The organism is Peribacillus sp. B65 (assembly GCF_058513295.1).
Genome location: NZ_CP195840.1, coordinates 2,581,146 through 2,779,074, shown reverse-complemented (window position 1 = coordinate 2,779,074; position 197,929 = coordinate 2,581,146). Strand labels below are relative to the sequence as shown.

Here is a 197,929-nt window from a genome sequence, read left to right as displayed (position 1 = left end):
TTGTTGTCGTTTCTCTCAGAAGCGACCTCTATAATGTAACACATTCTGTCACGTTTCGTCAACAACTTTTTTTAAAATGTTTTTCACAGCTTGTTAGCTGTTTAAGTTGCTGTCTTAGCGACAAGAAATAATATACCATGTACAAAAAATGTTTGCAATACGTTTTTTAAAACTTTTTTCAAAAAAAAACGTTTCACCTATTTTCTTCTATATATCCTTTACACCAACACACCCTTATCCCTGCCTTCTGGACCAAGCTCAATGGTTTATGAATAAACGAAGCATATTTCCAAAGAAACACAAATAGTCATATATAGATATCTTTTTCCATGAGGTGAAGCAATGAATCTGCCATTAATCGGATTACTCATTTCCTACAGTATGACCCTTTATTTATTCAGTACCGCTTATTATGAAGCCATCAAGTTCAGCAGAGAAAAAGGCAAGGTGAATGGTACGACGTTTTTATTCAGCTTTACTTTCGCTTTGGTTTTCACACGGATCACCTATTTGTTTCACCCCTATTAAATAAAAGCAGTAAGTCGGGAGACTTACTGCTTTTATACGGAAACTTGCGCTTCTTCATGTACCTTGCTTTTCTTTTCATCTTTTAAGAACATCATCAAACCACCCAATATGATGGTGCCTCCCAGGACCTGAGTCCAGAGTATCGGTTCATCTAATATGAAGTAAGCCAGAATTGTAGCCCCCACCGGTTCAAGTAAGATTCCCATCGAAAGCGTCGAAGTGCTTAACCACTTTAGTGACCAATTGAATAAAGAATGACCTAATAAAGTCGGGAAAATCGCAAGCAAAACGAAATAAACCCAATCGGAAGCAGGGTAAGGCGCCAATGCCTCTCCCTTGAAGATCACATAGAAAAACAATGCAACAGCACTGATTGCATACACGACAAATGTATATGTTATAGAAGAGATACGTTTTCGAACATTTTGACCAAACAGTAAATAACCGGTTACCAGCGCACATGCTATAAGCGAAAGAATATCTCCCCAAAGCGCCATACCACTAATTCTCAAATCGCCCCAGCTAATGACGAGGCTACCTGCTATTGCAATGATGCCGCTCAATATCGCCTTCATTGAAAATCTTTCTTTAAAAAACAGGTAAGCTCCGGCAAAAGCGAATAAAGGCTGGAGGGTGACAAGCACAGTTGAACTCGCGACCGACGTGTAATTAAGCGATTCAAACCATAAAATAAAATGAAAAGCCAAAAACACTCCTGCCGCAATCGAATATAGCCAATCCTTTTTTTCAATGAATTTAAGTTCATGACGGTATTTCATCAAGAAAAACGGCAACATAAGTAAGACGGTAAATAATAAACGGTAAAAAGCGATAACACCCGATGGAGCGGTGGCCAATTTAACAAGGATGGCCGAAAACGATACGGATGCCACACCGATTGCCAACGCTACATAGGGATTCACTTTTGGCATTTGCACTCAAATTCCTCCTTTCAAATGGAATTACATTTCATTGAACTCTATTTTACTATGTTAAAATCATTAGGGTAGTTTTTTTTGAAAAACGGGTATATGGCAACAGACGATCTTATTCTTCGATAATAATTCGGAAGTGGTGAAAAAAATGGAATGGACATTCGACCCTCAATCGGAACTGCAAATCCTTATCAAATTGGGAATTTCAGCTCTACTTGGACTAATTATCGGACTCGAGCGAGAAATGAAGCGAAAACCCGTAGGATTAAAAACAAGCCTGGTCATTTCAATCGTGAGCTGTTTATTAACGATCGTTTCCATGGAATCCGCTTATAAGTTCCCAGGGAGCGATGACGTAAATATCACAATGGATCCCTTGCGTCTAGCTGCCCAAATCGTTTCTGGCGTAGGCTTTATCGGTGCTGGCGTCATTCTCCGGCGGGACAACAACAGCATATCCGGTTTAACGACAGCCGCCATCATCTGGGGAGCTGCAGGAATCGGAATCGCCGTTGGAGCTGGATTTTTCCTCGAGGCCATTGCAGGCGTCATCCTATTGATCATAAGTGTCGAATTGGTGCCCGCAATCGTCACCTGGCTAGGACCGATGAAGTTACGGCAAAAAGAAATCTTTCTGCAGCTGGTCGTACAAAATAAAGATGACATTGCCGTCGTATTGAAAAAAATCAAAGACGAAAAAATATTCATCAAAAACCTTAGAATCAAAGATGTCGCAAATGACAATCACCTTTTGACACTTAAAGTGCTGGTCGATCATAAAGTCAGAACATCGGAAGTGTATTACACCGTTTCCAACCTTAAGGAGATTGAAAGAGTAGAGATCGAAAATGCATAATTAAAAAACCGTTTGATTACCCTCAAACGGTTTTTTTATCATTTTTGCAAAAATCTCATATTTTATATTGACTTTTCGCTAAAATCCGATAAAATAGTTATTGTACCTCAACTCGGGGCATTAGCTCAGCTGGGAGAGCGCTACGCTGGCAGCGTAGAGGTCAGCGGTTCGATCCCGCTATGCTCCATATCCGAAAACCCTTGCGTAGCAAGGTTTTTTTTCTTTGGCTTTAAAAAAATACTTCATTGTGACCATATGAATAATCACAATCTACATATACACATTTTAGGTTGCATGCTTCAGCAGTGGGCTTAATCTACGGTGCTTAAACAATTTGAGATAAAATCATCGCGAAGGAGTTAAAGAATCCTTTCATTAACAAAGTGCCTACCTCCTTTAAGGAAGTAGGCTCATTCAAATCCATTTTCAAAAAAGCATCGAAATAACTTATAGATTAATCAACTAACACTCCTTCAGGACAATCTATTCAAAAAAGATGCGATAAGCTGTCCTAGTCTTCGAACTCCCTCGATTATTTCTTTCTCATTGGCATAACTGAACGAAAGCCGGAGAAACTCGGTTCCATCGTTTTGATTCAAGAAAAAGTATTTCCCTGGAACATATGAAATACCCTCAGCAAGAGCCTGTGATAACAAATGCGACGTATCCACACCTGGAATTCTCACCCATACAAAGTAACCACCATCTGGTACATACCATGAAACGGATTCTGGAAGAAATTGTTCCATCGAACGGATTAACGCATTACATTTAGAACGATACACATCTTTTAGTAGGTCGAGCCGTTTATCAAAATCGGCGTTTTCTAAGTATACAGCCATTGTACTTTGAGCAAATGGATGGTCTAAATCTTTTTTAAACCACTCTAAAGCCTTAATGAATTCACTTTCTCCCGCTATCCATCCAATCCGCATTCCTGGCGCAACAACCTTGGATAAGGACCCAACGTGGAGGACCCGCCCGCGTTCATCAATGGATTTTATTGGCGCCGGATTTTTATCGAAGGATAATTCTCCGTACGCATCATCCTCTAGAATGAGAAAATCAAACTCGATGGAAAGCTCCAATAAATGCTTTCGGCGCTCAATTGTCATAGTCGTGCCAGTTGGATTTTGAAAGCTTGGGATAGTATAAAGAAAACGCGGGAGGGTTAGACCTGTACGCTTCCTTTGATCCAGCATTTCTTTTAATCGGTATGTTTGGATCCCCTGTTCATCTATAGGTATACTGATAATATGTTTCGTATAGTTTTGAAAAATTTCTAAAGCCTCCATATAGGTGGGAGACTCTACCGCTACAACCGCTTTATCATCAAGGAGAATGCGGGCAATGAGATCAATCCCCTGGCAAGCTCCTGATGTAATCAAAAGCTGTTCTTCTAAAATCAAAATTCCACGCTCTGCCAATCTTTTCTGGATTTGCTGCTTCAGTTTTGCAATTCGTGGACTTCCAAGATAATGGAGAGGCAAATCCTGCTCCTCATCAAGAAGTTTTGCTACAGCTGCCTTGAGCTCCCCAGCAGGAACGAGTGCAGGATCAGGATAGCCTGAACTCAAGCGAATACAGCCATCCGGCAGATTTGGCATCCATGCACCGGGCGGATCATTCTTAAGTGCCGCTTTAATGTTTTCAGAAAAAAAAGATTCAACATTCACTTCAACCATACACCTTTCCGTCAATGAAATCTTAATTGATACTCGTGATTTTTGAAGCTCCCTTATTTTATATAAGCATAAATCTATTGTAGAAACACTCTAAATTAATTTTAAAATTTCTCTAATGAGAGAAAATAATCACTCTTTGCAAATTCTGGAGTCCCTTTTACAAAGACTTTCTTGGTCACTCCAATGCAATCATAAATTATGTGTGTATGGATGAGGTCGTGATTTTTGTCATCAATATCTGTAAAGCTGGTTAAAGAACGAAAAAATAAAGAAAGGCAGATCGTCCGCCTTTCTTCACCTTTTATGCAACTCATGGCATTTCTTAACCAATCGCTTCGGTGCCGCACGTAAATAGGCTTCTTGAATTAGATAGGTCAATTCATCCCAGTCTTCCCCATCCGGACTTTGAATAGAGACCCAACCGTGATGTCCAATATATGGAGTTTTGAAAAAATTCTCTTTCTGTAGCAATAATTCTTGAGTTTCTCTATCTGACTTGAACGACAAGCTGAATCCTTTCTCGCTTTCACCTGAAATCGCGAAGGATTTCCCATTGATTTTAAAAGTGTTGTGACCGAATCCGTCAATATGTTCAACAGCTTCGGGCAGCGCAAGACAGATATTGCGTACATTTTCAAGCATGGCTGCCGTTTCTTGTGATTTCATGTTTTAATTCACCTATTATCAACTCTATTTTGCATTCACATCGGGTTGGTGAATTCCAAAAGTATTGCCTTCGGTATCAATATAGTATCCTTGCCATGCCATTCCGGGCAGGGCAAATTTGGGCAATGCGACCTTGCCGCCATTCTCAATAATTTTAGCTTCCGTTAAATCGTAATTTTCCACTCCCATGGTACAGGCAAATGCATTTAACGTTTGGTGTGTTTCCGGCGGAGCACTATGACGCTGCATCAAAGCTCCATCGATCCCATGTTCATTCTCATTGCCAGTTACTGCTCCAAAGTAAGGCACTCCTGCATATTCACTCCAGTCTTGAAATGACCATCCGAATACCTCTCCATAAAACTTCTTTGCCCGTTCCATATCATTCACATGAATTTCGAAATGAACTATTCTTCCCATGATTTCCTCCTAATTCACACAAGAATTAACCGTATCCTTAAATTATTCAGTCAGTGTTCGCTTACAATAACCCATTTATCATTATATTTTAAATGGAAATAAATTCAAAGAACATCATACATCCTATATAACTTTTTAGAAAGACAACAGGAACCACTTTTTAAATCTCGTTTGCTCCGACCAACCGTTTGTATACCAAATATTTGCGAAACTATGCGTATATTTTTGTGAAAGTTGGACGAGACTGCTAGTAAATAATTCTAGGAGGTTATCAAAATGTTTAGATTCGGGAAGAGTAAGCCGCGGAGCAAGGTCGGTAAATTAATAGATAAGCACGGATATACACAAGAGGAGTTTGTAAGTGCGTCCGGTATCTCACGCAATACGATAAGCAGAGTTTGCAGCGACCCTAAGTATGTGCCGTCAGCCGGAGTTTTAAAGAAAATCATGAAGGCGGTTCGAAGTATAGAGGCTGACGCAAAGGCAGATGATTATTTTGATTTATGAACGAATATAAAGCCCAAACATCAAGGGTCAGGGCTTTGTCTTATTCCCCGCTTATCTTGCGTACTGCTTTGGAAGGTACCCAGCCAACATCGCCAGTCTTCGTTAATTTAATCCGGGGCTGTGTACCCTCTCGTTCGATGAACGTGATAGGCATTACTTCGTCTGTTGTTATTGGCCTCTCATCGGAAAACATAATCAAAGATTTAAACACTTGAATTTCCATGCGAGTAAGCTTATTAAAAAAAATGATCTACTGTATCTACCAGTAAATCGCCATCCTAATTGTAAAAAACAACCTTCATTTTAATTTTTGTTTACACATATATTGACCTGCTTTAACAGGATAAAAAAATTGATCATTTTTCATTGAATGGATTGAATAAACTTATTAATCCTGATCCACCTCCCGATTTCTAACTTTTTTGATTAAGGATGTTAGGTCGCAAATTTTCTCGGCTGTTTCCCGTTCCAATACCAGCTGTTGCCCAATGGCGAGGGCTAATCTTTCTCCTTTTGCTCTTAATTTGGGATCATTTATACTTTCCAAATCAGGAACATGAGCTAAACCAACCACTCGACGCATCATTTCACACCCCGCGTATCCAAAGGAATCCTGAAGCAAACGCAGCAAATAATCATCTTCATATCCCTGTATGGACACGTAAGAACCGCTTGCTTTTTCCTTCCACAAAGTTCTAAATTCTTCTTCAAAGGTTGTCCAAATTTCCTCTACTGTATTTAATAAATAATCTTGGTATTCAATCCGTTCCTTTTGAATGAGAGTATGTCCTTCATGAGAGCAATAGTTGAGTAATAGATTAGCAATCACAGCTCCAACATCAAAACCCATCGGTCCATAAAAGGCGAACTCTGGATCAATCACTTTCGTGTCCTTTTCCGTGATCATAATGCTGCCTGTATGAAAATCTCCATGGATAAGTGCTTGAGTACGAGTGAGAAATCCTTCCTTTAACTTCGTGATTTCAAGTTTAAGCCGGTCATGACTCCAAATTTCTTCTACGACTGCCTTAATTAGCGGGTTGAATTGATTCGTTTTTGCATCGTAATATGGATCAGTAAACACAAGATCTTCTGTAATTTTGCACATTTCAGGATTTATAAACTGAATTACTTTTTGCTTTTTACATTCAGGATCTAACGCTAAATCGGAAGTTAAAAACAGAGTTCTAGCTAGAAAAGCACCAATGTGTTTTGCAAAATAAGGATAACGATTACGGGCAATTAGGCCTTTACGCATTATGATATGTGTAGATAAATCCTCCATGACAGTTAACGCCAATACTTTATCATAATGATAAACTTTTGGAACTGAACCAGGACAAATTCCATTTTGTATCATCAATGCTTCACTCTCAATACGTGACCTGTCTAATGTTAATGGCCAAGACTCCCCAACTACGCGCGCATAAGGAAGTGCTTGTTTTATAATTACACTTTTTTCCGACGAATCTTGTTCCGCTATACGAAATACTAAATTTAGATTCCCATCCCCCATTTCCTTGCAAATTAGTTGAGCATTCTCCGAAAATAAACCCGGAATCTTTTTAATATATTGCATTGTTTCTAGCTCACTAAGTATATGATAATTTAAATTTGTCATTAATCCCCTCTCCCCTTTCTAAGAGCTCTTTTCCTGAGTAAATTCAACTAGGGGTGTGCAACAACACTAGTATAAGTAAGTTAAACAATTGTTTTTTTGTATTTACTCACTAAAAGGGTTATGTCATCATATGTTGTTTTTAAGAGAGGGGTGATTAATTATTCAAAATAACAATTTTATAATCAAAGCAACCAACCTAAAGAATCGCCTGCCAAATCAATTTTTCTCTATTATTCGGAAAAGTGTAAGGGCTTATTAATGCGGGGTATGTTGTTATTAATTTTGGACAAGGCATCCCTGACCTTCTCACAAGAAGGCGTTCAAGAGCTTGTGGATACTTACGAATTACGATAATGCCTTTTTGAAGAGCTAAAAAATTCAATCGGCATGCTCCAGCTCCTAAAGGATCCTACTTTGCCTGGCTGCCAGTAAGAAATTTGCTGATACGTTATTGAAAAAATGCAAAAGTTGTCCTGGGACCGGGAATTGGATTTGGTAAGCATGGAGAGGCATATGGTCGAATAGTGTTTCTTGCCGGAGAGGAATGAATTCAGGAGGATACAAGCGGAATTGATATTTCGTTCTCCCTATTTTATCGCGTTACCCTATCCCCAAATATGATATCTATTGCAATGCCAGTGATTTTAATGACAAACAAATCAAAATCATATGGCCCTTTTCTTGTGATTCAAACTGCAGCAAAGACTGTGGAATGTGTAAACCTACTATATTTCGTTCGCTTTCAACTACCGATTATATGAAAGTTGTAATTGGAGATAGTATCACAGATTTGGCGATTGCCAAATTGGCTGAACTTGTTATTGCACGAGATTTTCTTTTACAAAAATGTAAAGAGCAGTCTCTTCCTTGTAAAGAATTTGAATCATTTTTTGATGTGATTAAAATTTAAACCAAATTACCAATAAGTGTGGTGAAGACCCATAGATAAAAAGGATTTTGAAAAAATCACTCTCGAATCAATCGAAAAGGCCTTTAAAACATTACAAACAATTAAAGGAAGCCTATCGGAAAGAGGCTGGTTTCCGGCAACCAGCGGGAACCTGTCCATTCGTGTAAAAAACTCTTCGTTAGAGCTTGATCAACCTATTATAGCAATAACATCTAGCGGGAAAGACAAATCGATTGATACTCCAGAAGATTTTATTTTAATTGATTCGCATGGGAATCTTGTGTTTCCTACCAACTTAAAACCTTCTGCCGAGACCTTGATTCATACTGCTATTTATCAATTAATCCCTAATTGTGAAGCTGTTTTCCATGTCCACACTATTTACAATAATCTCATTTCAGATCTTTATGGCGATCAAGGAAAAGTTACCTTCACGAAACATGAAATCATTAAAGCATTTGATATTTGGAAAGAAGATGCTTCCATAACAGTTCCAATTGTAGAAAACTATGCTTCCATTCCTAAATTAGCAGAAGAAATCGGCGGAGTTATCCAACCCGGGGTACCAGGTGTATTAATCCGCAACCATGGAATCTATGTATGGGGAGATAGTGAATTTACTGCTAAGCGTCATTTAGAGGCATTTGAATTTCTATTTGAATATCAAATTAAAATGTTTTTTCTGAAAAAATTCAACCAAACTTTTTAAAATTTTCAAAAAGGAGAATTTTACGATGGCAACAATTCGCATGCGTACTACCAATAGAAGATTAACAGAAGAACAAGAGGTTAAAAGATTTTTGGATGAACAAGGAGTCCTTTACGAACATTGGGATATGAAAAAATTACCCAAGCATCTTTGTGATGAATTTATACTTTCCGACGAGAAAAAAGAAGAAATTCTTAACGTCTTTGATGCGGAAATTAAATCCCTTGCAAATCGACGTGGCTATAAAGAATGGGATATTGTTGCATTATCCGATGCCACTCCTAATTTAGACGAGCTTCTAAAGAAATTTGAACAAGTACATGTTCATACCGAAGATGAAGTTCGTGCCATCACTGCAGGAAATGGCATCTTTACTATCAAGGGTGATTCTGGTTATTTCGACGTAGAATTATCTGCTGGAGATGTGATTTCTGTTCCCGTTAACATCCCCCACTTCTTTACTTTATTGGAAAACCGTCAAGTAGTGGCCGTTCGTTTGTTTATTGATGCTTCCGGCTGGGTTGCCCACCATTATGATGATCCGGATTTCAAGTCGGAATAGAAACTGATCCATCGATTTAATCTAACCCATCTCTGGCAGCCTGAAGTCCAATTGTTTGCCCCCCTATGCTCTATACGTGTAAACCCTATACGGCAAGGTTTTTTTCTTGTTCTTGAACACATGAAAATCCCCCACTTCCATTAGAAGCGGGGGATTTTCATCATTCTCGGATAATATGCTTTTAGCTTGCGGCTCTTTTGTCGCTTTTAGACAAACCCTGCAGGGATTGTTTAAAAGCGACAAATATGTATTGCGCTTGTGCTATTTTCGACTAACCATTTTCTTTATGAACTGAACCACAGGTGACACAATGGATTCATGTACATTCGTAAGGGCATAACCGATCAGCCCCATAATTATCAGGGCTATTATTAATCCTATTATCAATCCTGATGTTTCTCTAAGTTCTTCAAGTACAGCATCCATTCCTTATCCTCCCCGGCTTGCCGAAGCGACTTAATTTTACGGTTTTACATCCATTTTACTTCTGAAAGCTTCATTTATCGTTTTTTCTTCGAGCATTGACCGATTCTGTTAAATAAGGTTCATTATAACGCATTGGATGATTATGGTCGAGCTGCCACTTTTACACGCATTCATTGATGTCTTTCACATCATCGCTTCCTGATAAAGGCTTTATTTCTATCGTTTCTATATAGGTTTAAAAATAAACCTTCGTATCATTCGAACATTCAAGAAAAATTGTAAACCTTTTCATTTGTCCAAAACCGACAAACAAATGACAGAATTATTGTTTTTTAAGAACATTGAGAATATTGTCGAAAAACCGTAAGCTTAATTTATTGAAATACATCTTCTTAGGGGGTGCGCTTTATATGGAAGCCATTACAAGGGACTTTTTCTTATTTTTATCTAAAAATAATCTGCTTAATAATATTGCTAAAAAAAGCGGAGGAAATTTTGCTGCTGGAAAGATCATTGGAGGAACTGATTTCCAAAGTTCCATTAAATTCATTAAACAACTTAATAATAGCGGCTTGTCGGTTACAGTCGACCATCTTGGGGAATTCGTTGATTCCAAGGAAGTGACCCTGGAACGTACGGCAGAATGCATCGAAACCATCGAAATGATCAGCAGGGAAAAACTTGATTCACAGGTTTCTCTGAAGATGACTTCTTTGGGACTTGATATCGATCATAAACTCGTGATTGAGAATATGACGAAAATTCTTGATACAGCCGAAAAACATAAAGTCATGGTCACGATCGATATGGAAGATGAAGTTCGCTGTCAGGCGACAATCGATATCTTCAGGAAGTTCAAGGAAAAATACAGCTGCATAAGTACTGTTCTGCAAGCATATTTATTCCGCACAGAGAAAGATTTGGAGGACCTTGCCCAATATAAGCCATTCCTGCGTCTCGTAAAGGGTGCCTACAAGGAATCTCCCGAGGTTGCTTTTCCCGAAAAGGATGATGTAGATGAAAACTATAAAAAGTTGATCAAGCAAAGTCTTCTTAACGGTAATTATACGGCCATCGCCTCACATGATGACAAAATCATCGAGTATACAAAAGAGTTGGCTAAGAGGCACAACATTCCAAATACACAATTCGAATTCCAAATGCTTTATGGCATGAGAAACAAAACTCAATATGAATTGGTCAAGCAAGGTTACAAAATGCGCGTCTATGTACCATATGGTCTGGATTGGTATGGATACTTCATGAGAAGGCTTGCAGAAAGGCCATCCAATATTGCCTTTGCCTTCAAAGGGATGGTCAGAAGCTAAATATACATTCAACATTATTAATTGCTACAAAAAATCTATTAAAAGGTGTGATTATCAATGATTTCATATAAACACGAACCATTTGTCGATTTTACAAACGAGGAAAACAAAAAAGCTTATCAGGAAGCACTTCAAACCGTTGAGGGCTACTTAGGGCAAGACTACCCTCTTTATATCGGGGCAGAGAAAGTGACGACTGATGAGAAAATCGTTTCATATAACCCTGCAGATAAGCAAGAGGTCATCGGCCGAGTATCGAAAGCGAATAGGGATCTTGCTGAAAAAGCCATGCAGGAAGCTGTTACCGCTTTTGAAAGCTGGAAAAAAGTGAAACCTGAAATCCGCGCTGACGTTTTGTTCAAAGCGGCTGCCATCATTCGCAGACGCAAGCATGAATTCTCTGCGTTATTGACAAAAGAAGCGGGAAAACCTTGGAATGAGGCTGATGCGGATACAGCGGAAGCAATCGATTTCCTAGAATTCTATGCCCGTCAAATGCTGACTCTTAAAGATGGTGTGCCTGTTCAAAGCCGTCCGGGAGAATTTAACCGCTATGATTATATTCCATTAGGGGTAGGCATCATCATTTCTCCTTGGAACTTCCCATTCGCTATAATGGCAGGTACAGCTGTTGCCGCTATCGTCACTGGTAACACAATCCTGTTGAAACCAGCTTCGACTACTCCTATCGTTGCAGCTAAATTCGTTGAAGTGATGCTTGAAGCAGGCCTTCCGGCAGGTGTGTTGAATTTCGTTCCAGGAAGCGGAGCCGAAGTGGGCGACTACCTGGTTGATCATCCAAAAACACGTTTCATTTCCTTTACAGGTTCACGTGATGTAGGTCTGCGTATTTACAAACGTGCTTCAGAAGTGAACGAAGGCCAAATTTGGCTGAAGCGTGTCATTGCTGAAATGGGCGGAAAAGATACTATCGTTGTCGACAAAGAGGCAGATCTTGAATTGGCCGCTCAATCGATCGTGAAATCTGCATTTGGCTTCTCTGGACAAAAATGTTCTGCTTGTTCACGTGCTGTCATCGTAGAAGATGTATACGATCAAGTATTAGATCGCGCTGTTGAATTAACAAAACAACTTACAGTTGGTAATCCTGTAGAAAACCATTTCATGGGTCCAGTTATCGATCAAGCTGCTTTTGACAAAATCATGAGCTATATTGAAATCGGGAACCAAGAAGGACGCATTCTGACTGGAGGAGAAGGAGATAGCTCTACAGGCTACTTCGTTCAACCGACAATCGTTGCTGATGTCGATCCGCAAGCCCGCTTGATGCAAGAAGAAATCTTCGGACCAGTCGTTGCCTTCACAAAAGCGAAGGACTTTAACGAAGCTCTTGAGATTGCCAATAACACTGAATATGGTTTGACTGGGGCTGTCATTACGACAAATCGCCTTAACATGGAAAAAGCACGCGAAGAATTCCATGTCGGGAACTTGTATTTCAACCGCGGCTGTACTGGTGCAATCGTAGGTTATCAGCCATTCGGCGGGTTCAACATGTCAGGAACTGATTCCAAGGCTGGCGGACCGGACTACTTGCAGCTTCATATGCAAGCAAAAACAACATCCGAAACATTCTGATAATGTTCCATTGAGCTATTTGAAGATGATTTGAAACCCCTATGGTTTTCGTATCTTTCATTCTGGATACGGAAACCAAAATGAAGTTAAATGGAGGAAGTGACAAATAGGTTGCTTCCTCTTTTAAAACAAAAAATTATATATTTCATCACGAAGGGAGTCTTTTATGGATTACGCATTAATAATTTCGATCAGCATTTACATGGCTGGCATGCTTCTCATCGGTTACTTCGCTTACAAAAGGACTTCCAATTTAAATGATTATATGCTGGGCGACCGGGGTCTTGGACCTGCCGTCACTGCATTAAGCGCCGGTGCCGCTGATATGAGCGGTTGGCTTTTAATGGGTATGCCTGGTGCCATGTTCGCAACAGGACTAAGTTCAATCTGGATTGTAATCGGTCTCACATTAGGAGCCTATATGAACTGGCTGTATGTTGCACCTAGATTGAGAACCTATACGGAAGTCGCCAATAACTCGATTACGATCCCCGCTTTCCTGGAAAATCGTTTTGGCGAGGGCTCACAGATCTTAAGGCTCATTTCAGCTTTGGTTATCCTCGTATTCTTTACCTTTTACGTTTCTTCCGGAATGGTATCCGGCGGAGTCTTATTCCAAAGTACATTCGGCCTTGATTACCATACAGGTCTATGGATCTTAACAGGCGTCACCGTTGCCTATACATTATTTGGTGGATTCCTGGCAGTAAGCTGGACAGACTTTGTTCAAGGGATCATCATGGTTGTCGCCTTGGTTCTTGTACCGATCGTCACCCTTTTCCATGTTGGCGGTTTCGGTCCTGCGATTGACACGCCACGTTCCATTGATCCAGCTCTATTGAATATTTTCACGGGGACGAGCTTTTTAGGAGTCATCTCATTATTTGCTTGGGGACTGGGTTACTTCGGACAGCCGCATATCATTGTCCGCTTTATGGCGATCAGTTCTATTAAAGAGATCAAGAAAGCCCGTACTATCGGGATGGGTTGGATGATTTTCTCGAGTATCGGTGCCATGCTGACTGGATTCATCGGTATCACGTATTTCCATCAGAACAACCTGAAGTTAGCTGATCCTGAAACGATTTTCATAGAGTTAGGGGAAATACTATTCCACCCGCTTATCACTGGTTTCTTGATTTCCGCAATACTGGCAGCCATCATGAGCACAATTTCTTCGCAGCTTTTGGTTACGGCCAGCTCTTTAACGGAGGATATGTACAAAACCTTCTTCCGTCGTTCCGCTTCAGATAAAGAGCTTGTTTTCCTGGGCAGACTTTCCGTACTGACCATATCCGTCATAGCGCTCATTCTCTCTTGGGAACAGAATGACACGATCCTTGGACTTGTCGGGTATGCATGGGCTGGATTTGGTTCTTCATTCGGTCCATTGGTCATACTGAGCCTCTGCTGGAAACGAATGACAAGATGGGGCGCTTTAGCCGGGATGATCGTTGGTGCCGCTACTGTAATTTTCTGGTCGATGGCAGGATTATCCGATATGATGTATGAAATGATTCCTGGTTTTGGCGCAAGCTTGATTGCCATCATCGTGGTCAGTCTTCTAACAGCGAAACCATCAAAAGAAGTAGAAGAGAAATTCGAAGAATTTGAAAAAACTTTAAAACAAAAATAAAACCCCTAAAAGGAACGGTATTTTTCATATACCGTTCCTTCTTTTTTCTTCCCCCTATACACATCATCCGTTTAAAAGTATTATTAAACTAAGTTGTCATATACTTCAAAAAATATTAGGGGGCCATATATGTCATTAGAAAAAATTCTGACTATCACAAACATCAACGATATAACGGATATGGTCAGCACTTATTTAAAAAAACCAGTCGTCATCGAAAATGACCAATTTTTATTGCTGGCATATAGTTCATATTATATCGAACACTTCGACCAAGCCAATCGGCAAACCATCTTCACAAAGCATTGGCCGATTCCAATTCTGGAAAAATTCATGGATGAGGGCATTGTCGAACAGCTTAAAACCGTGGAGCATCCATTTAGGGTGAAACAAATGGAGGAAATCGGTTTAAATCAAAGAGTCGTTGTAAGCGCCGTTCACAAAGGACAGGTCTTCGGATTCATTTGGGTCCAAGAAACGGAAATGATGACTGAATCCGATTTAGAATTTTTACATGAAGTTTCCCATCATATCGGCAAGCTCCTTTATCAGAAAAAACAGATAAACATGAAAAAAGATGAAGAAAAAAATGAATTTTATCAAAAGGTCATTGACGAAGTCTATCAAACGGAAAATCAAATAAAATGGGAAGCCGCCAATATGAGTCTTCTCATTCCGGAAACTTTCCTTGTCAATGTCTTTACAATCGCTCAATCCGATGCGGAACATTTCGATGAATTAGCTGATACTGTAAGTCTATTCGCCAATGCGTTGAATCATTTTACCCATGTATTCACAAACCAATTGAAGATCATCGTTTTGATTGGCAGCAACGGAAAAGGGAAAGACCTGCTTACCGATAGCGCCAATGATTTAACGAACACCGTTCTTTCCCAATTTAATGACAAAAAGGTATTCCCGGGAATCGGAAATGAGTATTCTTCGATTCTTCAATTAAGAAAATCCTATCTTGAAGCCCTGGAAGTTATCAACGCAGCCAAGTTCATCGGTGAACCTGAACAGCTTCCCTTCCAATATAGCAAGCTTGGGATTTTCCGTTACCTCGAAATGATCTCCAACCATCATACTAAAACGAATTATATCAATACGGATTTAGAGATTCTTCAAAAGAAGGATTTGGAAAGCCAAACCAAACTCCTTCAAACACTGGAAATATATCTCTTGAACAATTGCCGGATCAAACCGACATCGGAACAGCTATACATTCATACCAACACATTGAAATATAGATTGAATCAAATAACCGATCTCACCTCAATCGATTTTGATGACTTTCATTCAAGAATGCAACTATACATCGATTTACAGCTTATAAAGCAGAGATCTTAAAGTGCATCGCCAATTTTTAGGTTCGGGAGATTAAATAAGCTAAGGAGAGAAGAAACGCGGCTAGGTCTGCCGTATTCTTCTCTCCTTATACATGTTTCACCTATCGTCTTTCTAAAGGGTTAGTACGATTTTTCTGGACTCACCTTATACGGAAACTTTAGGCGTCCCAGTACGAACGAAATCCATGATTTCCTCTTTTGATAGTTTGCTAAGACCCAGAGTTTCAATGGTTCTTCCACTATTCGGTGTGCCGCCAAGATGATGAGAGAAAGAAGAAAAGGGCTAATGAAAAAAACGCCAGCGATTCCGCCGGCGTCATGTTTTTTGCATATTGGTCAAGATACTTTAATCGCACCCAATATTTCCTGTTCCAATTGATTGGTTCTTTCCATTTTTGTTGATTCCGTCCATCCAAAATAACCAGCCATATAATCGATCACTGCATGTTTATGAGTTTGGACTAAATCGATATCGAATAACAGTGTCCCCGTCCTGCGGAAAAAGAAATCCACTGGAGTTGCGGCCATTTCATGATCTAGTGCGTATTTCAGCTGTACGAATAATTTCTTTGGAAGGCCGCTGATGGCTACTCCGTCTCCTTCGCTTGTTGCGATATCGAATAACACAGGTGCGTTGGACCCGTACATGGCCAATATCGCTTCGGAATCCTTTACAGCGAGTCCTGAGTCTACTCCCATTTGAATATGTTGCTTAATATAATCGGAGAAGTTGCTTGATCCCCCGACATCCCCTCCGGAAATCGGCATGCCTTTAGTGCTGCTGGCTGGGTAAGTTTTATTGGATTGCTCGGCAAGCTTCCCTGCCAAAAGGTCGACCGTCGTTTTTGCCATTTTACGATAACCGGTCAATTTTCCTCCCGCAATCGTGATAAGGCCAGAATCGGACTCCCATATTTCATCTTTCCTTGATATCTCTGAAGGATCTTTTCCTTCTTCAAGAATCAACGGCCTTACCCCAGCCCAGCTAGATTCGATATCATCATCCGTAATGTTCACTTCCGGAAACATATAATGTATGGACTTTAATAGATAGGCACGGTCTTCGGAAGTAACGGTAGGCACAGCAGGATCACCATCATAAAAAGTGTCCGTAGTTCCTACATAAGCTTTACCGGCTCTCGGGATGGCAAAAATCATCCGGCCATCAGGCGTATCAAAATAAAGCGCCTGCTTCAACGGGAACTTCGATTGGTCGATGACCACATGAACACCCTTGGATAACTTCAGCGTTTTCCCTTGTTTCGATTGGTCCTTCTCACGAATGGAATCCACCCACGGTCCCGCTGCATTAATGACTTTGTCTGCGTATATTTCATAAGCATCACCTAAAAGTAAATCGGCAACTTGGACGCCGTTCACCTTACCATTTTCATATAACAATTGTTCTACTTTTGTATAATTTATCGGTGTTGCTCCTTTATCGACAGCCGCCTTCATGACTTCAATCGTAAGACGTGCATCATCTGTCCGATATTCAACATAGTAGCCTCCGCCCTTCAGTCCCTCTTTCTTAACGAGGGGCTCCCTTTTTAGTGTTTCATCCGCAGAAAGCATTTTCCTGCGTTCAGCTTTTTTAACCCCAGCAAGGAAATCATATACCCGAAGTCCAATGGAGGTACTGAATTTCCCGAAGGTGCCACCTTTGTGCATCGGTAACAGCATCCATTCCGGCGTGGTCACATGCGGTCCATTTTCATAAACGATTTCTCGCTCTTTACCAACCTCGGCAACCATTTTTATTTCAAATTGCTTCAAATACCGCAATCCGCCATGAACAAGTTTTGTCGAGCGGCTTGAAGTGCCTGCTGCAAAGTCCTGCATTTCAACCAAAGCCACTTTCATTCCACGGGTCGCTGCATCCAAGGCAATCCCTGCACCGGTAATTCCCCCACCAATGACAACCACATCATATTTCACTTTTTTCAAAAGTTCGATCGTTTCTTTCCGATATACATTTGAAAACCTCATCCCTGACTCCTCCTTTAAGCATTGCATTCTATTGTTTTTTGTACGAATTCTGCGTTTACTGGTGAATTCGTGCGGTTTACTCGTGAATTCTGCACTTTTACTCGTGAATTTACGCCGTTTACTCGTGAGTACTGCACTTATACTCGTGAATTCACACTGTTTACTCGTGAATTCGTAAATTTTGGTACTTATATTCAATTGGTTCATTTGTTCGCATAGTTTATATAGATATTAATATCCCTAATCTGCCATTAAAAACAAAAAAAGAGACCATAAATGCACATTATCGAATTAACGATAACGCATTCATGGTCTCTCCTGTTCTCCGGCCGAGTTATTAACTTGATTTCATTATAGCATACTCCAGCTCATTTGAGAAAGAATACATCTTGTTTTTTATTTAAACGCCATAGCGGCATGTACAGCTTTTTTCCAGCCTTCATATAATTTTTCACTATCTTGCTCTTCCATGGATGGTTTAAAGGTTTTATCTACCGCCCATTGCCGGGAGATTTCTTCTTGATCCTTCCAATACCCGACAGCAAGGCCAGCTAAGTATGCAGCACCTAATGCTGTAGTTTCGTTTATGGTAGGCCTCTCGACGGGCACACGTAATAAGTCGCTTTGGAATTGCATCAAGAAGTCATTCTTGACTGCCCCGCCATCCACTCTTAATGTCTGCAGCTCGATTCCTGAATCCGCCTCCATTGCATCAAGGACATCCTTCGTTTGATACGCAAGTGATTCAAGTGTGGCACGAATGAAATGCTCTTTTGATGTGCCGCGCGTCAAACCAAAAACGGCTCCCCGCACTTCGCTGTCCCAATATGGAGTTCCAAGTCCTACAAAAGCCGGTACCACATATACTCCATCCGTACTTTCCACCCGTTTTGCATAGGCTTCGCTGTCCTTGGCATCATGCAGCATCCGCAGTCCATCGCGCAGCCATTGGATGGCGGAGCCAGCTACGAATATACTGCCTTCCAGTGCATATTCGACCTTCCCATTCAATCCCCAAGCAAGGGTCGTCAATAGTCCGTGTTCGGAGCTGACAGCCTTGGCTCCTGTATTCATGAGCATGAAACAGCCTGTTCCATACGTATTTTTAGCCATTCCTTCATTAAAGCAGGCTTGGCCGAATAATGCTGCCTGCTGATCACCGGCTGCCCCTGCAATCGGAATCGATTGGCCGAAGAAATGATATTCGATCGTACGTGCATATTCCTCAGAGGAAGGCCTCACTTCCGGCAGCATCGACTTTGGAACAGTCAATATCTCGAGCAGTTCTTCATCCCATTTCAGTTCATGGATATTGTACATCAATGTCCGGGATGCATTGGAATAGTCCGTTACATGAGCCTTGCCTCCTGATAGCTTCCAGATCAGCCAAGTATCGATGGTACCGAATAACAGCTTTCCTTCATCCGCCTTTTGTCGTGCCCCTTCTACATTATCGAGGATCCATTTCACTTTCGTTCCGGAAAAATAGGCATCTATCAACAATCCCGTTTTATCCCGGAATAGATCATTAAGTCCCTTTTCCTTCAAATCATCACAGATTTCACTTGTTTGCCTGGACTGCCATACAATCGCATTATAAACAGGGTTACCTGTTTCCTTATCCCAAACGACTGCCGTTTCACGCTGATTAGTGATCCCGATACCGGCAATTTGCTCTGGCTTTACACCGGATTCAGATAGTACACCGGCAATCACCGCCAAGATCGATCCCCAAATCTCATTGGCGTTATGCTCGACCCAGCCTGGTTTAGGGAAATGCTGCGTGAATTCCTTTTGGGAGGAATGGACGATTTCCCCCTTTTCGTTAAATAAAATCGCCCGCGAACTAGTTGTTCCCTGATCTAATGATAAAATGTATTTTTCCATTGTGTATGCCCCTCCTTTTAATTTAACTGGCGATATTTCTGCTTTCCAATTCATGTGACTGTTTTTTACCAAAAGCATAGGCTAATATCAATAGTACCAGGCTTGCACCCAAAACAGACCAAAATCCTGCTGTTATTTCCCCCATAAAAAATGCTTTATAACAAACGGCACCAAGTGAACCCCCAACTATCGGTCCAATGACCGGAATCCATGAATAGCCCCAATTGGAATTGCCTTTACCGGGTATCGGCAGCAAAAAGTGAGCGATGCGCGGCCCCAGATCGCGGGCCGGGTTAATGGCGTATCCTGTCGTTCCGCCAAGAGACATCCCAATCACGACAATCAATAACCCGACTGCAAATGGGTTTAGGCCCTCTGTAAAATCATTGGCACCTATAAATAATAATCCAAGAACAAGGATGAAAGTTCCAATCATCTCACTTAATAGATTTGAAAATGTGTGCGGGATCGCAGGTGAAGTCGCGAACACACCAAGCTTCGCTCCTGGATCATCCGTAGCTTTCCAGTGTGGCAAATAGTGCAGGAATACTAGAGTCGCGCCCAGGATTGCGCCAATCATTTGGGCAACGATGTAACCGGGCACATCACTCCAAGGAAATTCTCCAATAATGGCAAAACCTACTGTGACCGCCGGGTTTAAATGCGCCCCGCTTATGGACCCTACTGCAAAAACCCCCATGGTAACGGCCAACCCCCACGCAATCGTGACAACAATCCATCCGGCATCCTTTGCATAGGAACCCTTTAAGGATGAACCAGCCCCAATACCTGCTCCGAATACAACTAATATCATCGTGCCTAACACTTCTCCCCAAAATGGAGTCATGATAAAACCCCTCCCCTGTTAAATTATTAAACCTTGCCAACAAATAAAAGGAGATCCACAGCAGAACTATCTTCATAAATAAATTATGAATAGATCTGTTGTGAATCTCCTAGTCTCCGTCACATATATTAACTTGTACTGTAAAATATACTAGGTTATGAAAACGCTGTCAATATTTTGTGAAAAATTAATCTATTTTTCTGTAATTTTTTTCAATTTTCCCCTATTAGACGATATCCCATAATTCAGTTTTGGATGTGGTGATCGACGAAGCTCCAGCATCAAGGGCATTCAGGACTTCATCCGAAGTACGTATGAGGCCGCCTGCAAAAATCGGTGTCTGCAATCGTTCCTTCACTTCTTTTATCATCCATGGCATGGCGCCCGGCAATACTTCGATATAATCCGGCTTGGTTTTCTGCACCAGCTTATAACTTTTCTCAAGCGCATGTGAGTCTATTAAAAAGATTCGCTGGATGGCAATGACCCCCTTTTGCTTCGCCTTCAATATAACGCTTGATTTAGTCGAAATCAGCCCATAGGGATTATATTCCTGACAAATGAATTCTGTCGCGTACTCATCACTTCTTATGCCATGGATCAAATCGACATGATAAATCATTTTCTTATTATGTTGTTTTGCCATCATACTTACATTTTTCAATTGTGATATATGCAAATCAAGAAACACACCTATTTCATAGGAACTTTCTAGAAATCTTTCAAAATCCTTCATGCTTGCTGAAGCAGGCAAAATCTTTTGATCCATCATTATCCTCCTCATTCCCAGAAAAACTCAAAACTTCAAGTTATTTAGTATATTTTAAAGAGCTTGATTTATCAATCACATTTTTTTCATGACAATCTCACAATAACACTAACATACCTGGCACTCCCTTTATAGATTGCGGATAAGGTTGTATGTAAAATATCCCTTAACTCATAAAGAAAGTTTCATTATCAATGCACCTTCGACAAGTTCATACGATTTAATTGTGCCCACCGGAATTTTTCTCACGATGTTCCAAGCATTAACATTCATTTTGATCGTTCTTTTTTCAAATTCAAAAAATGGCGGTCTGTTAAATATCCTTTGGTTGATGAAATTCCTGTCAACTGGTTCCATTTCCACTAATTCAAATGAAATCGTTCTTTTTTCCACATGAACCGGTTTTAATGTAATCCGGAAAGCTACGTTTTTCTTAAACATCATTTTTTTCACTTCCATCGTTCCGGAAAGCACAATATGCTTCGGCGTAATCTCGACTTTAATATCCTGACAAGATGATTTCATTTTTATGATTCTCTCTACCATGGCTTCAGTTACCGTTATCGGTATGCCACTTTTGAATGGACTCATCCTTGCATTCCCCTCCCCACTCAAAGCTTATGCCGGATTCCCTGATGCCGTTAACATTTCAGTCCGAGTAATAAACGGTATATTCTAAATATTCAACCTCCAACTCTTGACCTTTGTAAAAACTACCTGTATAGTCATAATTAATTTAATAGACAACTCTTATCCAGAGAGGTGGAGGGACTGGCCCTTTGATGCCTCAGCAACAGACTATTCATGTACTGTGCTAATTCCAGAAGTTTAAAAACTTGAAGATAAGAAGAGTATATAGCTTTGTTGCCAACACCTCTTCTTATTTTTTAAGAAGAGGTTTTTTATTTTTAAAAGGAAAGAAGGAATGCAACATGTCAATCACATTAACGAAAGCACCATTCAGGGCCGATCACGTCGGAAGTTTATTAAGACCGGAACGTTTACATATTGCCAGAAAGCAATTTAGGGAGGGTACCCTTTCAGCAGAGCGCCTTCGTGAAATTGAAACCGAAGAAATCAAACGGATTGTCGATAAACAAATTGAAGTTGGATTAGAGGCTGTTACGGACGGCGAGTTCAGACGAACATGGTGGCACTTTGACTTCCTCGAACATTTAAATGGCATCGAGGGATATGTGACTGAAAAAGGTCTCACATTCGATGGTGTGGAAACAGAGAGATATAACGTTCGCAATACCGGGAAGGTTTCATTCAATCCTGAACATCCCTTCATTAGTGATTTCATTGAATTGAACAAAATCGTGAACGGACGTGCCGTTGCCAAGCAAACCATTCCCAGTCCGAATCAGTTATTTGCTGCAGGTATTCATAATGAAGACATCTACCCTGATATTGAAGATTATGCAAATGATATCATCAAGGCGTATCAGCATGCTTTGAAAGCCTTTTATGAAGCAGGTGTGCGTTATCTTCAATTGGATGATGTATATATTGCCAGACTTTCAGCTCCAGATTTCCAGTTCAAAGATGGAAAATATACGAGGGAACAGTTAATTGATCTTGCACTTCGTGTCATTAATGGAGCATTGGAAGGCAAACCAGAAGACCTTGTCGTCACTACCCACCTATGTCGCGGAAACTATCAGTCGACTTGGGCGTTTGAAGGAAGCTATGCCCGTATCGCTCCAACTTTATTGGCAAAAGAAAAAGTGGATGGATTCTTCTTGGAATATGATGATCAACGTTCAGGGGATTTCAAACCATTGGAATACATTCCAAATGGCGGTGCACAGGTTGTACTGGGGGTCGTCACTTCAAAAAATGGGGAAATCGAAGACAAGGAAGCTGTTAAGGCACGCATTAAAGAAGCCTCGCACTTCGTTGCTCTCGAACAATTATGCTTAAGCCCTCAATGCGGCTTCGCCTCCACCCATCACGGCAACAAGCTAACCGAAGAACAGCAATGGGAAAAGCTGAAATTCGTCGTTGATGTAGCAAAAGAAGTGTGGGAATGATTTTTTTGCGGAAACTTTAATACTGATTTACAGGATTCGAATAACCTAATCGGCAGCACTTATTAGGGAGCCGATTAGGTCCTTGCAATAATACATTTCCATTCCTTTAATGGCTCTTTTGAATAACGGTATCAAGTTTTGATTTATGAAATTAACGATGAATGTTAATATTATTTGACATATCGATAATTCTCGATATAATGAAATGTATGAAAACAATCGAGATATTTAAAGCATTATCCAATGAATCCAGGTTGCAAATCTTACAATGGCTCAAGGCGCCTGAACTCCACTTCACCCCTCATGAGGGAATAGACATGAAGGAAACCGGCGTTTGCGTAAGTCAGATTACGGAAAAATTAAACATGACCCAGTCCACGGCCTCTCAATACCTCTCGATGCTTCTTAGAGCAGGATTGATTAAAACGGAGCGGATAGGAAAGTTTACGTATTACAAACGAGATGAAGATGCAATCTCAAAAATTACTGATTTCTTGAAAGAAGAAGTATGAAAATGAACCTGATCCGTACCTTAGAGGGTTGGGTTCATTTCCCCCCCCTAACAGTTCGACATTTCGCGATATGTTTATTTTTTTATCCATACATATTAACATATTCCGATATGTCTTTATATAAAATTGATAATCATTAATGAGGAGTGAATCTATTTTGCTTAATACATGGAAAATTTACATGTTGGCGATAATCAGTTTTTTAGTAGGAACATCCGAATTCATCATATCCGGAATTTTGGATAAGATTGCGGATTCTCTTGGAGTTACCCTTGCTGCCGCAGGACAGCTCATTACAATTTTCTCCCTTGTCTACGCAATCGGTACACCCATTCTAATGGCTTTGACAGCAAGTTTAGACAGACGAAAATTAATGTTGTATTCCCTTGGACTATTCATAGTGTCCAACCTGCTTGCCTTTCTATTACCAGGCTTTGGACCGTTTCTATTTGCACGCATAATCATGGCACTTGGTGCAGGATTGGTTGTAGTCACCGCTCTGAATATTGCCGCTAAGCTTGCTCCGCCAGATAAAAAAGCAAGTTCTATTGCGACAGTTGTCATGGGGTTTACAGCTTCCCTTATCATTGGCGTACCTCTCGGAAGAATCATGACGGATGCATTCGGCTGGAAATCCGTCTTTGGCGGAATCGCCCTATTCGGCCTGATTGCCATGATCGTTTTATTCTTTACCATTCCTGCTACCAAAGGGGATAAACCAGTACCACTTCTCCAGCAGCTGGCCCTTCTTAAAAAAAGGAAAGTTGCCCTTGGATTATCGATAACCTTCTTCTGGCTTGGCGGATACTCGATAGCTTATACCTATCTATCCCCTTACCTGCTATCCGTATCAGGGATAAGTGACTCTCTACTTAGCACGGCCTTGCTTATATTCGGTATCGCAAGCTTGATCGGATCAAAGTTTGGCGGATATAGTACGGATCGATGGGGTGTATCATTTACACTAATTGGCGGTATGGCGCTGCATATTGTGATGATCATCATGTTATCCATCGTTACGAATTCATTGATGGCCGTTTTGATAATCCTCACATTATGGTCGTTCGCAGCATGGTCATCAGGGCCGACACAGCAATATCATTTAGCGACCCTAGAGCCTGAATCATCAGGAGTCATGCTCGGACTGAATCAGTCAATGATGCAATTGGCCATGGCCGCCGGTGCTGGAATTGGCGGTGTCGTTGTAGAACAAGTATCCCTTGCTTCCATAACCTGGATCGGTGCAACAGGGGTTGCCATTGCCATGGTCATTGTTCTGGTCCTTTCAAGTTCATCATCAAGCAGTAAAATAGCACAGTCTATAAAATCCTAGACCGTTAGATAAACATTCATCATAAGGCTAGATCCTAGCCTTATGATAAATCCTAAAGATGAAAGCAACAAAAAAAGAACGGCCACCAGCACGTCCCCTTTTTACTTGCAGCTATCATCATCATCCATTTTTTTCACAAATATATCATCCGTCACCCTATCTTCCAGCTTGTTCCTCAAGGCCAATTCCGCAGCCTTCCCGTCACTAGGCGATCCGTCCGCGAAATACATCGGAAACAAGGAGAAAAACATAATATAGAAAGAAAAATAGATAAATTGATACCAGATTACCGAGCTGTCCAGGATATTCTGATACACTAAGCTATATATGATCAGCATGCTGACCAAATTAAAGATAGACCCGCCTAAATATATAAGCGTATTCGTCAATCGATTATCATGTTTCAATCCCTTGAACTCGCAAGTCCCATTCCAAAAATAATATTTCCTCACCTCTATGTTCCGAAAGGCGAAAAGTTTATTACCACAACCGATCAAGATTTTCTTTTCTGATCCCCCAAAGATCGTAACAAAGAAAATATGCCCGCTCAAATGTATCAGCGTAACGATCGGCATGATCAAAAAAAAGGAAAATAGAAATTTAATGATATCAGAGAGACCAAACATGTTTAATCACCCCTCCTTACCAGAGCATTATCAGGATGCTACTCTGATACCCTGCCCACACTAGTTATAACTAGTAAATTTTCACAGTGGTAATATGTTGCTTTCCACAACTGATAGGAGGATAATTTGTCCTCTTCTGCTTAATCCGACCTTCCACCGATTAATTCGACCTATCTCCTGCTTTATTCGGCCTTCCACCCATTAATTCGACCTATCTCCTGCTTTATTCGGCCTTCCACCGATTAATTCGACCTATCTCCTGCTTTATTCGACCTTCTACCCATTAATTCGACCTATCTCCTGCTTTATTCGGCCTTCCATCAATTAATTCGACCTTCCTCCTGCTTTATTCGACCTTTCATCAATTAATTCGACCTATCTCTGCTTTATTCGACCTTCTACCCATTAATTCGACCTATCTCCTGCTTTATTCGGCCTTCCACCGATTAATTCGACCTTCCTCATGCTTTTTCCGGCCTTCAAAAAAAACAGGCTATCTCCTTCCCAAAAATTCCGGAAAAGTGATAGCCTTTACATCTTTATTTAGCGATTGGGGGTGCGAAGAATTTCTGCGTTGTTTTGTCCTGGCCTCAAGCCAGCATGTTTATATTCAGGGGTGAAAACCGATGTTTTGATTGGACAGGCGATTTGCTTCTGGACATTTCCTTTTCCGTCAGGTACCTCGACGATCATTCCCCTCTCCTTCAATTGGGGGTGTTCGGCCGCTTCGGTGAAGGTCAGCACTGGTTCTGCGCAGGCCTCGAAATCAGCGAATATTCCCTGCCATTCTTGAAAATCTCTTTCAAGGAAAGCAAGTCGGATGGCCGTTTTAAACCTGATTCCGCTTTCTTCATCGCTATTCATGCTCAGTTCATATAATTCGGGTGCACCGATCGCTTCACATAATGCTTTTCGAAAAGGGGGCTCAAGGCTTCCTACCGAAAAATGACGTCCATCTTTCGTTTCGTAAAAGTCATAAAAGGACCCTCCGTTCAACATCAGTTTTTCTGGTTCAAGCTCGAGGCCCCCTTGTAAATTCAAAGGTGCGGATATGGCATTCAAGGCAAAGCTGCAATCGGTCATGCTGATGTCGATGGCTTGGCCGAATCCCGTTCTTTCCCTGTGAATGACTGCAGATAATATACCGATAACAGCATGCAATGAGCCTCCGGCAAGATCTGCTATTTGGGTTCCGTTTTTTGCCGGTCCGCCCTTTTCCGTACCGGAATAGCCTGATAAGCCTGCAATCGAAATATAATTGATATCATGTCCCGGTCGGTCTTTATAGGGACCAGTCTGGCCGAAGCCCGTGATGGAACAGTAAATCAGCTTTGGATTGATCGATTTTAATGCCTCATACCCCAGTCCCAGACGTTCCATTACACCTGGACGGAATTGTTCAATGACGATATCGTATTCCTTCACTAGGTTTTTTACGGATTCGATTGACTCAGATTGTTTTAAATCCAGTGTGATCGACTTCTTCGATCTGTTAAGATATTGGTTCACACCCCATGAATCCTTTGCTCCCGGCCTCTCTACCTTCAAAACATCCGCTCCTAAATCCGCTAGCATCAAAGTGGCAAATGGGCCTGGCAGTAACGTTGAAAAGTCCAATACTTTTAAATGAGTCAATAAGGTCATCAGCCGTGCACCTTCCCTTTCCATTGAAAATATTAAAAGCTTTCCGCGTCGCTCTGTAAATTCAATTTAGCAGAGATTACGATTATCATATAACACCTCTCATCGGATATGTATAAATTTCCATTTAACAAAAATAAAAAGCTAGGAATCGGCTTCCTAGCTTTTTGATAATGAGCCTAACAAGTAAAAGCCGGACAATTCAATACTGCATTGTCCGGCTGATTTCACTTTAAGGTTGTTCATTCATATTTTTTGTCAAAGTCAAATTCGACTTCATCAAGTTTAACGAATTTAGTTTTTCTTATCAGTTTATAGCCAAACCATAGACCAAGGAAAAGCGGGATTCCCAGATATGCAGCTATAACACTGCCCCAATCGATCTGGTCTGAGAAAAAGGCTTGGATATTTTGGGACAGGATGACGATCATGCCAATTAATATGGCAAAGATCGGACCTATCGGGAACCATAATGCCTTATATGGCAGCTTCTCCAATGAATGGCCTTGAGCGATGAATGCTTTCCGGAAACGGTAATGGCTGATGGATATGCCCAGCCAAAAGATGAATCCTGTAATTCCAATGGCATTCATTAACCAAATATACACTTTACCATCACCGAATACGGAGGCTAAAAAGGCAAGCATGCCAATGGAACATGTCAAAATCATTCCTGCAACCGGTACTCCGCGTTTATTAAGTTTTGCAAAAATATGCGGTGCTTGTCCATCTTTTGCCATAGAATATAACATACGCGTAGATGCATATAGACTGGAGTTACCTGCAGATAATACCGCTGTTAAAATGACGGCATTCATAAGCGAAGCAGCAAATGCAACTCCAGCTTTTTCAAAAATGAGCGTGAATGGACTTACCATGACGTTATCGCCTTGTAAACTTGGATTCGTATAAGGGATAAGCAGTCCTATTACGAAGATTGCAAATACGTAAAAGAGCAGGATTCTCCAGAATACACTTTTAATGGCCTTCGGTATATTCCTTGCTGGATCTTCACTCTCACCGGCAGCCACACCGACAATTTCAGTACCTTGAAAAGAAAAGCCAGCCGCTATGAATACAATGAAAACACCCATGAACCCACCCGGGAAAGGGGCCTCATCGACGGTGAAGTTTTTAAAGCCTACCGCTTCGCCGCCCATAATGCCGACGATCATTAGCAGCCCGACGATTATAAAAATAACGATGGCCGTGACTTTTATGAAGGAAAACCAGTATTCCCCTTCACCATATCCTTTAACGGATAAATAGTTCAATAGGAAAATGAGCACCAAGAATGATGAACTCCACAACAATGATGGACTATTCGGAAACCAGAATTTCATGATCATTGTCGAGGCCGCCAACTCTGCCGCTATCGTCATCGACCAATTGAACCAATAAGTCCATCCCAAAGCAAACCCAAATGCCGGATCGACGAATTTCGATCCATAGGTACTGAATGAGCCGCTTGTCGGCATGAATGCTGCCAGTTCCCCTAAGCTCGTCATCACAAAGTACACCATTGCCCCAACTAAGGCATAAGCAAGTAATGCACCGCCTGGTCCAGCTGTATGAATGGCTGCCCCGCTGCTGAGGAACAGCCCGGTGCCAATAGCCCCGCCAATGGAAATCATCGTTAAATGGCGGGATTTTAAACCGCGCTTTAGTTCTTGTCCTTCTTGCTGTGGAGGATGCAAGATGTCATGTTCTTGTTTTGGTATCATAAATTTTCATCCCTTTCTATATAAGCGCTTTCATATATGGAGAAATCCATTTAATAAATTTTCCTATTTCATAGACTTTCAAATAGACCTAATTTACAATTCGAATTCCTTTTCTGAATATATGCAATTTTCATGCCAAGTTTACAAAACGCAATATTCAACAAATCATCAAAAAAATCGCCTTAAATAGACAAATTTTTTTGCACTTTACGCCATGTTTTTTTGCACATTATGCCATGTTTTTTTGCACATTTATTCATTTGGTTTAATTTAAATACATTCCAAATATTACTAAAAGAATATATTCAAAGAATATTTCTATCAAAATCCATTTTTCTCCATTTTATTCCTTTAAATGTCATATTTTTTGCAAGTTTTCTCCATTTGATAATAATTATGAAACGATGTAAAAATGAGGTATTCTCATGAAGGAGTTGAGTGTTATGAAAGGTAAGGTATTTTTAGGAACTGCACTATCCATCGGTCTATTATTTTCTGCTATTCCCAATCAAGAAGCTTTAGCGGCAAAAAATGTGTTAAGTGTTGAAAAGTACAATAAGCATAAGGATTCGCTAGAATACAAGTCTGGGAAACTTACCGATCCCTCAAAGCAAACGGCAGAAGATATCATTCTTACCTTTTTTGATGAAAACAAAAAGTCTTACAAGCTAGAAAAGCAAAAGGCGAAAGACTCCTTCACGATCGAGAAAGAAAGCAAGGATGAACTGGGCAATACCGTCCTTAGATTGCAACAAACCTATAAAGGCGTACCTGTATGGAATTCCACACAAGCCGTATTGATTGACGCTAAAGGTGTATTGACCGTCGTGTCCGGTACGGTTGAAGCCAATCTAAACACGAAATTAGTGAAAAAGGCTAAAAAAGGCATCAGTGAATCCGAAGCTATCAAAATAGCTGAAGCGGATCTAGGGTTCACACCTGCCTACGAACAATCACCTGAATCTGACCTATATGTATATGCAAATGAAGGCAAGGCCGATTATGTATATAAAGTCAATTTGAAATTCTTAAGTCCGGAACCAGGAAATCATAATTATTTCATTTCAGTCAAAACGGGTAAAATCCTGAATAAATATAATACACTGGATGAAGTGACGGGGACCAACTCCGTCGGAACGGGCACTGGCGTCTTAAACAATACCGTGTCGCTGAACACTACCTTATCCAACGGTCAATACTACTTACAAGACAATACACGCGGTAAAGGCATCTACACGTATAATGCCAATAACCGTTCAAGATTGCCTGGTACACTCTTTTCAAACACAACAAATGCATTTACTGCTTCTGCCGATAAAGCTGCGGTGGATGCCCATTATTATGCGGGTAAAACCTATGATTATTACAAATCCACATTTGGCCGGAACTCCTATGATGGTAATGGAACCATCCTGAAATCAACCGTCCATTATGGCTCAAGATACAATAATGCTTTCTGGGATGGCACCCAAATGGTTTACGGTGATGGAGATGGCACGACGTTCATCCCATTGTCCGGCGGGCTCGATGTCGTTGCGCATGAACTGACTCATGCCGTCACTTCCTCGGAATCGAACCTTACCTATCAATATGAATCCGGTGCTTTGAATGAAGCGATATCTGATATTTTTGGCACCGTTGTGGAATTTAAGAATCAAAGTGCCAAAGCCGATTATTTGGTCGGGGAAGATATTTACACACCTAACATTTCCGGTGATGCACTCCGCTCGATGGCTAATCCAACATTGAATGGTGACCCTGACCATTATTCGAACCGTTATACAGGAACGGGTGATAATGGCGGAGTCCACACGAACAGCGGAATCATTAATAAGGCAGCTTATTTAATCTCTGCAGGCGGAACCCACCATGGCGTGAGTGTATCCGGAATCGGCATCGATAAACTAGGAACCATCTTTTACAGGGCAAATACAACATATTTAACTTCCTCGTCGACTTTTTCACAAGCCAGAGCAGCGGTCATACAATCGGCCTCTGATTTATACGGTTCAAGCAGTGCAGAAGTCACGGCTGTCAAAAATGCCTTTACAGCTGTCGGTGTGAATTAAGAGATTTACCTTTATGATAAACACCTCCCTAGCTTCACCTCTAGCGGAGGTGTTTTTTCTTATGCGGGGCTACCCCGATCATTTCAGCAGTTCGCTGCCTTCTTTCGGCCTTAATGTTTGGAATTCCGTCCTTTGGTACGGGGAGAACCTCAATAAAAACAATCTTGTCGTTTGCTAAAAATGATTAATTCCGTAAAATAGTTGCTTTTCTTCTTATTAACTGTCAAGCTTAGATAATCTGGACTATATTGAATAGAACAAGTAGGTGACGAACATGATTGAAGTTAAAACTTCCACACTCAGTGATGGTGAGTTCAATAGAGGCGTATTCGCAACACGAGATATTAAAAAAGGTGAGCTTTTGCATGAGGCACCTGTCATTGCATATCCAAACGAGGAGCATGTTTTCATAGAGAAGACATTGCTGGCTGACTATGCGTTTGAATATGGAATAAACCATACTGCCATGCTTTTAGGCTATGGCATGCTGTTTAATCATTCTTATACACCCAACGCTACGTATGACATAAACTTCAAGAATCATACGTTTGATTTCTTTGCTTACACCGACATAAAGGCAGGAGAAGAAATCCTGATTAATTATAATGGTGAAGTCGATAATGAGGATCCGCTTTGGTTCAATAAAGAAAATGATGGTGAAGATGAAGCTGAATGATCATTGATCATTCATGAAAGCACTTGTACTTTTTAAAACCTGTCCAAGGTTTTTCGAAAGTATAAGTGCTTTTCCTTTTTCCTTTCACCGGCTTGATGAATTCACTGCTGGATTTTAAAAAGATCATACGCAATAAATAAAGCCCCATTAAGAATAACTTATTGGGGTCATTTCACCTTAACGTACGGATGGGTTACTTGATTTTGTTTTGGTTATTGATTGGAATTGGCCCTTAACCTTATCAATGGTTTCGGGTGTAGCTAGGGATCTTATTTGACTCATCGTTTTTTCACGGGTTTTCTTATTGCGCATTAAAAATGCAGCTGCTCCTATCAGGACGGTTCCAAGCATTTTGTTTGATGGCATGTTAGTTTCCTCCTTCAAGTTAGTCCTATATAGTATTCCCTCTATGGACTGATTTAAACAAAAGCATACTTGGGAGAGCGATTTCGCTTTTATTTATCCTTGCTCAGGCTTTCGATAAACTTTAGGCTTTCGGGATTTTTCACGACTTTTTCAGCTTCATCCGGATCAGCTTTCGTTTGCTTCATATTGTAAAGTTTATATGTCAGTACTCTTTTCACTGACTCGTCAATTCTATCCATTGGAACTTCCCCTGCTTTTACTGCTCGCAGTAATCCGTTATATACCTCAAGCTCATGGGCATATTCATGACAGACAAGTAATAAGTCAGCTCCTGCAAGAATTGCCTGCTTTCCCATCTCTTCATAAGAGAAATACTTGTTCACAGCACCCATTTCCAAATCATCTGTAACGACAAGTCCTTCATATTTGAGTTTCCCCCGAAGCAGGTCTTCGATGATGATTTTAGAAAGGCTTGCTGGTTTTTCTTTATCATAGGCTGGATATTTAATGTGGGTCACCATCACGAAAAAATTTTGGTTATCCAGTTCACTTATGATTTGCTTGAAAGGATAAATATCAGAATTTTCCAGATCAAGTTGGTTTGCCTCCACGGATGATGTTTCGACATGCGGATCGATTTCGCTGCGTCCGTTTCCTGGAAAGTGCTTCAATGCACCAGTTATCGATACATCGTTCAAGCCTTGAATGGCTTTCTTTCCGTATTGATACACCTTTTCCGGATCTTGTCCCAATGAACGCTTATCCGTTTTCGATAGATCAAGAACAGGGGCAAAATTAATGTTAATCCCCATGGAGCCCAGTTCTGTACCATTCAATTTGGCCACTTTGTACACGTCTGTAACGGATGCATTATTTCCAAGGTCCTGTTGTGCAGGGAGGGGCGATACCCGTTCCTTCATCCGAATGATGTCCCCTCCTTCCTGATCAATGGCAACCATCAACGGGAGTGAATGGGTACTTTGATTGGCCATTTGCTGAAGCGAATTGGATAACCTGGCCACTTGTTTAGGGGATTTCATATTACGGTCAAAATAAATGACGCCCCCTATATGTTTTTGTTCGATAAGCTCAGTAATTTCACTGCTCTTTTCGGTTCCCTTGAAACCGACCATCATAAGCTGTCCGATTTTTTCTTCAAGCGTCATTTTTTTTAGCAATTTTTCTATTCTTTCATGGTTATCCAAACCTGCTTCTTTCCCTTTTTCCGCTCTGTAATTCACATCCATATTCAACTGAATGAACACCACTGTAAAAGTGAGGATTGCGATGAGGAAAAGACCCCAATATATATTTTTTTTATTCTTCATGCTTTGACCTTCATTGACATTTTCTCTGTCCTTCCTTGATAGCCCTTTTATTGATTTTGCTGTACACATCTTAATCATGTTCATAAAGTGACAATTCTATATCATCATTGCTGATTTTTTTGAATAAAGCATTAGCCGCGTACCATACTACAAACATAACCTAAATAAAAGGAGATGCCCCCATGAACGGATTCTTGAAGAATATTGCCGTCACCTTCAGTCATGCAGTCGATTATGCAAAAGAAAAAATAACGGCCTTTACAGGATCAACTTCTGTTACGATAGCGGAATTGAGTGAGCACATCATCAATCAGCCTGAAACAAAACTAATCAGGAAAAACCTTTTAGGTATACCTTTTTCTTTTTATCATTTACAAAAAGAAGACGTTACGTACTATTTGGAAATGAAAAGCTCACAGGTTCTCCAGTTGGATGTTCAAGCGCATAATCATCCGATTGTGTCTTACAGGTCTTATCGAGATAAATCCAGCTTGCCCACGGCCATTAGGTTTCCTAAAACCCTTTTATCCGAATGACTTCGTTACAAAAATAAAAAAGCTGATATCCCCTGCATATGGGGTTATCAGCTTTTTTCAATCTTATAGGGAGAAAAAACGGTCTCTTTCACTTGAAATCCATTTCTCTGCATCTTCTTCATCCTTTTTAACCAACCGGTTAACGAGGATATCATGCCAAATGTAATTTTCGAGAAAATTGATATGAATGGGATCATCTGTGTAGAACGCGGTTTCCCTCGTTTCGGGCGAAGGGCCGTAAATCGTCTCCTTGCCATCGATGGATAAGATGAACCATTTGTTTTCTCCGATATTTTCCACATAGCTTGTTTTGCGATGTATATCTATACCTGATAATGGGTTTTCAACCTGAAATGCAATCCCCTTGAGAGTGCAATGCGCGGCGACCCCTTTTAGCTCTTGTTCAAGTTTTTCATACATCTCGTCCCATAAGGAAACCACCACCCTTTTCTCGGCTTTGTGAATCAAAGTACGGCAGAAGGATAGGATGTGCCCTTCACCCTTAAGCGTCATTACACGATTGTCGGACATCGGTTCGATTTTCTCGAATTGCTTTAGTGTATGGCTGATGGATTGATAGGTATTGTTCCATTTTGATTGAACCGATTCCAAAAAAACATCGACTGGCAGCGGTGAATATTTTATCGAGTCATTGATTTCCTCTTTTAAGACGATTCCTTCTTCTTGCAGTCCATTTAATATCTCATAGATGCGGGCCCTCGGAATTCCTGATTCCTTGCTTACTTGATAGGCACTGGCTGGGCCTTGGCGAACCAAAGAAACATAAGCCTTTGCTTCATATTGACTAAACCCGAGAGACTGTAGTTTTTGAATGATATCTTGCATAGTACCTCCTAGTGCTTTTAGTAAGTTATATGCCTATCATACCAAATCTCTTATCGAAATCTATTTCGAATTCAAATCGGCATGACTCATAATATTCTTATTTACAGAATGGTTTCGATTAGTTACTATCTAAATAGTGACTAATAAAACCGGCTTATGGCTTCTGCAAAACAAGCAATCCAGCCTGAATGCCATTGATACGGAGGCTTCTTAGATGGAAGATATACAAATTTCAACACTTTTGCTGCTGATGTTTTTCGGATTTTTGGCAGCATTCATTGATTCTGTGGTCGGCGGCGGCGGCCTGATTTCGATACCCGCTTTATTATTTTCAGGACTTTCCCCGTCAGCAGCGATCGCAACGAATAAGTTAGCAAGTTCCATGGGGTCTTTAACAAGTACCATTGCCTTCATTCGCTCAGGTAAGGTTGATTTCAAATTGGTTTCCAAACTTTTCCCATTGATTTTCATAGGTTCCCTGCTAGGAGCTTGGGTTGTCAATTTCGTCTCGCCTGAATTATTAAAGCCAATGATCTTGGTTCTATTAATAGCTATTGCCATTTATACCTTTTTTAAAAAGGACTGGGGCCAGAAATCGACTTACCATAAACTCACATGGCAAAAGGCTGCACTATTTGCGTTCGCTATATTTGCGATTGGTTTTTATGATGGGTTTTTGGGCGCTGGAACGGGATCTTTCATTTTGTTTGCCTTTTTAATGATTGGCTTTGATTTTTTGCACTCTGCAGGAAATGCAAAATTTTTGAACTTCGGAAGTAATTTGGCAGCACTGATCATGTTCATATTCCTTGATACCGTCAATTTTTCCTATGGAATACCGATGGGGATCTCCATGATAGCAGGAGCGTTGGCCGGTTCTAAATTTGCTATTAAAAAGGGAGTGGCCTATATAAGAGTATTATTTATCATAGTAACCGTCATTCTGATCATGAAAAATATAATGGATTACTTAATGGGCGGCTAATTTTTAAAAAAATAGAATTCAGCACCTGATTCCCGCCACAGCATGTGACATATAGGAATTATTTGGGTATATGATAGGTATAGACTGTGTGGAAAGGTGTGGTTGGATGATTGAAAAGTGGAATGGCGAAGAAATGGCAGATGCATCAGGGCAAACCATTGTGATTACTGGTGCCAATAGTGGGCTTGGCTTCGAAACGGCTTTTGCACTGGCGGGTAAGGGGGCAGAAATCATCCTTGCTGTCCGGAATGCTTCAAAGGGAGAAAAGGCGGTCGATAGAATCTTAGGGGTCCACCCTAAGGCAAATGTACGCGTGATGCAGCTGGATTTAAGTGATTTAAGCAGCATTCGGCATTTTGCTGATTCCTTTCAGGAAAACTATGACTCACTCTCCGTCCTCATCAATAATGCAGGTGTGATGATTCCGCCATACAGTAAGACGAAGGATGGTTTTGAGCTGCAATTCGGCAGCAATCATCTCGGTCATTTTGCTTTGACAGGTCTCCTTCTTCCGCTAATCCTTTCTACGCCAAAATCGCGGGTGGTCACATTGAGCAGCTTGGCCGCCATCAATGGATATATAGACTTCGAAAACTTAAATGGTGAAAACGGTTATAAACCAATGAAATACTATGGGCAAAGCAAGCTGGCCAATCTACTCTTCGCCCGTGAATTACAGAACAAATTCACCCAGCATGGTGCAAGTCAGATCAGTATTGCCTGTCATCCTGGCCTTTCCCATACTAATCTCATGTCACGCGGATCTGGCAAACCCATAAATAGAATCGTGCACTTTCTTTCGAAAACCATCACCCAGCCGGCAAGTATGGGAGCATTGCCTACCCTTTATGCCGCAACGGAACCTACATTAACAGGCGGGGAGTACATCGGACCCGATGGAAAGAAGAGCAGAAAAGGCTTTCCTAGAAAAGACGATATCATCGATACCTTATATAATGAAGAAACTTCAAAAAGATTATGGGATATTTCAGAAACCTTGACAGAGGTCAAATATCGTTTCACTGAAAGCATCACACCAAAATGAGTCTATATTTCCCCTGTTTTTTCATGAACAGTGCAAAAAAAAGAGGGAGCATAATGCCCCCTCTTTTCGCTTCATCATTCAGCGTCAAAAACTTCGACTTTTTCCATTTTATCGCCATTTTTCATAGCTTTGGCTGTTTCTAATCCAGATGTCACTTTACCGAATACTGTGTGAACACCGTTAAGATGCGGTTGTGGTTCGTGCACGATAAAGAATTGGCTTGAGCCTGTATCTTTTCCGGCATGTGCCATTGATAGGCTTCCAGCCTCATGTTTGTGAGGGTTTCCTTCTGTTTCACATTTGATTTGCGTGCCGCTTCCGCCTGCGCCTGTACCTGTTGGATCTCCGCCTTGGCTTACGAAACCAGGGATTACACGGTGAAAGACCACACCATTATAAAATCCTGTGTTTGCCAAGTTTTCGAAGTTAGCCACTGTGTTCGGTGCTTCGTTCGGGAAAAGGTCGAATTCGATTTTTTCCCCATTTGCCATAAGTATGTATCCTTTTTTAGCCATGTAAAACATCTCCTTTAATATGAACTGAATCAAATCTTATAGTACCACTTTTAGAAGCAGAAAGAAAAGCAAGCGCTACTTATTTCGAATTGTATCATTATACATTCCTATATTTTTTCTTTTATAATGGGGTAGATTCATTATTATAAGGGGGAACGTACCATGATTCAGCAATTTGATGCTTTAGTCGTGAACAAGCAAGATGATCAATTCACCGTTAACATTCAGAAACTATCACTTGATGATCTACCTCAAGGCGAAGTGCTCATCCGCGTTCATTATTCCGGTGTGAACTATAAAGATAGCCTTGCAGCCATTCCGAACGGAAACATCGTCAGCAGCTATCCGATCGTTCCGGGCATTGATATGGCTGGTGTTGTCGTTTCATCTGAGGATTCCCGCTTTAAAGAAGGAGACGAAGTCATTGCGACCTCCTATGGGATTGGCGTTTCCCAATCAGGAGGCTATAGTCTGTTTGCCCGTGTTCCTGCAGAGTGGATCGTCCCGTTACCTGATGGCCTTACAATGAAAGAGGCGATGATCATCGGAACGGCCGGTTTCACTGCAGCACTATCGGTTCTGCGATTGGAGGAAAATAACCTCACTCCTGAGCAAGGGAGCGTTCTCGTCACTGGTGCAACTGGCGGGGTTGGCAGTTTCGCTGTCTCGATCCTTTCCAAACTTGGCTATTCCGTTGAGGCGAGTACAGGAAAAGAATCGGAACATGGATACTTGAAGAAAATCGGTGCGGCGACCATTGTATCACGAGAAGATGTATATGATGGCAAGCTGCGGGCACTGGGCAAGCAGAAGTGGAGCGGCGCGGTAGATCCCGTCGGCGGTGAACCGTTAGCATCGGTCCTTAGCCAAATCAAGTATGGCGGGGCTGTGGCGGTCAGTGGATTGACAGCTGGTACAAGCCTTCCTTCCACCGTCTTTCCTTTCATCCTAAGAGGGGTTAATCTTCTTGGGATCGATTCGGTCAATTGCCCGATGGATACAAGATTGAAAGTTTGGCATCGTCTTGCCACCGATTTTAAACTCGAGCATTTAGAACAGCTCATTCAACAGGAAATTACACTTGAAGAATTGCCTGACGTCCTTCCTACCCTATTAAAAGGGGAAGCAAGAGGCAGAACGATCGTTAAGCTATAATCCAAAAAGTGACGAGAGCATGGCTTCTCGTCACTTTTCATTGTGAACTTTCATTGATAGGGAGACTGATATCTACAATCGTCCCTTCTCCCACTTCGCTGCTGAAATGAATTTCCCCGTTATGCTCATGGATGATTTTAGTGCTGACCATGAGCCCAAACCCTGTTCCTTTTTCAGAAGTGCTATAAAAAGGCTGGCCTAGATGCTTCATGCGCTCATTTGAGATTCCGCAGCCTTGATCAATGAACCGGATCATTGCAGAGTCACCTTCATGGTTTAACTCTATATGAAGTTTGCCGCCATTCGGCATGGCTTCTATCGCATTATTGACGACATTCGTGAATACTTGTTTTAACTGATTCGGTTCGCCAAAGACAGATGCCGAATCCGTATTATATTCCTTGATGATTTCGACATCATTCAAAATCGCTTGAAACTCAGCTAACGTAATTACACTATCCAATATATCGTTAAGCTGAATGAATTCACAAACCTTCGCTTCAGGCTCTGCTAAACTTAAAAACTCATTGGCTAGGTTTTCGATTTTTTCTACTTCACTGACCATCATTTCAAGATAGTCCTTTTGCTCAGGATCTTCCCTTAATAATTGTAAAAATCCTTTGACCGTAGTTAATGGATTTCTTATTTCATGTGCGATGCCCGCAGCCATCTGTCCTACCGCCGATAACATATTGGATTTACAGAGCAGCTCTTCGGTCTTTTTACGCTCCGTAATATCCCTGCAAAATACCTGTATGGCCGGTTGACCTTTATATATAATCGGAAGACCGAGTGTTTCTCCATAAAATACTTGTCCGTCAAGTCGGATGAACTTTTGTTCCAGTAAACCAACAGCCTGATGATCGTCCCTCATGATCTCGATTCTTTTTTGTACACTTTCCCGGGACTCCAGGTGAACGAACTGAAAAACCGATTTACCGATAATATCTTCGACACTATCCATCCCAAGCATTTTTGCCCCCATGGGATTCATGTACTCTATTATCCCATTGCGATGTACAAAAATCGCTTCAGGTGACACTTCAACTAAACTGCGATACCTTTGCTCACTTTCCTTCAAGGCAGCTTCAGCAAGTTTTTGATTCGTGATGTCCCGATAAACGAAAACGAGGGCACTCGGCTCATTTTCATCATTAAGGATATTGAACAGGGAAATGCTTACATCGATTAACTGGCCATCCTTCCTTAACCTGACCGTTTCAAAGCCTTTCCTTTGTACCCCTGCCTTAATCTGGTCATGCAACTCATTGACTGACTCCTTCAAGAAATCCGGAATAATTGGAAACGGCATGCCTATGAGCTCATCATTCGTCCAACCGAAAAACTCTTCAAAAGCTGCATTCACTTGAAGGGTCTTTCCTTCCAGATCAACAATGGAAATGGCGTCCGGGTTGTTCTCCATGAAAGACTTAAATTTCTCGGTATTATCCTCCGTCTGTTCCCCCATTTGCCCTTGTCCATAATTAATAAGCCTTTTACTCATCAATTTTTTTATTCCTTTCTTATCCGGAAATTTACAGTCTCAATTTTACAGTATCAGTAAATCATTTGCCAGTTTTATCATATGCTTTTTCCAAGTTAAGGATTGATGCACAAAGAGGCCAAACCCCCATAAGGTTCAGCCTCTTTCTTAAAATGTATTATAAATATTTGGACATTCTGTACCTGTTGGTTCATAAAAGCAATGAAGCTTGAAACGTCCAACCAGGGGCTGATTATACCAGGTTGCCGGACAATCTCCCTGTGGCCTGAAGTACCATAGGCTAAATTTCGAGGGCCAAATCCTTTCACCATTTACACTCCGGCGTGCAAGTCTTTTTTCCCTGTCCCTTGCCCGCTGATAAAAATACCCCTTCTGTACAGCTTCAAAGGCATGCTCCTGATAGATCATGTCTGGAATCGTCCTCAGCCCTTTGAAATCGGAACAATTCGATCTAATCCGATTGACCCCTACATTACCGATCATCAACATGCCCTGATCACCTTCGCCCTCGCCTTCCGCCCTAAGCAATCTTGCCAATAAGGCTATATCGGCATCAGTGTGCTTTACAACGGCCATTCCATCACCTCCACTTTTTTTATCCTATGCCTCGCAGATGGAAAAATACTCCGTTTATTAACAAAATCTTCATACGAGATACACGTCCTATCAATAATACAACCCTATACTTAAGTAAGGCTGGATAGCACGCGTGGCTATCATGGTATTTGGCGAAGGCGGGGCCAATACTTTCTTTATACATATAAAAAAGGCGGCACATAATGTGCGTCTCGGACTGTAGACAAACTCGATGAAATTCGAGTTTATCTACAGTTTTTTAAAGGTTTGTACAATTTGCCTTCAGGCCCTCGCTTAACTCAAAAAGGTTGCGGAATGGTGTCATTCCGCAACCTTTTTGTCTGCAAACTGAGGCCGCACACATTGTGCAGTCCTTTTATCTTGTCATTCTTTCGATTCAAATGCCGATTCAAACGCCAATGATACCTTTTCGAACTCTTCATCCGATTCGATATCGAGCAGTTCACCTTCGCCTTCGACCCTGAAAAAGAAAATATCGATATCTTCATCTGTATCCTCTTCAATATCTTCAAGCAAACCTACTGCAACATATTCCGTTCCTTCTACATCCAATGAACCTAAAACCTCAACTTCATGACCTTCATCACTGTCATCAGTAAGAGTGAAAATTTCACCTTCACGAATTTTTCCCATACTACCTCTCCTCTCATATCCATTAATAATGGAGTTGTTTCCATAGTATATCTACTAATCCATTTAGAAACAAATTTTTGCCCTGGAAAATGTTAAATTTCATTCTTACATGAAAAGAATCAATCAATAGATATTATGGAAGAAAACTATTATCCCATAAGCTATTTATCATTTTTCATTATTTACCAATACTTTCCCTTTATTAACATCATTTAAAAAATTATCTAAAAACGGCTATAAAAATGTAATTTAATTCCGAATAATCTTATATATACTAATATTAGCAAATTGAATCTGGATTTAATGAAGGAGGAAGATTTCTTGGCTGTTAAGAGGGTCGATCACGTTGGCGTTGTTGTAAAAGATCTTGAAAAATCCATCTCCTTTTATCAAGATGTGCTTGAATTAAAATTAAAAGCACGCATGACTCATACTAATGGGGTAATCGAACTGGCATTCCTCGGTTACGAAGAGTCTGACGAAACAGAAATAGAATTGATTCAGGGATATAGCGACACACTGCCATCCGAAGCAACGATCCACCATTTTGCCATTACCGTGGATGATATCGAAGGTGAATATGCCCGGATCAAAAGCTTGGATAACACCGAGCTGATTGATGAAGAGATCGTCACCCTTCCAAATGGTTATCGCTATTTCTACGTTTATGGACCGGAAAAAGAGTGGATTGAATTTTTCCAAAGGTAAAAAGCATACTAAAAAAGCAGAGTCTTAGAGACTTCTGCTTTTTTAACGCTTCTTCAATATTTCAGCAAAATTTACAGATAAAAAACCTTTCTTTACTTAACTGAAGTAATTTCTTAATATTCTGCATTTATCCTAAAAGTAATAATATTTTTGGAGGTATGCATTTTGGGGAAAATGAGCAAAAAGGTAGCAGGAATTACGTTAGCGGGCGCGGTAGCCATTTCATCACTGGGTATTTCAACTATGAAGGAAGATGTTCAGGCCAAAGACAAGAAAAAAGAACCAACAAACGTCATCATGATGGTGATGGATGGGACAAGTACAGGAGCTACAACCCTTTCAAGGTGGTATAAAGGCGGTAATCTAGCCATGGACGAAATGCTGTCTGGCGGCATGCGTACATATTCTGCTGAATCGGCCATTACAGACTCAGCTCCTGCAGCAACAGCGCTTGCGACAGGAAATAAATCCAATGATAAATTTGTCGGTGTCCTGCCAGCCATCGTTAATTCTCCAGGGCTCGATCCGGTTAATCCGAAAAATGCCCATAAACCAGTCGCTAACGTTTTGGAGGGTGCGAAACAAGCCGGAAAGGCTACTGGAATCATTTCTACATCTGAAATCCAGCATGCTACACCCGCAGGCTTCTCCGCTCACGTGACACATCGAAGCAATTATGGTGATATTGCGGAACAGCAGGTTTATCAGGGGATTGACGTCGTTTTGGGAGGGGGAAAGGAATCCCTTTTACCTGGTAAAACAAAAAATGCAAGAATTGATGGAGAAAACCTTTTGGAAGTGCTTGATGAAGACAAGTATGATTTTGTTGAAACCCGTGACGAGCTGTTAAACTCTAAATCGAATAAAATTTGGGGCAGCTTTGCACCAAGTGCACTGGCATATGATTTTGATCGTGAAACAACAAAGCCAAGTGAGCCCACTTTGGCTGAAATGACCAACAAAGCCCTTAAAACCTTGAAAAAAGATAAAGATGGCTTCTTCTTATTTGTCGAAGGAAGCAAGATTGACTGGGCTGCTCACGGAAACGACACGATTGGCATGATTAGTGATACTTTAGCTTTTGATGATGCCGTGAACGAAGCCCTTAAGTTTGCAAAAAATGACGGAAACACGATGGTCATTGCTGTAACGGACCATGGGAACAGCGGAATTACAATGGGTAACGTAAACACGAACTCCTCCTACCCGGAAACTCCCGTATCAGCCTATATCGATCCATTAAAGAAAGCGAAGATGACTGTTGAAGGAGCTTTAAGTAAGTTAAAACCAGATCATTCCAATCTAAAAGAAGTTGCAGCACTGTATGGACTTGATGATCTGAATTCTGAAGAAACAGCAAAACTTACCTCTTCTAAAAACATAGGTACTGAAATGACAAAGCTGCTTGCTAACCGTGCCAACATTGGCTTTACAACAGGCGGTCATACAGGGGAGGACGTATTCCTGTATTCTTATGGCCCTTCAAAACCGACTGGATTAGTGGAGAATACAGACCTCGCTAAAAAAATGGCCGAATTCATGGGCTTTGATTTACAAAAATTATCGAATAAACTATACATGAATGCTAAAGATTCCTTTGAGAAAAAAGGATATTCAACCCGTATTGATGTTACAGACCCGAATAACCCGGTTTTCGTAGCGAAAAAGGGGCAGCAAAAAGTAGAGTTGCCTGCAAATAAGAATATCGTTATCAGCAAGACCCCTAAATCCACTAATCAAAAGGAAATAAATGCCATAACTGTTTACAACGGAAAAGACTTCTATATATCTGAACAAGCATTAAAGGCAGTCAAGTAAGCAACACTTCTTTATAATGATGCAGGAGCCCTTGTTTTTAACAAGGGCTCCTCAGACTGTAAACAAATTAATTAAAGTCCCAGTTGATTTAAGAGATCCGCTCCCTTTCCGCCGACTGTCTGCCAAGCCTCCTCACCGCAAACGGCTGTGGGGTCTCGGCTAGCCAGTTATTCGGCAGGAGTGTCGCAAATTTCTTCAATCTAATGAGGTTTCATCCGTATAAACAAGGAAAAAGCACTACACTGCCCTTTATTCGGACTCCATACCCCTTTTGTCGCCAAACTGAGGAGCCCTTGTTTAACAAGGGCTCCTTTTCTAATGAATGATTTAGAACTCCCCGCTTCACCAGCTTGACTTTTTGACACCCGGCAGTTGCCCTTTATGAGCCAGTTCCCTAAAAACGATACGTGACATGTTGAATTTGCGCATATATCCACGGGGCCTTCCCGTCACTCCACACCGATTGTGAACCCTTGTCGGCGAAGAGTCACGAGGGAGTTTGGCCAATGCGGCATAATCCCCTTTCTCCTTCAATTCCTTTCTAAGTTTTGCATACTTTTCGACCATTACCAGCTGTTTTTCCGCTTTTATCACCTTGGATTTTTTCGCCATTTTAATTCTCCTTTTTTTAAAATCTTGATTTTATAAAATCTATAAACTATTCACAATTCGTTCCGCTGCCTGTCTTGCTCCCGATATATTCCTCGAAATCGGTCCCATTTCAATTTGTTCCAGTCTTCCTTTCCCAAATATTTCTGCAGGCTGAATGGATTCATATCCAGATGGTGGACGGATGGAGAACGTAAATATGGCATTGAAGTGACTTCCGTACATTGCTTCCATCTTGCCAATGGTTCTTCATTTCTATCAACAATCGCCAGCTGGTCCACTGTGGTTTTTCCTGACTTAAGTAAAAATGCAGCCATCGTGATACCTTGAATGCCTCCGCCAATAATGATCCATTCCAACATGAACTTCCCTTCTTTTATATCCATCCTCTTCAATAAAACATAATCATTACGATTTAATCCTCAAAATTACTTCGTTTCACGGTGAAGCGTGTGTTTCTTTAATCGCGGGCAGTACTTCTTCAATTCGATTCTGTCCGGGTTATTCCGCTTGTTTTTCGTTGTGATATAATTGCGGTCCCCTGATTCTGTGCATGCTAATGTAATGTTTACTCTCATTTTTATTTCCTCCTAAAGTTTTTAATGAACGCTTTCCGTAAATGCAGGCAATCGATCTTCATACAAAGACCAATCCTGCAGCAACTCTTTTTCCGTCAATAAGCATTGATCTAATTCAGCTTCTATTTTCTGTTGATTTATTTGAATGCCAATCATCACCAATTCCGTCATCCTGTCACCGTATACTTCATTCCACCGTTCCAATAATTCAGGTGCTTCCTTTAAAATTTGGCGCTGTTCTTCCTCAGGGTATGCTGCGATCCATTTACCGGCGGCTTGTAAAGTTAATGACGGTCCTGCCTGCGATAGCAAGCCTGCCGTATCATTTCTCGATGCCAGCCAAAGGAAGCCCTTTGCCCTCACCACTTGTACGGGCCAATTTTCTAACCACTCCATCAGCCTCTCGGGATGAAACGGTATTTGCCTTCTGTAAACGAAGGATGAAATCCCATACTCTAGGGTCTCTGGGATATGCTCTTCATTCAATTCCTTTATCCAGCCCGCTCCTTGGCTTGCCTCTTCAAAATCAAATAAATGTGTATTCAATACATCCTTTAGCGACACCTTGGAATGCTTCGTTTCAATGATCCTTGCATCCGCATTCATTTTATGAAGAACCGCCTTTAATTCCTCAACAGCGTCATCATCCATTAAATCGATTTTATTTAACAGGATGACATTGGCGAACTCTATCTGATCTATTAGTAGATCGACCACATCCCTGCCATCGGCAGCATCAGTTGCCTGCATCCTGTCAATAAGTGTTTCTCCGGAAGTGAAGTCTTGCCAAAAGTTATACCCATCAACAACGGTGACCATCGTATCAAGCCGGCAATATAACGATAAATCAATTCCCATTCCTTCATCAACATAGGTGAAGGTCTGGGCTACAGGTACCGGTTCGCTTATCCCGGTCGATTCAATCACGATGTAATCAATGTCCCCTTGTTTCGCCAATTTCTCCACTTCAATCATCAAATCCTCACGAAGCGTACAGCAAATGCAGCCATTCTGCATTTCCACCAGTTTTTCATCGGTCCGGGTAAACCCTCCCTGTTTGACCAGCGAAGCATCAATATTGATTTCACTCATATCATTAACGATGACGGCAACCTTCAGGTCATTCCGATTTTCAAGAATATGATTCAAAAGCGTCGTCTTTCCCGCCCCAAGGTATCCACTCAATACCGTAACCGGAATTTTCTTCATCTCCATCCATACCACTCCTTTACCTGATTTCTTTTCTGTTCGTAAATCAAAATGATTACGATTTAAATACCGAAGCCATCACTCATATAAAAACACTCTCTAATAATAAAACGTAATCATTACTATTTGCAAGTTTTTTTCAAAATTGCCTCCGAATACTTTTACTGAACAAATGTAATCACTATTGCTCCGACACCTGCAGCATGTGCAATCACGGATAAATGAAAGGTACTGACATTCTTAATGAAACTAAAAACAAAAATCAAATGGAAGCCCAATTACACATAACATCATGTGTAATGAACCTCCATTGCAGTTTTATCATTTATTGTACTTCCTTATTGCAAGCTGCTGTTCATCAACAACATCTCAATATCCAATACATTTTTCTTTGTTGTAATTCGAAAAAAATTATTGGTTACTGAGCTTATTCCGCCATTTCCCACCCTGAAGATGTTACTGTCTTTTGTTCAAAAGTTTCAATCTCTCTCTGTTTCGCCAGCTTAGAAGCTTGTGACATGGACCACGTTAAATTCCCAAAGGCAATCACTGTCCCGATCGAGATAACTAACACCTTTTTACAAAGTATTTTCTTCAATAGCTTCCTCCTGAGAATGTATTGGAATACTCTAAATATAAACCAACATTGTTAACCTAACATGTAGCTGCTGTAAATGTACGAAATTATTTCTGTACATATATAAACACAAAAAAGCTGAGTGCATATGCAGTCAGCTTTTCATAGGTGTTTCTTATTTATAAAACACTTTGTCGACGTTGTATTTAGCATGAAGCTTATTGATCATGTACGTTTCATAGATTTCACGTTCCATAGCGTCTTCGACTAAAAGAATGTCAATTTTCTTGACTTCATTACGATGCTCTTTAATCGGAGAAACATTATCCTCAAAATGCTTCTTGACCCTTGGTCTTAATTTACGGGCTTTACCGACAAAAATCAGTTCATCATTCTCATTGTAAAACAAGATGATGCCGCCTTTATCACGGGGAATCAAATGAAAATCGATAAACCCGTAAATTTCAGGAATGACAGCTTCGTCTCCTTCTATAACTTGCTTTCTTTGTTTGATGCTTATATCCGCTGCAGGGATTTCAATTTTAATCATTACAATTCACGTCCTCTATTTGTATAAAGTGAAACTTTCAATCGGAATCGAAACTCCAGTTTCACGCCAAGCTCATCACTTCAATCTTAAAGGTAAATGGTATCATAATTATGAGTGAAAAGCCATGAATGCCTTGATCGGTTTAGATGATTTTGGATTAAATATAAAGAAGAAGACTCGCTGGGAGCCTCCTTCTTTGTCGGAAATATCCTTTACCACCTGTGAGCCTTTGCATTGCTTCTTAGTATAATGTTTGTTTGTGATTCTTGCGTGTGGCCATTAACTTGAGATTTTGAACGCTTAGGTCTTGTCCAATTATGGTGAAACTTTTGAGAATGTGGATCTAATTGATCTTTATAGCTCATTCTGTGTCACCTCATCATTAGGATTTGGATATTCCGTTCAGTGATAGTAATCTCCATCACTTGTTCTAGTATTTTATTTTTCCAAACCATTTATACATATTCTTTAAAAAGCGAATTCAACTGACTTGCCTTTTGCAAGGACTTCCCCTTCTTCATCCACCGCATCACTTGTCATGAGGGATATGCCCAATATGTCTCCATCATTTAGAATGAAACCAATGTTTCCGCTTTTTGAACCGTTTCCTTCTATTTCACCAGTAAGTTCTTCCAAGTAGATCTCATCTTCCCATGTCAGATGTTCTCCCCTGTCCGTTTCAAGGAAAGCAACTGGGGAAAACTTAATTTTTTTATCCGTATTGTTTTTGATTTCCACGTTCACTTTTACGATATCGAAATCTTCATCATGCGTATACCCGTGGAAGAAATCAATCATGCTGTAATCAGGAGTGGCATGCATCACTTTCATTTCTTTAACTTTAACCTCGATTGGGCCAACATTGAGCGTTTCATTCACCTTTTTATAGGCCTTCAAAGTTAATTCGCCTTTGGCATCAGAAACATTCTGACCGATCTGGTTCAAGTTTATATCATCAGGAAGCTGTGGATTCGGAACATAGACATCCTTTTTTTCCAGTGGTCGTGCAATTTCCTCTGTTTTATCTTTAGCTGTCGTTTCTTCTTCGTAAGCTGGTTGTGTATTAAGAGCGCCAAATGCGGTTAATAACAGGGCACCAATCATCAGTCTGTTCATTGAATCCCTCCCTGAAGTGTAATTACTTCTTTAATAGATCAAAGATGATTTTGGCCTGATCCGTGTTATCGACCTGCCCGGCAAAACGTTCTTTATATGGGCCGTATGCGTAGACCGGAACATCTTCACCCGTATGTCCCCCAGTAGTCCAGGCAGTATTGGTCCGGTTATCGAATATAGCTTCGATGGCATTATCGACGTTCGTCACATTTTTTGTTTTTGCAGCTTCTGTTACCGTTTTGATTTCATCATCAGTTAGCTTCACTTCATTTTGGTTAATATATTGCTTTAACGTCTTTTCAACATCGGCTCCTTTGACAATGGCATCCGCCATGAAGTCAGGGGTGCGTTTGGCTGCCTTGATCGGTTCACCGTACCAGTTATATATTCCTTTGGCTCCGATCGAGAATCCTCCTGTAGAGTGATCCGCAGTAGCCACCACTAATGTATGTTTGTCTTTCTTCGCAAATTCCATGGCTGCTTTGTATGCTTTTTCAAAGTCTTCCATTTCACTCATTGCACCTACGATATCATTATCATGTCCGGCCCAATCGACCTGGCTTCCCTCGACCATAAGGAAGAATCCATCTTTATCTTTATTCAAACGCTGGATCGCCGAACTTGTCATGTCTGCCAAAGAAGGTGTTTCACTTGGGCGGTCAATCATTTTCGGGAGTCCTTCAGAAGCGAATAAACCAAGAACCTGTTCATTTTTGTCCTTAAGCATTTGATTTTTATCAGTCACATAACTGTAACCGTCTTTTTCGAAGGCTTTCGCCAAATTGACATCAGGCCGGACAAAATTGGACTTACCACCGCCCAATAGGACGTCAATTTTATGTTTGCCCCTGATTAAATCATTATAATAATCGTCTGCAATTGAATTCATGTTTTTCCGATTTTCATCATGGGCGCCAAAAGATGCAGGTGTAGCATGAGTGATTTCTGAAGTGGCAACCAATCCCGTCGCTTTTCCTTTTTCCTTTGCTGCTTCCAATACCGTTTTGACTTCGGATTTATCATTATCCACTGCAATGGCAGCGTTATAAGTCTTCACCCCTGCAGACATTGCCGTTGCGGCTGAAGCTGAATCCGTTATATTTTGTGCAGAGTCTTCTGGGTAAGTCATCTGCTGGCCAACCAAGTACTTATCAAACTCGGTCCGTTCTGCCGCCTTCGTACCCGGGTTATCTTTTAAATACCGGTAAGCGGAGGTATAGGAAACACCCATGCCGTCACCGATCAGGAAAATCACGTTCTTGATTTCCGGTTCTTTTTTTGAGTTACCCTTTGCCGAAACATGATCCGCAGCGGACCATGATAAACTTCCAAATGCTAATGCAGAAACGAGTGTAATCGGTAAAACCTTTTTACTCCATGTGCTATTCAAACGAATGACCTCCCGTTAATCTTTTCTATTTAATTTAACTATAGGTGAAGAAAATGAACTCAATGTCAAGGCTATGTAAAAAAGCAGCAGGATAATTGTTAAGACAAGGTAAAGACAGCAATGTCACGAAATTGTATGCACTTTTATGAAGTTGTTGGTTATTCAGGAAAATCATCAGTAGTGGGGGCATAAAAAGATTTGGTTAACACCAACGTGGGTAAATGATCTTGAACAGGGTTCTTTACAATCCACGTCTTCAAATCGGTGGTTAGGATTTTAAAAATGCTAAAGGGGAAAAGAAAATAAGGCATCCAATCAGGATGCTTCAGAGTCAGACTGTAGACAAATTCGAAGAAACTAAGTTTAGGGACGGAAAGGGAGCAAATTTCTTAAATCACCTGGAACGTTGATTGAAACGTAGGGCACTCGCTTTCCGCGGGCGGTCCGGGAGCCCCCTCGGCGCTCTTTGCGCCTGTGGGGTCTCCCCTGGACTCGCTTTTCCCGCAGGAGTCTCGCACCTTCCATTCCAATCAACTGGAATGGTTTTTAAAGAAAAACTGTAGACTGGTCTAATCCCTAACTGTTAAAGACTAGTTTATACTTCATGGTTTTTTACTGTTTTACAAAACTTCTACTTAATTAAAGAAGTCACCAAAGGTGCTTAAGGCGAGGAGGCTTGGTAGACAGTTCAACTTAAACGCGTTATAAAGAAAAAAACTGTAGGATTTTCACTATTATTTCTCTATAACTAAACATTCCAAAGCACGGGCCGCATTCACTCTCGCCACCTCGATTGAATCGGCAGATGACAAGGCGACTGCCACCCTTCTACCTGCCTTTGTAACAGGTTTTCCGAAAAGACGAACTTGTGTATTAGGTAAAGCCAAAGCCTTTTCAACACCAACTATAGAATATTCCGATAACTCTTCTTGAGCTTTTAATGGACGGCTGGCACCTGGGCTGATCAGCTTGATTTCCGGGATGGGGAATCCTAGAATCGCCCGAATATGAAGGGCAAACTCGGACAAATTCTGAGTCACTAATGTCACTAGCCCCGTATCATGCGGACGTGGGGAAACTTCACTGAAATAGACTTTATCCCCTGAGAGGAAAAGCTCAACCCCGAATAATCCGTACCCACCAAGTTCATCAGTAATGGCATGGGCAATTTTTTTCGCTTCCATTATTTGCGCTTCTGTCATATTATGCGGCTGCCAGGATTCAATATAATCCCCGCCCTGCTGAATATGGCCGATTGGAGCACAAAACATGGTACCATTTACAGCCCGAACAGTAAGCAGTGTGATTTCCGAATCAAAACGGATAAATTCTTCAATGATCACCCGGCCATTTTGAACCCGGCCGCCTTCCATCGCGATTTTCCAGCAATCCTCCAGGTCACCTTCCGTGCGGCACACACTTTGCCCTTTACCTGAAGAACTCATCAGCGGTTTGACGACATTGGGAAAGCCAACTTCCTTGGCAGCTTGGACAAATTCTTCATATGTATCGGCGAATTTGTAGGCTGCTGTCGGAATCTCCAGAGTTTCAGAAGCCAATCTCCTGATTCCTTCACGATCCATAGTCAATTTAGCCGCTCTTGCCGTCGGAATGACATGAAAGCCTTCCTCTTCCAACTTTACTAATTCGGATGTAGCGATGGCCTCGATTTCCGGCACAATCAAATCAGGTTGTTCTTTTTCTACAACTTCCCTTAGTTGTTCCGCATCCAGCATATCGATCACATAACTGCGATGAGCGACTTGCATGGCAGGGGCATGTTCATAGCGGTCTACAGCAACGGTCTCCACACCAAGCCGCTGTGCTTCAAGTATGACTTCTTTCCCCAATTCACCTGAGCCCAATAATAAAATCTTTTTTGATTTATACATTCAGTCTCTCCTCCTTAATTCCTCAAAATCATTATATACGAACTATAAACGAATAAACATAAATATTTATTCGTATTTTCATTTGTATTACACCAAAAACATTAAAAAAATTATTTAATTTGAGTTTTTCTAAAAACACACTTGACAAATAGGAATAATAAGCTTTATGCTGGATGAAAATATATAAGCTGACCAGTTCACTGGAGGCTCCCTATTCAATATGAATAGGGAGCCTTTTCGTTTTTATCAATAAGGGAGGAAATACACTATGCAAAAGGAATCGGTGAGGCCCATTTTCCCTATTTTGAATGAGAAGAAAAATGGCCGCTTTGAGGATATGAAGTACATCAATCTGCCCGACAGATTATTTTTCGAATGGTGCCGGCAGCAATATGCCCTGAATAGAGGGGTTTACAATGCAATCGATAATTGGTTCTATCAATATGGCATTGACCATATACTTTACCGAAGGATCAACCTTTTAGCCTTTTTGGAATTTGCTGCTCCCCCGGCACAAGCAGCCGGAAAGACAAAGTTCATTAAATTTGGCAGTGGCGGACTAACTAAAAAGTTGCAGGAGTTCATTGCAGATTAACCTGAATCTTATAGGCCCCTTATCAGTAATACGCCAATTCTCCTCCTACTGGTAAGGGACAATTTATGCGAATGTCGAAATTTGCAATACGATTATTTTTGAAAATGTAAGCGCTTTCTATTATAATGAAATTAGGTTGGATGGCATGCGTGGCCGTCAAAGTATCTGGCGTAGGTGGGGCCAATACTAGCGCTAAGGAAGTTAATCTTCTTTACCGCAAAACTATTAGTATTCCTTTTGGTAGGGGCTGCAATATTACTGGGACATGGAGAATGTCCGTTAATTTTAGGCTAAAAAGCGAGTTAATCATGCAATCGATAAGTAAAGCATAACTTTACTTATTTTTTGCAGCAGCCCTCATCGTTTCAAGTCTAATGGTGTATAAGACTAAAAAGCTCTTCCCCATGGTAACGGAGTTGAGCTTTTTCATTTGGTCAAAATTCACATATATAACCCTGCCAAGAAAATCCCAAGCGACTTCTGATAAATCTCATCGAACTGTGATATAGGGAGGGGATTCGTTCCTTTGCCCAGCTCCACGGTAAACCCCGGCCTGCGCCAATCCTGAATGAACCAATCCTTATACCCTGCGTAACTATTGGCAGATTTGACAGGCTCATATCCACTGACCCTCGCAAACTCATTGACTATCGTTTCCGATTCGGGCGGTTCCAACCCTTCAAAACCCCAATAAATGACCTCTCCTTGGGTATGGAACGCAAGGACTTTGCCAAAGTCAAGTTTTCTTGTCAACTCAGACATTGCAATGGCTTCCGGCTGTGTAAGTGGCCCTTCCCCGGGATAATTTGCCGGACCTGGCTCCGTTACATTATTGCGTTCTTTTTCCAGTTCCCATTTGGCGGGAAATTGATCATTCAGATCCACCCCGTTAATATTTGCCTTCCAGCCAGAGAATTCTTCGCTTCCGTTATTCCATTCCAAGAGCCGTCGTCTCAATGACTCATCTGCAGGCGGGCCTTTAAGAACCAACTCCACTCCGTCCGGATTCACCATTGGGACGATCGACAGCATCGTCTGTTGATAAAAGGGAAACAGAGATAGACCGCGAATGTCAGCCTGATTCGTGATTGCGAGTAAATAATCATTTAAAAAGGTCATGATCACAGGCGTCGTTATCCACTCATTCGCATGAAAGGAACCATTGTAGTGAACTCGTTTGTTACCATTCCCAATCAGCACTTCGGGGATATCCCTTCCAAGCACCGAGTCCCCGATGGGGGAGGTTTTAATAAATGGATAGATAGTTTTCAAACGTCTTACATCGGTCATCATCGTCTCATAATCATATTCCCGATTTCCTTGAATAAGCCTCCAAGTAATCCTTAATGGCACAGAAATTGTCTGACCGACTTGCAGGGCATTCGGGTTGAGATTGGGGTTAGCCAAAAATAGGGCATCCAATGAAAGATTACGTGATCTTGCAATTGCCCATAACGAATCGCCTTGCTTAATACTATAGCCGGTCGTCGTAAAGCCAGGAATTTTGATTTGTTGGCCAATCATAAGTGCAAGTGGATCAATCCCACTATTGGAATCAATGATAAGTTGGTAATTCACCTTGAATAATTGGCTATAATACCACAAGGAATCATTCTGCCGCACAAAAACGTCCATACTGCACCTCCTCTAAAGCAAATGTATGCTGATTTGATTTAATTATTGCCAACGCAACGCACCCTCCCCCATAGAAAAGTCACTCCTCAAAACGAACCAAATTGGGGGCATCATCCAGAATGCTTAGATATTGCTCAGTATTTCCATACCTACCCTCAGGGTCCAATTCCTGATATCTTTTGAATTTCGCTATCCGATCTTCTTCTTTGACCCAGCCCAAATGCTTTAAGCGAATGTCGGATAACTTGTGAGGCAATTCAAAGACATTTTCTGCAAATCTCCCACAATGCTGCGGCCTATCGTTCCATTTGCATTCAAACCCCTCCCGATACCTGACAAGGAACGGCCGGTAATACCGGTGTGCGCACCAGCGATCATCCTCCCTGTAATGGGTTTCATTCCAAAAGTCATATAACCGGAAGCAATATACATCGACTTCTTGATCACTTATCAGCTGCTTGACTACCTCTTTGAATCTTTTTTCAAACATTTCATCAGCGTCAAGATTTAAAATCCACTCGGGATTCGACTTCACCGTCTCCGACCATTGCTGTTTACGAAGTTCTATTTCATTGGAGAACTTGGAGACATCATTCCTGATGATGCGTACCGGCATCCCCCTCAATACTTCTAAACAAACCTCTGAGGAATCGTCCGTGCTGCCATCATCAATAATCACGGCTTCATCAATATAATCACGAATTTCCTCTAAAACCTTCCTTAGATAACGGTCACTTTCATTTTTGATGACCATGCTCAGCGTTAATTTGGGACTGGATACCCCTGAAGCTTCCCTCTTATTATCCGTCCGATCAAGAAATTCCATCGCACCGTCCAAGTCCGAATCCCTGTATATATGATAAGCGGGCAAGTGGGTATCAACGTACATGGAAAATCCTAAAGCTGCGGCACGAATGCAAAAATGCCGGTCTTCACCCCAAAATGATAGATTCTCGATCATTTTAAAATTCACACCTGCTTTCAACGCTTTTTGGCTGATGAGTGTACAGGCACCCAATCCCCCAACTTTATGAACACCAGGTGTTCTCATCTGTCGGATGCACGACTGATAACGTGTGGTGATCTCCGAATCCGCCAACGGTTGACCGCGTGATATCTCCCATTGGGTGTATTCATCATATAACCATACTTGAGGCCGTTCTTCGGCATCAGGCTGCCATTTTGTCCAGAAAATATTAGAGATGATATCCTTTTTGGCAGAAATAAGCTGCTTGATGGTCAGAGGGTATAGCAGGAGGTCCGAGTCGATAAGAAATAAATAATCATAGTCTTCCTTAATCGCGTGTTCGATCATCATATTTTTGAAATCAGCGACCTTCCAAACCAGATTTTCATTCCAGTAATGGGTAATGCCATTACACACGTATACATCGCTTTGATTGGATGCCAGTATTTTGACATTGCTCTGCTCCTGACTGAAATCCTCAAGCATTTTGCTTGATCGCTCATCTTCATTGTCATCAATGAAGAAAACGCCAAGCTCCAGTCCCTCCACATCCAGCCTTTTAAGTGAGAGCAGGAACTTTTGTAAAATATCTGGTTTCTGGTAAATCGGACTGCCTACTAACACCCGATTCTTTTTACTAGCCATAAATTCCACCCTTTACCGATAATTTAAGTAACTTGCCCCCAATTAATCTGACAGCATGACTTTTTTCAAACCATTTATAACTATATATTCTTACCGAACTTGTCGGGTGTCATTTATATAATGGAGCCATGCATAAACCAAAACAGGCATCCATTCATGAATGGATGCCTGTTTGCATTTACTAGATTGGTAGTCCCATATTTTACGCTTCTTGCGGTACAGGTAAACCTAAACCTTCGGCTATGCGCGTTCCGTATTCCGGATCGGCTTTGTAAAAATGGCCGATTTGACGAAGCTTGATTTCTTCCAATTCCACAGGTTTCATTGCGCCCACGATCGTGTCAACAAGGCGAGTTTTCTCTTCGGCACTTAATAGACGGTATAAGTCACCTGCTTGGGTGTAGTGATCATCACTATTATGACCGACTTGTGCAGCTTGCCCAGTCACCTCGAAAGGAGTAACTTTATTTTCTGTTGATTCGGCAGGGCCTCCAAAACTATTCGGCTCATAATAAACAGATCCCTTGCCATTGTCATCAGCACGCATGAAACCATCACGCTGATAGTTATTCGCTTCCACTTTCGGACGGTTAACCGGAAGTTGGTTGTGATTCGAGCCCACACGGTAACGGTGTGCATCTCCATATGCGAATAGGCGTCCTTGAAGCATCTTGTCTGGGGAAGCTTCAATTCCCGGTACGAATGTTCCTGGTGAGAACGTGGCTTGCTCCACTTCAGCAAAGTAGTTTTCAGGATTTCTGTTCAATACCATACGACCAAGCTCTATCAACGGATAATCTTTTTGAGACCATACCTTCGTCACATCGAATGGATCGAAACGGTATGTATCCGCATCTTCCAAAGGCATGATCTGAACATACAATTTCCATGCAGGGAAGTCCCCTTTTTCAATGGCATTGAAAAGATCTTCCGTATGGTAATCAGGGTTTTCACCTGCTAGTTTTGCAGCTAGATCCACATCAAGGTTTTTGATGCCCTGTTCTGTTTTGAAGTGGTATTTCACCCAAACGCCTTTTCCTTCAGCATTCACCCATTTAAATGTGTGGCTTCCGAAACCATGTGTATGACGGAGTGTAGCAGGAATGCCCCGATCGGACATCAGGATCGTCACTTGGTGCAGCGATTCCGGTGAATGTGACCAGAAATCCCAAACAGCCGTAGGGTTTTTCAAATGTGTTCTAGGATCTCTTTTTTGTGTATGGATGAAGTCGGGGAACTTAATCGCATCGCGAATAAAGAATACAGGCGTATTATTACCGACGATATCGTAGTTTCCTTCTTCCGTGTAGAATTTAACAGCAAATCCACGCGGGTCACGGACTGTATCAGCAGAACCCAATTCACCTGCAACTGTGGAGAAACGGATAAAAAGATCTGTCTTCTTGCCCACACCATTGAAAAGTTTAGCTTTCGTGTACTGAGAAAGGTCGTTCGTTACTTCGAAAGTTCCGAATGCACCGGCACCCTTCGCATGAACTACACGTTCAGGCACACGTTCACGGTTGAAGTGGGCTAGTTTTTCCAATAAGTGTACATCTTGAATGAGCACCGGGCCGCGTTCGCCGGCAGTGATCGAGTTTTGATTATCTCCAACTGGTGCTCCCCAGCTTGTAGTAAGGTTTTTCTTATTTGTCATAATTGAACCACCTTTTCATTATTATTTATGTATATAATGATAAAGCTTCTCAGAAAAAAATCAATACTTATTTATAATAATTTTAATATAATAATCAATCCATTGTTTTTTTATTTATATTATGACTTCACTAACCCCCAACATATGGAAAAATATAGTGATATAAACCGTTGAAGGGTCAGCATATTGCCATAATCACATTCCTAATAATGGTATACGACCCTTATAACCAATATTCCTTCACACCGAGTGATTTTATCATTTCTCCTACCAATGGGTTAGTAATCGATAATGATGCCGAATATTCATAGATACTTTGCGCTACTTCACCCATCTCCTTCTATTTATCTTATAACAAACCTAAGTGTTCTCCTGTGACTTTGTTCACTTCATCTGCCTTTATTTACATGGTGAATATAAGGATGCATAGAAACCGAATTTTCATTGCTTTTGTGGACCTTTATTTCAGCAGACCTCTTCCAGTACATGGCCTTCCCCCTTATTTTGCTAGAGAAATTGTAAACGTACTGGTTTGTGTTGGTTTGTGTTCGTATAGAAAATAAGATACTATTACGTTAAAATGACCGTCCAATAAGAGTAAGGGTGATATATATGAATGAGCGCAAGCAATTGGTAGTTAAATATGCACACCAATTATTTATTGAAAAGGGATATCAAGCAACTTCCATTCAGGATATTTTAGATTATAGCGGCATTTCAAAAGGAACATTTTATAACTATTTTTCTTCTAAAAGCGAATTGCTTAAGGCAGTCTTCCTAACTTCGCAGGAAAAATTCGAAAAAGAGCGGAATGAATTGCTTATTGGGCAAAATCTTGCAGATATTGAGATATTCATCAAACAATCAGAATTACAAATGCACTCCAACAAAAACAATAAAATCTTTTTCTTATATGAAGAAGTAATGATTTCAAATGATACCGAACTTAAGAACTTCATCACACATGCTAAATTCCAGCATATCCATTGGCTATCAAAACGGTTTCTGGACATTTTCGGTGCTGATAAAAAACCCTATATTTTGGACTGTGCCATTCTTTACTCGGGAATGATGCATCAAACGATTCATTTTAATGCTTTGGCTAAAGAGCCAGATTTCAACCCTACTGAAATTATCCGTTATTGCGTCGATAGGATTAAATCGATTTTCGAAGATGTCAGCCAGTCAAATGCACAGCTTTTGGAACCCGATCTCATTAAGCAATGGCTGCCAGAGTGCTTCCATTCACAGCAGGATTTTCATACTGCACTCCTGCACTCTGCAAACGACCTAAAAAAGATGATTCTAAGGCTATGCCAAGATGATGAAGCAGAACGGGTTAAAAACCTAAAATTGATTCACTTTATCCAAGAGGAATTATTACAAAACGTTGAACCGCGAACCTTTCTAATTGAAAGTGCCCTGCTTTCCTTAAACACCAATCCAAAATTGAAAAACACATTGGAATTAAGTGAATTTGAAAAGATCATTGCCAACAATTAAATAGAAAAAGAAGACAAATGGGGTTCGGAATGGTCTTATCCCAAACCATGGTTTCACAACAAAACTAAGTTATACTAAATGGTTTTTTAGTTTTATAAAATCCTCAATGGATTGAAGAAAACTAGCTGAAACGTTCTTTTTGAGGGTTTGTAAAATAGGAACGTTAATTTCCTCTACGGCACTCGCTTTCCGCAGGAGTCTCGTACCTTCCGTTCCAATCAACTGGACTTTTTTTAAAGATAAACTGCTCTAAGACCCTTAAATGGACCTTTTTCCAATCTTGGGGAATACATATCGTATTCCTCTTTTTTTGTGACAATTCTGCAAACATATAACTGAAATTCATGAAATTTTAGTATAATGACTTGTAGTTAAGGTGACTTCAGGAGGAGTTTTTCATGAACATAATTATGCGTTTTCTTATCAACGGGCTGGTATTGCTCGTTATTGACTGGCTTCTCGACTCCATCACGATTAAATCTTACGGAACAGCCTTGCTGGCGGTTTTTATATTATCAATCATGAACTTGCTGGTTAGGCCCATTCTCCAGCTTATCACATTGCCGATCACCATCCTGACGTTCGGGTTGTTTTCTTTCATTATCAATGCCTTCACATTCCAAATCACTTCCTATGCCGTCAGTGGCTTTGTAATAAATTCTTTTTGGGGAGCTTTAATCGGATCATTGTTATTGAGTTTCATTCAAAGTCTTCTTATAAAACAGAGTAAAAAAAACCGTCAGTAGCATACTGACGGTTTCATACTTTAGACAAACTCGATGAAAAATCGAATTTGTCTAAAGTTTTTTTAGGATCTATATACTGAAACAGTAAGTCGAATGGTGACGGTTTTTCGTATCATTTTCATTTTCATAACAGCCTTCGATATTTCCCGGGCTATTCCCCTAAATTTCGCTAAGCATCACTAGCTGTTTTCTCTTTTTTGACAATACTTTCCCCATAAATATACAAATCAAATCGAGTGCTCTGGAAATCAGTATCAATCGATTCATGGAATGGAATGGCTTCTTACCGGAGTGGAATGAACAGGTTCCTGTAGATGCCTTCGAGCGTAACCGAAATGAGATCACTTATAATCAATATCAGCATAATCGCAACCCTTTCATTGATCATCCTGAATGGGCCTCCGCCATATGGCAATGATGAAACGAACAAGCTGTTCCTTATTTTTGGGACAGCTTGTTCACTATTAAATGTCTAAATTTTTAGAAAAATCACATAATTTTATTTTGTTTGTATAGCATTATAATTAGTTTCGAAAGATTATTATACGATGAAAAATTATAGGATTACTTTTGTAGTAAGCGTTTTCATTTTTTACTTTACATTCTTCCTATTAAAATATATTATTTAGTTGTAATATTATGTGAAAAATCAATAAATAATATGTATTCTCCTCTACTAGTGATAAAATGCTAGATAGAGAAAATTAAACTCCAACATAGAAAAGGGGAAAATTATGCAAAACTCCAAAGAATCTCAACTACATAGAGGTTTGGAAGAAAGACATATCGCATTAATGTCTCTTGGCGCAGCCATTGGAGTCGGATTATTTCTCGGCTCGGCATCTGCGATTAAATTAGCTGGTCCAGCCATCATCATTTCTTATGCCATTGGCGGACTTATGATCTATCTTATCATGCGTGCACTAGGTGAAATGGCGATAAAAAATCCAGTCGCAGGCTCTTTCAGTCGCTACGCAAGCGAATTTGTCGGTCCTCTTGCCGGATATATAACCGGATGGAATTACTGGTTCGTTTGGATCGCCACTTGTATGGCTGAAATTACTGCAGTCGGAATCTATATGCAGTTTTGGTTCCCTGATACTCCGCAATGGGCTTGGGCGTTAGCCGCACTCGCCATCATGACAACGATTAACTTTCTTGCTGTAAAAGCTTACGGTGAATTGGAGTTTTGGTTCGCCCTTATTAAAATCGTAACGATCATCCTTATGATCGTCCTTGGCTTTGGAATGATCATCTTTGGACTGGGGAATGGCGGAATCGCAGTCGGATTCGGCAACCTTGTTGAAAATGGAGGATTTTTCCCGAATGGTATTTCTGGTGTCATCCTCTCATTCCAAATGGTCATGTTCGCCTATTTGGGAATTGAAATGCTCGGTGTTACCGCAGGTGAAGTTAAAAACCCTGAAAAATCTTTAAAAAGAGCCATCGATACCGTTTTTTATCGGATTTTACTTTTTTACGTTTTAGCTCTGACAGTCATTTTATCAATCACTCCATGGGATGAAATGAATGGGGAAAACAGCCCATTCGTTATGATGTTTGATAAAATCGGTATTCCAGGCGCAGCAGGAATCATTCAGTTTGTCGTACTGACAGCAGCCCTTTCATCTTGTAACAGCGGGATCTTCAGTACAGGAAGAATGTTATTCAACCTAGCGCAGCAAGGTGAATCACCAAAAAGTTTCGAACGTACAACAAAGTCAGGCGTTCCTGGCGTTGCCATTATCGTTTCGGCTATCGTGCTTCTTTTCGGTGTTTACCTTAACTACATGGAAGCCGATAAAGTTTTCACTTACGTCACAAGTGTCGCTACATTCGGTGCACTCTGGACATGGGGAACCATACTTGTCACACAGATCATGTCTAGACGGAAAATGAGTCAGGGAGAAAAACAAGGCTTGTCTTACAAAATGCCTCTTTTCCCATTCACTTCTTACTTAACTTTAGCCTTTTTAGTATTCGTAATGGTAGTACTCGGTTTTTCAGCAGATACAAGAATCGCTCTAATCGTTGGTCCGATTTGGATCTTACTGTTGGTAGCCCTGTATTATGTGACCGGCTTGCATAAACGGAAAAGATAAATGTCAGAGGGTGCCAATCTAATTGGCACCCTCTCTTTCTGCCTTCACCTTTTACCCCTTCTTTTGATCACCCAATGGACCGCCGCACCAACTACGCCTAAAATAATGAAGATAGGCAAGTTTCCTATTATAAAAACAATGATTCCTGAACCCGCTTTAAGTAATAGATTCGCACTTGTTGCAAGTTGTTTCTTCGTTCTTTCCCATGTATTCAATTCCTTATTATCAATGCCCGGCACAACTATCCGGTCCTGTGATAACGTGATGGTAACCGTCGAATATGAGGTCTGGTTCTCAAGATACTTCATTTGCCCGGTCAGCTGCTCTATTTCTTCTTGCACCACGGCAAGATCGGATGATATTTTCAACAAATCTTCGGTCTTCTCAGCATCCTTCATGAATGCAAGCAACCTTTCCTCTACTGCTCTCTTTGACTTCAATCTTGCTTTTAAATCTACATATTGCTCCGTTACATCCTGTCCTGTCACATTCCTTCCGACCACTTCTGAAGCCTCACCCTCGCTATCGGCTAGAAAATCCTGAAAATGGGCTTCAGGGACCCGAACAGTGATTGTTCCTTCCACCAGTTCTTCATCTTCCCTGTATACATTGGACTCGACAACATATCCGCCATATTCAGCCACCTTATTCTCAATCTTCATTTGTGCCTTTTCGAGGTTCTTCACCTTCAACTCAAGCTGGGCTTGATGGATGACCTTTCTTTCATCCGTCACCCCTTCCTTTTCCGCCGCTTCTTCCTGTTGCACCATATTCCCGGAAATTGAAGCGTCCATTTTACTTTCCGCCTTTTCATCATGTGATTCAGATGCAGAATCATTTTTTTCATTACTGCTGCATCCAGCAAGTAAAAGGAACAAACTGAACATAAACATCACTATTTTACGGTTCATCGGTATTCCCCCTTTTCTTAATAGTACCGACGTAAAGTTTGGAAGAAAGTTACACTTCTTGATTAAAGGGGATGTTTTATTTTCAGAGTGAGAAGGTAAAGGTATAAGAACATACAAATAATGAAGAAAGAAGAGGATCGCTTTATGAACTACGGAAAATTAGCTAAAAGTGTATTGGTACCTGTGGTTGGAGGCTCACTTGTGGGGATATTCGCCACAAGGAATTCAAAAGAAATTTATGACAAACTCAAGAAACCTGCTTTTGCTCCTCCTTCCTGGACTTTCCCCGTTGCTTGGACCAGCCTTTATACAATCATGGGAATAGCGAAATATCGCATTGCATCCAAAGAAAAAGAATCGAAGTCCGCTGAACGCCTCTATGATACTCAACTAGGGTTGAATTTCTTATGGTCTTTTTTATTCTTCAAATGGGGCTTGCGCGGAACAGCTTTTATTGAAATGGCTGCACTGCTGACCTTGATTACATTAACGGCATTCGAGTTTTATAAAATAGACCGTACATCCGGTTTAGCGATGGTTCCCTATATTGCTTGGGTCACCTTTGCATTGGGATTGAACTTTTCCATCTTCAGGAATAATTAATCACAAAAAAGGAAGCGCCCCTTGTATTAAGGAGCGCTCTCTTTTAGGTTTCACGAGTAAATATTGAAAACGAACGAGTAAATGCTCAGTTTTCACGAGTAAACCTCTATTAATTATTGATATTCGTAATCCTGCCTTCAATTTCAGCCGTGATCTTTCCGCCTTTAAAGGTTTCTTTTACATAGTTAACGAATGCTTCCAGGTCAGCATGTCCAAACACACGCTCTTTTCCTTTCAGGACGGTATAGTTATCACCGCCGCTTGCCATGAAATCATTGACGGCCACCGTGTATGTTTCGGTATCCTTGATAGGTGTTCCGTCCGCTTTCTCCAATAAGGTGACGCGTTCCGTGACAGGTTTACTGAAGTCGGCTGTATAGCTCAGTCCAGAAATTTGCAAGGTTTTCGGAGATCCTTCAACGATCCATTGCTGTTGAAGCAGCGTTTTCACTTCCGCTCCAGTCAGTTCCAGCTTAACCAATACGTTTCCGAACGGCTGGATTTTCGCTAAATCGGAAAAAGTGACTTCCCCCTTTGGAATATCTGCACGAATTCCGCCTGGATTCATGAAGGCAAAATCGGAATTCAAATCTGCCTTCATGGAATCGGCAATTAAATTCCCAAGGCCCGTTTCCTGCGTATACGCATTGGTTCTTAAAATTTTCTCATCCGTTGTCCCAAGCGGGGCTTTCAACTCGGGGAACATGTCTAGATAGTCGTTAATGAATTTCGTCGTCCCGGCATCAGGTGTGATGCCATCTTGTGTAACCGTGACAATCTCAGCTGACTTTTTGACAATATCCTTTGTGTTTGGATCGATTTCCAAATCCACATCTTCAAAAGCCGTTCCATAAGAGTAAGCTTGTACAATCAATTTATTATCCACATAGTTGTTGACCTTCGCATGATTATCTCCCGCTAAGATCACATCTACTTCATCATCCACTGCATTAGCAAGATCAGCCACTTCGCCTGTAATGACCCCTTCCTTTTCAGTGCCTGGGTCATGTGAGATGATCACAATCGATTTGACGCCTTTTTCTTTCAACTCATTAACTGCCTTATTTACGGCAGGTGCCTGTTCTATGAATTCTACATTCTTAATGCCATCCGGACTTACTTTTTGAGGTGTGGCATTCGTGACTACACCTATGAACCCAATATCAACCCCGCCGACCTTTTTTATGACGTAAGGGTCCAAAATCGGTTTTTTCGTGTCTTTATATACGACATTGGCAACTACATATGGAAAGTTCAATTTATCGAATACCACATCGGATGTTGGCGACTTTCCGCCATTGATTTGAGCCATCAGGGTTTCTACCCCTTTGTCGAACTCATGGTTCCCGACAGTTCCGACATCGAATTTCATATCATTCAAAAACTGAAGCGTCGGTTTGTCCTGGATTAAAGAAGAAACGGGTGCACTTGCACCTACAGCATCCCCTGCCGAAAGTAAAAGTGTATTTTCAGGGTTTTCAGCTTTACGCTGCTTCAAGTGCGCAGCTAAATAATCGGCACGCCCTTGTTTGATACCGCCAAAATCGGAAGTGGTATCAAGCTGGCCGTGAAGATCATTGATCCCGAGCAGTTGCACCTTAACGTTTTCTTTTCCCAAATTATATTTGTAAATGCCAAAGCCTTTATCATCCTTTTTGCCTGTATAGGAAATCGGGCTGTCTTCATTTAAATATTCCGCACCTTTAGGTGATGAGGTGAAAGTAACGTCCACCTTACCTGAAATCGGGGCAATCGACCAGTTATTATCAGCAGTTGGATTGATCTCACCCTCTTGTGTGATGTAATCCATCAAGATCTGGCGATTTTCATCCGCAGAGTCAACTACATATTCGCTGCCCTTGACTCCCGGGAAGTTCCCCCCGCCCGAAGCACGGTAATTATTCGTCACTACGATGAAATCTTGATTCGGGTCCACTGGTTCACCATTATATTTCAAATCTGCAATCCTGCTTGAATCCGACACTTTTATCCCTTTTTCATCATAGCGCGGAGCTTTGGTGACATCGATTTGATACGTAACGCCGTCAATCACATCAAAGTTATAAACGGCAAACTTTCCATTAAGCAGCTCCTGTTCCTCAGACTTGGCAGGATCGATTGTATTATATTTCCCGGCAGACATTTCTAGCCACTCTTTAACAACTGACCCTTTGATCTTGATTGCCTTCAAGGTATTATCGTATAAATATAAATCACCGGCGCTGCGAATGGTCAGTCCGCCTTCCTTGATTTCGGTGAATTCCTCGACTCCATTGCGACCCGCTTTGAAAGGGGCTCCTACAGAGAGAATCGGCAAGTCCTTGTATTCAGGACGGTTGCTTTGGATGTATTTTTCTACATACCATTTCTGTGCGCTCGTCACGACCTGTACGGAAGGATCGTCTTGCACAAGGGCGAAGTAACTATGAATTGGAGCTGTAGTCGTTCCAATTGGCGTGTTGACATACTTGATCGTTCCTTCGTGATCCTTCTTCACGGCTTTGACGACAGATGCATCTTCAGCCGCTTTTTTTCCTGTTATTTTATCGTTGATTGCACGTGTTGATGAATCGGAATTGACGACTTTCCATTTCCCCTTGATATTCTGGATATCAAGATCGATGATCCCGAGATTACCGCCGCCATATCCTGCTTGAACGGCTGGTACACCATTGATGGTACCCTTTTTATTATCCACGCCTTTAAGGACTTTTCCTTGGCTATCTTTGAATAGGCTGTCTAAAGAAGCCTCGTCTTGTGCCGGAAAGACCTTATGCGTGTGGGAGAACGTGATGGCATCGATGCCGGATACCTTGCTTAATGAATAGATGACATCCTCGGTATTCTTGGTATCGCCATTAAACCCGGAATGCGTGAGCGCCACGATGACATCCGCGCCCTTTTTCTTCATTTCAGGTACATATTTTTTTGCAGTCGTGATGATTTCTTTTGTAATGACCTTACCTTCAAGGTTCGCTTTATCCCAATCCATTATTTGCGGAGGGGCAAATCCAATGTAGCCTATTTTTACTGATTTTTCTTTTCCATTGATGTCCTTTACTTTCTTTGTGACGATTTTATAAGGAGTATATTTATTTTTATCATTCTTTGAATCATTGTCTTTATCTTTTTTATAAACATTGGCATTGACATAAGGGAAGTTCGCATCATTGATGGCCTCTTCCAAATAAGCTAAACCATAATTGAATTCATGATTGCCGAATGTGGCCACATCATAGTCTAGCAAGTTCATCGCTTTATAGACAGGATGGACTTCACCCTTTTTCAGCGGCGCTATTTTCGCTTTGTACGTACCTAGCGGCGTCCCTTGAATAAGGTCGCCGTTATCCACTAAAACGCTATTTTTCACTTCTTTTCGTGCCTGTTTGATTAAAGAAGCCGTGCGGGAAAAGCCGACAGAGTCCGATACGGCATCCTTATAATAATCATAGCTCACCAGATTAGTGTGTATATCTGTCGTTTCCATGATCCTTAGTTCAAAAGGTGCATCCGAAACGGAGGCTGCCAGGCTGTTGCGGAAGTTACTCGTATTGCCGTTATACTTGGAGACAACCGATACTTTGATCCAATAACCCGATTTGTACGAGTTGAAGTACGCAGAGAACTTTTGGGCCGATTTAATATCCGCCTCAATGGCTGACTGTGAAATGACCTTCGTCCCATTCATTAATTGAAAGACAACGGTTTCATTTCCTTTGTTCCCTTTTTTCGGTGTGACCGTTACAGTAGCTTTGGTGCCTTTTGAGTAATTAACAGTAGGAGCTGAAATCGTAAATGGTTCAGTCTTGGCCGGTTTCTTATTAGACTCTTTGGCGGATGTCTCCCCCGGCACGGCAAATGGGGCTGTAATCAAACTCACAGCAAGAATCGGGGCGAGCATCTTATTAACATGCATTTTGAACGACATACTTCACAACCCTTCTATTTTTGTAAAATGCTAGAATAATATATCATGATTTTGTCGAATAAACGCCAAAATTTACCTTAATATTACGAATTTTGAATAAACGGTACCTTTTACCTATTTCCATTCAGTGAACACGGACCTTTTTTCCTTCAAATATATATAAAGGCTGGCCCATGCACATGAGCCAACCTGCTTAATGAAATGCTTACTGAAGAATCCAATAAATCATCTAAACCATTGAAACAAATTAAATTCGTTACTATTCTTTATCGTTTTCTTCATCTATTGATTTTTCTCATTCGTTTTTTTGCCAAGCCTCTATAAACAAGGTTTCATCAAAACAAAAGTGTAATTTAACGTAACTCAAAATAAAAGTCATAAAAATGTCACTTATGTAAAAATTTTTCGGCATATATAATTACATTTACGCTTAAAAGAAAGGATGTTTTTATTTGCCTAGTAATAAAAAGGAAGGCATAATCTTTGGACTTTTTATGTGTTTTGGTATGGTCCTTATTATGTCAGTTTACAACACAGCTTTACACGGCTTGTCATCGTTTACCGTAGGGGGTGCAGTAATTCAATTTGCGGTAACATTTATCGTCGCTTTTATTGCAGAGTCAATAGTTGAACCGAAGGCGCGTAAACTTGCATTATCACTGCCTTATGACAAATCGAAAGAATCCAACTTTATTATTGCAATTGCCTTTTGCATGGTCCCTGTAATGGTCATTATTATGTCAGTATATGGGCTTATTTTAACTAGTTTAATGATTGGGATTGAGGGTTCAATCTTCATAGCTTACCTTAAAACAGTTGGTCTAAACTTTATCGTGGCGCTACCATCACAGTTACTGATTGTTGGACCAATCTCACGCTGGTTATTAACTAAATACATTAAACCAGCGACACAAAAGCCAAAATTAACAAAAGTTTGAGTGCGTAAATATTAATATATATGACAAATAAATAAAAAGGATTAAGCTAATACGCTAATCCTTTTTATTTAATATGTTATAACCTACTGCGTTAAGACGAAAAATTCCTTATATCATGAATTGACCTGTCCCATCCAGACCAAGGAGTTTTCCTGTGAAGCGACCATTATATCCAATATGGATTCCCTGCTTGTCCTCCTTCCATAATCCCTTTTTTTTTGAAAAAACCTGCGGAATTCCTTTAAAATAAAAAACTGGTAAAGCAAATTGCATTACCAGTTTTTAAAACATAAAGCCTATAAATCCCGATCTATTAAACTGGCGGATACCGGATCGATGCCCATCTCCCTCGACCAGATGGACAGCTGGCCTATATGGTGAATTTCGTGCGCTATCAGATGGCGCAGTATCCTGCCTTTTTCGTATGTCCCCTCCATCCAAGCTGGTTGAATCATTCCATTCTCATCTTCAATGGAATGCGAGTTCAAATAGTCAATGACCTCAGAATGATAACGGATAGATAAATCCTCCACTTTTTCGATCGTATCATAAGCTTCCAAATCGATCGCGACATCAGGCTTCCCTTGTATGGCCCTGATCCAGCTGCATTCGACATCGATAATATGGGCAAGTGTCCTCAATATATTCCCCAGCCCTCCTATGCGCTGCCGTTTCAGCTCCTCATTCGGTAAGGACCGGCACCACTTGAGCCACTCATTTCGGACCTGCCAATTATAATTGAATAAGATCAACATCCACCCCATCCCCCTCACACTTAATGTCATCGAAGTATCCTTCAGCCTTTGTATTGATAATAATCCTGTCTTTGAATGGTTTTGAATCCACAAGATTCATAGAGTCTTAAAGCATGCTCATTAGTCGCCTCTACCTCGAGAAAAATATCATATCCCAGCTGGCATTGTTCGGCTACGACCTTTTTCAATGCCTTTCTGCCAAGTCCTTTTCCCTGGTATTTTGGCAAAATGGAAAATCCATAAATCCAAGCTTCCCGGCCAGAGTGATCAACACGGATCTTACCGACCGCTCGGCCACCCTTTTCAATCATCATGGTTTTCAGAGTATCCTCATAGAGGATGCGCTGATAATAATCCTTCGCCTCTTGTTTCGTAAATTGGAAACATTGAATATCCAGCTGAATTTCCGTTTCCTCATCCCCTCTCCGCGAAGGGCGAACGACTGCATCACCATAATCATCAAGCTCCGTTTCGGACCATTTCATTTGAAACTCAGAAAAAGCAAACTCACAATTGAGCTGCTTCAAAAATCCTGTCCCTGAATGGGATTGAGCAGGTGAGTTCAAGAGAATCAACTTATAGTTGCGCTCCGCGGCACTCCTTATGGCCTCTTCCATCAGCTTTGTAAAAACGCCTTGCCTACGGTAATCAGGATGCACCATTCCGCACATCTCCACTTTGTTTCCAAAATCGTATAGACCGAGAAAACCAACAAGCTTCAATCCTTCATAGTGAAAAAAGTCATTCTTATTCACACCATTTCGACTGCGAAGCGTTTCCCAGTTCAGCTTTAAAGTAAAACCTTCCCGTTCACATTCATGCTGCAGGATCCGAATATCTTCTAGCTGTTGACTCTTCATTTTCCCCACCCCTTTTCCATATTATCAGTTTATTACCAAACAATAAGAAAAGCAGCACCCTTTTACTCGGATGCCGCATACTTCTATAAGTTTATTGATGAATGTTGTTTTTTTAAAAGTATTTTCACTTTAATCCATAAAACTAAAATCGTACGAGGGGAGGATTTCCTATCTAATTCCATTGACGGATGAATTATAGTAGTAAAATGATTCCATTTGAGGATTATTTTTTACCTATTTTGTGCTATATTCCAAATAATGGTTTATCATTTTTTTATTTGAGTTTTAGGGAGGGATGTAATACAGTCTTGATTTTCAGATAGTACCGATTTCTTTTTATCCCGAATTCCGGACCCTTTTTAGAATAGAATCCGAAATTCGGTGTTTATCACCTGGCACATACGTCCTGAGGTTATCGTTTTTTCGTTTTATGAGCGGACTTTTTTAAGTTCTCTACGTCCGTTGTCAGTTCTTTTAATTGTTTACCGAAGCGGAAGAGCAAAAACATAGAAACGACGAGTGGATAGCCAAATTCACTAACTAATGAAACCCACATAGTAGCATCCTCAATCATCATCCTCTTCACCCCTTTTCTTGTATCTGATATCTAAAGTGAAACTTGTTTAAAAAAATCAATCTAGCACTATTGATTCATGGAAAAAAGAACGAATGTTCGTATATAATTGATTTATTCCCCTTGTCTATCACTTTATTAATTAAAGGAGGGATAACAATGAACCAATTAACTTCTCATTTTTTTTCTCATTCATTGGAGTTTCTGCAGCAACAGTACTCATCTTTCTTTGAGCAACCGATCATTCAAGTATTTTTACAGAACCCAGAGCATTTAAAGATTTTCACTGAAACTCTTGATTCCCCTTCTCCCCACAACATTTGCCATCTCAACGAGACTTTCAAAATTTTCTATTACCGGGCTAAAGTATACAAATACATGTGCTCCTTAATTTACTTTTTCTCTGTTGATTTTGATAAAAGGGCACGGAAGCAGCGGGAACGCTATCGAATGGTACTTGATGCGACACCAAGGGATACTGGCGGATTGATCGATCTAATCGGCACTTTGGACGTTCACCTTGAAAAGATGGGGGAAACGAATGAACTCGCTTCACACATAAGTGATGAAGAGATGATAAAAGCCTTGCAGAAGTTAACAGCCAAACAAAACCTGGTGCTGACCATGAACTTTTCCTACGGCCTATCCAACAAGGAAATTGCTGCCTATTTCCATGAGTCGCCACAGAATATCTCAAGCATCCGTAAACAAGCTCTAAAAAAACTTCGAAAGCACTATATGGATGAGGTATATGTTAGAAAGGAGAAAAGCCATTGTGGATAAAAAACTGTCAAAAGAAGAATTAATGGATCTAATCGACTCTTTGAATCCTAAAATAAAAAAATCGTTAAAAAACACGAACTATCAAGACCGGAATGATCTGGAGCAAGAAATTAAACTTAAGATCATTGAATCATATGAAAAAATCGCAGCAATCGAGGCCCCTAATTTCGAGGAGTTCCTTGCAGAATTCCTTACTAAGCAAAAACAATGAAAAAGTACCAAGTCCAGAGCAAGGATGCTGGGCTTGGTACTTTTTTTCTGAATATCAGTATGATGGTTTCAATGTCAGCGTATCACCTTTTGGGTCGTCTAAAGTGGTTTTATGATAAGTACCTTCTGCCCAATCATCAAGCTGATCGTGGTACCACTCACTTTTCACGTTACCTGATTGACCAGGGCCAACAAGGTGATATCCTTGATTCATATCGGCCAGGTCGATGACAAATCTCCAGGACCCGCCATGATTAACGGTTCCATCATCTAAAAATGCCGCCGCCTGTACGGTGACACTGCTGCCGCCTACCGGCATTCCGCCGCCGCTGTTAAATACATAATTTAATGGGGCGACACTCGAGAGCGGGTGGTTAAACCTGACCTGATGATAGTCTCCCCATTCCCAATCAGCTATATCGTCACCTTGTGATTCTCCCAGTTCCGTTAATGTCTCCTGCAGCGACTTGGCAAGCACCTGCTCAAGTCCGCCCGCCTCATCAATCCAAGGGCCCGGCTTACCGTCCAGTGCCCGCCTTAGTAGTTCATCGACGGCCGACCGCCTTCCATTAAAGAGGTTGAGGATTTCCTCCGGTATTTCTTCCTTAAGCAGAACATCACCTATTTTTCGCATCCAAACATTAAAGATCATCGGTGCCGCTTCATCAACGGAATCAATATGATTCCATTTTTTCAGAATCGTTAGTGCCTGGTCTTCCTTTTTCCCAGATGGACCTTTCAATACCTCCACGAATTGAGGAACAAACTCCTTAGCTTGCAAATTCACTGTATCCATCTGCAGGCTTTGCATATCCTCGGCCGTAAGCTTTTTATTGGCTTTTAAAAACTCCTGTATCCTCATCTGACGGTACGGCTGTGCCCAGTTATTGCTGATGTGGTAAGGATAATCATCTGAGATGACTTTATTATTCGCTGTCGAAATGAATCCCTCTTCCGGATTCACCGTTTTCGGAAGTTCATCAAAAGGAATATAGCCTTTCCACTCAAATTCATCCGTCCAGCCAGGTACAGGCAGCATACTATCGCCTTTTTTCCTGATTGGGATTTTCCCATTCGCCTTATAGGCAATGGTCCCGTCGACTGAGGCAAAGACGAAATTCTGGGCCGGCGTTTCGAATTGCAAGAGGGCCTTTTCGAATTCTTCCCAGCTTCCCGCTTTATTCATATTCAGTACCGCTTCAAGCTCGGCAGATGGATCAAGTGCCGTCCACCTTAATGCAAGCACGGTATCTTTTCCGCTTTTCCCGGCAAACTCGGAGACAACCGGTCCATGGCGGGTAACCGTCACTTTATAGTCGAGTGTTTTACCATCCTTCACCTTGATGGGTTCATCCAAGATTTCAGCTTTTTCCCAGTTACCTTTGTAGGAGAATTCTTTCTCGTTTTCCGGGTTTCTCCTCTCAATATACAGATCCTGTACATCCGGACCGGTATTGGTCACACCCCAAGCCACCTTTTCGTTATGACCGAGGATGATGCCCGGAATCCCAGCAAAAATAACACCGCTCACATTGACCGACGGGGCCTCCAAATGCATTTGATACCAAACGGACGGTGTAGCTAATCCCAGATGGGGATCATCGGCCAATAACGGCTGACCGGAATCCGTTTTCTTGCCTGAAACTACCCAGTTATTGCTGCCGTTGAATTCATAAGGAATAACGGCCCCGGCAAAACTTTTTTCAATATCCAGTTCTTCCTTGCTGATGATATATGGAGCGCTCTTTGGATAATTAGGGAATAAATCATATGCCTTTTCCTTTGGGAACGTTTGCAGCAAATACTGCCTAAACGCCTGATCTTCCCAGTTCCCGCCTAAATCAAAGGCCATATATTTACCGATGGTCAGCGAATCGACGGGTGTCCACGGCTCTGGTTCGTATCCAAGCAGAGTGAACTCCGCCGGCCATTTCCCATTCTCCTTCAATTCATTGATATAAAGATTTACCCCCTCGGCAAACACATCCAAGGCTTCTTTCCCATCACTTGTATATGCTGCATAAGAGGCTTCAGCCGCCCGCCTCAACCCAAGTGTACGGAAATACTTATCGTTTTTGACGGTTTTCTCACCAATCACTTCACTCAATCTTCCTGAAGCCTGACGCCTGCTTAAATCCATTTGAAATAAACGATCCTGTGCTTGGATATACCCTTGGGCTAAGTACAAATCATGTTCATTCGCTGCGTTGATATGCGGGACCCCACTAGAATCCCTCACTACCGTAACCGGTTTCAAAAGACCTGGAAGCGATATTTCCCCCTTCGTTTCCGGCAAGGATCTTGAAAGAAATACATTTGCAGCAATCAAGACAGACAGCAAAAGTATCATCACTATTCCAAAACTCCATAGCACCCGCTTTCTCCACTTCCGTTTTGGCTTTTGCTGAGGTACGGCAACTTCCATCGATTCATCTCCCTCTCTCTCCCCATAAAACTCTCTTTCTTTCTATTTAAGATATTCCGCGTTTCCACCCATCTTTCCTACCAACATCCTTACATTCTCTCTTTTTATTTCAGTAAGGTTGGAAAGGTTCAAGGACGAATTTTTCCTGGGCAAGGTCGAATTTCTACCGCGAAATTGCTCCGATAAACATTAAATCAAATGCAAAAACACCGATACAATGTATCGATGTGGCAGGGAATTCTAGCTATTTGCAATAATGTATTCAATGACTTTATCTGCATCGTCTGTATAAAAGAGAGCTTTATCAAAGTCATGGGCCGCCTTCGTCTCGGCTTCCATGTATTCAATCACGGAAAGGAGACCAAGTAGCCTCTTCCATTTATGAGTTTTCTCGAGAAGTTTTCTTTCCTTTTTTATATCCTCTGGTATGAATTCATTAATGATAAAACATGGGTCGGAAAATGAGGGGTCCCGAAAACGCTCGTTCAAGGCTCGCAATTTATCCCGATCCCATTCGACCCTTACCAAGTCCGATATGACCGAGACATTTTGGACCGAGTCGAGGATGCGTTTGGACAAAATATCATATTCTTCGTCCTCCAACCCTTTATCCGTCATGATTCCTACACAATACCATTTTTCGTTATGATCAGGTTCTTCATTTTTCTTAAAAAACACTCTTCGTCCACCTTCCTTACACGCTTTACATTATTCACTTTACTTAAATGAAAATCAACATGCCCTTACGCCATTAACTATATCATGAAGAAATATCGATGGACGATAAAGTATGAAAGCTTCCTGGGAACTACATGACATAGAAAAAAGATACCCTAAAATAGGATACCTCCATCATACTGGCTGAAGAGCCAGCCCTCTTTGTTTAAACAGATATTCCAGTGCCTGCCTGAATGATAGGAAGGCTTTTACCTGATTTGCGAAATCAAGTTTGACGATCTCTTTCACGGCATCAGGGGCAAAGCCGACAAACATCGTTTCCGTACCCATCAACGCCAGTGCCCCCACTAATTGATCCAACAGGGAGAGCATATTGCTTTCCTTCGTAAAGTTAATTCCGGAGAAATCCATGATCAGTACTTCCGCATGCAGATCTGCACATTTTTGCAGTACCGTCGATTGCATCGACTCCATTCTCCAATCGTCAATTCGTCCGATCAACGGTAGGAGCAGCACATCCTTTAATACGGTCTGAACGATCGGGGTGGACAATTCTTCCATGACTTCTTGGTTTTCTTTTATCTTCTGCAAAGAATCGTTTGCCATTTTCGCCATTTCTTTATAATGATTCACGTAACTGATACTCACACAGTGTATGAACTGGTCCAGGATTGCATCAATTATCGAGCTTGCCTTTAGCAGAATTTCAATCGAGTAATAGCGATTGCTTACTTCTTCTTCAATGAAACTCCAGAAAAGGTTACGCACAAGCTGAGCTTCCTCAATATTCTTATCTAAAGGAATCCCCATATCCACGATGCGCTTACCTATTTCCATACCCGTTATTTTCATACTTTCCATTGCCTGTGCCTTTCCATGAATCAAGGCATCTGCATGAATTTGAATAAGCTTTGACCGTACCTCTTTACTGGTTTCAAAATCATAGAGCGGTTCCTCTTCTTCAAACAACTCGATATGCTCCACTAAGATATATTTAAATTTTTCAATTTTTTCACCGATCATTCTTAATTCTTCCATGTAGACCTCCCATACAGGGCTTTTATCACATTTTATCAAATAATGAATGGTTAAGGATATAAAATCCTTCTATTACCACTATGATAATAGACGTTTACCCTTTTCTTTATAAGGGTATTATGCTATATGACATTGGAGGGATTATCATGAAAAAAGATCAACAAGACTTCGAATCTGAAAACATGAGCGATTTAGTAGAACTCATAAACAGTAAAAATAACAGCCGCAGAATCTTGGATGTACTACGGCGTAATAAAAAGGCTAAAAGTAAAAGCAAAGATAAAAAATGAAAAAACCCAGTCCAAAATGGTCCGGGTTTTTTCATTGGATAAAATAAAAGTGCTGAGTTTGTTGTATTAAGCAATCTCAGCTCTCCCGTCATTAACTATTGAAAAGCCACTACCTTTTTCTCCGGATTTCCTTCACATGGTTTCCTTCAGTGGTAATATAGACTGTTTCATCAATTTTGTATGTTAAATAACGGTCACAATCAATTTCCAACGTTTTCCCATTGCTGAATTTCATTGCGCAATTGGATCCCTCTTCGGTTTCCGTAACATCAATGACTTCGTTCGTCTTAAAACCGACTGCCTTGCCATCGGAGAAATGAGGATAGTATTTTTCAACAATCTCCACCTTTTCCAATCTGCCCGGACTTGTTAAGTATACAACGAATAATATAATTAAAACGGCTATTAACCCAATGAGAATTACTGCTTTTCGATTCACTCTATCTATTACCCTCTTCTCTTATCAATCTATTATTTAATATCCATTTTCACTAGATTATATTCAGCATTCCGGAAAAACATGATAGAAAAGATCATTTTATTTAACGATTCTCTTTTCAACCATCACCACACAAGCGGCAGCCAGGATGATCAGGATCGAGACAGCCGAGATGACCCCTCCCCAGCCGAACTTCATCAGGAATATACCGCCTGATGCCCCCACTATACTTGATCCCGCATAGTAAAACAGGAGATATAAAGCGGATGCTTGTGCCTTTTCACTCTTTTCAGCCAAGCTTCCGACCCAGCTGCTCGCAATTGAATGTGCTCCAAAAAAGCCAAATGTAAACAGTGCAAGCCCCATTATTTTCAGCAAAAGCGGATCCAATAGGGTTAAAAGGGCGCCCATCAGCATAATAGCGATTCCGGTAAGAAGTACAATCCTTCGAGTATATTGATCGGCGAGCTTTCCCATCCATGTAGAACTAAATGTCCCCACAAGATAGATTATGAAAATGAAGCCAATCAATGTTTGTGATAAATGATATGGCGGTCCCATTAAAGGTATACCCACAAAGTTATAAACGGTAACGAACGAGCCCATTAATAGGAAGGCCATGCCGAATAAGAGTACTAGTCCGCTATTCCTTAAGTTATTGATCAGGGAGGTTTTGATTCTCGACAAAGAGACTCCTGCGCGGACGGCATGCTGTGAAGGCGGAAGCATCCACCAAAAGGCCAGACTGATGATCAAACTTAAAGCCCCAAGGCTTCCAATCGCTATGTTCCACGAGAAATGGTCGGTCAGCACGCCGACAATCAGCCTGCCAGCCAATCCCCCGATACTCGAACCGCTCACATAGATTCCCATCACATAGCCAAGGCTTTTCGGATGAAATTCTTCATTGATATAGGCCATCGCAATTGCCGGGAAACCTGCAAGCACGGCTCCTTGAATCGCCCGTATCGCAATTAGGATGTATAGATCATCCTGGATGAAGCTGACACATATGGATAACAATGCAGACAAGGTGAGCGCCGTCCCCATTATTTTTTTCCTATCGATATTTTCTGAGAAAAAAGAAACAAGCAATAAACAGAGTGCAAGCGTTCCTGTTGCGAAAGATAATGTAAGGCTTGCCATTGCAGGAGAGACTCCGAATTGCTTTGCGAAAACCGGAATGACCGGTTGGGTACTATACAGATCCGCAAACGTTACAAAGCTACCAAGAAATAAAGCCAAGATTGTTTTCCTGAATGATTTACCAGCAGGCTCGATATAATTCACTTTTGTTCAGACCCTTCACTATTTAACTTCCCCCCTATGTTAATACGAACTTCCCGAGTTGTCTATTTCACCACTTTTGTCCAACGGAAAAATTTCATTCAAGCAACTTATAAAAAAAACCTTCACTGCATGCAGTGAAGGTTTTTTCATTAATTTGAACGTTTACCATCCCGCTCACTTTTCTTAAGGAGCCAATACACTGGCATACCTATAATGAGGATGATCACCGAGTACAGGGCATTTAAAGGTGTTTGGATTAATGTGCTTAAAACAATGTATATTGCGCCAGCAATCGCCACGATGGGGATGAATGGGTAAAACGGCACTTTATACGTTTTTGCATCCGGATCTTTCCTGCGTAAGATGAAGACCGCAAAGAAAGCTAATCCATAAAAACAGAAGACAGAGAATACGGCCATATTGGTAAGTTTGTCAGGGTCTGTTGCAACCATCATGATGATTGCAATGATCACTTGCAATACCGTCGCATTTATAGGCGTTTTGAACTTGGGCGATATTTTTCCGATTTGTTTATGGCCTGGCATCATTTTATCAGTCGCCATCGCCAAGGTAATGCGTGGAAAGGTCAAAAGCTTTCCGTTCAAGCAACCGAAGATTGAAATCGCAATTCCGATCGATATCAATTTCCCGCCAAATTCACCGAATAAAAGCGTTGCCGCAACATTCGCTGCATTCGTACCATGCGCTATGACTCCCTCCGCCCCCAATACAGAAAGCATGGCAAGATTCACACCCAAGTAAGCGACCATGACCACGACCAATCCCGTTATGATTGCCCGCGGCAGCGTTTTCTGCGGATTTTTCATTTCCCCTGCCATGAAGCCGACATTCATCCAGCCATCATACGCCCAGAGCGTAGCCAAAATCGCACCGGCCATACTGATTTTCATTGAACTTTCGCTATCGACATTGAATACAGGCATATCACCTTGTGCGATACCGAACACCGCTATGAAAATAATTGGGATCAATTTAGCAACGGTTGATAAGGTTTGGATGATACCGCCGTATTTTGTACCCAGCAAGTTCATGCCTGCTATGAATACGATCGTAAGAATCCCTATCGCCAAAGAGTAGCTTGAAGCAATCTTAAATATTCCTGCAACTAATAACCCAAAGTATAAACTGAGTGCGCCCATGACTGCAGGTCCGTATACCAATGTCTGAACCCAGCCGCATAGGAATCCCCATGCTTTGCCGTACACTTCTTCCATATAGACATATAAGCCGCCCGTTTTAGGAATCCGTGTACTCACTTCCGCAATCGTCAACCCGCTTGCAAGGGTAATCAGACCGCCTATCAGCCAAGCTAACAAAGCCATGGTTGAATTACCGCTTAATTCAAGCACGTCACCAGGTCTCATGAAAATACCAGAACCGATAACTGTTCCAACTACAATAGATGTTCCAACCCAAAAGCCAATCGTTTTCTTCAATTGGTCATTTCTCATGTTGTCCTCCCCAGGTGTACACATGTACTTTATTTATACTAAAATTATATCATATAAATTATATGGAAATAGTTTATGTAATCATTTGAATATTACAAAAAATACCCAAACACGTTGGTACCATTACGCTCAGGGAGCTTTATTACATTTATATTTTTTTTACTAATTATGTCTGGAACTACACTAAAAACCGAATATTTTTTTATTATAAAAGGAATTATTGATATTAAACTCAATAATAACGAATTAAAAACCCAAAAATACAATTATCATTCGTTATGAATTTCATGGGAATTCTGCCTATTTTCGGACACATAAAAAAACCACCCCGCATCGACGGGGTGGTCACTCTCCTCTTTCAAGCTTCATTTCGTATTACCAAATAATGAATAGAAGCACAACCGCCAAGACGATCCGGTAAATGGCAAAAGGAGTCAATTTAACTTTATTGATTAAAATCAAGAAAAAGCGGATACAGAATAATGCAAAGATAAATGCACTGATGAAACCTGCAATAAAGAACGGCAGAACTTCAGGTGTGAAGCTTTCCCAGTATTTCACGATTTTCAACAAGCTGGCACCAGCCATGATCGGCACTGCCATGATGAATGTGAAATCGGAAGCCGCCCGATAGCTCATACCCAAAAGCACTCCACCTGAAATGGTCGAGCCTGAACGTGAGAATCCCGGCCATAGTGACAAACATTGAATTAACCCTACACCAAAGGCCTGTTTATAAGTGATTTGGTCAACCGTCTCTGCAGTCAGCTTTGGACGGAATTTATCCGCAGCAATCATCAAAAATGCGCCTAAGAACAATCCGACGATAACCGTCTTCATCGTAAATAAATGATCATCAATATAATCTTCGAATAATAGACCTAAAACGCCCGCCGGCAACAATCCGACAATGATCTGCAATAGGTTAAGCTTTTGGCCGTTCACAGCCGATGTGCCTTTCAGCTTCCTTAAACCAAGCAAGTCCATGAATCGTCCCCAGAAGAGCACGACAACGGCGAGTATCGAACCAAGCTGGATGACCACCTTGAAGGCATTGGCCACTTCACTCCCGAAAAGTTCTTTCGAATTCAGCCATAAATCATCAACGATAATCATATGCCCTGTAGACGATACAGGAGCAAATTCAGTTAATCCTTCTACAAGACCAAGGATAACTGCAACAAAAATTTCCCACATATTCATTTTATTCACCTCATAATTCGAACACCTATTTATGGAAATATCATATGTATTTTACTCGTTGTTTAAAATATTGTCTATTAAACATTGCTGAAACAATTCAAGCGTACATGTATGATAGGGTTCAAGATAAAGTTTAAAGGGGAAGTGATGATTTTGCAAAACATATTGATTTTCGCCCATAGAGGGTCCAAGGGTACGCATCCTGAAAATACCATGGCAGCATTTCAAAAGGCGGCAGAAATCGGGGCAGAGGGGATCGAGTTCGATGTCCACCTCAGTTCTGACGGGGAATTGGTCATCATCCATGACGAAACACTTGATCGAACGACCACCCTTACAGGTTATGTAAAAGATCATTCGGCACAAAAACTGAAAACGGCTGATGCCGGGAGTAAATTTTCCAATGAATTCCTTGGGGAGCGGATTCCTTTTTTAATGGACGTTTTCGACTGGGCTATGGGAAATGCTTTATTGATGAATATCGAAATCAAAACGGATAAACTCGCTTACAAAGGAATTGAACAGAAGATCATTGATTTAATTCGTCAATATGGAATGGAAAATCGGGTGATTCTCTCTTCTTTCAACCATCAATCCATTGAAAAAGTGAAGATGCTTGCCCCAGATCTTGAACGTGCATTATTGTTCGAGGGACTACCTGAAAACTTCGAAGAAATCTTACGTGATAAAAAAGAGTCTGGTTTTCATCCAGATAAAAACAGCCTGACTCCAGCAGTTAATGAAAAAGCGAAAAAACTTGGATATAAAATCCGGCCTTGGGTCGCCAATGATGAAGCCGACATTGTCAGGCTGGCAGAGTTGGGAGTCGACGTCATCATGACCGATTTCCCTGAAAAGGCAATCAAGATTTTAAAAGCTTGGCAGCCACATGGCTGAACAATGCGAAAGAGAAGGAGCGATGCTCCTTCTCTTTCTAATCCATTTTTATTCAGTTAATTAACGAGAATATCCGCCTAATTGTTGCTCAGCCATTTGCACTAAACGTTTTGTGATTTCCCCACCAACAGATCCGTTAGCGCGAGAAGTAGTGTCAGCACCTAGGTTTACACCAAATTCACTAGCGATTTCATTCTTCATTTGTTGTAGAGCTTGCTCTGCACCAGCTACTACTAGTTGATTGCTGTTATTGTTGTTTGCCATGTGTTTTCACCTCCTACTAATATTAATTAGCATTTTAGGCTTAAATTATTATTGCCAATTTATTGTATTTTTTCATCTGTGTTTCTACAATCCTTAGCTCTTTATCATGAATTCCATTTTATGCTCATAAACTGTTAGGAAACTTTCAGTAGGAGGGAAAAGAATTGCAAATACATGTGGTTAGGCCAGGCCAGACGTTATATGGCATCGCCCAGACATACAGCGTAACCGTTGACAGGCTCGTTGAATCAAATAAGATCCCTAACCCAAATAATCTTGTTTCGGGGCAGGCCCTTGTCATTCCAATCGTCGGCAGTTATTATTTCGTTCAACCGGGTGATAGTCTTTATTCCATTTCCCAAAGGGTTGATGTCCCTGTTCAAGAATTGGCAAATATAAATGGCATTTCCGAAAATCAAATCCTATCCGTTGGATACCGGCTCTATATTCCGGCTCGGAGGAAAAGGACCGCCGAATTCAACGGCTATGTCGAGCCGAGGGGTACGACGGTTGCACCGGCCCTTGAGACGGCCGCCAGGGAAGCCGCACCCTATTTAACCTACTTAGCCCCTTTTAGCTTCCAGGCGCTACGAGACGGCTCCTTAAAAGAGCCATTGCTCAATGAATTCCCTGCCATCGCCAGGGAAAATAAAAATGTCCTGATGATGGTGATCACGAATCAGGAGAATGACCAATTCAGCGATGAGCTCGGTCGAATCATCTTAACGAATACTTCCGTTCAGAATAAGTTCCTGAACAATATCGTTACAACGGCAAAGAAATATGGTTTCCGCGATATCCACTTTGACTTTGAGTATTTACGCCCAGCCGACAGAGAAGCCTATAATCAATTTCTCCGAAAAGCCAGGGATCGCTTCAAGAAGGAAGGATGGTTCATTTCCACGGCACTGGCCCCTAAAACAAGTGCTGAGCAAAAAGGCCGTTGGTATGAGGCCCATGACTATAAAGCACATGGTGAAATCGTCGACTTCGTCATCATCATGACATATGAATGGGGATATAGCGGCGGACCCCCAATGGCAGTGTCACCAATTGGACCTGTTCGGGATGTTCTCGAATATGCCGTCACCGATATTCCTTCCAACAAGATCATGATGGGGCAAAATCTATATGGCTATGATTGGACCCTGCCTTTTGTACAGGGATCCACTGCCAGGGCCGTGAGTCCGCAGCAGGCCATCCAGATTGCGGCGGACAATGATGTTTCCATCGAGTATGATGAAACCGCACAGGCCCCGCACTTCAATTATACCGATATTGAGGATAGGAAGCATGAGGTGTGGTTTGAAGATGCCAGATCGATTCAGGCAAAATTCGATTTACTCAAAGAATTGAACTTAAGGGGAATGAGTTATTGGAAGCTCGGCTTAGCCTTCCCCCAAAACTGGCTGCTCATCAGTGATAACTTCAACGTACGGAGAAGGGTTTAACAAAAGATAAAGGAATACCGAAGCTCAAAAGGGCATATAATCAATCATCGAGCATTAAGTCCATTCAGGATACGTGACTCAGCACCAAAAGCCTTCCGACATCTTCCGGAGGGCTTTTATCATTTACCGTAATTCGATAGGCAAGATACCGATATTCATCATTCAAAGTTTGTCTGTCCGGACCCTTATGAGCCAAGCCTTTTTTGACCATACTATAAGGAACAGCTCAAAGGGTGTGAAAAAAATGATTCGAATCGGTCCATACATCAGCACCGTTCCCAGATTTCCGCGTTTCATCAGATTGCTTTCCATCATCGCATTATTTTTACTTTCATTCGGGGTCTTGATCCACATTGTGGAGCCGAAGAGATTCCCCACCTTACTTGATGGCATCTGGTGGGCAATCGTGACGATGTCAACGGTCGGCTATGGAGATTTCACTCCCGTGACCAATCTTGGCAAAATCATTGGGATGGTCCTCATTTTGTCAGGGGCCGGCCTGATTACTTCTTATTTTGCGTACATCGCTAAAATTTCCATATCCAATGAACAGCAATTTCTAACAGGAAAGAAAGTATTCGGCGGCGGCGGACATATTATCATTGTGGGCTGGAATGGCCGTTCCAAGAGAATCATCCAAAACATTCATGATCGTAAGCACCATCAATCCATTGTCCTTATCGATGATACACTGCAAAAGCACCCGCTTCCAAGGACGAATATCCACTTTATCCAAGGAAAAGCTACATTGGATTCCGTTTTGCAGAAAGCCAATATTAAACAAGCCATACGCGTCCTTATTACGGCTGACCTTAAGCAAGACGAGCTGCAAACGGATATGTTCTCGATTTTAACGTTACTGGCCGTCAAAGGGCTGAATCCGCATGTGTATTGTCTTGTGGAAATATTGACGCATGAACAAAAGGAAAATGCTTTACGGGCTGGAGCGGACGGGATAGTCGAAACGAATAAATTCGCGAGTGAGTATATGCAGGATTGCTTATCGAAGGGGATCATAACGGAAGCCAGAGAACAAAATGAGCGGGATGGATTGAGCCTCAAACAGCTGCCCATCCAGGATGACTGGGTGGAATTGACGTTCAAACAGCTGAACGTTAAGCTATTCGATCAAGACATTTTATTGGTCGGCATCATTTCAGGAGGCAAGACCTTAATCAAGCCCCCCGGAGATGTAATCATACATCGTGATGACACCCTGCTCATCATTGATGATTAATGTAATAAAAGCTTTTCCAAATCCCGGACAAGCGTCTTTCCTAATGAGATATAGTTTTCCGGAAATTCGGCATCCGGATTTTCAGGCTCGGCAAATTGATTGAAGGAAGCGGAAAGGTTTCCGATATTTCCTTCATCATCAATCCCGTCCTCGTACTTATGAGATAACAAAAACGGCTGTAAGAGTTTGACCATTACCCCGTCCTGATCGAGTGAACCATCAACAGCCTTGAAAGGGACTCTCAAGAATTGGTAGCCATCACTGTCATCAATCTTATAATCAAAAGACCCGTGGTCATAATCCCATCCTCCGCCAATCGCATATCCTTCCGGTTTTAACTTCGTCTCCAGATCGAACAAACCGAATGTTTTCCCTTCCAATTGAGAAGAAATTTTAATCATTGTATAAAACCTCTTTCGCTAATTTTCTATTAGCTTAACCAAAGTGCCATAAAAAAAACCTGGCCTTATTGTTCCTTCAATTGGAAAAAGGAATGGGCGTTCCAAGCAATCCTTACGCTTTTGTGAAGTTTCCTTCTCTTCACCTGACACTGCTTTTGCTTTTCAAACAGAAAAAAAGGCATCATGCTGGATGTTTCCAGCTTGATGCCTTTTTTATTATAAGCGCTGTTCGAGCTCAGCTTTTTTCTTTTCATAACCAGGCTTGCCTAAAAGAGCAAACATGTTCACCTTATAGGCTTCCACTCCAGGCTGATCAAATGGATTTACACCCAATAAGTATCCGCTCATTGCACAAGCTTTCTCGAAGAAATATACAAGGTAGCCAAAAGTATAAGCATCGAGTTGCGGAACCGTTACGATCAGGTTTGGAACGCCACCGTCCGTATGGGCTAACAGCGTACCCTCAAATGCTTTATTATTCACGAATTGCACCGACTCACCTGTAAGGTAATTCAGGCCATCCAAATCATTTTCCGCTTCTTCAATCAAGATTTCATGACGGGCCTTCTCCACTTTGATGACTGTTTCAAAAAGGTCACGCCGTCCTTCCTGAACATACTGCCCTAATGAATGCAGGTCAGTCGAAAAGTTGGCCGATGAAGGGAATATCCCTTTTTGATCCTTTCCTTCACTTTCTCCAAATAATTGTTTCCACCACTCAGAGAAGTATTGAAGTCCAGGCTCATAGTTTATCAGCATTTCAATCGTTTTCCCTTTATTGTAAAGGATATTCCGAACCGCCGCATATTGGTATGCCTGATTCTCACCTAGCTCGGAAGAACTGAAGTCCGTCCTAGCACGCTCGGCTCCCTCCATGATTTGATCGATATCCGCCCCGCTGACCGCAATCGGAAGCAGTCCTACAGCCGTTAAGACCGAGTAACGTCCGCCAACATCATCAGGAATGACGAAAGTTTGGAAACCTTCCTCCGTTGCTACCGTTTTTAATGCGCCCTTTTCTTTATCAGTGGTCGCATAAATGCGGCTCTTAGCTTCTTCAACACCGTATTTTTGCTCCAGCAGTTTCCGGAAAATCCTGAATGCCAGTGCAGGCTCCGTCGTCGTACCGGATTTAGAGATGACATTGATCGAGAAATCCCTATTTTCCAATAGGTCCATTACGTCCTGCATATATGTAGAGCTTATATTATTACCCACAAATAAAATTTGCGGTGCATTTCTTTTATCCGACGGTAAAATGTTATAAAAACTATGTTGAAGCATTTCAACTGCCGCTCGTGCTCCCAGGTATGATCCGCCGATACCGATAACCAGCAACACATCTGAATCTTCTTTTATTTTCGCTGCCGCTTCCTTGATCCTTGAAAACTCTTCTTTATCATAATTGGCGGGTAAATCAAGCCAGCCAAGATATTCATTGCCTGCCCCTGTCTGCTCATGCAGGGAATGGTGTGCCACTTTTACAGCATCCTGTAAATAGGTAATCTCATGCTCCCCGAAAAACGGCAGGGCTTTTGAATAATCGAAACGAATATGGGCCATTCAAATTCCTCCTTGGATTCTTTAGTTTCCCTTTCACTTTATCTGATGTAATTCTCATAATCAAGAAATCGATCAAGTAAATAACGAATTATGACTATAAAGTAATCTCCCACCTGACAAGGCGGGAGAAAGGATCATATCACTTTTTTATAATGAAGCCCGTAAAATGGCAAGGACATCTTCACGGTTCAGGACTTTGAATCGTCCAAACTCCCCTCTGTTCATCGCTTTATCAGCCATGACTTCCAATTGTGAGTCATCGATGCCATAGTCCGAAAGATTGGTCGGTGCCCCTAAGCTGCTCCAAAATGCTCTAAGTCTTTCAATGCCTTCAAGGGCCGCTTCCTCATCCGTTTTACCTTCCGGATCTACATGGAAAACACGGACTGCAACTTGTTTAAAGCGTGCGACATTTTCATGGAGCACATGCTTCATCCAATTAGGGAATAAGATGGCCAATCCTCCTGCATGCGGGATGTCATAAACAGCTGAAACGGCATGTTCAATGTTATGCGTTGCCCAATCACCGCTGTAACCAACCCCAAGCGACCCATTCAAGGCTAGATTTCCAGCATATAGGATAGTGGCCCGGTGCTCGTAATCTTCCAGGTTTTCCAATAACTTAGGGGCGGTTTCAATCACCGTCGATAACAGCGATTCACAAAAACGGTCTTGAAGCGGCGCATGCGTTTCCGGATGGAAGTACGTTTCGAATACATGTGACATCATATCGACCATTCCGTATACCGTTTGATCTTTCGGTACCGAAAAAGTGTTTTCAGGATCCAAAATGGAGAATTGCGGAAATACCAACGGACTTCCCCATCCATATTTCTCTTTCGTTTCCCAGTTTGTTATGACAGATCCGGAATTCGCTTCAGAGCCGGTTGCAGCTAAAGTCAGTACCGTTCCGAATGGAAGGGCCTCTTCGACTGGTGCCTTCTTGATGACAAGATCCCATGGATCTCCCTCATATTTAGCACCTGCAACGATGGCCTTTGTAGCGTCTATGACGCTTCCTCCTCCAACGGCAAGGACAAATTCGATACCATATTCTTTACAAAGGTCAACACCTTTACGGACTGTTGAGATGCGTGGATTCGGTTCAACTCCGGAAAGTTCGTGCACCTCTGCATCGATTTCTTTCAAGACATTGACCACTTTTTGATATAAGCCATTTTTCTTTATGCTTCCCCCGCCATATACAAGTAGAACTTTATCGCCATACGCAGGAATTTCAGCTTTAAGGCTTTCAAGCTGACCTTTCCCGAAGATTACTTTAGTAGGATTTTTATAAGTGAAATTCTCCAATGGATATCTCTCCTTTATGACACATTGACTCCGTTTTTGAATTGTCGACAGTGCCAAGTGCTAGTTTTTCTTTTATTCATTATGACCAATGTTCCATTTAAATACAAAATATCCGCCCGGAACTTTTGAGTAGATGTATATTTACATGATGGAAAAGCATGATAAGTAAAGAACTGATTTTTTCAAAAAAGGAGGCTGTACAATGAGTGGAATACAAAGAACTGCACTTGTTCTTACAATAATTGGGGCAATCAACTGGGGTTTAATAGGTTTTTTCCAATTTGACTTAGTCGCTTCGATTTTCGGAGGGCAAGATGCTGGATTGGCCCGTATCGTTTATGGATTGGTTGGAATTGCCGGTCTCATTAATCTTGGTCTTCTCTTCAAACCAAGTCCTGAAATTTCCAGAGAGCCTGAAACCAAACCGACTCGTTGAGATTATGACAATGGACAATGTCTCTGTTCGATAAAATAAAGCCGGACCATGGATAAACTCATGACCCGGCTTTATTTCATTCATATGCCCTGCTACCAGCCATGACAATGGACAAAAAAACCGGCTGATCTAAGGATCGGCCGGTTCAAAAAAAATTATTTTTTGATTAAGTCTTCGCGTTGAGATTGTTCAATCCACTCTTGAAGTTTGTCTTTCAATGTGTTGAAACCTTCAGTAGATTCGATGTGAGATGTCGCTTTAACAGATGCTTGGCGTTTTTTCGGAGCTTTTTTCGGAGCTTCAGTACGCTCAGGAGCTTCTTCTGTAGCGCGGATCGATAAGCCGATTTTTCCAGCAGCTGAATCGATGGAAAGTACTTTAACTTTCACTTCATCGCCCACTTTTAAATGTTCGTTGATATCTTTAACGAAGCCGTGAGTAATTTCAGAAATATGAACTAAACCTTGAGTTGAATCGTCTAGAGCAACAAATGCACCGTATGGTTGAATACCAGTTACTTTACCAGCAACTACCGCACCAATTTCGAATTTTTCAGACATGGTAACACTCCTATTTTATATATATTTTTTCGTCTTTTCACGCAATAAAAAATTATATCACATAATTGGAAAATAATCAAAGTTAAGTATACCATACTTTTTAGGATTTTACTCATTAAAAATGTTTGTTTTTTGGAAATAATAAATATTATAAGATCTTTATTTATAACTTATCCTAATAATTTGCAAATAACCTCTATTTCCCTTAATTTATTTACTCATTTTTCTAAAGATTGTAATATTAAAACACTATTCAATTCCGCATAATCATAGTAAGATGAGAAAATGTTTTAAAAATTTAGTAATATGCAGCTAGATATTTTTTTTACATCTAAAGGAGATTTTCCATCATGTCAAAACAAGATCAATGGACTTCAAAACTCGGGTTCATCCTGGCAGCCGCGGGATCCGCTATTGGATTGGGCGCCATTTGGAAGCTCCCATATATGACTGGGCTAAATGGAGGAGGGGTCTTTTTCCTGCTCTTCATTTTATTCACCCTGCTTATCGGTGCACCGATATTAATAGCGGAATTCACGATTGGCCGCAATGCACAGAAAGATGCCATTAGCGCATATAAACATATCGCCCCGGGGAAGCCTTGGGCATTGATCGGATATGGCGGTGTCGTCGCTTCCATCATTCTGCTTTCCTTCTTCAGTGTTGTTGGAGGCTGGATCATCTCTTATTTAGCGAGAAGCTTTACAGGTTCCCTCTCAAACTTGACTCAAGAAGAATATGGAAACTTCTTCAATAAGATAATCAGTAATCCTTATGAAACGGTCATCGCTCAGTTATTATTCATGGTCTTTACCATTTGGGTCGTGCAAGGCGGCGTTTCCAAGGGAATTGAAAAAGCGAATAAATATATGATGCCTTCCTTGTTCATCCTTTTCATCATTCTTCTTATCCGTTCCTTGACTCTGGATGGAGCGATGGAAGGTGTTAAATTCTTCTTGAAGCCGGACTTTTCCGCATTAACAGGGGAAACGATCCTATTGGCACTGGGCCAATCCTTCTTTGCACTAAGTGTCGGTGTTTCCGTGATGGTAACCTACGCGTCCTATTTAAGCAAAAAAGAAGATATTACAAAATCGGCCTTTTCGGTAGTTGGACTGAATATCTTCATTTCCTTGCTGGCTGGTTTGGTCATCTTCCCGGCTGTTTTTGCACTAGGCTTCAGCCCTTCGAGCGGGCCTGGACTGGTATTTGTCGTGTTGCCAGCCGTTTTCAATGAAATGGCTCTTGGTGGGATCTTCATGTTCATTTTCTTCATATTATTATTATTTGCCACCCTTACGACGGCATTCTCCATTCTCGAAATCGTCGTTGCCGCCATGATAAAGGGTGATGCTGCAAAGCGTAAGAAGGCTTCTTGGATAGCTGGTATCACAGTCTTCTTAATTGGGATTCCAAGCGCATTATCATTCGGGGTGCTTTCGGATGTGAAGATTTTCAATTTATCCATATTTGATTTCGCTGATTATCTGACAAGCAATATCGCGCTGCCAGTCGGCGCCTTGTTCATATCCCTTTTCATCGGCTATCAAATGAAAAGGATCGAGGTACAAAAGGAGTTCGAATCAGGCGCTGATTCCGGACGATCACTTTTTAAACTTTGGTACTTCCTGATTCGCTACATCGTGCCGATCATGATCATACTCGTATTCCTTAAGTCAACTAATCTCATTTAACATTCAACATGCCGTTTCGATATTTATCGATGCGGCATTTTTTTCACAAAACCTACATATTCCGTTACTTCCCCTAAGTAATAATATGGTAAAATAATTACATAATAAAAATATATTTCCTGAAAAAGGAGTGTCTGACCATGTCAAATATCGCGAAGAATATCCGGCAATACCGAGAAGATCACAACCTCACTCAACAGGAACTGGCTTTGAAATTGCGCATCGGCACGAAGAAAATCGAAAAGTATGAATCAGGTGAATCGGTTCCTGATACACAAACCATTTTACGGCTTTCCACCGTTCTTGACATTCCGGCTTCAGAATTCCTGAAAGATGCCCAAACCGGTAACCCAGCTGGTATCGACGAGGACATAAAAAAACTGATTGACGAAATCGGAACCAAAAAAGCGGAGCTCATTCTAAGAACAGCTAAGGACTTTAGCGAAGAACAAATTCTGAAAGTTATGCATACTTTATATAATACACAAGCTTAATTCAAAAAATGGGTCGTGGTATGTGTATTTTTTTTCACGGTACTGGATATACTATGATTAACACTTTCTATGTTAATCCATTAGATTAACTCTTTTTTCTAATTCCCCCTATGGAAAGGGATCCGGCTGCTAAAGGCCGGATCCCTATTTTTTTGCTTTTATTGACAATGATTCTTCATGAAACGTTCCATTCTTCGAAGCGCCTCTTGAAGCTGTTCCATCGAGGATGCATAAGAACAGCGGATATGGCCTTCACCGCTTTCCCCGAACACATCTCCCGGTACAACGGCAACAAGTTCTTCCGTCAGAAGTTTTTCAGCAAATTCCATCGAAGTCATCCCCGTCTTCTCGATTGATGGAAAAGCATAAAAAGCCCCGCCAGGATTATGGCAATCCAACCCCATATCGTTAAATGATTTCACGATATAATTTCGTCTTCTCCGATAACTGCGACGCATTTCTTCCACATCCTGCATACCGTTCTTTAATGCTTCCAATGCAGCATGCTGCGCAACGGTCGGCGCACACATCATCGCATATTGGTGAAGCTTAAGCATCGCTTCCGAAATTTCCTTAGGTGCACAAACGAACCCAAGACGCCATCCAGTCATCGCAAACCCTTTCGAAAACCCATTGATGACGATTGTCCGCTCAAGCATGCCGTCAATGGCAGCAAAAGAAGTGAATTCCTCATCATAAGCAAGTTCGGCATAGATTTCATCGGAAATCACCAGCAAGTCATGCTTTTTAACGATGTCAGCAAGCATCACTAATTCTTCCTGCCCAAGCTGGGTTCCCGTCGGGTTATTCGGTGAACAGATTAAAACGGCCTTCGTTTTAGGTGTGATAGCCGCTTCGAGTTGTTGGGGAGTCAACTTAAAGTCTTCTTCCTTGGATGTTTGGACTGTGACCGGTATTCCCCCTGCCATGGTCACAAGCGGTGCATAGGCGACGAAACAAGGTTCGACGACAATGACTTCTTCACCTGGATTCAAGATGGTCCTCAGGGCAATATCCAGGGCCTGGCTTGCTCCGACCGTGACAATGATTTGATCGTCCGGTCTATACGAAACATGGAACTGCTTCTCCATATACCGGCTGATCTCCGACCTTAATTCAAATAATCCGGCATTGGCCGTATATGAGGTATATCCTTCCTCCAAGGAGTTGATCGCCGCTTCCCTTACTGCCCAAGATGTAACGAAATCCGGTTCACCCACACCAAGCGAGACGACCCCTTCCAAATTGGCTGCCAAGTCGAAAAAGCGGCGGATGCCTGATGGTTTAAGCTCTGCAATCGTTTTTGAAACATAACTCGTTTTAATCATGGTGACACCACTATCCGCTTATCTTCTTCAGTTTGATCAAAAATGGTGCCATCATGCTTGTACTTTTTCATAATGAAGTGAGTCGTCGTAGAAATGACGGAATCCAGTGTCGAAAGTTTTTCCGAAACAAAGCTTGCCACTTCGTTCATCGAACGTCCTTCGACAATGACTGAAAGATCATAAGCCCCAGACATTAAATAAACGGACTCGACTTCTTTGAACTTGTAAATCCTTTTTGCAACATCATCGAAACCGACGCCGCGTTTTGGAGTGACTTTTACATCGATCATCGCTGTGACACCATGGTATTCATCCACTTTAGCCCAGTTAATGACTGTTAAGTAACGTACAATGACCCGCATATCTTCTAATTTCTTCAATGTTATTTCAATGTCCGATTCTGATTGATCGGTCATTTTAGCCAAATCCTTCAGATCAATCCGGCTGTTATTTTCAATGATTCTCAAGACTTCCAATTCCTCTTCATTCAAGTGCATTGGAAAACCCCCCTTTTGGAATTCACTAATTTAGCTGTGATGGTTTGGCTGGCAGATAGTCTCACGAATTACCTTATTAGACTTTTTAAAAAACCTATATGACAATATAATTTAATAAGTCCTATGCTGTCAGGATAAACTTACACTATTATATCAAAATTGGCTGGTGACCTGTTATAGTAATTGTATTTTTTCATCGTTATTATTACAATTACTGTTATGCAACAGTATTAAAGGACCTTTTTTTGGAATATTCAGGTTAACATGGGTTTTTATCATTGACCAATAACGGAGGAGGAGCTTTTTTTGGAAAGTCATACAATCAAAGGTGTCGAACGGGTGGGTGACATCGAAATCTATTTTGAATATGACCGAATCGATGATTCTCTCCCCACCCTTGTCCTGCTTCACGGATTTTTGTCATCGAGCTTCAGTTTCCGTAAATTAGTCCCCTATTTAATCAAGGAATACAATGTGATCTCCATCGACCTCCCGCCATTCGGGCAAAGCGGAAAAGATTATCGATATACATATTCATTCCGAAACATCGCTAAATCCGTCGTTCTATTCTTGGAGGGAAAAGGCATCAGGAAATTCAGTATCATCGGCCATTCCATGGGCGGGCAGATTTCCCTGCAGCTCATCAAGTCATATCCTGATCTTGCAGACCATGCCATTCTACTTGCCGGTTCAGGCTATCAGCCCGGCTATTCGGAAAAAATGAAGATGGTCAGTTACCTGCCTTTCTTTTCATACGGGATAAAACGGTATCTGCAAAAGTCAGGTATCGAAAAGAACTTGAAAAATGTCGTCCATGACCCGGCGATGATTGACGATGAAATGCGGCAGGGATACCTAGGGCCATTCATTAAGAAGCATGATATTTTCCGGGCATTGGGGAGGATGCTTCGAGATAAGGAAATCGATTTGTTGAAGGAGGACCTCAGTGGTATTCATACACCATGCCTGCTTATTTGGGGAAAGCATGACCGAGTGGTGCCTTTGAGTATTGGCGAAAGGCTCCATGAAGACCTTCCTAATTCCGAGCTTGTTGTCATTGAGGATTCCGGGCACCTTCTTCCAGAGGAGAAACCGGAAGAAGTGTATCAACTAATTAAGGGGTTTCTTGGGGTGGCCACCCCAACGTAAACTCACGAGTAAAACAGCAAAACTCTCGAGTAAAGAGCAAAAAAAACCGTAAAAAAGGTGCCCCTGATTTCTGGGTACACCCTTTGTCACCTTTAAATCGAACAGCTGGCAACATTCTTAATGATCAGCAGCTTTTGAGCAATTTCCAGGCACTTATCCATCTGAACGGATTCATCGAACGAGAACTCGTAAATGGATTTTATCTTTTCCGCCAGTTCGTTTGGATCATCTATATTCCGGATTGCTACGACCGTATCGGCAATTTCCGGCTCATATAGATCCCATCCTATCTTGAAAGGGTCCCATTCTTGCAAAACGGCAACCAATGCTAAATTCATTTGCTGTGTATCCATAAAATCATCACCTGCTCAATATTTTCAAAGAACATGATATCATAGTATCATAACAACAGGCTTTTCGCGAAGACGACAAATTTTATTCGGTGGTGGATATTTTGAACAAGTCAATATTTGAAGAACAAATCAACAGGGAAAATTCAGGGTCTGCAAAATGGGATAAAAACTTCCTCACATCCTTATATGGGCGCGAGGATGTTCTGCCAATGTGGGTTGCCGATATGGACTTCCCATCTCCTGAGGGCATTCAAAAGGCATTGATGGAACGCTTGAATCATCCGATTTTCGGTTATACCGTCCCTTCTGAAACGGTCTTCACTGAAATTCAAAGCTGGCTTAGAGACCGGCACTCCTGGCAAATCGATAAAGATTGGATTTCATTCAGCTCCGGCGTAGTTTCCGCAATCGGTACAACGATCCAAGCATTCACGAACCCGGGCGATAAAATATTGTTACAATCTCCCGTTTATACACCATTTTTTGATATGATCAAAAATAATGACCGGGAAGTGGTCAATAGTCCCCTTATCATTGAAAATGACCGCTTTGAGATCGATTTCACTGATTTTGAGGACAAGCTGAAAAGCGGAGTGAAACTATTCCTTTTTTGCAGTCCGCATAACCCCGGCGGACGCGTTTGGACAAAGGATGAACTCTTACGGATCGGGGAGCTATGTGAAAAATATGATGTAGTCATCGTCAGTGATGAGATACATGCTGATTTATTCCATACAACATCAAGGCATTATCCGATCGGCTCGCTTTCAGAAAAATTAGCGGACATGACCGTTACATTGATGGCGCCAAGCAAAACATTCAATATTGCCGGCCTTCAGGCTTCATTCCTGATCACAAGTAATGAAAAATTGCAGAAGCTTTTGCAAAAGGCTCAAACGAAACTGGCCTTCCATGGTCTTAACATCTTTGCCTTAACAGCAATGGAAGCTGCGTATCGGGAGGGCTTGGAATGGCTTGAAGACATGATTGGCTACATTGAGGAGAATATAAAAGTGGCAGAGGAATTCATTGCAGCCGAAATTCCTTCACTGCATGTCATGCATCCGGATGCCTCTTACCTTTTATGGATTGACTGCCGTGACCTTGGATTGACCGACAAGGAAATCAAGGATCGACTTATCCATCAAGGGAAGCTCGCATTGGAGCCTGGTTCTAAATACGGACCTGGCGGAGAAGGTTTCGTCAGAATGAATCTCGGTTGTTCACGCAGCGTTCTGATGGATGGGCTAAACCGTTTGAAATTGGCTTTTTCTTAAATAAAAAAAGAACCAGGCTTAGAATCCTGGTTCTTCTTTTTCAATCTTTTTCTTCATCCACATAAGGATCATGCTCATATCGGGGCAAATCCCCAAATGAGGTTTGGATATTTTCTTCAAAAAGTTCTTCCTTCAATTCTTCATATTGCGAGTTCGGATAAACCGTTATCTCTTTACCGTATATATCCACACCAACGAAATTTTCATAATTTTCGACATAGCCGACATTTTCCTCGGACTCCACATACATATCTTCATAATCGTTTGGCGGATTTACAAAATCGGAAGGCGATTCAGATGTTCCATAACTGGCAACATCCTGCCAAGAATCCTCCGCGTCGTACGCAACCGATTCGTGACGGTCGTCAAAATCAAACCTTCCAAACGGCGGTCCCAAAACTTCCTCTTCGACCGGCCGATTGTCCGAAGTTTCCTGTGATGGGGTATGCTCGACACAATAAGTCGTAGTAGGGATGGCGTTCAAACGTTCAAGAGGTATTTCCTTTGAACAAACCTGGCATTTTCCATAATCACCTGTCTTGATGGCAGAAAGCGCCCTTTCAATATCCCTTATTTCATCCCGATCATGCTCGGAAAGGGCCAAATCCTTTTCCCGTTCATATAACTCGGTTCCTTCATCTCCGGGATGATTATCGTAACTCGATAACTCACCAGTCGAATCCTCCAAGCTTCTTCTTAAATCATAGTTGCCTGAATCATTTAATCGCTCTTCCAACTCTTGCTTCGTTTGCTGCAATTGCTGTTGAAATTCTTTAAGCTGCTGATTGGATAGCATGTGCAACATCCTTTCAAATCGTTCTTCCCTCTAGTATTTCTCTCTTCCCGCCATTCCATAAAGGTACTTTTTACCTTAGGAATAATTTAATTCAGATAACAGAAGCTAAATTAGAAATTTTAATTTCAAGGAGGGCTTCCATTTGTATTTCTATAAGGAAGATTTAATCAATATGATCGTTCCCGATAAGCCTGATCCGAATGCAGCAAAAGTACTTCAGGAAACACTTGGAGGGCAATTCGGTGAAATGCGGACGATGATGCAGTATTCTTTCCAAAGCGCCAATTTCCGTGGCAAGGCTAAACAATATCGTGATTTACTCCGTGGTGTTTTCTTGGAAGAAATCAGCCACGTTGAACTTGTCCAATCAACCATCAACCAGCTGCTGAATGGTGCTGGCGGGGATATGCCTGGAGATGTCGCTACCGACGGCGCCCCATTGGATGAAGTCATCAAAGGCGGCGCAAACCCTCACCATTTCATCATCGGAGCAAAAGCCTCCCTACCTGTCGATGCTGGCGGCAATCCATGGAATGGATCATGGGTTTATGATCACGGTAATCTTGTGGCCAACCTTTTGAACAATGTCATGCTTGAATCTACTGGTGTCCTGCAAAAGTCCAGGATTTATGAAATGAGTTCCAATAAAACAATGCGGGAAACACTGGCATTTTTAATGGTTCGCGACAATGCCCACCAAAATGCATTTGCCAAGGCATTGGAAACACTTGGGGTCGACTGGGGGAAAATCTTCCCTGTACCTAATTATGATTTGAACAAATATCCTGAATGCCGCAAATATGTGGATTTAGGCTACCATAATGCCCAATTCAATTTCAGATTGGATCCAACTCAAATCGGCGATATTTTCAAAGGGGAAACACCGAGCCGAAATGGCGGAAACCTTGCTGTTACAGAGCCGCCAAAAGGATTCCCGGTACCTGAAATGCCGGATATGCCAAATGAACATAGCCCTGGCTTGAGTGATTTGAACAATTAAAAAAGAAGGCGAACACATCATACTGTGTTCGCCTTCTTTTTTAATTATTGATATATTTTTCAAAAACAAAGCCAAAATCTTTCACATGGTACTTTTTCCGGCTGTCCATCAACCATTCGAAAGCTGCGAAATTAATTTCCTTGAAGCTTGCAGCCATTTGGCTTCCATCAGTGCGAACCTGGTTCAAAGTGGAAGAAGCAAGGTTTACGCTTTGTTGGGCATATTGAAGGGCAAACTCATTCTCATGGCAAATTTCCGATATTTTCACGAGTGATTTGAACAAGTCCTTTAATTCTTCTATGAATTTCTTATGAACATCAATGGAGAAAGTCTTTGCACCGATCGAAAATTTAATTTCCGCATCCAAATCCACGGTCCCTGCGGTTTCAAGCGTGGCATTTGATATAGTATACTGGCTGTAGCTATATCTTGTAAGTGTACGCTTTTTGCTTATCGCACTAGTGCCGTCCAAATGTATGAACGCTTGATTCGTGAAACAGTACTCATCCGTTTTTGATTTAATCAGGAAATAAATTTTTTCCCCATCTTCATGCATGATATAGTCATCTGCATCTACCTTGTCATAATCAGCAGGACTAATCACACTTCCAATATCACTAAGACCAAGGGCATCTGCCGCCATTTTCTTGAACATCCCTATTCCCCCTATCAATATCCAGGTGAATTACACCTTTTTATAAGTATTTCTCCAGTATTATCTCGTCTCGGATCGGAATTCCATCAAAACTGTAAAATGGAATCTCCGGCTTGATTTTCCGTGATTCTTCCACGGCATTTTTTACGACTTCCGATATGACATAACCACGCTTTTGAAAAAACTTCAATGCCTTTAAATTATCGTTCGTTGTAATCGCTTTAATAGTATGGCAATTTTTTTCCTTAGCGATATTTTCCATCACATAAAGCAATGATGAGCCAACACCTTGATTCTCATGCTCACTGTTCAAAGAGATGATCTGACATACATGGTCGGATAATTTGTAAGTTCCCAACCCCGTGATTTTTTCATTCTCGTCCATTACCCCAAAGCCCTCAAGTTCCGCATAATGAAACAAGCCTCTTGAAAAAACGACTTGGGTCGTCTCCCAGTGCTGAATGAAAAAATCCTTGACCGTATCTGCCGCAATCATTCTTTTAGCTACGATTTGCATAACCAATTACGCCCCCAAAATTTCTCTCTATGCTTATAGTATAAAATGCTTATGCTGATAAGGGAACATTTAATTCTTTACGCCCTTCTAACAAAACATAATACCATTCATATTCAGATAATCAATATTCAAAAAACGGGGCACCCTAGTGATGCACGGCATCTTCCGGGTTCAAGAGATGGTATCATCCTTTAAACGCTGGTTCCTTTTGGTGACCTCATCTTCGAATTGCTTCGTTTTCATTTCTTCCTTCTTTGAATATCTTATAATTGCCCTCATCGTAAAAACGGCTGCCACTAAAAAAATGAAGCAAGTTATACCAGCTGAGATATATTCAGTCTTGTCTTCCGGAAAGTAAAGAAACAAACCTAGTAAAGCATGATTGAGAAAATCCATCCGATACATCCTTCCTGATAGGGAATTAAACTGCATTATCCCATTATATCAATTACCAGAACAATCCACTAGTGGGCTTAATCCACTAAACCCCGAAAAAAAAGAGAGGCACTGAGCCCCTCGCTTCTCTTTTATTTATAAAATGGTGATCCCTTTTATGACCACGTCCACTGCAGGCTTGTCTCCCGCAACTGTCTCCACGTTAGCAATCGTATCAACAACGTCCATGCCTTCGACCACTTGTCCAAAGACAGAGTGTTTATGATCCAGCCATGGTGTGCCGCCTTGCTCCATATAAGCACTGATGATTTCTTCCGGATAACCGGCTTGCTTCATTTGCTCACCCATCCTGCTGTCTACATGCTGGGCTTGTACGACGAAGAATTGGCTGCCGTTTGTTCCCGGGCCTGCATTTGCCATGGAAAGAGCTCCGCGCAAATTGAATAATTGCATGGAGAACTCGTCCTCAAATGGAGTTCCCCAGATACTTTCTCCACCCATTCCAGTGCCTGTCGGATCTCCGCCTTGTAGCATGAAATCCTTGATGACACGGTGAAAGATGATTCCTTCGTAATAACCGTTTTCAGCATGTGTCAAGAAATTCTCCACTGTCTTCGGAGCCAGTTCAGGGAATAGTTTAATTTTAATATCGCCCATCGTCGTTTGCATGATGACCGCTTTTTCATTTTCCAAAACTTCACTTGTTAATTGTGGAAAGTTTGTCATTGTTCATAACCTCTTTCTTTTTAAAATTAAATGGCATGAAACACCATTTTTCATCTTCATTTGTACACTTTACACGATTTTCATAAAAAAAGCATCTTTACGAAATTGAACAAATTCGCTGTGAAAAATCGTCGTTCTTATGTATCATGAAGGAAGTTAAAAGAAAGGTGGTAGGGAAATGTCAGAACAGGATTTTAAAATCGGCGATAAGGTTACCGCCATATATAAAACTGGAAAATACATCGGGGAAGTCACCGATATCAGACCTGCTGCATATCTTGTTAAAGTGTTGGCTGTCTTGAAGCATCCCATGCAGGGAGATCTTCATAACCCGAAGCAAACGGAAGTGTCCATGTTCCATCAGCGGCGTGCTCTAGCTTATCGGGAGCAAACCAATGTACCAAAGAATATGGTCAGGAACTTTAATGAGGAGATTCCTGAGTATAAGGAATCCTTAAGAGAAGCTGTTGAGAAAATGAAAGGCACTTTAAGCGAAGTCCAAACAGAATGGAATGATAAAAGCTTACAGTTGCTTGAAGATCTAGAGACGGATTATTTTAAATAAAGCATGATAAAAGCCAAATCAGTAGTATATGATTTGGCTTTTATAACGCTAAATGATTCAATACTTTTGATAAATCAATGCGATCGCCAATTGTCGTCGGTTCATGATTTTTCATATAACTTTTATCTTTCTCCACTAACTTAAAGATATTATATGTCGTAATCGCATCATCCAGCGCCCGGTGATGCTTGCCTGTCCCTTCTTTGCCATAGGCCTGTACAGCTTTCCAAAGCCCGGTTTGATTTTGATCACCGAAAAAGCGTTTATACTCCAGGCAAAGATCACTTTGTTTCCCTGAAAAAGGGAAATCCAATCCTGCTTTCTGACAGTTCTGGCGAAGTACCTTCATGTCCATATTTCCCCAGGTAACAATCGTCGTCGGGTGCTGCTCATCTATTTTCTTCAATAAATTAACCAGCTCTTCAAATGAAATCCCCTGGTCCACCTGATCCTGGGTAATGTTCAAGAACTTTTTGCATCTTCCCGTTAAGACTGGAAATTTCATTGGGTTAACAAAAGATGAGAATTGCTCCTGAATGGTCTCATTAATGACGGTGACTAAGCCCACCTCAATGATTTCCGGATAAAACCCTACTGGATTGGCTTTTCCTTCCGGCATCGTAAATTCAAAATCAATGAATACATATTGCTGTTGTTCCTCCATTTTTATGACCCCCTTCATATTCGTGACATCAACATATAAACAAAAAATGGTTTTTTTCTCATAGACTATTATAACAGAAGATTTAGAAAGTTTTTCGTAACACACCATCTGGATAGCTATTGCCGTCATACCTAATTTATCCAAAACTCTTTATTGTCTACCTTATTTGGATTATGATGGATGAATGAATCAAAAGTACCATTTTTTCATTCCTTCAATCCTAGGACATACTAAAAATATATTAGTTAGGAAGTTGAACTATGCGCACGTATCTTGGTTATATCACGATTTCCCTCTTGATTCCCGTCTTGATCCTTTTCATTTTCCTTTCCTATCAGGAGTGGTCCTTAGCGCAATCTCCCTATCATGTACTCGACGAGCGAATTCCCATTGAATCGATAGAACTGGCTCAGGATAGTTACATAAAGGCCGCAAATGGAAAGGTCATCAGTGAAATTTCCACTGGTGAGAAACGGACTTACCTTAAACTTGAAGACATCCCCCTATTCCTGGAAAATCTATTCATCGTTACAGAGGATCAGAAATTTTATGATCATGCAGGCGTTGACCTATCCGGCATAAGCAGGGCGCTTCTTATCAATTCGCAAAATAAAACAATCGAACAAGGCGGCAGTACCATTACCCAGCAACTGGCCAGGAATGTTTATCTTTCACATGATAGGACGTATAACCGAAAACTCAGTGAACTCATTTACGCCTATCAGATAGAGCGAAAAAAATCAAAACCGGAAATCATGGAGCTGTATTTGAATGCCATATATTTCAGTAATGGAGCTTATGGAATCGAAGCTGCTTCCCAATATTATTTCAGTAAAGCGACTGAAGAGTTATCCAAGGCGGAACTTGCCTTCCTGGCCGCAATCCCTAATAATCCGGAAAACTATAACCCTCTTAAACATTTCGATGAGACGAAAAAGCGCCAGGAAAGATTACTGAAACAAATGGTGGCCGAAGGTGATTTAGAGCAGGCCGAGTACGAGAAGCTTATCAAAAGTACGATTAAATTAGACTTGTCCACCCCGGTCGACTTATATCCCGATTATGTGGCATATGTTCATCAGGAATTGAAAAACCTGGTGGCATCCTCCGAGGGTCTTGATAAATCTCTGCAAAGCCCTGAAGTCGCCATCCGTAAGAAAGCGGAAGCTGAGCTGGATAAAAAGGTCAAAAAGCTTTTGAATTCCGGTGTAACCATCCATACCGCACTCGATACCAAGCTGCAATCACAGTCAAAGACTGCCTTACAATCAAAAATCGGTGTCAATGATATCGAGGGAGCTTTAGTGGTTATACAGCATCATACGCACGAGCTTGTCTCTTTGATTGGGGGAAAAGATTATAAAATAAATTCTTTCAACCGTGCATACCAAAGCTATAGGCAGCCAGGATCAGCCATTAAGCCGCTTCTCGATCTCCCTATTTGGAGGAAACGGATGCTGACATCAATCAGCTAGTTAGCGGTGCAAGCTATTGCAGCAATAGCTATTGTCCAAAGAATTATAGCGGTGACAGCTACGGGATGGTCACACTAAGAACTGCCTTCGCTCAGTCCTATAATACACCCGCCATTAGAATTTTTGAAAAGACGGGGGTGGAAACGAGTTTCAAGTACCTCGATGCTTTCGACTTTAAAAAGGTGAGCAACAAAGACCACCATACGAGTTCGGCCATAGGCGGATTCGAATATGGCATGAGTCCCCTTGAACTGACAAATGCCTATACTTCCTTCAATGACGGAAACTATCAGCCAGCCCGCGCCATTATTAAAGTCACCGATCAAGAAGGTAAAGTCCTTTATAAATGGAAAGACCGCCCCAAGGAGATTTGGAGCCAAAGCACCGTAGCCAAGATGCGGCAGCTGCTCCATGAAACGATCATTTCCGGGACAGCCCGCAAAGCCTACTTTCCTACAGAATATGTCGGCGGTAAAACCGGTACGACCAATGATGTGAAAGACTTGTGGTTTGTCGGCCTGACAGCAAACTATACAACGGGGGTTTGGATTGGAAGGGACAAGCCATCCAATCTACAATCCATTTATTCACATACACCCCATGTATTGATTTGGAAAGATATCAGCCAGACTGCCGAGTGAAAAAAGAAGGTGCCGCAATGGCACCTTCTTTTTTATGGCTATATGGGAAGGCTTGCAATGACGCTGTTATAAAGCTTCAATCCTGCATAAGTGACTATTGAAATCAGTGCCGTCCAAACGAAGATTGGAAAGAAAACCAATCCCACTAACCTCGACAAGTTCAGGCTCGGGCTTAACTTATTGACAAAATAAATTAAAGCAACGACATTCGTTGCGATAAAGATGGACCCAAGCCCGATGATGAATTGAACACTGAACAATGAACAGGCACCGCCAATCACATATATGACAGACCCCTTTCTTACACTGTTCAGGGCTTTACCTTCGGAATCCATGGAAAAGAATAATAAAGACAGCTCCAATACCGTATCGGAGATCAGCTTCAATGCGGCAAAAACCATAAAGAATAATAAGAGCAATACGATCAGCAGCGCCAGCTTAATGCCGGTTTCAGAAAAAAACTCCAGCATCCCTTGGTAGATTCCCAAATTCCCAAATAAAGAGAGCATTTGCATTTCCCCATAAATAGAAAAGGAGAGGCTGAATAGTAGAATTGAAATGATTGGTAAATAGCTAAGTAAATATGTGTTTTTCATGATTTCTCCATCCACGCGTCTTTTATCCTATATTATGCAAGATAATCCATCATTTCACAATGAATACTCTACTAATTCACCCTGGAAAAACTTTTTTCAATAAATTTTTCAGGACGGTTTCCCCTCCTTTTCTACCTATATATAAAACATCATTCAAGTTGGCCTTCACCGTTTTTAATGCCATGCAAACCCACATAAATTGCGTTATACTTTTAAGCGAGACAAGCATTCGATAATAAAATACATATTCAACGAAGATTTCCTAACGTCTAGGATTGCGCGAAAAAAGCATAATAAGACGACTGACTTCGTTTTAAAAAAGGGGGGAGTTTATGTCTTTACTTCATTGGGCGGTATTATCACCGTTTCTATTAGCACTTATTGTACCGATATTGTACAAACTATTTCGACAAATACATACAGGATGGTTTGTTTTGATTTTACCGATTCTCCTTTTCACCTATTTTTCAAGGTTCATTTCCTTGACCAAACAAGGGGATATCATTATGGAAAGGGCAACATGGATTCCTTCTCTCGGAATTCATGTTGATTTCTATGTAGATGGACTAGGGCTTTTGTTCGCCTTGCTCATTACAGGTATAGGTTCACTCGTCGTTCTGTATTCAATTTTCTATTTATCGAAAGAGAAAGAAAAGCTGAACCAATTTTACGTCTTCCTTTTACTTTTCATGGGAGCAATGCTTGGTGTCGTCCTATCCGATAACCTAATTGTCCTTTATTCGTTTTGGGAATTCACGAGTTTATCATCTTTTCTATTGATAGGATATTGGAATGAAAGGGAGCGTTCACGTTATGGAGCGCAGAAATCCCTGCTGATCACTGTGCTTGGAGGCCTAAGCATGCTTGGTGGCATCATTCTCCTTTCCGTTATGGGGAACACATTCAGCATACGTGAATTGATTGCCCAAAGCGGGGAACTTATGGACCACTCGCTCTTCGTTCCTGCACTTTTGCTTGTGCTGCTTGGCGCGTTCACTAAATCCGCACAGTTTCCTTTCCATATCTGGCTTCCTGACGCTATGGAAGCCCCGACACCGGTCAGTGCTTACCTTCATTCCGCCACAATGGTCAAGGCCGGAATTTATTTGGTTGCCCGATTAAGCCCTGTTTTTGCAGAATCAGGATTATGGTTCTGGCTCGTTTCGATCGCCGGATTGATCACCCTGTTCTGGGGTTCATTCTCTGCTATCAAGCAGACTGATTTAAAGGGGATTCTCGCTTTTTCCACCATCAGTCAGCTCGGATTGATCATGTCGCTTTTGGGACTTGGTGCGGCGGCCCTTCACTATGAATCTTTAGGGGAAAATATATACTTGGCAGCTACTGTTGCAGCAGTATTCCACTTGATTAATCATGCGACCTTCAAAGGCAGCCTTTTCATGGTTGCAGGCATCATTGATCATGAAACCGGTACACGTGATATCAGAAAGCTAGGCGGATTGATGCAGTTGATGCCGATCACTTTCACCGTCGCTGTCATAGGTGCTTTTTCAATGGCTGGACTTCCGCCCTTCAATGGTTTTTTAAGCAAGGAAATGTTCTTGGCCAGCATGGTGAATGTATTGGAATTGAATATCTTCAATATGGAGACATGGGGGGTCCTGTTCCCTGTGGTGGCATGGGTAGCTAGTGTATTCACTTTTATTTATAGCATGATCGTCGTGCTCAAACCCTTTACAGGCAAACTTCAGTTACAACTATTGGACAAGAAGCCCCACGAGGCGCCGATCGGGATGCTGATATCCCCGATCATCCTTGCTTCGTTGGTCATCGTTTTCGGTATTTTTCCAAACTTGCTATCTTCATCAATCATTAAACCTGCGGTAGCCGGCATACAGCCAAGCTTGGCGGGACCGGACTTCCAAGTCCATATCGCCTTCTGGCATGGATTCCAACCTGAAGTATGGATGACCATCGGCATCATAGCATTTGGAATCCTTTTATACAAAACGCTTCCGAAGTGGCAAAAGATCACCCAGTGGATTCCTGAACGTATATCCCTGAATGCGTTGTATGATAACGGGGTTAGAGGGCTCGAACGCTCAGCTTCCATCGTCATGAAAGTGTTAATGACAGGTTCGATTCGGACTTATCTGCTTTCAATCTTCCTTTTCTTCATTCTTTCCTTGGGCTTTTCGCTCTATCGGAAGGATGCATTTAAATTGGATACAGGGAATTTTGCCCCGATCGGCATATATGAATTGGTATTAGCTGCGATCATCGTGATTGGCTCGATCGCCATTCTGTTTGCAAAATCCCGTTTAACTTCCATTATCATCTTAGGAGCCGTCGGTTATACGATTTCCCTATTTTTCGTTTTGCTGCGGGCACCGGATTTAGCCTTGACTCAACTAGTCATCGAAACGATTTCGGTATCGCTGTTTTTGCTCTGTTTCTTCCACCTTCCGTTAATGGCAAGCAGAAAGGAAGAACGGATGACATTCAAGTTGAATAATGCCCTGATATCCATTGGTGTAGGAGTCATCGTGACATTGATTGCCTTATCGGCACATAGCAATAAACTATTTGATTCCATCTCCAGTTACTATCTTGAAAATGCTTATAAGGAAGCAGGCGGGAAAAACGTCGTAAATGTCATTCTCGTTGACTTCCGCGGACTTGATACGATGTTTGAAATCAGTGTCCTTTCCATCGCTGCGCTCGGAATATTCGCGATGATCAAATTGCGTTTGACAGGGGGGAAAGATAAATCATGAAGCAAAATGACCTGATTCTCCAAACGGTTACGAAAGTCGCCGCCTTTGTTATCTTGCTGTTTGCGGTGGCCATCTTTTTAGGCGGGCATTATTCGCCAGGTGGCGGGTTTGTCGGCGGTTTAATGACTTCAGCCGCCATAGTCCTGCTGTTGCTCGCTTTCGACATTAAAACCGTCACCGGCATCTTGCCGATTGACTATAAATTAATGATCGGGTCAGGCTTGTTCATATCAAGCCTGACCGTGGCCGGCGGGCTGGTGTTCGGGGTGCCCCTCATGACACATGTTTATCATTATGTTGATTTACCGCTTCTTGGGCATATCTCGCTTCATACCGCGGTACTTTTTGATCTGGGTGTTTATCTTGTGGTTGTTGGTGTAACGATGACCATTATTCAAACGATAGGGGAGAGTGAATAATGGAACTTTTAATGGCCATTGTCATTGGAATACTATTTATGTGTGCGACCTATTTAATGCTTTCCAAAAGCATATTAAGAATCATAATCGGTACAGGGCTTCTAAGTCACGGCGCCCACCTTTTGATTTTGACGATGGGCGGTTTGAAAGGCGGTTCCGTTCCATTGCTAAGTGATGAAGCTGCATCCTATGTCGACCCGCTTCCGCAAGCGCTTATCTTGACGGCGATCGTCATCAGTTTCGGAGTCACATCATTTCTGCTGGTACTTGCTTATCGGACCTACCAGGAACTCGGTACGGATGACATGGAAGAAATGAGAGGTACGGAAGCGAATGAATAATCTTACTTTCCTGCCTGTTTTATGGCCGCTTTTCACAGGCATCCTTCTCATTTTCTTTGCCAAAAAAATCAAGCTGCAAAGAGGGATATCCCTTACTTCCTCTCTTATCGGGATTGTGATTTCCCTATATCTAGTATTTACGGTCCATACTCAAGGGATCCTGACTTTAGGTGTCGGCAGCTGGGATGCGCCATTCGGGATCGTGATCGTCGCAGATATGCTTTCTTCGCTGCTCGTACTGACCACGAATGTCATTGGATTTGCAATACTGCTTTACTCGTTTTACTCCATAGGGGAAGAACGTGAAAGACATTATTATTATCCTGTATTTCAATTTTTACTGATTGGAGTGAACGGTGCCTTCCTAACGGGGGATCTTTTCAATCTATTCGTATTTTTCGAAGTCATGCTGATGGCTTCCTACGTGCTGCTGGTACTGGGAGGTACGAAAATCCAGCTGAGGGAATCATTGAAGTATATCATCGTCAATGTACTATCCTCTTCCTTTTTCGTCATTATGGTGGCGTATCTTTATTCAGTTCTAGGCACATTGAACATGGCTGACATCAGCCAGAGGATAGCGGAAGTCAACCAGCCTGGTATCATCTCGGTGATAGCGATTGGGTTTCTGATCGTATTCGGTTTGAAGGGAGCCATTTTTCCGCTCTTCCAATGGCTTCCAGGTTCCTATTATGCTCCGCCCATTCCAGTGATGGCCCTATTCGGGGCATTGCTGACAAAGGTCGGGATCTATTCCATCTTCAGGACCTATACACTCATGTTTTATCATGACCAGGATTTCACCCATACTTTCCTTGCGATACTTGCTATCTTGACCATCATCATCGGTGTCATTGGTGCGGTAGCCTATTGGGATGTAAAAAAAATCATCATTTACAATATCATCATCGCAGTCGGGGTTATCCTATTCGGCATCTCCGTAATGAATGAACAGGCTTTATCGGGATCCATTCTATATATCATTCATGACATGCTAATCAAGGCTGCACTCTTCCTTCTGGTTGGCATCATGATCAAAATCAGCGGATCGGATGATCTACGGAACATGGGCGGCCTGATCAAGCAATACCCGGCCGTCGCATGGACCTTCTTCATAGCTGCCATATCATTGGCGGGAATTCCGCCGTTCAGCGGTTTTGCCGGCAAGCTCCTGATTCTTCAGGGAGCAGCAGAAAATGGGGCCTACTTAGGAATGGCCGTTGTCTTGCTTTCGAGCTTGATGGTCCTATATTCCGTCATGAAAATATTCATGAATGGCTTTTGGGGAACTCCAAAAGCTGATTATGCCTTAACTAATAAAACGGTAAATAAAATGCTGGTTCCTGCCGTACTCCTTGTCATCATTTCCGTTTTATTCGGAGTAGGAACAGAATCAATATACCCATTCATAACGCAAGCTGTAGATTCATTAATGAATCCCGAAATCTATAACAAAGCGGTTTTAAAGGAGTAGTGCCTGATGTCATTCCAAATTTTACTGAATGTGTTCCTTGCGGTTATCTGGATGTTTTTGAAAAATGAGTTTAACGGGAGCACTTTTATCATCGGATATATATTGGGGCTCGGCATCATGTTCGTCTTCCGTCATTTTTTCAATGATCGTTTTTACTTGAAAAGGGTGAATGCCGTCTTTATATTGCTGCTCATATTCGCAAGGGAACTCATACTTTCCAACATTAGCGTCCTTAAGGCCGTGCTTAAACCGAACCTGGATATGAGACCCGGCATATTCGCATTTGAAACCGTGCTGACCAAGGATTGGGAAATTACGATACTATCGAATCTAATTACCCTGACACCAGGAACACTTGTCGTTGAAGTATCGGAAGATAATCGGATTCTTTATATCCACGCGATGGATATTGCCGACAAAGCCGAGGCCGTGGACAGCATTAAAAATACATTTGAAAAAGCGATTATGGAGGTGAGCAAATAATGTTCGATCTAATGCTTAAAATCGCGCTGCTAGGTGTTTCGCTTTCCATGATTGGATTCTTATACCGTTTAATCAAAGGGCCTTCCGTACCGGATCGGGTCATAGCACTCGATGCAATGGGAATCAATCTTATCGCAATCGTTGCACTTGCCTCCATTGTCATGGATACAAGCGCATATCTGGAAGCCATTCTTCTGCTCGGTATCCTATCTTTCATTGGAACGGTCGCTTTCGCCAAATTCCTTGAGAAAGGGGAGATAATCGAAGATGACCGCAATCGCTGAAATCCTATCGGCCCTATTCCTATTAATGGGAGTCTTTCTCTTTTTAGTCTCGGCTTTCGGCATCATCCGGCTGCCCGACGTCTATACAAGAAATCACGCTGCCTCAAAAAGTTCGACACTTGGAATCATGTTCATCCTGATCGGCACCTTGTTATATTTTTATTATAAACATAGCCATTTCGATTTCAGGGTCGTGCTCGCAATCATCTTTATCTTCATGACCAGCCCTGTTGCCGGACATTTAATCATGCGCTCGGCTTATCATACTGGCGTAAAAATGTGGGATCGGAGTGTACAGGATGATTTAAAGAAAACCCGGTGATTCCTACCATTGCAAAAGAGCTGCCCTGATTACAGGAGCAGCTCTTTTCTGCCTCAATCCTTTAAAAATACCTCATCGCCCACTCTGATTTCACCTGTTTGCATGACCGAGGCATATACGCCAAAATGATTTTTCCTTTCCTTGACCACAGTTTTCAAAAGTGATGGATCTCTCTGGGAATCGCTTGGATCGACAGTTATGATCATACAGCGTTCACAATGCCTTTTGATCTCCAATTCCACTTCATTTCCGATTAGAATCCTTTTTCCGAACCATTTCTCTTCTACAAAGGGCGTTTTGTTCACTAGAGATAGCACTAAATTTTGCCTGAATCTCCTGCCATCCAGTTCTTTTCCCCAAAGTTTTGTCAATTCGCCAATCGAGGCATCACTGACAAGCAGGATGTTTTCTTCTTCAATCGCTCCTAACGGAATATGTGCAGGGTGATAAACAACGGGTGCTGCCTCCTGTTTCAACAATCGGTCCATTTCCTCCTGAAAGGCTCCCTCTCCCCATGTCAGCACGTTTCCTGAAGGAGTCTTCACTTTGATTTCCGGATATTGACCAAGGGTTTCCTCACCAGAAAAAACAGCTTGATAACGGACCATTTCCGGGACTTGGGTTATCGTCAGGAACTTCCCATTTTTATCTTTAAAGGCATGACTGCGATCTCCATATAGTCCATAGTCCATCACCTTCGTTTTCTGTACCTGTTCACCAGTGAATGATTTTACAGGATGACGGGTGATTTCTTGTATATGACCCACCAGCATAAAAAAAACCTCATTTCATACAATAGTCTACTGCCATCTTATACTTAAACCGGACACTGTAGAATCATTGCGTCCCTTTATTGAAATCGTTCTTTTGATTCACTTTGGCTTTGGTAAGTCGATAACCGCCAATGTACAGCGTGAAATGCAGATAAGATGATCCTCTTCATCACGGATTTTCACGTCCCACACCATCGTCGTCTTCCCGCGATGGATGATGTTCCCTTCTGCGGTAACAACACCGGAACGGACGCCCCTAACATGATTTGCATTGATTTCAAGGCCGACGACAGCTTGTTTTGTACTATCTACCAGCATCATTCCTCCAAAGCTTGCAACGGATTCCGCAAGGGCAACGGACGCTCCCCCATGCAATAAACCATACGGCTGCCTAGTCCGTTCATCCACAGGCATCGTCGCAATGACTTTCCCCTCGCCGACTTCTTTCATTTCAATCCCAAGCGTGCCTATCAATGACTTTTCAATATTTCTCTCCATCCCATTACCCCCGACTCTCATGTTTTTTTTACCAAAAAGTGAATCACTATTCATAATAGTATACATAAAAAGGATGACCCAAGTCTATCAAGTCATCCGTCAATAATGTAAATGTATTATTTGGAGAGGATTTCTTTTAATTCAAACCAGCTTGTCAGTCTCGGAATATCCAATTCCCTGTTATAGGAGTTATCCATTGCATACACTTTCGTTGGAATATCCAATAACGTTTCCAGCACCGCCGGTTTATCATCAAAATAATAATCCAATTCCAATTTGCGGATCGTATCAATTTTTTCATGATCCTTCATCCCACAGTAAAAATGGTCATCCTTAACCGGAAAGCCGTTTTCAATCAGCCATTTTTTCGTCCGTTCACCATGCTCCGCTTTTCTGGCGGTAATGTAATAGATTTCATGGCCATCACGCTCAAGCTCCTGCAGCGTTTCCACTGCGCCCTCAAAGGCTGGACAGGATGAATAATACACTTCATCGGCAAGGCTGTTCCACATTTTGCCCCCAGCCTCTTTATCAAGCCCGAAAGCTTCATGGATCTCCAACGTCTTTAAAGCTCTGAATTTCGTTAACTCTATATTCGTCTTAAGCTTTTCATTATAAAGATGGAACGCGAACTCCCTCAAGTTAATAAGGGTATCGTCAATATCAAAACCGAATTTCATATCCTTCACTCCTATTCAAACATAAGCTGCGGCAAACTGTGATGCGAAGGACATTTCCTTGTCCACCTGAATGGCCTGTAATCTTTCAATCTCGGCTTTTCTTTTTGGCTCAGCCATTTTAAGTCCAAGGAAGCCAGTATCCCCCTGCAGGATGCAGCCAGAAATAAGCTCGGCCAATATATCAGCATCCTTCATGGCACAATTGAGTCCGAACGCACCTGTAGGTGTCATCGTATGGGCTGCATCACCTAATAGAGCAACGCCATCCTTTGTCCACGTTTCACAATAGCTGCTGTAAACATCCAATAAAATGAAGTCCTGCCAAGAGCGGATATTTTCATACACAACCTTTTTTAATTCAGGGAAGGCAAAAAGCAAATCTTCTATGAACGGTTCAAAATGCTGTTTTCGCAAATGGGGATATGAACCATGTTCTATATTCCAGCCAATTTGGATGAAACCTCCAGCCTGGGTAAAGAGGGCAACCTGGGAGCCATTGACCAATGCCATCTTGATCGAAGGCTTCCACCCCTCCGGAGCAGGAATTTTTGCCCACAGTAAATCATAGCCATGATTTTTAATCACTACTGGTATCTCCGCTTTTTTTCTAACGATGGAAAATCTGCCGTCCGCTCCGATTATTAATGAACTCTGCACTTCCAGGTCATTTCCGCCATTTCGAGCCTTGACTCCCGTAAAACGGCCCATTTCATCCTGTATCAAGTCAGTAACCTTCGTATTCATCATCAATTTAAAAGAGTCCAGCTTTATGGCTTGATTCAATATAGCTCTAAGCAGATGATTTTGAGGGACATGTATCCCAACATGATCGACCGGCCATTCAGGGAAAATCCTTTTGAATATTTCGCCGTCATGCCAATATTCAATTTGTTCCATCCTTAGCAAGCCAAGTCTTTCCACACTCTCGAATAAACCGTGCTTTTTAAGAATGCCCTCTCCTTCATCGTTCAAGAACTCGCCCCTGAACTCCCTCGAAACCTCAGAATGCCTCTCAAGCAAAACGACTGAAATATCCTGCTTGGCCAATAGGTAAGCCAGCAGCGCTCCACCAGGACCTGATCCGACTATGCACACATCTGATTTAACCAACATGCTTCTTCACCTGTTGTCTATTTTTTATTTAGGATAAGCCGTGATGCGTATGTCCTCACCAAACGTTTCCACGCCAGAGAAGGAAACATCCATCGCTTCATCCATCGTATCCACATTCATTCCAGTAAACGGTGTTAGTGAGTTTCTTCCGCCCAATAGCTTAGGGGCTATATAAATCAAGAATTTATCGATGAGCCCTTCCCTAAGGAATGAGGCATTCACTTCGCTTCCGCCTTCCAGCAAGACATCCGTAATCCCCTTTTTATACAGCTCTTCCATCAAAGCCCTTAGATTTAGTCCCGTCTCGTTTTTGGGGACGAAAATGAATTCGATCCCTCTTTCACGTAGAAGGTCCATTTTATCCGCAGGTGCATTTTCCTGCGTCACGATCAAGGTTTTCGCATCTGATGCTTGTACAACATTGGCATCCAAGGGAACCCGTAATTCACTGTCTAATATGACTCGGATCGGATTTTCCCCTCCACCCTCCGGAAGTCTGGTCGTCAGTGATGGATCATCGGCCAACACAGTCCCGATACCAACTAGAATGGCATCCACCTCATCACGCAGCAAATGAACGGAGTGACGTGATTCTTCTCCTGTTATCCATTTTGAATGACCTGTGTGGGTTGCAAGTTTTCCATCGAGCGTCATCGCATACTTCGATATGACAAATGGACGATTCGTCAGCATATTGTGAATGAAACGCTCATTCAGCCTTTGAGCTTCCTTTTCCAGGACGCCAACTTCCACTTCAATGCCCGCATCCTTTATGATCGATATCCCCCTGCCGGCTACTTCCGGATTCGGATCTTGAGTAGCCACGACAACCCGCCGGACACCTGATTCTTTCACCAAATTTGCACAAGGAGGTGTCTTTCCATAATGGGAACAAGGCTCAAGAGTCACATATAGCGTTGCACCTTCTGCATACTCACCCGCCATTTTGAAAGCATGTACTTCCGCATGCGGTTCACCCGCTTTACGGTGAATCCCTGTCCCGGCTATCACACCGTCTTTGACTATGACTGCACCGACCACCGGATTCGGATTCGTCTTTCCTTTAGCACTGGCTGCCAAATCCAGTGCCAGCTTCATGTAATATTGATCATCATTCATACTATAGCTCTCCTTATACAATCAAAGTTGGCTTCTTTTGAGGAATATGTCCAGACTTCTTAACTTTTGTATCGAGATAGAAACTATTATCTTCCGTCAAACCGCCCCAAAGCGGAATATGGTCCTTTGCCGCAAGTCCATGCTTCATGAGGGCATCCAGCTTTTTGGGGTTGTTCGTGATTAAAGTCACAGGATCCTTGCGGAGTTCCCTCAACACGCGGATGGCTCCCTCGTAAGATCGCGTATCATCTTCGAATCCTAAAGCCTCATTCGCCTCGACCGTGTCATAACCTTCCTGCTGAAGCAAATAGGCAAGAGATTTTGAAAACAGGCCGATCCCTCTTCCTTCATGGTCCGCAAGGTAAAAAATGGCCCCGCACCCATGCTCGGCTATCATCTTCATAGATTGGTGGAGCTGGTAGCCGCAATCACAGCGTTTACTGCCGAAGATATCACCTGTGTGACAGATGCTATGCATCCGGACAAGTGCATCCTCCGACTTTTTAAAGTCACCATATACCAATACGGAGGATTGCTGTCCGAAAGCGAGGTTGGCTTCCGAGAGCGAATCAAGCACCGCTTCCTTGCCATTATCCGCGCCATCAAGCTGTAGCCACGTATACCATTGGAAAACCGTTGAGAAATCTCCTTGCTCAACAGGCAGGTTCACAGGCCCTACAAGGCATATATCAGCTTTTCCCGGTGTTTTTATGATATTCATTTTATCTATTAAAAGGTTTTTTGTTTCCTCGGTTATTTTCATGTTAACATCACCTATTTTTAATTTATAGTGTGCCTTCTCCTTACTTTAGGTAAGTAAGTATATTACTATACACTATACCTGTCAATGAAGCAGTTTACAAATAATAGTGTGTCTTTGATCATAATTTTCAAGAAGTTAATTTGCAGAAGAAAGGTCAATCCCAAACCGCTATCATATCGGCTGGCCTTTATACATATTTTAACGTATAACGAAAACGTGTCTATAGACAGACTTAAGGAAAGGAAGAAAACCTTTTGGAGGATTTCCCTTATTTTTTATACGACCCTATCCTGTTTCCGCCTCACGCCAGAGCAATGAATATGAATCGGGAACGGGAAGGATTACTGCGTCCCTACTCGGCAACCAATCCGGATCTGCTAGTTAAATCGGCAAAGACCTCGCAATCCCTAATGGTTGATGTAAAAAAAGTCATGGATACTTTAGCCACATCCAAACCCTTCTCGAACCGGTTGATGACTGCTGCCCAAGCATCACAAAAAAATGTCGTGATCGATATGATCCGAAAGATAGGAATTAAGAACGAACCTGATATCACGTATAACCCCGATGGGATCCGTTTTGATTTCTATCCTAAAGCAGGGGAAGAAAATTGCCATATCATCGTCAGCTTGAAATGGAGGGATGTATAACTTCCAACACCTTTCTGGTAAAAAAACCGAAGCCTATTTTCGGCTTCGGATATTTGGGTTCATCTTGTTTTCGTTTCAAAGGTTTCAACCAATAATGCAAGCGTTCGTGCCATGACACCGGTAGCCCCCGCCGTGCACAATTCAGAGCTGTTCGAGGTGGTGGATGTTCCGGCAATATCCAGATGGACCCACGGAGTGTCTTCGGCAAATTCGCCGATGAAGGCCCCGCCCATGATCGCATGTCCTGCCCCTCCAGGTGAATTATTCAAATCCGCTATTTTACTGTTGCGTACCCGCTCTTTATCCTTTTCTGTAATCGGCAATCTCCAAATGGGCTCCCCGGCCTCCTCTGAGGCTTTGACCACTTGTTCATAGAATTCCGTGTCATTTGTCATTGCTCCCGTCATATCCATGCCCAGTGCGGTTATGACACCACCCGTTAAAGTGGCAACGTCAATAAGATAGTCTGCACCATGATGTTTAGCGTATGTCATGGCATCCGCCAAAACCAGCCGGCCTTCCGCATCCGTATTCAATACCTCTATCGTCTTGCCGCTCATGGCAGTGATCACATCATCCGGCTTGAATGCATCACCGCTGATCATATTATCAGTGGAAGGAATGACAGCCACGACATTTTGGTCCGGTCCTAATTCGCCGATTATTTCCATTGCACCTAAAACAGCTGCCGCACCGCCCATATCCGTCTTCATTCCAACGATTCCGGCCTTCGTTTTCAATGAGTATCCACCCGTATCGAATGTGATGCCTTTACCTACCAACCCGATAACATCCTTCCATTCATCCTTACCTTGATACTTCAGGACGATCATTTTCGGAGGCTCGACCGAACCTTGATTGACAGCAAGGAGTGCACCCATTCCCAACTTAAGCATATCCTCCTTCTCGAGGATCTCCACTTCAAAACCATAACGTTCACCCAAGGCAGATGAATAATCCGCCAAATCCGTGGAAGTCAACAAATTGCCTGGCGTGTTGACCAATGTTCTCGCTGAATTCGTCGCCCTTCCGAAAATTCTCCCTACATGAAGCGCGGCACCGACCTCTTCTTGATCATATTCGCTGTATACCGTAATCGATTCAAGGCTTTTTTCGACCTGGTTCGATTTTTGCTTGTATCCGTCAAATTTATAGGAAGCAAGTTCGAAAGCCTCGGAACAAGCATGCGCTGCATCCAACGCATCCAGATTTTCAGTCGTGAATGTATCCAAAGCGATTGAAAGTGTCGTAATCTTGGATTCTTTTATCGTCTTACGAGCTTTTCCCAACGCTTCGCGGAGCGTTTCAAAGGATAGCTCCTTTTCCTTGCCCAACCCTACAAAAATCAATCTCTTTATGCCTAATTTACCTAATGTATGTATTTTGACCACTGATTTTTTCCTGGAAGAGATTTCCCCCTCCTTCACTAACTCTGTTAGCTGGCCGTCCAATCGTTCATCTGCTTCTTTTCCTATGCCTGAGAATTTTACGGGTCTGTCAAATACGCCTAGAATCAGGCATTCGTCAATCAAATCTATATTCAAGGAATCTTTTACTGTGAACATTCTGCTACCTCCTCCATTCGATTACATTCATTATAACGAAATCTTCAAAAATTTTCGAATAAGGCCCGCAAATATAATAATAACAAGTGATATTGTTTAGAATGAGTGACTTTAGAGTAATAGTATAAGAAAGATCATATTTATACTTATACCAGCAGGGAATCGACAGGACTGAATGGAACTAATAATAAGGGCCTTATTCCGAGCAGGATGTAATTACCCATATATGGTTTTCATCTTTACTTATAACTAGAAAGAAGGCTGATACTCTTGGAATTATTACTCAACTTCCCTTTAATCGCAGCATTGATTGCCATTTTCTTTGCTCAATTCATTAAAGTGCCCATCCACTTCATAGCATTTCGTAAAGTGAACTGGTCACTCATTAACTCAACAGGCGGTATGCCAAGCTCCCACTCAGCGGCCGTGTCAGCCCTAACCGTAGCGGTAGGGATCGAAACCGGTATGAAATCCCCTGTATTTGCCGTTGCCGCGATTTTTGCAGTCATCACGATGTTCGATGCGACAGGTGTGAGACGGCAGGCAGGAGAACAGGCGGCCGTCTTGAACCAGCTCGTTACGGACTTCAATACATTTGTCGAGCAAGCAAAGAACTGGCAGAAAAAAGCAGATAAACAGAAACAGCAACAATTAAAGGAACTGTTGGGACATAAGCCAATCGAGGTATTTTTCGGAGCCTTGACCGGAGTATTCATTGCGCTGGCACTTCACTTTTTCATCTTTCAAGGGTAGGTGTTCAATTTGAAAATAATCTCTCTTTGCCCCAGCAATACGGAACTCTGCACATATCTAGGGATTGAAGATCAGCTGATCGCCATCGATGACTACTCTGATTGGCCTGAAACCTTACAGCACCTTCCTAAGGTGGGTCCCGATTTATCCATTGATATCGATCATGTAGAATCACTAAAACCCGATTTGGTGTTGGCTTCACTAAGTGTACCGGGCATGGAAAAAAATATTGAGGGGCTAAAAGAACGAAACATCCCTCATATCATCTTCAACCCGCAATCACTTGAAGATATCGCAAAAGATTTACTGACCTTGGGCGATGCCATGAATCTTAAGGAAAAAGCAGAGGAACAGGCTGCCAAATTCCGTGATGCCATCCTTCAATACAAAAACGTCGCAGACAAAATCGAAACAAAGCCGTCGCTGTATTGGGAATGGTGGCCTAATCCCTTATTCAGCCCCGGGGGAGTTAATTGGTTATCCGAGATCAGCACGCTTGCGGGAGGATATAACCTTTTCGAAGATGTCGACATGGCAAGCATTCAAGTCACTTCCGAAGAGGTCCAAAAAAAGGATCCCGACCATATTTGCTTAGCTTGGGTCGGTGTCCCTTTACGAAAAGTAAACCCGGAGCTGGTCAAGAAACGGAAAGGGTGGACTGATATGAAGGCAGTCCGGAATAACAATATTCACATAATGGAAGAGCCTTTATTCTGCCGCCCCTCCCCGCGATTACTGGATGGGCTTTCCAAATTGGCAAAGACTCTGCATCCTGAAGCCTACAAAAGCATGGACTAAGGCGTCCCGAACGGAAAACAGACAATCAAAAAGGCTGCCTCAATTGAGGCAGCCTTTCGCTTTCACCTTTGTCCATCATTAAAAAGCAAAGGAAGCTACATTATCGTTCAATGTTTTCTGAGCGATTTTAGGCTTGAATACCTGCCTGATCTTGGTTTCATTCAACTTGCTTAACTGTTCTTCGGATAACTCGCCGTTCCCTTTTTGGACAACATATACTTCAAGGGTTTTCTTCCCCCAATTCTCATATACATCTTGTACCGTTTCATAGTATAGATCCAGGTGGTTTCCTTTGATTGCACCACCCTTGTCCGCTACAACCCCATATCCATAGCCCGGAATCCAAAGGATGGTTCCAAGAGGGAATACGGTAAGATCGGCGGCAATGGTGGAAAACAGATCCCGTTTCACCTTCACCCCTGAATAAGTGATACCATAGGATGGGCTTTCCGGGTACTTTCCGGTAGATTCATACCCTGCTGTATATCCTGTAGCCAAGACTTCATGCTTCGGATATTTCGAGAGCTCGATTGCCTCCGCTATCGACACGGGACCATCGCTTGTGGATGCGGATGCCATTAGCGTCGCCACTTGACCTCCACTATGGATGGCTTTATATTCGAGACCAAGCATTCGATGCTTTCTCATCACCTCTTCAAAAGGATGATCCACAGGCACGGCCCCAAAAACATGATTTAAGGTCGAGTCGATGGCCAAGATAAATAATATGATAATAGCAACCCTCAAAAATAACGCCTTGACAATCTTCATATGTATTAGTTCCACTCCTCTCACAAGGATATTTGTTCCCCTTCCAGAGTGAAAGTATTCATAAAGCATGAAAAGATCTAATTTTTCTTACAAAAAAAGGCCCGTCCATAAATGACGGCCCTTCTCATTATTAAAACATTTGATATCCTTTATTCCTTAGAATCCTGATGACCACACCAGCTAAAACCGCGCCAAGCAGCCCACTTGATAAAATGATGATGTCTGCCGTATGCAAGGAAGTGAGGTTCGTTCCAAGATTTGAAAAAGAAATTCCCGGATTTCTAAAATATTCTATTAGCTTTGTTTCATTGACAATGATGATGAAGACAATTGGAAATAAGATGACCATGATCCACGAAGAACGAAAGAGCATATTCAGCAAAAAGCCAATTCCGAAAAACAATATGAAAAATAAGAGTATTGAGATAATTAAAACAGGCAATGGCATGTTATTCTTGACCCTCCTTAAAAACCGACACCTTTAGTTTACTGAAAAAATAATTGCTGCGTCAACGACTTATACCAAATAATTCCGAAGAAAAGATAATTACCCAAATCACATGAATAATTTATATGATGTATACCCAAATTGATCTCCCGGGTTCAATCCGTCAAGCATCGTCTGCATTCTCTCCTTTTTAAAAGCTAAAAGCTGTTCCAATAGTAATGATTGCTTCCCTTCCTGCATGAGTAAATCAGGGTCATAAAATTTAGCTTCATATAGTTCATCCAACTGAGCGGTTACTTCAAAACTGACCGGTTTAAGTAAAAATATCAACATATTATCACTAATATTCCCTTTAATGACTCCGCTTCTCACTCCTACAATGCCTTCAATTTCTGTATGAATACCCGTCTCCTCCAACACTTCCCTTACGACAGCTTCATCGACGGTTTCATCACTTTTGACAAAACCTGCCGGAAGCGACCATTGCCCTTTCAATCCGCCATACCTTTTATTCACGACCAGCCATTCACCCTTATCAGATATCACAAGGCCGGACACTGCAAGCCAAACATTTTTGCATCGTTCCACCAAGAACCACTCCCCCCTATATTCATAGTAAACTTCAAACAGCAGAAGACCATACGATTAAGCTTCGTCATCCAAACCCCATTATATTCCACATAAGAACCGTGCATACTCCGATTGATGGCACGCTCACCCATTGTTGGGATGTCAATGAAAAAGCCATTCAGGGAAATTCCCCAAATGGCCTTTATTTATGTATAGAAAAAATTAAAGGACGTTGAATTTACCTTTTTTAGCAACAAGGGAAGCTCCGCCAATCATTAACAACGCTCTGTTATCAACCATCTTCTTCAGGAATGATGCAGTCTTACCTGTAACTTTCTTGCCGAATACAACACCAATCGCGTTGTCTTCACCAAGTGAACATACCGTTCCTTTGTTTTCGAAAGTGAACGTTTCAAGGTCACTTTCGTTACGAACCAATTTAGTCAGGTTCTTCGCAATGACCTCACCTTGTTGCATCGCGATTTGTGCGGTAGGTGGATATGGACGGTTTATTTCCTCGTTGATGATCAACGCGCAGTCCCCTACGATAAAGATATCGTCATGACCCGGTGCCCGCATGTCAAGGTTCACTTTAATACGTCCACGCATAGCTTCAAAACCGGAAGCCTCTATCACGGAGTTACCTCGTACGCCAGCTGCCCACACTACGGTTCCCGCTTTGATTTCTTCCACTTCATCTTCGCCTTTTGCCACGATGATGCCTTCAGGAGTCGCTCCCTTGATCGGTGTTCCGATTTTGAATTCGACACCTTTTTTCTCAAGGTAAGATACTGCATAATCCACCAATTCCGGATCGAAGCCAGGGAGGACGGCTGGTGCTGCCTCCACACAATACATACGAACCTTTTGGAAATCGATGTCGTATTCTTTACAAAGTTCAGGGACACGGTTAGCCAATTCGCCTAGGAATTCGATTCCCGTAAATCCTGCTCCTCCAACAACGATCGTCAAGCGGTCTTCATTCTTTTCGACCTCAGAACTGTACGTAGCAAATTGCAATTGGATATGGTCACGGATTTTACGTGCCGTGTTCACGTTAGAAATAGAGAAAGCATATTCTTTTAGCCCTTGGATTCCAAACGTTTCCGATTCAGGTCCAAGTCCAATCACTAAGTAATCATAAGAAATTTCGCCGTTTTCAAGGATGACTTTTTTGGTCTCTGTTTTCACTTCCAAAACAGAATCCTGGATGAATTTAACTTTGTTGTTAATGACACTTTTGATAGGATACCGCACACGATCATGATGAAGCGTTCCAGCCGATGCTTCATGCAGCCATGTTGTTTCATAGTGGTAATCATTTTTGTTAACTAATACGATTTCTGCTTCATTTTGACCTAATGCCTTCTGTAAGCGAGTAACAGTCATCAATCCACCATAACCTGCTCCTAAAACAACGATAGTTGGCTTTTTCAAAAGTATTCTTCCACCTTTACGATATTTTCTTGTGATGCTTTCCATAACTAAAATATATTGTCTATCTTATTAATTTCCATTATAAAAAGCACTCTTATACATTTGTGACGTATTTCACGTAACACTTCGTAATTGTCATGAAAAATTCATAAAAATTTTACCAAATGATGTCTAAGTAAATATTAGTCTTTTTCCATACCTTTTTCAAGTAACAAACCGAACTTTTTCGGGTTAAAATCACGCCGAAAAACGTTACTTTTCACCCGGCTGCTATCCATATTTTTACGATATGCTAACATTGGCAAAGGGCAATTTTCCCCACTTTTGAAAGAGGATAAAGAACATTCATCATGAAACCGCCTGTATATAGTCAAAACTTTCTCACTTTTCTAACATTCTCCGTTTTTTCAAAGACCATCTATGTTAAAATAAGAGAATAAATTTCAGCAAACCTAGTATATCGGAGGGATAACGTTGGAAGTTAATGAAAAAGTTTATGATATTACCATCATTGGCGGAGGCCCAGTTGGATTATTCACTGCATTTTATGGAGGAATGAGACAGGCATCCGTAAAAATCATCGAGAGCCTGCCACAATTAGGCGGACAATTGTCTGCCCTTTATCCTGAGAAGTACATCTACGATATCGCTGGTTTTCCCAAAGTGCGGGCTCAGGAGCTAGTGAATAACCTGAAGGAACAAATGGCAAAGTTCGAGCAGGATGTTGTCCTGGAGCAAGCCGTTCAAAAAGTGGAAAAGCAAGCTGATGGAGTTTTCAAGTTAACGACTGATAAAGAAATCCATTACTCCAAAACGATTATCATCACAGCTGGAAATGGGGCTTTCCAACCCCGCCGCATCGAAATTGATGATGCAAAAAAATACGAACGCGGCAACCTTCACTATTTCATCGACGACCTCAACCATTTTGCCGGCAAAAAAGTGGTGGTCTTCGGAGGTGGGGATTCAGCAGTGGACTGGGCCCTGATGCTGGAGCCTATCGCCGAGAAAGTGAGCATCATTCACAGAAGAGATAAGTTCCGTGCCCACGAACATAGTGTAGAAACACTTAAAAATTCAAAAGTTGAAATAAAGACTCCTTACATACCTTCAGAGTTGATTGGTACAGACGGACGCATCCATACAATTGTCATCAAGGATACGAACGGTGAAGATACAGAGACGATGGAAGTGGATGCAGTCATCGTTAACTACGGCTTCGTTTCTTCTCTTGGTCCCATCAAGGAATGGGGACTTGATATCCAGAAAAACAGTATTTTGGTGAATTCCAGAATGGAAACGAATATCCCCGGAATTTATGCAGCAGGTGACATTGCAACATATGATGGCAAAGTAAAATTAATTGCAAGCGGTTTTGGTGAGGCACCCACTGCCGTCAATCACGCCAAACAATATATTGACCCAAAAGCAAAAGTTCAGCCGATGCATAGTTCCTCCATGTTTTAAAAATTACGCAAAAACCCGACTTTCATAGCCGGGTTTTTTTATTGTCCCCAATTCGGTTATTGTGGATAACTTTTTTTCATTACTTATCCACAGCGCTTCCCCTTGTCATTCTAAGGGTAAAGAGTAGGGGAAGCCATGAAAGGAGAATGCATAAATGAATATTTTGATTGCAGGAGCCAATGGAACGACAGGAAAGCAGATCATTGGGGAATTATCAAAAAATCCGCAAATGACTGTTTACGGAATGATCCGGAAAGAGGAACAGGCCCAAACAATAAAAGCACTCGGCGGGCATCCAATCCTTGCTGATTTAGAGGGAAATGTGGATAAAGCAGTGGATAACATGGAGGCCATCATTTTTGCAGCCGGATCTGGACCAAAAACAGGGCCCGATAAAACGACAGCTGTGGATAAGAATGGAGCCATTAAACTGGTTGATGCCGCCAAGAAGAAGGGAATCGAACGTTTTGTCATGCTAAGCTCTGTCGGTTCCGATAATCCGGAACAAGCCCAAGAAGGAATGCACCATTATCTCGAAGCAAAGCATGATGCCGATGAACATTTAAAAGCAAGCGGGCTGACATACACGATTGTCCGGCCGGTTGCTTTGACAAATGAACAAGCTATCGGAAAAATATTTGCGGATGAGAAAGTGGATCATCCTGACAATTCCATTCCAAGAGCCGATGTCGCCGCCGTTCTTGCCAAATCAATCACAGAAGAAAAAACATTCAATAAAACATTCGAGATTTCCAGCGGCACCCTCCCAATCACGGAGGCCCTGCACAATATTTAAAGCAGCAAATAACCATGAAAAAGGGCACTTTTTTTAGTGCCCCCTTAGACCTTAGACTGTAGTCAAATTTGATGTTTGCCTGGTTTTTTCTTTAATAAGCGCTCCTGCTGTTTTCAGCTGGAGCGTTTATTCTTCCGTCCTGGGGATTTATTCGGCCGTCCTCGTACTTTATTCGACCGTCCTCGTACTTTATTCGACCTTCACGGCACTTTATTCGACCGTTCTCGCACTTTATTCGACCTTCACGGCACTTTATTCGACCGTCCTCGAATTTATTCGACCTTCACGGCACTTTATTCGACCGTTCTCGAATTTATTCGACCGTTCTCGCTCTTTATTCGACCTTCACGGCACTTTATTCGACCGTCCTCGAATTTATTCGACCTTCACGGCACTTTATTCGACCGTCCACGTACCTGACCCTGTTTTAAAATCATGGTTCGGGATGAGACCATTCCAAATCCCTTTTTCCAATAATAAGGGGGCACTTGTTAAAGTGCCCCCCTTTTCTCAATGATAAGATTTCTTAGCAGTTTTCCGGCGTACCGGCGTTTTTAGCCGTTTTGAAGGAAGACCCGCAACCGCATGAAGCGATAGCATTTGGGTTTTCGATCGTAAAGCCTCCACCCATCATCGTTTGTTTATAATCAATTACCGTTCCATTCAATATATCTGCATCTTGGGCATCAACAAGGATCTTAATTTCAAACTGTTCCAGCTGGCTATCTTTTTCTCCGGGCTCTTGTTCAAAACCCATTCCGTAGGATAATCCACTGCAGCCTCCGCCTTTAACGGCCACTCTTAAAAAGGAACCCTCTTCACCATTTTGTTTCATCATTTCTTTTATCTGAAAAGCGGCAGCTTCCGTTATTTGAACAACTTCACTCACAATAAATCCCTCCTTCTTCTGATATGTGAGATAGAACTATTACTCTTTATAGTATATACCAAAGAAATTCCCACGCTCAATTTTCCAGCTTGAAAAATTCATATTCCCCCACCTATTTTACCAATAAAAATTAGATCGAAGGCATACACCCTCTATAAGATAAAAAGCATGGAATGCCTTTTATGCAAGCAAAAATCAACCACCAAGAAGGTACGGTCGCGTTTTGTAAAAGTTGTTAAATATGACACGGACTTTTGCCCCGTATGTTGATTCAGCCGTTAACGCACTTTACTATAATATCTTTGTTTGCCCTCACTGGGGCTTTTCGTATTCGGAGGATTTCTCCCGGTACTTCCCCCCACTACAATGGAAATCATTATGGAAAAAGTAAACTCCCAGTGGGTTCCCCACCATTTTAGCAATGAGAGATCCATTAAAGATGCGATCAATACATACAAGCTTGCGAGTTATTGCGGAGCTTTAAAAAAGGAAAATCATATAATCCTTGCCGGAATCTGTTTACGGATAGCATGGTTATATAGGATCAACAAAAACAAGGAACAAGAAGAAAGATTTTTGAGGTTCGCCCTAAGGAATATGAAGCATCCTATTCAACAGGAGTTCAGCGGCCCCCAGGTATCCGAAGCCAGAATCCTCTATCTCGCTGGCGACATCTCAAGGAGAATAGGAAATGAAAAGGCAGCCATCAAGTATTTTTCATTAGTATTCGAAAGTCAAAACTATGCCCGGGTAGCCTCCATCATCCAGATGGCGGGACCGCTTTCAGGAACTCAAGCAGCAGCGAACACCCCACTCGTTGCTGCAGCACTTATATTAAAAAGGCTGTCCACTAAGAAACAGCCTTTTTATTCACCGTTGATGATTAAAACATTTCAAATTCATCAATGTACTTATATATTTTATCAACCAATTCATCCGTTGTATCACCAAAGACCACTTCACCGTTTACAAGCGCATATAAGTTACTGGAGCATCTGCCGCAATAACCCAGACAACCATATTCTATGATATCCAAATTTGGATCCCGCTCCAATCTTTCCAGAGCCTCCTGAGCGCCGCTGGCCAGATTGCTTACACAAAATTCAATAATCGGGTACATTGTTTCACCTCACAGTTACTAACAAACCATCTTAATACTTTTCCCTTTTACAGTCAATATTTACGCATAAAAAATCAGCCGATTTCAAGATATCGGTTGTGATTTCCTTTTATATTCGTTATACTTTTGTCGGGGTACGTAAATAAAAGAAAATTATCTAATTTTTTATTCTTGCTACTAATTGGGGTATATATATTTAATTAAACTTTAAAGGGGACCATTTGGGGGAATCCTATAGTTAAATGCTAGTCAAATTTTTCAAGAGATCAAATAAAGGGGAAAAATCATATGAAGAATCTAGTCATACTTGGTGGCGGGTATGGTGGTATGCGCATGTTGCAAAGATTGCTGCCTAATCAGCTTCCTGAAAATGTGAGCATCACGCTTATCGACCGTAATCCTTATCACTGCTTAAAAACGGAATATTATGCTTTAGCAGCAGGTACCATTCCAGATCAGCACATCCGTGTTGCATTTCCTGAACATCCTCGCTTGAAGAACGTATACGGAGAAGTACTTTCCATCGATATGGAAAATAAACAAGTCATTATAGAAAATCAAGATCCTGTCGTTTATGATGATTTAGTCATTGGCCTTGGCTGCGAAGATAAATACCACAATATTCCTGGTGCAGACACACATACCTACAGTATCCAAACAATCGATAAATCACGCCGCACATATTCAGCCCTGAATAATTTAGGTGCCGGTGCAACCGTTTCTATCGTTGGTGGCGGACTGAGTGGTGTTGAGCTTGCAAGTGAATTGATTGAAAGCCGTTCAGATTTAAACGTTAAGCTATTCGACCGTGGACCGCATATTCTATCTGCTTTCCCAGAAAGATTAAGCACCTTTGTCGAATCATGGTTCGATAAACATACAATCGAAATCGTCCATCATTCAAATATAACGAAAGTTGAGCCAAACCTTCTTTATAATGGTGACGAGGCCGTTCAAAGCGACGTCATCGTATGGACAGCTGGAATCCAGCCAAGTAAGATCATCCGCGATATGGATATAGAAAAAGACCGTCAAGGAAGAGCCGTTCTGACTCCTCAGCATTTCCTTCCTAATGATGACAGCATCTTTGTCGTTGGCGACTGCGCGAGCCTGCCTCATGCACCTAGTGCTCAATTAGCGGAGTCCCAAGCTGAGCAAATCGTACAGGTTCTTGTAAAGAAATGGGCAAATGAACCACTTCCTGAAAGCTTCCCGACAATGAAATTAAAAGGGACATTAGGTTCTCTTGGGAAGAAACAAGGTTTCGGTCTTGTTGCAAATCGCCCAATCACCGGTAGAGTGGCACGCCTGATGAAATCAGGCATCCTCTGGATGTACAAATACCATAACGGTTGATTCCAACCCATCTATGCTACATTTTATAAACTGGCCCAATGAGCTGCATGCAGCTCATTCATGGGTCAGTTTTTCTTATTTCTTCCATTATATATCACTCTTGTATTGTATACCCGTATTTTTCCATCGTTTCCACCACTTTTTTGAGACGCACATTTCCTTCTGCGATGATTTCTCCTTCGATGAGGACCAGTGGATAAAATAAATCTTCCTCGATCATCTTCGCGGCAAAGCCCTTTTGCTTTTGCGTTTCTGGAGGATTATACATATCTATATAGGATATTTTGAATTTCTGCTCAGGAAACTTCCTCGTTAAAGCGGCTTCAAGCCACTCGCAGGTATCTTTCGAAGAAGGGAGATTAACACAACTCGCGCAAATTTGCTCCGCACCATATACTTCTATCTCAATTTCTTTCATTACCTACTCTTCCTCCTTCATTTTGAATAATGTTTAAAAACTTTACCTGTTTCCATCATACCAGAATAATATAGATTATATTTCCGCAAAGTTACAGTTGGATTTTTTACTACCTTCGCTTTATAATATGATTAGGAAAGGAGTCGATTGCAATGTCTGAACAAACAATGGAAGTTCAAGTTCAAGAAGTCCTAGATAAGCTTCGTCCGTTTCTTCTTCGTGATGGCGGTGACTGTGAACTAGTTGACGTAGAAGATGGAATTGTAAAATTACGATTACTAGGAGCCTGCGGAAGCTGTCCTAGTTCGACCATTACGCTAAAAGCTGGGATTGAGCGTGCCCTTCTTGAAGAAGTTCCTGGTGTAGTGGAAGTTGAACAAGTTTTCTAATGGCCCTTTAAATAACATGCAGCGTATGGATGTAGGCTCACTTCATCTATACACGTTCAACCTTTTTATACAGGCCGGAATCTTTTCTGGACTGCAATAAAAATAAAGCTGACTCGGCTTTTGCCCTATCAAATTGATACGGCTTGACGCGAGTCAGCTTTTTTATATGGACAATGAATGAAGCATGGCTCACGATTTCAAAAATTTCAATTCCTTTTTTTCCTGTTCTGAAAGGGTTGCCGTATAACTGCCTTCATTATCGATTTCCAATTCTTTCACAAGAAATTCCGGAAATGTTTCCTTCAATACTGTGAGTAAACTTTCACTATTTTCTGCGGATGATAAGCATAAAACAGTTGGACCTGCTCCGCTTAGAGCCGCACCAAATCCGCCTTCATTGAGGACAACTTCTTCAATAAGCGCTAAATGAGGGACCAACTCTGCTCTAAATGGTTGATGGAAACGATCACTTTGCATCATTTCACCAACAAGCTTCCAATCTTTAGATAGAACTCCTGCCAGCAAAACATTTGCGGCTGCACTTCCGCTTATCGCCTCTTTATAGGAAAGCGAATTCGGAAGGACATTTCTTGAATCCTCTGTAAGCAATTCAAAATCGGGAATGACAGCAATCACCTTAACTCCCTCGATTGGAAAAGACACGACATCCGTTCTTTCCTCCGTATGCAGGCCCACAACCAATCCACCATACACTGATGCCCCCGCATTATCCGGATGCCCTTCAAAGAGGGAAGCATGCCGATTCTTTTCCTCTTCGGATAATTGAAGTTCACCAACGATGTTCGCCAATTCAATCCCCGCCACAATGGCAGAAGCACTGCTTCCAAGCCCACGCGCCAGTGGAATTTCACTAGAGACGAAAAGCCGGCATGGGGAAAGTTCCTTTCCATAGGATGCCGCCGTTTCCTTGGCAATTTGGACGATATAATTACGATCATCCGTTGGAAAAACAGACATTTCCTCTGAAAGTGGAACGACTTCCCAATGATCTGATGAAGATCCGTGTATTTCCAAGTAAAGTCCTAGCGCCAAGCCGATGGAATCGAATCCTGGTCCTAAGTTGGCCGTACTTGCTGGTACACGGATCAAGAACATCTCTGATTCCGCACTCATGCCTGTTTCACACCCTGCAGATGTTCTAAAATGACCTCTTCATCCATTGGCAGCAATGTCGGCTGAATCGTGCTTGTATTGACTGCCACATTCGGATCTTTCAATCCATTTCCAGTCAAAACGGCAACAATCTTACTTCCTTTTTTGATTTCACCGCTTTTTAATTGTTTATAGATGCCTGCAATGGAAGCACAAGATGCCGGCTCTGCAAATACCCCTTCTTTTTTAGCAAGGAAATGATAGGCTTCCAGAATTTCTTCGTCTGTCACCTCATCAATTTTGCCTTTGGATTCATTTGCTGCTTCCACAGCAAAGCTCCAACTTGCAGGATTCCCAATCCGGATGGCTGTTGCAATCGTTTCTGGATTTTCAATAATGCTATCCCGGACAATTGCAGCCGCACCTTCAGCTTCGAACCCTCTCATTTCAGGAAGACCCGTTTGTTTCGATTCGTTATATTCTTTAAACCCTTTCCAGTAAGCCGTTATATTACCTGCATTCCCGACTGGAAGCGCCAAAATATCCGGTGCGGATCCGAGGGCATCACAAATTTCGAAAGCCGCTGTTTTCTGCCCTTCAATCCGGTATGGGTTGACCGAATTCACAAGAGTTACCGGTGAATTCTCACTAAGTGAACGGACGATTTTTAGAGCCTGGTCGAAGTTCCCTTCGATCGAGATGATTTCCGCCCCGTACATGACGGCTTGGGCAAGCTTGCCCATGGCTATTTTCCCTTCCGGGATGACAACGATGCAGCGCAGGTTGGCACGGGCCGCATAAGCGGCTGCAGCTGCCGATGTATTCCCTGTGGAAGCACAGATGATCGTGTCGCTGCCCTCTTCTATCGCTTTGGCGACGGCCATGACCATTCCGCGGTCTTTAAACGACCCAGTTGGATTCGCCCCTTCATATTTTACATGTAAGTCGATTCCCCACTCTTCGGATAATCGATTCAGTTTGATTAAAGGTGTATTACCCTCCAAAAGGGTTAGTGCAGGTGTGTTATCATTAACGGGTAAAAATTCTTTATACGTGCTTATAAGTCCTTGCCAGCTCATTTGATGTCCTCTCCTTCAACTCTGTATGTACTTTTTACTTCTCTTACCATATTGTAATCATGTAATTTCTGTATTATTTGCTCAAATGCAGCCTTTGTGGCAGTGTGAGTAACCAATACAATTTCGGAAGATTCCTTTTCATCCAGAGGCAATTGAAGGATTTTATCGAATCCTACTCCATGCTCGGCAAATAAATTCGTGATTCTGGCTAAAACACCAACTTCATCTTGAACATGTAAACGAATGAAGAACTTAGCGAAAATCTCAGTGGCATCTTTTAATTGTTTCGGATACTGAGGAGAAACGGCACTGCGGCCATTTACGCCCAGCCTCATATTCTTGATGACCGTCACCATATCCGAAACGACTGCAGTCGCAGTAGGAAGACTGCCGGCCCCCGGTCCGTAAAACATCGTTTCCCCTACGGCTTCCCCATAAACGTATACAGCATTATACTCATTATTTACCGATGCTAACGGATGTGCTTCCGGAAGAAGTGCAGGCTGGACACTTACTTCGACCCTATCCCCTGCCCTGGAAGCGACGCCGATCAATTTCATTGTATAACCAAGCTTCTTACTATATCTCAAATCCTCTTCGGATATCTCGGTAATGCCCTGTACCTCAACATCATTCAAACCAATGTTCATTGAGAACCCGAGTGTTGATAGGATCGCCATTTTACGGGCCGCATCCAATCCGCCTACATCGGCTGTCGGATCGGCTTCAGCAAATCCCAGCTCCTGAGCTTCCTTCAATACGTCATCATAAGCTCTGCCTTCCTTGCTCATTTTAGTTAAAATGAAGTTTGTCGTTCCATTGACGATTCCCATCATTTTCGTGATGCGGTCAGAAGATAATCCATCTACAAGACCGCGTAAAATCGGAATTCCCCCTGCAACACTTGCTTCATAGAATAAATCACATTGATTCTCGGTGGCCAATTCCAGCAGTTCCGGTCCATATAAAGCCATTAGGTCTTTATTGGCCGTAACGATATGCTTTTTATTTTTTATAGCTTCTATCAGATAACTGCGTGTTTCTTCGATTCCACCCATCACTTCTATTACAACATCAATCTCGGGATTTGAAAGGATATCCTCAGGATTGTCAGTTAACATTCCTTTATCGACCTCGACAAGCCGCTCCTTCGTCGTGTCTTTGACTAGTATCTTCTTAACGGATATGGAACAGCCCACTTGATGCATGAGCTTGTCCTGATGACTTTCAATGATTTGTACGACTCCTGAACCGACTGTACCTAACCCCAATAAACCGATCGAGATGGCTTTCATATTTTGGTTCCCCCTTAAAAACTGTTTGCCTGAAGAAAACATTTGTATTTGTATAGTAGACATTATAAGTTTAATTCAAATAATTATCAATAGTTAGAAAAGATGGATGCACGAACTTTTTTCGCCCATCCCTTGAACGAGTAAGAACGGGTAAAGCTAATTTTTTTTATAGGAAAACCATTTTGCTGATTATTACTTAACGCTCTTCAATGAATCATTTGTACCCATTGCAATATGTGGTTTTTGCACGGGATCCATCCATTTCAGTAAACTGAGGACATTCCTTTCGGCTGTGGCTGTACATCCCGCAGTCGGCTTTGTATCCCCTCTCCATACATGAAGAAAGATTGCACTGCCTTTTCCTTTTATGATGGGATTCGTATTATAATTAATGACCGCGCCATACTTATAGAGTTCATGATTCATCCTTTCGAAAGACTTCCATTTAACTTCAGGATTTCCTTTATAGGTTTTCCACTTGTTATAATCATTGGATGTCTGATCGTCAATCCAGTAGTCATATTTGGTCGTTTTCTTATAACCCATTTTCATTCCGGTTGGCTTCGTTCCAATTCCAAAAGACGTACCGAATGAATAAATTCCAACCGGGGATTTTCCATCACCCTCTTTTTTGCTCTTCGTGAAGCCGTTCTTTCCAATGACACCCTCCATCTTCTTCAATGCCCGGCGCCATTCCCCTTGTTTCTTTTCATACGTTTGGATCGTAACCTTTGTATCACTCATCGCTTTTCCAGTCACCGATACAACTTGGTTAACGCCTTTTCTACTATCGAATTTCTTTAGAAGGGCTTTTTCACTGCTACCGAAAACCTCATTAGCATCTGCCAAATTGATATATGCTGTCTTTTTCGAGTGACAGACCTTATACCAGTTTCCAGTTCTTCCACTTGCCGATAATTCTTTGTTTTTCTTATAAGTTATTAATGTTTTGCTTGCAGCCGACGCCTTTTCCTTCACATCCGCAGCAGACTTCATGACAATCTTGAATTGATTTGCTTCGCAACTTGTTTTCGTTTCAGCCTTTGCAAGATTTGTCGTTTGGATGATTAAAAGAGCTAAAAGGGCGGCCATCATCAATCTTTTCATGGTCCCATCCTTCCGTAGTGATTAAATATCTAATTATTCTAAAAAATCTTGTTATCATCATAACATAGTAAGTAAGGATGAATCATATTTCTTTCCCGTTTTTATCTAAATCCAGTCAATTTTAGGCAAATCATATTGCTTGGCCGGGACCTCCGCCAATTCATAAAAATGTTTGAGGAAGGACTCATATTGTTGTGAGGATTTCGTGATGGAAGATATTTTATCCTCCAACTCATTCGACCTTGATTCCGTCGTTTTTGAAAAATACTCTTCCACAGTTTCAAAATAATGAATGGGAAATAGCATCCTCGAATATAACAACCGGGCTGAAAAGCTGGAGAATGGTTCTATGGATTGATATTCGTGAAAGAATTGGCCAATGCCCCGTTGATGGGTATGCACATTTTGAAAATAGTGTTCCCTCACCCATTCTGCGACATCCCTGCTTCCATGGTCGAATACCCAATCGAACGGATTTTTCATCCACTTATTGCTTTTCCACGTATCATGTAAAAAACGTTCATAACAAACCGTTCCACTATCGACAATTTGCGGGGTATCATCAATTTCCGTGTCGACTAAATATTGAATCGCATTTTCACCCAGGACCATATAATAGGGAAAGGTTTCTATAAATAATTTTTCAAACTGGTTATCAGGATGGGCGTTGAGCTTATTCCGCCAAATCTTTTCTAACTGATCGATCCTTTGTTCCCATAGTTCTTTCCATTTACCGATCCTTGAACATGTTCGAATCGTTTCATTAATATTTCTCCCACGCTGATGAAATCTTGCCAGGCGTCTTCCTGGATTGAAATTTTTCGGACCTTCCAATGCCTGATTGACAAGAAGGATGAATAATTGTTCATCCGCTTCCGAAACATAACTTCCATGATTGGCAAGGACAAAGGCGGATACGTGACGATCTCCTTGTGAAATCAGATGTTGAGACATTTTATACCGTTCCACTAATTCCTCCTGCTCCATATTTTCAATGGGAACGATGCTGTAAACCATATTTCCTGAACGGAAGCTTGGAAACCTGCTATTGGCTTCTTCAAGCTCCACCTGTATGCCATAATTATTAAAAATGATTTCTTCTATCATGGAATGGCCCCCTTCATCAAATGGATATAATAGAAATATTGGACATCATATACTTATATATATGTGGAATAACCCGTTTTCTGAATGATTATCGAAACCTTATTAGAAATTCGGATCAAAACATCCTTCATGGCTTTTCATTTTAATCAAATCAACCGACCTGCATTAGAACTATCCCTTTAAAATATAGAGAAATGGGTGATGACATGGCTAATATTGAACAATCAATGTCTGAAAAAACGGCTCGAAGATGGCTAATTGAACGAGGAGTGAAATTGGAGGATATCGCTGAGCTAGTCATGTATTTACAATCTGGCTACCATGAAAATCTCCAAATGTCCGATTGCCTTCATAATGTCGAACGGGTCCTTTCAAAACGTGAGGTCCAAAATGCCATCCTTACCGGCATTCAGTTGGATATTTTAGCTGAGAAAAAACTGCTCGAGGAGCCTCTGCTGAGTATAATTGAAATAGATGAAGGTCTATATGGGGTCGATGAAATATTGGCTTTTTCAATTGTGAATGTTTATGGATCGATCGGCTTTACCAATTATGGTTTCATCGATAAACAAAAGCCGGGGATCTTAAAATATCTAAACGATAAAAGCACAGGTAAGGTGAACACCTTTTTAGATGATATCGTTGGAGCGATTGCAGCTGCCGCTTCAAGCCGGCTTGCCCATAGAACCGAAAATGCAGAATAAAACGACATGAAAAAAACAGGACTGCAATCGCAGGCCTGTTTTTTTTCATTCCAAGCGCCATAAGTCGAGTGTGTCCACCACATGCGTAGGCTGCTCCTTATATTGCTTTAGGCGTTCTTTTGTCGTTACGCCAGTATGTACAAGCAGTGTATCGATCCCTGCGTTAATGCCGGCAAGGATATCCGTATCATAGTTATCGCCAACCATGATTGTCTCTTCTTTAGGTACCCCTAATACTCTTAGTGCTTGCTCCACTATGACGGATTCAGGTTTTCCAATGAAAATCGGCTGTACCTGAGTCGAAACGGAAACAACGGATGTCAAGGAACCATTCCCAGGCAAAAGGCCTTGCTCAGTTGGAATGGCAATATCACCATTGGTCGAAATGAAAACAGCCCCATTTCTAACAGCAAGACAGGCCTTTGACAACTTTTCATAATTGATGCCGCGGTCGATGCCCATTACCAGAAAATCTGGATGCTCTTCGACAAGTTTCATTCCTTTTTCCTTAAGAGCCTCGATGATGCCTTCTTCACCCACCACATAGACCGATGCATCCTTCTTTTGTTCGGCTATGTAATTGGCAGTGGCCATGCTTGTCGTGAAAACCTGTTCATCCTCTGTTGAGATGCCGATGCTTCTTAATTTATCCGCTACTTGTGCCGGAGTCCGGGATGAATTATTGGTGACGAATAAATAAGGGATATCCCTTTTCCTTAGGTCATTGATAAACCCTGCCGCTTCCGCAATTTGTTCAGTTCCGCGATACATGGTGCCATCTAAGTCAATTAAATATCCTTTATACGACTTCATTTGAATTCGCCTTCCTAACGCTGCTAGTTTTTAAAAGCTGATACAGGTCCCAATTCATTTGTTAAATAGTTCCTCACCAAATCAGGGAATTGCTTGAATGCCTCGATATTTTCCGAAAATACGGCATACAGTTCTTTGTGATTCACTTCAATGAAGTCTTGAACCAGCATTTTCCTTAATGGCAAAACCTTTTTGAATTGTATCGCTTTTTCTTCTGAAATCACTTTTTCATCTTGAAGGATATCGATAATATCTTCATAACTTCCTGGATCACGCATAATGAAACCATCAATTACCGCATTTCCTACATCCAACACGGAATCGATGGAAGTTTGTATGAGCCTTTCTGCGATAAGTTCCGAAAGGTCTCCATCCCAATTATCATGCCCTTCAAAAAGTCCAAGCTGCTTTTCAAGAAAACCTAATATTTGTTCAATTTTTTGGCGGTCTACAAAGTACATTATTTCCAGATCCTTTCTGATCTAAGATGATATAGGGAATCATTGGTTGAATGAGCGGCATAGTTAAGACCCTGTGCCGAACCAACCTTATTCCTTGATAATACCATAGCTTCTCCCTTACTCTCAATTTCTTCAACCCCAACCATTGTACCATCCAATTACTAACAGGTGCATTGACTTACACATTGCCTTTTCACAGGGGGGCATTTTCCGACGTCCACTCCAAGAAAACCAATTCATGATTCCATTTATATTCTTAACCACTTTCATCTAATCGATGAACGCAATGATTGCTCGAGGTTCTGAAGAATCATGGGGAGGGATTAATTTCTACAGTCGGCAGCCCAGAAAAATGTCTGTTCCCCTATTGAAGTCACTTTGTTATGATGGAAATACAAATGTGAAGATAAGAAGGGAATGAGACTATGGAAGATCGTTTTTATTTATACAATGACGTCGTTGATTCAAAAACCCGGTTCATAAGCTTCATGGGAGAGGAATCAAGATTCGATTTGGCCATTACGACTACCGATCGGTTTTATGGAAAGAAGCTTGTTTTGAATATGCAGAGTAACCGTTTCGCAATTATTGGGCCTGATGATTTAGAAGAGGAAGGCTATCTTGAGCACGCCTTTCAGTTGTCAGAAGCGGAAGCCGAGGAACTGCGTCACTTTTTAATGGAAATCGTCTGAGTGCTGAAGTTTTTTTCTTAAACGGGAAAACCTACTGAATGTAAGATCGATTACATGAGGGGGGATTATCTTGGACAAAGAAGAATACCACGATTTTTCCAATGTCGAAAAACAGAGGGATTATTTAATTCCTGAAGAATTTCCCGAAGGACCTTTTGGATCAGCCATTGCAAAAGATGCACCAGTCAAGAATAAAAACACACCGTGGCAGGAAGGGCAACGATATCAAAGTGCCTTCAATTATGAAAATAAATCGTTGCATGAAGGCTTACCTCGACAATATCCTGGTGCTCATCCGACACATGATGATCCAGAAAAAGATGAACAGCCTCCATATAAAGGATATGGTAACTCTTAACGTGGAAGGGCCAGAGTGAATTCTGGCCTTTTTATTTCTTTACTTTCTTCACGACGAAATAAGGACAGCCAAAATTGCAGTATTCATATAAATATTCACTAAGCGTGCTTATCTTTGTATCGAAGGTCGCTTTCTGATTGGAATCATCAAAAAATCCACGCAGCCTCAATTGTCCGTAACCCCAATCCCCTACTATATAATCATATTTCGTTAAAATCTCACTGTATCTGGCTTTAAACGCTTCTTCGTTATAGCCTTCCCTTTCATCCTCAATTATTTCGTAGGTCATGTTATTGATGGTAATCATTGTTTTCACCTCTCATAAATACATTTCTTCTTTAAATTATAACTGATTCCCCATCAATTACTAAGCGAAAAATAGAGAAATATGTTCATCCTAAAGTTACGGGGGTGTTATTGATGAAAAAAACGATAATAACGATAGGTTTAAGCTCGATTATTGCACTAACCGGATGTGCTGATAAAGAAAAAGACCAGGGGCTCGGTGCAAAAAACAATGCAGGCAACCCAACAAACGTAAATAATCCAACTCAATATTATGATGAGGATTATCGTAATAATGACAACAAAAGTGATGATTTTGGTTTTACTCGCACCAATAGTGCAACCATTGACGGCCGTAACATTTCCAACAAAGCTGCTTCCATTGACCGTGAACAATTGTCTGATGTCATTTCAAAACTTAGTGTTCAGATTCCAAATGTCAATGACGCCGCTACACTCGTTACTGATGAGGAAGTACTTGTCGTATATGATACCAATGACAAGGATCGGACGGAAACCGCCGACCAAGTTAAACGTACTGCCATGTCCGTCGTGCCTCGCTACTATCATGTCTACGTCAGTGATGATTATCAAAACCTTGCCCAAGATGTCGAAAATTTCGCTACAGTGAAATCCGGCAGCAAAGGGATTGACTATACGATCGAACAAACGATCAAAGAAATGCTGAAATCGCCTCAAGGATACAAAATGAGTGACACAGAAAATGAAAATGGAGAAATGGTTAACGATAAAAGAGATCATCATGATAACATCCATCAAAAAATGGATAACCGTTGAATAAAAAAGGACCGAATTTTTTTCGGTCCTTTATTTCTCTATTTCAATAATTCTTCACCTTTGTTTTGCTTATGTTTAGCCGCAGCATTAACTTGTTCATCAGCATGGTAGGATGAACGGACAAGCGGACCGGATTCACAATGGCTGAAGCCTTTTTCCAATGCACGTTCTTTCAGTTCGGCAAATTCCTCAGGCGTATAGTATTTCAGCACCTTTAAATGTTTTTTAGTCGGCTGTAAATACTGGCCGATTGTCATGATATCGACATTATTAGCCCTTAGGTCATCCATGGTCTCAAGGATTTCCTCCCGCGTTTCACCCAGACCTACCATTAAACTAGATTTTGTCGGGATTTCCGGATACAGTTCCTTGGCTCTTCTTAAAAGCTCCAAAGAACGTTCGTACTTGGCCTGAGCCCGTACACGGTCGGATAAACTTCTGACAGTCTCTATATTATGGTTAAGGATATCTGGTTTAGCATCCATCAATGTCTTGATATTTTCAAACACCCCGCCCATATCAGACGGTAATACTTCAATAGAAGTAAATGGATTTTTGCGACGGATCGCACGGACTGTTTCAGCGAAAACTTCAGCGCCTCCATCCTTTAAATCATCACGGGCAACAGCTGTAATGACGACATGCTTTAAATTCATCAAAACAACGGAATCGGCAACACGCTCAGGTTCAGCCCAGTCCAATTCATTCGGACGTCCAGTTGTAACAGCACAAAAACGGCATGCCCTTGTACAGATTTCACCTAAGATCATGAAAGTAGCCGTTCTTCTCACTGCCCAGCATTCGTGAATATTCGGACATTTTGCCTCTTCACAGACTGTATGAAGATTTTTCTCGCGCATCATATTTTTTAAACCGAGGTAATTTTCGTTAGTATTAAGCTTTATTTTCAACCAATCTGGTTTACGAAGAATTTCTTTATTTGTAGAAGACATGAAAATGCCACTCCATTCTATAGAAATTAACACACCCTACTTTAACAATAAAAAAGCATTTATACAAGTTATAGTTGGTTTCCCATTATTTATTTTTCATGTTTATAGCTAAATCAGCAAAACTATAAAAGATGGATGGACTGATGTATTTTAATTACGGAGAATGTCATGAAAGGAGCCTGCCCCGTTGAATAAATTATTCCTTCTTACCATAACTTGTTTGTTAATTTTGAATGCACCAGGCCAAGTGGCTGATGCTGCCGATACCCCAGATGCTTATCCCGGGAGAATGGAGCTATATAAAAATATGGAGGCTACTCTCCAAATCCCGTGGTATTACCTTGCTGGAGCAGATCAATATGAGCATAGCCTCAGGGCTGCACGAAGGGACTTAGAGCCGGCAAAGGGTTTAATAGGCATCCACATCGAGCCTTCAAAGTGGAGCGGGGCCCTCAATCCTGACTTAAATGACGTGAACCCGCTCACGATCACATTTTTTGACGGATTGGGCCAGGATGGAAATGGTGATGGAAAAGCAGATATCAATAATGATACCGATCGATTGTATGCTTTTTCGAAGCATCTCCAATCTTATGGTGCAGATGAAGATAATATCCGGATCGGCTTGTGGGATTATTATAAACGAGATAAAGCAGTCAGCATCATTATCGGCAATGCCGAGATTTATAAGAAATATGGCCGGTTGGATTTACATGAAAAGGCCTTCCCTGTTCCAGTACGGACTCATTATACGTACTTGAATACATGGGGAAGCGCTCGTGGATGGGGCGGAAGGAGAATCCATGAGGGCACTGATATTTTTGCCGATTATAGCCTTCCCGTTCGTTCCACCAGCTATGGAATCATCGAGATGAAAGGCTGGAATAAATTCGGCGGTTGGAGGATAGGGATACGGGATTTAAATAATACCTATCATTACTTTGCCCATTTAAGCGGCTTTGCCAAAGGGTTGAAAGTCGGACAAATCGTCGAGCCCGGACAAGTCATCGGAGGTGTCGGCAGTACAGGTTACGGTCCTCCGGGAACTTCGGGAAAATTCCCTCCGCATCTTCATTACGGGATGTACAAAGACAATGGAATCACAGAATGGAGCTTTGATCCTTACCCTTATTTAAAATTATGGGAAAGGAAAGATTTGGCTAAAAAGCGAAAGTGAGCGGCGTGAATTTTACGCTGCTTTTTTTTGATTTCAACATAAACCCCTGAACTTGATGCATAGGTATTAGTAAAGGGGGCTAAAGCGTGTTCCGAAAAAGATTTCGACCGAAGAAATTCCGAAAAAAGGGGCCTCTTCCCACACGAAAAGTATTTCTCTATTCATTCATCCTGTTTATCATATCAAGCATCATGACTCTTTGGTACGTGGACAAATCAATCGAACCCGTGATCATGAGTGTAGCCGAATATGAAATCAAACGGATTGCAACGGAAACGATTCATGAATCGGTTGATGAAAATATAGCCAAGGTCGATATGAACAAAATCATCACCAACAATAAGGGTGGTAAGGACTCCAGTTCCTCCTATAGCTTCAATCCGGTCATATACAGTGAATTGCGGGCTAACATAACGAAGGATATTCAAAAGAAACTTGGCATCAAACAGGGAAATCCTTTTAAAACAGGTTCAGCCAAAATAAACGATGAACAATATAAAAGTGTGGTCTATTATATACCATTTGGTGTTGTGACCGGGAATAACCTCCTTTCCAATTACGGACCAGAAATCCCAGTGAAAATGTCGGTCATCGGGAATGTTGAATCGGATTTGAGGACAAAACTGACAAACGCAGGCATCAATAATGTTTATTATGAATTGATTGTGGATTTTGATGTCAATATTCAAATCGTCATCCCCTCTTTCACAAAGGAGACCAAGGTGAGTCAGGAAGTGACAGTCGGAAGCCTGTTGATCGAAGGTGATGTTCCAAGTTATTTTAGTAACGGCAACGGTTCGGTGGCACCTGCGATCATGAAGGAAAACAAGGAATGACAAAACCAGCTTATCCTTGAGGTTAGGCTGGTTCTTGTATATTTAGACATTTCATGATAAGCAAATGCAGGTTTTTATTCAAGTCCACTTCATAGGGCTCTTTTATCCGCTCCCCATCTTCTTCCAGTATCCTTATCATGGGGCGGTCACCAATCCCCTCATTTTGAGCGGATACTACTCCTTTCCTTCCATCATTCAATTCTACTGATAGACCATTAGGATAAATGGCAACCGCCCTGCGGAAAGCCTCGATGATCGTATTGTCGAACTTTTTCCCGACTCCGGCATAAAGAACTTCCAAACCTTGATGCGGCAGCATGGCCTTACGGTAAACCCGATTGGAAGTAACGGCATCAAACACATCGGCAACGGCAATGATCTTGCCGAAATAATGGATTTCATCCCCCTTTATCCCACGGGGATATCCAGATCCATCTAACCTTTCATGATGCTGATAGGCACAGTTCGCAACTAAAAGTGAAACGGTATGAACATTTTTGATTAGATGAAATCCGTAATCGGCATGTTTTTGGATTTGTTCAAACTCCTTTTCCGTCAGTTTGCCGGGTTTATGGAGGATTTCCAAAGGCACGAGCATTTTGCCGACATCATGTAAAATCGCCCCCAGCCCAAGAATTTCAAGATTCTTATTATTGATATTCAATTCCATCCCGATCGCCAGGGTATATAAGGTCACATTGAAGGAATGAGTGAAGATATAGTCATCGTATGTATAAACGTCGGCCAATAAAGTCATTAACTCCTTATTCCTTTTCAGCTCGTCCATGATGTTCCGGACTATTTGAGTGAACTTGACGTTAGCCTGCTCTATCGTGAATGATCCATCAAGGTTCATTTTGTTCTTTATGTCCAGGAAAGTGGTTTCAATCGTATTAATGGCTTCTCTTCTAAGTTTCCCGGACACTGGGGGCATTGGAATGATGTCATCCGTCCTGGAATCTTGAATGTAAACAAAGGGTATATTAAGGGACACCAGTCGATTGATCATTTTCTGCGTTAATGTAAGACCCTCGCACAATAGGACATGGCCCCGCTCATTATAGATGTTTTTACCGAGCCTTGCTCCAGGGCTTAGGGACTTTGTAATAGCTAGCCTCATACTTGTACCCCATCTCCCCATTCAATATTTGTAGATCGAACCGTTTCTTTCCTTTATAAAGATTATCGGAAAATATTTTGATAAATGAATCTGTTTGAATATATTTATTGAAAAAATATCAGCATTTTAAAATAAAAAAATAAGGCCCCCTTTAAAAAAAAGAAAGCCCACCTTTTCAAATCATTTTGATTAATGCCTCTTTACCAATCATTCCCGGATGAATGCCCTTTTCCACAGCCTCCCAGGTAACCGATTCAAGCGGCGCTTCCAATAACTCTTCAATCGATTTAACTCCTGTAGCCCTCCCTGCAAGGATTTTACGATGTTTCAATTTATCATTCAGCAGTCCAACATCTAACGCACCGCACATTATATACCCTTTTTCGGACGCGACAGCAAGTAAATTCGTTTTTGGAAGTCGGACAGAAATGGCTAGGAATGTATGATTATCAAGAATTATTGGTATCATGTTAATCAATTGGTTTCGCCCCTCTCTTCCCCATACTTTATGAAAAAAAGGGCGAAACCGTGATTTAGCGTTAGGCGTTTGTGTATATTTTTTTCAGCTTCCATAAAAGGATATCCCGTAAGAATTCCGGCAGCAGGTATGTTTTGCGATTGGAGCGCTGGATACTTGGAAAGAAGTGCCCAAATGTAAACATATCAGGTATGGCCAGTTTATAGGACTTATCCGCCTGCAGTTTCTCTCCTTTTATAAGAATCCCTTTTACGATACCATTCTCCATTTCGTTAAATTCAATTTGATCATAATGCATGACTCCCATTATGTTTCCGCGGAAACCGAAACCTTTCACCTGAATATGTGGCCATTCCGCATTTCTCGATTGCATTAAGATTTCTTTTAATTCATTCCCATTAACTTCAACGACGCAAGGGTTGATGGGATGTGGACAGATTCTGTGAATATCCCCTTTTGTGACAGGACCGTCCGGCAGCCCTTCAAGCAGGAGGCCTGCATTCAAAAAGGAACAATCCGCCTGACTCCACTCCCTTAGGGCCTCCCCTAGGATTTCCGTCAAAGGACTTACTTTGAACCAATCATTATCCAGTGCTTTTGGTAAGTCCACTGCAACCTGTTTTAGCGTTTCCCCTCCGGCCTGGTATATCTCTTCAATCCATGACCGTTCATTCTCCAATTCCAAAAAGTCATTGGTATCATAAAGAATGGCACTCTTCTGGCTAATTTCCCTTTCCTGATTGACGGTCATTTCCACCTGTCCAACAAAGAAGCCATATTTCCCGGCACCACAAAGGAGTGTGTCATTGATCAATCTCCCCTGGTGGAGAATGTGGTGGGTATGCGCGCCAAGTATGATGTCAATCTCCGGAAAGTCCTCTGCCATCCTCTCATCATCATGGATGCCCAGGTGGGAAAGGATGATGATTACATCCGCCTCTGTTTTGACCCTTTCAAGCTGTGCCTTTAACTCCACGAACGGTTCTGTTATTTCCCAGCCCATCGCAGAGTAAAACTTTTGAAAAAAGGCTGTCAAACCTATCAGGGCGATCTTGGTGCCTTTTACCGTTGTATGTATCCAATATGGCAGCGCCCATTCCGGCCTTTCATTATCACTGTAATAAATATTGGCTGCCAAGACCTTGAACCTTGCATGATCATATAAGGAGTCTAACGCATCATGAGGTAAAGTGATCCCTTCATTATTGCCGATGGTCACATATTGGTAGCCCGCTTCATTCAGCAGCTCAATATTGCCTTTACCTAACGTACCTTCTGTATATGGATGCCAGCGGTCCACATGATCGCCTATATCCAGTATGATCGCTTCTTCTCCCGTTTCTTGATGAAGTTTTCTTCTTTCTTTAAGAAACTTATCAATACGAGGCCAATTCTCAAAATGACTATGGAGATCATTGGTGTGATATAAATGAATGATTTCTGACATCATTTCTCCTCCTCGTTTATCCTGTAATACCTTGGTATATAAGACGTAAACCAATGATTATCAGCACTATTTTCAACATATTTTCCAGCGACGCACTCTTTAGGCGCGTATTGATGAATGCGCCCAATTTAGCACCGAACCATGCACCCGGAATCAGGGCAAAAGCATATGGCCAATTAACATTTCCAAGGGAAATATGGGTAATCGAATTAGTGATGGATGATAAAAATACCATGAACATCGAAGTCGCTACAGCCATATGCGGAGGGAAGAAGAAAAGTAGCATCATGACGGGAACCATTAAGGCCCCACCGCCAATTCCAAATAATCCGGAGCTGAATCCCACGACAAAGGAAATCAATACAGCTAACACGGGGTGATAACCATAAGAAAATGAATGTCCATTTTCAGTTTCATACGTTTTCACTATTTTCCCTTTTCCAGGCTTGAAAAGCATTGGCTTCAAACGATTTTTCACTAATAACACAATGGCCATGAAAACCATGAAAATACCAAAGTACAATGAAAAAGCTTCGGCGTTAAGATTTTTATTCACATATGCACCTATTATTCCACCAGGCGCACTGCCAATAAAAAAGATTAAGCCGGCCTTATAATCCACCACTTTATGTTTTAAATAAGATAAAGTAGAAGATAAGCCGGTAAAAATCATGATTACGGTTGAAACACCTACAGCGACCTGAGGAGTCAGCTCATCGATAATATTTGTAGATGTACCTAAATATAAAAGAGAAGGCACAATGATGATGCCGCCTCCAAGACCGACAAGAGCTCCGATCGCTCCCGCAAATAATCCAATACCCACTAATACTAACCATACCATGTAGAAATCCGCCTTTACCTGTTTGTGAGGATATAACCTCTACTAGTTGTCACAATATCTCTTTATTTAATTATATATATCCTCTTAAAACAAACCAAGCTGCTTAGGAGCCAGTCCTTCATATTCTATACCAAGCAACTCAATCATTTGTTTGGCATTATCGGAGGCATCTCCGCCTGAATTATTATTGAACAGGACATATATATCCTTGGATTCCTTTTCCAATATCCTGATTTTCTCCACCCATTCAGTCAATTCCTGCTGATTATATCGATATAAGTACCTGACCTCACGCCAATTATCACCCGAAGAAGGCCTTTGCCAACCATGCAGGTTACGGCCATGAAAGCGTATCAGGGTTTTATCTTTATCGGTGGCCTGCAAAACGACTGGAATGGATCCCTCTCCAGCCTGAGGCTCATCGCATACAGTATGGATCCAGCCTTCCTTTTCGATAAAATCCAAAGTTTGCTGGACTACGTTAGACCTGTACCAGCTTTGATTCCGAAATTCTATGGCCGCTGGGATATCGCCCATTTCAGCTTTGCACCATCGCAGGTAATTTACATTTTCACGTTTACAATCAAACCATGGCGGAAACTGAAATAAGACCATCGCGAGCTTTCCGGACTTCTGATAAGCCTCCAGAGAGTCGCAAAATGCCTTGAACATTTCCTTCTTACTTTCAAATGGGATTTCCCCACGTTGATGTCCTGTCATCCCTTGATAAGCTTTAACGACAAACTGGAATGATGCAGGCGTCTCGGATACCCACTTTTCACTGTTCCTCTTTGGCTGGACTGCATAAAAAGAGGCATCCACCTCCACAATGGGAAAATGAGCTCCGTACTCTTTAAGCTTATCACGTTGGGACACACCACCATGATACAAACTATCATGATCTCCCCAACCGGTCACACCAACATAGATCATCTGCATCATCACTCCTTCGGGACTGGCCCCATTTCCTGACTTCTATTGTTATTTTTACCCTTATTGAGCCATATCTAATCTTTGGTATAAAGGTGACGGAGACGGATGTCAAAACAAAAAGCCTGCCAGACAGACCCGGCAGGCTTTTGTATGAATGGTTATTCTAAATCGCCTTACAGGCAGGCCAGTCGGTCATTATCCGATGGAGCCTTCCATTTCGAACTTGATCAGACGGTTCATTTCAACCGCATATTCCATTGGAAGTTCTTTTGTAAATGGTTCGATGAAGCCCATTACGATCATTTCCGTTGCTTCTTGCTCAGAAATTCCGCGGCTCATCAAGTAGAACAATTGTTCTTCTGATACTTTGGAAACCTTCGCTTCGTGTTCAAGGGAAATGTTATCGTTCAAGATTTCATTGTAAGGGATTGTATCGGATGTAGACTGATTATCCATGATTAATGTATCACATTCAATGTTGGAACGAGCTCCATCCGCTTTACGTCCGAAATGAACGATACCACGGTATGTTACTTTACCGCCCTGTTTAGAAATTGATTTTGATACAATCGTTGAAGATGTATTTGGCGCTAGGTGAATCATTTTTGCTCCAGCGTCTTGGTGTTGGCCTTTGCCGGCAATGGCAATCGATAATGTCATACCTCGTGCACCTTCACCTTTTAAGATGACAGCAGGGTATTTCATTGTCAGTTTGGAACCGATGTTACCATCAATCCATTCCATTGTTGCGTTTGCGTCACAAACGGCACGTTTCGTAACCAGGTTAAACACGTTGTTTGCCCAGTTTTGGATCGTTGTGTAACGGCAGTAAGCATCTTTCTTGATGACGATTTCGACAACGGCACTATGAAGGGAGTTAGTTGTATAAACAGGAGCTGTACAACCTTCCACATAGTGAACGGATGCGCCTTCATCAACAATGATTAGCGTACGTTCGAATTGACCCATGTTTTCAGAGTTGATCCGGAAATATGCTTGAAGCGGAGTATCCACTTTAACGCCTTTTGGTACATAGATGAAAGATCCACCTGACCAAACTGCCGAGTTCAATGCCGAAAATTTATTGTCAGTTGGCGGAATCGTTTTTCCAAAGTGCTCACGGAAGATATCTTCATTTTCACGAAGTGCTGAGTCCGTATCTTTAAACACGATACCCAAGTCTTCCAATTCTACTTTCATGCTATGGTAAACCACTTCTGATTCATATTGAGCAGATACGCCAGCAAGGTATTTTTGTTCAGCTTCAGGAATTCCCAATTTATCAAAAGTCTGTTTGATTTCATCAGGAACCTCATCCCAAGACTTCTCTGATTTCTCTGATGGCTTAACATAGTATGTGATTTCATCAAAGTTAAGACTCTGCATGTCGCCGCCCCATTGAGGCATTGGCATGTTGTAAAAATGCTCCAATGATTTCAAACGGAAATCAAGCATCCATTGCGGTTCATCCTTCATTCGAGAAATCTCTTCCACGATTTCTTTTGTCAGACCACGCTTTGAACGGAAAATGGAAACATCTTTATCCGCAAAGCCATATTTATAATCGCCGATATCAGGCATTTTCTTTGCCATAGCTCGTATTCCTCCATTTCAAATGGCTGAATTACAACAGCTCATTTTAATTTAATTATTCCTTCAATCCCTTTTCCATGGCTTTCCAAGCCAGAGTAGCACACTTGATTCGTGCAGGGAATTTGGAAACGCCTTGAAGGGCTTCGATATCCCCAAGGTCCATCTCATCGTCGTATTCTTTTCCCTGAATCATTAAGGAAAAAGTCTCGGACATAGCTAGAGCAGTATCAACGTCTTTGCCCTTAATGGCTTGAGTCATCATGGAAGCTGAACTCATGGATATCGAACAACCATCACCATCGAATTTAACATCGCTGACCTTGCCATCTTCGATTTTCATCGTTAACCGAATCCGATCGCCGCAAGTTGGGTTATTCATATCGATTGTCATGCTTCCATCTTCTAGCATGCCCTTATTACGCGGTTTCTTATAGTGATCCATAATGACTTGACGGTAAAGTGTATCTAGGTTATCAAAAGACATTACTGAAATACTCCTTCGTTTTAACAAGCCCGGACACAAGCTTATCAATATCTTCTTCCGTGTTATATAGATAGAAACTTGCTCTTGCTGTCGCTGATACGTCAAGCCATTTCATTAATGGCTGTGCGCAATGATGACCGGCACGAACAGCAATTCCATCTGCATCAAGAACGGTAGCGACATCATGTGGATGTACGTCATTAATATTAAAGGTAATTACACCCGCACGCTTTTCCGCATCTTTAGGACCGTATATAGTCAGCCCTTCAACTGCTGACATTTTCTCCATTGCATATGCGGCGAGCTTATGTTCATGCCGTTCAATATTATCCAAACCGATTTCTTCCAAGAAATCAATTGCAGCCCCCATGCCGATTGCACCGGCAATGATTGGGGTACCACCTTCGAATTTCCACGGGAGTTCTTTCCATGTAGACTCATACAAACCTACAAAATCAATCATCTCTCCGCCGAATTCTATCGGTTCCATTTTTTCAAGAAGGTCTTTCTTGCCATATAATACGCCGATACCTGTTGGACCGACCATTTTATGACCTGAGAAGGCAAAGAAATCACAATCCAAATCACGGACATCCACTTTTAGATGCGGCGTGCTCTGTGCCCCGTCGACTACCATAACAGCATTATGATCATGGGCAATTTTTGCAATCTCCTTCACAGGATTGATAACACCAAGTACATTCGAAACCTGCATGATGGACACGATTTTCGTTGCTTCCGTAATTGTAGCCCTCACATCGTCAAGGGAAATCGTGCCATCCTCTTGAAGCGGAATATACTTCAATACAGCGCCCTTTTCTTTGGCAAGCTGCTGCCACGGAATGATATTACTGTGATGCTCCATGTAAGAGATGACGATCTCGTCACCCTCTTTAATATTTGCACCACCGTAACTTCTTGCTACAGTATTCAAAGCAGTCGTTGTGCCTCTGGTAAAGATGATTTCTTCTGTAGAAGAAGCATTAATGAATTTACGTACCTTTTCACGAGCACCTTCATACGCATCCGTAGCTTTTGTTCCTAGTGTATGCACTCCGCGGTGAACATTCGAGTTGTATCCGCGGTAATATTGCTCAATCGCTTCAATCACTGCAGCCGGCTTTTGAGAGGTTGCAGCACTATCTAAATAAACTAATGGCTGACCATTGACTTCTTGATCTAATATTGGAAAAAGCTTACGAATTTCGTATGGGTTCATTACTGTACTTTCCTTTCAATGACCGCTACTAATTGTTTTTTAACTCCCTCAATTGGAAGCTGATTAACAACAGGGGCCAAGAATCCGTGAATGACAAGTCTTTCTGCTTCTTTCTTTGTAATACCACGGCTCATTAAATAATACAGTTGAAGCGGGTCGACACGGCCGACGGAAGCTGCATGACCAGCCGTTACATCATCTTCATCAATCAAGAGAATCGGATTGGCATCTCCGCGCGCTTTTTCACTTAACATCAAAACGCGTGACTCTTGTTCGGCATTGGCCTTTGTAGCACCATACTCTATTTTCCCAATTCCATTAAAAATAGAGGATGCGGCGTCTTTCATTACACCGTGCTTAAGGATATAGCCCTCAGAGCGTTTGCCATAATGAATGATGGCAGTCGTGAAGTTCTGCTTTTGTTCCCCGCGTCCGACTACAACTGTTTTTGTATCTCCGTGAGATCCATCGCCCATTAGATATGTTGTATTATCTGAAATCGTATTTCCGTCGTTCATAAGGCCAAGCGCCCACTCAATACGAGCATCACGTCCTGCCACTCCACGGCGGTTAACGTATGTCGTGAAGCCTTTTGAAAGGGTATCGACCGCTCCGTATTCGACTTTGGCATTCGCATTTGCAAATACTTCCGTTACGATGTTGGCAATCCCTTCGTTAGACTCAACGCTTGAGAAGTAATTCTCTACATATGTGACAGAGCTATTATCTTCCGCTACGATCAAGACATGGTTGAAAAGTGTAGTATCAGGATTATCCAACAGGAATACCGATTGAATCGGCTCTTTGATTTCTACATTTTTCGGAACATAAAGGAATGCCCCCCCATTAACTAATGCAGCATGAAGTGCCGTTAAACGATGTTCATCTATTTTAACGCCATCTTTCATGAAATATTTTTGCACAAGCTCAGCATGGTCACGAGCAGCTGTTAAAATATCTGTAAAGATGACGCCTTGCTCTTTCACCTTTGCTGACAGATTGGTATGTGCCGGCGTATTATTGCGTTGAATGTATAAGTTTTCATTTTCTTCGATGATGGATTTAATTTCCTCCGGAAGCTCCTCTAAAGAGGCAAAAGCTTCACTTTCAACCGTATGGTTCTGGAAAGAAGTAAAATTCCATTTATCGATCTTCGTTTTATCCGGCTTGGGCATCGGGAGCTTTTCTAATTCAGAAAACGCTTGAATCCGAAGCTCGGATAGCCAAGCTGGATCATTATTTTTAGTTGAATAGGAGCTTATATCCTCTTGTTCAAACGGTAATTTCGTTTCTGTAGTCATTGCAAATCCTCCTACTTACGCTTCTTCGCCAACAGTTTCGTCTTCAATGCCCAATTCTTGTTTGATCCAATCATAACCTTCCGCTTCCAAGCGGGCAGCAAGTTCAGGACCACCTGATTTTACGACGCGTCCTTGCATCATTACATGTACAAAATCAGGAGTGATGTAATTTAATAGACGTTGGTAGTGAGTGATGATCAAGCATCCAAAGTCTTCTCCGCGCATTTCGTTGATTCCTTTTGAAACGACTTTAAGTGCATCGATATCTAGACCTGAATCAATCTCATCCAAGATTGCAATTTTAGGTTGGATCATCATTAATTGAAGAATCTCGTTGCGTTTTTTCTCTCCGCCGGAGAAACCTTCATTCAAATAGCGTTGCGCCATATCTTCATCCATTTCAAGGAATTCCATTTTTTGATCCATTTGACGGATGAATTTCATCAATGAAATTTCATCGCCTTCTTCACGGCGTGCGTTAATGGAAGAACGTAAGAAGTCAGCATTTGTAACCCCGCTGATTTCACTTGGATATTGCATAGCCAGGAATAGACCGACACGAGCGCGCTCGTCGACTTCCATTTCCAATACATCTTCACCATCGAATGAGATGCTTCCGCTCGTTACTTCATATTTAGGGTGACCCATGATCGCTGATGATAAAGTGGATTTACCAGTTCCATTTGGTCCCATGATTGCATGGATTTCTCCACCTTTAACTTCAAGGTTTACCCCTTTTAAAATCTCTTTACCTTCAATTGATACGTGAAGATCTTTAACCGTTAATGTAGAAGCTGACATAATAATACCTCCGTGAACTAATTCCAATTTTATTACCAGAAAGTAAAGATTACTTTCTATCACTATAATTTACGTAAAAGCATTCTCACTTTATTCTCATTCCAATTTTATAACAAATCCAATTTGGAATCAACTAAATAGATAGGGTTTCCACTTCTTCTATGTTAAAAACCTGTCCCAATTCTTACTATACTAACAGATATAGCCTATTTACTGCATAATCATACTTATTTTAGCTTTTGTTAAAATTATCTTATTATTCGGCAAATCTTCGTCCTTATTAATATATGTTCGAAGAATTCGATTGCAAGGTATGAACGTTCCGCTTTAAAAAGAAAAAAATCGGACTGTCAGGTATTATGTAAGTTTATCCAATAAGGAAACCCTTATTTTATGGACCACTTTCCATTTTACCTCTACAGACCGATCTTTTAAAGAATTCTTTTATATGCTTAGCCGTGAATTTTGCGTTGTAGGTCCTGGACCATTTTGTTGCACTTTACATGTTCCCTATCCCGTTCTTTCTCGACCTCGATACGGATGTCTAAATTTCTACTGTATTCACTGTATCCAATCCCATGTGAAGACTGCATCGCCTTTTCCATTTCGCTTGTTACATTTAAATCCAGAGTATTGATAGTGAACCATCCTTTCAAATTTGTGTATCATTTTATTACCTGCATTATCTCTATACCCTTTCCTTTCCTGATTAAACATGAAATGAATTAAATTAAGCCGCAGACTAAAACAAACTGGATCATCAATGAGTTTTTAGGTTTTCAAAATTTGAACGTTACTTTCCACTTCAGGCACTCGCTTTCCGCGGGCGGTCCGGAAGCCTCCTCGGCGCTTTTGCGCCTGCGGGGTCTCCCTTGACTCGCTTTTCCCGCAGGAGTCTCGTACCTTCCGTTCCAATCCACTAAGACTAAACAATCAGATAGGCAAAATGAAGTGCCTCACTTCTCTAAGCACGGAAAAAAATTATGAGCGACGCACTATGTGAAAGCTGAATGGACAAACCAGCTCGCTTATTCATTTATGCGTCAGAAGACCGTAACGGATTTGTGTTGGGACGATAGTAACACCCGGAAATACTCGTATTAAGAGCCTCTGATTGAACAAGTGATTAAGAAAGCTGGAAAACCTGAAGCTGTTGAGGCAGATTCCGCAACCATGGCTATGTGTAATATGAGCGTTTTAGTTGTTATCTCTGCCCATCGGCACTCACCAACAAATAAAGAGGACAATTATCGGTTCAAATCCAATATAAAAACAAAAAGGTTTCGGAATGAGACCATTCCGAAACCTTTTTGTTTTTAAACTGCGACCTGAGTTAAATCAGGTCGCCATTCTTGAATTATTTATCCGCCGGTACAACTGCACCTTTGTATTCTTCAAGAATGAAATCTTGAATTTCTTTAGAATGCAATACTTCTACAAGCGCTTTTATTGCTTCTTTATTTTCGTCACCTTTGTTTACGGCAATGACATTCACATATGGTGATTCCGAATCTTCAATCGCAATCGAATCTTCAAGCGGATTCAAACCGGCATCAATTGCATAGTTGGAGTTGATCAAGACTGCATCGCCTTCGCCACTCTCATAAATTTTAGGAAGCAGGGCCGCTTCATAATCAGCATCGAATTTAAGGTTTTTCTTATTTTCAACGATGTCTTTAGTTGTAGCCGTCGTTTTATCGACGCCTTCTTTCAAAGTGATCAGGCCATTCTTTTCCAAAAGGGATAAAGCGCGTCCATGATCAGCAACAGAGCTGCTCATAATAATTGTTGCGCCTTCCGGAAGTTTATCAATGCTTTTATATTTTTGTGAATATAGAGCAATCGGCTCGATATGGATTCCGCCAGCATTAACGAAGTCATATCCATTTTCTTTAATTTGCCCCTCTAAATATGGAATATGTTGGAAATAGTTAGCATCCAATTCCTTATCATTCAACGCCTTATTCGGTAAAACATAGTCCTGGAAAGTTTCGATTTCCAATTCGATTCCTTTTTCTTTAAGAAGCGGCTTAGCTTTCTCAAGGATTTCAGCATGAGGAACATTGGATGCCCCTACAACTATTTTCTTCGATTCTTTCTCCGTATCACTGCCGCTTTTATCCTTTTCACTTCCACAAGCAGCCAAAGCGATAGACAACACTAAAATTAATGCAAATCCTAAAAACTTTTTCATCCTATTCATCTCCCTTTATCTTTTGTCCAATTTAGATGTAATCACATCTCCAATAATTTGAATTATGAAGACGATAATTAGAATAACGATGGTCGCCACTAGTGTAACGTCATTTTGATTTCTTTGATATCCGTCCAAATAGGCTAGATTACCAAGCCCGCCTGCGCCGATGACCCCGGCCATTGCGGTATATCCAACCAATGCAATCGATGTTACCGTAATCCCGGAAATAAGTGCAGGCATTGACTCTGGAAGAAGGACCTTCCAAATGATCGTGCTCGTTTTTGCTCCCATCGATTTAGCGGCTTCAATTACACCTTTATCGATTTCACGAAGGCCGATTTCTACCATACGCGCATAAAATGGTGCCGCACCGATAATAAGTGCCGGCAGTGCAGCGTTCTCTCCGATCATGGAACCGACTAGCGCTTTAGTGAAAGGAATGAGCAGCACGATCAAAATAAGAAATGGAATGGAACGGAAAATATTGACGACAGCACTCATGATCCCGTTGACTGCCCGGTTTTCCCACATATTACCCTTCCCTGTCAGGAACAGGATCAATCCTAATATTATGCCTATAAAAAAGGTTGCCACTACAGAGACGCTTGTCATGTAAAGCGTTTCCCTCGTAGCTTCAATAATGTCTTCCCAATCAACATTCGGCAATAATTCTTCAAGCATGAGTAATCACCTCCACGCCTACCTGTTGTGCTTTAATGAATTCGATTGCGCGGAGCATTTCATCCTCAGTGCCATCAAGATGGATAAACAGTGTTCCATATGAACCGCTTCTTGTTTGGGATATCTTACCTTGAACGATATTGACATCCAACTCGAAGTTACGTACAAGCTTGGTGATCAACGGGCTTTCGGCATGATCGCCTACAAAGGTCAATTGAATCACTTTGCCTGCAGGATAGCGTTCGAGCAAATGGTCCATCGTTTCTTTCGTTTCTTCCGGTTCCGTTACCTGTTGCACGAAACGCTTCGTCATTTGTTCTTTAGGGTTCTTGAAAACATCCAGGACAGGTCCCTGTTCAACAACTTGCCCACTTTCCATCACGGCGACGCGATGGCAGATTTTGCGGATCACATGCATTTCATGTGTTATCAGGACGATCGTCAACCCCAAACGCTGATTGATGTCAACAAGCAATTCGAGTATGGAGTCGGTAGTCTGCGGATCCAAGGCAGAAGTCGCTTCATCACACAGCAGCACTTTAGGGTCATTTGCCAGAGCCCTGGCTATTCCCACCCTTTGCTTTTGCCCTCCGCTTAATTGTGATGGATAGGCCTTTTCCCTGCCTTCCAATCCTACTAACTTGATCAATTCGTTCACACGCTTGGTTCGCTCAGGTTTAGAAACTCCTGCAATTTCCAATGGGAAAGATATATTCTCCTGAACGGTCCTCGACCATAATAAATTGAAATGTTGGAAAATCATGCTGATTTCTTGACGGGCCTTGCGGAGCTGAGCCCCTTTAATTTTTGAAATTTCCTTCTCAGCAACTACAACGGATCCCTCTGTTGGTGTTTCCAATCCATTGAGCATTCTGATCAAAGTACTTTTCCCCGCTCCACTGTAACCGATGATACCGAAAATCTCGCCTTTATTTATTTCAACATTCACATTATTTACAGCCTTGATTGTCTCACTGTTTCCTTTTCCTGTTCGGAACAGCTTACTGACTTTCGTCAATGTGATCATTAACCCTCACCTCTTTTATCCAATAAAACCTATGAACTTAGTTGATTTCTCTACATTATTAGTCTGTTTCTCATATCATGTAAAAGTTTACCCAATTAAAACAGAAAAAACCTTTCTGCATGAGCAGAAAGGCAGGTGAAGAAACAGGCCTTCCTCTCATCTTCCAAAGTGATTAAACTTTGTGTGAATTGGCACCTTTCCAAGGAAATCTCCTTGTCGGTTGCCGGGTTTCATCGGGCACATCCCTCCACCTCTCTTGATAAGAGCTAATATATAGAATATTTGTACATCATTAAGTTCTTTAGTATGGAGAAATTTTATCATAGATAAAAAAGGAGCGCAATGTATAATATTTCTAGTACAAGCATACAGAAACTTTACTTAAACCGTTTTGGATGTCAAGGAGACGATATTCGTCGCTTTTTCAATTGCCTGCTCCAAATCTTCTATTAAATCCTCTACATTTTCAATCCCAATCGATAAACGGACTTGGTCGGCACTCACACCCGCTTTCGCAAGACCTGCCTCATTCAATTGTTGATGGGTCGTACTGGCTGGGTGGATGATCAAGCTCTTCGCATCCCCAACATTCGCTACATGGGACCATAATTCCACCGAATTGATAAGTTTTGCCCCAGCTTCTCGATTACCTTGTATCCCAAAAGTCACAACAGATCCAGCTCCCTTTGGCAAATATTTTTCCGCAAGGGCTTTATCGGGATGATCCTCATCACCAGGATGTGAAACCCAAGTCACCGCAGGATGGTTTTTTAAATATTTAATGACAGACTTGGTGTTCGATAGATGCTCTTTCATCCTTACATGCAGCGTTTCAAGTCCCAGCGTAAACTGGAATGCACTTTGGGCACTTAGCGCAGGTCCTAAATCACGGAGTAACTGGACTCGGGCTTTCGTTATGAATGCGGCAGGTCCAACTGCCTCGGCGTATACCAGATTGTCGTAACTTGGGTCAGGCTCTGTGAAGCCAGGGTAATTTGGCGAGTTCCAATCGAATTTCCCTCCATCCACGATGACACCACCAAGCGTAGTTCCATTTCCCAGAAGCCATTTTGTAGCGGAATGGATGACAATATCGGCTCCAAAATCAATTGGTCTGCATAGATACGGTGTCGCAAAGGTATTATCAATGATTAAAGGTATTCCGGCATCATGGGCGATTTTCGCTACCGCTTCAATATCAAGCACCCTCAAACTTGGATTTCCGATGGTTTCAGCAAAAATGGCTTTAGTTCTTGGCGTAATCGCCCTTTTGAAATTTTCAGGGTCATCAGGAGAAACGAACTTCACTTTAATCCCGTATTTAGGAAGAGTATTTTCAAAAAGGTTATACGTACCGCCATATAATGTAGATGCTGAAACAATCTCATCCCCTGCAGCGGCAATATTCAGGATTGAAAGTGAGATGGCAGCCATTCCGCTTGCTGTTGCCAATCCGCCGATTCCGCCTTCCAATAAGGCCATTCTTTCCTCAAAAACGCTGATCGTGGGATTATGGAGTCGTGAATATATATAGCCATTCTCCTTTAGGCCAAATAAATTCGCTGCATGGTCGGTGTCTTTGAACAAGTATGCATTGCTTTGGTAGATAGGAACTGCACGTGCACCTGTTTCATCAGCTTGCAGACCGCCATGAACACTCAATGTTTCGAAACGCAATTTTTTCCCTGACATATGATTTCACCTTTTTCTATGGATTTAGTTGGAATTATATGATGTTTGGCCTTTTATAAACAAAAAAACCACTTCAATAAGAAGAGGTTTCAAGAATACACCTCATCTACCAGAGCCAACACTCTGCTGGAATTAGCACCGTATATAAAAATTTATACCGGTTGCCGGGCTTCGTCGGGCCAGTCCCTCCGCCACTCTTGATAAGAACTATTAAATTCTGCCGTTACTTAATTCAAAATATAGCATTTTAGATTAAATCAGTCAATGAATTGTTAGAATATTCTTTGTTTAATTTCATCTAGCATTCATATGTCCGCAACAAAGAAACCAACCACGGTTCTGATTGGTTTCTTAGCTGATTTCCTTAAGCAATCCGTACAAATAAGGAACGGATTGAAAGGCATATATTTTTTTGTGCAGCCGTCCTTCTTTGAAAAACAATAAACATGGAACACTTTCGATTTCATATGATTCGGCAATTGCTTGGACATAATTCATATTCATTTTGCCTGCCTTCAATTCCGGGAATAGCTCCAAGGATATCGTCAGCATCTTGGAGGCAACCTGACAAGTGCCGCATAAAGGGGTATATAAATATAAGCAAAAGGTTTCCCCATTTTCAACAGCAAGCTTACACTCTTCTTCTTTCCATTCCTGCATCAATTAGTCGTTCACCCTTTGACTTAAAAATTTCATTTTCACATTCATATTGGCAGATAGAAGCACAGTTGCGATATGATGTTCGGGTGAGCTTTCCACTTCTTTGTACATTTTATTAATATACAGGTGGTTCGCCTCAGGCATTTCCATTCGGAACTGCTTCCGCAGCTTTTCTCCTGATTCATCTGCGTCAAAAAGGAGATAAACATCACGGTCCATCAATTCATCCACTAATTCATCCAGCTTAGTTAATGATATGGTCCCATTCGTACATCTAATTTCCACATCTTCATTTAAAACGGAGGCAACTTTTCTTCTATCGGAACTGCCTTCTACAATGATCACTTTATCGAATTCGCCCCACTCCATGTCATCACTCCATCTCACGAATTATGTGTGCAACTGCCACGGTACCAAATGAAAAAGAGAGCAGGCCTTTTCAGTCCCCCCTCTCCTTTTTTTTAACCGTTGATTAAACTCTCATACTCTTCAGCGCTCATCAAGCTTTCAATATCACTGCTATTAGATGGTTCAAGCACGACCATCCATGCCTTTTCATAAGGAGACTCATTTACATATTCAGGGTTGTCACTTAAATCTTCGTTTACTTCAACAACCTTGCCACTGATAGGTGCATAAAGCTCAGAAACGGTCTTAACGGATTCAACACTTCCGAATGGTTCGTTCGCTTTCAATTCATCGCCGATTTCCGGAAGCTCAACGAATACGATGTCCCCAAGCTCGGACTGTGCGAAAGCTGTAATTCCAATGCGCACTGTTCCATCTTCCGTTTTGACCCATTCATGTTCTTTTGTGTAACGAAGTTCTTTTGGTGTTGTTGTCATTATTAACCCTCCATATGTACATCTTATTTTATCTATTCCATTATAAGGTAGATTGTTTGTTTAAGTAAGGAATTAACCAAATATTTCGAGAAATTTTCAGTTCCAAACCTGTTCGAATTGCTCCTCTTTGAAACCTACCGTCACTTTGGTGCCATCCGTAACAATCGGCCTTTTCAGAAGCATGCCATCTGTGGACAATATATCAAGCATCTCTGCTTCAGAAGCTTCTTTCAGCTTATCCTTTAAGCCAAGCTCCCGATATTTTTGACCGCTAGTATTGAAAAACTTCTTCAACTCCAAATTGCTGATTTTATATAGTTGTTCTATTTCTGTTCGCGAAGGCGGATTTTCCGCTATATGGATTGCTTCATATTGCAGTTCATGATTATCAAGCCACTTCTTCGCGTTACGGCATGTGCCGCATTTTGGGTACCAATATAATGTTAAGCCCATCATTTCACCACCTATCAATAGAATACCCGTTTTCATCACGCAATACAACGAATTGTCTTTTGAATTTCCAATGCGATTTCATCAAAGGAAATAAGGGAATGCCTTCTCGGGCATTCCCTTTACTGATTTTGATTCATTTCTTAAAGAGCATATTTTTCAGCTTCGATTACCTTGACGGAAGCTTCACGTTTTTTCGCAATGACATTGATCGGATTATGCCTTGTCAGCTTACGGAGCGACGCAAGCATGATGCGAAGAGTATCGCCTGTTTCCACTGCGATTAACGTTTCCTTTGCGTGCTGTTCTATTTCATTGAAAGCTTCCTGAACGAAGATTTCTGTGTAAAGCACTTTTTGTTTGTTCTTCTCCAGGCCTGTAGCTGCTATTGCTTTTTCCGTACGCAATACCACGGATTCCGCTGCATAGGCAAGGGATGCGATATCAGCAATGTTGGAGAGGATTTCTTGTTCTTGATCAAGAGTTTTGCCGTATTTCTGTGCAGCAAGGCCAGCTGCCAGAATCCCGATTTTCTTAGCATTCCTAACAAGCATTTTTTCTTGTGCCAATGGCTCATCGCCAGGTTCTTCCGGCATCATCATCATTAATTCCTCTTGCAGGCTTTGAGCCTTTTGAAGAAGCGGCAATTCCCCTTTAAGTGCTTTCTTCAGGAAAGTTCCAGGGACAAGCAATCGATTGATTTCATTTGTACCTTCAAAGATCCGGTTAATCCGGGAATCACGATATGCTTTTTCAATTTCATACTCCTGCATGAAACCATAGCCACCATGAAGCTGTACGCCTTCGTCCGTAACATAATCCAACACTTCGGAAGCGAAGAATTTATTCAATGAACACTCAATGGCATATTCAGCGATTGCAGCAGCCATTGATTTACCATCTTTCACTTGCTCATCCGTCAATTTGCTTTGTCTTTGTTCATAAAGGCCAACGGTACGGTATACAGAGCTTTCTGCTGCATAAATTTTGGATGCCATTGTTGCAAGTTTTTCTTTCGTCAAGTTAAAATCGGAAATTTTCGTTTTGAACTGTTGACGTTGATTCGTATAAGCTGCTGTAATCTCAAGGGCACGTTTAGATCCGCCGACTGCACCGACACCTAATTTATAACGGCCGATATTCAGGATATTGAAAGCGATGACATGTCCTTTTCCGGCTACACCCAAAAGGTTTTCGACTGGCACATGTACATCTTCAAGGATTAATGTACGTGTAGATGAGCTTTTGATTCCCATTTTCTTCTCTTCAGCACCAGTTGATACGCCATCATAATCACGCTCAACAATGAAAGCGGAGAATTTTTCGCCGTCGATTTTGGCGTATACACAGAAGACATCTGCAAAACCTGCATTTGTAATCCATTGTTTTTCACCATTTAGAATATAGTGTGTTCCTTGGGCATTCAATTTCGCTGTCGTTTTTGCTCCCAAGGCATCTGAACCTGAGCTTGGTTCCGTTAAGGCATACGCAGCAATCTTCTCACCCGTTGCCAGTAAAGGGAGGTATTTTTTCTTTTGTTCTTCATTCCCGAATAATACGATCGGCAAAGATCCGATACCTACATGTGCACCATGCGTAATTCCAAAGCCGCCTGAAAGTGCCATTTTTTCTGTGATCAATGCCGAACTGATTTTATCAAGACCCAGTCCGCTGTATTCCTCAGGAACATCAGCACCAAGTAAACCGATTTCACCTGCATGCTTCAGTAATTTAACGGAACGGTCAAATTCATGGTTTTCTAAATGTTCAACCTGCGGCAGAATTTCATTCTCTACGAAATCCTCGGTAGTTTTGGCGATCATTTTATGCTCATCAGAATAATCTTCCGGTGTAAACACTTGATCATACGTAATATCTTCTACTAAAAAGGCTCCGCCTTTAATGAGGTTATCTGTAGTTTGATTGGACATGTTATTTCCTCCTAAGTATTTAAGATAGTAAATCCGCCGGAAGCATGACAGCTTCCGGGAGGGGGGGATTAAGCAAATAATTCAAATACTCCAGCAGCACCCATTCCGCCGCCAATACACATTGTCACGACTCCGAACTGTTGGTTTCTGCGCTTCATTTCATGTAGCAGGCTTAATGTCAGTTTTGCCCCCGAACATCCTAGTGGATGGCCTAAGGCGATGGCTCCGCCATTTACATTGACAATCTCTTCATTCAAACCGAGCTCACGAATGATTTGAATGGATTGGGAAGCAAAGGCTTCATTCAATTCAAATAAACCAATATCCGATAACTCAAGACCCGCTAGCTTCAAAGCTTTAGGAATGGCTGCAATCGGTCCGATACCCATGATTTCAGGCGGTACTCCCGCTACAGCAAAGGAACGGAACTTACCCATCGGTTTCATCCCTAATGAAGAGGCCTTTTCCCCATCCATGACCATGACCGCGGCTGCACCGTCACTCGTTTGTGAGGAATTCCCTGCTGTTACGGAGCCTGTAACAGAGAATGCAGGTCTTAGTTTTTTTAGCACTTCAGCAGTGGTGCCTGGACGAACGCCCTCATCCTGTGTAAATGTAAATGTTTTTTCCTTTAACTTAAGATCTGGTCCCACTGAACGAAGGGTTACGTCAACCGGTACGATCTCATCCGAAAACTTTCCTTCTGCAATGGCCTTCGCCGCCTTTTGATGACTACGAACAGAAAATGCATCTTGATCGTCACGGGAAATGCCGTATTTTTTTGCAACGGCTTCAGCAGTGTGGCCCATACCCATATAATATTCCGGTGCCGTTTCCGCAAGTCTCGCGTTCGGACGTGTTACATGGCCCATCATTGGCAAAAGGCTCATGGATTCCGCTCCGCCTGCAATGACAGTATCACTTTGGCCGAGCATGATCCTTTCCGCTCCATAAGCGATGCTTTGCAGCCCGCTTGAACAGTAACGATTAATCGTTATGGCCGGTACTGTATAAGGTAATCCTGCCAATGCACCAATGTTACGAGCCATGTTCAATCCTTGCTCCGCTTCAGGCATTGCACAACCGATAATCAGGTCATCGATGGTGCCTTCATAATTCCCTGCACGCTTTAACGTTTCCTTTACGACAAGAGCCCCTAAATCATCAGGACGTACACTGGCAAGAGAACCTTTTTTCGCTCTTCCAACCGGAGTCCTTGCTCCAGCTACTATTACCGCTTCTTTCATGAGGATCCCCCTTATTCATTTTTAAGCTATTGATCTATTAATCTTCGTTTTGGCCATTTCTTCGTCCATTCATCAATTACGGAGTGGTTTGCCTTTAACAAGCATATGCTGCATCCTTGCTTGGGATTTCGGAGTCGAAACCAGTTTCAGGAATGCCTGTTTTTCTAGGTTCAAGATGTACTGTTCATCTACTTCCGTGCCAAATGGGAGTTTCCCCCCCGCCAGCACATATGCAAGCTCTTTGGCTATGACAAGGTCATGTTCTGATAAGAAACCTGAAAGGCGCATGGATTCCGCCCCTAATAGAAGTGCGGCATATCCCGTTTCACCTACGACAGGGATTTTTGTGCGGGCCGGAGCGATATAGCCTTGTTCATGCATGGAAATTACCGCCTGTTTCGCATCATATAGCTGATGATCCGCATTTACGCTTATCCCATCCGCTGAATTAAGGAAATTGTTCCCTCTCGCTTCCTCGGCGGAGGTCGAAACTTTTGCCATGGCGACCGTTTCAAATACTTGGTTGGCCACTTTCTGTAAGTCGAAGTCGACGCCCTTCGGCATATTCCTCAACGTCTTCACATAAAGTTCTTTAGTCCCGCCGCCGCCTGGAATCAAACCTACACCAGCTTCCACTAGTCCCATATACGTTTCTGTCGTTGCCTGGATGCGCGCTGCCGGAAGGGATACTTCAGCTCCCCCGCCAAGTGTCATATTAAACGGTGCAACCACTACAGGAACAGCACTGTACTTGATTTTAAGCATCGCCTTTTGGAATTGGCTGATGACCATATCGAGTTCAAAAATGTTGTCATCCTGTGCTTCCATCAGCATCATTGCAATATTAGCGCCTACACAGAAGTTCTTTCCTTGGTTTCCGATGACCAAGCCTTTAAAATTCGCTTCCGCTTCGTCGACCGCCGCATTGATCATTTGTATGATATCCAGACCGATTGCATTATTCGGTGAAGTGAATTCAAGAAGAGCCACTCCATCGCCGATATCCATCAAGCTTGCACCACTGTTTTTCTTGATTACGCCTTTTTGTTTCTTTATCGCTTTAAGATTTATCACTTTAGGATTTGCAACAAGTTCCTTATATTCACCATTATCATAATAGTGAACTATGCCATTTTCTTCTTTATAGAAGGAAGTGATGCCTTTAGCGAGCATATCCTTCACCCATTGCGGAACGGTGATGCCTTCCGCCTCCATTCGGGCTACCGATTTTTCTACCCCTATCGCATCCCATGTTTCAAATGGTCCTGTTGACCATCCGAAGCCCCATTTCATCGCTTGATCGATCGCCACGATGTCATCCGCGATGTCCCCAAGCAGCTGGGCAGAATACACAAGCGCCGGATTCAGGACATTCCAAAGTAATTGGCCGGTACGGTCTTCGCTATAAACAAGCGCTTTCATTTTATTTTCAAAGCCCTTGGCCTGTTTAGCCATTTCAATGGAAGGCGTTTTTAATCTTTTTCGTGCATCATATTCAAGGGTATCGGGATTCAGTTCAAGGATTTCCTTTCCTTTTTTCAAGAAAAATCCTTGGCCTGACTTGCTTCCAAGCCACCCATTCTTCAGCATTTCATTCATGAAATCAGGTATTTTGAAAACTTCTTTTTCTTCTCCATCCACCTGTTCATATACGTTTCTGGCAACATGTGCAAAGGTATCCAATCCAACTACATCAAGTGTCCGGAAAGTCGCACTAGTTGCCCTTCCAATCAACGGACCTGTAACCGAATCGACCTCACCAACACTGTATCCGCCTTTTTGCATTTCCCGCAGAGTGACCAATAAACCATAAGTTCCAATTCGGTTTGCGATAAAGTTAGGGGTATCCTTGGCTTCGACGACACCTTTTCCCAGTACATCTTCGCCGAATCGTTTCATGTATTCGAGCACTTCTGGTGAAGTTGCTTTAGTTGGAATAAGCTCCAACAACTTAAGATAACGCGGCGGATTGAAGAAGTGGGTTCCCAGGAAGTGCTTTTGAAAGTCCTCCGAACGGCCTTCTGCCATTGCTTCAATTGATATTCCGGAGGTATTCGATGAAACGATGCTTCCTGGTTTACGATGCTGATCAACCTGGGCGAACACACTTTGCTTAACCTCAAGCTTCTCAACGACCACTTCGATGATCCAATCGACATCCTTTAAACGACTTATATCATCTTCCAGGTTTCCTGCCTCGATCAACGCAATGTTTCCCTTAGCCGAAAGCGGAGCTGGTTTCTGTTTTAAAAGTTTCGTAATCGCTGTTTGGCTGATGCGGTTACGCACTTGTTTATTATCTAATGTCAGTCCCTTTTTCTTTTCATCCTCAGTTAGTTCACGAGGTACAATATCCAATAATAAAGTCGGAATGCCGATGTTAGCAAGGTGTGCAGCAATCCCTGATCCCATAACTCCTGACCCTAGAACAGCAGCCTTTCGTATTTGTCGAACCAAGTTCATATCCCCCTTACACAATTTATTGAATGAATGCTCATTCATTTTTAATTCAAAAAAATTTTGAATATTTTTTCTTATTACTAATATAGAATATATTTGGAAATTCCGCAATGATTAAACAGGAAAAAAATATTTTTTTCTCCGAGTTCCTTCGGTTATTTCTCCTCCGTTCAGTAAAAAATAACCGGAGTGGAGGTGACTTATATAATGAAGCGTAAAGATAATCCTTCTAAAGCAGCCGTAAGCGCAGCAAGCGTTAAAGGCAATGCCGGCCCTGGAGCTGAACGTCAACACGGAATCAATAAAGTGAACAGCCAGAACAATCAGTTCAAAAGATAATCTTTCTTAATTTGAGCAGCCGTCCCTTTTCCGGGGCGGATCTCGCTTCCTATTTCTTGAATAGGCCTTTTAAAACGAAAGCAATATTGGCCGGTCTCTCTGCAAGGCGGCGCATGAAGTATCCATACCAATCCGTACCATAAGGAACATACACCCTTACCTTATATCCTTCTTTAGCAAGTTCGAGCTGCTTTTCATTGCGGATGCCATATAACATTTGGAATTCAAATCGATCACGGGGAATTCCCTGATCTTTGACCAAGTCCCTCGTATAATCAATGATCTTGTCATCATGTGTGGCAACGGCTGTGTAATTGCCATTTTGCATATGCTTCTTGATGATTTTCTTGAAATTCTCATCCACATCTTTTTTCTCGGGAAAAGCCACTTCCCTTGGTTCTTTATAAGCCCCTTTAACAAGCCTTAGATTCGGATGGTATGCATCCAGCTCCTCAATATCCTTCTCAGTCCGATACAGATAAGCTTGGATGACAGTCCCCAATTCATTATATTCAGACTTCAGGTTTTTGAATACATCCAAAGTCGGCTGACAGCGCGGAAAATCTTCCATATCAAGCGTCACGAAAACCTGATGGGCTTTAGCTTCATCCAAGATCCTCCGCATGTTATTCATTACGACTCGTTCGGACACATCCAAGCCCATCGAGGTCAGCTTCAGGGATAACTGTGAATCCAGTTCATTTCTGCCAATCATGCGGATTGCTTCAATGCACTCATCTGCCATCTTCCCTGCTTCTTGTTCATCTTCAATGAATTCACCTAAATAATCAATAGTGACGGCAAGCCCTTTCCGGTTAAGATCTGCAATCACTTCACATGCCATATCCAAGGATTCTCCTGCCACGAAACGAGATGCCCCAAACCGCAGCCCGTATTTTTTCGCTGCCTTTGTCATGCCCTTGTTCTTTGATAAAAAAAGGAATAGATTTTTCAATATTCTTTCCACTGCATTCCCCTCCAAATCATTTTGGAAAATAGATGCACAAGATTATTTTACCATTTAATGCACTTTTCAGATATTTAGAATCAAGAATAAAAAAAATCCAGAAGGGAAAATTAAGCTCGTTTAAAGAACACTTAAGGAGGTAGCAATGATGGAACAGCAAAATTCGTTTAACAGCCAACAGCAGTCCACCGGCTTTATGAAACAGCCGCCGGAAATGGTTACGGTGAAAGATAGCTTATACTTAACCGATATGCTTGCATGGAATCTGAATGCAATTAAAAAAGCACATTTTTTTGCCACACAATGCAAGGACCCGCAAATCATTGATGCTTTAAATCGGTGCGGACTCATGCATCAACGTCATTACGATACCATATTGAAACATTTGAACCCCGACCAAAATCAGGGTCAACAACAATACCAGTAAAGGAGGGTTCTTGATGCCCAATGAAAACAAAGTCCAAAATCCAGAATCTCCCGTGGCAAAGACACCGCAAATGAATGACAGGGATTTTATAAATGATATGCTTTCAACTGAAAAGTACTTTTGCAACTCCCTTTCCGTTGCCCTGCATGAAATGAGTAACCAAGCCTTATTCCAAGACATTTTCTCCGTTGCCAAAGAAAATCAGGAGATGCAGCGTGAACTCTATAACCTTATGTTCGAAAAAGGCTGGTATAGTTTAGAAAAGGCGCAAGCTACCAGCTTAAGCCAATCGTATCAACAATTTTCCGGTTATAAAAATCAATTTCCAACTGGAACGAACATTCAATAAGCAAACATTCAGGGGAGATTCTGCTCCTTTTGTTTTTTTTGCTACAAATAAAGCCGGCCCATCGGGGGCCGGCTTTATATTTAGATATCCGTTGAAAACATATACTTCTTATAGTGATACCGAATGCTGAATATTAAGCCCATGGCCATCATGTTCCCCATTAGCGAGCTTCCTCCATAACTGACAAATGGAAGCGGAATCCCAGTTATTGGTAAAAGACCTACAGTCATGCCGATATTTTGAAAAACGTGAAACGTCAACATGCTTATAACGCCAACACAGATATATGTATAGAAGTTATTTTTCGTGTCCATTCCCGTTTTTGTTATATGGTAAATCAATAGGAAAAACAAGGAAATAATGATACTTGATCCGATGAAGCCGAATTCTTCACCGATGATGCTGAAAATGAAATCCGAATGACTCTCAGGCAAATACACTTCCCTCGAGCCGATTCCCTTGCCTGTGGTCTGGCCGGAGCCGATGGCCAGTAAAGATTTGGTTAAGTGATATCCTTCGGAGCTGGCATAATTATATGGATCCAGCCAAGAATAGATACGGCCGAATTGATAGGATTTTACCCCTAGGTATTTTTCCAGGATTTCCGGCTTCCAAAGTACAAAGTACAGGACCGCTGAAGCGACGACAATTCCTCCCGAAACGATTGGCAGCAGGATCTTCCACGTTACCCCTGAGATGAAAATCATTCCGAGCATGATGGACATGATGACAAGCGAGGTGCCTAAATCCGGCTGTTGCATGATTAACAATAAGGGGGCACCGGTCACAAGACCGATTTTAATAAGCAGCCAGATATCCGTTTGAATCGTTTTCAGCGTGTTTTTGAGATGATGGTTTGAGATGACATTCGCTAAAGCCAGGATGAGGAAAACCTTCATGAATTCCGATGGCTGAATCGAACCGATTCCCGGAATGATGAACCAACTTTTCGCACCATTCCGGACAGGAACGATGCTTTCCGGCATAATGATCAGCAAAAAAAGCAAAAACAATCCGAAGCCATAGGCGTACCAAGATATTTTTTTCAACTGATCAGAATCCAAGGTGATGAAACCTAATACGATTCCGATTCCAACTATATACCAAAAAATTTGTTTAATTAAGAAGTTTTCAGCGTACTGTCCAGTCGTTTGGGCACTATAGATTGCTAAGCAACTTCCAACGCATAATAACAGCAATATTGTGACCAAAGAAAAATCTATTCGTGATGAAAATTTATTTTGTTCTTCCATACTTAACTCTCCCTTAAAAAGGCTCCTGCGATATATCTATAAATACACTTATTCATTATACTTTAAACAAATAAAATCACAACTATATAGAAGAATAGTTTACAGGCTTCATGGAGTTATTTCCATGAAGCCTGTATGCAGAGAGAGCTATGCATGTGATTCCTTTGATTTTCTCCGTTTCAGCAATAAGCTGACCAATCCATGGTTTTGGGAAAAGAGAAAGGCCATTCCGAATAATATGGCGGCCGACCCCACCATGCAGCCTGAAATCGAGGCATCCAAAATGGTGGCAGAATAGTAGCCGATGACGGAACTTAGCACCCCTACCCCGATACTGACCAATATCATGCTGCTTAAACGGTCTGACAGCAGGTATGCTGTTGCCGCAGGTATGATGAGCATTCCAACTACTAAAATGGAACCTACACTATCAAAAGAAGCTACAGTTGTCAGTGAGATGAGGCTCATCAATAAGTAATGGAAGAACAGTACAGGAATACCCATTGCAGCCGCAAGTGACGGATCAAAAGACACGAGTTTAAACTGTTTGAAGAAAAGGAAGATCAGTACGAGATTCAGGATGAAACAACTGCCGACTATCCAAACAGCTTTTGGTCCAGCCTCGATTCCCGCGATTGTCATCGTATTCCAGGGAGTATAGGCTATTTCGCCATATAGGACATGTTCCAGGTCAAAATCTATTTGTTGCGTATACAGGCTCACGAGTACGATCCCCGTTGCAAAAAGGGAAGTGAATACAATCCCGATCGCTGCGTCGGATTGAACGCCCGACGATTGGAAAAGCTGGATCAAGAATACGGTAAGCAATCCGAGCGCAGCAGCCCCTATCAGCATTGGAACGGAATCACGGGTTCCGGTTATTAAAAATGCCAATACGATTCCCGGCAAAACGGAATGACTGATTGCATCTCCAATCAACGTCATTTTCCTGACTATCAAAAAACACCCTAATACACTGCAAGAACCCGCCACTAATGCTCCGACTAAGATAATCCAAAAATCATTCATGATGTGTGGCTCCCTTTCCTTCTATCCTGTTCGAGAGAATATTTCTTTTTCGTCGAAACCCTTCTCCATACAGATGAAAGCACTCCGCGTTTAGGTGCAAAAAGCATGGAAAAGAAAAACCATACCGTCGCGGATAAGACAATTAACGGTCCTGTTGGCAAATCATTGACCGATGTACTGATCAACGTACCAGACACACCGCTCAACATTCCGAATATACCAGACAGGATGACCATGATATGCAGGCGCTCCGTCCAATATCTCGCGGATACCGCAGGCGTTATCAGTAAAGATGCCATCAATACGACACCTACAGCCTGGATACCGATCACTACAGCTGCCACGATCAGCATCATGATGAAATAATCCAGAAAAACAACCGGTAATCCCATCCCCTTAGCAAACCCAGGGTCAAAGGAAAGTAATTTGAATTCTTTAAAAAATACGGTACAAGTGAATATGAGAATAAAAGAAACCGTCATCATCATATACACATCGGACATGACCATTGACGCCGTCTGCCCGAATAAAAACGTATCCAATCCACTCTGGTTTCCATACTCGCTCTGCTGGATCTGCGTAAGCATGACAATTCCGAAGCCAAAGAAGGAAGATAAGACGATTCCCAATGCCGCATCCTGCTTGATCTTACTGTATCTCGTAAGCACACTGATCAAGAAGACAGCCACTAAGCCAGCCAGTGCGGCACCTATTAGAAAGTAGGAAGTGGATTTCACTCCAGTTAACATAAAGGCCACACAGATACCGGGTAATGCTGCATGTGCGAGCGTGTCACCAAGCAAAGACTGCTTTCTGAGGTAGGCAAAGCTGCCGATGACCCCGCTGCTTAATCCGAGAAACATCGTGCCAAGCAATATCCACCTTGTATTTGGATCAGTAATAATATCCAGTATGTTCATCGTGTACACCTCATTTTAATAAAAGGCCGGATTTTGTGTCTGATAGTATCGCTAGGCGGCCTCCATATGTTTCCTGTAAGTATTCGGGAATGAACACTTCCTCTGTCGGACCTATTTTCATCACCTTTTTATTCAATAACATCGTCCAGTCGAAATATTCCTTCACGGTGGATAGATCATGGTGCACAACCAGGACGGTTTTGCCTTTTTCCTTCAATTCCATCAGCAATTGTATGATTGCTTTCTCCGTTGCGGCATCCACCCCTACGAACGGTTCATCCATAAAATAAATATCCGCTTCCTGTGCCAATGCACGGGCCAGGAATATCCGTTGCTGCTGCCCGCCTGATAGCTGGCTGATCTGGCGGTTAGCATATTCAGCCATCCCCACCTTTTCCAGGCACTCCATCCCCTTCTGCCTTTCGGACTTCCCTGGCCGCTTCAGCCATCCGAGATGACCATATCTGCCCATCATCACGACATCGAGTGCGTTGGTCGGAAAATCCCAATCCACTGACTCCCGCTGTGGTACATAACCGATACTCTTCCTCATCGATTTATAAGTAGATCCTTTTATTGTGATTTGCCCCGATATTTTTGGAATCAATTCGAGTATTCCCTTTATCAAAGTGGACTTCCCTGCTCCATTGGGGCCTATGATACCAATTAAATTTCCTTCCGGCACCTCAAACGAGACATCTTCGACAACCGGCTTCTTATGATAAGCAATCGTTAAATTTTCGACCTTCAAAGCTGCTTGATTCATAGTTTCTCCCCCTTATTTCAATGCACGGACGATGGTGTCTGTATTATGACGGACCATTCCGATATACGTTCCTTCTTCCGTCCCTTTTTCACCCATTGCATCCGAGAACAATTCCCCGCCGATTTCCACTTTGTGACCCTGCTTACCTGCCCCTTGAATGACAGCCTCGATAGCCTTCCTTGGTACGCTTGACTCAATGAAAATCGCTTTTATTTTGTTCTCCACAAGATAATTACGCATATCCGTCACATCTTTTGATCCATATTCCGATAAAGTATTGATCCCTTGGAGCCCTCTTACATCCAGGCCATATGACTGCCCGTAGTATCCAAAAGCATCATGTGCTGTAACGAGAACCCGTTGATCTTCCGGTACTTTATTAATTTCCTCTTGAACATATTTATCAAGTTCCTCCAATTGCAGGACGTACTCCTCATAATTTTCACGATACTCTGCTTCATGTTCCCGATCATTGGCAATCAATTCTTTCTTAACTGCCTCCGCCGCAACGATCCAAAGCTTTACATCAAACCATACGTGGGGATCATGGTCCGTTGCACTCACTTTACGAAGCTGGTTCTCCTTAAAGTCCTCCGTTACGGCAATCGTCGGTTTATCCTTACTCATCATTTCAAATATATCCGTCATTTTCCCTTCAAGATGCAATCCGTTATAAAAAATCATATCAGCCGAATCCAGTGTCTTAACATCACCCTGTGTCGCTTTATATAGATGGGGGTCGACTCCCGGTCCCATTAAACTGGTGACCTCGACATGTTTACCGCCGATATTCTCAACCAAATCCCCAATCATTCCCGTTGTTGTAACGACATTTAGCTTGCCATTGCCTTTATCCCTATCGGCTGTATCATTACCGCACCCCGTTAAAATCAGCAATGCAGCAAGCACACCCCCAATAGATTTTAGAAAACCCATCCATATTCCCTCCTCTTTTTCATTTCCCTAAAAATGTTTGCCGAACGCAAAATTAAGTGTAAATTTTTTTACATTGTCGTAAATGCTAAAAAGTTTCCTCTACACAACTTATTTTATACTATACACAAATATACAAAAAAAGTGCAACTATTTTTTAAACATTTCAAAAAGGCGAATGACTTTTACACACAATAAAAACTGTCAGGAATCTCACTAGGGAGCTCCCTGACAGCCAGTCATTCCGTACATGATACGTAACGATGAAGTTATATTTATATTGTGGAGTTTTAATGGTGAATATAATATAGGGGAGCTATTTCTGGACGACATGAAATTCACGAGTAAATGTGTGAATTTCACGAGTAAAATGCCAAAATTCACGAGTAAACGTGGTAATACCGCGGAATTCTTGACTGGCATTGCCACTCATTTTTCCTGTTTCAATGAAATTGCCAAGTACGCAAATCCCAATTCGATTCCGCAAAGCACAACCAGGGTGATTAAAGTTTGGAACATCATGATTTCCTCCTCCTCTAAGACTTAAACAAATCTTAAAGGATGAAACCAATACCAGAACAAGACCTTATTTGAAGAAATCTTCAGCAGTCCCACACTGTTCCCTTGCCCTGAAATGGGTTTCATACTGTACAATAAAAAAAAAGAAAAAACGGTGATACCATGACAAATATTAAAGAAATAGCTCAATGTGCTGGTGTATCTGTCTCAACAGTGTCTCGTGTATTGAATGATCATCCATATGTAAGCCCCGATAAAAGAAAGAGCGTCTTAGAAGCGATCAATCGTTTGAATTATACGAGAAACATCAACGCCATTCATCTTTCAAAAGGCAAGACCAATCTTATCGGCATCATCATCCCCTTCAACAATCACCCATATTACGGGGCAATCGTTAACGGAATCACTAAACAGGCAAATGCAATCGGCTGTCATATCGTCATCTTTCAAACAAATTATGATAGAGAGAAAGAAATCCAGGCTTTTAATATGCTGCAAATGAAGCAGCTCGATGGCATTATCGTTTGTTCAAGGATTTCAGAAATGAAAATCCTCTTGGAATATCAAAAATACGGACCGATTATTTTATGTGAAGATACAGCTCAGGCTGAATTCTCATCCATCAGCATTGATCATTATGCAGCTTTCTCCTGTGCCCTTGAGTACGTGATCGCTAAAGGATATAAGAAAATCGGATACAGCCTCGGCCGTAAAAAAAGCAGAAATAGTTCCCACCGCACAAAAGCCTTTAACGATATCATGAGTAAACATCAACTGATAAACAATAAAGAATGGCTGTTTGAAGGCAGTTATCACATCAAAGACGGTGAACAATTGTTTCAGGAATGGAATTCGATGATGGATAAACCTGAAGCCATCATCATCACGAATGATGACACGGCGGCAGGATTCATTCTTACCGCTAAGAAATCGGGTATAAGGGTACCGGAAGATGTGGCCATTCTCGGCTTCAATAATGATAGCCTTGGCGAAATGCTCGACATCACGACCATTTCCTTACCGCTGGAATGGATTGGGAAAATGGCAGTGGACCTATTTGAGAATCCTGGAGAGGTCAAACATGTAAAACTGGACTACGCCCTAATAAAAAGGAAAACCGTTTAGTTATCAGGATGCTTTATTTTAGTATATCGTCACTTGAATTCTTCCTTACTGCCATCATTCAACTAGGAAAAAATAACCACCTAAAATAATCATTGCGATATCCCAGAAGTTATTTTATAATTTTGATATAGTAAAGTTTACTCAATTACTAGCAATCTATTAACGATTGCATGAATTTCATGAGTACAATCGTCCGACGTCACCTATTAAACTGACGCAAACGATTATAGAAAATTGAATACTTCCTCATTTACCGATGAGTTAGAGGCTGCAGCTTATAAAAGTAAAACGGACGAGATTCTGGAAAATTAAAGACTCCGTTTGAAAGGATAAGTTGCCGAAGTTAGGGTATATTCCATGTATATTCTTGCTGGCGGTGTAACCGAACAGGAACACCACTGTCACGTTTTTTCAGAAAAGCGTGGGGAGCTATCTTCGGAAGGATAAACGGGTTTATTATAAACAGCCGTCGATCTTTTTCGACTGCTGTTTTTTTATTTTTCGTTCCCTTCCAATAAAAAGGAGTGTAACATCAATTGTCAAATTCACAATCACCATCAAGCCCTACTGAACTGAAAAGGAGCCTGAAAGCGCGTCATTTAATGATGATTTCATTAGGTGGAACGATTGGAACAGGTTTATTTTTAGCTAGTGGCGGGGCCATTCATTCAGCCGGACCCGGCGGTGCCTTGGTGGCATACGCAATCATCGGCATCATGGTTTATTACTTAATGACAAGTCTTGCAGAAATGGCAGCGTTCATGCCAGTGGCCGGTTCGTTCCGTGTCTATGCATCCAAATTCGTCGATCCGTCTTTCGGTTTTGCGATTGGTTGGAACTACTGGTATAACTGGGCAATCACCATTGCTGCCGAATTGGCAGCCGTTGTCTTAATTATGAAGTTCTGGTTCCCGGATAGCCCTTCAATTATCTGGAGTGCCATTGCGTTAATCATTATGTTTCTTATCAATTACATGTCAGTTAAAGGTTTCGGGGAAACAGAATTCTGGTTTGCCATGATCAAGGTCGTGACAGTCGTCATATTCTTGATCACGGGTGTACTGATCATTCTCGGAATCATGGGTGGCAAAGACCCAATCGGTTTTTCCAATTTCACAATGGGCGAAGGTCCCTTTAACGGAGGATTCTTCACGATTCTAGGCGTATTCATGGCTGCCGGCTTTTCATTCCAAGGTACGGAATTGCTTGGAGTGACTGCAGGTGAAAGTGAGGATCCAGAAAAAAATATCCCAAAAGCGATCAGATCCGTTTTCTGGCGTATCATCTTATTCTATATCTTAGCCATTTTTGTAATTGGCATGATCATTCCGTTTACCGATTCACGTTTATTGAGTGAAGATGTTGCCGTAAGTCCATTTACGCTTGTATTTGAAAGGGCCGGCCTTGCATTTGCTGCATCCATCATGAACGCGATCATTTTATCATCCGTACTCTCAGCCGGTAACTCTGGCATGTACGCTTCAACCCGTATGCTATGGGACTTGGCACGTGATGGTAAAGCACCGAAATTCCTAGGCAAGTTAGATAAAAGAGGAGTACCCGTGAATGCCCTTATCGTGACTTCTTTAGTTGGCTGCGTTGCATTCTTAGCTTCGTTTTTCGGTGATGGCGTCGTTTATATCTGGTTATTGAACGCTTCAGGCATGGCGGGATTCGTCACCTGGGTAGGGATTGCGATTGCCCATTATCGGTTCCGCAAAGCCTACGCAGCTCAAGGCCTTGATATGAATGCTTTACCATTCCGGGCAAAAGGCTTCCCATTCGGGCCTATATTCGCACTTGTCCTTTGTATTATCATTATTATCGGACAAGGCTATCAAGCTTTCAGCAGCGATGGGATCGACTGGAATTCAATGTTCGTTTCCTACATTGGCTTGATTCTATTTTTCGTCTTATGGTTCGGCTATAAAATTAAGCACAAAACGAAAATCATTCCGCTTGAGGAATGTGACCTTAAATCAAAATAATACGCAAAGGACCTGTTCTTCCTAATCGAAGAAGAACAGGTCCTTTTTTCATTTCAATTGATAAACACGGCATTCATATGGTTGCAGGGGTTTGCTGGAGATTCCTTCTTCCTCCTGATCATAATTGCCGATCAGCTTTGTGGCAGAATATGCATGCAGCTCTTCAGGCAAAGTATAGGAGGCCTGCTCTTCTTTAAAGTTGCATAGCACCAACAGCTTTTCTTCTTCCAACGATCTCGTGTAGGCAAATATTCGTTCATCATCCGGGAACAGCAGTTCAAAACGGCCATAAACGACGATATCATGTTCCTTGCGTAATTGGATAAGCTTTTTATAAAAATGAAAAATGGAATTGTGATCATTGTAGGCCTTTTCTGCATTAATCTCGGGGAAATTGGGATTAACCTTAATCCAAGGAGTCCCTTGCGTGAATCCTGCGTTCCGGGAGTCATTCCACTGAATCGGTGTTCTCGCATTATCTCGGCTGCGGGCGTGAATGGCTGACATCATCCGCTCTTTTGACCAGCCATGAGAATTGACTAGTTCGTCATATGAATTCAATGTTTCGATATCCCGGTATTCATCGATGCTTTCAAATGCAACATTGGTCATGCCCAGCTCTTCCCCTTGATATATATAAGGTGTACCCTGAAGCATATGAAGACAAGCAGCAAGCATCTTAGCGCTTTCAATACGATACTTTCCATCATTACCAAACCTTGAGACAACCCGGGGCTGATCATGGTTGTTCCAGTATAAACTGTTCCAGCCATCCCCCTCCAAACCAGTCTGCCACTTGGAAAGAATTCGCTTTAAATCGGTAAGCTTCCACTTATCATTACTCCACTTTCCTTCAGGCCCTCTCCCCAAATCCATATGTTCGAATTGAAAGACCATATGTAGCTCACCACGATCTTTACCTGTGAACAATTGTGCGTCCTCCGGTGTGACGCCTGGCATCTCCCCAACCGTAATCACCTCATACCCAGAAAGCGCCCGTTGATTGATTTCCTGTAAAAACTCATGTATGCGCGGGCCATTCAGGAAAAATGGGCTTCCGTCACCAAACTGCTTCTCATGGCGAACGGCTCCATCCGAATAGCTTTGATCTTTTGATAGGAAGTTGATGACATCCATCCGGAAGCCATCGACACCCTTATCCAGCCACCATGTCATGATACTGTAGATTTCTTCACGGAGCTTAGGGTTCTCCCAGTTTAAATCCGGTTGTTTCCTGCTGAATAAATGTAAATAATATTCATCGGTTCCTTCATCATATTCCCATGCCGAACCTTTAAAAATGGACTCCCAATTATTTGGCTCCTTCCCATTCCTGCCAGGTTTCCAAATATAATAATCACGTTTCGGATTATCTTTTGAGGATCGCGATTCCTCGAACCACGGATGTTCGTCTGAAGAATGGTTGACCACCAGGTCCATCATGATCTTCATTCCACGTTCATGAACTGCCGTCAACAACCTATCGAAGTCAGCCATTGTCCCGAATTCAGTCATGATTGATTTATAATCACTGATATCGTACCCATTGTCATCATTGGGAGATTGGTAAACTGGGGATAGCCATATCACGTTCACACCCAGTTCTTGTAAATAATCGAGTTTCATCAATATCCCGTTTATATCCCCTATCCCATCACCATCACTATCCATAAAACTCCTTGGATACACTTGATACACAACTGCCTCTTTCCACCATGCTTTGTCCATGCTTTTCCCCCTTTTTAGCCGCATTAGCACAATCATTACACCAATACCCTATTATAAAGGGGGAAACTCCAGAATATTCTACTTTTATTCAGCTATTCCCGTTTGAATCATTTCAATATCCAGATCGACCTCGATCGGAATATCGGGATATGCCTCCTCCCAATGTTTTTGATCGAAATTTCTTGTTTTACTTTTAGCATGATCACCGAGTGCAAGCGGATCTATATTGTTCTCCTGAAACATGGTTACCATCTCATTTAATTTTTTACCAATGATCCGCTCGGCCCTGGCCTCTATTCTATTCAGGTCGACCGCTTTGCCCAAGTCATAGCCATGGACCTCCAGCAGACTCGCTTTCATTTTCACTCCAATCCTGACCTTGGGGTCTTGATTGGCATTCGAAATATGATAATGGACACGTGACTCCACGTTATTGATATCGGTAAAGTCATTTTCCTTCCATTTAATTTCATAACTCCCCAGCTTAAAGTTTTCACTAAGGACTTTATATAAAAAGCCGTCTTCATAAGGGATATATTTACCGATATAACGATCCTTTTTAAACAAGGCGATCCCTCTCACCCGTATTTGGTCTCCTGTTGTTTCCAATAAAGGCATGACCGGATCGATTCCTTTACCATGATACGCATATAAATACCTGTGAAGATCTACATCAGGCAAATTAGTCCTTATATTCTGTTCGATCAGCTCTTTCACTTGAACTCCTGGAGTTTTAATCAACTTCGGCTCCATTTTAACTACATCCTCCGCTTTGCCATGAACGACCGCTAAATACAAATCCCTTCCCACCATTGGGTCACGCCTATATGTATCGACATAATCATTCAACCCCTTACTTGCCAATTCTTCACCATATAGAATGACTGACAGTCTCCCGCCGACAATCGGGTATGGTGTTTTTGCATTTTCTTGCTGGCGGGCCGCCTTTATATCATGGGAGTTCGCTTCATATACTTCTTTACCCAGATCTGCTTCCTCCCCAGGCTGAGGAACACTGACAACGACCGTACCTTTGATTCTTTTCTCTTCGGCATCATCATAACCAACGACTTCAGCAATTAATATATCTTCTAATATTTGCTTTTCCACGCCGCACGCCGTCATCAAAAAGCCTGATAATATTATAAAGAGTAGTTTGATTTTCATGATTTATGCCCCCTGACTTTATAGACGATCGACTGCCATAGGAATAGGAGTGGAAGATACAAATAAACGATATAAAAACCAATTTGCGAACTGATCGTGTTAAATTTATCGATTCTATAGCGGTTATCCAAAAAAATGCAAGAAACTAAGATGATGATCAGAATGAAAACCAACATCTTTTTCTGTCTTAATCCAAATACTCTTTTTGCTGTCCTGCTTGCTGCCCAAACCCCTATGCAAACATTCGGCAGCACCATGAACAGCCAAACGGAAATCCCTATGTATTCGAACCTTTCAATGAATGGAAGGTCTACGATTTTCCATAACGTCAAAGTTGCCCAAATTACATCTTTCAGCTGATCTTGATGATAGTAGGCTAATGAAACAACAATCGATACTAAATAAATCGACATAGTAAACAACGCCCCTAAGTGGGCCCACTTTTGAGATTTTTCACGATTTTTAATGAAAGGATAATAAATGAGGAGCAATTCAAAGCCAAGGTAATTCAGGGTCATTTTCTTACAGGCCTTCATGATTGCCAAAAAGGAATGATCAAGAAATGGACCCAAATTTTCAAAGTGGGCAAACTTCAATGGGAAATAATTCAAAAGGAATAATGGCGATCCGATAATAAGCCCGATTATGCAAAAACCGGTAATGACCCTGAAACCTCCCTCCACAAAACTATACACGAGCATAAGAATGATGGTTGTTAGCATCAGGACATTGACACCAGGGAACATCCAAACCTGAATGACTTCTAAATAAGTCCTGATAAGAATGATGGAGATCATTATAAAGTAGAGGATGAATAAAATATTGAAAGCATTTCCGACCCATTTACCAAATAAATCCTTGTGGATGGCGACCAAGTCAATTGTTTGGGGACCCCTGCCTAAAAGCTTGAAACACATCCAAAGCAGAACATTTATGATCAACCCTGATATGAGGACCGATATCCATGCGTCTTGGCCAGCCTCTTTCGCTATGATCCGTTCAAACCCCAATATCCCTACTCCAATCTGCATGCCCGGCATCAGAAAAAAAACAAAAAATGGAGATATTTGTTTAGTTTCATTTGGTTTGACTTCCATACCTTCTCACCGCTTTCTATACCTTATTCATCGATATCATTATGGGAGTTTCGCGTTTCCGCCTCCTTCCTTATCCTTATTGGATTTTCCGTCCGCAGAAACTGCGGGCGTTTTTTCTGTTTTGAAAAAGGGAGGCGAATCAGACTATCTTTAAAGTCATGAATTCTTAAGGGGTAAAGCGGGTCTAAATATGGACTGCCAAGCGAAGTCAATTTCAATAAATGACTTAAAATGAAGGCACTGCATAACGCTATTCCAAACAGCCCGTATAACTGGGCTGCAATTAGAAAGGGGAAGCGGATAAGACGAATCGTATTGCTGATTTGATAAATCGGCACCGTAAATGAAGCCAAGGCAGCCAAAGCGACAAGCATCAACAAGACATTACTGACAAATCCCGCTTCCACAGCGGCTGTACCGATGACTATACCGCCAACAATGCCGATGGTAGAGCCAACCTTAGCAGGCAGCCTGACCGCCGCTTCCCTCAGCAATTCGATCGTCCCTTCCAGCACGATCGCTTCCAAGATCGGCGGAAAAGGGATCACTCCCCTGGATGATATTAAGATTGGCAGCAAATCCGTTGGAATCACTTGATAATGATAGGTTAAAACGGCCACATACAGAGGTGAAGACAAAACGGAAAACAGCACTGCGAAAAGCCGAATCAAACGGAATGAAGTACCGAGATTCCAAATTTGAAAATAATCTTCAAATGACGAGAAGAATGAAATGATGGTATTTGGACCAACCAATGCATGAGGAGACCCATCCAGCATGATCCCTATTTTCCCTTCCGATAATACACTGGCCAGATGATCAGGCCGCTCCGTGTCAATCAATTGGGGAAACATCGAATTCCGATTATCCGTGATCATCTGGCTTACAAACGAAATATCGACGATTGTATCATATTCTATATCTTCAATTCTCTGCATGACTGTCTTAATGATCTTTTGATTTACCACCCCATCTATGTAGAGTACCGCTATCCTTGTTTGCGAGATGCTCCCGACCCGAAATTCCTTGGACTGCAATTCAGGAGTGGGCAACCGGTTACGGATCAGATTCAAATTAGAATCAAGCGATTCAACAAAGGCCTCCTTGGACCCAACGACGGTATACTCCGACTCGGGTGTGGAAATTTGCCTTTTCACACTGTGAACACATGGAATGAGCAAAAATATTTCATCATCTTGCTTGTATTGGATCATGATCGATCCTGCCAAAACCAACCTTTGAATGTCTTTTAGATCAGCAGTCAATTTCATATCTTCCATCGGAATATCGCCTTTTAGTTGCTTAAGATCCTTCTTTGGTTGATTCGACATGACTGCCAATACTTGTTCATGAAGCTGTTGTGCACTAACCAGTGAATTGAAGTAGGAGATGATATAGCCATCATCATTCGGGAATTGGAAGGTAAGAAAATCATCAGATGCCTTAAATTTTTTAAGGAGTTCCTGAAAATCCTTGGAAGTAACCTGAAAGGATGCTTCATCCATTTTCCCCCTGCCCTTAAAAAACCTCACCATCCCACCCCCATTACCTTTCAAAAGTTTTTTAGTTCATTCGATTATTGTAACCACCCTATTTAAAGTTAGTCATGATCCACCGATATCCTTAAAATAGGAAAAGACCTATCCGGAATCCACCGGATAAGTCTTTAATTCAATAATAACCAATTACCTTTGACTTGGAAAAATCCGTGTTACAAGTTCACGGAACTCTTCAGCGAATCCTGCAACGGGTTTTCCATTCTCGATATCATTCGCATACCCTTCCATTCTTTGAACAAAATCCGGGTTTGCCGACACATAAACTTGGTCTACTGATGGATCGGCTCCCCTTACTGTATCAGCAACCCTTTCTTTAAGGTCATTCGAGATATCCTTATCCCCGCCATCTTTTAATACTGCCCCTACATAAGCATTATTTTCAGTCACGATGACACTCGCATTACTTACTTCCTTCATGGCTTCAACTCGATTTGAGATATCATCGGAGACTCTCATACCGTTAATACCATTATTATTATTAGCATTATTTTCATCATTAACATTTTGCCTTGTGTCGCTTACATTCATCGGATTATCTAAATTATCCTGATGGGAACGATTCAGGCCAAGATTTTCACTGGCTCCTTCGTTATCATTAGTCGCACAACCTGTAATCACTAAAGCCATCATCGCACTTGATACTATCGCTTTATAATTCATATTCTTCACTCCTCAAAAATCATTTAACATTACTATTTGCGAGGAGTGGATAGATTATTCAGAAGAAGTGACCTTCAAGCCGATTATTCCCACCAAAATGAAACCGACGAATACCAAACGCATCGCATCCTTAGGCTCGTTAAATACGATGATGCCTACCAGAACAGCTCCAAGAGCCCCTATCCCTGTCCAAATTGCATACGCTGTCCCCATAGGCAGCGTTTTTATAGCCGATGACAAAAAGTAAAAACTAATAACCATGCCAGCAATCGTAATGATAGAAGGTAATAATTTCGTAAAACCCTCGGTATACTTTAAACTTGTCGCCCATACCACTTCAAATAATCCTGCAATCACCAATTGAACCCATGCCATCTATTTTCCCTCCAATTACAAAAAAAAGCCCGAAAGGTCATAAATCATAACCTCCCGGGCTTTTTTCCCTCCGTGTACGCAGGTTTCTGCGCGTTTCTCTTGGACCATTCCGGTAAAATTCAGCCGAGGAACCCTAGAAACTTATTATTTCCATACTATATCATGTACATTTCAAATCGGTCAAACACTTATGCATCGCTTCTGTTTCTAAGCTTCCACTTGTCACCTTTAATTGAAAACCAAATATTTTTAAAGGGTTCAGGTATTTCTTTAGCCGCCTCAACCGTATATTGCACGGCCTCTTTTTTATATTGGACATCTTCAGTGATTTCTTGCTGGGTCATGGCGAGTTGGTCCGTCTCCGATTTAATCTGGTCCGTTTTGGCCTGGATGCGTGTAACGGTTTCAGTCACATTTTCAATTGTGGGTTTGGAATCCTTAAATGTTTTAAAAGCAAAAAACGCTAAATAGATAATCGCTCCGATAAAGAGGGCAAGACTAATATATACAATGACCACCTAGATTCCTCCTTTTATTTTACCTTTACTATACCCGTAATAATTGAGCAGAAAACGAATCCCTATGTATTTTCTTTTATGCCTGGTCATATTATTGAAAGAAAAAGGAGGAATGAAAATGAATCAAATGCCTCTGCTTAAAGCCTGTTTTAAAGCTGGAATCCACTTTATCAGACATATGACCATACAGCAGGCTGCCACTATTGCAGGAATCATTTTTTTAATCATTCATCCAGAAATTTTCAGTCCCCTTTGGCTTACACTGGCAACATCCGTCTTGATTCTGCTCCTGCTTTGAAGATTGTAATTAGCCTCCCGCACACTGGTTGAGTTATGGATTTCTTCGCTGACACCCACATCAGGAAAACACCGAGGGTATGCGCAACATTCAGAAGTACATACGGAACCAAGCAGGCAACAGGCCGGCGCGTTGGATTTCACCCTTACTGCTAAGTGATTTCAATTCCTTCATAACGATGATCTAAAAAGTTTAATCAAACGATTGATTAAAAAGGAATTTGACTTGAACCCCCTTGCGACAGAAGAACTTCCCTCCCCCTTCATAAATTGTTTACACTACATTTGCCATTTTATCAAACGGAAAGTTATTAGAAAATTACAGGATTTGTGTATAATTAGGCTATATTCATTAACTCTTAAGGAGGAATCATAGTCATGGATACTCTTATTCAACAGTTCAGGAATTTGCCCACCACGGCGATTTCTGATGCAATGGACGGGTTGAGCAATCTGGAATCGGCGATTAAACCCTTAAAGGAAGAGTTTCGTCTGGCCGGACGAGCTTTGACCGTACAGATGCCCGTCGGTGATAATTCAGCCGTGTTAAAAGCAATTGGTGAAGCAAAGCCTGGGGATATAATTGTCGTTGACAGCAAGGGTGATACATACCGGGCTATAGCAGGAGACTTTGTCGTCGGCATGATGGAGACCATGGAAGTTGGCGGTCTCGTTATCGATGGAGTCATTCGCGATCTTGAAGCGATTAAAGAATTGAATTTCCCTGTTTTCAGCAAAGGGACGACGGTTGCCTCAAGCGGCAAGGCAGGTGTAGGCCAAACAAATATCACCATTTCCTGTGGAGGTGTCACGGTACTTCCAGGTGACATCATCATAGGTGACATGGATGGAGTCGTGGTCGTGCCACAAGCAAAGGGTGAAGAAATTCTGAATAAAGCGAAGGATAAAATCATGAAGGATGAACAGCGTGCTGAAAAATATGCAGGGAAGCCTGATGAAATTAGAAAGTATATTGCCATGATGACCAATAAAGAATGACACATATAAAAAACAGGCAGGAAGCGATGGCTTCCTGCCTGTTTTTTCATTAGCCTTATTTATCGGTCTTATCTTCCTTAGAAGCCTCTTCATCATATGTGTAATCATAATCAGCAGGGTCTATCGGTTTAAAACCATTTGGAGTGTAGAAACGGAGTAAGTCGCCATTCACTACTTGGTCGGATAAATTGAGCATCGTTTCAGCTCTCTTTTTATAATTGAGGATATCATCATTTTCCTCGACCAATTCTCCTGTTTTAGTATCGTAGTATTTCCCTTTAATGGAAGTGACATCCGGTGTTACAAAATCACCATTCCTGAAAGGAACTACTTCATTATGATCTTTTGACAATAAATCTGAACCGAATTGTACATAATCTTTAGATTCAATTCCTAACAGATGCAATAAAGTCGGGAGAAGGTCAATCTGTCCTCCGTATTGGTGCATTTCCCCGCCTTCAACACCTGGAACATGAATCAATAAAGGTACACGTTGCAATTGGGCATTCTCAAATGCGCCAACATCCTTGCCAAGCACTTTTGACATGGCTTCTTTATGGTTTTCGGAAATACCATAGTGATCACCATACATAACGATTACCGAATTATCATATAGACCGGATTCCTTCAGATAATCGAAAAACTCTTTAAGCGCCTCATCGGCATAGCGTGCAGTTTGGAAGTAACTATCAACGGAAGCATCGCCTGTCGTATGCTTACCGATCGTTGCTTTTTCCTGGTCCATCGAATATGGGAAATGATGAGACACCGTTATGAATTTTGTATAGAAAGGTTGTTTAAGCGTTTCTAACATTGGAATCGATTCCTTAAAGAAAGGCTTATCCATTAATCCATAACTTAGTACTTCCTCTTTATTTTCCATATTATAATGGTTAGCATCAAAGAACTGGTTAAAACCAAGAGACTTATACATATTATCCCGGTTCCAGAAAGATTTGTAATTACCATGGAACACAGCAGATGTGTATCCTTGTTGTCCTAAAATAGCTGGTGCCGCTTGATACGTATTTTGGGAACGGTTTGTGAATGCTGCCCCCTGTGGTAACCCGAACAGGGAATTTTCAAGCATGAATTCAGCATCCGCCGTTTTACCTTGGCCTACTTGATGGAAGAAATTATCAAAGTGCATGAAATCTGACTTATCTGCTGCAAGTGAGTTCAAAAATGGAGTTACTTCTTCCCCATTCAACTTATAATCAATCAGGAAATTCTGCATTGATTCCAAATGCAGGTAGATGACATTCTTACCTTTGGCTGCACCAAAATACTCAGGGTTCGGTTCAGCGCTTGTTGCTTTCGTATAGTTGACGACTTCTGCGATATCCGTGCTGTTAGCAGTCGCACGCTGAGCGTATGTTTTAGTGTTCTGAACGGCATCATAAACCGTATAGTTGAACATGCCCAAATATTTGACGATATAGTTTCGGTCGAATGTTCTTGATAATAATTGCGGGCGATCCTTTTCAGCAAGTCCTAAATTGATCGCGAAAATTGCAAGTCCCGCTAGGTAAACCATTCCGACTGTACGGCGCTTGACTTTGAAGTCTTCCACTTTAAAGTCTTTGAATCTGTACAATACGATCAAAAGAACCGTATCAAGGAAATAAAATACATCATGACCTTTAAATAATTCTAAAATACTCGGTCCTAAATCCCCGGCATTTTGTACTTGCGTCAGGGTTGGCAATGTAATGAAATCGGTAAATGACCGGTAGTATACAATATTGAAGAATAACCATAGGGACATCAATAGATTCAACCTGATGATCCATTTAAACGATTTTTTGCCTCTAGCCAATAGTGCCAAGCCAAAGAATAATATGGCTGAACTAATCGGGTTTATGAACAGCAAGAACTGTTGCAGTCCATTCTCAAGACCTAAGTTAAATTCAATTCGATATCCAATATAAGTTTTTATCCAAAACAAGACTACCGCAATAAAGAAAAAGCCTAGTATGTTATCTGCAAATAAATGCCGGCTTTTTTTAAGAAAATTATTCATGCTTTCACCTCTATTAATCTAGTGGTTTATTTATATAAATTTTTACAAACTTACAAAAGACGGAAAAACGGAAACCTTATAATAGCATTCTTTCACTTGGATAGTCAAGATTGTGAAAACCACCTTTTGTCACATCCATAACTCTAAATCCAGAACACTTCTTTAGCTTATGAACAAGCCTTTGAAAAAATACAGAGGTTCGCCCGTCTCGAATGTTCAGCGCACCTATAACAAATATATAGGAACTCCATGTCTTAATCCAATAAATATTACCGTAACTTTTTGGGGTGACTGCGGATGACAGTCACTGTTTTAGTTTCACGTCCTTGAACCTTTTCCATTATAAACGACTCTTTATAAAAAAACCAGTACATTACAAAATATGTAAGGATATAAATCTTCAATTATTGAAAAATACCTGTAATTCCGAGGATTCCTTTCCCGATAATTCGACAGTTGAAACTGGATTGCCGAATACATGGATGGCATCTCTCCTCCGCACTTTTGTTACCCCATTCAAAACCCAAGCGTGCAAAAGTTTGACTCATTCATAATTGCATCCTGCCGCTCCAAAATCCCATAAAATAACAAATGGATTTCGTGTAATATCGACATCATTCCCTCCGGCTTCTTTATTAGCTTTTTTCAAAAATATTTCCTGAAAATCCTGATCATATTAGTTTTATATTTTTACTTTCAGGATAATTTTTATCATCCATAAAAGATTTGATTTACCAAAATTAACTTAAATTACAATTTATAAAACTCCTCTTGGAAACGGAAAGCTTCAAGTATCCATGGATTTGACATTATAATAGGAAGAAACTGAATTTTTTCATATCGGCTGTAGGGTCACATTCCTTCGATTTCAGCCTATATAAGCTATAAAAAGCAACTGGTGTGAATATACCTTGTCCTTTTCCCATTTCTCCTTAATTTGGTCGTGGGGGACCTTATAAGCTTACCTGTGTTTCTCAACTTTATATGTGAATTCTTTTGTCCCCTTTGTTAGTATATTGGTTTCATCGAGCTTTATTATAAAAAAAAAAAAAATCCTGCCCTCGATCGAGGACAGGATTTTCTTTAATCATATTTATATTACTTAATGCCTTCTGAAACTTCTTTAACCATAGCGTTAACAGATTCTAAACCGCCGCCTGATAAGTACCAGTAGTTAGGGTCTAGATAAATGATGTTACCTTCTTTAAATGCCTTTGTATTTTTTACTATGTCATTTTCAATCGTTTCTTTCGCTGCAGCACCATCACCGGCAACAGCATCTCTATCTACAACGAATAGGTAGTCAGGATTCTTTTCAGCAATATATTCGAAAGAAATACTTTGACCGTGTGTCGATACTTCCAATTTATCATCTACTGCAGGTACTCCGAATACATCATGGATGATTCCAAATCTTGAATCCGGTCCGTAAGCACTTACTTTTCCGCCGCTAGAAAGAACGATTAAACCAGTTTTGTCAGTTGGAGCTTTTTCTTTCAAAGCATTAATGTTTTCTTCAACACTTGCCAATTCTTTAGCTGCTTCGTCTTTTTTATCGAAGATTTTACCTAAAAGTGTTACGTTTTCTTCAAAGGATTCCATATACTTTGTTGTATCTACACCAACAAAAACAGTAGGGGCAATTTTGCTTAATTCCTCATATGCTTCAGATTGACGGCCAGAAATTAGGATTAAGTCAGGAGCAATTTCGTTGATTTTTTCGAAGTCAGGCTCTTTTAACCCACCGGCATTTTCAGTTGTACCTTCATATTTAGAAAGGTATTCTGGAAGGCCATCATGAGGAACAGCTGCTACTTCCACACCCAATTTATCAAGAGTATCAAGAGTACCCATATCGAATACAACGACTTTTTCAGGGTTTGTTTTTACTTTCGTTTCTCCTAGTTGGTGCTTAACTGTAATTTCTTCGCTTTTAGCATTTTCTTTTTTCGCGCTTGATTCTTCTTTTTCCTTATCTGATCCACAAGCTACAGCCACTACAGCCAGCATTGCAACCAAAAGCAGTAAAGATAATTTCTTAATCATTATGGTCACCTCGAAAAGTATTTTTTTATTTAAAATTACATATTGAATCCTCACCTTCACAGAGTTTACCTTCATCACTTTCCCTGCCATATGAACAGGAGGCGGCTAAAGTCCTGGGCGCCCGCCAACTCTTAACAGCCTAATGTGCGTTTGAGATATTCTGGGACGGCTACGAATACTGAAGTAATTTAAAACCAAATGGAATTGTCTTACGTGAAGTACACACAGATCTTATTGTCATTGATGCTTTGGATTTCAATATCCATATCATAGATTTCCTTTAATACATTGGAATTGATGACTTGTTCGGTAGGTCCATTATGAACAACCTTGCCATCCTTCAATGCGACAATATAGTCGGAATAACAGGATGCAAAATTAATATCATGAATGACGATGATGACCGTTTTGCCTAATTCATCGGCCAATCTTCTCAATACCTTCATGATTTGGACGGAATGCTTCATATCAAGATTGTTCAGGGGTTCATCAAGAAGTACATACTCCGTGTTCTGAGCAATAACCATGGCAATGAAGGCCCGCTGTTGCTGCCCGCCGCTAAGCTGGTCAAGAAACTTATCCTGCATGTCAGCGAGTTCCATATATTCAATCGCTTCATCGACGTATCTCCAATCCTCTTTAGTCAGTTTGCCTTGTGAATAAGGAAAACGGCCAAAGGCGACGAGTTCACGAATCGTTAAACGGATATTGATATGGTTAGCCTGCTTTAAGATGGCAATCTTTTTCGCAAGTTCATTGCTATTGAATTTCCCCATATCCTTACCCTCGATCAGGACTTCTCCTGAATCCCGGGTAATGAGACGGCTGATCATCGAAAGGACGGTACTTTTCCCCGCTCCATTGGGACCGATGAAGGATGTGATTTTCCCTTTCTTTATTTCAATGGAAACATCCTCGACAACCGTTTTATTATTATATTTTTTGAATAAATTTTTCACTTCTACCATGATTTATTCTCCTTTAATAGAAGATAGATGAAATAGACGCCGCCGACAAAATTAATGATGACACTCAATGTGGTTGAGAACGTAAAGATCCTCTCTACGATGAATTGGCCGCCGACCAAGGCAATCACACTGATCAGCATTGCACCCGGGATGATATGTTTATGCTGATAGGACTTAATGAATTGATAAGCCACATTTGCAACAAGCAATCCGAGGAACGTGATCGGACCGATCAGGGCAGTCGAAATGGAGATTAAAACCGTAACGACGATTAAAACCCGCTTCGTGACAAAATCATAATCCACACCCAAGTTTATGGCTTGGTCCCTCCCTAGGGACATGACATCTAAATACTTCAAGAATCTCATGAAATATATCATTGCCGCTATCATGAGGATAATAGCTAACGTTAATAGGTCCGTGTTGACATTATTGAAGCTGGCGAACATTTTATTTTGAATGATTTGAAATTCATTCGGATCAATCAATACCTGCATGAATGAAGACATGCTGCCGAATAAGGTTCCGAAGATGATACCGATCAGCAATAGGAAGTAAATATTGCGGTTTTTCTTGAACATGAACTTGAACAGCAGGCTTGCAAAAATAAGCATGGCCGCAAGTGTAATCAGGAAATTGAGATTTTTATTCATGATCATGATATGCGTTGAACCGAAGATGAAAATGACTCCCGTTTGGATCAGCATATACATGGAGTCCAACCCTAAAATGCTTGGTGTCAGGATTTTATTATTCGTGACCGTTTGGAAAATCACTGTTGAAAAAGCTATTGCACAGCCTACCACGATGATGGCGATGATTTTTATGACCCTTCTCGGCAGAGCATAATCCCAATTCGGGCCAAGGTCCCAAAAGATATAACCTGCCGTTAAAGCAGCTGCAAGAACAGCCAATATAATGATTCTACTTTTATTATTCATATGCCTTTCTCCTCATTATCAGATAGATAAATACGGCGCTTCCTATCACACCAACCACGAGTCCGATCGGGATTTCAAATGGATATATGAGGATCCTGCCCAGAATATCGCAGATCAATAGGAAAACTGCCCCTAGCAATGCTGTATGAGAAAGACTCTTTTTCAAATTGTCACCAAGGTAAAGGGATACAATATTTGGTACGATCAACCCTATGAAAGGAATCGTTCCCACCGTTAACAAAACGACAGTGGAGGATAATGCCACGATGATCAACCCAAAATTGACTATAAGCTTATAATTGAGTCCTAGATTGATAGCAAACTCCTCACCCATCCCTGCCACAGTGAATTTATTGGCAAAGAAGTATGCGAGAATGACGAGAGGGATACTTAGATATATAAGTTCGTACCTTCCCGACATGATCATCGAGAAATCCCCATTCATCCATGTGTTGAGGCTTTGAATCAAATCATATTTATAGGCAAAGAAAGTCGAGATGGATCCGATGATATTACCAAACATCAAACCAACCAATGGAATGAAAATCGTATCCTTATATTTCACTTGATCAAGAATTTTCATGAACAAGAATGTACCTGCCAAAGCGAATATGAAAGCGAATGCCATTTTCTCAATAAGTGCTGCCGATGGAAAAATGATAATGGCAAGAAGAAGTCCCAGCCTTGCAGAGTCCATGGTACCGGCAGTCGTTGGGGATACAAATTTATTGCGGCTCAATTGCTGCATGATCAGACCGCTTATACTCATCACAATACCGGCAATGATTATGGTCACCATTCTGGGGAAACGGCTTTGCAGCATGATTTGCACTTTATCATCACTTAGATCCAATAAATCCAGGGGGGTAATATCTTTTACACCAATGAATAATGACGTAAATGATAAAACAATTAACGCCATGAATAAATATCTTATCTTCATCTACATTTCCTACTCTTCCTATCTCACTTAATACAGCGATAATATTTTTAATTAAATATATTTGAATACAGACTATCGCAAAGTCAACTAATGAAATCGCGATTATGAAGTTGCAATAGTTACAAGGTTCTTCCATTCGTGATAATGAGATTCATTATCATTATCAGTCATTCTTATTCTATCATCTCTCAGATATGTGTCAATATATACAAGTGAATTAGTTTGATATTCTCCGGATAGTCAGATTGTAATGAATTTGGATGAACCAATCATGCATTTCGTTACAGGAAATGATAAAATCAAAATAACAAATATTTACTCTTCCAATGAAAGAAGCGATATGATGAAAAACTTGTTATCCAAAGTGTTCTCAAAAAAGGCGAAAATCCAAATTGAATTTTGCCAAAATAATCTTGACCGCTTCCTTAATGAACAAACTGTTGCCGATTATGGTAAGTTCTTAGAGAATCCAAGGATTCAATATAAGGAATATGAATGTTTAAGTGAGTGTAAACTTTGTAAGAATACCCCCTATGCGAAAGTGAATGGCCAGATAATGAGTGGCGAAGATTCACAGGATCTTTTAAATAAGTTACAAGATCAATTGAAATGATACGGGCCAAGCAAATTGCTTGATCGTGTCATTTTTACTTCCCACCTGTAATTATACAGAATACAGGTGATGAACATCTATTAAAAGGCATTGCGAATTGTGCTATGGAATCATTAATCTAGTCGTTACTTCCTGTTTTTCACTATTTCAAACGTTTTCACTGTATAAACAGCTTGAAATATGATAATTTATGGAAAAAGATAGACAGGAGGACGTCCATGAAAAAAATCATTCCTACCATCGTATCAGTCGTAACACTAGGCCTTGTCACTGGATTGCCTGGCCCTATAGCCAAGGCGGAAGAATTCACCCCTTATTATGGAAATGGTCCAAGCTACATTCAACCAGATAACCTCTCCCACCTTTTCCCTGACCCTAATGTTTCTTTCAAGACCCCTGCCTTTAAACAAAACAAGATCGCCTTTACGAGCCAGGAAGAATTGTTGGATTCCATCAGGTCCCTCTCCCATAAAAACAAAAACATCCAGGTCAAGACGATAGGTAAATCCACAGAAGGACGCGACATCCCGATGCTTCTTTTCAGCAAGGATTCAAAAAGGCAGATTAAGAATTCCCATAAACCATTGATTTGGATTCAAGGTCAAATCCATGGCAATGAACCCGCCTCAGGTGAATCTACATTAGTCCTTGCACAATGGCTGGCTGAAGGCAAGCTTGGTGATGTCCTCGATAAAGTGAATGTTGCCATCGTTCCACGAGTCAATCCTGATGGCTCTTATTATTTCAAACGATATACCGCAAATGACATGGATGCGAATAGGGACTACTTAAAAGTGGAGTATCCTGAAGTGCAGACGATTCATCAGTCAATCGATGATTATGAACCTGAAGTCATTCTGGATGTACATGAATATACAGTGAATCCTGCCCCCCTGAAAAAGGTGGGAGCAAATGGATCGATCGCTTCCTATGATTTACTCATCTCCTCAGCCAAGAATTTAAATATTCCCGCACAGCTTCGAAAAGCTTCCGATGAACTGCTTTTGCCTAATGTTTTTAAAACTTTGGAAAAAGAAAAGCTTTCCTATCACGATTACTATACACTGGCCACTTCTGATGATGGAGTCCTTACCGCCACAGAAGGAAGCACAGAAGCCCGGATTGGCCGAAACGCCCTCGGTTTGAAAAATACAATGACCTATTTAATTGAAACAAGGGGGATCAATATCGGCCGTACGGATTTTAAACGACGTGTTTTTGCACAAGCTACAGCACAGGCAGCATTCATCAAAACGGCAGCCGAACAGGCCAGTAAGGTTAAAAAAGCCGTTAGTCAGGCAGAAACTGAAGTCGTGCGAAAAGGGCGAAAAGCAAATGATAACGATAAAATTGTCATCACCAGCGAAAATAAATTGATTAAGGATCAAAAATTGACAGTAGTCGATTTAGCGAAAGCTAAAATGGTCGATGCCTCCATCGATTGGCTGGATTCTACCGATGCCTACCCTACCCTTGTCAGAGATCGTCCGACAGCTTATATCCTTCCACCAGAATATAAAAATATCGCCCAGAAACTTCAGATATTGGGAGTGGAAGTGAAAAAATTAAAAAAACCTATGAAAGTAGCTGTTGAAAGCTATAGGGTCAAGGATTTAAAAGTTTCCGCTGAACTGGAAAGCGGACATTCCACAAGGGAAGTAACGACCACGGTTACTTCAAAAACCCGGGATTTCCCAAAAGGAAGCTATGTTTTCGACATGGCCCAGCCTGATGCCAACTTCATCTCCCTTGCCCTCGAACCTGAAGGCATGGACAGCTATGTGACATTCAATTTCATCCCGGCTGACAAGGGAAAAGAATTGCCGATTTACCGCTATATGCAGCCATCTTCCTTACCCGTTAAATGATGCATAGTATCTAAATGACGCTTTGGCAGCTTTCATTGCCAAAGCGTTTTTTAGTTTCCCCCCTCCTTTGATTTCTTGAATGCAACGACAAGTTTTGAATATACATATTAACGGAAAATGTGTTTTTAGAGGAGGAAAGTCATTGAACCAACATGTACAATTGGAAATCAACCGCCTTGTTCATCGCTTGAAACAAGACCAATCCGCTGATGGTTCGTGGAATTATCCCTTCGACACCGGGATAACGGCAGATGCCTATATGATCATATTATTGAAAATTTTAGATATGGAAGACACTCCTCTTATAGAGGCTTTAGTAAAAAGAATCGAAAGCAGGCAAACGGAAAACGGTTCATGGAAACTTTTCCAAGACGAGAAGGACGGCAATGTTACGGTTACGATCGAGGCCTACTATGGCCTTCTTTTTAGCGGACTCCGCAATAAGAATCATCCCCATATGAGAAAAGCCAAACAATTCATTCTTTCCAAGGGCGGCATCAAACAGGCCAAAATGTTAACGAAAATGATGCTTACCGTCACCGGACAATATCAATGGCCCCGCCTATTCCCCATTCCTCTCGAAGTGGTCTTACTGCCTCCGACCTTTTTCGTCAGCATTTATGATCTTTCCGTATATGGGCGGGTCAACATGATTCCATTGCTATTGCTTGGCCATAAAAGGTTTCAAATCAAGACCCCTGACACGCCAAATCTAAAAGATTTATTTCAAACAAGGGAGGACCGATCAGAAGAGCGTATGTGGGAAGAGTATCGTACCGAAGAATATCGTTCCTTTTTCTCTAAACTTCAAACAGGCGTTAAAACCTTGATTGGTTATCCGGATTATTTGCATTCCTTAGCATTGGATTCAACGAAAAGGTTCATGCTCGACAGGCTGGAACCAGACGGGACACTGTACAATTATTTCGGTTCTACCTTTTTCATGATCTTTGCCCTCCTTTCCATTGGATATTCGAAAAGAGATCCAGTGATTCTAAAGGCCATGGCCGGTCTGAAGGGGATGGCCTGCTCCATTGAGGGACACACACATATCCAGTTCACTACGCCCCATGTTTGGAATACCTCCTTAATAAACTACGCCCTTCAAGAAGCGGGCATACCTTCCAAAGACAAAGCGGTCATGTCCGCTAATCAGTACTTACTGTCACGCCAGCATTATATGTATGGAGATTGGCTGATCCATAATCCTAACGCGATTCCAGGCGGCTGGGGGTTCTCGGATTTAAATACCATGAATCCGGATGTCGATGATACGACCGCCTCACTGCGGGCGCTGGCTAAGCAACTTAAAGCAAAACCGGATAATCGGGACAGCTGGCAGCGCGGTGTCTCCTTCACGATATCCATGCAAAATGATGATGGCGGATTTCCAGCCTTCGAGCGGAATAACGACCATAAATGGCTGCAGCTTCTTCCTATTGAGGGTTCGAAATATCTCCTGACTGACCCTTCTACCGCTGATCTGACAGGAAGGACGCTGGAATTCCTGGGGAACTATACAAATATGAAAAAGTCGGAAGAAGTCAGTAAAAGAGCGGTGGATTGGCTATTGGAAGACCAGAAGCGTGATGGCTCCTGGTATGGGCGCTGGGGCATCTGCTATCTATATGGCACTTGGTCTGCACTGACCGGCATGAAGGCAGCAGGGCAAGCCACTGGACATCCATCCATCCAAAAAGCCCTAACTTGGTTGAAGAAAATTCAAAATGAAGATGGCGGCTGGGGTGAATCTTGTTACAGTGATATCAAGCAACGATATATCCCCCTCGGAACTAGCACACTGACACATACAGCCTGGGCTGTGGATGCGTTGATATCGGCATCAGAAAAGCCGACAGCAGAGATTGAAAAAGGCATTGCCTATCTCATCCGTGCAGGTCAACAAGAAAGCTGGACCAATGATTATCCTGCAGGCCAGGGAATGGCAGATTTTTTGTATATCCATTATCATAGCTATCGCTATATTTATCCCCTTTTAGCCTTAAGTCATTACAATAAAAAATTCCTGGAGACTTAATCGCCAGTGTTTTTTTCATATTAAAGGTGAATATGTGGATTACCTGTGGAAAAGTAGTGAATAACACCGGAAAGTTATCCACAATCCGAGGTTATCCACATTCATTTATACGTAAAAGTGCAAAATGCAAGAAATTCCCCGTCATATTGTTGATTAATTCATTTCAGCGATGTAAGGATGACTTTGTTTATACAGGCTTTGTGGATAGTTTGGGGATGATCACGATTATGTGAAAACTTTATCCAGTTTATCACTATAAAATTTTATGGCCTTAGCATAAGATTGTATTTCTCGATCCCTCGACGTTTCGGCAATGATCTTCAATAGAGATTCCATCGCAAGATCATGTTGGCCCAAATTATAAAATGCCATGGCCCTGAATACCAATAAAGCCTTATCCCCAGGAAACTTCGCCAGCCCGGATTCCAATGTCCGTCTTGATTTTTCATATTCCCCTATGGTGCGATATGTACTGCCCAACCCGAGGTAGGCCCCTTTGGCATCCTCCTCCGGCAAACCTAATTCGAGTGCCTCTTCATAATAGGGCACCGCCTTTACCTCAAGTCCGAGAATATCCAAACTCCAGGCACACTGATACTGTATGACTGCATCACCGGGATTTTGCTTTGCCAGACCCATCAATAATCGATTGGATTTTTCGAATTCTTTCCTTTTCCTTAATGACAGTGCCTCTTCCAAATTTCCCATAATCAATCCTCCATTGAATAAATTCTTATTGCCTCTATTCGCGTTTCTTCTTTTTAATTCCTTTATAACCGCAGATGTTTTCAGAGTATCATCAGCTACATGTTGGTTCTCCCACCCATAGGCCTCTTCATCGAAAGGAAGTTTCTACTTCCTTCCGCCTAATTTCGCTTGAGATTCATAATCGCAATTAAAAAAAGGATCTGCCACTTGGCAAATCCTTTCATACAATTCAGTTCAAGAGCATTCATATATCAAATATTGCTGATTAATCATCCAATTGGTTTTTCAATACTTTACCTGTGGTTGCATCCACCACAACATCATATTCCTTTTGTCCTTGTTTTATTTCCAGCTCGTACACAAGGGTGCCATTCTCTGAATCAAGCTCCATATCCGTTACTTGACCATCCACCGCTTTCAAGGCAATCTTTTCAGCTTGATCACTGCTGACTTTTGCAGTTTCCACGGCTTGTTGTGTGCTCATATCCTCATCGTCATCGTCTTCCATCTCCTGAGAAAGAATCTCTCCCTTTTCAGCATCAACATCAACGTCTTGATAGCCTTCTTTTGTTTTAACGGTCATCTCATATGTCATCGGCTGGTCCCAATCCTTTTCAAATTGAGTAACTTCCCCGCCTAGTTTTTCTGAAATCATTTTGACAGCCTCATCCTCGGATAGGTTCCCCTTATTGACTGCATATACTGCCGTTCCAGCAGCACCGCCGAAAAGCAATACGGAAGCTATGGACACCGTCATGATTACCTTTTTCCTTTGAATGATGCCTTCTTTAATCGTACTCCACTGTTTTTTCATGAATGAATTCCTCCTTTAAGTTGTTACCTTAATAATAAGCACCCTTCATGAAACGAACATGAGCGTTAGATTAGAATTTGATGAGAAAGAGTAAGAGTCACCAACGTTCCCTCTCCCACCTCACTTTGAATCTCCAATTTACCGTCGAATGACTCTACAAGCGTCCGGGCGATGGAAAGCCCAAGTCCATTGCCTCCCGTTTTCCTTGCCCTCGATGAATCAACGCGATAAAAACGGTCAAATACATGGGGGAGATGTTCTGGTGATATCCCTCCACCGTGATCTTTCACACCGATGACAATTTCATTATCCTGCCGTTTTATCATGATTTGTATACTTGATTGACTGTATTTCATTGCATTGTCCAATAGGATGACAATCACCTGTTCAAGCTTACTGGAAATGGTCATTGCATAGATTTCCTTAAACTCTGACTCTATCGTTATTTCACGATTTCCCGTCCTTCTGAATGTTTGGGCAATCCCTTCACAAAATGAAATGAGTTCTATTTTCCCTTCCACATCTTCTGAAGGTTCCGTTTGGGAAGCTGACTGCAAAAGATGTTCCGTCAGTTTTTTCATCCGGATGGCTTCATGATGGATTGCCTCCACTGCCTCTTCCTGAATCGCTTCATCCTTCATGCCCCAGCGTTTCAATAGAGAGGAGTAGCTTTCGATGACCGTAATCGGTGTTTTCAATTCATGTGAAGCATCTGAAAGGAATTGCTGCTGTTGGTTATAATTCCTTTCCAGCCTTTCCATCATCCTGTTGAATGCCGCCCCCATCACCTGCAGCTCGTCCTTTGATTGATCCGATAGCGGTATCCGTTTGAATTCCCCGCTTTTCTCAATATCCTTCATCGTTCCGCTCATGACCGATATCGGTTTGAGGATCAGGTTGGCCAGCCACTTACCGGCAAGAATCGATAACAGAATGACAAAAAAGGATGCACCGCCCAAAACGAGGGCAAGCGTCGATAAATTATCAAGGAGGGTATCCTGCGGCTGTGTGACCTCGATCATCCCCAGCTTCTTCCCCTCATCAGGATAAGGAAAACGGTAGGTCAATACATATTCACCGTCAACTTTGGCAAAATCATATCCTTTCTCGTCAATGGCTTTAACCGCAAGCCCCTTAAGGTCCTCTTCATCCGTAAATGATTTTACCAGCCTTCCATCCGTGTCGAATATCCGCACCATTCCATCGTCCGGGATATATGGCTCCATTAAATCGGAATCACCGGAAATCAAATCTTTCGTCAGGATATTTTCTTCTATTAATGAAGCTTGATCTTCAAGCAGATCCCGTTCCCTCTCTAACGATATCCAAAGGAAGGCGATTAAAACGATGATACTCAACAAGATAAGCATGACACTTAAAAAAAGACTGGAATACGATTGGATTTTCGTCCGAATCTTCATACTGGCTCCTTCAAGCTGTAACCTACCCCGCGGTATGTATGGATGAGCTGCACCTCAAAGGGATAATCTATCTTTTTGCGTAAATAACGGATATACACATCAACCACATTCGTATCCCCTGCAAAGTCATATCCCCATACATGGGTCAGGATTTGCTCCCTTGAAAGTACTTGATTTTTATTTTGCAAAAGATAAACCAGCAAATCGAACTCGCGGGAAGTCAACTCAATCCTATTGCCTTGCCTGTGAATGTCCCTTGTACCGAGGTTCAACTTCAGATCATGGATTTTTAGTTCATCCACTTCCACTTCTGATTGGCTCTCCCGTACATTGGTACGAAAACAAGCACGGATCCGTGCAAGCAGCTCTTCAATTTCAAACGGTTTCGTTACATAATCATTCGCACCATGGTCCAGGCCATTCACCTTGTCTGGCACAGCATCCCTTGCGGTTAGGAGGATGACCGGTGTCGATCCATTCTTTTTCCGGTAACGCCTAAGTACTTCTATGCCATTCAACTCGGGCAGCATCACATCCAATAAGATTAAATCCCACTCTTCTGCTTCTGCCCTTTCCAGACCAGCCTTTCCGGTAAAAGCCGATTCTGTTTGATAACCCTCATGATTAAGTTCCAGCTGGAGAATCCTCGCTATTTTTTCTTCATCCTCTATTATTAAAATTCTCTTATTCATGATCATCACCACCTACCCCTTAGTGTACTGAAGAAATATGAAAATATCATGAGAAATTGACCCCTGCGCATAAAAATCCGATGAAATAATGATTTAAATTTTTGTACCTTTAAAAGGCCAAAAAAAGAACCGGATGTGTAAGCACACCCGATCCATTTCATTCACCGTTCCAATGCTGGTCAATGAATTCATCACGTCCCGATTTCGCACGGTCCGCTTTATAA

Annotated in this window: 204 protein-coding genes, 1 tRNA gene, 2 pseudogenes and 5 riboswitches (1 of these 212 running past the window's edge); of the genes and pseudogenes, 75 read left to right on the top strand and 132 right to left on the bottom strand. The window is 41.7% G+C overall.

The features are described from left to right. Positions 1-342: 342 nt before the first annotated feature. Complete coding sequence (locus ACSR9O_RS13650) at positions 343-528, top strand: hypothetical protein (protein ID WP_101223533.1); 186 nt, start codon at positions 343-345, stop codon at positions 526-528. A gap of 32 nt (positions 529-560) precedes the next feature. Here the strand turns inward: ACSR9O_RS13650 and ACSR9O_RS13645 are convergent, their stop codons facing one another. Continuing rightward, positions 561-1,460, bottom strand: coding sequence for a DMT family transporter (locus ACSR9O_RS13645; RefSeq protein WP_397315660.1), 900 nt, complete (start codon positions 1,458-1,460; stop codon positions 561-563). Between the two features lie 151 nt (positions 1,461-1,611). Between ACSR9O_RS13645 and ACSR9O_RS13640 the strand changes: the two genes are divergently transcribed. Both ACSR9O_RS13640 and ACSR9O_RS13635 read left to right on the top strand, forming a co-directional pair. Beyond that, positions 1,612-2,319, top strand: coding sequence for an MgtC/SapB family protein (locus ACSR9O_RS13640; protein ID WP_101223535.1), 708 nt, complete (start codon positions 1,612-1,614; stop codon positions 2,317-2,319). A 114-nt stretch (positions 2,320-2,433) separates the two neighbouring features. Further along, a tRNA-Ala gene (locus ACSR9O_RS13635) sits at positions 2,434-2,506 on the top strand. Between the two features lie 286 nt (positions 2,507-2,792). Here the strand turns inward: ACSR9O_RS13635 and ACSR9O_RS13630 are convergent. From ACSR9O_RS13630 to ACSR9O_RS13620, 3 genes are all read right to left on the bottom strand, one after another. Then, on the bottom strand, positions 2,793-3,995 hold the full coding sequence (locus ACSR9O_RS13630; protein WP_491724527.1) for an aminotransferase-like domain-containing protein: 1,203 nt from the start codon (positions 3,993-3,995) through the stop codon (positions 2,793-2,795). A 303-nt stretch (positions 3,996-4,298) separates the two neighbouring features. Next, complete coding sequence (locus tag ACSR9O_RS13625) at positions 4,299-4,670, bottom strand: MmcQ/YjbR family DNA-binding protein (RefSeq protein ID WP_260358653.1); 372 nt, start codon at positions 4,668-4,670, stop codon at positions 4,299-4,301. Positions 4,671-4,694: 24 nt separating this feature from the next. Beyond that, on the bottom strand, positions 4,695-5,090 hold the full coding sequence (locus ACSR9O_RS13620) for a VOC family protein (RefSeq protein ID WP_101223538.1): 396 nt from the start codon (positions 5,088-5,090) through the stop codon (positions 4,695-4,697). 276 nt (positions 5,091-5,366) lie between these two features. Here ACSR9O_RS13620 and ACSR9O_RS13615 point away from each other — a divergent pair, with 276 nt between their 5' ends. Beyond that, positions 5,367-5,597 carry a helix-turn-helix domain-containing protein gene (locus ACSR9O_RS13615; RefSeq protein WP_101223539.1) on the top strand — a complete coding sequence of 77 codons (231 nt, stop codon included), beginning with the start codon at positions 5,367-5,369 and terminating at the stop codon, positions 5,595-5,597. 40 nt (positions 5,598-5,637) lie between these two features. On the opposite strand, the gene ACSR9O_RS13610 is transcribed toward ACSR9O_RS13615, so the two are convergent. Both ACSR9O_RS13610 and mtnK read right to left on the bottom strand, forming a co-directional pair. Then, entirely contained in the window at positions 5,638-5,820 is a 183-nt protein-coding gene (locus tag ACSR9O_RS13610; RefSeq protein WP_491724526.1) for a hypothetical protein, read from the bottom strand. A 165-nt stretch (positions 5,821-5,985) separates the two neighbouring features. Further along, entirely contained in the window at positions 5,986-7,218 is a 1,233-nt protein-coding gene (mtnK, locus tag ACSR9O_RS13605; protein WP_491724525.1) for an S-methyl-5-thioribose kinase, read from the bottom strand. A 757-nt stretch (positions 7,219-7,975) separates the two neighbouring features. On the opposite strand from mtnK, the gene ACSR9O_RS13600 reads away from it, so the two are divergent. From ACSR9O_RS13600 to ACSR9O_RS13590, 3 genes are read left to right on the top strand one after another with little or no spacing between them, the layout of a single operon-like run. Continuing rightward, positions 7,976-8,128, top strand: a complete 153-nt coding sequence (locus tag ACSR9O_RS13600) for a hypothetical protein (RefSeq protein WP_491724524.1) — start codon at positions 7,976-7,978, stop codon at positions 8,126-8,128. Between the two features lie 31 nt (positions 8,129-8,159). Then, the gene (locus ACSR9O_RS13595; protein ID WP_402944067.1) at positions 8,160-8,837 is read left to right on the top strand and encodes a methylthioribulose 1-phosphate dehydratase; all 678 of its coding nucleotides are present in this window, start codon (positions 8,160-8,162) and stop codon (positions 8,835-8,837) included. A gap of 25 nt (positions 8,838-8,862) precedes the next feature. Further along, on the top strand, positions 8,863-9,399 hold the full coding sequence (locus ACSR9O_RS13590) for a cupin domain-containing protein (RefSeq protein WP_260358657.1): 537 nt from the start codon (positions 8,863-8,865) through the stop codon (positions 9,397-9,399). 261 nt (positions 9,400-9,660) lie between these two features. Here ACSR9O_RS13590 and ACSR9O_RS13585 read toward each other — a convergent pair whose 3' ends face one another. Beyond that, on the bottom strand, positions 9,661-9,825 hold the full coding sequence (locus tag ACSR9O_RS13585; protein WP_230176254.1) for a hypothetical protein: 165 nt from the start codon (positions 9,823-9,825) through the stop codon (positions 9,661-9,663). A 410-nt stretch (positions 9,826-10,235) separates the two neighbouring features. On the opposite strand from ACSR9O_RS13585, the gene ACSR9O_RS13580 reads away from it, so the two are divergent. The 4 genes from ACSR9O_RS13580 (at position 10,236) to ACSR9O_RS13565 (ending at position 15,738) form a co-directional block, all read left to right on the top strand. Further along, a complete protein-coding gene (locus ACSR9O_RS13580) occupies positions 10,236-11,153 on the top strand; it encodes a proline dehydrogenase family protein (RefSeq protein WP_491724523.1) in 918 nt (305 codons plus the stop codon). A 57-nt stretch (positions 11,154-11,210) separates the two neighbouring features. Then, the gene (pruA, locus tag ACSR9O_RS13575; protein ID WP_230176253.1) at positions 11,211-12,752 is read left to right on the top strand and encodes an L-glutamate gamma-semialdehyde dehydrogenase; all 1,542 of its coding nucleotides are present in this window, start codon (positions 11,211-11,213) and stop codon (positions 12,750-12,752) included. Between the two features lie 166 nt (positions 12,753-12,918). Then, positions 12,919-14,388: a sodium/proline symporter PutP gene (gene putP / locus ACSR9O_RS13570; RefSeq protein WP_260358658.1), complete on the top strand. Its 1,470-nt coding sequence runs from the start codon at positions 12,919-12,921 to the stop codon at positions 14,386-14,388. Between the two features lie 129 nt (positions 14,389-14,517). After that, positions 14,518-15,738 carry a PucR family transcriptional regulator gene (locus tag ACSR9O_RS13565; RefSeq protein WP_230176252.1) on the top strand — a complete coding sequence of 407 codons (1,221 nt, stop codon included), beginning with the start codon at positions 14,518-14,520 and terminating at the stop codon, positions 15,736-15,738. A 335-nt stretch (positions 15,739-16,073) separates the two neighbouring features. Here the strand turns inward: ACSR9O_RS13565 and ACSR9O_RS13560 are convergent, their stop codons facing one another. The 5 genes from ACSR9O_RS13560 to ACSR9O_RS13540 form a co-directional block, all read right to left on the bottom strand. Then, a complete protein-coding gene (locus tag ACSR9O_RS13560; protein WP_491724522.1) occupies positions 16,074-17,726 on the bottom strand; it encodes a glycerol-3-phosphate dehydrogenase/oxidase in 1,653 nt (550 codons plus the stop codon). Positions 17,727-18,122: 396 nt separating this feature from the next. Next, positions 18,123-19,613 (bottom strand): glycerol kinase GlpK, encoded by a 1,491-nt coding sequence (gene glpK / locus ACSR9O_RS13555; RefSeq protein ID WP_260358660.1) that lies wholly within the window; start codon positions 19,611-19,613, stop codon positions 18,123-18,125. 22 nt (positions 19,614-19,635) lie between these two features. Then, entirely contained in the window at positions 19,636-20,460 is an 825-nt protein-coding gene (locus tag ACSR9O_RS13550; RefSeq protein ID WP_427573733.1) for an MIP/aquaporin family protein, read from the bottom strand. Between the two features lie 226 nt (positions 20,461-20,686). Further along, positions 20,687-21,229, bottom strand: a complete 543-nt coding sequence (locus tag ACSR9O_RS13545; protein WP_048683275.1) for a glycerol-3-phosphate responsive antiterminator — start codon at positions 21,227-21,229, stop codon at positions 20,687-20,689. A gap of 171 nt (positions 21,230-21,400) precedes the next feature. Then, entirely contained in the window at positions 21,401-21,820 is a 420-nt protein-coding gene (locus ACSR9O_RS13540; protein WP_491724521.1) for a hypothetical protein, read from the bottom strand. Positions 21,821-21,976: 156 nt separating this feature from the next. Beyond that, positions 21,977-22,078, top strand: a riboswitch (SAM riboswitch). Between the two features lie 83 nt (positions 22,079-22,161). On the opposite strand from ACSR9O_RS13540, the gene ACSR9O_RS13535 reads away from it, so the two are divergent. The 3 genes from ACSR9O_RS13535 (at position 22,162) to ACSR9O_RS13525 (ending at position 25,110) form a co-directional block, all read left to right on the top strand. After that, positions 22,162-23,265, top strand: a complete 1,104-nt coding sequence (locus ACSR9O_RS13535) for a 5-methyltetrahydropteroyltriglutamate--homocysteine S-methyltransferase (protein WP_434167997.1) — start codon at positions 22,162-22,164, stop codon at positions 23,263-23,265. Between the two features lie 209 nt (positions 23,266-23,474). Continuing rightward, complete coding sequence (locus ACSR9O_RS13530) at positions 23,475-23,777, top strand: ArsR/SmtB family transcription factor (RefSeq protein WP_057278291.1); 303 nt, start codon at positions 23,475-23,477, stop codon at positions 23,775-23,777. A gap of 157 nt (positions 23,778-23,934) precedes the next feature. Next, complete coding sequence (locus tag ACSR9O_RS13525) at positions 23,935-25,110, top strand: MFS transporter (protein WP_230176246.1); 1,176 nt, start codon at positions 23,935-23,937, stop codon at positions 25,108-25,110. 101 nt (positions 25,111-25,211) lie between these two features. On the opposite strand, the gene ACSR9O_RS13520 is transcribed toward ACSR9O_RS13525, so the two are convergent. The 3 genes from ACSR9O_RS13520 to ACSR9O_RS13510 all read right to left on the bottom strand — a co-directional run bounded on the left by ACSR9O_RS13520 (position 25,212) and on the right by ACSR9O_RS13510 (position 29,101). Then, entirely contained in the window at positions 25,212-25,736 is a 525-nt protein-coding gene (locus ACSR9O_RS13520; RefSeq protein ID WP_191930761.1) for a hypothetical protein, read from the bottom strand. Positions 25,737-26,279: 543 nt separating this feature from the next. Then, positions 26,280-27,404, bottom strand: a complete 1,125-nt coding sequence (locus tag ACSR9O_RS13515) for a CaiB/BaiF CoA transferase family protein (RefSeq protein WP_491724520.1) — start codon at positions 27,402-27,404, stop codon at positions 26,280-26,282. Between the two features lie 215 nt (positions 27,405-27,619). Beyond that, positions 27,620-29,101 (bottom strand): amino acid permease, encoded by a 1,482-nt coding sequence (locus tag ACSR9O_RS13510; protein WP_491724519.1) that lies wholly within the window; start codon positions 29,099-29,101, stop codon positions 27,620-27,622. Between the two features lie 443 nt (positions 29,102-29,544). Here ACSR9O_RS13510 and ACSR9O_RS13505 point away from each other — a divergent pair, with 443 nt between their 5' ends. Both ACSR9O_RS13505 and ACSR9O_RS13500 read left to right on the top strand, forming a co-directional pair. Beyond that, positions 29,545-31,170: a M4 family metallopeptidase gene (locus ACSR9O_RS13505; RefSeq protein ID WP_491724518.1), complete on the top strand. Its 1,626-nt coding sequence runs from the start codon at positions 29,545-29,547 to the stop codon at positions 31,168-31,170. Positions 31,171-31,444: 274 nt separating this feature from the next. Beyond that, positions 31,445-31,846: an SET domain-containing protein gene (locus ACSR9O_RS13500; RefSeq protein ID WP_034310428.1), complete on the top strand. Its 402-nt coding sequence runs from the start codon at positions 31,445-31,447 to the stop codon at positions 31,844-31,846. Positions 31,847-32,023: 177 nt separating this feature from the next. Here the strand turns inward: ACSR9O_RS13500 and ACSR9O_RS13495 are convergent, their stop codons facing one another. Both ACSR9O_RS13495 and nagZ read right to left on the bottom strand, forming a co-directional pair. Next, a complete protein-coding gene (locus ACSR9O_RS13495; protein WP_101223561.1) occupies positions 32,024-32,212 on the bottom strand; it encodes a hypothetical protein in 189 nt (62 codons plus the stop codon). 89 nt (positions 32,213-32,301) lie between these two features. Then, complete coding sequence (nagZ, locus tag ACSR9O_RS13490; RefSeq protein ID WP_491724517.1) at positions 32,302-33,540, bottom strand: beta-N-acetylhexosaminidase; 1,239 nt, start codon at positions 33,538-33,540, stop codon at positions 32,302-32,304. Between the two features lie 182 nt (positions 33,541-33,722). Between nagZ and ACSR9O_RS13485 the strand changes: the two genes are divergently transcribed. Then, entirely contained in the window at positions 33,723-34,076 is a 354-nt protein-coding gene (locus tag ACSR9O_RS13485; RefSeq protein ID WP_491724516.1) for a hypothetical protein, read from the top strand. 63 nt (positions 34,077-34,139) lie between these two features. On the opposite strand, the gene ACSR9O_RS13480 is transcribed toward ACSR9O_RS13485, so the two are convergent. Beyond that, on the bottom strand, positions 34,140-34,922 hold the full coding sequence (locus ACSR9O_RS13480) for a TrmB family transcriptional regulator (RefSeq protein WP_101223564.1): 783 nt from the start codon (positions 34,920-34,922) through the stop codon (positions 34,140-34,142). Between the two features lie 214 nt (positions 34,923-35,136). On the opposite strand from ACSR9O_RS13480, the gene ACSR9O_RS13475 reads away from it, so the two are divergent. Together ACSR9O_RS13475 and ACSR9O_RS13470 are read left to right on the top strand one after the other, a co-directional pair. Continuing rightward, positions 35,137-35,907, top strand: a complete 771-nt coding sequence (locus tag ACSR9O_RS13475; protein WP_260358670.1) for a TSUP family transporter — start codon at positions 35,137-35,139, stop codon at positions 35,905-35,907. A 106-nt stretch (positions 35,908-36,013) separates the two neighbouring features. Continuing rightward, complete coding sequence (locus ACSR9O_RS13470; RefSeq protein ID WP_491724515.1) at positions 36,014-36,952, top strand: oxidoreductase; 939 nt, start codon at positions 36,014-36,016, stop codon at positions 36,950-36,952. Positions 36,953-37,026: 74 nt separating this feature from the next. Here ACSR9O_RS13470 and ACSR9O_RS13465 read toward each other — a convergent pair whose 3' ends face one another. Beyond that, positions 37,027-37,467: a peptidylprolyl isomerase gene (locus ACSR9O_RS13465; RefSeq protein WP_095679904.1), complete on the bottom strand. Its 441-nt coding sequence runs from the start codon at positions 37,465-37,467 to the stop codon at positions 37,027-37,029. A 162-nt stretch (positions 37,468-37,629) separates the two neighbouring features. Between ACSR9O_RS13465 and ACSR9O_RS13460 the strand changes: the two genes are divergently transcribed. Next, complete coding sequence (locus tag ACSR9O_RS13460) at positions 37,630-38,622, top strand: NADPH:quinone oxidoreductase family protein (protein WP_491724514.1); 993 nt, start codon at positions 37,630-37,632, stop codon at positions 38,620-38,622. 37 nt (positions 38,623-38,659) lie between these two features. Here the strand turns inward: ACSR9O_RS13460 and ACSR9O_RS13455 are convergent, their stop codons facing one another. The 3 genes from ACSR9O_RS13455 to ACSR9O_RS13445 form a co-directional block, all read right to left on the bottom strand. Beyond that, positions 38,660-40,090 carry a PAS domain-containing sensor histidine kinase gene (locus tag ACSR9O_RS13455; protein WP_491724513.1) on the bottom strand — a complete coding sequence of 477 codons (1,431 nt, stop codon included), beginning with the start codon at positions 40,088-40,090 and terminating at the stop codon, positions 38,660-38,662. A gap of 183 nt (positions 40,091-40,273) precedes the next feature. Next, the gene (locus tag ACSR9O_RS13450; protein ID WP_260358674.1) at positions 40,274-40,702 is read right to left on the bottom strand and encodes a cell wall hydrolase; all 429 of its coding nucleotides are present in this window, start codon (positions 40,700-40,702) and stop codon (positions 40,274-40,276) included. A gap of 384 nt (positions 40,703-41,086) precedes the next feature. Further along, positions 41,087-41,356, bottom strand: coding sequence for a DUF1292 domain-containing protein (locus ACSR9O_RS13445; RefSeq protein WP_101223569.1), 270 nt, complete (start codon positions 41,354-41,356; stop codon positions 41,087-41,089). Between the two features lie 321 nt (positions 41,357-41,677). Here ACSR9O_RS13445 and ACSR9O_RS13440 point away from each other — a divergent pair, with 321 nt between their 5' ends. Then, entirely contained in the window at positions 41,678-42,064 is a 387-nt protein-coding gene (locus ACSR9O_RS13440) for a VOC family protein (RefSeq protein ID WP_311735973.1), read from the top strand. Positions 42,065-42,229: 165 nt separating this feature from the next. Then, positions 42,230-43,882 (top strand): alkaline phosphatase, encoded by a 1,653-nt coding sequence (locus ACSR9O_RS13435; RefSeq protein ID WP_491724512.1) that lies wholly within the window; start codon positions 42,230-42,232, stop codon positions 43,880-43,882. Between the two features lie 342 nt (positions 43,883-44,224). Here ACSR9O_RS13435 and rpsN read toward each other — a convergent pair whose 3' ends face one another. The 10 genes from rpsN to purT all read right to left on the bottom strand — a co-directional run bounded on the left by rpsN (position 44,225) and on the right by purT (position 51,803). Further along, the gene (rpsN, locus tag ACSR9O_RS13430; RefSeq protein ID WP_101223571.1) at positions 44,225-44,494 is read right to left on the bottom strand and encodes a 30S ribosomal protein S14; all 270 of its coding nucleotides are present in this window, start codon (positions 44,492-44,494) and stop codon (positions 44,225-44,227) included. Between the two features lie 50 nt (positions 44,495-44,544). Beyond that, entirely contained in the window at positions 44,545-44,877 is a 333-nt protein-coding gene (locus tag ACSR9O_RS13425) for a hypothetical protein (protein ID WP_491724511.1), read from the bottom strand. A 42-nt stretch (positions 44,878-44,919) separates the two neighbouring features. After that, positions 44,920-45,069, bottom strand: a complete 150-nt coding sequence (gene rpmG / locus ACSR9O_RS13420; RefSeq protein WP_034310390.1) for a 50S ribosomal protein L33 — start codon at positions 45,067-45,069, stop codon at positions 44,920-44,922. Positions 45,070-45,090: 21 nt separating this feature from the next. After that, positions 45,091-46,284: a GTP-binding protein gene (locus tag ACSR9O_RS13415; RefSeq protein WP_491724510.1), complete on the bottom strand. Its 1,194-nt coding sequence runs from the start codon at positions 46,282-46,284 to the stop codon at positions 45,091-45,093. A 421-nt stretch (positions 46,285-46,705) separates the two neighbouring features. After that, entirely contained in the window at positions 46,706-46,876 is a 171-nt protein-coding gene (locus ACSR9O_RS13410; protein ID WP_156500230.1) for a hypothetical protein, read from the bottom strand. A 154-nt stretch (positions 46,877-47,030) separates the two neighbouring features. Beyond that, positions 47,031-47,411 (bottom strand): nucleotide excision repair endonuclease, encoded by a 381-nt coding sequence (locus tag ACSR9O_RS13405; RefSeq protein ID WP_170946990.1) that lies wholly within the window; start codon positions 47,409-47,411, stop codon positions 47,031-47,033. 206 nt (positions 47,412-47,617) lie between these two features. After that, positions 47,618-47,770, bottom strand: coding sequence for a YpzG family protein (locus ACSR9O_RS13400; protein ID WP_072272311.1), 153 nt, complete (start codon positions 47,768-47,770; stop codon positions 47,618-47,620). 103 nt (positions 47,771-47,873) lie between these two features. Beyond that, positions 47,874-48,521, bottom strand: a complete 648-nt coding sequence (locus tag ACSR9O_RS13395; RefSeq protein ID WP_491724509.1) for a DUF4352 domain-containing protein — start codon at positions 48,519-48,521, stop codon at positions 47,874-47,876. A 22-nt stretch (positions 48,522-48,543) separates the two neighbouring features. Next, positions 48,544-49,911 carry an alkaline phosphatase gene (locus ACSR9O_RS13390; protein ID WP_491724508.1) on the bottom strand — a complete coding sequence of 456 codons (1,368 nt, stop codon included), beginning with the start codon at positions 49,909-49,911 and terminating at the stop codon, positions 48,544-48,546. 734 nt (positions 49,912-50,645) lie between these two features. Next, on the bottom strand, positions 50,646-51,803 hold the full coding sequence (purT, locus tag ACSR9O_RS13385; protein ID WP_491724507.1) for a phosphoribosylglycinamide formyltransferase 2: 1,158 nt from the start codon (positions 51,801-51,803) through the stop codon (positions 50,646-50,648). A 268-nt stretch (positions 51,804-52,071) separates the two neighbouring features. On the opposite strand from purT, the gene ACSR9O_RS13380 reads away from it, so the two are divergent. After that, entirely contained in the window at positions 52,072-52,398 is a 327-nt protein-coding gene (locus ACSR9O_RS13380; protein WP_230176234.1) for a hypothetical protein, read from the top strand. Between the two features lie 441 nt (positions 52,399-52,839). Here the strand turns inward: ACSR9O_RS13380 and ACSR9O_RS13375 are convergent, their stop codons facing one another. The 3 genes from ACSR9O_RS13375 to katA form a co-directional block, all read right to left on the bottom strand. Next, positions 52,840-54,033 (bottom strand): M14 family metallopeptidase, encoded by a 1,194-nt coding sequence (locus ACSR9O_RS13375; RefSeq protein ID WP_491724506.1) that lies wholly within the window; start codon positions 54,031-54,033, stop codon positions 52,840-52,842. A gap of 79 nt (positions 54,034-54,112) precedes the next feature. Further along, positions 54,113-55,645: a glycosyltransferase gene (locus tag ACSR9O_RS13370; protein ID WP_491724505.1), complete on the bottom strand. Its 1,533-nt coding sequence runs from the start codon at positions 55,643-55,645 to the stop codon at positions 54,113-54,115. Between the two features lie 202 nt (positions 55,646-55,847). Further along, complete coding sequence (gene katA, locus ACSR9O_RS13365; protein WP_101223579.1) at positions 55,848-57,302, bottom strand: catalase KatA; 1,455 nt, start codon at positions 57,300-57,302, stop codon at positions 55,848-55,850. Positions 57,303-57,914: 612 nt separating this feature from the next. Here katA and ACSR9O_RS13360 point away from each other — a divergent pair. The 4 genes and pseudogenes from ACSR9O_RS13360 (at position 57,915) to ACSR9O_RS13345 (ending at position 61,653) form a co-directional block, all read left to right on the top strand. Beyond that, positions 57,915-58,805 carry a TetR/AcrR family transcriptional regulator gene (locus tag ACSR9O_RS13360; protein WP_101223580.1) on the top strand — a complete coding sequence of 297 codons (891 nt, stop codon included), beginning with the start codon at positions 57,915-57,917 and terminating at the stop codon, positions 58,803-58,805. A 398-nt stretch (positions 58,806-59,203) separates the two neighbouring features. Continuing rightward, the gene (locus ACSR9O_RS13355) at positions 59,204-59,551 is read left to right on the top strand and encodes a phage holin family protein (RefSeq protein ID WP_101223581.1); all 348 of its coding nucleotides are present in this window, start codon (positions 59,204-59,206) and stop codon (positions 59,549-59,551) included. A gap of 298 nt (positions 59,552-59,849) precedes the next feature. After that, positions 59,850-59,969, top strand: a pseudogene (locus ACSR9O_RS13350) (endonuclease); the annotation flags it as partial. Positions 59,970-60,285: 316 nt separating this feature from the next. Continuing rightward, entirely contained in the window at positions 60,286-61,653 is a 1,368-nt protein-coding gene (locus ACSR9O_RS13345; RefSeq protein ID WP_101223582.1) for an amino acid permease, read from the top strand. A 44-nt stretch (positions 61,654-61,697) separates the two neighbouring features. Here ACSR9O_RS13345 and ACSR9O_RS13340 read toward each other — a convergent pair whose 3' ends face one another. Further along, on the bottom strand, positions 61,698-62,564 hold the full coding sequence (locus ACSR9O_RS13340; RefSeq protein ID WP_491724504.1) for a DUF4349 domain-containing protein: 867 nt from the start codon (positions 62,562-62,564) through the stop codon (positions 61,698-61,700). Positions 62,565-62,708: 144 nt separating this feature from the next. Between ACSR9O_RS13340 and ACSR9O_RS13335 the strand changes: the two genes are divergently transcribed. Further along, a complete protein-coding gene (locus ACSR9O_RS13335; protein ID WP_232782953.1) occupies positions 62,709-63,167 on the top strand; it encodes a TspO/MBR family protein in 459 nt (152 codons plus the stop codon). Between the two features lie 109 nt (positions 63,168-63,276). Here ACSR9O_RS13335 and ACSR9O_RS13330 read toward each other — a convergent pair whose 3' ends face one another. Then, complete coding sequence (locus tag ACSR9O_RS13330; RefSeq protein ID WP_491724503.1) at positions 63,277-67,095, bottom strand: bifunctional 2',3'-cyclic-nucleotide 2'-phosphodiesterase/3'-nucleotidase; 3,819 nt, start codon at positions 67,093-67,095, stop codon at positions 63,277-63,279. A 452-nt stretch (positions 67,096-67,547) separates the two neighbouring features. Between ACSR9O_RS13330 and ACSR9O_RS13325 the strand changes: the two genes are divergently transcribed. Then, positions 67,548-68,033 (top strand): DUF2798 domain-containing protein, encoded by a 486-nt coding sequence (locus ACSR9O_RS13325; protein WP_491724502.1) that lies wholly within the window; start codon positions 67,548-67,550, stop codon positions 68,031-68,033. A 108-nt stretch (positions 68,034-68,141) separates the two neighbouring features. Here ACSR9O_RS13325 and ACSR9O_RS13320 read toward each other — a convergent pair whose 3' ends face one another. The 4 genes from ACSR9O_RS13320 to ACSR9O_RS13305 all read right to left on the bottom strand — a co-directional run bounded on the left by ACSR9O_RS13320 (position 68,142) and on the right by ACSR9O_RS13305 (position 70,222). Next, positions 68,142-68,306, bottom strand: a complete 165-nt coding sequence (locus ACSR9O_RS13320; protein WP_491724501.1) for a hypothetical protein — start codon at positions 68,304-68,306, stop codon at positions 68,142-68,144. A 23-nt stretch (positions 68,307-68,329) separates the two neighbouring features. Next, entirely contained in the window at positions 68,330-68,788 is a 459-nt protein-coding gene (locus ACSR9O_RS13315) for a DinB family protein (protein WP_459735154.1), read from the bottom strand. A gap of 41 nt (positions 68,789-68,829) precedes the next feature. Then, entirely contained in the window at positions 68,830-69,648 is an 819-nt protein-coding gene (locus ACSR9O_RS13310) for a GNAT family N-acetyltransferase (protein WP_491724500.1), read from the bottom strand. Positions 69,649-70,060: 412 nt separating this feature from the next. Beyond that, positions 70,061-70,222 carry a YvrJ family protein gene (locus ACSR9O_RS13305; RefSeq protein ID WP_491724499.1) on the bottom strand — a complete coding sequence of 54 codons (162 nt, stop codon included), beginning with the start codon at positions 70,220-70,222 and terminating at the stop codon, positions 70,061-70,063. Between the two features lie 159 nt (positions 70,223-70,381). Here ACSR9O_RS13305 and ACSR9O_RS13300 point away from each other — a divergent pair, with 159 nt between their 5' ends. Further along, positions 70,382-71,005 carry a sigma-70 family RNA polymerase sigma factor gene (locus ACSR9O_RS13300; protein WP_434168023.1) on the top strand — a complete coding sequence of 208 codons (624 nt, stop codon included), beginning with the start codon at positions 70,382-70,384 and terminating at the stop codon, positions 71,003-71,005. Next, positions 70,998-71,216, top strand: a complete 219-nt coding sequence (locus tag ACSR9O_RS13295; protein WP_101223589.1) for a hypothetical protein — start codon at positions 70,998-71,000, stop codon at positions 71,214-71,216. The genes ACSR9O_RS13300 and ACSR9O_RS13295 overlap by 8 nt, the downstream gene beginning before the upstream one ends. Positions 71,217-71,270: 54 nt before the next feature. Here ACSR9O_RS13295 and ACSR9O_RS13290 read toward each other — a convergent pair whose 3' ends face one another. From ACSR9O_RS13290 to ACSR9O_RS13280, 3 genes are all read right to left on the bottom strand, one after another. Then, positions 71,271-73,640, bottom strand: coding sequence for a penicillin acylase family protein (locus tag ACSR9O_RS13290; protein WP_491724498.1), 2,370 nt, complete (start codon positions 73,638-73,640; stop codon positions 71,271-71,273). A 240-nt stretch (positions 73,641-73,880) separates the two neighbouring features. Then, complete coding sequence (locus ACSR9O_RS13285; protein WP_230176225.1) at positions 73,881-74,318, bottom strand: hypothetical protein; 438 nt, start codon at positions 74,316-74,318, stop codon at positions 73,881-73,883. 174 nt (positions 74,319-74,492) lie between these two features. Further along, a complete protein-coding gene (locus ACSR9O_RS13280) occupies positions 74,493-75,356 on the bottom strand; it encodes an STAS domain-containing protein (protein ID WP_230176224.1) in 864 nt (287 codons plus the stop codon). Between the two features lie 146 nt (positions 75,357-75,502). Here ACSR9O_RS13280 and ACSR9O_RS13275 point away from each other — a divergent pair, with 146 nt between their 5' ends. Continuing rightward, complete coding sequence (locus ACSR9O_RS13275) at positions 75,503-75,646, top strand: hypothetical protein (RefSeq protein WP_157831056.1); 144 nt, start codon at positions 75,503-75,505, stop codon at positions 75,644-75,646. Positions 75,647-75,755: 109 nt separating this feature from the next. On the opposite strand, the gene ACSR9O_RS13270 is transcribed toward ACSR9O_RS13275, so the two are convergent. From ACSR9O_RS13270 to ACSR9O_RS13255, 4 genes are all read right to left on the bottom strand, one after another. Then, a complete protein-coding gene (locus ACSR9O_RS13270) occupies positions 75,756-76,085 on the bottom strand; it encodes a hypothetical protein (protein WP_101223592.1) in 330 nt (109 codons plus the stop codon). Positions 76,086-76,184: 99 nt separating this feature from the next. Continuing rightward, complete coding sequence (locus ACSR9O_RS13265) at positions 76,185-77,375, bottom strand: MFS transporter (protein ID WP_491724497.1); 1,191 nt, start codon at positions 77,373-77,375, stop codon at positions 76,185-76,187. 149 nt (positions 77,376-77,524) lie between these two features. Then, entirely contained in the window at positions 77,525-78,847 is a 1,323-nt protein-coding gene (locus tag ACSR9O_RS13260) for an APC family permease (RefSeq protein WP_101223594.1), read from the bottom strand. 375 nt (positions 78,848-79,222) lie between these two features. Next, complete coding sequence (locus ACSR9O_RS13255; protein ID WP_101223595.1) at positions 79,223-80,050, bottom strand: undecaprenyl-diphosphate phosphatase; 828 nt, start codon at positions 80,048-80,050, stop codon at positions 79,223-79,225. Positions 80,051-80,197: 147 nt separating this feature from the next. Here ACSR9O_RS13255 and ACSR9O_RS13250 point away from each other — a divergent pair, with 147 nt between their 5' ends. Beyond that, positions 80,198-80,947, top strand: a complete 750-nt coding sequence (locus tag ACSR9O_RS13250; protein WP_491724496.1) for a glycerophosphodiester phosphodiesterase — start codon at positions 80,198-80,200, stop codon at positions 80,945-80,947. A 60-nt stretch (positions 80,948-81,007) separates the two neighbouring features. On the opposite strand, the gene ACSR9O_RS13245 is transcribed toward ACSR9O_RS13250, so the two are convergent. Further along, on the bottom strand, positions 81,008-81,211 hold the full coding sequence (locus ACSR9O_RS13245; RefSeq protein ID WP_057278019.1) for an alpha/beta-type small acid-soluble spore protein: 204 nt from the start codon (positions 81,209-81,211) through the stop codon (positions 81,008-81,010). A 164-nt stretch (positions 81,212-81,375) separates the two neighbouring features. Here ACSR9O_RS13245 and ACSR9O_RS13240 point away from each other — a divergent pair, with 164 nt between their 5' ends. After that, complete coding sequence (locus ACSR9O_RS13240; protein WP_101223597.1) at positions 81,376-82,662, top strand: glycoside hydrolase family 18 protein; 1,287 nt, start codon at positions 81,376-81,378, stop codon at positions 82,660-82,662. A 64-nt stretch (positions 82,663-82,726) separates the two neighbouring features. Here ACSR9O_RS13240 and ACSR9O_RS13235 read toward each other — a convergent pair whose 3' ends face one another. Further along, on the bottom strand, positions 82,727-82,873 hold the full coding sequence (locus tag ACSR9O_RS13235) for a hypothetical protein (RefSeq protein ID WP_491724495.1): 147 nt from the start codon (positions 82,871-82,873) through the stop codon (positions 82,727-82,729). A 33-nt stretch (positions 82,874-82,906) separates the two neighbouring features. On the opposite strand from ACSR9O_RS13235, the gene ACSR9O_RS13230 reads away from it, so the two are divergent. Next, positions 82,907-83,899: a potassium channel family protein gene (locus tag ACSR9O_RS13230; RefSeq protein ID WP_491724494.1), complete on the top strand. Its 993-nt coding sequence runs from the start codon at positions 82,907-82,909 to the stop codon at positions 83,897-83,899. On the opposite strand, the gene ACSR9O_RS13225 is transcribed toward ACSR9O_RS13230, so the two are convergent. The 3 genes from ACSR9O_RS13225 to ACSR9O_RS13215 form a co-directional block, all read right to left on the bottom strand. Then, positions 83,896-84,300, bottom strand: a complete 405-nt coding sequence (locus tag ACSR9O_RS13225) for a YugN-like family protein (RefSeq protein ID WP_230176218.1) — start codon at positions 84,298-84,300, stop codon at positions 83,896-83,898. The two genes, ACSR9O_RS13230 and ACSR9O_RS13225, sit on opposite strands and share 4 nt — an antisense overlap. Positions 84,301-84,516: 216 nt before the next feature. Next, positions 84,517-85,863, bottom strand: coding sequence for a glucose-6-phosphate isomerase (locus tag ACSR9O_RS13220; RefSeq protein WP_101223600.1), 1,347 nt, complete (start codon positions 85,861-85,863; stop codon positions 84,517-84,519). 147 nt (positions 85,864-86,010) lie between these two features. Next, complete coding sequence (locus ACSR9O_RS13215; protein ID WP_230176217.1) at positions 86,011-87,174, bottom strand: iron-containing alcohol dehydrogenase; 1,164 nt, start codon at positions 87,172-87,174, stop codon at positions 86,011-86,013. A gap of 202 nt (positions 87,175-87,376) precedes the next feature. Here ACSR9O_RS13215 and ACSR9O_RS13210 point away from each other — a divergent pair, with 202 nt between their 5' ends. Continuing rightward, positions 87,377-87,610, top strand: a complete 234-nt coding sequence (locus tag ACSR9O_RS13210; protein ID WP_063234087.1) for a DUF378 domain-containing protein — start codon at positions 87,377-87,379, stop codon at positions 87,608-87,610. Between the two features lie 155 nt (positions 87,611-87,765). Here the strand turns inward: ACSR9O_RS13210 and yugI are convergent, their stop codons facing one another. Further along, entirely contained in the window at positions 87,766-88,170 is a 405-nt protein-coding gene (yugI, locus tag ACSR9O_RS13205) for a S1 domain-containing post-transcriptional regulator GSP13 (protein ID WP_063234086.1), read from the bottom strand. 350 nt (positions 88,171-88,520) lie between these two features. On the opposite strand from yugI, the gene ACSR9O_RS13200 reads away from it, so the two are divergent. Both ACSR9O_RS13200 and ACSR9O_RS13195 read left to right on the top strand, forming a co-directional pair. Then, the gene (locus ACSR9O_RS13200; protein WP_260358696.1) at positions 88,521-89,864 is read left to right on the top strand and encodes a sodium-dependent transporter; all 1,344 of its coding nucleotides are present in this window, start codon (positions 88,521-88,523) and stop codon (positions 89,862-89,864) included. A 140-nt stretch (positions 89,865-90,004) separates the two neighbouring features. Then, positions 90,005-90,358 carry a helix-turn-helix domain-containing protein gene (locus ACSR9O_RS13195; RefSeq protein ID WP_101223603.1) on the top strand — a complete coding sequence of 118 codons (354 nt, stop codon included), beginning with the start codon at positions 90,005-90,007 and terminating at the stop codon, positions 90,356-90,358. 158 nt (positions 90,359-90,516) lie between these two features. On the opposite strand, the gene ACSR9O_RS13190 is transcribed toward ACSR9O_RS13195, so the two are convergent. Next, complete coding sequence (locus ACSR9O_RS13190; protein ID WP_137016340.1) at positions 90,517-91,686, bottom strand: aminotransferase; 1,170 nt, start codon at positions 91,684-91,686, stop codon at positions 90,517-90,519. Beyond that, positions 91,683-92,183 carry an Lrp/AsnC family transcriptional regulator gene (locus tag ACSR9O_RS13185; RefSeq protein ID WP_101223605.1) on the bottom strand — a complete coding sequence of 167 codons (501 nt, stop codon included), beginning with the start codon at positions 92,181-92,183 and terminating at the stop codon, positions 91,683-91,685. The genes ACSR9O_RS13190 and ACSR9O_RS13185 overlap by 4 nt, the downstream gene beginning before the upstream one ends. A gap of 306 nt (positions 92,184-92,489) precedes the next feature. On the opposite strand from ACSR9O_RS13185, the gene ACSR9O_RS13180 reads away from it, so the two are divergent. Next, a complete protein-coding gene (locus ACSR9O_RS13180; RefSeq protein WP_491724493.1) occupies positions 92,490-93,332 on the top strand; it encodes an alpha/beta fold hydrolase in 843 nt (280 codons plus the stop codon). A gap of 92 nt (positions 93,333-93,424) precedes the next feature. Here ACSR9O_RS13180 and ACSR9O_RS13175 read toward each other — a convergent pair whose 3' ends face one another. Continuing rightward, positions 93,425-93,685: a DUF1871 family protein gene (locus ACSR9O_RS13175; protein ID WP_491724492.1), complete on the bottom strand. Its 261-nt coding sequence runs from the start codon at positions 93,683-93,685 to the stop codon at positions 93,425-93,427. Between the two features lie 101 nt (positions 93,686-93,786). Between ACSR9O_RS13175 and ACSR9O_RS13170 the strand changes: the two genes are divergently transcribed. Then, positions 93,787-94,962, top strand: a complete 1,176-nt coding sequence (locus ACSR9O_RS13170) for a MalY/PatB family protein (RefSeq protein WP_491724491.1) — start codon at positions 93,787-93,789, stop codon at positions 94,960-94,962. A gap of 40 nt (positions 94,963-95,002) precedes the next feature. Here ACSR9O_RS13170 and ACSR9O_RS13165 read toward each other — a convergent pair whose 3' ends face one another. Further along, positions 95,003-95,758 carry a TraR/DksA C4-type zinc finger protein gene (locus tag ACSR9O_RS13165; RefSeq protein WP_101223609.1) on the bottom strand — a complete coding sequence of 252 codons (756 nt, stop codon included), beginning with the start codon at positions 95,756-95,758 and terminating at the stop codon, positions 95,003-95,005. Between the two features lie 142 nt (positions 95,759-95,900). Here ACSR9O_RS13165 and ACSR9O_RS13160 point away from each other — a divergent pair, with 142 nt between their 5' ends. Next, positions 95,901-96,758 carry a manganese catalase family protein gene (locus ACSR9O_RS13160; protein WP_230176213.1) on the top strand — a complete coding sequence of 286 codons (858 nt, stop codon included), beginning with the start codon at positions 95,901-95,903 and terminating at the stop codon, positions 96,756-96,758. A 40-nt stretch (positions 96,759-96,798) separates the two neighbouring features. Here the strand turns inward: ACSR9O_RS13160 and ACSR9O_RS13155 are convergent, their stop codons facing one another. The 4 genes from ACSR9O_RS13155 to ACSR9O_RS13140 all read right to left on the bottom strand — a co-directional run bounded on the left by ACSR9O_RS13155 (position 96,799) and on the right by ACSR9O_RS13140 (position 99,052). After that, positions 96,799-97,413, bottom strand: a complete 615-nt coding sequence (locus ACSR9O_RS13155) for a PH domain-containing protein (RefSeq protein ID WP_491724490.1) — start codon at positions 97,411-97,413, stop codon at positions 96,799-96,801. Between the two features lie 40 nt (positions 97,414-97,453). After that, on the bottom strand, positions 97,454-97,930 hold the full coding sequence (locus ACSR9O_RS13150) for a GNAT family N-acetyltransferase (RefSeq protein ID WP_101223611.1): 477 nt from the start codon (positions 97,928-97,930) through the stop codon (positions 97,454-97,456). Between the two features lie 171 nt (positions 97,931-98,101). Then, positions 98,102-98,326, bottom strand: a complete 225-nt coding sequence (locus tag ACSR9O_RS13145) for a hypothetical protein (RefSeq protein WP_101223612.1) — start codon at positions 98,324-98,326, stop codon at positions 98,102-98,104. A 135-nt stretch (positions 98,327-98,461) separates the two neighbouring features. Beyond that, complete coding sequence (locus ACSR9O_RS13140) at positions 98,462-99,052, bottom strand: peptidylprolyl isomerase (protein ID WP_098371439.1); 591 nt, start codon at positions 99,050-99,052, stop codon at positions 98,462-98,464. 178 nt (positions 99,053-99,230) lie between these two features. On the opposite strand from ACSR9O_RS13140, the gene kapB reads away from it, so the two are divergent. After that, on the top strand, positions 99,231-99,617 hold the full coding sequence (gene kapB, locus ACSR9O_RS13135; protein ID WP_101223613.1) for a kinase-associated lipoprotein KapB: 387 nt from the start codon (positions 99,231-99,233) through the stop codon (positions 99,615-99,617). A 40-nt stretch (positions 99,618-99,657) separates the two neighbouring features. Here kapB and kapD read toward each other — a convergent pair whose 3' ends face one another. Beyond that, complete coding sequence (kapD, locus tag ACSR9O_RS13130; RefSeq protein ID WP_101223614.1) at positions 99,658-100,281, bottom strand: 3'-5' exonuclease KapD; 624 nt, start codon at positions 100,279-100,281, stop codon at positions 99,658-99,660. Between the two features lie 260 nt (positions 100,282-100,541). Here kapD and ACSR9O_RS13125 point away from each other — a divergent pair, with 260 nt between their 5' ends. Together ACSR9O_RS13125 and ACSR9O_RS13120 are read left to right on the top strand one after the other, a co-directional pair. Further along, the gene (locus ACSR9O_RS13125; protein WP_491724489.1) at positions 100,542-101,756 is read left to right on the top strand and encodes a transglycosylase domain-containing protein; all 1,215 of its coding nucleotides are present in this window, start codon (positions 100,542-100,544) and stop codon (positions 101,754-101,756) included. Further along, complete coding sequence (locus ACSR9O_RS13120; RefSeq protein ID WP_491724488.1) at positions 101,723-102,397, top strand: penicillin-binding transpeptidase domain-containing protein; 675 nt, start codon at positions 101,723-101,725, stop codon at positions 102,395-102,397. Before ACSR9O_RS13125 ends, ACSR9O_RS13120 begins: the two co-directional genes overlap by 34 nt. A 38-nt stretch (positions 102,398-102,435) precedes the next feature. Here ACSR9O_RS13120 and ACSR9O_RS13115 read toward each other — a convergent pair whose 3' ends face one another. Further along, positions 102,436-102,993: a YufK family protein gene (locus ACSR9O_RS13115; protein ID WP_260358703.1), complete on the bottom strand. Its 558-nt coding sequence runs from the start codon at positions 102,991-102,993 to the stop codon at positions 102,436-102,438. Between the two features lie 332 nt (positions 102,994-103,325). Here ACSR9O_RS13115 and ACSR9O_RS13110 point away from each other — a divergent pair, with 332 nt between their 5' ends. The 7 genes from ACSR9O_RS13110 to mnhG are packed head-to-tail and all read left to right on the top strand — an operon-like array spanning position 103,326 to position 109,054. Next, positions 103,326-105,731 carry a Na+/H+ antiporter subunit A gene (locus tag ACSR9O_RS13110; protein ID WP_491724487.1) on the top strand — a complete coding sequence of 802 codons (2,406 nt, stop codon included), beginning with the start codon at positions 103,326-103,328 and terminating at the stop codon, positions 105,729-105,731. Continuing rightward, a complete protein-coding gene (locus ACSR9O_RS13105) occupies positions 105,728-106,150 on the top strand; it encodes a Na(+)/H(+) antiporter subunit B (protein ID WP_098371445.1) in 423 nt (140 codons plus the stop codon). The genes ACSR9O_RS13110 and ACSR9O_RS13105 overlap by 4 nt, the downstream gene beginning before the upstream one ends. Continuing rightward, complete coding sequence (locus tag ACSR9O_RS13100; protein ID WP_076368129.1) at positions 106,150-106,491, top strand: Na(+)/H(+) antiporter subunit C; 342 nt, start codon at positions 106,150-106,152, stop codon at positions 106,489-106,491. The genes ACSR9O_RS13105 and ACSR9O_RS13100 overlap by 1 nt, the downstream gene beginning before the upstream one ends. Beyond that, on the top strand, positions 106,484-107,965 hold the full coding sequence (locus ACSR9O_RS13095; RefSeq protein WP_402943792.1) for a Na+/H+ antiporter subunit D: 1,482 nt from the start codon (positions 106,484-106,486) through the stop codon (positions 107,963-107,965). The genes ACSR9O_RS13100 and ACSR9O_RS13095 overlap by 8 nt, the downstream gene beginning before the upstream one ends. A gap of 6 nt (positions 107,966-107,971) precedes the next feature. Next, positions 107,972-108,448: a Na+/H+ antiporter subunit E gene (locus ACSR9O_RS13090; RefSeq protein WP_402943789.1), complete on the top strand. Its 477-nt coding sequence runs from the start codon at positions 107,972-107,974 to the stop codon at positions 108,446-108,448. An 11-nt stretch (positions 108,449-108,459) separates the two neighbouring features. Further along, on the top strand, positions 108,460-108,732 hold the full coding sequence (locus tag ACSR9O_RS13085; RefSeq protein WP_370023645.1) for a Na(+)/H(+) antiporter subunit F1: 273 nt from the start codon (positions 108,460-108,462) through the stop codon (positions 108,730-108,732). Continuing rightward, positions 108,716-109,054: a monovalent cation/H(+) antiporter subunit G gene (gene mnhG / locus ACSR9O_RS13080; RefSeq protein WP_101223619.1), complete on the top strand. Its 339-nt coding sequence runs from the start codon at positions 108,716-108,718 to the stop codon at positions 109,052-109,054. Before ACSR9O_RS13085 ends, mnhG begins: the two co-directional genes overlap by 17 nt. 53 nt (positions 109,055-109,107) lie before the next feature. On the opposite strand, the gene ACSR9O_RS13075 is transcribed toward mnhG, so the two are convergent. From ACSR9O_RS13075 to ACSR9O_RS13050, 6 genes are all read right to left on the bottom strand, one after another. Beyond that, positions 109,108-109,827, bottom strand: coding sequence for an MOSC domain-containing protein (locus ACSR9O_RS13075; protein WP_101223620.1), 720 nt, complete (start codon positions 109,825-109,827; stop codon positions 109,108-109,110). Positions 109,828-109,926: 99 nt separating this feature from the next. Next, entirely contained in the window at positions 109,927-110,325 is a 399-nt protein-coding gene (locus ACSR9O_RS13070; protein ID WP_101223621.1) for a hotdog fold thioesterase, read from the bottom strand. 116 nt (positions 110,326-110,441) lie between these two features. Next, positions 110,442-111,005: a 5' nucleotidase, NT5C type gene (locus ACSR9O_RS13065; protein WP_101223622.1), complete on the bottom strand. Its 564-nt coding sequence runs from the start codon at positions 111,003-111,005 to the stop codon at positions 110,442-110,444. Positions 111,006-111,020: 15 nt separating this feature from the next. Next, entirely contained in the window at positions 111,021-112,118 is a 1,098-nt protein-coding gene (locus tag ACSR9O_RS13060) for an FAD-dependent monooxygenase (RefSeq protein WP_230176208.1), read from the bottom strand. Between the two features lie 24 nt (positions 112,119-112,142). After that, positions 112,143-113,237, bottom strand: coding sequence for a bifunctional diaminohydroxyphosphoribosylaminopyrimidine deaminase/5-amino-6-(5-phosphoribosylamino)uracil reductase RibD (gene ribD / locus ACSR9O_RS13055; protein ID WP_230176207.1), 1,095 nt, complete (start codon positions 113,235-113,237; stop codon positions 112,143-112,145). Between the two features lie 13 nt (positions 113,238-113,250). Beyond that, entirely contained in the window at positions 113,251-114,000 is a 750-nt protein-coding gene (locus ACSR9O_RS13050; RefSeq protein WP_101223625.1) for a GTP cyclohydrolase II, read from the bottom strand. Positions 114,001-114,314: 314 nt separating this feature from the next. Between ACSR9O_RS13050 and ACSR9O_RS13045 the strand changes: the two genes are divergently transcribed. Next, positions 114,315-114,650: a YuzC family spore coat inner layer protein gene (locus ACSR9O_RS13045; RefSeq protein WP_491724486.1), complete on the top strand. Its 336-nt coding sequence runs from the start codon at positions 114,315-114,317 to the stop codon at positions 114,648-114,650. Between the two features lie 59 nt (positions 114,651-114,709). Here ACSR9O_RS13045 and ACSR9O_RS13040 read toward each other — a convergent pair whose 3' ends face one another. Continuing rightward, on the bottom strand, positions 114,710-116,215 hold the full coding sequence (locus ACSR9O_RS13040; RefSeq protein WP_491724485.1) for a leucyl aminopeptidase: 1,506 nt from the start codon (positions 116,213-116,215) through the stop codon (positions 114,710-114,712). A 270-nt stretch (positions 116,216-116,485) separates the two neighbouring features. On the opposite strand from ACSR9O_RS13040, the gene ACSR9O_RS13035 reads away from it, so the two are divergent. Next, the gene (locus ACSR9O_RS13035) at positions 116,486-116,968 is read left to right on the top strand and encodes a divergent PAP2 family protein (RefSeq protein WP_101223628.1); all 483 of its coding nucleotides are present in this window, start codon (positions 116,486-116,488) and stop codon (positions 116,966-116,968) included. Positions 116,969-116,977: 9 nt separating this feature from the next. Further along, complete coding sequence (locus ACSR9O_RS13030; protein ID WP_101223629.1) at positions 116,978-117,766, top strand: cobalamin-binding protein; 789 nt, start codon at positions 116,978-116,980, stop codon at positions 117,764-117,766. Positions 117,767-117,844: 78 nt separating this feature from the next. On the opposite strand, the gene spsC is transcribed toward ACSR9O_RS13030, so the two are convergent. The 4 genes from spsC to ACSR9O_RS13010 form a co-directional block, all read right to left on the bottom strand. Then, a complete protein-coding gene (gene spsC, locus ACSR9O_RS13025; RefSeq protein WP_491724484.1) occupies positions 117,845-118,606 on the bottom strand; it encodes a stationary phase survival protein SpsC in 762 nt (253 codons plus the stop codon). A gap of 61 nt (positions 118,607-118,667) precedes the next feature. Beyond that, positions 118,668-118,985 (bottom strand): YuiB family protein, encoded by a 318-nt coding sequence (locus ACSR9O_RS13020; protein WP_063234052.1) that lies wholly within the window; start codon positions 118,983-118,985, stop codon positions 118,668-118,670. 108 nt (positions 118,986-119,093) lie between these two features. Next, positions 119,094-119,573: an NUDIX domain-containing protein gene (locus ACSR9O_RS13015; protein ID WP_241592845.1), complete on the bottom strand. Its 480-nt coding sequence runs from the start codon at positions 119,571-119,573 to the stop codon at positions 119,094-119,096. Between the two features lie 204 nt (positions 119,574-119,777). Next, positions 119,778-120,992 carry an NAD(P)/FAD-dependent oxidoreductase gene (locus ACSR9O_RS13010; RefSeq protein WP_101223631.1) on the bottom strand — a complete coding sequence of 405 codons (1,215 nt, stop codon included), beginning with the start codon at positions 120,990-120,992 and terminating at the stop codon, positions 119,778-119,780. Positions 120,993-121,466: 474 nt separating this feature from the next. Here ACSR9O_RS13010 and ACSR9O_RS13005 point away from each other — a divergent pair, with 474 nt between their 5' ends. Together ACSR9O_RS13005 and ACSR9O_RS13000 are read left to right on the top strand one after the other, a co-directional pair. After that, positions 121,467-122,459: an NAD(P)/FAD-dependent oxidoreductase gene (locus ACSR9O_RS13005; RefSeq protein WP_101223632.1), complete on the top strand. Its 993-nt coding sequence runs from the start codon at positions 121,467-121,469 to the stop codon at positions 122,457-122,459. A gap of 154 nt (positions 122,460-122,613) precedes the next feature. Further along, positions 122,614-123,255, top strand: a complete 642-nt coding sequence (locus tag ACSR9O_RS13000) for an SDR family oxidoreductase (protein WP_427573648.1) — start codon at positions 122,614-122,616, stop codon at positions 123,253-123,255. Positions 123,256-123,781: 526 nt separating this feature from the next. Here the strand turns inward: ACSR9O_RS13000 and ACSR9O_RS12995 are convergent. Then, entirely contained in the window at positions 123,782-124,144 is a 363-nt protein-coding gene (locus tag ACSR9O_RS12995; protein ID WP_101223634.1) for a HesB/IscA family protein, read from the bottom strand. A 366-nt stretch (positions 124,145-124,510) separates the two neighbouring features. On the opposite strand from ACSR9O_RS12995, the pseudogene ACSR9O_RS12990 reads away from it, so the two are divergent. Next, positions 124,511-124,858, top strand: a pseudogene (locus ACSR9O_RS12990) (DUF2225 domain-containing protein); the annotation flags it as partial. Positions 124,859-125,027: 169 nt separating this feature from the next. On the opposite strand, the gene ACSR9O_RS12985 reads toward ACSR9O_RS12990, so the two are convergent. Continuing rightward, positions 125,028-125,264 carry a YuzB family protein gene (locus tag ACSR9O_RS12985; protein ID WP_063234046.1) on the bottom strand — a complete coding sequence of 79 codons (237 nt, stop codon included), beginning with the start codon at positions 125,262-125,264 and terminating at the stop codon, positions 125,028-125,030. Between the two features lie 288 nt (positions 125,265-125,552). On the opposite strand from ACSR9O_RS12985, the gene ACSR9O_RS12980 reads away from it, so the two are divergent. Then, complete coding sequence (locus ACSR9O_RS12980; RefSeq protein ID WP_101223635.1) at positions 125,553-126,620, top strand: NAD(P)/FAD-dependent oxidoreductase; 1,068 nt, start codon at positions 125,553-125,555, stop codon at positions 126,618-126,620. A 94-nt stretch (positions 126,621-126,714) separates the two neighbouring features. On the opposite strand, the gene ACSR9O_RS12975 is transcribed toward ACSR9O_RS12980, so the two are convergent. Further along, positions 126,715-127,038 carry a YuzD family protein gene (locus ACSR9O_RS12975; protein WP_101223636.1) on the bottom strand — a complete coding sequence of 108 codons (324 nt, stop codon included), beginning with the start codon at positions 127,036-127,038 and terminating at the stop codon, positions 126,715-126,717. A 152-nt stretch (positions 127,039-127,190) separates the two neighbouring features. Here ACSR9O_RS12975 and ACSR9O_RS12970 point away from each other — a divergent pair, with 152 nt between their 5' ends. Next, on the top strand, positions 127,191-127,427 hold the full coding sequence (locus ACSR9O_RS12970) for a NifU family protein (RefSeq protein ID WP_034310199.1): 237 nt from the start codon (positions 127,191-127,193) through the stop codon (positions 127,425-127,427). A gap of 189 nt (positions 127,428-127,616) precedes the next feature. On the opposite strand, the gene thrB is transcribed toward ACSR9O_RS12970, so the two are convergent. The 5 genes from thrB to yutH form a co-directional block, all read right to left on the bottom strand. Further along, complete coding sequence (thrB, locus tag ACSR9O_RS12965) at positions 127,617-128,561, bottom strand: homoserine kinase (protein ID WP_101223637.1); 945 nt, start codon at positions 128,559-128,561, stop codon at positions 127,617-127,619. Further along, positions 128,558-129,619: a threonine synthase gene (gene thrC / locus ACSR9O_RS12960; RefSeq protein WP_491724483.1), complete on the bottom strand. Its 1,062-nt coding sequence runs from the start codon at positions 129,617-129,619 to the stop codon at positions 128,558-128,560. The genes thrB and thrC overlap by 4 nt, the downstream gene beginning before the upstream one ends. Then, positions 129,616-130,914, bottom strand: coding sequence for a homoserine dehydrogenase (locus ACSR9O_RS12955; RefSeq protein ID WP_230176201.1), 1,299 nt, complete (start codon positions 130,912-130,914; stop codon positions 129,616-129,618). Before ACSR9O_RS12955 ends, thrC begins: the two co-directional genes overlap by 4 nt. Positions 130,915-131,106: 192 nt before the next feature. Continuing rightward, positions 131,107-132,021: a L,D-transpeptidase family protein gene (locus tag ACSR9O_RS12950; RefSeq protein ID WP_491724482.1), complete on the bottom strand. Its 915-nt coding sequence runs from the start codon at positions 132,019-132,021 to the stop codon at positions 131,107-131,109. A gap of 105 nt (positions 132,022-132,126) precedes the next feature. After that, entirely contained in the window at positions 132,127-133,128 is a 1,002-nt protein-coding gene (gene yutH / locus ACSR9O_RS12945; protein WP_491724481.1) for a spore coat putative kinase YutH, read from the bottom strand. A 206-nt stretch (positions 133,129-133,334) separates the two neighbouring features. Between yutH and ACSR9O_RS12940 the strand changes: the two genes are divergently transcribed. After that, the gene (locus ACSR9O_RS12940; RefSeq protein WP_063234039.1) at positions 133,335-133,832 is read left to right on the top strand and encodes a phosphatidylglycerophosphatase A family protein; all 498 of its coding nucleotides are present in this window, start codon (positions 133,335-133,337) and stop codon (positions 133,830-133,832) included. Between the two features lie 45 nt (positions 133,833-133,877). On the opposite strand, the gene ACSR9O_RS12935 is transcribed toward ACSR9O_RS12940, so the two are convergent. Both ACSR9O_RS12935 and ACSR9O_RS12930 read right to left on the bottom strand, forming a co-directional pair. Beyond that, positions 133,878-134,645, bottom strand: coding sequence for a TIGR01457 family HAD-type hydrolase (locus ACSR9O_RS12935; protein WP_491724480.1), 768 nt, complete (start codon positions 134,643-134,645; stop codon positions 133,878-133,880). Positions 134,646-134,668: 23 nt separating this feature from the next. Then, entirely contained in the window at positions 134,669-135,106 is a 438-nt protein-coding gene (locus tag ACSR9O_RS12930; RefSeq protein ID WP_491724479.1) for a DUF86 domain-containing protein, read from the bottom strand. Positions 135,107-135,531: 425 nt separating this feature from the next. Here ACSR9O_RS12930 and ACSR9O_RS12925 point away from each other — a divergent pair, with 425 nt between their 5' ends. Beyond that, positions 135,532-135,798 carry a DUF3055 domain-containing protein gene (locus ACSR9O_RS12925; RefSeq protein ID WP_098371475.1) on the top strand — a complete coding sequence of 89 codons (267 nt, stop codon included), beginning with the start codon at positions 135,532-135,534 and terminating at the stop codon, positions 135,796-135,798. 70 nt (positions 135,799-135,868) lie between these two features. Beyond that, positions 135,869-136,156, top strand: coding sequence for a cytosolic protein (locus ACSR9O_RS12920; protein ID WP_491724478.1), 288 nt, complete (start codon positions 135,869-135,871; stop codon positions 136,154-136,156). A 31-nt stretch (positions 136,157-136,187) separates the two neighbouring features. Here the strand turns inward: ACSR9O_RS12920 and ACSR9O_RS12915 are convergent, their stop codons facing one another. Then, a complete protein-coding gene (locus ACSR9O_RS12915) occupies positions 136,188-136,463 on the bottom strand; it encodes a YutD family protein (RefSeq protein WP_101223644.1) in 276 nt (91 codons plus the stop codon). A gap of 113 nt (positions 136,464-136,576) precedes the next feature. Between ACSR9O_RS12915 and ACSR9O_RS12910 the strand changes: the two genes are divergently transcribed. Next, positions 136,577-137,239: a YhcN/YlaJ family sporulation lipoprotein gene (locus tag ACSR9O_RS12910; protein WP_101223645.1), complete on the top strand. Its 663-nt coding sequence runs from the start codon at positions 136,577-136,579 to the stop codon at positions 137,237-137,239. A gap of 38 nt (positions 137,240-137,277) precedes the next feature. Here the strand turns inward: ACSR9O_RS12910 and lipA are convergent, their stop codons facing one another. Beyond that, positions 137,278-138,192, bottom strand: a complete 915-nt coding sequence (lipA, locus tag ACSR9O_RS12905; RefSeq protein WP_063234033.1) for a lipoyl synthase — start codon at positions 138,190-138,192, stop codon at positions 137,278-137,280. Between the two features lie 187 nt (positions 138,193-138,379). Between lipA and ACSR9O_RS12900 the strand changes: the two genes are divergently transcribed. Then, the gene (locus ACSR9O_RS12900; protein WP_397315513.1) at positions 138,380-139,369 is read left to right on the top strand and encodes a M23 family metallopeptidase; all 990 of its coding nucleotides are present in this window, start codon (positions 138,380-138,382) and stop codon (positions 139,367-139,369) included. A gap of 86 nt (positions 139,370-139,455) precedes the next feature. After that, positions 139,456-140,205: a sporulation protein YunB gene (gene yunB, locus ACSR9O_RS12895; protein ID WP_101223646.1), complete on the top strand. Its 750-nt coding sequence runs from the start codon at positions 139,456-139,458 to the stop codon at positions 140,203-140,205. Between the two features lie 22 nt (positions 140,206-140,227). On the opposite strand, the gene ACSR9O_RS12890 is transcribed toward yunB, so the two are convergent. The 22 genes from ACSR9O_RS12890 to ACSR9O_RS12785 all read right to left on the bottom strand — a co-directional run bounded on the left by ACSR9O_RS12890 (position 140,228) and on the right by ACSR9O_RS12785 (position 163,618). Continuing rightward, positions 140,228-141,325 carry an HD-GYP domain-containing protein gene (locus ACSR9O_RS12890; protein WP_260358712.1) on the bottom strand — a complete coding sequence of 366 codons (1,098 nt, stop codon included), beginning with the start codon at positions 141,323-141,325 and terminating at the stop codon, positions 140,228-140,230. 175 nt (positions 141,326-141,500) lie between these two features. Beyond that, on the bottom strand, positions 141,501-141,803 hold the full coding sequence (locus tag ACSR9O_RS12885; protein ID WP_101223648.1) for a YunC family protein: 303 nt from the start codon (positions 141,801-141,803) through the stop codon (positions 141,501-141,503). Between the two features lie 61 nt (positions 141,804-141,864). Then, the gene (locus tag ACSR9O_RS12880; RefSeq protein WP_260358713.1) at positions 141,865-143,250 is read right to left on the bottom strand and encodes a bifunctional metallophosphatase/5'-nucleotidase; all 1,386 of its coding nucleotides are present in this window, start codon (positions 143,248-143,250) and stop codon (positions 141,865-141,867) included. Positions 143,251-143,266: 16 nt separating this feature from the next. Continuing rightward, positions 143,267-144,094 (bottom strand): sulfite exporter TauE/SafE family protein, encoded by an 828-nt coding sequence (locus tag ACSR9O_RS12875; RefSeq protein ID WP_101223650.1) that lies wholly within the window; start codon positions 144,092-144,094, stop codon positions 143,267-143,269. Positions 144,095-144,178: 84 nt separating this feature from the next. Beyond that, on the bottom strand, positions 144,179-145,027 hold the full coding sequence (locus ACSR9O_RS12870; RefSeq protein ID WP_260358861.1) for a DUF72 domain-containing protein: 849 nt from the start codon (positions 145,025-145,027) through the stop codon (positions 144,179-144,181). Between the two features lie 195 nt (positions 145,028-145,222). Continuing rightward, positions 145,223-146,620 carry a Fe-S cluster assembly protein SufB gene (sufB, locus tag ACSR9O_RS12865; RefSeq protein WP_053536753.1) on the bottom strand — a complete coding sequence of 466 codons (1,398 nt, stop codon included), beginning with the start codon at positions 146,618-146,620 and terminating at the stop codon, positions 145,223-145,225. A 55-nt stretch (positions 146,621-146,675) separates the two neighbouring features. Continuing rightward, positions 146,676-147,104 (bottom strand): Fe-S cluster assembly sulfur transfer protein SufU, encoded by a 429-nt coding sequence (gene sufU / locus ACSR9O_RS12860; RefSeq protein ID WP_034310148.1) that lies wholly within the window; start codon positions 147,102-147,104, stop codon positions 146,676-146,678. Beyond that, positions 147,094-148,323, bottom strand: coding sequence for a cysteine desulfurase (locus ACSR9O_RS12855; RefSeq protein ID WP_101223652.1), 1,230 nt, complete (start codon positions 148,321-148,323; stop codon positions 147,094-147,096). The genes sufU and ACSR9O_RS12855 overlap by 11 nt, the downstream gene beginning before the upstream one ends. Then, positions 148,323-149,624 carry a Fe-S cluster assembly protein SufD gene (gene sufD, locus ACSR9O_RS12850; RefSeq protein WP_491724477.1) on the bottom strand — a complete coding sequence of 434 codons (1,302 nt, stop codon included), beginning with the start codon at positions 149,622-149,624 and terminating at the stop codon, positions 148,323-148,325. Before sufD ends, ACSR9O_RS12855 begins: the two co-directional genes overlap by 1 nt. 15 nt (positions 149,625-149,639) lie before the next feature. Beyond that, positions 149,640-150,425: a Fe-S cluster assembly ATPase SufC gene (gene sufC / locus ACSR9O_RS12845; protein ID WP_101223654.1), complete on the bottom strand. Its 786-nt coding sequence runs from the start codon at positions 150,423-150,425 to the stop codon at positions 149,640-149,642. A gap of 452 nt (positions 150,426-150,877) precedes the next feature. After that, positions 150,878-151,018 carry a YuzK family famiily protein gene (locus tag ACSR9O_RS12840; RefSeq protein WP_491725466.1) on the bottom strand — a complete coding sequence of 47 codons (141 nt, stop codon included), beginning with the start codon at positions 151,016-151,018 and terminating at the stop codon, positions 150,878-150,880. 764 nt (positions 151,019-151,782) lie between these two features. Continuing rightward, entirely contained in the window at positions 151,783-152,619 is an 837-nt protein-coding gene (locus ACSR9O_RS12835) for a MetQ/NlpA family ABC transporter substrate-binding protein (RefSeq protein ID WP_101223655.1), read from the bottom strand. Positions 152,620-152,634: 15 nt separating this feature from the next. Beyond that, the gene (locus ACSR9O_RS12830; protein WP_101223656.1) at positions 152,635-153,303 is read right to left on the bottom strand and encodes a methionine ABC transporter permease; all 669 of its coding nucleotides are present in this window, start codon (positions 153,301-153,303) and stop codon (positions 152,635-152,637) included. After that, positions 153,296-154,330, bottom strand: coding sequence for a methionine ABC transporter ATP-binding protein (locus ACSR9O_RS12825; RefSeq protein WP_101223657.1), 1,035 nt, complete (start codon positions 154,328-154,330; stop codon positions 153,296-153,298). Before ACSR9O_RS12825 ends, ACSR9O_RS12830 begins: the two co-directional genes overlap by 8 nt. Before the next feature lie 153 nt (positions 154,331-154,483). Continuing rightward, positions 154,484-154,596: riboswitch (SAM riboswitch) on the bottom strand. A gap of 115 nt (positions 154,597-154,711) precedes the next feature. Next, positions 154,712-156,022, bottom strand: a complete 1,311-nt coding sequence (locus ACSR9O_RS12820) for an O-acetylhomoserine aminocarboxypropyltransferase/cysteine synthase family protein (protein WP_202190602.1) — start codon at positions 156,020-156,022, stop codon at positions 154,712-154,714. 99 nt (positions 156,023-156,121) lie between these two features. Continuing rightward, positions 156,122-156,229, bottom strand: a riboswitch (SAM riboswitch). 144 nt (positions 156,230-156,373) lie between these two features. Beyond that, positions 156,374-156,682 (bottom strand): thioredoxin family protein, encoded by a 309-nt coding sequence (locus ACSR9O_RS12815; RefSeq protein ID WP_101223994.1) that lies wholly within the window; start codon positions 156,680-156,682, stop codon positions 156,374-156,376. Positions 156,683-156,685: 3 nt separating this feature from the next. Continuing rightward, entirely contained in the window at positions 156,686-157,051 is a 366-nt protein-coding gene (locus tag ACSR9O_RS12810; protein WP_230176190.1) for a toprim domain-containing protein, read from the bottom strand. A 92-nt stretch (positions 157,052-157,143) separates the two neighbouring features. Next, positions 157,144-157,527 (bottom strand): glycine cleavage system protein GcvH, encoded by a 384-nt coding sequence (gcvH, locus tag ACSR9O_RS12805; RefSeq protein ID WP_101223658.1) that lies wholly within the window; start codon positions 157,525-157,527, stop codon positions 157,144-157,146. A gap of 96 nt (positions 157,528-157,623) precedes the next feature. Continuing rightward, positions 157,624-157,980: an arsenate reductase family protein gene (locus ACSR9O_RS12800; RefSeq protein WP_063234020.1), complete on the bottom strand. Its 357-nt coding sequence runs from the start codon at positions 157,978-157,980 to the stop codon at positions 157,624-157,626. Positions 157,981-158,120: 140 nt separating this feature from the next. Then, positions 158,121-159,908, bottom strand: coding sequence for an acyl-CoA dehydrogenase FadE (locus tag ACSR9O_RS12795; protein WP_230176189.1), 1,788 nt, complete (start codon positions 159,906-159,908; stop codon positions 158,121-158,123). Positions 159,909-159,976: 68 nt separating this feature from the next. Then, on the bottom strand, positions 159,977-161,155 hold the full coding sequence (locus ACSR9O_RS12790) for an acetyl-CoA C-acetyltransferase (protein ID WP_230176188.1): 1,179 nt from the start codon (positions 161,153-161,155) through the stop codon (positions 159,977-159,979). A gap of 72 nt (positions 161,156-161,227) precedes the next feature. After that, entirely contained in the window at positions 161,228-163,618 is a 2,391-nt protein-coding gene (locus ACSR9O_RS12785; protein ID WP_491724475.1) for a 3-hydroxyacyl-CoA dehydrogenase/enoyl-CoA hydratase family protein, read from the bottom strand. A 201-nt stretch (positions 163,619-163,819) separates the two neighbouring features. Between ACSR9O_RS12785 and ACSR9O_RS12780 the strand changes: the two genes are divergently transcribed. Continuing rightward, positions 163,820-163,954: a YuzL family protein gene (locus ACSR9O_RS12780; RefSeq protein ID WP_072273724.1), complete on the top strand. Its 135-nt coding sequence runs from the start codon at positions 163,820-163,822 to the stop codon at positions 163,952-163,954. 49 nt (positions 163,955-164,003) lie between these two features. On the opposite strand, the gene ACSR9O_RS12775 is transcribed toward ACSR9O_RS12780, so the two are convergent. Further along, positions 164,004-164,870, bottom strand: a complete 867-nt coding sequence (locus tag ACSR9O_RS12775; RefSeq protein WP_402944053.1) for a proline dehydrogenase family protein — start codon at positions 164,868-164,870, stop codon at positions 164,004-164,006. Positions 164,871-165,069: 199 nt separating this feature from the next. Here ACSR9O_RS12775 and ACSR9O_RS12770 point away from each other — a divergent pair, with 199 nt between their 5' ends. Both ACSR9O_RS12770 and ACSR9O_RS12765 read left to right on the top strand, forming a co-directional pair. Further along, positions 165,070-165,348, top strand: a complete 279-nt coding sequence (locus ACSR9O_RS12770) for a hypothetical protein (RefSeq protein ID WP_101223664.1) — start codon at positions 165,070-165,072, stop codon at positions 165,346-165,348. Positions 165,349-165,361: 13 nt separating this feature from the next. Beyond that, positions 165,362-165,697 (top strand): spore coat protein, encoded by a 336-nt coding sequence (locus ACSR9O_RS12765; RefSeq protein ID WP_101223665.1) that lies wholly within the window; start codon positions 165,362-165,364, stop codon positions 165,695-165,697. Between the two features lie 80 nt (positions 165,698-165,777). Here ACSR9O_RS12765 and ACSR9O_RS12760 read toward each other — a convergent pair whose 3' ends face one another. The 5 genes from ACSR9O_RS12760 to ACSR9O_RS12740 all read right to left on the bottom strand — a co-directional run bounded on the left by ACSR9O_RS12760 (position 165,778) and on the right by ACSR9O_RS12740 (position 170,601). Beyond that, complete coding sequence (locus ACSR9O_RS12760) at positions 165,778-166,950, bottom strand: FtsW/RodA/SpoVE family cell cycle protein (protein WP_101223666.1); 1,173 nt, start codon at positions 166,948-166,950, stop codon at positions 165,778-165,780. A gap of 147 nt (positions 166,951-167,097) precedes the next feature. After that, on the bottom strand, positions 167,098-167,979 hold the full coding sequence (locus ACSR9O_RS12755) for a metal ABC transporter permease (protein ID WP_491724474.1): 882 nt from the start codon (positions 167,977-167,979) through the stop codon (positions 167,098-167,100). Beyond that, positions 167,976-168,899 (bottom strand): metal ABC transporter permease, encoded by a 924-nt coding sequence (locus ACSR9O_RS12750; protein WP_101223668.1) that lies wholly within the window; start codon positions 168,897-168,899, stop codon positions 167,976-167,978. The genes ACSR9O_RS12755 and ACSR9O_RS12750 overlap by 4 nt, the downstream gene beginning before the upstream one ends. A gap of 10 nt (positions 168,900-168,909) precedes the next feature. Next, positions 168,910-169,665 carry a metal ABC transporter ATP-binding protein gene (locus tag ACSR9O_RS12745; RefSeq protein WP_101223669.1) on the bottom strand — a complete coding sequence of 252 codons (756 nt, stop codon included), beginning with the start codon at positions 169,663-169,665 and terminating at the stop codon, positions 168,910-168,912. A 12-nt stretch (positions 169,666-169,677) separates the two neighbouring features. After that, the gene (locus ACSR9O_RS12740; protein ID WP_101223670.1) at positions 169,678-170,601 is read right to left on the bottom strand and encodes a metal ABC transporter solute-binding protein, Zn/Mn family; all 924 of its coding nucleotides are present in this window, start codon (positions 170,599-170,601) and stop codon (positions 169,678-169,680) included. Positions 170,602-171,279: 678 nt separating this feature from the next. Between ACSR9O_RS12740 and ACSR9O_RS12735 the strand changes: the two genes are divergently transcribed. Together ACSR9O_RS12735 and ACSR9O_RS12730 are read left to right on the top strand one after the other, a co-directional pair. Beyond that, positions 171,280-172,242, top strand: a complete 963-nt coding sequence (locus ACSR9O_RS12735; protein ID WP_101223671.1) for a LacI family DNA-binding transcriptional regulator — start codon at positions 171,280-171,282, stop codon at positions 172,240-172,242. A gap of 254 nt (positions 172,243-172,496) precedes the next feature. Beyond that, a riboswitch (Lysine riboswitch) is annotated at positions 172,497-172,682 on the top strand. A 96-nt stretch (positions 172,683-172,778) separates the two neighbouring features. Beyond that, positions 172,779-174,230, top strand: a complete 1,452-nt coding sequence (locus ACSR9O_RS12730; protein ID WP_230176186.1) for an amino acid permease — start codon at positions 172,779-172,781, stop codon at positions 174,228-174,230. A gap of 48 nt (positions 174,231-174,278) precedes the next feature. Here ACSR9O_RS12730 and ACSR9O_RS12725 read toward each other — a convergent pair whose 3' ends face one another. From ACSR9O_RS12725 to ACSR9O_RS12695, 7 genes are all read right to left on the bottom strand, one after another. Further along, positions 174,279-175,958 (bottom strand): glycoside hydrolase family 13 protein, encoded by a 1,680-nt coding sequence (locus ACSR9O_RS12725; protein ID WP_491724473.1) that lies wholly within the window; start codon positions 175,956-175,958, stop codon positions 174,279-174,281. A gap of 84 nt (positions 175,959-176,042) precedes the next feature. Next, positions 176,043-177,125 (bottom strand): Ger(x)C family spore germination protein, encoded by a 1,083-nt coding sequence (locus ACSR9O_RS12720; RefSeq protein ID WP_230176184.1) that lies wholly within the window; start codon positions 177,123-177,125, stop codon positions 176,043-176,045. Next, positions 177,122-178,222 (bottom strand): GerAB/ArcD/ProY family transporter, encoded by a 1,101-nt coding sequence (locus ACSR9O_RS12715; RefSeq protein WP_230176183.1) that lies wholly within the window; start codon positions 178,220-178,222, stop codon positions 177,122-177,124. Before ACSR9O_RS12715 ends, ACSR9O_RS12720 begins: the two co-directional genes overlap by 4 nt. A gap of 23 nt (positions 178,223-178,245) precedes the next feature. Then, positions 178,246-179,757: a spore germination protein gene (locus tag ACSR9O_RS12710; protein ID WP_230176182.1), complete on the bottom strand. Its 1,512-nt coding sequence runs from the start codon at positions 179,755-179,757 to the stop codon at positions 178,246-178,248. Positions 179,758-179,907: 150 nt separating this feature from the next. Next, positions 179,908-180,441: a YhcN/YlaJ family sporulation lipoprotein gene (locus ACSR9O_RS12705; RefSeq protein WP_101223676.1), complete on the bottom strand. Its 534-nt coding sequence runs from the start codon at positions 180,439-180,441 to the stop codon at positions 179,908-179,910. A gap of 54 nt (positions 180,442-180,495) precedes the next feature. Beyond that, a complete protein-coding gene (sugE, locus tag ACSR9O_RS12700) occupies positions 180,496-180,816 on the bottom strand; it encodes a quaternary ammonium compound efflux SMR transporter SugE (RefSeq protein ID WP_101223677.1) in 321 nt (106 codons plus the stop codon). A gap of 49 nt (positions 180,817-180,865) precedes the next feature. Then, positions 180,866-180,964: riboswitch (guanidine-I (ykkC/yxkD leader) on the bottom strand. 40 nt (positions 180,965-181,004) lie between these two features. Then, positions 181,005-181,334, bottom strand: a complete 330-nt coding sequence (locus ACSR9O_RS12695; RefSeq protein WP_101223678.1) for a DUF948 domain-containing protein — start codon at positions 181,332-181,334, stop codon at positions 181,005-181,007. A 118-nt stretch (positions 181,335-181,452) separates the two neighbouring features. Here ACSR9O_RS12695 and ACSR9O_RS12690 point away from each other — a divergent pair, with 118 nt between their 5' ends. Beyond that, entirely contained in the window at positions 181,453-181,632 is a 180-nt protein-coding gene (locus tag ACSR9O_RS12690; protein WP_101223679.1) for a hypothetical protein, read from the top strand. 377 nt (positions 181,633-182,009) lie between these two features. Beyond that, positions 182,010-182,630, top strand: coding sequence for an RraA family protein (locus ACSR9O_RS12685; RefSeq protein WP_101223680.1), 621 nt, complete (start codon positions 182,010-182,012; stop codon positions 182,628-182,630). A gap of 55 nt (positions 182,631-182,685) precedes the next feature. Here the strand turns inward: ACSR9O_RS12685 and ltaS are convergent, their stop codons facing one another. From ltaS to ACSR9O_RS12660, 5 genes are all read right to left on the bottom strand, one after another. Beyond that, a complete protein-coding gene (ltaS, locus tag ACSR9O_RS12680) occupies positions 182,686-184,653 on the bottom strand; it encodes a lipoteichoic acid synthase (RefSeq protein WP_101223681.1) in 1,968 nt (655 codons plus the stop codon). A gap of 1,098 nt (positions 184,654-185,751) precedes the next feature. Further along, positions 185,752-186,696, bottom strand: coding sequence for a siderophore ABC transporter substrate-binding protein (locus ACSR9O_RS12675; RefSeq protein WP_202190612.1), 945 nt, complete (start codon positions 186,694-186,696; stop codon positions 185,752-185,754). Between the two features lie 212 nt (positions 186,697-186,908). After that, on the bottom strand, positions 186,909-187,667 hold the full coding sequence (locus ACSR9O_RS12670; protein ID WP_101223682.1) for an iron ABC transporter ATP-binding protein: 759 nt from the start codon (positions 187,665-187,667) through the stop codon (positions 186,909-186,911). Further along, positions 187,661-188,608 (bottom strand): iron chelate uptake ABC transporter family permease subunit, encoded by a 948-nt coding sequence (locus tag ACSR9O_RS12665; protein WP_101223683.1) that lies wholly within the window; start codon positions 188,606-188,608, stop codon positions 187,661-187,663. Before ACSR9O_RS12665 ends, ACSR9O_RS12670 begins: the two co-directional genes overlap by 7 nt. Then, positions 188,601-189,551, bottom strand: coding sequence for an ABC transporter permease (locus tag ACSR9O_RS12660; protein WP_230176181.1), 951 nt, complete (start codon positions 189,549-189,551; stop codon positions 188,601-188,603). The genes ACSR9O_RS12665 and ACSR9O_RS12660 overlap by 8 nt, the downstream gene beginning before the upstream one ends. Positions 189,552-189,801: 250 nt before the next feature. On the opposite strand from ACSR9O_RS12660, the gene ACSR9O_RS12655 reads away from it, so the two are divergent. From ACSR9O_RS12655 to shc, 3 genes are all read left to right on the top strand, one after another. Continuing rightward, entirely contained in the window at positions 189,802-190,164 is a 363-nt protein-coding gene (locus tag ACSR9O_RS12655) for a DUF1450 domain-containing protein (protein WP_101223685.1), read from the top strand. A gap of 218 nt (positions 190,165-190,382) precedes the next feature. After that, positions 190,383-192,032, top strand: a complete 1,650-nt coding sequence (locus ACSR9O_RS12650) for a M14 family metallopeptidase (protein ID WP_230176180.1) — start codon at positions 190,383-190,385, stop codon at positions 192,030-192,032. 142 nt (positions 192,033-192,174) lie between these two features. Further along, positions 192,175-194,070 (top strand): squalene--hopene cyclase, encoded by a 1,896-nt coding sequence (gene shc / locus ACSR9O_RS12645; RefSeq protein WP_230176179.1) that lies wholly within the window; start codon positions 192,175-192,177, stop codon positions 194,068-194,070. 225 nt (positions 194,071-194,295) lie between these two features. On the opposite strand, the gene ACSR9O_RS12640 is transcribed toward shc, so the two are convergent. The 5 genes from ACSR9O_RS12640 to msrA form a co-directional block, all read right to left on the bottom strand. Then, entirely contained in the window at positions 194,296-194,778 is a 483-nt protein-coding gene (locus tag ACSR9O_RS12640) for a tetratricopeptide repeat protein (RefSeq protein WP_202190603.1), read from the bottom strand. A 265-nt stretch (positions 194,779-195,043) separates the two neighbouring features. Then, positions 195,044-195,592 carry a PepSY domain-containing protein gene (locus tag ACSR9O_RS12635; RefSeq protein WP_230176178.1) on the bottom strand — a complete coding sequence of 183 codons (549 nt, stop codon included), beginning with the start codon at positions 195,590-195,592 and terminating at the stop codon, positions 195,044-195,046. Between the two features lie 65 nt (positions 195,593-195,657). Next, positions 195,658-197,013 (bottom strand): sensor histidine kinase, encoded by a 1,356-nt coding sequence (locus tag ACSR9O_RS12630; RefSeq protein WP_101223689.1) that lies wholly within the window; start codon positions 197,011-197,013, stop codon positions 195,658-195,660. Beyond that, positions 197,010-197,705 carry a response regulator transcription factor gene (locus ACSR9O_RS12625; RefSeq protein WP_101223998.1) on the bottom strand — a complete coding sequence of 232 codons (696 nt, stop codon included), beginning with the start codon at positions 197,703-197,705 and terminating at the stop codon, positions 197,010-197,012. Before ACSR9O_RS12625 ends, ACSR9O_RS12630 begins: the two co-directional genes overlap by 4 nt. A 157-nt stretch (positions 197,706-197,862) precedes the next feature. After that, positions 197,863-197,929, bottom strand: partial view of a peptide-methionine (S)-S-oxide reductase MsrA gene (msrA, locus tag ACSR9O_RS12620; protein WP_101223690.1) — the final stretch only. 455 nt of this gene lie beyond the right edge of the window; the window shows 67 of its 522 coding nt (coding positions 456-522); the start codon falls outside the window, past its right edge — the gene reads right to left on this strand; the stop codon is at positions 197,863-197,865.

Excerpts from the sequence above, each read along its gene's own strand:
- ACSR9O_RS13650 (WP_101223533.1), top strand. The coding sequence starts at position 343 with ATGAATCTGCCATTAATCGGATTACTCATTTCCTACAGTATGACCCTT.
- ACSR9O_RS13645 (WP_397315660.1), bottom strand. The coding sequence starts at position 1,460 with ATGCCAAAAGTGAATCCCTATGTAGCGTTGGCAATCGGTGTGGCATCC.
- ACSR9O_RS13640 (WP_101223535.1), top strand. The coding sequence starts at position 1,612 with ATGGAATGGACATTCGACCCTCAATCGGAACTGCAAATCCTTATCAAA.
- ACSR9O_RS13625 (WP_260358653.1), bottom strand. The coding sequence starts at position 4,670 with ATGAAATCACAAGAAACGGCAGCCATGCTTGAAAATGTACGCAATATC.
- ACSR9O_RS13620 (WP_101223538.1), bottom strand. The coding sequence starts at position 5,090 with ATGGGAAGAATAGTTCATTTCGAAATTCATGTGAATGATATGGAACGG.
- ACSR9O_RS13615 (WP_101223539.1), top strand. The coding sequence starts at position 5,367 with ATGTTTAGATTCGGGAAGAGTAAGCCGCGGAGCAAGGTCGGTAAATTA.
- ACSR9O_RS13610 (WP_491724526.1), bottom strand. The coding sequence starts at position 5,820 with ATGGAAATTCAAGTGTTTAAATCTTTGATTATGTTTTCCGATGAGAGG.
- mtnK (WP_491724525.1), bottom strand. The coding sequence starts at position 7,218 with ATGACAAATTTAAATTATCATATACTTAGTGAGCTAGAAACAATGCAA.
- ACSR9O_RS13600 (WP_491724524.1), top strand. The coding sequence starts at position 7,976 with ATGAAAGTTGTAATTGGAGATAGTATCACAGATTTGGCGATTGCCAAA.
- ACSR9O_RS13590 (WP_260358657.1), top strand. The coding sequence starts at position 8,863 with ATGGCAACAATTCGCATGCGTACTACCAATAGAAGATTAACAGAAGAA.
- ACSR9O_RS13585 (WP_230176254.1), bottom strand. The coding sequence starts at position 9,825 with ATGGATGCTGTACTTGAAGAACTTAGAGAAACATCAGGATTGATAATA.
- ACSR9O_RS13580 (WP_491724523.1), top strand. The coding sequence starts at position 10,236 with ATGGAAGCCATTACAAGGGACTTTTTCTTATTTTTATCTAAAAATAAT.
- pruA (WP_230176253.1), top strand. The coding sequence starts at position 11,211 with ATGATTTCATATAAACACGAACCATTTGTCGATTTTACAAACGAGGAA.
- putP (WP_260358658.1), top strand. The coding sequence starts at position 12,919 with ATGGATTACGCATTAATAATTTCGATCAGCATTTACATGGCTGGCATG.
- ACSR9O_RS13565 (WP_230176252.1), top strand. The coding sequence starts at position 14,518 with ATGTCATTAGAAAAAATTCTGACTATCACAAACATCAACGATATAACG.
- ACSR9O_RS13560 (WP_491724522.1), bottom strand. The coding sequence starts at position 17,726 with ATGAGGTTTTCAAATGTATATCGGAAAGAAACGATCGAACTTTTGAAA.
- glpK (WP_260358660.1), bottom strand. The coding sequence starts at position 19,613 with ATGGAAAAATACATTTTATCATTAGATCAGGGAACAACTAGTTCGCGG.
- ACSR9O_RS13550 (WP_427573733.1), bottom strand. The coding sequence starts at position 20,460 with ATGACTCCATTTTGGGGAGAAGTGTTAGGCACGATGATATTAGTTGTA.
- ACSR9O_RS13545 (WP_048683275.1), bottom strand. The coding sequence starts at position 21,229 with ATGGATCAAAAGATTTTGCCTGCTTCAGCAAGCATGAAGGATTTTGAA.
- ACSR9O_RS13540 (WP_491724521.1), bottom strand. The coding sequence starts at position 21,820 with ATGAGTCCATTCAAAAGTGGCATACCGATAACGGTAACTGAAGCCATG.
- ACSR9O_RS13535 (WP_434167997.1), top strand. The coding sequence starts at position 22,162 with ATGTCAATCACATTAACGAAAGCACCATTCAGGGCCGATCACGTCGGA.
- ACSR9O_RS13530 (WP_057278291.1), top strand. The coding sequence starts at position 23,475 with ATGAAAACAATCGAGATATTTAAAGCATTATCCAATGAATCCAGGTTG.
- ACSR9O_RS13520 (WP_191930761.1), bottom strand. The coding sequence starts at position 25,736 with ATGTTTGGTCTCTCTGATATCATTAAATTTCTATTTTCCTTTTTTTTG.
- ACSR9O_RS13515 (WP_491724520.1), bottom strand. The coding sequence starts at position 27,404 with ATGGAAAGGGAAGGTGCACGGCTGATGACCTTATTGACTCATTTAAAA.
- ACSR9O_RS13510 (WP_491724519.1), bottom strand. The coding sequence starts at position 29,101 with ATGATACCAAAACAAGAACATGACATCTTGCATCCTCCACAGCAAGAA.
- ACSR9O_RS13505 (WP_491724518.1), top strand. The coding sequence starts at position 29,545 with ATGAAAGGTAAGGTATTTTTAGGAACTGCACTATCCATCGGTCTATTA.
- ACSR9O_RS13500 (WP_034310428.1), top strand. The coding sequence starts at position 31,445 with ATGATTGAAGTTAAAACTTCCACACTCAGTGATGGTGAGTTCAATAGA.
- ACSR9O_RS13495 (WP_101223561.1), bottom strand. The coding sequence starts at position 32,212 with ATGCCATCAAACAAAATGCTTGGAACCGTCCTGATAGGAGCAGCTGCA.
- nagZ (WP_491724517.1), bottom strand. The coding sequence starts at position 33,540 with ATGAAGAATAAAAAAAATATATATTGGGGTCTTTTCCTCATCGCAATC.
- ACSR9O_RS13485 (WP_491724516.1), top strand. The coding sequence starts at position 33,723 with ATGAACGGATTCTTGAAGAATATTGCCGTCACCTTCAGTCATGCAGTC.
- ACSR9O_RS13480 (WP_101223564.1), bottom strand. The coding sequence starts at position 34,922 with ATGCAAGATATCATTCAAAAACTACAGTCTCTCGGGTTTAGTCAATAT.
- ACSR9O_RS13475 (WP_260358670.1), top strand. The coding sequence starts at position 35,137 with ATGGAAGATATACAAATTTCAACACTTTTGCTGCTGATGTTTTTCGGA.
- ACSR9O_RS13470 (WP_491724515.1), top strand. The coding sequence starts at position 36,014 with ATGATTGAAAAGTGGAATGGCGAAGAAATGGCAGATGCATCAGGGCAA.
- ACSR9O_RS13465 (WP_095679904.1), bottom strand. The coding sequence starts at position 37,467 with ATGGCTAAAAAAGGATACATACTTATGGCAAATGGGGAAAAAATCGAA.
- ACSR9O_RS13460 (WP_491724514.1), top strand. The coding sequence starts at position 37,630 with ATGATTCAGCAATTTGATGCTTTAGTCGTGAACAAGCAAGATGATCAA.
- ACSR9O_RS13455 (WP_491724513.1), bottom strand. The coding sequence starts at position 40,090 with ATGGGGGAACAGACGGAGGATAATACCGAGAAATTTAAGTCTTTCATG.
- ACSR9O_RS13450 (WP_260358674.1), bottom strand. The coding sequence starts at position 40,702 with ATGGCCGTTGTAAAGCACACTGATGCCGATATAGCCTTATTGGCAAGA.
- ACSR9O_RS13445 (WP_101223569.1), bottom strand. The coding sequence starts at position 41,356 with ATGGGAAAAATTCGTGAAGGTGAAATTTTCACTCTTACTGATGACAGT.
- rpsN (WP_101223571.1), bottom strand. The coding sequence starts at position 44,494 with ATGGCGAAAAAATCCAAGGTGATAAAAGCGGAAAAACAGCTGGTAATG.
- ACSR9O_RS13425 (WP_491724511.1), bottom strand. The coding sequence starts at position 44,877 with ATGGATATAAAAGAAGGGAAGTTCATGTTGGAATGGATCATTATTGGC.
- rpmG (WP_034310390.1), bottom strand. The coding sequence starts at position 45,069 with ATGAGAGTAAACATTACATTAGCATGCACAGAATCAGGGGACCGCAAT.
- ACSR9O_RS13415 (WP_491724510.1), bottom strand. The coding sequence starts at position 46,284 with ATGGAGATGAAGAAAATTCCGGTTACGGTATTGAGTGGATACCTTGGG.
- ACSR9O_RS13400 (WP_072272311.1), bottom strand. The coding sequence starts at position 47,770 with ATGAGCTATAAAGATCAATTAGATCCACATTCTCAAAAGTTTCACCAT.
- ACSR9O_RS13395 (WP_491724509.1), bottom strand. The coding sequence starts at position 48,521 with ATGAACAGACTGATGATTGGTGCCCTGTTATTAACCGCATTTGGCGCT.
- purT (WP_491724507.1), bottom strand. The coding sequence starts at position 51,803 with ATGTATAAATCAAAAAAGATTTTATTATTGGGCTCAGGTGAATTGGGG.
- ACSR9O_RS13380 (WP_230176234.1), top strand. The coding sequence starts at position 52,072 with ATGCAAAAGGAATCGGTGAGGCCCATTTTCCCTATTTTGAATGAGAAG.
- ACSR9O_RS13375 (WP_491724506.1), bottom strand. The coding sequence starts at position 54,033 with ATGGACGTTTTTGTGCGGCAGAATGATTCCTTGTGGTATTATAGCCAA.
- ACSR9O_RS13370 (WP_491724505.1), bottom strand. The coding sequence starts at position 55,645 with ATGGCTAGTAAAAAGAATCGGGTGTTAGTAGGCAGTCCGATTTACCAG.
- katA (WP_101223579.1), bottom strand. The coding sequence starts at position 57,302 with ATGACAAATAAGAAAAACCTTACTACAAGCTGGGGAGCACCAGTTGGA.
- ACSR9O_RS13360 (WP_101223580.1), top strand. The coding sequence starts at position 57,915 with ATGAATGAGCGCAAGCAATTGGTAGTTAAATATGCACACCAATTATTT.
- ACSR9O_RS13355 (WP_101223581.1), top strand. The coding sequence starts at position 59,204 with ATGAACATAATTATGCGTTTTCTTATCAACGGGCTGGTATTGCTCGTT.
- ACSR9O_RS13345 (WP_101223582.1), top strand. The coding sequence starts at position 60,286 with ATGCAAAACTCCAAAGAATCTCAACTACATAGAGGTTTGGAAGAAAGA.
- ACSR9O_RS13340 (WP_491724504.1), bottom strand. The coding sequence starts at position 62,564 with ATGAACCGTAAAATAGTGATGTTTATGTTCAGTTTGTTCCTTTTACTT.
- ACSR9O_RS13335 (WP_232782953.1), top strand. The coding sequence starts at position 62,709 with ATGAACTACGGAAAATTAGCTAAAAGTGTATTGGTACCTGTGGTTGGA.
- ACSR9O_RS13330 (WP_491724503.1), bottom strand. The coding sequence starts at position 67,095 with ATGTCGTTCAAAATGCATGTTAATAAGATGCTCGCCCCGATTCTTGCT.
- ACSR9O_RS13320 (WP_491724501.1), bottom strand. The coding sequence starts at position 68,306 with ATGCAATTTGCTTTACCAGTTTTTTATTTTAAAGGAATTCCGCAGGTT.
- ACSR9O_RS13315 (WP_459735154.1), bottom strand. The coding sequence starts at position 68,788 with ATGTTGATCTTATTCAATTATAATTGGCAGGTCCGAAATGAGTGGCTC.
- ACSR9O_RS13310 (WP_491724500.1), bottom strand. The coding sequence starts at position 69,648 with ATGAAGAGTCAACAGCTAGAAGATATTCGGATCCTGCAGCATGAATGT.
- ACSR9O_RS13305 (WP_491724499.1), bottom strand. The coding sequence starts at position 70,222 with ATGATTGAGGATGCTACTATGTGGGTTTCATTAGTTAGTGAATTTGGC.
- ACSR9O_RS13300 (WP_434168023.1), top strand. The coding sequence starts at position 70,382 with ATGAACCAATTAACTTCTCATTTTTTTTCTCATTCATTGGAGTTTCTG.
- ACSR9O_RS13290 (WP_491724498.1), bottom strand. The coding sequence starts at position 73,640 with ATGGAAGTTGCCGTACCTCAGCAAAAGCCAAAACGGAAGTGGAGAAAG.
- ACSR9O_RS13280 (WP_230176224.1), bottom strand. The coding sequence starts at position 75,356 with ATGGAAGAATTAAGAATGATCGGTGAAAAAATTGAAAAATTTAAATAT.
- ACSR9O_RS13275 (WP_157831056.1), top strand. The coding sequence starts at position 75,503 with ATGAAAAAAGATCAACAAGACTTCGAATCTGAAAACATGAGCGATTTA.
- ACSR9O_RS13260 (WP_101223594.1), bottom strand. The coding sequence starts at position 78,847 with ATGAGAAATGACCAATTGAAGAAAACGATTGGCTTTTGGGTTGGAACA.
- ACSR9O_RS13255 (WP_101223595.1), bottom strand. The coding sequence starts at position 80,050 with ATGAATATGTGGGAAATTTTTGTTGCAGTTATCCTTGGTCTTGTAGAA.
- ACSR9O_RS13250 (WP_491724496.1), top strand. The coding sequence starts at position 80,198 with ATGATTTTGCAAAACATATTGATTTTCGCCCATAGAGGGTCCAAGGGT.
- ACSR9O_RS13245 (WP_057278019.1), bottom strand. The coding sequence starts at position 81,211 with ATGGCAAACAACAATAACAGCAATCAACTAGTAGTAGCTGGTGCAGAG.
- ACSR9O_RS13235 (WP_491724495.1), bottom strand. The coding sequence starts at position 82,873 with ATGGTCAAAAAAGGCTTGGCTCATAAGGGTCCGGACAGACAAACTTTG.
- ACSR9O_RS13230 (WP_491724494.1), top strand. The coding sequence starts at position 82,907 with ATGATTCGAATCGGTCCATACATCAGCACCGTTCCCAGATTTCCGCGT.
- ACSR9O_RS13225 (WP_230176218.1), bottom strand. The coding sequence starts at position 84,300 with ATGATTAAAATTTCTTCTCAATTGGAAGGGAAAACATTCGGTTTGTTC.
- ACSR9O_RS13220 (WP_101223600.1), bottom strand. The coding sequence starts at position 85,863 with ATGGCCCATATTCGTTTCGATTATTCAAAAGCCCTGCCGTTTTTCGGG.
- ACSR9O_RS13210 (WP_063234087.1), top strand. The coding sequence starts at position 87,377 with ATGAGTGGAATACAAAGAACTGCACTTGTTCTTACAATAATTGGGGCA.
- yugI (WP_063234086.1), bottom strand. The coding sequence starts at position 88,170 with ATGTCTGAAAAATTCGAAATTGGTGCGGTAGTTGCTGGTAAAGTAACT.
- ACSR9O_RS13200 (WP_260358696.1), top strand. The coding sequence starts at position 88,521 with ATGTCAAAACAAGATCAATGGACTTCAAAACTCGGGTTCATCCTGGCA.
- ACSR9O_RS13195 (WP_101223603.1), top strand. The coding sequence starts at position 90,005 with ATGTCAAATATCGCGAAGAATATCCGGCAATACCGAGAAGATCACAAC.
- ACSR9O_RS13190 (WP_137016340.1), bottom strand. The coding sequence starts at position 91,686 with ATGATTAAAACGAGTTATGTTTCAAAAACGATTGCAGAGCTTAAACCA.
- ACSR9O_RS13185 (WP_101223605.1), bottom strand. The coding sequence starts at position 92,183 with ATGCACTTGAATGAAGAGGAATTGGAAGTCTTGAGAATCATTGAAAAT.
- ACSR9O_RS13175 (WP_491724492.1), bottom strand. The coding sequence starts at position 93,685 with ATGGATACACAGCAAATGAATTTAGCATTGGTTGCCGTTTTGCAAGAA.
- ACSR9O_RS13165 (WP_101223609.1), bottom strand. The coding sequence starts at position 95,758 with ATGCTATCCAATCAGCAGCTTAAAGAATTTCAACAGCAATTGCAGCAA.
- ACSR9O_RS13155 (WP_491724490.1), bottom strand. The coding sequence starts at position 97,413 with ATGTTCAAGAAAATGGCGGCAGATGCCCTTGGTCTTAGTGATATTGGA.
- ACSR9O_RS13150 (WP_101223611.1), bottom strand. The coding sequence starts at position 97,930 with ATGCAAATCGTAGCTAAAAGAATGATTGCGGCAGATACGGTCAAGGAT.
- ACSR9O_RS13145 (WP_101223612.1), bottom strand. The coding sequence starts at position 98,326 with ATGGATTTTCTCAATCATGCTTTACTAGGTTTGTTTCTTTACTTTCCG.
- ACSR9O_RS13140 (WP_098371439.1), bottom strand. The coding sequence starts at position 99,052 with ATGACAAACTTTCCACAATTAACAAGTGAAGTTTTGGAAAATGAAAAA.
- kapB (WP_101223613.1), top strand. The coding sequence starts at position 99,231 with ATGTCAGAACAGGATTTTAAAATCGGCGATAAGGTTACCGCCATATAT.
- kapD (WP_101223614.1), bottom strand. The coding sequence starts at position 100,281 with ATGGAGGAACAACAGCAATATGTATTCATTGATTTTGAATTTACGATG.
- ACSR9O_RS13125 (WP_491724489.1), top strand. The coding sequence starts at position 100,542 with ATGCGCACGTATCTTGGTTATATCACGATTTCCCTCTTGATTCCCGTC.
- ACSR9O_RS13115 (WP_260358703.1), bottom strand. The coding sequence starts at position 102,993 with ATGAAAAACACATATTTACTTAGCTATTTACCAATCATTTCAATTCTA.
- ACSR9O_RS13110 (WP_491724487.1), top strand. The coding sequence starts at position 103,326 with ATGTCTTTACTTCATTGGGCGGTATTATCACCGTTTCTATTAGCACTT.
- ACSR9O_RS13105 (WP_098371445.1), top strand. The coding sequence starts at position 105,728 with ATGAAGCAAAATGACCTGATTCTCCAAACGGTTACGAAAGTCGCCGCC.
- ACSR9O_RS13100 (WP_076368129.1), top strand. The coding sequence starts at position 106,150 with ATGGAACTTTTAATGGCCATTGTCATTGGAATACTATTTATGTGTGCG.
- ACSR9O_RS13095 (WP_402943792.1), top strand. The coding sequence starts at position 106,484 with ATGAATAATCTTACTTTCCTGCCTGTTTTATGGCCGCTTTTCACAGGC.
- ACSR9O_RS13090 (WP_402943789.1), top strand. The coding sequence starts at position 107,972 with ATGTCATTCCAAATTTTACTGAATGTGTTCCTTGCGGTTATCTGGATG.
- ACSR9O_RS13085 (WP_370023645.1), top strand. The coding sequence starts at position 108,460 with ATGCTTAAAATCGCGCTGCTAGGTGTTTCGCTTTCCATGATTGGATTC.
- mnhG (WP_101223619.1), top strand. The coding sequence starts at position 108,716 with ATGACCGCAATCGCTGAAATCCTATCGGCCCTATTCCTATTAATGGGA.
- ACSR9O_RS13075 (WP_101223620.1), bottom strand. The coding sequence starts at position 109,827 with ATGCTGGTGGGTCATATACAAGAAATCACCCGTCATCCTGTAAAATCA.
- ACSR9O_RS13070 (WP_101223621.1), bottom strand. The coding sequence starts at position 110,325 with ATGGAGAGAAATATTGAAAAGTCATTGATAGGCACGCTTGGGATTGAA.
- ACSR9O_RS13065 (WP_101223622.1), bottom strand. The coding sequence starts at position 111,005 with ATGAAATTCGGTTTTGATATTGACGATACCCTTATTAACTTGAGGGAG.
- ACSR9O_RS13060 (WP_230176208.1), bottom strand. The coding sequence starts at position 112,118 with ATGTTGGTTAAATCAGATGTGTGCATAGTCGGATCAGGTCCTGGTGGA.
- ribD (WP_230176207.1), bottom strand. The coding sequence starts at position 113,237 with ATGAATGATGATCAATATTACATGAAGCTGGCACTGGATTTGGCAGCC.
- ACSR9O_RS13050 (WP_101223625.1), bottom strand. The coding sequence starts at position 114,000 with ATGAAAATAACCGAGGAAACAAAAAACCTTTTAATAGATAAAATGAAT.
- ACSR9O_RS13045 (WP_491724486.1), top strand. The coding sequence starts at position 114,315 with ATGAATATGAATCGGGAACGGGAAGGATTACTGCGTCCCTACTCGGCA.
- ACSR9O_RS13040 (WP_491724485.1), bottom strand. The coding sequence starts at position 116,215 with ATGTTCACAGTAAAAGATTCCTTGAATATAGATTTGATTGACGAATGC.
- spsC (WP_491724484.1), bottom strand. The coding sequence starts at position 118,606 with ATGCTTTATGAATACTTTCACTCTGGAAGGGGAACAAATATCCTTGTG.
- ACSR9O_RS13020 (WP_063234052.1), bottom strand. The coding sequence starts at position 118,985 with ATGCCATTGCCTGTTTTAATTATCTCAATACTCTTATTTTTCATATTG.
- ACSR9O_RS13000 (WP_427573648.1), top strand. The coding sequence starts at position 122,614 with ATGAATATTTTGATTGCAGGAGCCAATGGAACGACAGGAAAGCAGATC.
- ACSR9O_RS12985 (WP_063234046.1), bottom strand. The coding sequence starts at position 125,264 with ATGTACCCGATTATTGAATTTTGTGTAAGCAATCTGGCCAGCGGCGCT.
- ACSR9O_RS12980 (WP_101223635.1), top strand. The coding sequence starts at position 125,553 with ATGAAGAATCTAGTCATACTTGGTGGCGGGTATGGTGGTATGCGCATG.
- ACSR9O_RS12975 (WP_101223636.1), bottom strand. The coding sequence starts at position 127,038 with ATGAAAGAAATTGAGATAGAAGTATATGGTGCGGAGCAAATTTGCGCG.
- ACSR9O_RS12970 (WP_034310199.1), top strand. The coding sequence starts at position 127,191 with ATGTCTGAACAAACAATGGAAGTTCAAGTTCAAGAAGTCCTAGATAAG.
- thrB (WP_101223637.1), bottom strand. The coding sequence starts at position 128,561 with ATGAGTGCGGAATCAGAGATGTTCTTGATCCGTGTACCAGCAAGTACG.
- thrC (WP_491724483.1), bottom strand. The coding sequence starts at position 129,619 with ATGAGCTGGCAAGGACTTATAAGCACGTATAAAGAATTTTTACCCGTT.
- ACSR9O_RS12955 (WP_230176201.1), bottom strand. The coding sequence starts at position 130,914 with ATGAAAGCCATCTCGATCGGTTTATTGGGGTTAGGTACAGTCGGTTCA.
- ACSR9O_RS12950 (WP_491724482.1), bottom strand. The coding sequence starts at position 132,021 with ATGAAAAGATTGATGATGGCCGCCCTTTTAGCTCTTTTAATCATCCAA.
- yutH (WP_491724481.1), bottom strand. The coding sequence starts at position 133,128 with ATGATAGAAGAAATCATTTTTAATAATTATGGCATACAGGTGGAGCTT.
- ACSR9O_RS12940 (WP_063234039.1), top strand. The coding sequence starts at position 133,335 with ATGGCTAATATTGAACAATCAATGTCTGAAAAAACGGCTCGAAGATGG.
- ACSR9O_RS12935 (WP_491724480.1), bottom strand. The coding sequence starts at position 134,645 with ATGAAGTCGTATAAAGGATATTTAATTGACTTAGATGGCACCATGTAT.
- ACSR9O_RS12930 (WP_491724479.1), bottom strand. The coding sequence starts at position 135,106 with ATGTACTTTGTAGACCGCCAAAAAATTGAACAAATATTAGGTTTTCTT.
- ACSR9O_RS12925 (WP_098371475.1), top strand. The coding sequence starts at position 135,532 with ATGGAAGATCGTTTTTATTTATACAATGACGTCGTTGATTCAAAAACC.
- ACSR9O_RS12915 (WP_101223644.1), bottom strand. The coding sequence starts at position 136,463 with ATGATTACCATCAATAACATGACCTACGAAATAATTGAGGATGAAAGG.
- ACSR9O_RS12910 (WP_101223645.1), top strand. The coding sequence starts at position 136,577 with ATGAAAAAAACGATAATAACGATAGGTTTAAGCTCGATTATTGCACTA.
- lipA (WP_063234033.1), bottom strand. The coding sequence starts at position 138,192 with ATGTCTTCTACAAATAAAGAAATTCTTCGTAAACCAGATTGGTTGAAA.
- ACSR9O_RS12890 (WP_260358712.1), bottom strand. The coding sequence starts at position 141,325 with ATGAGGCTAGCTATTACAAAGTCCCTAAGCCCTGGAGCAAGGCTCGGT.
- ACSR9O_RS12880 (WP_260358713.1), bottom strand. The coding sequence starts at position 143,250 with ATGTCAGAAATCATTCATTTATATCACACCAATGATCTCCATAGTCAT.
- ACSR9O_RS12875 (WP_101223650.1), bottom strand. The coding sequence starts at position 144,094 with ATGGTATGGTTAGTATTAGTGGGTATTGGATTATTTGCGGGAGCGATC.
- ACSR9O_RS12870 (WP_260358861.1), bottom strand. The coding sequence starts at position 145,027 with ATGATCTATGTTGGTGTGACCGGTTGGGGAGATCATGATAGTTTGTAT.
- sufB (WP_053536753.1), bottom strand. The coding sequence starts at position 146,620 with ATGGCAAAGAAAATGCCTGATATCGGCGATTATAAATATGGCTTTGCG.
- sufU (WP_034310148.1), bottom strand. The coding sequence starts at position 147,104 with ATGTCTTTTGATAACCTAGATACACTTTACCGTCAAGTCATTATGGAT.
- ACSR9O_RS12855 (WP_101223652.1), bottom strand. The coding sequence starts at position 148,323 with ATGAACCCATACGAAATTCGTAAGCTTTTTCCAATATTAGATCAAGAA.
- sufD (WP_491724477.1), bottom strand. The coding sequence starts at position 149,624 with ATGACTACAGAAACGAAATTACCGTTTGAACAAGAGGATATAAGCTCC.
- sufC (WP_101223654.1), bottom strand. The coding sequence starts at position 150,425 with ATGTCAGCTTCTACATTAACGGTTAAAGATCTTCACGTATCAATTGAA.
- ACSR9O_RS12840 (WP_491725466.1), bottom strand. The coding sequence starts at position 151,018 with ATGCAGTCTTCACATGGGATTGGATACAGTGAATACAGTAGAAATTTA.
- ACSR9O_RS12835 (WP_101223655.1), bottom strand. The coding sequence starts at position 152,619 with ATGAAAAAGTTTTTAGGATTTGCATTAATTTTAGTGTTGTCTATCGCT.
- ACSR9O_RS12830 (WP_101223656.1), bottom strand. The coding sequence starts at position 153,303 with ATGCTTGAAGAATTATTGCCGAATGTTGATTGGGAAGACATTATTGAA.
- ACSR9O_RS12825 (WP_101223657.1), bottom strand. The coding sequence starts at position 154,330 with ATGATCACATTGACGAAAGTCAGTAAGCTGTTCCGAACAGGAAAAGGA.
- ACSR9O_RS12820 (WP_202190602.1), bottom strand. The coding sequence starts at position 156,022 with ATGTCAGGGAAAAAATTGCGTTTCGAAACATTGAGTGTTCATGGCGGT.
- ACSR9O_RS12815 (WP_101223994.1), bottom strand. The coding sequence starts at position 156,682 with ATGCAGGAATGGAAAGAAGAAGAGTGTAAGCTTGCTGTTGAAAATGGG.
- ACSR9O_RS12810 (WP_230176190.1), bottom strand. The coding sequence starts at position 157,051 with ATGGAGTGGGGCGAATTCGATAAAGTGATCATTGTAGAAGGCAGTTCC.
- gcvH (WP_101223658.1), bottom strand. The coding sequence starts at position 157,527 with ATGACAACAACACCAAAAGAACTTCGTTACACAAAAGAACATGAATGG.
- ACSR9O_RS12800 (WP_063234020.1), bottom strand. The coding sequence starts at position 157,980 with ATGGGCTTAACATTATATTGGTACCCAAAATGCGGCACATGCCGTAAC.
- ACSR9O_RS12795 (WP_230176189.1), bottom strand. The coding sequence starts at position 159,908 with ATGTCCAATCAAACTACAGATAACCTCATTAAAGGCGGAGCCTTTTTA.
- ACSR9O_RS12790 (WP_230176188.1), bottom strand. The coding sequence starts at position 161,155 with ATGAAAGAAGCGGTAATAGTAGCTGGAGCAAGGACTCCGGTTGGAAGA.
- ACSR9O_RS12785 (WP_491724475.1), bottom strand. The coding sequence starts at position 163,618 with ATGAACTTGGTTCGACAAATACGAAAGGCTGCTGTTCTAGGGTCAGGA.
- ACSR9O_RS12775 (WP_402944053.1), bottom strand. The coding sequence starts at position 164,870 with ATGACAAAGGCAGCGAAAAAATACGGGCTGCGGTTTGGGGCATCTCGT.
- ACSR9O_RS12770 (WP_101223664.1), top strand. The coding sequence starts at position 165,070 with ATGGAACAGCAAAATTCGTTTAACAGCCAACAGCAGTCCACCGGCTTT.
- ACSR9O_RS12765 (WP_101223665.1), top strand. The coding sequence starts at position 165,362 with ATGCCCAATGAAAACAAAGTCCAAAATCCAGAATCTCCCGTGGCAAAG.
- ACSR9O_RS12760 (WP_101223666.1), bottom strand. The coding sequence starts at position 166,950 with ATGGAAGAACAAAATAAATTTTCATCACGAATAGATTTTTCTTTGGTC.
- ACSR9O_RS12755 (WP_491724474.1), bottom strand. The coding sequence starts at position 167,979 with ATGAATGATTTTTGGATTATCTTAGTCGGAGCATTAGTGGCGGGTTCT.
- ACSR9O_RS12750 (WP_101223668.1), bottom strand. The coding sequence starts at position 168,899 with ATGAACATACTGGATATTATTACTGATCCAAATACAAGGTGGATATTG.
- ACSR9O_RS12745 (WP_101223669.1), bottom strand. The coding sequence starts at position 169,665 with ATGAATCAAGCAGCTTTGAAGGTCGAAAATTTAACGATTGCTTATCAT.
- ACSR9O_RS12740 (WP_101223670.1), bottom strand. The coding sequence starts at position 170,601 with ATGGGTTTTCTAAAATCTATTGGGGGTGTGCTTGCTGCATTGCTGATT.
- ACSR9O_RS12735 (WP_101223671.1), top strand. The coding sequence starts at position 171,280 with ATGACAAATATTAAAGAAATAGCTCAATGTGCTGGTGTATCTGTCTCA.
- ACSR9O_RS12725 (WP_491724473.1), bottom strand. The coding sequence starts at position 175,958 with ATGGACAAAGCATGGTGGAAAGAGGCAGTTGTGTATCAAGTGTATCCA.
- ACSR9O_RS12720 (WP_230176184.1), bottom strand. The coding sequence starts at position 177,125 with ATGAAAATCAAACTACTCTTTATAATATTATCAGGCTTTTTGATGACG.
- ACSR9O_RS12715 (WP_230176183.1), bottom strand. The coding sequence starts at position 178,222 with ATGGAAGTCAAACCAAATGAAACTAAACAAATATCTCCATTTTTTGTT.
- ACSR9O_RS12710 (WP_230176182.1), bottom strand. The coding sequence starts at position 179,757 with ATGGTGAGGTTTTTTAAGGGCAGGGGGAAAATGGATGAAGCATCCTTT.
- ACSR9O_RS12705 (WP_101223676.1), bottom strand. The coding sequence starts at position 180,441 with ATGAATTATAAAGCGATAGTATCAAGTGCGATGATGGCTTTAGTGATT.
- sugE (WP_101223677.1), bottom strand. The coding sequence starts at position 180,816 with ATGGCATGGGTTCAATTGGTGATTGCAGGATTATTTGAAGTGGTATGG.
- ACSR9O_RS12690 (WP_101223679.1), top strand. The coding sequence starts at position 181,453 with ATGAATCAAATGCCTCTGCTTAAAGCCTGTTTTAAAGCTGGAATCCAC.
- ACSR9O_RS12685 (WP_101223680.1), top strand. The coding sequence starts at position 182,010 with ATGGATACTCTTATTCAACAGTTCAGGAATTTGCCCACCACGGCGATT.
- ltaS (WP_101223681.1), bottom strand. The coding sequence starts at position 184,653 with ATGAATAATTTTCTTAAAAAAAGCCGGCATTTATTTGCAGATAACATA.
- ACSR9O_RS12670 (WP_101223682.1), bottom strand. The coding sequence starts at position 187,667 with ATGGTAGAAGTGAAAAATTTATTCAAAAAATATAATAATAAAACGGTT.
- ACSR9O_RS12665 (WP_101223683.1), bottom strand. The coding sequence starts at position 188,608 with ATGAATAATAAAAGTAGAATCATTATATTGGCTGTTCTTGCAGCTGCT.
- ACSR9O_RS12660 (WP_230176181.1), bottom strand. The coding sequence starts at position 189,551 with ATGAAGATAAGATATTTATTCATGGCGTTAATTGTTTTATCATTTACG.
- ACSR9O_RS12655 (WP_101223685.1), top strand. The coding sequence starts at position 189,802 with ATGAATTTGGATGAACCAATCATGCATTTCGTTACAGGAAATGATAAA.
- ACSR9O_RS12650 (WP_230176180.1), top strand. The coding sequence starts at position 190,383 with ATGAAAAAAATCATTCCTACCATCGTATCAGTCGTAACACTAGGCCTT.
- ACSR9O_RS12640 (WP_202190603.1), bottom strand. The coding sequence starts at position 194,778 with ATGGGAAATTTGGAAGAGGCACTGTCATTAAGGAAAAGGAAAGAATTC.
- ACSR9O_RS12635 (WP_230176178.1), bottom strand. The coding sequence starts at position 195,592 with ATGAAAAAACAGTGGAGTACGATTAAAGAAGGCATCATTCAAAGGAAA.
- ACSR9O_RS12630 (WP_101223689.1), bottom strand. The coding sequence starts at position 197,013 with ATGAAGATTCGGACGAAAATCCAATCGTATTCCAGTCTTTTTTTAAGT.
- ACSR9O_RS12625 (WP_101223998.1), bottom strand. The coding sequence starts at position 197,705 with ATGAATAAGAGAATTTTAATAATAGAGGATGAAGAAAAAATAGCGAGG.